This window comes from Streptomyces sp. NPDC002574 (assembly GCF_042889545.1).
Taxonomy (GTDB): domain Bacteria; phylum Actinomycetota; class Actinomycetes; order Streptomycetales; family Streptomycetaceae; genus Actinacidiphila.
Genome location: NZ_JBIARB010000004.1, coordinates 401,506 through 581,060 on the forward strand (window position 1 = coordinate 401,506; position 179,555 = coordinate 581,060).

The following is a 179,555-nucleotide window of genomic DNA, read 5'->3' on the forward strand; positions in this document are numbered from 1 at the left end:
GGCGTGCGTATACGGTTCGTGCATGACTCATGAATATCTCCGGCCATTGCGCGGGCGGGTGCGGCGACGACGGAATTCGCTGCTGGGCGCGGCACTGGGCGCCCTCGTCCTCACCACCGCCGTGACCGGATGCGCGAGGGACGGCGGAGCGGCGGCCGGGCAGGGGGTGCGAGCGCCTTCCTCCGGGCCCGACGTGGCCGGTTCACCGTTGAGCGCGTCCCTGCCGCCCCTCTCCCCGAGTCCGTCGGCACCGGCGGTGGACCCCTGGGCGAAGTGGGGGCTGAAACCGCTGGCGCCTGCCCCGGAGCCGCCGGCCGTCAAGCCGGTCCGGCTCACCTCGCACGGTCCGGTCCCGGTGATCTCCGACGTGCCGACCAAGGAGAAGATCGTCTTCATAACGATCGACGACGGCCAGGAGAAGAGTCCCGCGTTCGTACGGATGCTGAGGGACCTCAAGGTTCCCGTCACCATGTTCCTGACGAACGACGCGATCAAGAGTGACTACGGATATTTCGCACAGCTCCAGGGACTGGGAAACCATATCCAGAACCACACCCTGCACCACCCGGAGATGACAGGCTTGTCGGCCGCCGGGCAGCGCGCCGAGATATGCGGAAACCAGAAGGTCCTCGCTCAGCGGTACGGCGCGGCTCCCCTCCTGTTCCGCCCGCCGTACGGCGCCGGAGCGTATGCGGACTCCCTCAACGCGGCGGTGCGGCAGTGCGGTCCGCGGGCGATAGTGCTGTGGCGCGAATCCATGCAGATCAAGCAAATGCAGTATCAGACCGCGGACAAGCGGCTGCGCCCCGGGGACATCATCCTCGCGCATTTCCGCGGCCCCGCGGAACTCAAGGGCGTCACGATGACGCACATGTTCGCCAACCTGCTCCGCCACATCCGTGAACAGGGTTTCACCGTGGCCCGGTTGGAGGACTACATCCAGGCGCCGGCCGCCGGGCAGTGAGCATCCGCCCTGTCGCGCCGGCCTCAAGCGCGGTCCACGACCTGCGCGTTGGCACCGGCGGGCGGTGGACCGCATCCGCTCCGTCCGGCGCGCCGCCGACCGGGAGCACAAGGCGGCCGTCCGCGACCACGGGACGGCGTTCGACGTCGTCAGCGACCAGGTCGTGCGGCGCCTGGAACGCGAACAGGTGCGCCGCTGCCTGAGCCGGCTCACCGCCCTGCAGCGCGAGTCGGTGACGAGGGCCCACTACCGCGGAAACGCCCACCAGGAGACCGCCGGCCTGCTGAACGCGCCCTTGGGTACGGTCAAGACACGGCTCAGGGACGGTCTCGTCCGGCTTCGTGACTGCCTGGGGGCAACGGCACGAGGTCCACCGACGCGCACACCCTGACCGGCGCATGCGTCCTGGACGTCCTGTCGGAGCGGGAAGTACGGGACGTCGGCGGGCACTTGGCGCGGTGCCGGACCGGCACCGCCGAGGTGCGGGAGTTCCACGGGGCCACGGCACGCCTGGCCCTGGCGGCGTCGGTGACCCCCCCGGCGTCCCTGCACACCCGTCAAGCCGTCGACGGCGGGCGGGTACGTGCCGCCGGGGCCGGGCATGGGGCGCAGGCGCCGGCCGACCCGCGGGCGGGTTCCGCCATGCCGGGCTCGGCGCGGGCGGCGGCGCGGCCCTGGTGGTCTCCGCCCGGCAGGGCCGTGCGGCGCTCCTCGACGACGCGCTGCCGGAGCTCGCGGACGGGCGGGTCCACCAGCTCTGGCAGAGCGAGGACGGCGCCATGCGGCCGGCCGGACTGCCCGACCCGGAACCGCGCGGCGGTTCGTCCGCGCCGATGAGCCCGCCGCCGGCCCTGCTCACGGTGTGACCGCGTCCGACCCGGGCCGCCGCCGCTATGCGGCCCCCTCGGCGTCCAGGGTCTCCGCGAGCCACACGGGCACACCGCCGAGCAGCCGGAACAGCCGCGCGGCCTCGGCCCGCAGCCGGGCCGCCTCCGGCTCGGGCTCGACGGTCGCCAGGGCGACGAGGGCCGGGGCCGTCCCGATCAGGTACCCCGTCTCGACGCGCAGCCGCAACGACTCCGCGTAACCCTGCCGGGCCGCGGCGACGTCTCCGCCGCGGGCCGCGAGTCCCGCCAGATGGCCGGAGGTGAAGGAGGTCAGCAGCGCGTCGCCGTGCGCCTCGGCCCCGGCGTGCGCGCGCAGGTAGGAGGCCCGGGCCGCCGTCGCGTCGTCGCCCAGCATCTCGGCCACCAGGCCCCGGCGGAAGTCCAGCAGCGGCCGTCCGGGCGCACCGGGCTCCAGAAGCGCGGCACTGCGCATCAGGGCCGCCCGCGCCTCGTCGGCCCGGTCCCGCGGCCCGAAGAGCGTCACCAGGTAGGCCAGATTCCCCCGTTCGCAGGAGGCCTCGCCGCGCTCGTTGTCCGTACGGGCCAGGGCCTCCGCCGTGCGCAGCGCGTCCTCGGCCTCCGCCCAGCCGTCGAGGGTGAACATGCACCGCTCGATCAGCAGCGCCGCCCGCCGCGTGGCGACCTCCGGCCGTTCGGCCGCGTACGGCGCCAGCAGCGCCGCGGCCTCCGTCCAGCAACCCCGGCCGCGCAGCCGTGCCACGTCCGGTGGCGCACCGCCGCCTTCGGTCGTCGGTCCCACCTCTGCGTCCGACATGGCGGTGTCCGCCACTTGCCCTCCCGAAGCGCGTCATCGAGCCCGTTGGGCGAAGTCCAGCACGGCACGGGGTGCCGCGCCAAGAGGGCGGACACTGCTTGATCGCGGCGCGTCCGGCCGCACGCGCTCCCCGCGGCCGGTGAGGACCGGGCCGAATCGCCCGCCGAGTGCGGCCGAAAAGCTCACGGTCCCCAACTGACCAGCGGTGGAGCGGAGTTCATGGCCGGACGGGCGGGTTCCCCGGTCCGTCCCGCGAGGGCGGCCGACTAACGGTTTCGGGTGATCGATTTGTGCTCGACGTAGCCGGTCAGCCCGACCTTGCCGTACTCGCGGCCCACGCCGCTCGCCTTGTAGCCGCCGAACGGGCCGTCGAAGCTCATCGGCGAGCCGTTCAGGGTGACCGTGCCGGTCCGCAGCCGGCGGGCGACGGCCAGGGCCCGCTCCGGGTCCGCCGACCAGACGCCGCCGGACAGGCCGTACTCGGAGTCGTTGGCGATGCGGACGGCGTCGTCCTCGTCGTCGTAGGCGATCACGGCCAGGACCGGGCCGAAGATCTCCTCCTGGGCGATGCGCATGGAGTTGTCGACGTCGGCGAACACCGTCGGGGTGACGTAGTGGCCCTTCTCCAGGCCCTCGGGGACCCCCGGACCACCGGTGACCAGGCGGGCGCCCTCCTCGATGCCGGCGTTGATGTAGTCGATGACGCGCTGCTGCTGGTCGCGGCGGATCATCGGGCCGATGAACGTGTCGGGGGCGGACGGGTCGCCGACCTTCAGCGACTCCACCATCTCCTTCACCGCGGCGACGACCTCCTCGTAGCGGCTGCGCGGGGCCAGGATGCGGGTCTGCAGGATGCAGGCCTCGCCGTTGTTGGCCATCGCGCCGAAACGCAGGCCCTGCACCGCGGCCGTCAGGTCGGCGTCCTCCAGGACGAGCGCGGCCGACTTGCCGCCCAGTTCCAGGCCGATCCGCTTGAGGTGCTCACCGGCGATCGAGGCGATACGCCGGCCGGCCCGCGTCGAGCCGGTGAAGGAGATCTTGTCCACGCCGGGGTGCGAGACGAGGTGCTCGCTGGTCGCGCGGTCCGCGGGCAGGACACTGAGCACGCCCTCGGGAAGCCCCGCCTCGTGCCACAGGTCCGCCAGCAGCATCATGCTCAGCGAGTTCTCCGGGGAGACCTTGAGCACGACGGTGTTGCCGGCCAGCAGGGCCGGCACCAGCTTGGCGGTGGCGGCGGAGAACGGCGAGTTCCACGGGATGACGGCGGCGACGACACCGATCGCCTCCCGCCGCACGATGGTGTCGAAGGCCACCGACGGATCGGACGGCTCGACGACCTCCTCCCAGCCGAACTCCTCGGCCGCCTTGAGACAGGCCTCCACCTGGCGGGTCAGGAACGGCTGGCCGGCCCGGGTGAACCAGCCCGCCGAGCCGTTCTCGGCGGAGATCGCCGCGGCGACCTCGTCGGCACGCGCCGCGCGCAGGGCGTCGTACCGCCGGACGATCTCCTGCCGTTCCCCGGGCGTGGTGTGCGGCCAGGGGCCGTGGTCGAAGGCCCGCCGGGCCGCGGCGACGGCCGCGTCGACATCGGCGGGCGCGGCCTGCGCCACGCTGCCCAGCAGGGACTGGTCGTGCGGGGAGAGGATGTCGAGCAGCAGGTCCGGGTCGCTGGGGACGACCCAGGAGCCGCCGATGTAGAGCTTGTCGCGGACGGTCATGTCTGTGTGTTCCTTCGTACGGGGCCTGCGGGGAAAGGTTCCTGGCAGGGGGCGGCCAGGGGTGAGCGGGCTGCCGGAAGCGTCCTGGGTGTGCCGTCAGCCGGTGGGGTGGTCCGTGGAGCGGCTGACCTCGGCCCAGCGGTGCGCCTCGGCGAGGCGGACCTCCTCCGAGGCGATGGCGATGCCCAGGGCGTCGCCGCCGAGCAGCAGCCGGCGCGGGGGTTCCTCGGCGTCGACCGCGGCGATGATGGCGCGGGCCATGCGGTCCGGGTCGCCGGGCTCGTTGCCGGCGTACTCGGCGAACCTGGCCAGCCACGCGCCCACCGTCGGCTCGTAGTCGGGGGTGACCGGACCGGACGGCTCGGCCGCCCCGGCGGCCCAGCCGGTGCGGATGCCGCCCGGCTCGACGATGGTGACCTTGACGCCGAACGGTGCCACCTCGTTGGCGAGGACCTCGGAGAAGCCCTCCACGGCGAACTTGGCCGTCTGGTAGGCGCTGAGGCCGGGCGTTCCACCGACGCGTCCGCCGATGGAGGAGATCTGCACCACGTGCCCGGACCGCCGGCGACGCATCACCGGCAGCACCGCCCGGGTCACGTGGACCACGCCGTAGAGGTTGGCCTCGACCTGCGCGCGGAACTCGTCCTCGGGGAAGTCCTCGATCGAGCCGGTGGTGGCGTAACCGGCGTTGTTGACCAGTACGTCGACCGCGCCGAACCGCTCCACCGCCAGCGCCACCACGTCCCGGGACTGCGACGGGGAGGTGACGTCCAGCGCCACCGCCTCCAGGCGCTCCGGGTACTCGGCCCGCAGGTGAGCCAGTGCCTCCGGCGTCCGTGAGGTCACCACGACCTGGTCGCCGGCCTCCAGCGCCGCCACCGCCAGGGCCTTGCCCAGCCCCTGGGAACCACCGGTGATCAGCCACGTCCGTGACATTGCGCGTTCCTCTCGTTCCATCGACATGTCGATTCGGCGGATGGCCGCCTCATGCGCCGCCTTCTCTCGGCAGCCACTCCAACGTAGAGGGTTTTCCAGAAAACGCAACATTGATGTTGCAGTATCAAGGGGTGTTGCATCTCACGACGCACTTTTACTGGGTCAAGTGATGCCGAAGGGTAGAATCGCCGGATCATGAGAGCTGACGCCGCCCGCAACCTGACCGCCGTCCTCCAGGCCGGGGCCCGCCTCCTGGCCGAGGACCCGGGCACCTCGATGGCGGCCATCGCCGCGGCCGCGGGAGTGGACCGCACGACCGTCCACCGCCGCTTCGCGAACCGTGAGGCCCTGCTCGGCGCCGTCTTCCAGGCCAAGCTCGACTCCGCAGAACGCGTCCTGGACGAAGCCCGCCTGACCGAGGCACCCGTCCAGGTCGCGCTCCACCGCTACGTCGAGGGGATCGTCCCCGTCAGCCGCGAATGGCCCGTCGACACCCGGCGCATGATGCAGAAGGACCCCGGGTCGCGCGTCCGCCGCGAGGAGCAGAGCGCACGGCTCGACGCCTTCGTCCGGCGCGCCGTCGACGAGGGGTTCCTGCGGGCGGACACCGACGCGGCGTGGGCGCGGGCGGTCCTCGACGGACTGGTCGACGCCGTCGCCCACCGCTTCCCCGCCGTGGACCCCCCGCAGGCCGCCGATCTCGTCGCCGCGACCCTCCTGAACGGCCTCGGCGCGGCCTGACGCCGCGCGGGCCGGGCGGGGCCGGCCGGCCCGGGGTCAGCTCATCCGCAGGGCGAGGAAGAAGTCGACCTTGTCCTCCAGCCGGGACAGGTCACGACCCGTCAACTGCTCGATGCGACCGATGCGGTAGCGCAGGGTGTTGACGTGCAGGTGGAGCCGGTTCGCGCAGCGCGTCCAGGAGCCGTCGCACTCGAGGAACGCCCCCAGGGTGGGAATCAGCTCCGCGCGGTGCCGCTGGTCGTAGGCCCGCAGCGGGTCCAGCAGTCGGGCGGTGAAGGCGCGGCGGACGTCGTCGGGGACGAACGGCAGCAGCAGGACGTGGGAGGCGAGTTCCTCGTGGCCCGCGGCGCACACGCGGCCGGGGCGGGCGGCGGCGACCCGACGGGCGTGACGGGCCTCCTCCAGGGCACCGCGCAGCCCGTCGGCGGAGTGGACGGCGGCGCTCACGCCTATGGTGAGGCGGCCGTCGCCGTCGAGGCCGCGGGTGAGGGGGGCGCGGAGCATGCCGAGCAGCCGCTGCGCGGAGAGTTCGGGCGCGGGGCCCTCGGTGTCGACGGAGGAGAGCGGGACGAGGGCCAGCGCCTCGTCGCCCGCGTGGGCCACGGCGATGCGGTCCGCGGGGTCCGAGCCGACCGCGGTGGGATCGACGAGGGCCTCCTCCAGCAGCGCCTGGGCCACCGGCCCGGACGGCACCCCGCCGCCCGTCCAGTCGACCCGCGCGACGACGACCTGCCAGTGGGGTGCCGCGCCGAGCCCCGGCGCCAGTACGGGCGCGGCGACCCGCAGCCGCGCGGCGATCTCGGCCGGGGGCGCGCCGGCCTGGACCAGGTCCATCACCTCCGCGGCGAGCCGCCGCCGCACGGTCCGGGAGGCGTCGCGGCGCTCGCGTTCGACGGAGATGAGCTGGGTGACGCCCTGCAGCAGGTCGAGCCGCTCGGCGGGCCATTCGCCGGCGTCGGCGTCGACGGCCAGGAACCAGTCGGAGAGCAGGGTGGCCCGGACGTCGGCCGCCGGGTCGCCGCTGCGGATCGGGAAGAGGGAGTAGGGGCGGCCCGCCGCGTACGCGCGGTGCGGCGCGGGCCGCCCCGTCCGGGACGCGGCGAGGTGCTCGCCGGCCAGCTCGGCGCGTACCGGCGCGGGCAGCGGGTGATCGGACCCGGCGATGCGGCGCCCGGTCGTGGACAGCACCCACGCGCGCAGGTCCAGGTCGCTGCCGAGCAGGTCGAGGACGGCGTCCGGGCCCCCGCCCGCCGGCCCCGAGGCCATCAGCCGGCGGTGCCGCTCGACGACGGCGGCCAGGTCGCCCGCGCGCCCGGTGGAGACCTGCCGTACGACGTGCTCGGTGATGGAGGCGAACGACACGTCCTCGTCCACCGCGAACAGCGGCAGCCGGTGCCGGGCGCAGGCCAGCACCAGGTCGTCCGGTACGGAGCCGAGTTCGGCCTCACCGGCCGCGAGCCCCGCGACCCCGGCCGCGGTGAGGATGCGGACGAAGCGTTCCGAGTCGGCGGGCTCGCGGCGCCAGGCCAGACCGGTCAGCACGAGCTCGCCGCCGGTGAGGTAGCGGCTGGGGTCCTTGAGGTCGGTGGTCATCACCCCGCGGACGGTGCGGTCGAGCTCCTCCTCGCCGCCGAGCAGCCGCAGGCCGAGGGCATCGGTGTCCAGCAGTGCGCGCAGCCGCATCGTCGTCGCCTTGTCTCGTCCGCCTCCGGGTCCGGGGCGGTACCAGGGTGGCGCCCGGTGCATTGCGTCGGTGTTGCCACCACGATGCCGACAGGTATCCGGTCCGCGATTTTCGGAGGAATCTACAAGACAAGCCTACCGACCAGCCAAGTGCTTCATGTGTTCGGTGACTGCACCCGGACGGGTGTCTGGAAGTGTACTGAGTCACATCGCGTGAACAGGACATGAACGAGCCATCCCGATTCCCGACGAGAAGAGAGCACCGCATGGACTTCCTGCGTCCCGCGACCTGGGAGGAGGCGCTCGCCGCGAAGGCGGAGCATCCCTCGGCCGTGCCCATCGCGGGTGGTACCGACGTGATGGTCGAGATCAACTTCGACCACCGGCGCCCCGACGTCCTGCTCGACCTGAACCGCGTGTCCGAGCTCCTGGAGTGGGAGGTGGGGGAGAGCACCGTGCGGCTGGGCGCCTCCGTCCCGTACACCCGCATCATGGAGCACCTGCGGCCGCAGCTGCCGGGCCTGGCCCTGGCCGCCCACACCGTCGGCTCCCCGCAGATCCGCAACCGCGGGAGCGTCGGGGGCAACCTCGGCGCCGCCTCCCCGGCCGGCGACTCGCACCCGGCGCTGCTGGCCGCCGGCGCCGAGGTCGAGGCCGTCTCGGTGCGCGGCACCCGGATGATCCCGGTCGAGGAGTTCTACACCGGCGTGAAGCGCAACGCGCTCGCCCCGGACGAGCTGATCCGCGCCGTCCACATCGACAGCGCCGACGGGCCCCAGCAGTTCTCCAAGGTCGGCACCCGCAACGCGATGGTCATCGCGGTCTGCGCCTTCGGCCTCGCCCTGCACCCCACCACCCGCACGGTGCGCACCGGCATCGGATCGGCGGCGCCCACCCCGATCCGCGCCGGCACCGCCGAGGAGTTCTTGAACGCGGCGCTGGAGGAGGGCGGGTTCTGGGACAACGGCCGGATCGTGCCCCCGGCCGTGGCCGGTCAGTTCGCCGAGCTGGTCGCCGCCTGCGCCAGCCCCATCGACGACGTACGCGGCACCGCCGCCTACCGGCGCCACGCGCTGACCGTCATGGCCCGCCGCACCCTCGGCTGGACGTGGGACGAGTACCGTGGCCGTGCCCGCGGAGGGAAGGAGGGCCCCCGATGCGCGTGACCTTCACCGTCAACGGCCGCCGGCAGGAGGCCGACGACGTCTGGGAGGGCGAGAGCCTGCTCTACGTCCTGCGCGAGCGGATGGGCCTGCCCGGCTCCAAGAACGCCTGCGAGCAGGGCGAGTGCGGCTCGTGCACGGTCCGCCTGGACGGTGTCCCCGTGTGCGCCTGCCTCGTCGCCGCCGGACAGGCGCAGGACCGGGACGTCGTCACCGTCGAAGGCCTGGCGCAGTACGCCAAGGAGCGCGAGTCGGGCGCCCCCGGCGGCGGCACCGGTCTGGACACCGCCCAACAGTGGCAGGCCCGCCCCGGCGACCCGGACACCGTGCTGTCGCCCGTCCAGCAGGCGTTCCTCGACGCCGGAGCCGTGCAGTGCGGTTTCTGCACCCCGGGCCTGCTGGTCGCCGCCGACGAACTGCTGGAGCACAACGCCCGGCCCACCGACGCCGACATCCGTGAGGCCCTGTCCGGCAACCTGTGCCGTTGCACCGGCTACGAGAAGATCCTCGACGCGGTCCGCCTCGCGGCCGCCCGTACCGGGGCGGAGGGCTGACCGCGATGGGCGTGACCCGTACCCCGAGGCCCACCACCCAGGGCAGCACGACCAAGGGCGGCATCGGCGAGTCCACGCTGCGCCCCGACGGACTGCTCAAGACCACCGGCGAGTTCGCCTACGCCTCGGACCTGTGGCACGAGGACATGCTGTGGGGGCACACGCTCCGCAGCCCGCACGCGCACGCCGAGATCGTCGCCATGGACATCTCCGCGGCCCTCGCGCAGCCCGGCGTGTACGCGGTCCTCACCCACGAGGACCTGCCGACCGAGGTGCGGCACTACGGGCTGGAGATCCGGGACACCCCCGTCCTGGCCCACGGCCGGGTCCGCCACCACGGCGAGCCGGTGGCCCTGGTGGCCGCCGACCACCCGGAGACCGCGCGCCGCGCCGCCGCGAAGATCCGCGTCGAGTACCGGCAGTTGCCCGTCGTGGTGGACGAGGCCACGGCGACCGCACCGGACGCGCCCCTCCTGCACGAGGGCCGCACCGACCACCACGTCGGGCACGTCCCGCACCCCAACATCGTGCACCGGCAGCCGATCGTCCGCGGGAACGCCGAGGAGGCGGCCCGGCGCGCCGACGTCGTCGTCACCGGCGACTACGAGGTCGGCATGCAGGACCAGGCCTTCCTCGGCCCCGAGTCGGGACTCGCCGTCCCGGCCGAGGACGGCGGCGTGGACCTGTACATCGCCACCCAGTGGCTGCACGCCGACCTCCGCCAGATCGCCCCCGTCCTCGGGCTGCCGGAGGACAAGGTGCGCATGACGCTCTCCGGGGTGGGCGGTGCCTTCGGCGGGCGCGAGGACCTGTCGATGCAGATCCACGCCTGTCTGCTGGCGCTGCGCACCGGCAAGCCCGTGAAGATGGTCTACAACCGCTTCGAGTCCTTCTTCGGCCACGTCCACCGGCACCCGGCGAAGCTCCACTACGAGCACGGCGCCACCCGCGACGGCCGGATCACCCACATGAAGTGCCGGATCGTGCTCGACGGCGGCGCCTACGCCTCCTCCTCCCCGGCCGTCGTCGGCAACGCCGCGTCGCTGGGCGCCGGTCCGTACGTGATCGAAAACGTCGACATCGAGGCGATCGCGCTCTACACCAACAACCCCCCCTGCGGCGCCATGCGCGGCTTCGGCGCCGTCCAGGCGTGCTTCGCCTACGAGGCGCAGATGGACAAGCTGGCCGCCGCGCTCGACATGGACCCGGTCGAGTTCCGGCAGCTCAACGCGATGTCGCAGGGCGCGGTCATGCCCACCGGCCAGGTCGTGGACTCCCCGGCGCCGGTCGCCGAACTCCTGCGCCGCGTCAAGGCGATGCCGATGCCGCCGGAGGCGCAGTGGGAGAGCACGGGCGGCGCGGTCGACGTGCGCGCCCTGCCGGGCGGGCTGTCCAACACCACGCACGGCGAGGGCGTCGTGCGCGGCGTCGGCTACGCGGTCGGCATCAAGAACGTCGGGTTCTCCGAGGGCTTCGACGACTACTCCACCGCCCGGGTCCGCCTGGAGGTCATCGGCGGCGAGGCCGTCGCGACCGTGCACACCGCGATGGCCGAGGTCGGCCAGGGCGGGATCACCGTGCACGCCCAGATCGCCCGCACCGAGCTCGGCGTCACCCAGGTCACCATCGACCCGGCCGACACCCGGGTCGGCTCCGCCGGTTCGACCTCCGCCTCCCGGCAGACCTACGTCACCGGCGGCGCGATCCGGCACGCCTGCGAGGCCGTGCGCGAACGCGTCCTGGAGCGGGGCCGCGCCGCGTTCGGCACGTACCATCCGGCTTGGGACAACGCCGAACTGCTGCTGGAGAGCGGCAAGGTGGTCACCGACGGAGGCGAGGTGCTGGCCTCGCTGGCCGAGGTCCTCGGCGACGAGGCCGTCGACATCGAGCTGGAGTGGCGGCACCGTCCGACCGAGCCGTTCGACCCGCGCACCGGGCAGGGCTCCGGCCACGTCCAGTACTCCTTCGCCGCGCACCGCGCGGTCGTCGAGGTCGACACCGAACTGGGGCTGGTGAAGGTCGTCGAACTGGCCTGCGCCCAGGACGTCGGCAAGGCGCTCAACCCGCTGTCGGTCGTCGGCCAGATCCAGGGCGGCACGACCCAGGGCCTCGGCCTGGCCGTCATGGAGGAGATCATCGTCTCCGACGGGGCCAAGGTGCGGAACCCGTCCTTCACGGACTACCTGATCCCCACCATCCTCGACACGCCGCCCATCCCCGTCGACGTGCTCGAACTCGCCGACCACCACGCCCCGTACGGGCTGCGCGGCGCCGGCGAGGCGCCCACCCTGTCCTCCACCCCGGCGGTCGTCGCCGCCATCCGCGCGGCGACCGGACTGCCCCTCGCACGCGTACCGGTACGGCCCGAGCACCTCACCGGTACGTGATCCAGGGTCAAGGAGCCCCCGCCATGATGGACATCGCCGCCGAGCTGCACCACTGGGCCGGTCAGGGCAGGCCGTTCGCCGTCGCGACCGTCGTCGCGGTCGGCGGGAGCGCCCCGCGGCAGCCCGGCGCGGCCCTGGCCGTCGACACCGGGGGCACCGCCGTCGGCAGTGTGTCCGGCGGCTGCGTCGAAGGGGCCGTCTACGAGTTGTGCCAGGAGGTGCTGGAGTCCGGCGAGCCGGTGCTCCAGCGCTTCGGCTACGCCGACGACGACGCCTTCGCCGTCGGCCTGACCTGTGGCGGCGTCATCGACGTCCTCGTCCAGCGGATCGACCCGGGCGCCGAGCCGCACTACGCCGCGGCGCTCGCGGCCGCCGTCGCGGGCGACACCGCCGCGGTGGCCAGGGTCGTGCGGGGCCCGGCCGCGCTGCTGGGCAGGGGGCTGCTCGTGCGCCCCGGCGGAGCGTACGAGGGCACCCTCGGCGACCCGCGCCTGGACCGTACGGCGGCAGCCGAGGCCCACGCGCTGCTGGAGGCAGGACGCACCGCGACCGCGCACATCGGTGCCGACGGCAGCCGCTGCGGCGAACCGGTGACCCTGCTGGTCGAGTCCGCCGTCCCGCCGCCGCGCATGCTGGTGTTCGGCGCCGTGGACTTCGCCGCCGCCCTGGTACGGGTCGGCAGGTTCCTGGGGTACACGGTGACGGTCTGCGACGCCCGCCCGGTCTTCGCGACCGCGCACCGCTTCCCCGACGCCGACGAGGTGGTCGTCGACTGGCCGCACCGCTACCTCGACCGGACCCCGGTCGACGGCCGCACCGTGATCTGCGTGCTCACCCACGACGCCAAGTTCGACGTACCTCTGCTGGAGCGCGCCCTGCGCCTGCCGGTCGGGTACGTCGGCGCCATGGGCTCCCGCCGCACCCATGAGCAGCGCCTGGAGCGGCTGCGCGCGACGGGCCTGAGGGAACGGGAACTCGCCCGGCTGCACAGCCCCATCGGGCTCGACCTCGGCGCCCGCACACCGGAGGAGACCGCGCTGTCCATCGCCGCCGAGATCGTCGCCCACCGGCGCGGCGGCTCCGGCGTGCCCCTCACCGGCGCGCACACCCCCATCCACCGCGACGAGACCGTGCCGGCCGTCCGCGTCACTCCGGCGGCGTGACCGGCGCGAGTGCCTGCTCCGCCCAGATGACCTTGCCCTGGGCGGTGTACCGCGTGCCCCAGCGCTCGGCGAACCGGGCGACGAGGAAGAGACCCCGGCCGCCCTCGTCCGTGGTGGCCGCGTAGCGCAGGTGCGGGGCGGTGCTGCCGGCGTCGGAGACCTCGCAGATGAGGGCCCGGTCCAGGATCAGCCGGACGTGGATGGGCTCCGCCCCGTAGCGGATCGCGTTGGTGATCAGCTCGCTCAGCAGCAGCTCGGTGGTGAACGAGAGCTCCTCCAGGCCCCAGGCCGCCAGTTGCCGCGCCACCGACGCCCTGACACCGGAGACCGCCGCCGGGTCGCCGGGCACGTCCCACTCCGCGACCCGGTTGCCGTCCAGCACCCGGGTGCGGGCGACGAGCAGCGCGATGTCGTCCTCGGGATCAGAGGGCAGCATCGCGTCGAGCACGTCGCGGCAGATCGCCTCGGGGTCCCGGCCCGGGTGGTCGGCCAGCACCCCGCGCAGCTGCTCCAGGCCCTCGTCGACGTCGCGCTCGCGGTCCTCGACGAGGCCGTCGGTGTACAGGACCAGGGTGCTGTCCTCGGGCAGCACCAGCTCCACCGCCGTGAACGGCATCCCGCCGAGGCCCAGCGGCGGCGCCTGGGGCAGTTCGAGGAATTCCACCGCGCCGTCGGGGCGCACGACGGCGGGCAGCAGGTGCCCGGCGCGGGCCAGGGTGCACGCCCCGGAGACCGGGTCGTAGACCGCGTAGAGGCAGGTGGCGCCGGAGACCACGGCGCCGCCGCCGGGCCCGGCACCGGCGTCGGCGTCCGCTTCGGGGAGCGCGTCGGGCTGGTCCATGCGGCCGACCAGTTCGTCCAGGTGGCTCAGCAGCTCGTCCGGCGGCAGGTCCAGGGACGTGAAGTTGTGCACCGCCGTGCGCAGCCGCCCCATCGTGGCCGCCGCGTGCAGGCCGTGGCCCACCACGTCCCCCACCACCAGGGCGACTCGGGCCCCGGGCAGCGGCAGTACGTCGAACCAGTCGCCGCTCACGCCCGCCTGGGCGGGCAGGTAGCGGTAGGCCGCGTCGATCGCGTTCAGCCGGGGGAGTTTCTGCGGCAGCAGACTGCGCTGCAGGGTCTCCGCCATCGTGTGCTCGCGGGTGAACCGGCGGGCGTTGTCGATGCACACCGCCGCGCGTGCCGCCAGCTCCTCGGCCAGCGACAGGTCGTCCTCCTCGAAGGGCAGGGTCTCCTGGGAACGCCAGAAGTTGACCATGCCGAGCAGCACGCCGCGCGCGCTCAGCGGCGCGCAGATCAGGGAGTGGATGCCGAAGGAGATGATCTTGGCGTTGCGCTCCGGGTCCTGCCGCTGCCAGCGCGGGGAGTCCGTGAGACACGGTTCCAGGACCGCGCGGCCGGTGGCCAGCCCGGCGGCCTGCGGACTCGACGGCTCGACCACCACCGGGTGCCCCTCCGGGCCCAGCGGCGGGTCCGGGCGGACCCCGTTCACCGCCACCCGGCGCATCGTCACCGCCGGGCCGGGCCGCAGCGGCTCCGCGCCGTGCAGCACCGGTTCGGCCAGGTCCACGGTGACGTAGTCGGCGAAGCGGGGGACGGCGATCTCCGCGAGCTCCTCCGCGGTGCGGGTGACGTCCAGCGTGGTGCCGATCGCCACGCTCGCGTCGTACAGCAGCCGCAGCCGGGTCCTGGCCGTCTCGGCGCGGCCGGACAGCGCGCGCAGCTCGGTGGCGTCGCGCAGGGTGGCCACCGAGCCGGGCGGGCCGCCGTTGCGGTCGGTGGGCCGGTTGTTCAGCACCAGGAGGCGGTCGCCGGCCGGCAGCACCTCGTCCGTCACGGTCCGGCCCGAGGACAGCAGCTCGTGGGCCCGCTCCTCCAGGCCGAGGTCGCCGACGGCCCGGCCCTCGGAGTCCGCGGGCAGCCGGAGCAGCCGTCGCGCCTCGTCGTTGGCGAGCTGCAGCCGGCCTTCCCCGTCGAAGATGAGGACGCCCTCGCGGACCGCGTGCAGCACCGCGTCGTGGTGCTCGTACATGCGGGTCATCTCCAGCGGCCCGAGGCCGCCGGTCTGGCGCAGCAGCCGTCTGCTGATCAGCCAGGTGCCGCCCATGGCGAGCGCCATCGCCACGGCCGCGCTTCCCAGCAGGATGGGCAGCATCTGGTTGACCACGCCGCTGACCTTGGCGATCGTGATGCCCGCGGACACGACGCCGACGACCTCGCCCTGCGCGTCGAACACCGGCACGTTGGCCTGGACGAGCGGCCCGAGAGTGCCGGTGATGGTCTCGGTCACCACCTCGCCGTGCAGCGCGGGGCCGATGTCGCCGACGAACTTCTCGCCGATGCGGTTCGGTACGGGGTGGGTGTAGCGGGTTCCCTCGGTGTCGGTGACGACGATGAAGTCCACACCGGAGCGTTTGCGGGCCTCCTCCGCGCGCGGCTGGAGGATCGCCGACGGGTCGGGCGACGCCAGTGCCTGGGCGACCCCCGGGGCGCTGGCGAAGGCGGTGGCCACGGCCACCGAGCGGTGGCCCACCTCCTGACGGCTGTCGTGCTGCGCCTGGACGAGCAGTTCGACCACCGCGGCGGCGACCAGCAGGAGTACGACCACGACCTGCAGCAGGAACACCTGACCGGCGACACTGCGTCCGGCCAGCAGAACGCGCGGGCCCCGGGCCGGCGGTTTTCGCGAGGCCTGCTGGTCGATGGGGCCCGCCATAGGGCTATGTCTACACGCACGGAACCAATGAGGCGACTGGTACGCCGGAGTACGTTCCACGGCTGTCCGGCCGCCTGTGCGCGGGGCCCGCCGGACCGCCGCCGGACGGTGCCGCGGGGCACCGTCCGGCGGAGTGAGCCGGGGGCTCAGCCGCGCAGCGGCGCCAGGGCGGAGCTCCAGGCGACGACCTCGTCGATGAGGGTCGACAGGCTGGCGGCCTGGTGCTCACCGGGGGCGAACTCCGAGAAGTTCACGAAGTCGGTGAAGAGCGACAGCGCGACCTGGGTGCGCACGTCGGCCATCTTCAGCTCGCCGGCGATCAGGCGCAGGTGCTCGGCGGCGCGGGCGCCGCCCACGGAGCCGTAGGACACGATGCCGACGGCCTTGTTGTTCCACTCGGCGTGCAGGTAGTCGATCGCGTTCTTGAGCACGCCCGAGGTGGAGTGGTTGTACTCCGGGGTGACGAAGATGAAGCCGTCGAAGCTCGCGATCTTCTCGGCCCACTCCTTGGTGTGGGCGTTCTGGTACTGGCCCATGGCCGGCGGAAGGGGCTCGTCGAGGTGGGGGAGCGGGTAGTCCGCGAGGTCCACCAGCTCGAAGGTGGCGCCGCTGCCGTGGCCCGCCGACTGCTCGACGACCCAACGGGCCACCTTCTCGCCGTTCCGTCCGGGACGGGTGCTGCCGAGGATGATGCCGATCCTGGTCATGTCGGGAATCCCTGATCTGTACATGGGGAATTTGGAATTGAAGCTTCAAGTGAAGCCACTCCCGCACCCTAACAGACGAACTTGAAGCTTCAAGCCCGTCGTCGGCTAGCCTGTTCCCCGTGACGGAGAACCCGAATGGGCCGCGGAGCCAGGAGGCGGTGGAACCGCGCTGGCTGCGCGGCGGCGAGCTGGCGGCGTGGATGTCGATGTCCCGGGTCCTGACCCTGCTGCTGCCGGCGCTGGAGCGGGAACTGGAGCGTGACGCCGACCTGAACTGGATGGAGTACCACGTCCTGGCGATGCTCTCCGAGCAGGAGCACCACACGGTGCGGATGAGCGTGCTCGCCGAGCGGGCGAGCTCGTCCCTGTCGCGGCTGTCGCATGTGGTCAAGCGCCTGGAGAAGCAGGGCTTCATCCGCCGCGAGACCGACCCGGACGACGGCCGGTACACCATCGCGATCCTCACGCCCGCGGGCTACGGGAAGCTGGTCGCCGCCGCGCCCGCGCACGTCGAGGCGGTGCGCGCACTCGTCCTCGACGCGCTGGAGCCCGGTGGGATCGAGCCCCTCAAGCCCGCCTTCGACCGCATCTTCGCGGCCCTCGACACGGCCGAGCGCCGGCGCTGACGTCACCGGAGGTGGAGAGGGGCGCCGCGGATGGCTCGTGGCCTACCCGCGGCGCCCCCGGCGCTCCCTGACGGATGGTCAGGAGTTCATTTGGGCGGTCACCAGGGACGAGAAGGTCGTCAGCCGGGTGTAGACGCCCGGGAAGCCGGCCCTGGCGCAGCCTTCGCCCCAGGAGGTGATGCCGGCGAGGACGCCGCCGATGAGCAGCGGGCCGCCGCTGTCGCCCTGGCAGGTGTCGACGCCGCCGGCGGAGTAGCCGGCGCACACCATGTCGGAGGCGAGGTAGCCGGAGCCGTACGCGCCGCGGCAGCCGGAGTCGGAGACCGTCGGCACGGTCGCGGTGCGCAGTTGGTTCGAACTCGCGCCGTTCTCCCGGGTGCTGCCCCAGCCCAGGACGCGGGCGGTGGCGCCGGCCGCGTACACGCCGGTGTCGGAGGGGGACACATAGGCGGCCGCGGTGTAGGGCATCGCCGTCGACAGCGTCAGGACGGCCACGTCGTCGCCATCGGCGGCGTCGGTGTAGCCGGGATGGACCCAGATCCCGCTGACTCGGGCGACCGTGCCGTTCGTGCCGTTGAGGTTGGTGCGGCCGCCGACCACGCGCACCCTGCTCGGGGTCTCGCCGGCCATGCAGTGGGCGGCGGTGACGACCTTGCGGGGCGCGACCAGCGTGCCGCCGCAGAACTGGTTCTGCGAGGCGTCGGTGATCTGCATCATGAAGGGGTACGCCGCGGTCGTCGTGGTGGTACCGCCGACGACATCGGCATGGACGTCCGCCTGAGCGGCGGGAGCGGCGAACAGCAGGCCTGCCGCGGTCGCCGCGGTCGCCGTGACCGCGGCGGCGGCCTTCCTCGCACGGGTGAGCCGGGACATGAAGCTCCTCAGGTTGCCGGTGGGGGGACGCGCGGCTGCCGGTGGGGCGGCAGGGGAACCCGCGCGAACGGCACGGCCTGAGCCGACGTCGTCGTCGACGACCGTGGAACGAAGAGACAGAGCGCGCTCGGCGCCCCGTGGTGCTGAACTGCGGTGCTGTGTGCGGCACTTACGTTAGGGCGCGCCCGGTGGCCCCTCAACGGGGGATGCCCCTCGCCCGGTTGCGTAGGGAAATCCCTCGGTAACGCACAGACACCGGATCTGGCCGGATCCCGCCGCCCGGACCGCTGGCGGACGGCCGGCGGGACGGATGGCGGGACGGACGGCGCCCGGGCCGCGCGGGTCAGACCGCGCGGCGGCCCGCGGCGAGACGGACGATGTCGACCCGGGAACGGATGCCGAGCTTGCGGTAGACCCGGGTGAGGGTCGCCTCGACGGTCTTGACGCTGATGAACAGGGTCGCGGCGATCTCCCGGTTGGTGGAGCCCTCCAGGACCAGGGAGGCGACCTGCCGCTCCATCGTGGCCAGTCCGTCCAGTTCCGGGGGAGCGGCCGACGGCGACTCCGCCGCGGGACCGACCTGTTCGAGCCACGGCAGGGCCTTCGCGCGGCGGAAGAGCCGGTCCGCCTCGTCCAGTGCGGCGTGGGCGGCGGCCCGGTTGCGGCGTTCGGCCTCGACCTGGGCGAGGGCGAGGACCGCCCGCGCCTCCTCCAGGCCGTAGCCCAGCCCGGCGAGCCGCTGCCGTGCGCCGGTGAGGACGGACACCGCGCTCTCGGGGTTGCCGCGGGCCGCCAGCAGCATGCCCTCGGCGCGCTCCAGCACGGCGAGGATGCTGTGCCGCCTCAGCCGGACGGCGTGTGCGCGGGTCTCGTCGATGACGTCACGCGCCTCGCCGAGCGCGCCGGTGAGCACCAGCGCCTCGGCCAGGTCGCCCTGCCAGCGGCCGCGCGCGGGCTCGGTCACACCCATCTCGCGTTCCAGTTCCCGGACCCGGCGCAGCGCCTCCACCGCGCCCTGCGGGTCCGCGCCGACGAGCCGCGCGTGCCCGAGCGCGTACAACGCCCGTGTCATGTACGGCATGTCGCTGTCGGCCTCGGCCCGCCGTACCGCGTCCCCGGCCAGCGACAGGGCGCGCTCCACCGTGCCGCCCCCGGCCTCGGTGAGGGCGGCGATCTGCAGCGCGAAGCCCTCGCCGATGCCGATGTCCTCGGCCAGCCGCAGGCTCTCCCTGGCCAGTTCGAGGGCCGTTCCGCAGCGGCCGGAGCGCAGCTCGATCTCGGCCAGGCTGCGCACGGAGTAGACCTCGCTCTCCACCGCGCCGCGCTGTCGCGCCTCGCCGACCAGCCAGGTCAGCGCGGTGCGTGCCTCGTCGAGCTGATCGCTCATCAGCAGGTAGCGGGAGCGGATGTAGACCGGGCCGTTGTGGTTCATGGCGACGTCGGGGTCCTGCGGTTCCGCGGAGGCCAGCGCCAGGGTGGCGGCGGCGTCGGGGTGGCCCATCGTCGTCTCGTTGAGCGCCTTGAAGGACAGCGCGAGCAGTTCGGTCCGCCGGTCGCCGGCCTGGGCGGCGAGCGCCGCCGACCGGGCGGCCTCGGCGCGGGCCTGGTTGATCTGGCCGTCCACCAGGGCCCGCCAGGCGACCTGGTAGCGCACCAGGGCCTGGAGCCGCGGGTCGTCGCCCGCGTCCGCCAGGGCCTGCGGGTAGACGTCGTCGACCTCGGACAGGGCCTGGCCGACGGAGTCGATCACCACGATCCACGCCCGCACACGGTCGGCCGGTTCGGTCGCGACCGCCAGCACCTCGCGGGCGGTGGCACGGGCCAGTTCGGGCTCGGCGGCGGTCAGCGCGTCCTCGGCGGCCCGCAGTCGCCGCTGATCGGCGGTCGGGAGCGCGCCGGCCGGGGTGTGCCGGGCGGCCAGCAGGCCCAATTGCGCGGCCATCGAGGGTGCGCCGCGCAGCCGGGCCTCGTCCGCGGCCTCGGCCAGGCTCGCCGCGACCCGCCGGTCCTTGCCGGTCGTCGCCAGCGCCAGGTGCCGGGCGCGCTCGATCGGGTCGCCGGCCGCCGCGGCCAGCGCCGCGTGGGCGCTGCGCCGGTCCTCCGGGGTGGCCTCCGCGTACAGGGCCGCGGAAATCAGCGGGTGGGCGAAGCGGATGAGCCCGCTGTGGTCGTGGTCCATCTCGACCAGGCCGAGCGAGGCCGCGACCCCGGTCTCGCTCTCGGCGTTGGCCCGCCCGGCGCTGCGCAGCGTCGCCAGGGTGGGGCGCGCCCCCGCGCTGGCGATGAGCAGGGTGCGCCGGGTCTCGGCGGACAGCATCTCCAGCCGGTTGAGCACGAGCGCGCGCAGTGAGGTCGGCACCGGCAGCGGCTCGCCGGGCTGCGGCGGCGTCCGGCTCTCCGCCAGGGCGCGGCCCAGCTCCAGCGCGAACAGCGGATTGCCGCCGCTGGTGACGTGGATGTCGCGGACGACCGCGCGCGGCAGCCCGGTGTGCCCGCGCGCTTCGAGGAGTTCGGAGACCTGGGGGCGGGACAGCGGCGTCACGCGCAGCGTCATGGCGTCCTGCGGGAACGCCCACAGATAGCGTTCCTGCTGGTCCTGCGGATCGGCGTCGGTGCGCACGGCGCCGAGCACCCGCACCGGCAGTCCCGCCACGCGGCGGGCCGCGAACGCGAGCAGTTCGGCGCTCGCAGGGTCCATCCACTGCAGGTCGTCCACGACGATCAGCACCGGTCCCCGCGCGGCGAGCGCGCGCAGCACCGACAGCACGGCCAGCCGCAGGGCCAGTCCGTCCCGTTGCAGCGAGGACTCGCCGCGTCCGGTCAGCGCCGACTCCAGCGCGGCGCGCTGCGGGGCCGGCAGTCCCTCGGACACCTCGTCGGCGACCAGCCCGAGCAGGTCGACCAGGGCGAGGAAGGGGAGATGGGACTCCGATTCCGTCGCGGAACAGCGCAGGACGGCGGTGGCCCCGTCGGCGCATTCGGCCGCGAGGGTCCGCAGGACGGTGGACTTCCCGATTCCGGCCGGGCCGTACAGCAGGAGGCTGCCCCCCTCGGTCACATGCCCGCGGGCCCGCGCGAGCACATCACCTCGCCCAATCACCTGGTCGGGACGGGGTCTGGCCGGCACGTCGAAGACCTGCTCCACGGTCGCCGCTCCCCTCAGTGTCGTGTTCGGGACAATGTTAAGCAAAGGGCCATTGAAACCCGACAGGTATGTGGCTGGCAGAGTTTATTGATTGTCCGCTATACGGAATATCCCTCTGGCGCAGAATTTATATCCGGCGATGAGGGACCAAGTCAGGAAAAAGCCGGGAGTCGCTCCGCCCTGACGTCCTTTCAGTGCCCGCGATACCCGGTGGTGAACCCCGGTTCCCCTGGTTCCCCCAGTGACCCTCCCCGGCCTCCGGCGGTCCGCGCGCTGAGCCATACGGGCGGGCTTGACGCACAGCGACGTGTCGCGGCGCCCTCGCGGCGTCCGGTGGCCGATCGTCGCTGTGGGAATGGTGACGGAGCGTCAGCCCCGCCCATGCCGTGGCCGCCGCCACGCCTCCAGCGGCGGCCACGGACCTGCCACCGCTCCATGACGCGGCCGCTACGGCAGCAGCCCCGCCCGGCGGGCCGCGACCACGGCCTCCAGGCGGCTGTGCGCGCCGAGCTTGCGCATGGCGGAGCGCAGGTAGCTCTTGACGGTCTCCGAGCGCAGCCCCAGCCGGTCGGCCGCCGCGGCGTTGGTGGCGCCGCCGGCGACACAGGCGAGGACGTCGATCTCACGGACGGACAGCGGCGCGGGCCGGGCGCCGGGATCGGGCGGGGCGGCCGAGGCGAAGGACGCGGCGGCCAGCCGGCCGCAGGCGGCGAGCAGTTCCTGCCGCAGCAGGGGATCGGCGACGCGGTGGGCGAGGGCGCGCAGTTCCCCATGGGCCTCGCGGACCTCCTCCCACGCCGCCGGGTCGCCGGCCGTCGGCTGGCGGCAGGTGGACAGCAGGCGGTCCGCCTCGTCGCGCACCACGAGCCGGTGCTCCAGTTCACGGGCCGCCTCGACCGCGGCGCTGACCGGCCGGTCGCCGAGCGCGGTCGGGTGGCGCAGCGCGCCGTACAGGACGCCCCGCACCCGGCGGCGTACGACCACCGGCACCGCGAGCACCGAGCGCAGCCCCTCGGCGGCCACGGCGGCGTCGTACTCGTGGCTGATCACGCGGGAGGCGCCGTAGTCGGTGACCGCCAGCGGCCGGCCGAGCGCGATGGTCTTACCGCCGAGGCCGTTGCCGAGGGTGACGGCGAGCCCCTGCAACGAGGCGGTGGCGGTGCCGGACAGCTCGGATATGCGCAGTTCACGGGGGTCGGGGAGCAGCCCGCCGAAGGCCACCGGCAGCCCGCTGGCACGCCGCATCCGCAGCAGCGCCGCCCGCAGCTCCGCCGCCTCGCCCGTGCCCGTCCCGCTTCCCGGCATCTCCCCGCCGCTCCTTCACCCCCGATCGGGGGTAGAGCTCTGTCGCTGACAACAGGATGCTACTGAGGGGGCAGGCAATAAGGAGGACACATGGCGGCAACCAGCCGGACAGACGAGTTCCGGTCGGCCCGGGACTTCCTGCTGCGCCACCGGGAGGACTACAAGACGGCGTACGAGGGCTTCCGCTGGCCGCGGCCCGAGCACTTCAACTGGGCGCTCGAGTGGTTCGACGTGATCGCCGAGGGCAACGACCGCCCGGCGCTGCACATCGTCGAGGAGGACGGCGCCGAGACCGTCGTCTCCTTCGCCGCCATGTCCGAGCGCTCGAACCGGGTGGCCGGCTGGCTGCGTGAGCGAGGCGTGCGCGCCGGTGACCGGATCGTCGTCATGCTGGGCAACCAGGCCGAGTTGTGGGAGACCGCGCTCGCCGCCATGAAACTGCGCGCCGTGGTCATCCCGGCCACACCTCTGCTCGGGCCGGCCGATCTCACCGACCGCGTGGAGCGCGGGCAGGCCCGGCATGTGATCGTCCGATCCGCGGACACCGCCAAGTTCGACGCGGTGCCGGGGGAGTACACCCGGATCGCGGTCGGCGGCGCGCCGGAGGGCTGGCTCGCGTACGAGGACGCCGCGGACGCCCCCGCGGACTTCGCGCCGGACGGCGAGACCCGCGCCGACGAGCCGCTGATGCTCTACTTCACCTCGGGCACCACCGCCCGGCCCAAGCTCGTCGAGCACACCCATGTGTCCTATCCGGTGGGCCACCTGGCCACCATGTACTGGATCGGCCTGCGCCCCGGCGACGTCCACCTCAACATCTCCTCGCCGGGCTGGGCCAAGCACGCCTGGTCCAACCTGTTCGCGCCGTGGAGTGCCGAGGCGACCGTCTTCATCCACAACTACGCGCGCTTCGACGCGGGCCGCCTCATGGCCGAGATGGACCGGGCCGGCGTCACCAGCTTCTGCGCCCCGCCGACCGTCTGGCGCATGCTGATCCAGGCCGACCTGAGCGCGCTGCGCACTCCGCCGCGCGAGGTCGTCGCCGCAGGGGAGCCGCTGAACCCCGAGGTCATCGAGCACGTGCGGCGCGCCTGGGGGCTCACCATCCGGGACGGCTTCGGCCAGACCGAGACCGCCGTCCAGGTCGCCAACCCGCCCGGCCAGCCGCTCAAGCCGGGCTCGATGGGCCGCCCGAGCCCGGGCTACGCGGTGGAGCTGGTGGACCCGGTCACCGGCAAGCCGGGCGACGAGGGCGAGATCTGCCTGGACCTGTCCGCCCGCCCGGTCGGCCTGATGACCGGCTACGAAGGGGACCCGGAGCGGACCGCCGAGGCGATGGCGGGCGGCTACTACCGCACCGGCGACATCGGCTCGCGCGACGCCGACGGCTACATCACCTACGTGGGCCGCTCGGACGACGTCTTCAAGGCCTCCGACTACAAGATCAGCCCGTTCGAGCTGGAGAGCGCCCTGCTGGAGCACGACGCCGTCGCCGAGGCGGCCGTCGTACCGTCGCCCGACCCGCTGCGGCTGGCCGTGCCCAAGGCGTACGTGGTGCTCGCCGAGGGCTGGGAGCCGGGCGCGGAGACCGCGGCCGCGCTCTTCGCGCACTCCCGGGAGGTGCTCGCCCCGTACAAGCGGGTGCGCGTCCTGGAGTTCGCCGACCTGCCCAAGACCGTCTCCGGCAAGATCCGCCGCATCGAGCTGCGGCAGCGCACCGCCGAGCGCTCCACCGGCACCGAGTACCGCGAGGAGGACCACAAGTGACCGCACCCGCGGAACCGGCGGCAACCGGGGAGCCCATGGAGTTCTCCTACGCGAGCGGCACCGGCACCACCGCGCTGCTCGGCGACACCATCGGCCGCAACCTCGCCCGCGCCGTGGCCGCCTGGCCGGACCGCGAGGCCCTGGTCGACGTGGCCGGCGGCCGCCGCTGGACGTACGCGCGGTTCTCCGAGGCCGTGGACGACGTGGCGCGCGGTCTGCTCGCCAAGGGTGTCGGCAAGGGCGACCGGGTCGGGATCTGGGCGGTCAACTGCCCGGAGTGGGTGTTCGTGCAGTACGCCACGGCGCGCATCGGCGCGATCATGGTCAACATCAACCCGGCGTACCGGGTGCACGAGTTGGCCTACGTCCTCAACCAGGCGGGCATCGAGGTGCTGGTCTCCTCGACCGCGTACCGGGACAGCGACTACCGGGCCATGGTCGACCAGGTCCGCCCGGAGTGCCGCTCGCTGAGCGAGGTCGTCTACATCGGCGACCCCAGCTGGGACGCGCTCGTGGCGGCCGGCGCCCATGTGCCGTACGAGCAACTGGTCGAGCGTGCCGCCGAGTTGTCCTGCGACGACCCGGTCAACATCCAGTACACCTCCGGCACGACCGGCTTCCCCAAGGGCGCGACGCTCTCGCACCACAACATCCTCAACAACGGCTGGTCCGTCGGGGAGCTGATCGCCTACACCGAGCAGGACCGGGTCTGCCTGCCGGTCCCGTTCTACCACTGCTTCGGCATGGTGATGGGCAACCTCGGCGTCACCTCGCACGGCGCCTGCATCGTCATACCGGCCCCCACCTTCGACCCCGCGGCCACGCTGCGGGCGGTGGAACAGGAGCGCTGCACCTCGCTCTACGGGGTGCCGACGATGTTCATCGCCGAGCTCAACCTGCCCGACTTCGCGACGTACGACCTGTCCTCGCTGCGCACCGGCATCATGGCGGGCTCGCCCTGCCCGGTGGAGGTCATGAAGCGGGTCGTCGCCGAGATGCACATGGCCGAGGTCTCCATCTGCTACGGGATGACCGAGACGTCGCCGGTGTCCTGCCAGACCCGCCGCGACGACGACCTGGAACGCCGCACCGGCACGGTCGGCCGGGTCCTGCCGCACATCGAGGTCAAGGTCGTCGACCCGGGCGGCGTGACCGTCCCGCGCGGCGTGGCGGGCGAACTGTGCACCCGCGGCTACTCGGTGATGCTCGGCTACTGGGACGAGCCGGACAAGACCGCCGAGGCGATCGACGCGGGCCGCTGGATGCACACCGGCGACCTCGCGGTGATGCGCGAGGACGGCTACCTGCAGATCGTCGGCCGCATCAAGGACATGATCATCCGCGGTGGGGAGAACGTCTATCCGCGCGAGATCGAGGAGTTCCTGTACGGGCACCCCAAGATCGCCGATGTGCAGGTGGTCGGCGTCCCCGACGAGCGCTACGGCGAGGAGATCCTCGCCTGCGTCATCCTCAGGGACCCGGCCGAGGCGCTCACCGTCCAGGAGCTCGCCGACTACTGCCGCGGACGCCTGGCGCACTACAAGGTCCCCCGTCACCTGCGGCTCATGGATTCCTTCCCGATGACCGTGAGTGGCAAGGTGCGCAAGATCGAGCTGCGGGAGGCCTTCAGCCCGCGGTGACGGCCTCGGTGGCCGCCGCGATCCGGAGGGCCACCTCGCGCGGCGGTATGTCGGTGGTGTCCACCACCGTGCCCGCGGCGTGCAGCCAGGGCAGGGCCGCTTCGTACGCCCCGAGGTGGTCCAGCCGCCACTGCCGGCCGGTGGTCTCGACGGTGTCCTCCTCGATGCGCCGCGTCAGGGTTGCGCTGTCGGTGTGCAGCACGAAGTGCCGTACGGTCAGGCCCCGTTGGGTCAGGCCGTCGCGGATCTCGGCCCAGTAGGCCTCCACGGTCACGGTCTGGGGCACGATCAGCGGACCGCCGAGGAAACCCTGCACCTGCGCGATCGACTCCACGGCCAGCGCGCGCCACGGCGGCCACTCCTGGAAGTCCGGCACGGGCGCGGGTTCCGCCAGGACATGGCGCAGCATGAAACCCACCTGCTCGGTGTCGAAGACATGCGCCCCCGGCAGCAGGCGGGCCAGCTCCGCGGAGGTCGTGGTCTTGCCCGCGCCGAAGGTCCCGTTCAGCCAGAGGATCGTGCTCATCGGACGAGTGTGGCACTGCGGTCGCGCTCGTGGGCGGGCCGGGTCACCGGATCAGCACGTGTCCATGAGGGCGAGGAAATTCCAGTCCTCGCCGGGCTCGAAGTTCGAGAAGTTCCACACGGTGAAATGGCTGACGGAGAGGGTCCAGCCGCGCCGGGCGTACCTGACGGAGTCGGGCGACTGCCTCGGCGCGGGGTCGAGAGGCCGCCAGCCGTGCCGGCGCAGGCTCGCGGTGATGCGGGAGGCCGTACCCCGCGCAGCCACGGGATGGAAGTCCTTCGTCACCAGGCACTCTTCGCGTGGCGGGCGCCCGTACTTGTCGGCGGCGACGATCGTCACGCCCGTCACGGTGTACGGCTCGGGCACGGCACCCGACGCGGGCTTCACGGTGGCGGTGTCCGACACGGTGCTCGTCTCGGGCGCCGCATCCGACTCGAGCTCCACGGCGGCGATGTCCGCCGTGACGGCCGCCCTGCTCATCGGCTTCTCCGTGATCGCCGCGTCGCCGGCCGCCGCCCACACCACGGCCGCGGCCAGCGCGGCCACCGCCGCCCGCCGCGGCCTTCGTGCCCGTGACCCCATGCGTGCGTCAGACGCTGCTGGTGCCGGAGCCGTCGCTGTCCTCCGGGGCGTCGCTGCGGTTCGGGGCCAGGCACAGGACGAACCGGGTGGACCCGTGCTCCTGGGAGAACGCGGCCACACTGCCGGGGTGCGCGCCGCACAGGCTGGTGTCGCTGGTGCCCTCGAAGCGGTCGACGACCTTGTACTGGGCCTTGGGGGAAGCGCAGTCGACGACCGAGACATCGGGGAAGAGCGCGTCGCCGCCGGCGTGCACGCAGTCGCCGACGGCGGCGTACTCGGCGTCGTCGTGGAGGAAGTACCACAAGGTGCCGACGATCGCCACGGGGAGCAGCAGACCGAAGGCGACCGGACGCAGGAAGAGGGGCCTGCCCGGGTCGGCGGGCCTGCGCGGGGCGCCGGGCACGGGCTCGCCGAGCCGTCTGATCTTCACCCACTGCCTGATGTTGAGCAGCATGACGAGGGGGTTGATCAGCATCGACGCGGCGCCCCACCAGCCCTGCACCATGCTGTCGCCGGTCATCTTGCGGACGGCGGCGAGGCCGCAGGACCGGCAGAACCGGCCCCTGACCTTCAGCCACCGCATGATGACGATCATGCCCTGGTGGCCGCGGACGGTGGCGGCCGTCGCGGGCACCGAGCCGCAGTAGCTGCACGAGGGGCCGTAACCCGGGACGTCGACGCTCATCGACTGTTGCGGCAGGTACGGCCACTGGAACGGGTACAGCGACGGCGGCCGCTGCGCGTCGGAGTGCGGCTGTCCCTGCGGCTGTTCCTGCGCCTGGGTCTGCGTCGCGGGCGCGGGCGGCGTCGGTGTGGTCACGGAGGTCCCCCCCGGGATCTGTGGTGCTGAAGTGCGGTGCTGATGCGCGTGTGGAGCCTCCGCACCCTACTCGTCCGTACACGCGTTCCACCACGGATTTCGGTACCGGCACCGCCCCATCTTCTTGACCGGTGCGCTGGGCACGCCCTATGTTCGATGTAGTTCCACATAACAAAAATATCTTTCCGTATCACGGAAAAGTAGAGAGTGGGCTAGGGCGCGACACCTGGACCGCAGGACGACGCAGGAGTGAGCGAATGCCTCGAATGACCGCCGCCCGAGCGGCTGTGGAGATCCTCAAGCGGGAGGGCGTCGACACCGCGTTCGGCGTGCCCGGTGCCGCGATCAACCCCTTCTACGCGGCCCTCAGGGCCTCCGGCGGCATCGCCCACACCCTCGCCCGCCACGTCGAGGGTGCCTCCCACATGGCCGAGGGCTACACCCGTACCGCGCCGGGGAACATCGGCGTCTGCATCGGCACTTCGGGTCCGGCGGGCACCGACATGATCACCGGCCTCTACTCGGCCATCGGCGACTCGATACCCATCCTGTGCATCACCGGCCAGGCACCCACCGCCGTGATCCACAAGGAGGACTTCCAGGCCGTCGACATCGCCTCCATCGCCGCGCCCGTCACCAAGGCCGCGACCACCGTGCTGGAGGCCGCACAGGTCCCCGGCGTCCTCCAGCAGGCATTCCACCTGATGCGCTCGGGCCGCCCCGGCCCGGTCCTCGTCGACCTGCCGGTGGACGTCCAGCTCACCGAGATCGAGTTCGACCCGGAGACCTACGAGCCGCTGCCGGTCTGGAAACCCGCCGCCAGCCGGCGCCAGATCGACAAGGCGCTGGCGATGCTGAACGCCGCGCAGCGCCCGCTGATCGTCGCCGGCGGCGGCGTCATCAACGCCGACGCCTGCGCCCTGCTCGTGGAGTTCGCCGAGCTGACCGGCACCCCGGTCGTGCCGACCCTGATGGGCTGGGGCGCCATCGCGGACGACCATCCGCTGAACGCCGGAATGGTGGGCCTGCAGACCTCGCACCGCTACGGCAACGCGACGTTCCTGGAATCCGACTTCGTGCTCGGCATCGGCAACCGCTGGGCCAACCGGCACACCGGCCGCATCGACGTGTACACCGCGGGCCGCACCTTCGTGCACGTCGACATCGAGCCCACCCAGATCGGCAAGATCTTCGCCCCGGACTACGGCATCACCTCCGACGCCGCGGCCGCCCTGGAGCTCTTCGTCGAGGTCGCCCGGGAACAGAAGGAGGCGGGGCGGCTGCCGGACCGTGCCGCCTGGGCCGCGTCCGCGCGCGACCGCAAGGCCACACTGCACCGCCGCACGCACTTCGACGACATCCCGATGAAGCCGCAGCGGGTGTACGAGGAGATGAACAAGGCCTTCGGGCCCGAGACCCGGTACGTCTCGACCATCGGGCTCTCCCAGATCGCCGGCGCCCAGATGCTGCACGTCTACCGGCCCCGGCACTGGATCAACTGCGGCCAGGCCGGCCCGCTCGGCTGGACCGTTCCCGCGGCCCTGGGGGTGGCGAAGGCCGACCCGGAGGCGTCCGTGGTGGCCCTGTCCGGCGACTACGACTTCCAGTTCATGATCGAGGAACTGGCGGTCGGCGCGCAGCACCGCATCCCGTACGTGCACGTCCTGGTGAACAACGCCTACCTGGGCCTGATCCGCCAGGCACAGCGCGCCTTCGACATCGACTTCGAGGTCAACCTGGAGTTCGAGAACGTCAACTCGCCCGAACTGGGCGTCTACGGCGTCGACCACGTCAAGGTCGCCGAGGGCCTGGGCTGCAAGGCGCTGCGGGTCACCGACCCGGCGGAGCTGGGCGCCGCCTTCGAACTGGCGAAGAAGCTCGCCGCCGAGCACCGGGTGCCGGTGGTGGTCGAGGCGATCCTGGAGCGCGTCACCAACATCGCGATGAGCGTCACCAACGACATCGGCAACGTGGTGGAGTTCGAGGAACTGGCCACCGAGCCCGGCCACGCGCCCACCGAGATCCTCCCGCTCGCCGGCGCCTGACCGCCGGCGTGGTGTCCGGTCGCCGCATCCCGATCTCCGGCGGATGCGGCGGCCGGCCTCACTCGGAGGGTGCGGCGGCCCCGCCTACAGCGGGCCGAAGAGCCAGTTGCCGGGGGCCGCGGGATCGGTGCCGATGTAGTAGGCGCGGATCGCCGTCACGAGCTCGGACGTGCTCACCAGGCCGTCGCCATCGATGTCGAGACGGTCGAAGGCCGCGACGACCGCGGAGGCCGGGGTGTTGAACGCGCGCTGCAGGATCTCGAACTCCCCCCGCTGGACCCGCCCGTCACCGTCGGTGTCGCAGAGGTGGACGACCGCCTCGGCGGCGGGATGGAAGACGGGGTCGAAGGCCGGGCCCTCGATGAAGGCCCGGGTCATGCCGTGGCGGTACTCCTCGGAGGACAGCCGCCCGTCGCGGTCGCCGTCGGCGTAGGCCGCGAGCTCCGCCCAGACGGCGTCGAGGCGCACCACGACCGACCTGCCCTTGGGCGAGGTGGGGGACTGGCCGAAACCGTGAATCAGCCGCGCGCCGACGTCCTGCAAGTCGGCGCGCTCGGCATACCCGTTGCCGTCCGTGTCCAGACGGCGGAAGGATATGTCGAGCTTGCGCTTCAAGAGGGCGGTAGACATCGCTGCGTCCTGACGTAGTCCTGGGGTCTCCTGGAGTCGGGAGAGGGGAACCTCTCGATGTTCCCCCGGGAGCGCCGCTCGCGCGACCCGAGTGACCACGCAGGGTGATGCCGGGGGCAGGGCCCGGCGTGCCCGGGCCCTCGGGCAGAGACCCTCAGGGCCGGGCGCGAGGGCCGGTGCGGATGAGGGCGTCCGCGGCGTCGTTCACCGGCTGCGGCGTGCCGGTGAGGTCCATGACGAACAGCGGCACCCCGAGCTGGTCGGCCCGCAACCGGGCGTCGTGCGCGTAGCCGGCCAGCGAGAAGAAGGCGCCCGAGGCGTCCTCGTTGAGGCAGTTCAGCCAGAGGGTCTCCACATCCCGCAGCACGCTCGGCCGGGTCGTGGGGTCCACCTGGGCGACGACACCGTCCCCGCGCAGGTCGATGCCGTTGGCCGCACGCTCCGAGGCGATCCGCACCCCGCCGAAGCCGAGCCACTTCAGATACTGCGCGGCGGCGGTGAGCGCGTCCCGCGCGGTGCGGATCGTCACCGGCCGGAAGGGAGCCCGCTGCCCCGGCGCCGTGGGCGCCGTTCCGGCGGGGTGCTCGACGGCGGCGGGCCGGGAGGGCGGCATCCGCAGCGCCCGGGTGTCCACCGGCAGCCGGATCACCGCCCCGCACTCGCAGCCCAGTTCGGGCTGCGGCCACTGGTCCTCGCGGTGGCAGTCGGGGCAGCGCATGCCCACCCACGAGTCGGACCAGGAGCGGTGGCGGATCAGCAGAGGGATGCCACCGCGCAGCAGCGGCAGCGCCAGAGGCGTGCCGCAGGCACAGGGGAAGACGGGGGCGGTGTACGTGTGCTCCCGGCGGCAGGCCGGGCAGCGCACGGGCACGCTCTCTGCCATGGTTCGAGACTCCAGGGCGGGTGCTTACCGGGCGGCGGACGTACCCTCCATGTTCTCCTACGGTACGCCGCTCCCGCAGCTCTCCCGCCTTCCCGCGCGCGCCGGTTGGCGCGGGCCGGGGTCCGCGCCGCCAGGACCAACCCCTCAGAAGTTCATGGCGGCGCGGACGGTGCGTGGCCCTCCCTGGTCGAGGGGAGGGATTCCGGGCGGCGGCGTCCGACGGGCGCGACAGGACGTGCGGACGCCACCGCCCGGAAGTCGGGGTCAGCCGGTGACCGGCAGACCGGACAGGCGCTCCACGCCGCGCAGCAGGGCGGAGTGGTCCAGGCCGCCGTCGCCCTGGGCGCGCAGCGCGGCCACCAGGCCGGCGACGACGGAGCCGACCGGCAGCGCGGCGCCGACGGAGCGCGCGGCGTCGGTGACGATGCCCATGTCCTTGTGGTGGAGGTCGATGCGGAAGCCGGGGGCGAACTCGCGGTGCAGGAAGTTCCGCTTCTTGCGGTTCAGCACCGTGGAGCCGGCCAGACCGCCGCCCAGCACCTCCAGGGCCGCGCCGAGGTCGACGCCCGACTTCTCCAGGAAGACCACGGCCTCCGCGCAGGCCTGGATGTTGACGGCGACGATCAGCTGGTTGGCCGCCTTCACGGTCTGGCCGGCGCCGTGCGGGCCGCACCGGACGATGGTCCTGCCGAGCGCCTCGAACAGCGGGCGGGCCTCCTCGAAGTCGGCCTGGGCGCCGCCCACCATGATGGACAGCGCCGCCTCGATCGCCCCCGCCTCGCCGCCGGAGACCGGGGCGTCCAGGACCCGGATGCCCCTGGCCGCTGCGGCGTTGGCCAGGTCGACGGAGGTCTGCGGCGTGATCGACGACATGTCGACCAGCAGGGCGCCCGCCTTCGCATGGGCCAGGATGCCGTCGTCCCCGTACGCGATCGCCTCGACCTGCGGGGAGGCCGGGACCATGGTGACGACGACGTCGGCGTCCCCGACGGCCTCGGCGACCGAGCCCGCGGCGGTGCCGCCGGCGGCCGCGAGGCGGTCGAGCTTGTCCTGCTCCAGGGTGTAGCCGGTGACGGAGTACCCGGCCTTGATCAGATTCTCCGCCATGGGGGAGCCCATGATGCCGAGGCCGATCCAGGCCACCTTGGGGAGGGAGGGGCGGGAGGAGCCGGAGGATGCCGGGGGCGTGGTGGTCATGATGTCCTCTCGGGTTGCTGGGCGGCGTCGGCGAGCCAGCCGAAGGAGGCGGCGCTCCCGTCCGGTCCCGGCTTGTACTCCAGGCCGATCCAGCCGTCGTAGCCCGCCGTGCGCAGGCGGTCCACGAGGCCGGCCAGCGGCAGCGAGCCCGTTCCCGGGGCGCCGCGGCCGGGGTTGTCGGCGATCTGGACGTGGCCGGTGCGGTCGGCGTAGGCGTCGATCACGGCGGGCAGGTCCTCACCGTTCATCGACAGGTGGTAGAGGTCGAGCAGGAACTTGGCGTTGCCCAGGCCGGTTTCCGCGTTGACCTTGTCGACGACCTCGACGGCGGCGGGCGCGCTGACCAGCGGACAGCGCGGCGACTCCACGGCGTTGAGGGCCTCGACGAGCAAGGTCGCGCCGACCCGGTGGGCGGCGTGCGCGGCCCGGACCAGGTTCTCCAGGGCGAGTTCGTCCTGCGCCTCGGCGCTCGAGCCCTCGACCCGGTTGCCGTAGAGGGCGTTGAGGGCGGTGCAGCCGACCGAGCGCGCGAAGTCCGCGGCGATGTCGATGTTGGCGCGGAAACGGGCGGACTCCTCGCCGGGCACGGACAGCGCGCCGCGGTCGGGTCCCGGCAGCTGCCCCGCGTAGAAGTTCAGCCCGACCAGCCGGGTGCCGGCGTCCTCCAGGGCGGAGCGCAGCTCGTCGAGCCGTGCCTTCGGCGGGGTGGGGGCGTCCGGCCACGGCCACCACAGCTCCACCGCGTCGAAGCCCGCGGCCGCGGCGGCGGCCGGGCGTTCCAGGAGCGGGAGTTCGGTGAAGAGGATCGAGAGGTTCACATCGCAGCGCGTGGAGTCGAAGCCCATCTCGTGCGCCCCTTCCGTCCGGTGCATCGGCTCGTTGACTTCCGTATCTTCCGCATTACGGAAACTGATTTCTGCTCAACGGAAGACTGGTTCACCCGGCCGGGGACTGTCAAGAGGGATGTCCTCGAAAGCCGCTGACCAGCTAGGTTGAAGGCGTGCGTCTGAGACTGGAATTCACCACCGAGCCCTTCGATCTCGACGTGCTCCCGGAGCACGCCGTGGTGGCCCGGGACGTCGTCGGCTCGGCCGCGCTGGAGAAGGTCGACGTCGGGCCGTTCGGCAACACGGCGGAAGGCGCAGTCGACCAGGTGGTGGACGCGGTCGGCGACCTGCTGCGGCGCACCCTCGGCGCCGGGGCCACCCGGGTGTCGCTGCAGATCAGCGTCATCGGGGAGGCGGATCGATGACCGCGGACGGCGAGCACCCGTTCAGCGCCGCCATCACACCGCTCGTCGCCGCGATGGGGGCGGAGATGGTGCCGCCCGGGGAGGCGCGCGGCGACGACGTCGTACTGAGCTGGGAGGGCGAGGCGGTCGTGGCGGTACGCCTGCCGCACCTGGCCGACTCCCTCGATCACCTCCTGGCGGACCTCGAGCGCCGGCACGGCCGCGCGCTGGCCGAACTCGGCCGCAAGGAGAAGCAGACGGTCGTGCGCATCCTGGAGGAACGCGGCGCGTTCTCGGTGCGGCACGGGGTGGAGACGGTCGCCTCGGCCCTTGGGGTGAGCCGCTTCACCGTCTACAACTACCTGAACCGGGAGAACGCGGCAAAGGAGCGCGAGTAGCCGCTCGCCGTCGCCCGTCCGGGGGTCGCACGGCCGCCACGGGATGGCATTTTTCAACAAAGTGTTGACCGCTGGGGGCGGACGCTCCTAGCGTGCTGGTGTGACTTCCCGTCCCTCCCCGGGCCTGGCCCGGTTCAACAGCGCCGGAGCGGCGGAGGCGGCCGCCCTGCTGCGCGAGGTCTGCGCGAGCCGGTCCTGGGGCGCGGAGGTGGCCGCCGGCCGCCCCTACGGGAGCGTCGAGCTGCTGCTCGCCGCGAGCGACGCGGCGACCTCGGGACTCGCCGCGGACGACCTGGCCGAGGCGATGGCCGCGCACCCGCCGATCGGCCGGCCGAAGCCCGGCGACCCGGCCTCCGCCCGCGAGCAGAGCGGCGTCCAGGACTCCCTGCGCGCCCGGCTGCTGGAGCTGAACCTCGCGTACCAGGAGCGGCACGGCCACGTCTTCCTCATCTGCGCCACCGGCCGGACCGGCGACGAGATGCTGGCCGCCCTGGGCGAGCGGATCGGGAACGACTCCGCCACCGAACGCGGGATCGTCCGCATCGAGCTGGGGAAGATCAATCGCATCCGGCTCACCCGGCTCGTCGCGCCCGCCGAGGAGGACCCCTCATGACGTCCGTGTCCACCCACGTCCTGGACACCAGTGTCGGCCGCCCCGCCGCGGACGTCGCCGTCCTGCTGGAGGTCCGGGCCGGTGGCGACGCCCCCTGGGTGCCACACGGCGCCTCGGCGACGGACGCCGACGGCCGCTGCAAGGACCTGCCGGCACTGCCCGGCACCACGACCCACGTACGCCTGCAGTTCGCCACCGGGCCGTACCTCACCCGCACACGGGCCGAGGGCCGGCAGGACGCCCCCCGCACCGGGGACAGCGGAGCCTTCTTCCCCGAAGTGGCGGTCGTCGTCGCCGTCGAGCCGGGCGAGCACTACCACGTACCGCTGCTGCTCAACCCGTTCGGCTACTCCGTATACCGAGGGAGCTAGCACCGACATGTCGCCCACCCGTCTCGGCCAGAACCAGTACGGCAAAGCGGAGACCCGCGTCGTCCGCGTCACCCGCGAGGGCCGCACGCACCACGTCAGGGACCTCAATGTCTCCGTCGCGCTGTCCGGCGCCATGGACGAGGTCCACTACTCCGGCAGCAACGCCAACGTCCTGCCCACCGACACCACCAAGAACACGGTGTTCGCGTTCGCCAAGCAGTACGGGATCGACTCCGCCGAGCAGTTCGGCATCCAGCTCGCCCGGCACTTCGTCACCAGCCAGGACGCGATCGAGCGGGCCAGGATCCGCATCGAGGAGTACGCCTGGGACCGCATCACCGACGAGCACTCCTTCGTCCGCGGCGGCCGGGAGACCCGTACCGCCGAGGTCGCCTTCGACGGCACGCACTGGCAGGTGCTGTCCGGACTGAAGGACCTCGTCGTCATGAACTCCACCGACTCCGAGTTCTGGGGCTTCGTCAAGGACCCCTACACGACGCTGCCGGAGACCCGCGACCGCGTCCTCGCCACCGAGGTCGCCGCCCGCTGGCGGTTCGGCTGGACCCGCGAGGAGGACCCCGCCCCCCGCTGGGAGGAGTCGTACGCCGAGGTCCGCCGCCACCTCCTGGATGCCTTCGCCGGCACCTACTCGCTCTCGCTCCAGCAGACGCTGTACGCCATGGGGGAACGGATCGTCGAGCACCGCCCGGAGATCGACGAGGTGCGGCTCTCGCTCCCCAACAAACACCACTTCCTGGTCGACCTCGAACCCTTCGGCCTGGTCAACGACACCCCCGACAGCGCGGTGTACTTCGCGGCCGACCGCCCCTACGGACTCATCGAGGGCACGGTCCTGCGCGAAGGGGCCGAGCCCCGCATCCCGGTGACGGACTGACCGGACCGAACGGACTGAGAGGCCCGCCATGACCGCCGCAGCGGAACGCATCGTCATCGAGAACTGCGCCGTCGCCACCGTCGACGCGCACGGCACGGAGTACGCGGACGGCCACGTCGTCGTCGCCGGCAACCGCATCGAGTCCGTCGGCGCCGGTCGCGCCCCCGCGGGACTGCCGGACGTCGTGCGCAGGGTCGACGGGACCGGCCATCTGCTCACCCCGGGCCTGGTCAACACCCACCACCACTTCTACCAGTGGATCACCCGGGGCCTGGCCACCGACCACAACCTCTTCGACTGGCTCGTCGCCCTCTACCCCACCTGGGCGCGCATCGACGAGCCGATGACCCACGCCGCCGCCCAGGGCTCCCTGGCGATGATGGCCCGCGGCGGCGTCACCACCGCCATGGACCACCACTACGTCTTCCCGCGCGGCACCGGCGACCTGTCCGGCTCCATCATCCGGGCCGCCGCCGGCATGGGCGTGCGCTTCACCCTCGCACGCGGCTCCATGGACCGCGGCGCGTCCGACGGCGGCCTGCCGCCGGACTTCGCCGTCGAGACCCTGGACGGCGCGCTCGCCGCGACCGAGGAGACGATCGACCGGCACCACGACGCCTCCTTCGACGCCATGACGCAGATCGCCGTCGCGCCCTGCTCCCCGTTCTCGGTCTCCACCGCACTGCTGCGCCAGGGCGCCGAACTGGCCCGGCGCAAGGGCGTGCGGCTGCACACCCACGGCAGCGAGACCGTCGAGGAGGAGCAGTTCTGCAAGGAACTCTTCGGCATGGGGCCGACGGACTACTTCGAGTCCACCGGCTGGCTCGGCGCGGACGTGTGGATGGCGCACTGCGTCCACATGAACGACGCCGACATCGCCGCCTTCGCCCGCACGCGGACCGGCGTCGCCCATTGCCCGTCCTCCAACGCCCGCCTCGCCGCGGGCATCGCCCGCGTCCCCGACATGCTCGCGGCCGGGGTCCCCGTCGGCCTCGGCGTGGACGGCACCGCCTCCAACGAATCGGGCGAGCTGCACACCGAGTTGCGCAACGCACTGCTCGTCAACCGCCTCGGCCCGCACCGCGAGGCCGCGCTGAACGCGCGCCAGGCGCTGCGGCTGGGCACGTACGGCGGTGCCCAAGTGCTCGGCCGGGCCGAACAGATCGGCTCCCTGGAGCCGGGCAAGCTCGCCGACCTCGTCCTGTGGCGGATGGACACCCTCGCCCATGCCTCGATCGCCGACCCGGTCACCGCCCTGGTCCTCGGAGCCGCGGCCCCCGTCACCCTCTCCCTGGTGAACGGCCGCCCGGTGGTCGAGGAGGGCCGGCTGGTCACCGCCGACGAGGGCGCCATCGCGCGTGCCACCCGCACCGAGGCCCGGCGCCTCGCGCGGATCGCGGGCCTGACGGGCTGAACCCGTGCCGTGCGTACGGCGGGCAATGCGGTGGAGCCGCCCGCGGGTGCTCTGTTACGGTCCCCGTGCCGGCCGCGGGACTCCGGTGCGACTTCCGGAACCTGCCCTTAACGCAATGATTCGCTGCTCGCGCCCCCATTCCCCGGCCGGCGTCCACAACCGGGGGAGCGGATCGGACATGGGTGAGCGGGGGGCGGCCGTCGCGGCCGAGGACGTGCTGCTGTTCGTCAATGCGGCGATCACGGCCACCGGGCAGCGCGAGTTCCGCGACAGCGCCGGGCAGCAGCGGCTGTCCCTGGACTTCCTGCACGCGTACATGGTGGGCAACTACCGCGACCTGTACGCCGGGGTGCTCGCGCTGGACATCAACGACCACAACGCGGTCCTGATCGTCCGCGGGCTGCTGGAGACCGCGGCCGAGGCGACCGCCGAACAGCGACGCCGAGAGGGCCGGCTGATCGCCGCCCGGCTGGCGATGCTGCCGCCGCAGCGGGTGTACCGCCTCTTCGGCGCGCTGCGCCGGGCCGGGGTGAACAACCGGCGCACCCGCGCCATCGTCCGCGATTGGCTGGCCGCGCGCCCGGACCTCGCGTTGGACGCCGTCAAGTACCGCGGCGGACTCCGGCAGACCTTGCGGCACACCCATCTCGCCCCCGGCGGCGGCGAACTGGGCGCGTTCGTCTTCCGGCCGTTGACCCGGGCCCACTACGCCACGCCCCTGCTGGAGGCGTGGCGCCGCGCGCACTACGAGCAGGCGGCGCTGTACGAACTGCCGTACACCGTCGCCGAGGGATTCGCCGCCAAGCACGGCGTCCCCCGGGAGGTGTTCCTGGAGCGCATCGCCCCGCGTATGACGCGCCTGGAGACCCTGCGTCTGCGGGAGGCCGCCAGGGAGCGCGGCACGGCGCCCGTGCCGGGCGAGCTGGACCGTATGCCGCTGACCCGGCTGGCCTCCTATGTGCTGGCGCTGCCCCTGGACGAGCGCCGGAGCCGGCGCGGCGAGCTGACCGGAGCCCTGGAGGCGGCCGCGGCGCGGGTGGCCGGCCGGCACCGCGGAAGCTGGGGCAAGGTGACCGCCGTCCTGGACGACAGCTTCTCCGCCTCCGGATCGGGCACCAAGCGCCGCCGCCCGCTGGCCGTCGCCCTGGGCTGCCATCATCTGCTCGCGGCCCTGGCCGGCGAGTACACCGGGCTGTGGACCTCCGGCCGGGACGACGCGCTGCTGGTCCACCCGTACGGTCCGACACCGCTGGGCCGGCGCGTGCTCGACGCCCTGGAGACCGCGCCGACCCGACTGGTGATCGTCTCCGACGGCTGGGACAACGCGCCCCCGGGCCTGGCTGCCGAGGTGCTGCGGGTGTGGCGCGCCCGCCTCGATCCCACCGGGCGGACCAGTGTCGTCCACCTCAACCCCGTCTACGACGCGGACGCGTTCGACGTGCGCCGGCTGTCCGCGACCGTGGCCACGGCCGGGATCCGCGACGCCGAGGACCTGCCCGCGCTCGTGGAGATCGCCCAGTTCGCCGAGGGCCGCACCGAACTGGCCGCACTCACGGCCTACATGGACGCCCGCGCCGACCGCATGACGGCCGCCGGGGCCACGGGACGCAAGGCGGCCTCCCGGTGACCGCGATGGACCTGACCGGCCTCGACACCCGCCCCTCCCAGGTGTGGGGCGCGGTGCGCCTCGTGCCCCTGGTGCGCTCCGCACCCGTCGAGGACCTGCGCCTTCACCCACGGATCATGGGCGACGGCCCCGCGGTGGTGAGCGTCGGTCCACGCACGGACTACTTCTCCTACATCCCGCACGCCTTCGTCGCCGACTGGACCGACGACGGCACTCCGGCGGCCGCCTACGGCACCCACCTGGCCGCCGCAGGGGAGGGGCCGCCGCCCGCCACCACCGTCCTGCGCTTCCACCGCAGGACGGCCCGCCGCGAGGACAAGCACCGGCTGCGCTTCCTCCCGCTGCACCTGGCCCTGGAGGGCTGTCTGGCCCTGCACTTCGGCGGCCCCTCGGTCGCCTGGGAGGAGTGGTCGCAGCGGGCGCTGCGCCGCGGTCTGTCGCCGCGCGTCGAGCAGGCGTACACCGGCGCCCAGGTCACCGGACTCGCGGACGCGCTGCGGGTCTTCGAGATCCACCCCGGGCAGTGCGGTGTGCTGCTCTACGTCGCCGACGCCCTGGCGGCGGTGTTCGTCGTGCCGCACCCGGACGACTACCGCGTGCTCCACCCCACCCTCGTGCAGGACCTGTACGGCGAACTCGTCCACCACTACGCGCTCCTGATGCCGCCGGTGCAGGAGTTCCGGGCCCGCGTGGCCGACGAGGGCGTCGACTCGCTGGCCCGGCTGCGCGCGGCGGCCGAGGAACAGGAACGCGCCTGGGCCGACTTCCACGACACGACGATGGCCACGGGGGCGACGGAACAGGACGGGACCTGGCGGACGGTGTACCGGATGGGGCCCTTCACCCTCTCCCGCTTCCTGCCGGAGTTCCGGCCCAAGCGGGAGAACCACATCGGCGAGGCCATCACGGACCGCGCGGGCCGGACGGTGTACCTCAAGTCCTTCCGGCTCTCGGAGAGCCAGGTCCGCCGCGGCCACCTCCTCAGCCGCCTGGCCGCCCACGACTGGCGCCTGGCGGACACGGCGGCCGGCCTCGGCATCGACGCAGCGGCCCTCGGCCTGCGCCTGGAGTCGGCCGGCTTCGGGTTCCTGCTCCGGCAGGACGTGCTGGACGCCTATCGGAAGCGGGCGGCGCCGCGGCGCGGCGTACAGTGACAAGGGAGTGCGGATCACCGTCCCGACGGTCCTGATCAGGGAGAAGGCCGTGCGGCTCCATGTAGACGAGCGCCATGAACGGGTCCTCGCACTGGTCCGCGCACGGGGCAGCCTGCGGGTGGCGGACCTCGCCGAGGAACTGGGCGTCTCCGCGGTGACCCTGCGCCGGGACGTCGAGGCGCTGGCCACCCAGGGGCGGCTGCGGCGCGTGCACGGCTCGGTCGTATGGCCGGGCGCGGCGGCCGGCGCCGCACCGGACACCGCCGCCGCTCCCGCGGAGGTCCGGGACGCCGAGGGCGTGGTCGCCGGCATGGTCGTCCCCACGCTCGACCACCCGTTCGGTGAGATCGTCGAGGGCGCGCGCGACGCACTGGAGGCCCGCGGCGGGCGGCTGGTGCTCGGCCTGAGCGGACACGCCGAGGGCGACGCCGAGCAGGCCGGACGTCTGGTCGCGGCCGGCGCGGACGGACTGCTGCTCACCTGCGACCGGGCGCCGGGCCCCGACTCCGGCGGCTGGGTCCCCGGGACCGGGGTGCCCGCGGTGCTCGTGGAGCGGGCGGCCCCGCCGGGCAGCCCCGGGGCCGATCTGGACCACGTCCGCTGCGACGCCGCGCACGGCGCGGCGACGGCCGTGCGCCACCTGGCCTCGCTCGGCCACCACTCGGTCGCCCTGGTGCTGCGGGAGGCCGCGGACGCGGATCACCTGCGGGCCGGGTACGCCGCCGCCGTCGAGGCGCTGGAGCTGACCCCGGCGCCCGGCTCGCCGTACCTGGCGCCCGCGCGGCTGCCCGAGGCCGAGCGGATCGAGCGGACGGCCGAACACCTGCGGGCGCTGGCCGAGGAGCACGGCGTGCGCGCGGTGCTCCTGCACGGCGACGAGTTCGCGGTCGTGCTCGTCCCCCGGTTGCGGGCGCTCGGTGTGCTCGTCCCCGAGGACCTGGCGATCGTCGTCCACGGCGACCAGGTGGCGAGCCTGGCCGACCCCCCGCTCACGGCGATCGCACCGCCGGAGCGCGCGGTCGGCGAGGCCGCCGTGGCGCTGCTGCTGGAGCGGATCGCCGAGGACCGACGCGGTGACCGCGGGCCGCGCCGGCACGTCGACCTGCTGCCCTCCCTGCGGGTACGGGCCTCGTGCGGGGCGGTCCTCAGGGCCGCGGGTCGTGCGTGACGGCGAGCAGGGCCATGTCGTCGTTGCGGGGGCCGCCGGTGTGCAGGTGGACGTCGTCCAGCAGGGCCTGCAGCAGTTCGGCGGGCCCGTCGAAGCGCACACCGGCGAGCCGGGTGACCGGGTCGTAGAAGGTGCCGTCGGCATTGCGCGCCTCGGTGACGCCGTCGGTGTGCATCAGCAAGGAGGCGCCGGGCGGGAAGGGCAGGGCGTCCACCGCGGCCACCCCGGTCTCCAGACCCATGCCGAGGGGCAGCGCGTGCTGGGAGGGCTCGGCGTAGTGGACCCCGCCCTCGCGGAGCACGAGCGGCGGGGGATGGCCGCGGTTGACGAGACGGAGCTCCCCGCCGTCCAGGGCGATCTCCACCAGGACGGCGGTGGTGAAGCCCTCCAGCCGGTCCAGGCCCTCGCGTCGTTCGGACTCCCGCCACAGCGCGCGGTCCATGCGCGCGGCCAGCCCGGCGAGCGTCGGCTCCTCGTCGGCCGCCATGCGGAAGGCGCCCAGCACCACCGTGGCCGCCTCGACCGCCTCCATGCCCTTGCCACGGACGTCGCCGATGACGCAGCGCAGCCCGAAGGGGGTCTCCTGGACCGCGTAGAGGTCGCCGCCGATGTCCGCGTCCTGCTCGGCGGCCTCGTAGCGGGCGGCGATCCGGAACGGCCCGACGCGTTCCGGCGGCTCGGGCAGCACCGCCCGCTGCACCGCTGCCGCGATGCCCCGGGCGGAGCGCAGCCGCACCTCGCGGACGTGCAGCACCCGGTTGATGAAGACCGCGACCGCCGCTACCGCCGTGATCGACAGCAGCTCGCTGATGCCGCCCGCCCCGTTGATGTAGCCGAAGTGGTTGAGGATGCCCGCGTCCGCCGCGATGGCCCCGATGCCGATCAGGCACGTGCCGCGCAGTGACATCAGCGGCGCGGCGATCATCGGGGCGACGGAGTAGAAGGCCGTGCCGCTGAACTCGGCGGGAGTCAGATAGTCCACGAGGAAGCCGCCGACGAGCAGCACGACGGGCAGCAGCCGGACGTAGCGCGCCACATCCCTGCGGTCGTCGGTGCCGCCCTCGTCGACACTTCCCACGCGCGCGCTCCTGCCGTCCGTCCCGGCCCGCCGGGCTGTCGTCCCAGACTCCCCGCGTCCGCGCCACCCGGCCAGCGGTGGCCGCCCCCCGGGTGAACCGCCGTCCGCCGGGTGGCGCAGGACACGGCGGCCGACCAGGCTGGTGGTCACTGCACAAGCACAGGGAGTTCGACGATGATCCGCACCGACGCCCTCAACGAGCCGGCCGTCCGCGCCTTCGTCTCGGCGGTCAACGCCGGTGACCGCGAGGCCTTCCACCAGGCGCTCACCGAGAACGCGACCATGTCGGACGACGGCTCCGACCGCAGCCTCGACGAGTGGGCCGACCGGGAGATCTTCGACTCGCACGGCCACATGGACGTCCAGTCGCAGGACTCCGCGGGCCGCACCCTGATCGCCGACTACCGCAACGACACCTGGGGCGAGATGCGCACCAAGTGGCACTTCACCGTCGACGACGGGAAGATCAGCCGCTTCGACACCGGGCAGGCCTGACCGGGACAGGTTCAGCGCGCGGCGTCCTCGTGGAAGACCAGGAGGTAGCGCCAGAACAGCAGCCGGCGCACCTGGCTGCCCGGCAGGAGCCGCTCCGCCTCGGCGCGGATCTCGGACAGGGGCATGGTGGGCGGCCGGACGGGCTCGCCCACGGCCGGGCGGGGGCGGCCTCGCAGCCGGTCCCGGACGGCGCAGGCGAGCCGGGCGACGGCGTTGACCGGGACGGCGAGCAGACTCACCGCCCAGTCGGCGGCGGTGCGTTCGGGATAGCAGCCGAGGACGAGGAGCACACCGTCCGGCGCGAGCGCGGCCCGCAGGGCGGTGACGGTGGAGAACGGCACGTGGTGCAGGCTCGCGAGGCAGGTGATCACGTCGTAGCGGCCCTCGGGGAGCCGGACAGCCGTCACGTCGGCCACCCGGAAGACCACACCCGGCGCGGTGCCCGCCGCCGCGACAGCCTCCTCTGACGCGTCGACCGCCTCCACGCGCAGCCCCCGTTGCGCCAGCTTGCGCGCGAAGCGGCCGGTGCCGCAGCCCACGTCCAGCGCGCTGAGCGCGCCGGGCGGTACGCGGCGCAGCAGCAGCCGGTGGTAGTGGTCGTTGTGGTCGAAGGGCATGCCCGGACCCTTCCCATGCCGTCGGCTCGACGAACGGCCGGGCCCCGGCACCGGCGACGGAAGCCGGGGCCCGGGCCGCCGTCGCGGTCAGCCGAGCAACTCGTAGGCGGGCAGTGTGAGGAAGTCGACGTAGGTCTCGTCGAGCGCCGTCCTCAGCAGCAGGTCGTGGGCCTGCTGCCAGCGGCCCGCCGCGAAGGCCTCCTCGCCCGCCTCGGCGCGGATCGCGGCCAGTTCCCGGCTTGCCACGGCGCGCACCAGCTCGGCGGTGGCCTTCTCGCCGTTGTCGGCGAAGACCACGCCCGCGTTGACCCACTGCCAGATCTGCGAGCGGGAGATCTCGGCGGTGGCGGCGTCCTCCATGAGGTTGAAGATGGCGACCGCGCCGAGGCCGCGCAGCCATGCCTCGATGTAGCGGGTGCCGACCTGGACGGCGTTGCGCAGCCCCTCGAAGGTGGGCTTCGCCTCCAGCGAGTCGACGGCCAGCAGATCGGCGGCCGTGACGCGGACGTCCTCGCGCAGCCGCTCCTTCTGGTTCGGGCGGTCGCCGAGAACCGCGTCGAAGGAGGCGCGGGCGATCGGCACGAGGTCCGGGTGGGCGACCCAGGAGCCGTCGAAGCCGTCGCCGGCCTCGCGGTCCTTGTCGGCCTTGACCTTCTCGAAGGCGACCTTGTTGACCTCGGCGTCCCGCCGGGAGGGGATGAAGGCGGCCATGCCGCCGATGGCGTGGGCACCGCGCTTGTGGCAGGTGCGCACCAGCAGTTCGGTGTACGCGCGCATGAAGGGCGCGGTCATCGTCACGGCGTTGCGGTCGGGCAGCACGAAGCGCTCGCCCGCGTCGCGGAAGTTCTTGACGATGGAGAACAGGTAGTCCCAGCGGCCGGCGTTCAGGCCGCTCGCGTGGTCGCGCAGTTCGTGGAGGATCTCCTCCATCTCGAAGGCCGCGGTGATCGTCTCGATGAGCACGGTGGCGCGGATCGTGCCCTGCGCCACGCCGACGTGGTCCTGCGCGAAGACGAACACGTCGTTCCACAGGCGGGCTTCGAGGTGCGACTCGGTCTTGGGGAGGTAGAAGTACGGTCCCTTGCCCTTGGCGAGCAGCCGGTGCGCGTTGTGGAAGAAGTAGAGCCCGAAGTCGACCAGCGCGCCGGGCACGGGCTCGCCGTCGACGGTGAGGTGCCGCTCGTCCAGGTGCCAGCCGCGGGGGCGGGTGACGACGGTGGCGAGCTCGGCCTCGTCCTTCAGCGCGTACGACTTTCCCTCGGGGGACGTGAAGTCGATGCGGCGCTCGTAGGCGTCGATCAGGTTGATCTGGCCGCCGACGACGTTCTCCCAGGTGGGCGCGGAGGCGTCCTCGAAGTCCGCGAGCCAGATCCGCGCGCCGGAGTTGAGCGCGTTGATCGTCATCTTGCGGTCGGTGGGGCCGGTGATCTCCACCCGGCGGTCGTTCAGCGCGGCGGGGGCGTCCGCGACCCGCCAGTCGCCCTCGCGGATGTGCGCGGTGTCCGGGAGGAAGTCCAGGGTGCCGGTGCGCGCGATCTCCTCGCGGCGCGCCTTGCGGCGGGCGAGGAGTTCGGCGCGGCGCGGGGCGAACCGGCGGTGCAGTTCGCCGAGGAAGGCGAGCGCCGCGTCGGTCAGCACCTCCTCCGCGCGCTCGACGGGGGGCGCGGTGTCGGCGACGACGGCGTGCGGGGAAGGCCCTGCTCCTGCTGCGGACATGAAGCTGATCTCCTCTGGCTGCGGCTGCTCTCACTGCGGGTGGACGCGGGGCGGCGGAGGGTGCCGGGCGACGCGGGGTGCCGGGCGAGCCGCGGGGCGTCCTGGCCGGACGGGCGCTTCTGCTGCGTGGAGCATAGTTTTTGCATTGCGGAACTTCAACGTTTTGTGGCACCGGGCGCGGGCGGCCGTGGCGGACCGCTGCCGAGCCGCCACAGGTCGTCCGGGGTGTCGATGTCGCCGGGGAGCGCGATGTCCGCGCACTCCACGAGGACGATCGCCGCCTCGTGCCGCCTCAGGTACGAGCGTGCCCCCTGGTCGCCCACGGCACTCGCCGCGATCGCGGGCCAGTGGTCGGCGCCCAGCAGGATCGGATGCCCGCGTCTTCCGTCGTACGCGGCGGAGGCCAGCGTCGCCGGCGAGGCGTACGCCGCCGCCACCCGCACCACCGCCCCGGCGCCCACGCCGGGCTGGTCCACGAGCGCCACGACCGCGGCCCGCGCCCCCGTGACCGCCAGCGACTCCAGGCCGGCCCGCAGCGAGGACCCCATGCCCTGCTCCCAGTCCGGGTTCACGGTCACCGCGCAGCCGTCGAGCGCCGCCCGCGCGCGGACCTCGCCGGCCGCCGCGCCCAGCACGATGTGCACCGGTCCGCACACGCCCTCGCGCAGCGCCCGCGCGGCGTGCTCCACCAGCGGGCGCCCGCCGTACTCCAGCAGCGCCTTCGGCCGCCCGCCGAGCCGTCGGCCGCCCCCGGCGGCCAGCAGCAGCCCGGCGACCGCCGGGCGCGTCCCGCTCGAACCGTCCCGTTCCACGCTCCCTGGATACCGTGGATGGTGGGCGAGGGAAAGGACCCGCCATGGCGAACTGGCTCATCGCCGTGCGGCACGGCGAAAGCACCGCGAACGCCGCCTTCGCGCGCGGTGACTCCGTGGAGGGCGTCCATGACGCCGACGTCGGTCTGACCGACCGCGGCCGTGACCAGGCGGCGCGCCTCGCCGGCGTGCTGCTGACGCTCGGCGGGGACCCTCCCGGCACGGTGCTCTGCTCGCCCTACGAGCGCGCCCGGCAGACCCTCGACGTGCTCGCGGACGTGCACGCCGCCGCCGGCCGCCCGCTGCCCCCGGCGTCGTACGAGCCCGGGCTGCGCGACCGCGGCACCGGCGACCTCGAACTGCTCACGCCGCAGGCCGTCCGGGAGCGCTTCCCGCAGGAGGTGGCCCGCCGCGAACGCGAGGGCGAGTGCGCGTACCGGCCGCCCGGCGGCGGGGAGTCGATGGAGGACGTCGTGCGGCGCGTGCGGTCGGTGCTGGACGGATCCGGCATCGGCGAGAACGACGGGGCCGGCGGGCCGTGGCTGCTGGTCGCCCACGACGCCGTTGTGCTGGCACTCCGTCATCTGCTGGGGCCGCCCCTGCCCGAGGGGGCGTTCGTCGCCAACGGCTCGTTCGCCCGCTGGCGGCACGGCGGCTCGGGATGGCAGCTCGCCGACTGGAACCGAACGCCGCCCGTCGTTCGTTGAATGTCGGCAAGTCGCCTTGCGCGAGAGGAACTTACGGCCGATTTCGCTCTCCGTATAGCGGGCGGAGCGCTCCGTCGCGTTTACTGTCCTCCCCGATGCGGCCCGGGTGGGGCCGGTACCGCACGGGTGAGGTCGGCGGGGGTCGAACAATGGGGGACATATCAGTGGTCAAGGACATGGCGGCCCGTGCGGCGCTGGACGGGGACGGCGCCGGGGACCCGAGGGTGACCGCGCTGCGCGCGGCGGTCTCCCACTGCCGTCGCGCGCTCGCCGGGTATCGCTCGAACTTACCGGACCGCCACATCGCGGAGGACGAGCTCGCCGCGCTGGCGTCCGCGGCCGCCGCCGGTGTCCCCGACGTCCCGCGGCTGCGGCGCGGCCTGCTGGTCCTCACGGGCGCCCTCGGCTCCGTCAGCGCCCTGTCCGCGGCCCTCACGGAGGTCCGGCGCGCGATCGAGCTGTTCGGCGCGCCGCCCTCCGCCGACTGACGCCGATCAGCCGAGTTCGGCCAGGCGGCGCACCGCGGGGGCGCAACGGCTCTCGATCCACCCGGCGGAGGCGGCCTCCGGGGGCATCACGATCGCGGTCTCCACGCCGAGCGCTGCGTACCCGGACAGCTCCTTGGTGAAGGTGTCCAGGTCCCCGTCGCCCAGCGCGGTCCCCCGGTACAGCATCGTCTTGCGGATCGAGTCGTAGTCCCGGTCCGCCTCGTCGCAGTGCCGGCGGAGCACGTCCAGCTTGTGCGCGACCTCGGCCTGCGAGGAGCCGAACAGATTGCAGGCGTCCGCGTAACGGGCCACCAGCCGCAGGGTCTTGCGCTCCCCGCCGCCGCCGACCATCACCTCGGGGTGCGGCGCGCTCACGGGCGGCGGGGTGCAGCGGGTCTCCGCGAGCCGGTAGTGCTCGCCCTCGAACGGGCCGTTGTTCTCCTGGTCCCACATCTGCAGGCAGATGCGCAGCGTCTCCTCGAGCCGCTCGAAGCGTTCCGCGAGCGGCGGGAAGGGCACACCCAGGCCGAGGTGTTCGCGCTCGTACCACGCGGCGCCCAGCCCCAGGGTCGCCCGGCCGCCGGACAGCACGTCGAGCGTCGTGGCGATCTTGGCCAGCAGCCCGGGATGGCGGTACGTCGTCCCCGTGACCAGGACCCCGAGCCGCACCGCGGACGTGCGGGCCGCGAGGAAGCCCAGCGTCGTGTAGCACTCCAGCATCGCCGCCTCGGCGCCGCCGTTGTGCTCCATCTGGAAGTAGTGGTCCATCACCGACAGCCATCCCACCCCGGCCGCCTCCGCGGCGGCCCCGGCCTCCGCCAGCGCGGGGCCCAGCCCGGCGGATCCCTCCGGGTGGTCGAACTTCGTGAGATGCAGGCCCAGTTGCACGGTCACTCCCCGCCTCGGGTCGTTGTCGCGGACCCGTACGACGCTAGGCCTTGGAGTGCGCTCCAGGTCAAGCCCCCGCATGGGGCCGTCGGGCCGTGGGGCCGCGCGGTGCGGGGTCAGGCTCCGGTGCCGGCGGCGCCGGCGAGGGCCGCGGACAGGTGACGGGCGGCGGCCTGGAGGACGGGGACGATGTTCTCGGTGGCGGCGTCGGTGACGCGGCCGGCCGGGCCGGAGACCGAGATCGCGGCGGCGGTGGGGGAGCCGGGGACGGTGACGGCGAGGCAGCGGACCCCCATCTCCTGCTCGTTGTCGTCCACGGCGTAGCCCTGCGTGCGGATGTGCGCGAGCTCGGCGAGGAAGACGTCCGGGTCGGTGATGGTCCGTTCCGTGGCGGCCGGCATGCCGGTGCGGGCCAGCAGCGCGCGCACCTCCTCCGGCGGGACGTGGGCGAGCAGCGCCTTGCCGACGCCGGTGGAGTGGGGCAGGACCCGGCGCCCGACCTCGGTGAACATCCGCATGGAGTGGCGCGAGGGGACCTGGGCCACGTAGACGACCTCGTCGCCGTCGAGGAGGGCCATGTTGGCGGTCTCCCCGGTCGCGTCCACGAGTTCGGCGAGGTAGGGGCGGGCCCAGGTGCCCAGCAGACGGGAGGCGGTCTCACCGAGGCGGATCAGCCGGGGGCCGAGGGCGTAGCGCCGGTTCGGCTGCTGGCGCACGTAGCCGGTGTCGACCAGGGTCCGCATGAGGCGGTGGATGGTGGGGAGCGGCAGCCCGCTGCTGGCCGACAGTTCGCTGAGGCCGACCTCGCCCCCCGCGTCGGCCATCCGCTCCAGCAGGTCGAAGGCGCGTTCGAGGGACTGGACGCCCCCGGCGCGGTCTGACGCCACGGTTCCTCCCCAGGCGGGCGATGTGGTGGTGCAGCCTACCCGCGGTCACGCAGGGGTGATCGTCGTCGGCCGCGTCCTTGTGCGGAGCCACGAACGGTGGCGGTGGAAGCCGGATTCCGTTCGGCGGAATCCACCAAACCCTACTCCGGAAGCTCCCGGACCGCGCCCCGCCGGGCACGGGTCCGCGCGCCCGGCCGGGTCTTGACGGGCCCGGGCGGGTCTTGACGGGTCGTACGGCGCGGCGGAGGATTTGCTTCAACAGAACGTTGAATCTCTGGGCACCGCCGGTGGAAGGGGAACGCGTGTCAGAGGCCGCCGCCACCGGGCTGGTGCTGCGTTCGACGCGGGTCGTCGCGCCCGAGGGCGAACGCCCCGCCGACGTGGTCGTCACCAGCGGCCGGATCGCCGCCGTCCTGCCGTACGGGAGCGCGCCGCCGGCCGGCGCCCGCCTGGTCGACCTGGGACAGGACGCGCTGCTGCCCGGCCTGGTCGACACCCACGTCCACATCAACGACCCCGGCCGCACCGAGTGGGAGGGCTTCACGACCGCCACCCGCGCGGCCGCCGCCGGGGGTGTGACCACCCTGATCGACATGCCGCTCAACAGCGTGCCGCCGACCACCACGACCGCGCACCTGGACCTCAAGCGGGACACCGCGCGCGGCAGGGTCCACACCGACGTCGGCTTCTGGGGCGGCACCGTCCCCGGCAACGTCGAGGACCTGCGCCCGCTCCACGAGGCCGGCGTCTTCGGCTTCAAGTGCTTCCTCCTGGACTCCGGCGTCGAGGAGTTCCCGCAGCTCGGCCCCGCGGAGTTGGAGGAGGCGATGCGCGAGATCGCCCGCTTCGACGGGCTGCTGATCGTGCACGCCGAGGACCCCGCGCTCATCGACGGCGCCCCGCCGCCCTCCGGCCGGAAGTACGCCGGCTTCCTCGCCTCCCGCCCGCGCGCCGCCGAGAACACCGCGATCGAGGGCCTGATCGCCCTGGCCCGGCGCCTCGACTGCCGGGTGCACGTCCTGCACCTGTCCTCGGCCGAGGCGCTGCCCCTGATCGCCGCCGCCCGCCGCGAGGGCGTACGCCTGACGGCCGAGAGCTGCCCGCACTATCTGACGCTGACCGCCGAGGAGGTGCCCGACGGCGCCACCGAGTTCAAGTGCTGCCCGCCGATCCGCGAGGCCGCCAACCGGGACGCCCTCTGGCAGGGCCTGCTCGACGGCACGATCGACTGCGTCGTCTCCGACCACTCGCCCTCCACGGCCGACCTCAAGCGCTTCGACAGCGGCGACTTCGGTGCCGCCTGGGGCGGCATCTCCTCCCTCCAGCTCGGACTGCCCGCGATCTGGACCGAGGCCCGCCGGCGTGGCGCCTCGCTCACCGACGTGGTGCGCTGGATGGCGCAGGGCCCGGCGCGCCTGGCGGGTCTGAGCACGAAGGGCGCGATCGCGCCCGGGTACGACGCCGACTTCGCCGTCCTGGCGCCCGACGAGAGCTTCACCGTGGACCCCGCAGCACTCCACCACCGCAACCGGGTCACCGCCTACGCGGGCCGCACCCTCCAGGGAGTCGTCCGCGGCACCTGGCTGCGCGGCGAGCGCATCGCCGACCACGGCACCCTGGCCGACCCCTCCGGCCGCCTCATCGAGAGGGAGGACGCGTGACCGCCCTGCCCCGGTACACCGGCGACGCCCAGCCGTACCCCGGGGGCGACCCCTGGGCCGACTACCGCGGCGCCGACCTGCCGTTCACGGCGTTCACCGACCTCGCGGACCGGCGCCTGGGCGCCGGGGTGATCGCCGCCAACGACGAGTTCTTCGCCGAGCGGGAGAACCTGCTCGTCCCCGGGCGCCCCGAGTTCCGGCCCGAGCACTTCGGCCACAAGGGACAGGTCATGGACGGCTGGGAGACCCGGCGGCGGCGCGGCGCGGGCCCCGACGACCCGCACCCCGGCGAAGCCGACCACGACTGGGCGCTGATCCGCCTTGCCGCCCCGGGCGTCGTCCGCGGCCTGGTCGTGGACACGGCCCACTTCCGGGGCAACCACCCGCAGCAGGTCGCGGTCGAGGCCACCTCCGCTCCGCTGTCCGCCGCCCCCGGGCACCTGCTCGCGGCCGGCGTGGAGTGGACCGAACTGGTGCCGCGCACGGCCGTCGGAGGCCACGCCGCCAACGGCTTCGAGGTGAGCGTGGAGCGCCGCTTCACCCACCTGCGGCTCCGGCAGTTCCCCGACGGGGGCATCGCCCGGCTGCGGGTCCACGGCGAGGTCGTCCCCGATCCCGCGTGGCTGGCGGCGCTCGGCACCTTCGACCTCGTCGCCCTGGAGAACGGCGGCGCCGCCGAGGACGTCTCCGACCGCTTCTACTCCTCGCCGGTCAACCCGATCCTGCCCGGGAAGTCCCGTCGCATGGGCGACGGCTGGGAGACCCGGCGGCGCCGCGACAAGGGCCACGACTGGGCCCGCTACCGGCTCGCGGAGCAGGGCGTGGTCCGCGCCGTCGAGATCGACACCGGCTACTACAAGGGCAACGCCGCGGGCTGGGCGGCGCTGCTGGGCCGCGACGGCGACAGCGGCGAGTGGTTCACGATCCTGCCCCGCACCCCCCTGCAGCCCGACACCGTCCACCGCTTCCTGGTGGTCGCGCCCGCCGCGACCCACGTGCGGATCGAGACCTACCCCGACGGCGGCGTCGCCCGACTCCGCCTGTGGGGCTCCCTGACGGACGCGGGCGGGACCCGCCTCACCCGGCGCTGGGAGACGCTGGCCTGACGGACCGTCGGGAATGCCGCACACGGCGGATGACGGCGTTCGTCAAGAGGGCACCAGGCGCACCACGGCGAGTGAGGTGCGGCCACCGGCCGTCGTGTCCACCGCGCGGACCGCCCAGCGGCCGGCCGGCAGCGGGACCGGGGCGTGCGCGGGCAGGCCACCACCGGGAAACACAACATCCAGCGCGGAGCCGGCCCCGGCGGAGTCCATGAGCACCACGGGCCCATCGGTGTCCCACGTGCCGCACTCCTGCCACGCAATGGCGGGATCCGCGAGAACGGCCTCGGCCGCGTCGATCAGTTCGGCCTCTGAGTCGGCGCCCAGCCAACGCAGGAATGAGCGATGTGCGGGGAGGTAGCACGTAGTGGCGGGCTCGTCCCCCAGGACCAGCGCCAGGGCGCCGTCCCGGCCGAGGGGGATCACTCCCGCCGGGCTGTCCACAGCGCAGGCCCGGTCGTAGTCGTCCGGCACGGCCCCGTCGCCCATGACCATCCCCTGTTCTGTGCAGCCGCCCCATGCGGCGAGCGCGGAGACGGGAACAGCGACGAGCGGGCCACCCATGGACCCCACCCACACGGGAACGGGGCGGGTGGCCGTGGTGACGTCGAGCCGGAGGGCATCCATGGCGCAAGTGTGCCGCCGGCCACCGACAGTGCGTCCCCGGGCCCGCGACGGGGCCGGGGCGTGGTGCCGCGCGGCGCCGGCGTCTCCCTCGTACGCCGGCGCCGCGCGGGTCGGGTCAGCCCACCGGCGCGAGCCGGAAGGACTGGGCGGTGGTGCCGTTGCAGGTGTACTGCTGGAGCCGGGCGCCGTCGGCCGCGGAGGCGGCGGCGACGTCGAGGCACTTGGCGCTGTGGCGGGCGGTGAACACGTAGGAGCCGTCCGGCTGGAGGACCGGCTTCCACTGCTGGTTGCTGCCCGAGGACCACTGCCAGGTCTGCACGGGGACGGAGTCACCCGTCGCCGTGGAGCCGCCGGTGACGTCCCAGACCTGCTCGGTGGCGGCCGCGTTGCGGTTCACCACCCGGTAGTAGCCGCTGTCGGTCGCGCGGAACTGCCACTGCTGGTTGGTCTGCCCGGCGACGCAGCTCCACTGCTGCACGACCGTGCCGTTGGCGGTGCCGCGGTCCTTGGCGTCCACGCACTTGCCCGACCCGGCGCCGGTCACCTGGTACCAGGCGGAGGTGCTGATGCCGTCCCCGGGGCCGCCGGTCGGCGCGCCGGACCAGGTGAAGGTGGTCGTGGCGCGGGGCGGCAGGCTGTACGAGAAGTGCTGCCCGGCCTCGCGGACCGTGACCTGCTGGGTGGACGACGAGGAGTTGTGGGTGACCAGCACCCGCTGCCCGTCGCTGTTGACGAAGGCGGTGTTCCACACCGGGTCGGTGGCGTTGCTGCCGATCCGCACCGCGCCCGCGCGGACGAACTTCGTCAGCTGCCCCATCGTGTAGTACTCGACGGTGTAGTCGACCTGGCCGCTGCGCGCGTCCCCGTTGTGCACCGTGATCAGCCCGGTGCAGGTGCCGCAGCCGCCCGCGTGCGGGCCCATCGCCTGGTCCAGCGCCAGCGACCACTTCACGTAGGAGCGCGCCCAGTTGCGGGTGAAGCCGGTGATGTCGCGCAGGTCCTCCAGCTGCTGGTCGGCCACCCAGGTGCCGCCGGAGTGCTCGGTCTCGTACTGCGGGACGCCCGGGTACTGGCTCTGGATCGTGCTGCCGAAGGCGTAGTTCGGCGGCGTGGGCGAGTAGCCGTGCCAGGCGACGCCGCCGAACAGCGGGTCGCCGCGCAGCGCGGCGTCGGCGAGCTGGCCGGCGCCGGTGGTGTTCCAGTCGCCGTGGTTCCAGTCGTGGATCAGCGCCTTGGTGGTGATCCCGGCCGAGCGGAAGGCGGGGAAGAGGTGGTTCTTGGTGAAGTCCAGCAGCGTGGCCGCCGACCACTCCATCGTGGGGTACGAGCTGTTCGCGCCGCAGCACTGGGGCTCGTTCTGGACGGACACGTAGTCGATGTGGACGCCGCGCTGCTCGTACGCCTGGAGGTACTTCACGAAGTACTGCGCGTACATGTCGTAGAACTCGGGCTTCAGCTTGCCCATCTGGGTCAGCGTGCCGTTGTCCTTCATCCACGCCGGCGCCGACCACGGCACCGCCATGATCTTCAGGTCGGGGTTGAGCTGACGCGCCTGCTGGGTCAGCGGCAGGACGTCGGCGAGGTCCCGGGCGATGGAGAAGTCGGCCAGGTCGCAGCAGGTGTCGTCGTACGTGTAGTGGCTGCGCGCGATGTCCGAGGCGCCCATCGGGTTGCGCAGGAAGCCCAGCCCGATGCCGTCGGTGGGGGAGAACAGCTTGCGCATGGTGGCGTCGCGGGTGGCCGCCGACAGAGCGCCGGAGGAGTTCATCAGCCAGGCGGCGCTGTCGGTGAAGGACGCCCCGCCGCCCTCGAAGGGCTGGTAACGGGCGGCGGGATCGACCGTGATGACCGTCCCGCCGCTGCCGTCACCCGCCTCGAAGGCGGTCGGGGCCTGGGCCTGCAGGCCCTTGACGACCGTCTTGCCGTCCGACGTCGTGGTCATGGTGACCTGGACGGCGGTGGCGGCGGCCGCGCTCGGGCCGGCGACGGTCAACGCGGCGAAGGCCGCGGCGACCGCCGCCAGGACGGCGATCATCCGTCTGATGTGGGGGTGTTGTCGCATCGCGTGCTCCTTGTGGGGAAGGACATGGTGTGCGTGCGAGGGAGATCGACGGGCGGCGAGGGTGCGCCCAGGGTCGGGCCGCCCGGGGTCAGGCCGCGCTGCGGGCGCGGCGGCGGTGGGCGGCGATGATGTCGGCGTAGCGGCTGCCGCTGCCCTTGACGGTGCGCTGCTGGGTCCCGTAGTCGACGTGGACGAGCCCGAAGCGCTTGGCGTAGCCGTACGCCCACTCGAAGTTGTCCAGCAGCGACCAGGCGAAGTAGCCGGCCAGCGGGGCGCCGGCGCGCACCGCGCGGGCGCAGGCCGCCAGGTGCTCCTCCAGGTAGGCGGTGCGCTCGGGGTCGTGGACCTGGCCGTCGGGGCCGACGTGGTCCTCGTAGGCCGAGCCGTTCTCCGTGACGTAGATCTTCTGCGCGCCGTACTCCTCGGTCAGCCGCATCAGCAGCCGCTCCAGGCCCTCGGCGTGCACCTCCCAGTCCATCGCGGTGCGGCGGACGTCCGGGATGCGCAGGGCGCGGGTGTGCGGGACCGGCCCCGAGGGGTCGTCGGCAACGATGTCACGGAAGTAGTAGTTGAGGCCCAGCCAGTCCAGTGGGGCGGCGATGGTCTCCATGTCGCCCTCGTGGACGGGCAGTTCGACTCCGTACAGCTTCAGCATGTCCTCGGGGTAGCCGCGGCCGTGGATCGGGTCGAGCCACCAGCGGTTGGTGTGGCCGTCGGCGCGCAGCGCGGCGGCGACGTCCTCGGGCCGGTCGGAGGCGGGCTCGGAGGGGCTGAGGTTGTTGACGATGCCGATCCGGGCGTGCGGGACCGCGGCGCGCAGGGCCTGCACGGCCAGGCCGTGACCCAGGTGCAGGTGGTACGAGGCGCGCACGGCGGCGGTCAGGTCGGTGAGGCCCGGGGCCATCACGCCCTGCAGATGACCGATCCAGGCCGAGCACAGCGGCTCGTTGAGGGTCGCCCAGTGGGTGACGCGGTCGCCGAGGCGCTCGGCCACCACGGAGGCGTACTCGGCGAAGCGCAGCGCGGTCTCGCGCTCCGGCCAGCCGCCGCGGTCCTGCTGCGCCTGCGGGAGGTCCCAGTGGTAGAGCGTCGGGAAGGGGGTGATCCCCGCTTCCAGCAGCCCGTCGACGAGCCGGTCGTAGAAGGCGAGGCCCTCCGGGTTGACCGGGCCGCCGCCCTGCGGCATCACCCGCGGCCACGCGATGGAGAAGCGGTACGCGTCGAGGCCCAGACGCCGCATCAGGCCGATGTCCTCGGGCCAGCGGTGGTAGTGGTCGCAGGCGGTGTCGCCGGTGTCGCCGCCGGCGACCTTGCCGGGGGTGCGGGAGAAGGTGTCCCAGATGGAGGGCGCGCGGCCGTCCTCGGCCACGGCGCCTTCGATCTGGTACGAGGCCGTCGCGGCGCCCCACACGAAGTCGGCGGGGAGCGCACTGAGGTCGGAGGTCACGGACTGCCTTTCGGAGGGGGGAACGGGGGGCCGGCGCTCACTTGACGGCGCCGGCCGTCAGGCCTGCGACGAGGTAGCGCTGCAGCAGCAGGAAACCGGCGACCACGGGAACGCTCACCACGAGCGAGGCGGCCATGACCTGGTTCCAGTACACGTCGGTCTGCGTGGCGTAGCCCTGCAGGCCGACGGCGAGGGTGCGGGTGGTGTCGTTGGTCATGACCGAGGCGAAGAGGACCTCGCCCCACGCGGTCATGAAGGCGTAGACGCACACCGCGACGATGCCGGGCACGGCGGCCGGGACGACGACCCGGAACAGCGCGCCGAGCGGGCCGTTGCCGTCGACGAGGGCGGCCTCGTCCAGGTCCCGGGGGATCGAGTCGAAGTAGCCCGCCAGCATCCAGATGGAGAACGGGAGCGAGAAGGTGAGGTAGGTCAGGATCAGCCCGCCCCGGCTGCCGTACAGCGCGATGCCGGTGGCGTTCCCGAGGTTGACGAAGATCAGGAACAGCGGCAGCAGGAAGAGGATGCCGGGGAACATCTGGGTGGACAGGATCGTCACCGTGAAGAAGCGCCGGCCCGCGAAGCGGTAGCGGCTGACCGCGTACGCCGCGAAGACCGCCACCGTGACCGAGGCGACGGTCGCGCCGCCCGCCACGATCAGCGAGTTCAGGAAGTAGCGGGCCAGCGGCACCGTGTGCCAGATGTCCGCGTACGGCCGCAGGGTGAAGCCGCTCGGGAACCAGCGGAACGGTCCCTGCACGTCCTGGAGCGGCTTCAGCGACGAGACCACCATCACGAAGACGGGGGCCAGCGCGAAGGCCGCCAGCAGCGTCAGCACGATCCGCCGGGTCCACACGAAGGAACGGGGCGACGCCATGGGGCTGCGGTAGTCAGTCATCCTGCCTCCTCAGGGAGGTGACGAGCAGGTAGAGCGCCGTCACGACGAGCAGGAAGAGCAGCAGGAGCACGGACATCGCCGAGCCGGAGCCGAAGTTCCAGGTCACGAAGGACGACTGGTAGATGTGGATCGAGATCAGATCCGCGGCGTCCGGCGCGGCCCGTCCGAACAGCACATAGGGCGTGTTGAAGTCGTTGAACGTCCACAGGAACAGCACCAGCACCAGCACCAGGTTCACCGGCCGCAGCGAGGGCAGGGTGATCCGGCGGATCTGCTGCCAGATGCCGGCGCCGTCCATCGCCGCCGCCTCGTACAGCTCGCGCGGGATGTTCTGCAGTCCGGCCATCAGGCACAGGAAGGCGAACGGCCACTGGCGCCACACCGAGACGGTGACCAGCGCCCAGAAGCTGTTGTCGCCGATCAGCCAGAAGGGCTTGCCGTCGGTGAGGTGCAGCTGGTCGTGCAGGACGTGGTTGATCATGCCGGTGTCCCGCTGGAACATGAACGACCAGGTGATCACGGCCGCGTAGACCGGCAGCGCGTACGGGACGAGGAAGACCGCGCGCAGCACTCCCCGGCCCCGGAACGTGTCCTGCATGAGGATCGCGGCGGCGGTGCCGAGCAGCCAGGACAGCGCCACCGCCAGCAGGGTGAACTCGCACGTGACGACGAAGGAGTTGAGCAGGTCCTTGCCGACGGGCGCGTTGAAGTCCACCGCCACGCGGTAGTTGTCCAGGCCCTTCCAGGGCGCTGCCGACCAGTCGCCGATGTAGAACTGCGTGAGCTCCTTGAAGCTCATCACGACGCCGACGACCATCGGCACCAGGTGGATCAGCAGCTCCAGCGCGAGCGCGGGCAGCAGCAGGACGTACGGCAGTGCGCCGCGACGCACCCGCGCGGAGAACAGGCGCCGGCGGGGCCTCCCCCCGGCGGCCCGCCGGCCGCCGGAGGAAGGAGACTTCGAGCTGTGCCGTACGGGCGGCACGGTGGTGGTCATGGGTTGCTTCACGCTCACGAGGCCGGCATCTGCTGCTGGGCCTTCTCGAGGGCGGCCTTGACGGTGTCGGTGGTGACCGGGTGACCGGCGGCGGCCTCGGCGAAGAGGTCCTTCATCGCCGTACCGACGGTGGTCTCGAACTGGCTCTCGTTCGCGACCTGCGGGAGCGGCGCCGCGCTGTTGGCGAGGGCGTCGGCGAGCACCTTCAGGTCCGGGGTGGAGAAGGCGGCGTCGGACTGGGCGGCCTTGACCGGCGGGAGCGAGCCGTAGGTCCCGTTGAGGATCTTCTGCTCGTCGTCGCTGGTCATGAACTTCACGAACTTCAGGGCGCCGTCGACGTTCTTGGTCTTCTTGAAGACGGCCAGGTTGATGCCGGCGACCATGGAGTTGACGGCGGTGTCACCGGTCGCGCCCTTGGTCTGGAACGGCACCTGGGCGACGCCGTAGTCCTCGGGCTTCATGCCGTGGGACTTCAGCGAGGAGCCGGCGGCCTGCCACAGCAGCATGCCCGCCTTGCCGGTGGCGAAGTCGGCGACCGACTGGTTGGCGGCGTACTCGGCGTTGCCGGGGGCCGCGATCTTGTCCTTGGCGATGAAGTCGATGTACTGCTTGACCGCCGCGACCGCCTCGGGCGTGGTGAAGGTCGGCTTGCCGGAGGCGTCGAAGAAGTCGGCGCCGTGCTGCTTGCCGAAGACGAAGGCGTGGTGGACGTTCTCCGAGAGGTTGCCGCCCTCGACGGCGAGGCCGTACTTGCCGTCCTTGGTCAGCTTCTTGCCGTCCGCGACGAGCTCGTCCCAGGTGGCCGGCGGCGCGGCGATGCCCGCGTCGGCGAACATCTTCTTGTTGTAGTACAGCCCGTACGCGAGCGAGTACAGCGGGACGGCGGCGGGGTCCTGGCCCTCGGCGCCGGTCGCGCCGAGCGCCGCGTCGACGAAGCGGTCCTTGCCGCCGATCGTGTCGAACGCCTTGGCGTCGAAGGGCCGCAGCGCGCCGGTGGCCTGCAGCGAGGCGGACCAGGTGTTGCCTATGTTGAGCACGTCGGGGCCCTGCCCGGACGTGGCGGCGGCGAGGATCCGGTTGAGGAGGTCGGACCAGGGGACGACCTCCAGCTTGACCTTGATGCCGGTCTGCTTCTCGAACTTCTTGAGCTCGGGCTCCAGGACTTCCTTGTCGTTCTCCAGGCTGCTGCCCTGGTTGCTGGCCCAGTAGGTGAGCGTCTTGGAGCCGCCGTCGCCGCTGCCGTCGGTCGAGGAGCCGCCGCCGCAGGCGGTGGCGGATGCGATGAGCGCGGCCGCGACTGCGGCGGCGGCCGTCGTACGGGTGATGTGCATGACCGGGGACCCTCTCAGGGGGTGATGGCTTCGGGATGTGAAGAGCGTCACGCCTTAATTCAAGGCGTGATTTAACGTCTGAGAAAACCTGGCGTCAAGACTTGGCGCAGCGATAGATTCACCGGGGAGGGAACACCATGGCAGACCGAAGCAAGCGCACCGTCCGTGACCTGCGACGGGGCAACCGTTCGGCGATCCTGCGCCATCTCTACTTCGAAGGCCCCCTGAGCCGTCAAGAGTTGGCCCGGGACACCGGTCTCAGCACGGGCTCGATCAGCAACGTGGTCGCGGAGCTGATCGGGGACGGCGTCGTGGAGGAGGCCGGCTCGGTCGAGTCCGACGGCGGCCGCCCCCGGGTGATGCTGAAGGTGGCGCCCCGGCACGGCTTCGTCATCGGGGTCGACGTCGGGGAGACCGGGGTGCGGGTCACCCTGTTCGACCTCGCCCTGACCGAACTGTCCTCCACCGAGAGGCCGTTGGCCGACAGCGGCCACGACGTGGCCCTGGTCGTGCAGTTGATGCTGGAGGGGCTCGCGGCGGTCCTGGAGGACTCCCGCGTCGACCCCGCGCACGTACTCGGTGTCGGGGTCGGCGTGCCCGGCATCGTCGAGCAGAACGCCGGCGGCGCCGGGGCGGTCGTGCACGGGCAGACCATCGGCTGGGACGCCGTCCCGCTCGGCGCGCTGCTGGCCGAGGGCACCGACCTGCCCCTCCACATCGACAACGGCGCCAAGACCCTCGGCCAGGCCGAACTGTGGTTCGGAGCCGGCCGCGGCGCGCGCAACGCCGTGATCGCCCTCCTCGGCTCCGGGGTCGGCGCCTGCGTCGTCGCCGACGGCAAGCCGTACCGCGGGGCCAGCAGCAGCGCCGGCGAATGGGGCCACACCACCCTCCAGGTCGGCGGGCGGCTGTGCCGCTGCGGGGCCCGCGGCTGCCTGGAGGCGTACGTCGGCGCCGAGGCGCTCATCGACCGCTGGGGCCCGGCCGCCCCGGCCGGGGCCAGCGAGGAGGCGGCGATCGCCGCGCTCGTCGCCGCGGCCGAGGCCGGCGACCGCACGGCCGTGGAACTGCTCGACGAGACCGCGGAGTACCTCGGCGCGGGCATCGCCGACCTGGTCAACCTCTTCAACCCCGAGCGGATCGTGCTCGCCGGCTGGACCGGACTGATGATCGGTCCCCGGCTGCTGCCCGCCGTCCGGGAGGCCACGGCCGCGTACGCGCTGCACCACCCCTGCGCCCAGACCTCGATCGAGCTCGGACTGCTCGGCCCCGACGCGGTCACGGTCGGCGCCGCCACCCTGCCGCTCGCCCGCTTCCTCGACGCCGGGGGTCGGGTGCCCGCCCCCGCGGCGCGGCCCGAGGAGCAGGCGGAACCGAATCGTCCGGGTCGGTCGTTGTCAGGGACGTCCGCCTGAAGCAGCACACTGGAGCAGCAGCAGCACGCCCCCAGAACGACCCGGAGACCGCGGTGACCCTCAAGCAGCAGATCGTCGGCAACGCCATGCAGATGGCCGTGTGCACCCTCCAGCCCGGCCAGACCGTCTACTGCGAGGCGGGCAAGTTCCTCTTCAAGACCGCGAACGTGAGCATGGACACACGGCTCGCCGGGCCCGGCGGTGGCGGACAGCAGCAGGCCCAGGGCGGCGGTGGCGGCATGGGAGGCATGCTCCGTCAGGCCATGGGCACCGCGATGCAGGTCGGCCAGCGCGTGCTCGCCGGTGAGAGCATCGCCTTCCAGTACTTCAGCGCGAGCGGCGGCGAGGGCACCGTCGGCTTCGCCGGGGTCCTGCCCGGCGAGATGCGGGCCCTGGAGCTGGACGGCTCGCGCGCCTGGTTCGCCGAGAAGGACGCCTTCGTGGCGGCCGAGTCCACCGTCGACTTCGGCATCGCCTTCCAGGGCGGCCGCAGCGGCATGAGCGGCGGCGAGGGCTTCATCCTGGAGAAGTTCACCGGCCGCGGCACGGTGATCATCGCGGGCGCGGGCAACTTCATCGACCTCAACCCCGCAGACTTCGGCGGCCGCATCGAGGTCGACACCGGCTGCATCGTCGCCTTCGAGGAAGGCATCCGCTACGGCGTGCAGCGCATCGGCGGGCTCAACCGCCAGGGGATCATGAACGCCGTCTTCGGCGGCGAGGGCCTGTCCCTGGCCACGCTGGAGGGCAACGGCCGCGTCATCCTCCAGTCCATGACCATCGAAGGCCTGGCCAACGCCCTGAAGAAGGCCCAGGGCGGCGACAAGCAGGGCCCGACCGGCGGTCTGTTCTCCACCCACGCGGGCTGACCCGCCGCCGGCCCGCCCCGCCGGCGCTGCCGTGCCGGGCGGTGCTCACACCACCCCGGCGGCCTCCAGGACCTTGCGCAGGGCCCGGTCCAGGGCGGCCCGCACGGTCTGCGGGTCGCTCAGCGCGGCCGTCATCGCCGCGCCGTCCCGCAGCATCATCAGCGTCATGGCGTCCTCGGCCGGCTCCGGCGCACCCGCCTCGGCCAGCAGGCCCTCGGCCAGCTCGCGCAGCCAGGTGCGGTGGGCGACGATGGCGCGCGTCACGGGGTCGGCGGGGTCCGGGTACTCGGCGGCGGCGTTGAGGAAGGGGCAGCCGCGAAAGCCCGGCGCGCACAGCTGATCGCCCAGCGCTCCGGCCACCCCGAGCAGCGCCTCCCGTGCGCCGAGTCCGTGCAGGGCGCCCTCGGTGTAGGAGCGGATCTGCCGGTCCGTGGCCTGGATGTAGCTCAGGACGAGCTGTTCCTTGCCCGCGAAGTGCCGGTAGAGCGTGGCCCTGGTGGTCGCCGCCTCGGTGACGATCCGGTCCATGCCCACCGCGTGGATGCCCTCGGCGTAGAACAGCCGGGACGCGGTCGCCAGGATGCGCTCGCGCGGCGGGGCGTCCGCGGGCACGGTGGCCTCGGAGGGGGCGAGTGGGGCGACGGGCGGGGCGCTCATGTCCTTGACGGTAGCGGACGGGCGCGCGTAATGTCCCGACGAGAACGAACGTTCTGTCTCTGTCTGTAATTCTGTGTCACCCGGAGCCGTCCGGGCGCCGCCGCCCCCGGCCGCGCACCGCGCCCGCCCCGCCGTACGAGAGGACCCCCACCCATGGCCGTGCCCGAGATCGGCGCCCCCGCCCCCGACTTCACCCTCTCCGGGGTGCTGCTCACCGACGCCGGCGCCGAGCGTGCCGAGTACTCCCTGTCCGCGCAGCGCGGCGCCCCGGTCGTGCTCGCCTTCTACCCCGGCGACGACTCGGCCGTGTGCACCAAGCAGCTGTGCTCCTACACCTCCGACCTGGACCGCTTCCGCGACCTCGGCGCCACGGTGTGGGGGATCAACCTCAGCGACCTCGACAGCCACGAGCACTTCGCCCGCAAGCGCGACCTGCGCTTCCCGCTGCTCGCGGACACCGACCGCTCGGTGGTCAAGGCCTACGGCATCTCGATGCCCGGACTGGGCCTCAAGCGCTCGGTCTTCATCGTCGACGCCGACGGCATCGTGCGCTGGAAGCACGTGGCCCGCATCGGACTGACCTTCCAGGACACCGACGCCATCGTCGCCCAGCTGGCGGCGCTCGCCCCCCGCTGAGCCGCACCACGCCCCCCTGACGGGCGAGCGTGAAGCTGCGCTGTTGCCGAGCTTAAGAAAAGATCGATGGACTGAACGCCCGAAGCCGGGCAGATTGCTGTGTGCCCGGCGCACCGCGCGAGCAGGCGCCGAGGGGTGCCGCCGCTCCGCCCGGGTTCTTCCGTGCCCGGTCCGCGTTCCCCCGTGCGGACCGGGCCACATCGTCTGCCGGCAGGAGTCGCAAGAGTGAAGGCACTGGTGAAGGAGAAGGCCGAGCCCGGCCTGTGGCTGCGGGACGTCCCCGAGCCCGAGATCGGCCCCGGCGACGTCCTCATCAAGGTGCTGCGGACCGGCATCTGCGGCACCGACCTGCACATCCGTGCCTGGGACGGCTGGGCCCAGCAGGCCGTGAGCACCCCCCTGGTCCTCGGCCACGAGTTCGTCGGCGAGGTCGCGGCCGTCGGCTCCGACGTCGCCGACATCAAGGCCGGCGACCTCGTCAGCGGTGAGGGTCACCTGGTGTGCGGCAAGTGCCGCAACTGCCTCGCAGGCCGCCGCCACCTGTGCCGCAACACCATCGGCCTCGGCGTCGGCCGCAACGGCGCCTTCGCCGAGTACGTGGCGCTGCCCGCGTCCAACGTCTGGGTGCACCGCGTCCCCGTGGACCTCGACATCGCCGCGATCTTCGACCCCTTCGGCAACGCCGTCCACACCGCGCTGTCCTTCCCGCTGGTCGGCGAGGACGTGCTGATCACCGGCGCCGGCCCGATCGGCATCATGGCCGCCGCCGTGGCCAAGCACGCCGGCGCGCGCCACGTCGTCATCACCGACGTCAGCGAGTACCGCCTCGACCTCGCCCGCAAGATCGGCGTCAGCCTCGCCCTGAACGTCGCGGAGTCCACCATCGCCGAGGGGCAGCGCGAGCTCGGCCTCCGCGAGGGCTTCGACATCGGGCTGGAGATGTCCGGCCGCCCCGAGGCCATGCGCGACATGATCGACAACATGACGCACGGCGGGCGCATCGCGATGCTGGGCCTGCCGTCGCAGGAGTTCGCGGTCGACTTCGCGAAGATCGTGACCTCGATGATCACGATCAAGGGCATCTACGGCCGCGAGATGTTCGAGACCTGGTACGCCATGTCCGTGCTGCTGGAGGGCGGTCTCGACCTCGCCCCCGTGGTCACCGGCCGCTACTCCCACCGCGACTTCGACGCCGCCTTCGACGAGGCCGCCGGCGGCCGCTGCGGCAAGATCGTCCTCGACTGGACTGCTTGATCTTTGCGGCTCGGTTCGCCCCGCGGAGGTTCTCGAACCTCCGCGGCAACCGGCCGTGCGGCCCCGCCCCAACACCCCGATCCGCCCGGAAACCCACGGGAGACCCCCATGTTCGACTCCGTCCGCGACGACCTGCGCGGCACCCTCGACGAGATCCGCGAGGCGGGTCTGTTCAAGCCCGAGCGCGTGATCGGCACCCCGCAGAGCGCGTCGGTCGGCGTCACGTCCGGCGGCCGCCCCGGTGACGTGCTCAACTTCTGCGCCAACAACTACCTGGGCCTGGCCGACCACCCCGAGGTCACCGCCGCCGCCAAGGAGGCGCTGGACCGCTGGGGCTACGGCATGGCGTCCGTGCGCTTCATCTGCGGCACGCAGGAGGTCCACAAGGAGCTGGAGGCGCGGCTGTCGGCCTTCCTCGGCACCGAGGACACGATCCTGTACAGCTCCTGCTTCGACGCCAACGGCGGCGTCTTCGAGACCCTGCTCGACGAGCGCGACGCGGTCATCTCCGACGCCCTGAACCACGCCAGCATCATCGACGGCATCCGGCTGTCCAAGGCCCGCCGCCTGCGCTACGCCAACCGCGACATGGCCGAGCTGGAGGCCCGTCTGAAGGAGGCCGGCGACGCCCGCCGCCGCCTGATCGTCACCGACGGCGTCTTCTCCATGGACGGCTACGTGGCGCCGCTGCGCGAGATCTGCGACCTCGCCGACCGCTACGACGCCATGGTCATGGTCGACGACTCGCACGCCGTCGGCTTCACCGGCCCCGGCGGCCGCGGCACCCACGAGCTGCACGGCGTGATGGACCGGGTCGACATCCTCACCGGCACCCTCGGCAAGGCCCTCGGCGGTGCCTCCGGCGGCTACGTCGCCGCCCGCGCGGAGATCGTCGCGCTGCTGCGCCAGCGCTCGCGCCCGTACCTGTTCTCCAACTCCCTCGCGCCGGTGATCGCCGCCGCCTCGCTGAAGGTCCTGGACCTGATCGAGGACTCCGAGGAACTGCGCGCCCGCCTCAAGGAGAACACCGCGCTCTTCCGCACCCGCATGACCGAGGCCGGTTTCGAGATCCTGCCCGGCGACCACCCCATCGCGCCGGTCATGATCGGCGACGCCGCGGAGGCGGGCCGGATGGCCGACCTGCTGCTGGAGCGCGGTGTGTACGTGATCGGCTTCTCGTACCCCGTCGTGCCGCACGGCAAGGCCCGCATCCGCGTGCAGCTGTCGGCCGCGCACTCCACCGAGGACGTCGAGAAGGCGGTGGCCGCGTTCATCGCTTCGCGCGAGGCCCTGGCAGGATGAATGGGTGATTGACGCACGACGGCTGCGGACCCTGCGGGCCGTGGCGGACCACCGGACGGTGACCGCCGCGGCCGCCGCGCTGTACCTGACGCCGTCCGCGGTCTCCCAGCAGCTCGCCGCGCTGGAGAACGAGACCGGTCACCGGCTGCTGGAGCGCGGCGGCCGGGGCGTCCAGCTCACCCCCGTCGGTGAGATCCTGCTCACGCACGCCAACGCCGTCCTCGCCCAGCTGGAGCGGGCCGAGGCCGAGCTGGCCGCGTACACCTCCGGCGCGGCCGGAGAGGTCACCGTCGCCTCCTTCGCCACCGGGATCGCGCTCGTGCTCGCCCCCGCGATCACGGCGCTCGGCGGCACGGCGCCGGGCATCCGGGTGCGGGTCCGCGACGCCGAGGGCGACGAGTCGCTGCCGATGGTGCTCGACGGCCGCGCCGAGATAGCCGTCGCGGTCGAGTACCGCGGCGCCCCGAGCGCCGACGACCAGCGGCTCGCGCGCGTCCCGCTGTACGCCGAGCCCTTCGACGCGGTGGTGCCCGCCGGCCATCCGCTCGCGGACGCCGCGACCGCGACCGTACGCGTCGCCGACCTCGCCGACGAGACCTGGATCGGGCCCTACCCCGGCAACCCCTGCCACGACGTGGTCGTCCTCGCCTGCGAGTACGCGGGCTTCCAGCCGCGCCTGGAGCACTCCTCCGACGACTTCCGCGCCGTCGTCGCCCTCGCCGCTGCTGGCGCGGGCGTCGCGCTCGTCCCGCGCACGGCGCTGCGCGACATGGACCTGTCCGGGGTCGCCGTCCGCCCGGTCCACGACGTCGTCGCCACCCGCCGGGTCTTCGCCGCCGTCCGCCGGGGCGCCGAGGACCACCCGCTGCTGCGGCCCGTCCTGGACGCGCTGCGCGCCGCCGCGGAGGACGCGGCCTAGTACTGCCGCGCCGCGCGGTCGGCTCAGGCTCCGGCAAACACCGGACGCTTCCGCCGCCGCGGTGACATCATCGGCAGCGTCCGGGGGAGCAGGGGAGCAGGCGTCCAGGGACGGGGGAGACGATGTCACGTGCCGAACGGATCGAGGAGATCCGGCTCCGGCGGGCCCGGCGGGCCGAGTGGCTGGACGGGGCCCACGCGTGGGCGACGGACACGCTCGACCGGCTGCGCGAACTCGACGCGCTCCGCACCGAGATGCTGGCCCTGGTGCCCGACGAGGCGCAGGACCGGTTGCTGGCCCTCGGCGCGGAACTGGGTGACCTCCTGGAGGAACTGCCCACCGAGGCGGCCGTGATGGAGGCCGCGGCGTCGCGCTTCCGCCGCGCCACCCTCAACGTGGGCGTCATCGGCCGGGCCCGGCAGGGCAAGAGCCGGATGATCAGGAGCCTGACCGGGCTGTCGGACCGCGAAGTGCCCACCGGCGACGGCGGCTTCTGCACCGGCGTCACCAGCGTGCTGCGCCACGAGGACGGCGCGCCCACCCGGGCACAGGTCTTCCTGCACACCGAACGCTCCTTCCTGCACGAGGTGATCGCGCCCTACTACGCCGAACTCGGCCTGGGCCCTGCCCCCACCACCCTGACGGAGTTCGCCCGCCCCCTGCCCCCGGCACCCGAGGGCGACAGCGCCGTCGAGGGCAGCCGCTACGGGCACCTGGCGGCCTTCCACACCGCACTGCCTGAGTACCGGCACTTCCTGACGGCGAGCTCGCCGTACCCCATCGGCCCGGAGCGCATCCGCGAGTTCGTCGCCCAGTCCGACGAGCGGGACGAGCAGCGGTATCACGCGTTCCGGGCGGTCCGGCACGTCCGCGTCACCACCCATTTCGCGCAGCAGGACTGGACCGGGCTGTCGCTGATCGACCTCCCGGGCCTCGGCGACACCAATCTGCAGGACGCGCAGCGCATCGTCGGCGCGCTGCGCGACGAGATCGACGTGGTGGTCTTCGTCCGCCGTCCCGACCCGCTCGGCGACGGCGTCGACAGCTACGACCACCAGCTCTACGACCACGTCCGCGACGGGCTGACCGGCGCCGAACTCGCCCGCTGCTCCTTCCTGGTGGTCAACCGGGTCACCGGCCCCGCGGGCGACAACACGGCCAACGCCCGCAAGATGGTCGACGAGTGGCTGCCCGCCTCCCGCTTCCAGGTCGCCGGGGCGCACATCGTGGACTGCACCCGGCCGGAGGAGGTCGCCGCCATGACCGACGGCGTGCTCGACCACCTCGTGGCCCACCTCGACGAGCTGGACGAGCAGCACCTGGCCGAGCGCGCCGAGAAACTGGCCGAACTGCGCGAGCGCACCGCACGGCTGGCCGCCCGGGCGGGCCGGCTCGCCGACCTGGCCCAGCCCTCGGAGATCTGGTTCCTGCCCTTCAACGGCCTCTTCGAGCAGACCTACGAGCAGATGGCCAACGCCCTGGCCGCTCTCGTACGGAGCCTGCGCGAGGACCGCGACCTGACCGACGGCCTGCTCGCGGACGCCGTCGAGGAGATCCTCGACGCCGCGCAGAACGACCCCGGCCACCCCACGGTCGCCCGGCTGACCGCGCGCGCCGACGCCGAGGGCGGCCTCAGCGTCGCCTACGCCAAGTACCTCAACGAGTCCCGCGCCCGGCTCTCCCGCCGCTTCCTGGAGTGCGACGTCGCCCTGCACGCCCGCACCGGCCGCATGCAGGACGAGGTCGCCGATGTCCTGCGCGGCCCGGGCAGCCTGGGCGGTCTGGCCGGACTCGACGCGGCGGAGGGCCGGGAGTTCCTGCTGCGCACCGCCGAGCGCATCCCGCGCGTGCGGCAGGAAGGCGGCAGCGAGATCCGCTACGCGCTGGAACTGCTGGCCGCCTTCGAGCTGTCGTACCGTGGCATGCTCCAGCACCGGGTGCGCACCTGCCTCGACGGGCTGCACGCCGACAGCCCCACCATGCCCTTCCCGCACGACCGGGCGCCCAGCGGTCAGGAAGTGCTGGAGATGCTCGAAGTCGCCTACGACGAGGCGCTGTTCGCCTGCCGCGGCGAGCTGAACAAGGTGCTCGCGGAACCCAGCGCGGCCGTGTTCTCCCTCGTGGAGGAGTTCCACGACCGGGTGATCTCCGCAGCCGGGACCAAGGAGGAGTGGCGGGTGTTCTACCAGGACGTACGGGCCGAGATCTGGCCCGGCCGGTTCGCTGCCCTCGCCGAGGACGCGGCGCACCTGCGGCGCTGGTCCGAGGCCGTCCGGTCGCTGGGGTCCCGCAGCGCCGCCGCAGCCGAGGGCGGCGCGGCCGCCGGGAAGGAGGCCGCGGCATGAGCGAGTCCGGCCGCCACGTGCTGGACGTCGGCATGCTCGGTCCCTCGGGGGCCGGCAAGACGTCCCTGCTGGCCTCCATGTACGTCCAGTACCCCTCGGTCACGGGGGCCACGGACCTCGACCTCACCCCGGTGGGGGAGACCGCCGCCAAGCTCACCGACGCGGTCTCGGTGCTGGAGTCGCTCTCCCGCTCCGTGCAGGTGCGCGGCGGCATCGAGCAGACCACGACCACCGACGTCCACCGCTACGAGATCGCGGTCGGCCGCAAGGGCCGCAAACCGCGTTTCCGGATGTGCTTCACCGACTACGCGGGGGAAGTGCTGCGGGATCTCGACAGCAGCCCGGTGGGCCGCAAGGTGCGGGCCTCGCTCCACGACAGCCCGGTCGTGGTCCTCGCCGTCGACACGCCCGCGCTCATGGCCCTGGACGGCGAGTACCACCAGCGCATCAACCTCCCGCACCTGATGTACGAGCGGATCAAGGAACTCCTCGTCGAGGACGAGCAGCGGCCGCGCCTGCTGATCATCGTGCCGCTGAAGTGCGAGCGCTGGGTCGCCACCCGCCAGGGGACCGAGGCCCTGATGGAGCGGGTGCGCGAGGGCTACCGCCCGCTGCTGGACTACATCGCCCACGCCGATGTCCGCCCGCGCGTGGGCTGCGTCATCACGCCCGTGCAGACCACCGGCTCCATCGTCTTCTCCACGATCAAGGAAACCCCGGGCGGCGGTGTGCAGTTCCACTACCGCAGCCGCACGCCCGGCGCCCCGTACCGCCCCGTCGACACCGACCAGCCGCTGCGGTACGCGCTGCGCTTCGTCCTCGGGGAGTACCGCCGCAAGCGCGGGTTCTGGCGCGAGGCGGTCGACGAGGTGTTCGGAACGGACCTCGCGCTCCAGGAGGCCGTCGCGGCGTTCGCGAGGGCCGGTTCCGACCGGGACGGGATCCACGTGGTCCAGGACCACCCGTACCTGAGCCCGGCCGCCGGGGCCGCCAGGGGCCGGGCGTGACCGTCGCCTGGTCCTTCCACTCGCGCGGCCGGCTCCCCGAGCAGGGCTACACCTGGCTGCCCGCGGGCAGGGCCCAGGGCGCCGCCCCCGAGGTGCTGCTGCGCGGCTGCGCCGGCCGCTCCGTCAACGACCTCGTGGACGACACCAAGTCGTCCCTCCTCCTGTACGCCCTCAAGGACGGCGCGGGCGCCCGGCCCCTGTGGGTCCTGCTGCTGACCGGGCTGCGCTCCGCGGACGACACCGGCGACCACATGCGCCGTCCCATCCGGCTGCTGCTGCTCGGCACCGGCCCCGGCGTGGGCAGCAAGGGACTGCTGCCGCCGCCCGAACTGCTCTCGGTCGCCCGGCTGTTCCTCACCGGCGGCATGGAACAGGACCTGCCCGTCGCCCACGGCCACCCGGCGGGCACCGCGGGCTTCGCGGTCGACGTCTCCGGCTGGGACGCCCTGCTGGAACGCGCCCGCGCCTGCGCGCCGGAGGTGGTGCCGCTGCCGGGCCCGAACGAGATCCGGCTCGCGCCCGACTCCCCGGCCGACCGCGTGGCGGCCGCCGGCATGCTCGCGGACCTCGAACGCCGCCTTGCGCGGACCGGGTCCGGGCTGGACGGGGCCCGTCTGGTCGGTCCCGGCGCCCGGCCGCTCCTGATCGTCACCTCCCTGCTCGGCAGCGAGTCCCTGCTGGCGGTACGTCCCCTGCACGCGCTCGGTGCGCGGGTCGGCCGGCCCGTCCACGCGAAGTGGGACCGGCAGAACGGCCAGTCGTTCCTGGAGGGTTCCGTCAGGCGTATGACGGACGCCCTCGGCAGGACGGGCCTCGTGCTGACCCTCCTGGTGCTGGGTGCGCTCGGCGCCCTCGGGGCGGTCCTCGCTGTGGTCATCTGACGCCCGGCCGGCCCGCCGTGGCGGCGGTGGGCACGGCACGGGAGCCGCTTCCTACAGGTCGAACTCCGCGGGCGCCAGGTCCAGCGCGTAGCAGGCCTCGCGGACGACGCCCTGCTCGGTCTTGTCGAAATTGCCGTCGGCGCCGCCGATGACGATGCCGATCTGGACGACGGCACGCGCCTCGGCCGGCTTCTTCTTGGCCTTGGCGACTTCCTGGAGCACGCTGACCTTGCCGAACTCGAAGTCGGCGGTGAGCTTGTTCAAGTAGTCGTCGAAGCGTCGCTGCAGGTCGGCCGCCGGGAAGTTCTGCAGGACCTCGTTGGTGGCGATGAGCTGGGCGACCCGCGCCCGCTCCGACGGGTCGATGGTGCCGTCGGCCGCTGCGACCAGGGCGCACATCGCCATGCTCGCGTCGCGGAAGGCGCCGCTCTTGAGGTCGTTCTTCTTGGCGACAAGCTGTGTCTGCATGTTGGCAGTGGTGTCCTTGAGCCGGTCCCAGAAGGCCACGGGGTAACTCCTCATTTTCTCTGTTCACGCGTCGGCGTGGGCAATGGGGCCAACGAAGCAACGCTCCCGTAGGTGCCCGCGGCAGGATGATCCCCGACGTGCCCCGCGGACGGCCGTGGCCGGGAACCGGCGCCGGAGCGCCGGGGACCGCCCGGAGCGGCGGGCCCCGGGTTACCGTGCAGGGATGGACACGGTTGACCTGACGGCCCTTGGCGAGGAATTCACCGCCGATCCCTATCCGGTCTACGCCCGACTGCGCGAGCTCGGCCCGGTGCACCGCGTGCGCACACCCGAGGGCGAGCTCTGGCTGATCGTCGGCCACGACCAGGCACGGGCGGCACTGACCGATCCACGCCTGGCCAAGGACGCCCGCGCGCTCGGCTGGATCTCGTACGACGAGGAGCTCATGGGGCGCCACATGCTCGCCTCCGATCCGCCCGAGCACACACGGCTGCGCAAGCTCGTCGCCCGCGAGTTCACCGCCCGGCGGATCGACCAACTGGCCTCCCGGGTACAGGAGATCACCAACGGCCTGCTGGACGCGATGCTCAGCGGGCCCGACACCCGGGCGGATCTCGTCGAGGCCCTGGCCTATCCGCTGCCGATCACCGTCATCTGCGAGCTGCTGGGCATCCCGGACCTGGACCGCGCGGCGTTCCGCGCGTGGTCGAACGAGGTGGTCGCGCCGACCGGTCCGGAGGCCGAGCGAGAAGCGTTCGAGCAGCTTGCGGCCTATCTGGACGAGCTGATCGAGGACAAGCGCTGCGCGCCCGGCGACGACCTGATGAGCGCCCTGATCCGCACCGTCGCCGAGGACGGGGACCGGCTGTCCCGGTCGGAGCTCAGCGGCATGGCCTTCCTGCTGCTCGTCGCGGGCCACGAGACGACGGTCAACCTCATCTCCAACGGTGTCCGCGCCCTGCTCACCCACCCGGACCAACTCGCCCTCCTCCGTGCCGACAAGGGACTCCTCGAGGGCGCGGTCGAGGAGATGCTGCGCTGGGACGGCCCCGTCGAGACCGCCACCTTCCGCTTCACCACCGAGCCCGTGGAGATCGCCGGCACCGTCCTCCCGGCCCGGGAGCCCGTGCTCGTCGCCCTTGCCTCGGCCGATCGCGATCCGGACCGCTTCGGCGAGCCCGACCGCTTCGACATCCGCCGTGACGCGCGCGGCCACATCGCCTTCGGCCACGGCCTCCACCACTGCCTGGGCGCGCCCCTGGCCCGCCTCGAAGGCCGCATCGCCATCGGCTCCCTGCTCGAACGCTGCCCCGACCTCGCACTGGACATCGCACCGGATGCCCTCCAGTGGCTGCCGGGCATGCTCATCCGCGGTGCCCGCCGGCTGCCGGTGCGCTTCGGCTGAGCGTCCGTGGTGGCTCCAGGACTCCCGCCCCGCGCAGCGGTAGGCGTTCCTGCCCGCGTCGATCGTGTCGGCCACGTCAGTCATCCCCCTTCGACCCTTCCGGACCCTTCATCCCCTCTCGGGCCCTTCGACCCCTTCTGAAATGGCAAACCACCGTTCCGGTCCGTCGCGTTGCCCGCGCGGCGGGAATTAACCGGATGCGGTGACACGGTGGGCCTGGAAGGCTGCGCCGATGGACCGCCGACGGATCTCCCGCATCGCGCACAGCGACCACCCCGTAGCCGCGCCGCTCGACGACGCCTCCGTGCGCAGCCTGCTCGACCGCGCGCTGCGCCGGGGCGACGAACGCGTACTGGACCTCGGCTGCGGCGAAGGAGCCTGGCTGCTGCGTGCCCTGGTCGACCACCCGGAGGTGACGGCGGAGGGCGTCGACACCGACGCCGCGGCCCTGGACAAGGCGGCCCGGACGGCAGCGACCCTCGACGTCGCCGGCCGTTTGGTCCTGCACGAGCAGGACGCCCGCCGCCACACCTCCGCCTCGCCCTTCGACCTCGTGCTCAGCGTGGGTGCCACCCACGCCTTCGGCGGCCTGTCGGCGACCCTGTCCGCGGTCCGCGAGCACCTGGCTCCCGGCGGCCACGTCCTCGTCGGCGACGGCTTCTGGGAGGAGGAGCCCGCACCCGCCCTCGTGGAGATGCTCGGCGACTTCGACGACCTGCCCACCACCGTCGACCGCGTCGTCGCCGACGGATGGACCCCTGTCTTCGCCCACATCAGCACACGGCAGGAATGGGACGCGTACGAGTGGTCCTGGACCGGCTCCCTGGCCGCCTGGGCGCTCGACCACCCCGCCGACCCCGACAGCGGCCAGGCGCTCGACGCGGCCGCCCGGCACCGCACGGAGTGGCTGCACGGCTACCGGGGCACGTTCGGGTTCGTCACCCTCCTGCTGCGGCGCACCACCGCCTGACCCGGCGGAGTCACAGCCTGGCGAGTTCCGCCAGTGTCCGCGCCTCCCGCATCGCGCCCACGCCGTCCCCGAGGTGCCCGTGCTCGGTCAGCCACAGCGCGGTCTCCACCCGCCGGGCCACCGCCCACGCCGCCAGCCGGGAGGCATCCTCCCCGAGCGTGTCGCCGACCAGCGCGAACCGCTCCGCCAGCACGCGCCCCGGAGCGGGGAGCGCGAAGGGGTCGTCGATCTGCTCCAGCAGCGGCCACGGGTCGTAGGCGGGGTCGCCGGTCATCGGCTTCGGGTCGATCGCGAGCCACGGCCGGCGCGTCGCGGCCAGCACATTGCCGGGGTTGAAGTCACCGTGGACGACCACCTCCCGGGCCGCCGAGCCGGGCAGTTCGCGCAACAGGCGGACGCCGAGGGCGACCAGCCCCGGGTCGAAGGGCGGGCGATGCCGCGCCATCCGCTCCTCGACGAGGACGGCCCACCCCGCCGTCACGTCCGCCAGCCGGTCGAACCCGCCGTCCACCGACGCGCGCGCCTGCCAGAGTTCGGCCAGGACCCCGGCCCCGGTCAGCAGGCGCTCCTCGGCAGTGAGGGCGTCCGCCTCCCCGAGCCCGCCGCCGGGCGCGCAGCGCTCCAGCAGCAGGGCGTGCCGCCCCGCGTCGTGCCGGTGCACGCGCACCGCACCGCGCCCGTCCCACAGCCGCAGGGCCGCCGCCTCGCCCTCGGCCTCCGGATGGGGCCAGCCCACCTTGAGGACGGTCGGCTCCCCGTCCGGCAGCCACGCCTCGGCCGCCCAGGAGCAGCTTCCGCCGCCGAAGGGCCGCCCGAGCCGCAGTTCCCAGCGCTCGCGGACGGCCTCGATGAGGGCGGGCAGCCGGGCCAGCCATTGCGCCCCGCCCGGCAGACCGTTCACGCTGCGCACGAACGGCAGGGACGCGGAGATCGTCACAGGAGCCACCCACCGCATGCTGCCCGCCTGCGTGTGCCGGCCTCAAGCCGTTTGCCAGGCGTGCCCTGCCCCGCCCTGCCCTGCCGTGGCCGTTCCGCGTGCCCTCGCGTTGTTACTGAGCCGCTCTGACGTCGCCCCGCCCGTCGAACCGCGCCCGCGCCTCCCGCCGGAAGCCCGCCACCAGGATGTGCAGGCTCACCACCAGCGCCCAGATGGGGAAGATCAGTTCCGCCCAGGCGACGCTCGGCACCACGAAGAGCAGCGTCAGGCCGACCAGGTAGCCCAGCAGCGCCAGCCAGCGCGGGAAGGTGCCCAGGCGCAGCGCGACGGTGGACGCGGACAGCACGAACACGGCGGCCATCCGCATCGCGAACGTCGTCAGCAGGCTGTACGTGAAGTGCCCGCCGAAGTACCACAACTGGGGCAGCCGCGTGCCGCCCATGGTCCCCGCGTCGGCCGTCGCCAGCAGGCTGCCGGCGCAGGCCGCGGCGCCGAAGAGCGTGGCCACGAAGATCAGCCCGCTGCCCTGGAACACGGTCGCGAGGAACCTGTCCTCGGCGTCGCCCACGTGCGCGCGCACCGCCCCGATGAACCACAGGAAGAAGATCCCGGCGAAGGGGATGAGATCGAGCGCGGTGCGCACCGTCTGGCGCGAGGTGCCGCTGAGCGGCCCGCCGCTCGCCGCGTAGTGCTGCCCCTCCGGGATCGCGACCCGGACCAGGACGATGGCCGCGCCGAGCAGGATCGCGAACGCGATGCCCACCGCTCCGGCGGCTCGTGGTGTGCGCAGGGCCCGGACCGTATCTGACATCTGAGCCCTTCATGCACGCACGCACCCCGGCAACGACCTACGACCAGCAAGCACGGTCGGGGCCGATGACGCCACCCGGCCCGGCCCGGGCGGGTGACTCGGGACCGGCGTCCCTCAGGCGGCCGGCCCGCCGCCGGCGGCGGCCAGTTCGGCGATCTCCGCGATCCCGACGGGGCGCCGCTCTGCGCGCGAGACCTCGCAGGCCTCCGCCACCAGGAGTGCTGCCAGCGCCTCCCGCCCGTCGCACGGATTCGCGGCCCTCCCGGCGACTACTCGCACAAAGGCGTCGATCTCCGCGCGGTAGGCGTTTCCGAAGCGGTCGACGAATCCGGTCCAGGGCTCCGGTACGCCCGGCGCCGCGCCCGGCTCGACCGAGGTGACCGGTGTACGGGCGCCGACACCGACCGCGATCTGGTCCAGCGACCCAGCGAGCTCCATGCGGATGTCGTAACCGGCGCCGTTGTAGCGCGTGGACGTGGCCGTCACCAAGGTGCCGTCGTCGAGCCTCAGGAGTGCCGCTGCGGTGTCGACGTCGCCCGCCTCACGGAAGAAGTCGGCCCCGCCGTTGGCGCCCATGGCGTACACCTCGACGACCTCACGTCCTGTCACCCACCTGGTGGCGTCGAAGTCGTGGAGGAGGCAGTCACGGTAGAGGCCGCCGGACAGCGGGACGAATTCCGGCGGGGGCGGCGCCATGTCGGAGGTCATGGCCCGCACCGTGTGCAGCCGGCCGAGCCGGCCCGCCCGCACGGCCTCGCGGGCGGCGCGGTAGCCGGGGTCGAAGCGGCGCTGGAAGCCCATCTGCAGGACGGTGCCCGCCTCCTCCACCTCGCGCAGCGCGGCGACGGTCGAGGCCAGGTCCAGGGCGATCGGCTTCTCGCAGTACGTGGGGAGCCCGCCCCGTACGGCGCGGGAGATGAGCTCGGCGTGGGCGGCGGTGGCGGAGGCGATGACGACGGCGTCGGCGCCGGCGGCGAACGCCTCGTCCACGGAGCCCGCGGCACGGGCGCCGGGGCCGAGCCGATCGGCCGTCGCCGCGGCGCGCGCCGTGTCGGCGTCGGCGACCACGACTTCGGTGACGTCGGGATGCCCGTGCAGGGTCGCGGCGTGGAAGGACCCGAGCCGCCCGACACCGACGAGGACAACGCGCATGAGCGGGGAGCCTTTCTTCCGGGGACAGGCGGGAAGTGCGGCGCGGGCGCGGCGGCCAGGGAGGAACCGCCGCGCCCGCGCCCGATCCGGATCGACCGGGAGGCGCCGCCGCCCGTCAGCGGTAGAACGCGGGGCGCTCGATCAATTCGACCTCGACCCGGCCGCCCTCGTTCTGCGACCGCACGCCGGCCTCGCAGACCGCCGCCGCCGCGTAGCCGTCCCAGGCGCTCGGCCCGGTGACCTCGCCGCGCCGGGTGGCGTCCACCCAGGCCTGCACCTCGCGGTCGTACGCGTCGACGAAGCGCTCCACGAAGTCCTGGGCGATCGTGCCGCCCCAGCGGCCCGCCGTGTTGACGAGCAGGTCGTGGGCCTCGCCGATGCGCGCGCTGCCGCGCTCGCACACGGCCTCGGCCTGCACCTGGTAGCCGAAGCCGCAGTTGACGTTGATCTCGACGTCGACGATCGCGCCGCCGTCGGTCTCGAAGACCACGAACTGCGGGTCGTCCAGGCCCTCGGGCGCGTTCGAGGACGGGCGCGGGCGCAGCACGGTGACGGCGGTGATCTCCTGGCCGAGCAGCCAGCGGGTCACGTCCATCTCGTGCACGACCGAGTCGTTGATGAGGTTGGCGTTGACGTAGCCGGGCGGGACGCTCGCGTTGCGGTGCCGGTTGTGCAGCATCAGCGGGCGGCCCAGTTCACCGCTGTCGAGAAGGGCTTTGAGCTTCAGGTACTCGGCGTCGTAGCGCCGCATGAAGCCGACCTGCACCCGCCGGTGCCCCAGCTTCTGCTCGGCCTCCAGGACGCGCAGCGCCGAGGCGGCGTCCGGGGTGAGCGGCTTCTCGCACAGTACGGGCAGGTCGTGCGCGAAGGCGGCCAGCAGCGCCGCCTCGTGGGCGAAGCCGGGGGAGGCGATGAGGACGGCGTCGACGTCGTCGGCGGCCATGGCGGCGGCCGGGTCGGTGTAGGCCGTGCAGCCCTCGATGCCGGCGGCGACGGCCTTGACCCGCTCGGCGTCGACGTCCACGACGGCCGTCACCCGGGCCCCGCTGATCACGTCGTTGATGCGGCGTACGTGGTCGGCGCCCATCTTGCCGGTGCCGACGACCGCGATCCCGAGGGGTGCGTGCTGCGTCATGATGCGTGTCTTCCCTTTCGTGCGCGGGGCGTCAGGCGCCGCAGGAGCGGAGGAACGCGCGGGTGCGCTGGGCGATGGGCAGCGGCCGGTCGGGCTCGCAGGGGTACATGTCCTGCTCGACGATGGCGAAGAGGTCGACGCCCAGACCCTGCGCGGCGGCCAGCACCGGCTCCAGGGCGGGGACGCCCGCGGGCGGCTCGCACATGACGCCGCGCTGGACGGCCGGCCCGAAGGGCACCTCGTTCTTGATGACGTCGGCCAGGATCTCCGGGTCGACCTGCTTCAGGTGCAGGTACCCGATGCGCTCGCCGTAGGTCTCGATGAGCTTGACGCTGTCGCCGCCGCAGTAGGCGTAGTGGCCGGTGTCCAGGCAGAGGTTGACCAGGCCGGAGTCGGTCGAGTCCAGGAAGCGGGCGACGTGTTCCTCGGTGTCGATGTGGGTGTCGGCGTGCGGGTGCACGACGATGTCCAGGCCGTAGGTGTCCCGCACCTGGCGCCCCAGCCGCTCCATGCCGGCGGCGAGGTGGCCCCACTGCTCGGCGGTGAGCTCGTGCGGCTCGATGATCTCGGCGGTCTTGTCGTCCCGCCAGAAGGACGGGATCACCACGAGGTGCCGGGCGCCCATGGCCTGCGTGAGGGCGGCGACCTGGCCGACGTGCTCCCAGGTGGCGTCCCAGACCGACGGGCCGCGGTGCAGGGAGGTGAAGACGGTGCCGGCGGAGACCTTCAGGCCGCGGGCGGAGGTCTCCTCGGTGAGCCGGGCGGGGTCGGTCGGCAGGTAGCCGTACGGGCCGAGCTCGATCCACTCGTACCCCGACCCGGCGACCTCGTCGAGGAAGCGCTGCCACGGCACCTGCTGCGGGTCGTCGGGGAACCAGACGCCCCACGAGTCGGGCGCGGACCCGACGCGGATCCGGTCCAGGGCGGGGGAGGCGGCGGTCATGAGGAGGGCTCCTCTCACCGGTCGGCGGTGACCGGTCGGGTGGTTCGGACGTGGTGCTCGGTGCGGCGACGCTGCGGATGCCCGCGAAGCCCGCGGTCCCGCTGGCAGCTTCGCTGCCCGACGGGGCTACCGTCAAGAGTTAGTCCTGACATATGGACGTCATGTCAGGTCGGGGACTGCTGCTCGGACGCCCAGCCGCCGGGGAGGGCGGCCCCCCCCGGGTACGGCGGGCCGCCCTTCCGCTGGGCCTGCGTGGGGCTCCGTGAGGCTCGTCCCGGACCCGGCTCAGGCCTCCTTCGGATCCTTCACGGCCTTCATGTCCTCCGCTCCCGGAAGTTCCTCCACGTCGACGCCGCGCACCTGGGACAGCTCGTGCTTGAGCGCGGCCAGCTCGGCGCCGCCGGCCATGTGGTTGGTCAGCTCCTCCAGGGTGACCTCGGAACGGCTCGCGCTCAGCTCCAGGGTGCCCAGCCGGAGCACGGTGAAGTGGTCGCCGACCATGTAGGCGTGGTGCGGGTTGTGCGTGATGAAGATGACACCGAGGCCCCGGTCGCGGGCGGCGGCGATGTACTTGAGGACGACGCCCGACTGCTTCACGCCGAGCGCCGCGGTCGGCTCGTCCAGGATCAGTACCCGCGCGCCGAAGTGGACGGCGCGCGCGATGGCGACCGATTGCCGCTGCCCGCCCGACAGGGTGCCGATGGTCTGGTCGAGGTCGTCCAGGACGATGCCCATCGCCCGCAGTTCCTCGTCCGCGATCCGCTTCATCGCGGCGATGTCCAGGCGGCGTACCGGCCAGGGGCCGCGGGTCAGCTCCGAGCCGAGGAAGAAGTTCCGCCAGACGGGCATCAGGGGGACGGTGGCCAGGTCCTGGTAGACGGTGGCGATCCCGCGGTCCAGCGCCTCGCGGGGGGTGTTCAGCCGTACGGGCGTGCCGTCGATGCGGAACTCGCCCTCGGTGTGCTGGTGCAGCCCGGAGACGATCTTGATCAGGGTGGACTTGCCGGCCCCGTTGTCGCCGAGCACACAGGTCACCCGCCCCGGCCGGACGGCCAGGTCGACCCCGTGCAGGGCGCGGACGTTGCCGTAGCTCTTGCCCACGCCGGTCAGCTCGACGACCGGAGTGCCGGTGGCCTGTTCCCTCGTGGTCGCTTCGGTGGTCATGGGGTCCTCACCTCCTGGTCGCCGTGCGGCGGACCCACAGATTGACGAGGGTCGCGATCAGGAGCATCACGCCGAGGAAGAACTTGAACCAGTCGGGGTTCCAGTTGGCGTACACGATGCCCTGCGAGACCATGCCGAAGATGAAGGCGCCGATCACCGAGCCGATCGCGGAGCCGTAGCCGCCGGTCAGCAGGCACCCTCCGATGACCGCCGCGATGATGTACAGGAACTCGTTGCCGACGCCCTCGCCGGACTGCACCGCGTTGAACGAGAAGAGCAGGTGCATGCCGGTGAACCAGGCGCCGAAGCCGACGGCCATGAACAGGGCGATCTTGGTGAGGTTCACCGGGACGCCGACCGCACGCGCGCTGTCCGCGTTGCCGCCGACCGCGAACGTCCAGTTGCCGAACTTCGTCCGCAGCAGCACCCAGGTGGCCAGCGCCGCGAAGCCCAGCCACCACAGCACCGTGACCTTCAACTGCACGCCGCCGATGCCTATCTCGGAGGCGAAGAGCTTCCTGGCCTGGTCGAAGCCCTCCATGTCGCTGATGGAGTCGGTGGCGACGTTGCCGGTGAAGATCTTCGTGACGGCCAGGTTGAGGCCCTGGAGCATCAGGAAGGTGGCGAGGGTGATCAGGAAGCTGGGCAGACCGGTCTTGATCAGCAGGTAGCCGTTGAGCGCGCCGACGGCCAGGGAGACCACCAGCGCGACGACGACCCCGGTCCACACATTCATGCTCAGCTGGAAACTGAACATGCTCGCCGTCAGCGCGGAGGTGGTGACCGCGACGCCGGCCGACAGGTCGAACTCGCCGCCGATCATCAGCAGGGCCACCGGCAGCGCCATGATGCCCATCACCGACGCCTGGTAGAGCACGGTCGCCAGGGAGCCCGCCTCGCGGAACGACGGCGCGACCGCGAAGAAGAACAGGTAGACGCCCACGGCGGCGATCAGCGCGCCGATCTCCGGCCGGGCCAGGGTCCTGCGGAGCAGGGAGCGCTCGCCGGTCCGGCCGTCCGCCGGGGAGGCAGGGGAGGCCGGGGAGGGGGGCGCAGCGGAGGCGGCCGCGGGGGACACGGGCATCACCGGGTGCCCTTCGCGGCGAAGCCCGCCACCGACTCGACGTTGTCCTTGTCGACGAACGCGGGGCCGGTCAGGACCGGGGAGACGCCGCCGCCGCTGAAGTTGCCGTTGGTCTTGTACAGCCACAGCGAGTCCACCGACAGGTAGCCCTGCAGGTAGGGCTGCTGGTCGACGGCGAACTGCACGTCGCCGTCCTGGACCGCCTTCACCAGGTCCTTGTTGAGGTCGAAGGTGGCGACCTTGGCGTTGCTGCCGGCGTCCGCGACCGACTGCACGGCGGTGAGCGCGAACGGCGCGCCCAGGGCCACCACGTAGTCGATGTCGGAGCCCTGCTTGAGTTTCGCGGTGATGGTGGCCTTGACCGACGGCATGTCCGTGCCGTTGACGTACAGGTTCTCCGTCGTGCCCTTGAAGGTCTTCTTCACGCCGGCGCAGCGCGCCTCCAGGGCGACGTGGCCCTGTTCGTGGATGACGCAGACGTCGTGCTTGGCGCCGAGGTCGTTGAGCTTGTTGCCGAGGGCCTTACCGGCGACGCTCTCGTCCTGGCCGAAGAACTCCAGCAGCCCCTGGTCCTTCCAGTCGTCCAGGCCCGCGTTGAAACCGACCACGGGTATGCCGGCCTGCTCCGCCTTGGCGACGGCGGACTTCATGGCGTCCGGCTTGGCGAGGGTGACGGCGATGCCGTCGACCTTCTGGTCGATGGCGTTCTGGATGAGGTTGGCCTGCGTGGCGGCGTTGGGGTCGGCGGAGTAGACGAGTTCGACGTTGTCCTTGGCGGCCGCGGCCTGGGCGCCCTTGCGGATCAGGTCCCAGAAGGTGTCGCCGGGGGCGGCATGGGTGACCATCGCGATCTTCATGCGGGGGGTGTCCGCCTTGCCGGCGGCGGCGTTGTCGGCGGACTCCTCGGCCTTCTTGCCGCCCGAGCTGCTGGAACAGCCGGCTGCGAGGAGGACCGCGGCGGCGGAGACGGCCGCGACGGCGGAGATCCTGCGGGTGGTACGAGAGCGTTCCATGTTCCTGCACCTCACTGCGGTGGGAGGGAGAAGGGGGACCGACCTGTGTTTCCCGTGGCGTTGCTGACGGGAGCAAACCCCTCGCCGGAGGCGCTGTCAAGGCTTTGTTAAGACATCCATTCATCTCGACGTAACGACACCGTAACGACCTTGACCGGCCCTTGTGCGACGGCCGCGGTCTGAACGTTCGTATGTAAGGACATAGTGTTGACATCTCCCGGGTCTCACGGTTAGACCTGAGGGGGCCGCGGAGCGGTCCGCTCGCGAGACGACGAGGAGCCCTGCCCATGACCGAGCCGTACGACCTGATCACGATGGGCCGGATCGGGGTGGACATCTACCCGCTGCAGACGGGTGTACCGCTGCCCGAGGTCGAGACGTTCGGCAAGTTCCTCGGCGGCTCGGCGACCAACGTGGCGGTCGCCGCCGCCCGGCTCGGCCGCTCCACCGCGGTCATCACCCGCACCGGGGACGACCCCTTCGGCACCTACTGCCACCAGGCGCTGAAGGAGTTCGGCGTCGACGACCGCTTCGTGACGCCGGTCGCCGGCCTGCCGACCCCGGTCACGTTCTGCGAGATCTTCCCGCCCGACGACTTCCCGCTCTACTTCTACCGGCTGCCGAAGGCCCCCGACCTGGAGATCCACCCGGAGGAGCTGGACCTCGACGCGATCCGCGCGACCCGCATCTTCTGGATGACCGGGACGGGACTGTGCGAGGAGCCCAGCCGCGCCGCCACGTTCGCCGCGCTGGAGGCCCGCGCCGGGAACGGCACCACCGTCTTCGACCTCGACTGGCGCCCGATGTTCTGGAAGGAACCCGCCGAGGCGCGGCCGTTCTACGCGCGGGCGCTCGCGCACGCCACGGTGGCCGTCGGCAACCTCGACGAGTGCGAGGTGGCCACCGGCGTCCGTGAACCCCGTGCCGCCGCCGAGGCGTTGCTGGAGGCGGGCGTCGAACTCGCCGTCGTCAAACAGGGCCCCAAGGGCGTGCTCGCCGTCCACCGCGACGGCACCTCGGCCGAGGTGCCGCCCGTCCCGGTCGAGGTCGTCAACGGCCTGGGCGCCGGCGACGCGTTCGGCGGCGCGCTGTGCCACGGGCTGCTGGCCGGCTGGGACCTGGAGCGGATCATGCGCCACGCCAACGCCGCCGGCGCGATCGTGGCCTCCCGTCTCGCCTGCTCCTCCGCCATGCCCACCGAGTCCGAGGTGCGGGACCTCCTCGACCGCCGCTGAGCGGCCCGCCCCCACCTGAAAGCCCGAAAGCGAGCTCCCCTTGAGCATCAGCATCTCCGACCTGGTGAAGGTGCGGACCCGGCATCCCGAGGCGATCGCCGAGGCGGCCGCCCGCCGTGTCCGCCGTCCCCTGATAGGGGACAGCGGCCGGCTGATGATCGTCGCCGCCGACCACCCGGCCCGGGGCGCCCTGGCCGTCGGCGACCGCGAGTTCGCCATGGCCAACCGCGCGGACCTGCTGGAGCGCCTGTGCACCGCGCTCTCCCGCCCCGGTGTGGACGGCGTCCTCGGCACCGCCGACGTCCTGGAGGACCTGCTGCTGCTCGGCGCGCTGGAGGGCAAGGTGGTCATGGGCTCGATGAACCGGGGCGGCCTGGCCGGCGCCTCCTTCGAGCTCGACGACCGCTTCACCGGCCATCGCGCCCAGGACATCGCCCGGCTCGGCTTCGACGCCGGCAAGCTCCTGCTGCGCATCAGCTACGAGGACAGCGGGTCGCTGGCCACCATGGTCTCCACCGCCCGCGCCATCGACGACATGGCCGAGCGCGGACTGCCCGTCTTCGTCGAGCCGTTCATGTCCCGCCGCGCGGACGGCCGGGTGCGCAACGACCTGAGCGCACCGGCCGTCACCAAGTCCATAGCCATCGCCTCCGGGCTCGGCGGCACCTCGGCCTACACCTGGCTCAAGGTGCCGGTCACGGAGAACGTGGACGACATGGCGGCCGTCATGGAGACCTCCACCCTTCCCGCCGTCCTGCTCGGCGGCGAGGTGGGCAAGGACCAGGACGTGCTGTACGACAAGTGGCGCAAGGCGCTGCAACTGCCCACCGTCCAGGGACTGGTGGTGGGCCGGTCGCTGCTCTACCCGGCGGCGGGCGGCGTGGAGACGGCCGTCGACACCGCCGTGGGCCTGCTGTGAGGACCGGGACGAACCCTGAGAGAGGCGAGTCGCACGAGATGACCGGCACCGAGAACCACCTGGCAGCGGGCGAGGCCGCCGCCGGCCCCTACACCGTCGCCGTCCACCCGGAACGGGCCGGCTGGACCCACTCGTCGCTGCGCGTCCTGGAACTGCCGCCCGGCGGACGGCACGAGTTCGCCACCGGCGACAGCGAGTGGATCGTGCTCCCACTGTCCGGCTCCTGCACCGTCGACGTGGACGGGGAGAGCTTCCGGCTCGCGGGCCGCGAGAGCGTCTTCGCCGGCGTCAGCGACTTCGCGTACGTCCCCCGCGACGGGCGCGTGCTCGTCGTCAGCGAGCGGGGCGGCCGCTTCGCGCTGACCGGCGCGCGCTGCGAACGGCGGCTGCCCGCCCGGTACGGCCCCGCCTCCGCCGTCCCCGTCGAGCTGCGCGGCAGCGGCAACTGCAGCCGCCAGGTCAACAACTTCGGTGCCGCCGGGGTGTTCGAGTGCGACCGGCTGATCGCGGTCGAGGTGCTGACACCGGGCGGCAACTGGTCCTCCTTCCCGCCGCACAAGCACGACGAGGACCGCGAGGGCGAGTCCCGGCTGGAGGAGATCTACTACTTCGAGATCGCGCCGGCGCACGGCAAGGAGGGCATCGGCTACCAGCGGGTCTCGCCCTCGGGCAACGGCCGCAACACCGATGTGCTGGCCGAGGTCCGCGACGGCGACGTCGTCCTCATCCCCGACGGCTGGCACGGCCCCTCCATGGCCGTCCCGGGCCACGACATGTACTACCTCAACGTCATGGCGGGCCCGGGTGACGAGCGCGCCTGGCTGATCTGCGACCATCCCGACCACGCCTGGATCCGCGCCACCTGGCCCGAGCAGCCCGTCGATCCGCGGCTGCCCCTGTACACGGCCCCCGCCGAAGACCGAGCTCCCGAGAGGTCCCGATGACCCAGTCCGTCCGCCGTCTCACGGTCGCCCAGGCCCTGGTGCGGTTCCTGTCCGCGCAGTACACCGAGCGCGACGGGGCCCGCCACCGGCTGATCGCCGGCACCTGGGGCATCTTCGGCCACGGCAATGTGGCCGGCATCGGCCAGGCGCTGCTGGAGCACCAGGACGTGATGCCGTATCACCAGGGCCGCAACGAGCAGTCCATGGTGCACGCCGCGGTCGGCTACGCCCGGCAGCTCAACCGGCTGTCGGCGCAGGCCGTCACCACCTCCATCGGCCCCGGCGCCACCAACCTCGTCACCGGCGCCGCGCTGGCCACGATCAACCGGCTGCCCGTGCTGCTGCTGCCGGGCGACTCCTTCGCCAGCCGCGTGCCGGACCCGGTGCTCCAGCAGCTGGAACACCCGTGGGCCGGCGACGTGTCCGTCAACGACGCGCTGCGCCCGGTCTCCCGGTACTTCGACCGGGTCACCCGGCCCGAGGCGCTGATCCCGGCCGCGCTGCAGGCCGCGCGCGTGCTCGCCGACCCCGCCGAGACCGGGGCCGTCACGCTCGCCCTGCCGCAGGACGTCCAGGCCGAGGCGTACGACTGGCCCGAGGAGTTCTTCGCCGAGCGGGTCTGGCACGTCCGCCGGCCGGCCCCCGAGGACGCCGAACTCGCCGCCGCCGCCCGGGCCGTGCGCGGGGCCCGGCGGCCGCTGATCGTCGCGGGCGGCGGTGTCCACCACAGTGAGGCCGAGGCGGCGCTCAAGGCGCTGGCCGACGCCACCGGCATCCCCGTAGCGTCCACCCAGGCCGGCAAGGGCTCGCTGCGCCACGACCATCCCGCCGACCTCGGCGGGATCGGCCACACCGGCACGGCCGTCGCCGACGACCTCGCCCGCACCGCGGACCTGGTGATCGGGGTCGGCACCCGCTACACCGACTTCACCACCGCCTCCTCCACGCTCTTCGCGACTCCCGGGGTGCGCTTCCTCAACCTCAACATCGCCGGCTTCGACGCCCACAAGCTGGGTGCCCGCACTCTCGTCGGCGACGCCCGCGCGTCCCTGGAGGCCCTCACCGAGGCGCTGGCGGGCCACCGGGTGGACGCCGAGTACGAGGACGAGTACCGCGCGGGCAAGGAGCGTTGGGAGCGCGTCGTCGACGCCGCCTACGCCGCGCCCGACGACTCCGCCCGGCCCACCCAGACCCAGTTGCTCGGCGCCCTGGACTCCGTCGTCGGTGACGAGGACGTCGTCATCAACGCCGCGGGCTCGCTGCCCGGCGACCTCCACAAGCTCTGGCGCGCGCGCTCCCCGCGCCAGTACCACCTGGAGTACGGCTACTCCTGCATGGGCTACGAGATTCCGGCCGGCATCGGCGTCCGTATGGCCGCGCCCGACCGGCCGGTCTGGTCGCTCGTCGGTGACGGTACGTACCTGATGATGCCGACCGAGATCGTCACCGCCGTCCAGGAGGGCGTCAACATCAACCTGGTCCTCATCCAGAACCACGGCTACGCCTCCATCGGCGGGCTGTCCTCCGAGGTCGGCGGCGAGCGCTTCGGTACCGCCTACCGGTACCGCGCCGCCGACGGCACCTTCACCGGCGACCCGCTCCCGGTCGACCTCGCTGCCAACGCCGCGAGCCTCGGCATGGACGTGCTGCGCGCCGGGACGGTGCGCGAGCTGCGCGAGGCCCTGGCCGCCGCCCGCGCCTCGGACCGGCCGACGTGCGTGTACGTCGAGACCGACCCGGCGGCGACCGCCCCCGGCGCGCAGGCGTGGTGGGACGTCCCGGTCGCCGAGACCGCGACGCGCGAGTCCGCCGTGGAGGCCCGCAAGAACTACGAGAGCCGGCTCGCCGACCGCCGCCGCCACCTGTGACGGCGACCGGCGCGCGCCGGTCACCAGCACACCCCCACCGCACACCACCGGCCCGTGACCGACCTGGCCACGGGCCCTTCCAGAAGGCGCGGACTCAAATGTTCGGACAATGTGATGTCAGAGTTTCCTGAGGTCGGGACCGGCGGATACGCTCCCCCTGTGTCCAAAGCAGAGTCCGCGCCGCTCGAGTTCGAAGTGGACCGCTCGAGCCCGGTGCCGCTGTACTACCAGCTCGCCCAGCAGCTGGAGGGCGCCATCGAGCACGGCCGGCTCGCCCCGGGCAGCCTGCTCGGCAACGAGATCGAACTCGCCGGACGCCTCGGCCTGTCGCGGCCGACCGTCCGCCAGGCCATCCAGTCCCTCGTCGACAAGGGTCTGCTGGTGCGCCGCCGCGGTGTGGGCACCCAGGTCGTGCACAGCCAGGTCAAGCGCCCCCTGGAGCTGAGCAGCCTCTTCGACGACCTCCAGGCCGCCGGTCAGAGCCCCGCCACCCGGGTGCTGCGCAACGATGCTGTACCCGCCTCCGCCGAGGTCGCCGCCGCGCTCGGCATCGCCGAGGGCAGCGAGGTCCGCGTCCTGCACCGGCTGCGGCTCACCCATGGCGAGCCGATGGCCCACATGTGCAACTACCTGCCGCCCGGGCTGATCGACCTGGACACCGCCCGGCTGGAGTCGACCGGTCTCTACCGCATGATGCGCGCCGCCGGCATCACCCTGCACAGCGCCCGCCAGTCCGTCGGCGCCCGCTCCGCCACGGTGGAGGAGGGCGAACTGCTGGGGGAGGAGCCGGGCGCCGCGCTGCTGACGATGAGCCGCACGACGTACGACGACACCGGGCGGGCCGTCGAGTACGGCACGCACATCTACCGCGCCTCCCGCTACGCATTCGAGTTCCAGCTCCTCGTGCGCGCCTGAGTCGTCCGTCACTCTTGGGGCAGAGCATTGCTCCGAGTGACGGATACTGGGTCCTTTCCAGGATCGGCAGGGAAGGCACCCAGGTGGAGAGGGCGAACACCGGCAGGCGCGTGCTCGGCGCGCTACTGACCGTGGCCATCGGCGCGACGATCGCGGGCTGCAGCAGCACCGGCGGCCTGCGCGCGGAGCAGCGTGCCAAGGAGGCGCGGGCCAACGGCTCGGCCGTCGACACCCCGCGGTGGAAGATCGCCATGGTCACCCACGCGGGAGCCGGCGACACCTTCTGGGACATCGTGCAGAAGGGCGCCAAGCAGGCCGCCGCCAAGGACAACATCACCTTCCTGTACTCCAACAGCGACCAGGGCAAGGACCAGGCGCAGCTCGTCCAGACGGCCATCGACCAGCGCGTCGACGGCCTGGTCGTCACGCTCGCCAAGCCGGAGGCCATGAAGGACGTCGTCCTGAAGGCGGAGAAGGCCGGTATCCCGGTCGTCACCATCAACTCCGGCTCCGCCGAATCCAAGGAGTACGGCGCCCTCGCCCACATCGGCCAGGACGAGACGATCGCCGGCGAGGCCGTCGGCGACGAGCTCACCGGCCGCGGCAAGAAGCACGTCCTGTGCGTCCTGCACGAGCAGGGCAACGTCGGCCACGAGCAGCGCTGCGCGGGTGTGAAGAGCACCTTCAAGGGCACCACGGAGAACCTGTACGTCAACGGCACCAACATGCCCGACGTCCAGTCCGCCCTCCAGGCCAAGCTGCAGTCCGACCCCTCGGTGGACGCCGTCGTCACTCTGGGCGCGCCCTTCGCCGCCACCGCCGCCAAGGCCAAGGAGGAGGCGGGCAGCCGGGCGGAGGTCGACACCTTCGACCTCAACGCCCAGGTCGCCGCCTCCTTGAAGGCGGGCACCATCGGCTTCGCCGTCGACCAGCAGCCCTACCTGCAGGGCTACGAGGCGATCGACCTGCTGTGGCTCCACCGCTACAACGCCGACGTCCTGGGCGGCGGCAAGCCGGTCCTCACCGGCCCGCAGATCGTCACCAAGGACGACGCGGCGGCGCTGGAGGACTACGCGAAGCGGGGCACCAGGTGAGCGCGGAAACCCTGCTGCCGCCGCGCCGGTTGACCCACCGCCTGCTGGGCCGCCCCGAACTGGGCGCGGTCGTCGGCGCCGCCGCGGTGTTCGTGTTCTTCGCGGTGTCCGCCGACTCCTTTGTGCGGCCCGAGAGCATGGGCACCATCCTGTACGCCGCGTCCACCATCGGGATCATGGCCGTCCCGGTCGCGCTGCTGATGATCGGCGGCGAGTTCGACCTGTCGGCGGGTGTCCTGGTCACCAGTTCCGCGCTGGTGTCCTCGATGTTCAGCTACCAGATGACGGCCAATGTCTGGGTCGGCGTCGGCGTCTCGCTGCTCATCACCCTCGCCATCGGCTTCCTCAACGGCGTCCTGCTCGTACGCACCAAGCTGCCGAGCTTCATCGTCACGCTCGGCACCTTCCTGATGCTCACGGGCGCCAACCTGGGCCTGACCAAGCTCATCGACGGCACGGTCAGCACCAAGTCCATCGCCGACATGGAGGGCTTCTCCTCGGCCCGGGCCCTGTTCGCCTCGCACCTGACGATCGGCGACGTGGACCTCCAGGTCACCATCGTCTGGTGGGTCGCGCTGGTGGCCCTCGCGACCTGGGTGCTGCTGCGCACCCGCGCCGGCAACTGGATCTTCGCCTCGGGCGGCAACCCCGACGCCGCCCGCGCGGTCGGCGTCCCCGTCGCCCGCACCAAGATCGGGCTGTACATGGCCGTCGCCCTCTGTGCGTGGATCTCCGGGCAGCACCTGCTCTTCTCCTTCGACGTGGTGCAGTCGGGGGAGGGTGTCGGCAACGAGTTCCTGTACATCATTGCCGCGGTCATCGGCGGCTGTCTGATGACGGGCGGCCACGGCTCGGCCATCGGGTCGGCGGTCGGCGCGTTCATCTTCGGCATGACCAGCAAGGGCATCGTGTACGCGCAGTGGAACCCGGACTGGTTCAAGTTCTTCCTCGGCGCCATGCTGCTGCTGGCGACGCTGCTGAACGCGTGGGTGCGCAAGCGGGCGGAGGCGGCCAAGTGACGGCCCTGGTGAAGCTGACCGGCGTCGGCAAGTCGTACGGCAGCGTCCGCGCGCTGGAGGACGTGTCCCTGGAGGTCCACGCCGGGGAGATCACCTGCGTCCTCGGCGACAACGGCGCGGGCAAGTCCACTCTCATCAAGATCATCGCGGGGCTGCACCCGCACGACACCGGCACCTACGAGATCGAGGGCGAGGCGGTCCGCCACACCTCGCCGCGCGAGGCCCTGGACCGCGGCATCGCCACCGTCTACCAGGACCTCGCCGTCGTCGCGCTCATGCCGGTCTGGCGCAACTTCTTCCTCGGCTCGGAGCCGCGCGTCGGTCGCGGCCCCTTCAAGCGCCTCGACGTCGCCACGATGCGCGCCACTACGCGCGCGGAGCTGCTGCGCATGGGCATCGACCTGCCCGACGTGGACCGGCCCATCGGCACGCTCTCCGGCGGCCAGCGGCAGTCAGTCGCCATCGCGCGGGCGGTCCACTTCGGCGCGAAGGTGCTGATCCTGGACGAGCCCACGGCAGCGCTCGGCGTCAAGCAGTCCGGCGTCGTGCTCAAGTACGTCGCCGCCGCGCGGGACGCGGGCCTGGGCGTGGTGCTCATCACGCACAACCCGCACCACGCCCACCTCGTCGGCGACCGCTTCGTCCTCCTGCGCCGCGGCGAGGTGTCCGGCGCGTACACCAGGGACGGCATCTCCCTGGACGACCTCACCCGCGAGATGGCCGGGGGCAGCGACCTCGAAGCCCTCACCCACGAGCTGCGCCGCCCCACCGCCTGACGGACGCCCCCGCCGGTGCACTGGGAGTACACCGGCGGGGCAGAAGCACCATGTCGCCCCTTTTCGCGGCGCCAGGGGCGGCCGCCCGGAGACGTCGAAGGCCCCCACTTAGAATCACTGAGGACCCACCCCCGACCGCCGGAGAGACGAGCCTTGCGAGCGACCGAGCAGCAGCCCCGGACCGGAACCGCGGCGGTGAACAGATGAGCACGTACCGTGAGCGCGCCTACCGCGGAGGTTCCGCGCGTTCCTCCAGCAGTTCCACCCTCCTGAGCACCGTGGGCCGCCGTGAGCGGCGCTCGCACCTCACCGCCCCGCGCGTGCCCACCGTCGGCATCGACATCGGCGGCACAAAGGTGATGGCCGGCGTCGTCGACGCGGACGGCAACATCCTGGAGAAGCTGCGCACGGAGACGCCGGACAAGAGCAAGAGCCCGAAGGTCGTCGAGGACACCATCACCGAGCTCGTCCTGGACCTGTCGGAGCGACACGACGTGCACGCCGTCGGCATCGGCGCGGCGGGCTGGGTGGACGCCGACCGCTCCCGGGTGCTCTTCGCGCCGCACCTGGCCTGGCGTGACGAGCCGCTCAAGGACCGCCTCACCGAGCGCCTCCGCGTCCCGGTCATGGTGGACAACGACGCCAATACCGCCGCCTGGGCGGAATGGCGCTTCGGCGCCGGCCGCGGCGAGAACGACCTCGTCATGATCACGCTCGGCACCGGCATCGGCGGCGCGATCCTGGAGGACGGCCACGTCAAGCGCGGCCGCTACGGGGTGGCGGGCGAGTTCGGCCACATGCAGGTGGTGCCGGGCGGCCACCGCTGCGCCTGCGGCAACCGCGGCTGCTGGGAGCAGTACAGCTCGGGCAACGCCCTGGTGCGCGAGGCCCGCGAGCTGGCGGCCGCGGACTCGCCGGTCGCCCACGGGATCATCGACCGGGTCGGCGGCCAGGTGCGGGAGATCACCGGTCCGCTCATCACGGAGCTCGCCCGTGAGGGTGACGCGATGTGTGTCGAGCTCTTCCAGGAGATCGGCCAGTGGCTGGGCGTCGGCATCGCCAATCTCGCCGCTGCCCTGGACCCTTCCTGCTTCGTCATCGGCGGCGGCGTCAGCGCGGCCGACGATCTGCTGATCGCCCCCGCCCGGGACGCGTTCCGGCGGCACCTGACCGGGCGCGGCTACCGCCCCGAAGCGCGTATCGTCAAGGCCCAGCTCGGCCCAGAGGCCGGGATGGTCGGTGCCGCGGACCTGGCACGGCTGGTCGCCCGTCGCTTCCGGCGTGCGAACCGCCGCCGGGTCGAGCGGTACGAGCGCTACGCGAAGGTTGTCGGCAAGTGAGCAGTCCCCCCTTGAGGAAGCCGCCCCGCTGGGTGCAGTGGACGGTCGTCCCGCTGCTGGTCCTCGTGCCCGTCTTCTACGTGATCATCTCCGCGGAGCAGAGCCGCGACGGAGGCGAGCAGAAGCAGAAGGTCGCCGCGGCCACCACCCTCACCTACACGTGGCCCACCAAGGTGCAGCGCCGCATCTACCAGGTGCCGATTCCCGCCAGGTCGCGCCCCGTGGCCTATCTGGAGACCAACGACTGGGCGGCGAGCTCGCTCTATGTGCAGTTCACCACCAACCAGGGCGGCCTCGACACGTTCCTGGCGCAGGTGGGGAGCAGCCGGGCCGCACTCAGGGACGGCCAGGTGACGGTGAGCGCCAAGCAGGCGCGCACCGTGCGCTGGGCCTTCGACTCCGGGCAGCGCTGGGCCGGGGTGCGGCTCCAGCAGCACGGCGACAAGCCCGACCACGACATCACGGTCGACCTGACGAGCCCGGACGCGCCCGTGGTCTACGTCGTCTCGACCATGGACTTCGTCTGAGTCGGTGCCGGACCGGCCGGGCGGGGGGCGGTGGCACGGCTCGGTCGTTCGCTCGATAGCGTGACAAGCGTGAGCGACGAGCAGACCCCGAAGACCCTCCAGTACCGCTTCGACGGCCCCGAGGACGCCCCGGTCGTCGTACTCGGCCCCTCACTCGGCACCACCTGGCACATGTGGGACCGGCAGGTGCCCGAGCTGACGCGCCAATGGCGCGTCCTGCGGTACGACCTGCCGGGACACGGCGGTGCGCCCGCCCACCCCTCGGCCTCGACCGCCGAACTCGCCGACCGGCTCCTGCGCACCCTCGACCAGGCCGGGATCGAGCGCTTCGGCTACGCCGGCTGCTCCTTCGGCGGCGCCATCGGCACCCAGCTGGCGCTCCGCGCCCCGCACCGAGTGGCCTCCCTGGCGCTGATCTCCTCGGCCGCCCGCTACGGCACCCCCGACGCCTGGCGTCAGCGCGGCGTGATCGTCCGGGCCAACGGGCTGGACCAGATCGCCCAGAGCGCCCCGGAGCGCTGGTTCGCCCCCGGCTTCCGCACCACGCAGACCGCCATCGTCGACTGGGCCGTGCAGATGGTGCGCAGCACCGACCCCGAGTGCTACGTCGCCGCCTGCGAGGCCCTCGCCTCCCACGACGTCCGCGCCGACCTGGACCGGATCGCCGTCCCGGCGCTCGTGCTGAACGGCTCCGAGGACCCGGTCACGCCCCCGGCGGACGCCAGGGCGCTGGTGGCCGGGATAACCGACGCGCGGCTCGCCGTCGTCCCCGGCGCCTCGCACCTGGTGCCGGTCGAGCAGCCCGCGGCGGTGACCGAACTGCTGGTCCGCCACTTCGAGGCCCCCTGGTCCGAGCCGACCGGCACGTACGCCATGGCGCCGGCTCCCACCTCGCCCGTCGCACCCATGACCGCGCCCCTGTCCGAGGGGCCGTCTGCGGTGGCCCCCTTCGCCGGCGGGGGACCGGCGGCCGCCATGGGTGTGCGGCCGGGCGCCTACGACGAGGGCGACCGCATCCGCCGCGAGGTGCTGGGCGACGCCCACGTCGACCGGGCCGCCGAGCAGGCCGACGGGTTCGGCGTGGACTTCGAGGACTTCGTCACCCGCTACGCCTGGGGCGAGGTCTGGAACCGGCCCGGGCTCGACCGCCGCACCCGCAGCGTGGTCAGCCTGACCGCGCTGGTGGCCGGCGGCCACCACGACGACCTCGCCGCGCACATCAGGGCGGCGCTGCGCAACGGGCTGAGCCCCGCCGAGATCGAGGAAGTGCTGCTCCAGACCGCCGTGCACTGCGGGGTCCCGGCCGCCGGCGCCGCCTTCACGGTGGCGCGGCAGGTGATCCGGGAGGAGACTCACCCGGGGGAGTGAGACCGCGCGCGGCGCCCGTATCCCGGTACTTCCCGCACCAGGACGGTGCGCCCGGCCTCGGCCATGATGGCCATGCAAAGGATCACCGCCGCGGAGGAGAGTCATGAAACTGACGAAGAAGGGCCACGCCTGCGTCCGGCTGGAGAAGGACGGGCGCGTGCTCGTCATCGACCCCGGCGCCTTCACCGAGCCGCAGGCGGCGGCCGGGGCGGAGGCGGTCCTCGTCACCCACGAGCACGCCGACCACTTCACCGAGGAGCAACTGCGCGCCGCCCTGGAGTCCAACCCCGGCGCCGAGGTCTGGACGCTGAAGAGCGTCGCGGACCAGGTGTCCGCCGCCTTCCCCGGCCGGGTGCACACCGTCGGCGAGGGCGACACCTTCAGCGCGGCGGGCTTCGACATCGAGGTGCACGGACAGCTCCACGCGGTGATCCACCCCGACATCCCGCGGATCACCAACGTCGGCTACCTGCTCGACGGCTCCGTCTTCCACCCCGGCGACGCGCTCACCGTCCCGGGCCGCTCGGTCGAGACCGTGCTGCTGCCGGTGCAGGCCCCCTGGAACAAGGTCTCCGAGGTCATCGACTACCTGCGCGAGCTCAAGCCGGCCCGTGCCATCGACGTGCACGACGGCCTGCTGACCGACGTGGCCCGCACTTTCTACGATCTCCTGCTCGGCCCCGACGGCCCGGGCGTGGGCGGCACCGGGCACGGCAGGCTCGCGTCCGGCGAGAGCGTCGAGCTGGGCTGACCCGCGCGCGGCGGCGGGCGGGACCGGTTGTCGGACGCGGGCGGTAGATTCGGTGCCATGCGCATCGCCACCTGGAACGTCAACTCCATCACCGCCCGCCTGCCGCGGCTGCTCGCCTGGCTGGAGGACAGCAGCCCGGACGTGCTGTGCGTCCAGGAGACCAAGTGCGCCGAGGCGCAGTTCCCCTTCGACGAGCTGCGCGCCCTCGGCTACGAGACCGCCGTCAACGCCACCGGCCGGTGGAACGGGGTGGCGCTGCTCTCCCGTGTCGGCCTGGAGGACGTCGTCGTCGGCCTGCCGGACGGCCCGCTGTACGAGGACGTCGAGGAGCCCCGCGCGGTGTCGGCCACCTGCGGCGCGGTCCGCGTCTGGTCGGTGTACGTGCCCAACGGCCGCGAGGTCGGCCACGACCACTACGCCTACAAGCTCCGCTGGTTCGAGGCGCTGCGTGCCGCCGTCGCCGAGGACGCGGCGGCCGAGCGGCCCTTCGCCGTCCTCGGCGACTACAACGTGGCCCCCACCGACGAGGACGTCTGGGACCCCACCGTCTTCGAGGGGATGACGCACGTCACCCCGGCCGAGCGGGAGGCGCTGGCGAGCCTGCGCGAGGCGGGACTGAGCGACGTGGTGCCCCGGCCCCTCAAGTACGACCGCCCGTACACCTATTGGGACTACCGTCAGCTGGCCTTCCCCAAGAACCGCGGCATGCGCATCGACCTGGTCTACGCGAACCAGCCGTTCACCAAGGCCGTGAGCGACGCCTACGTCGACCGCGAGGAGCGCAAGGGCAAGGGCGCCTCCGACCACGCCCCGGTGGTCGTCGACCTCGACGTCTGAGCGCTGCGGGGCATCCCGACCGCGAAGCGGCCGCCGTGCCGGCGCTGGAACTCCATCCAGCCACCGGGCGACCCGGGCGGGCAGGGCAGGTGGAAGGTGGCGGGGGCTGCCACCTCGCGCAGGTCCACCACCAGTGCCTCGTCCGGGAGCCCGGCCAGGGCGGCGGCCAGTTCCGGGTCGGCGCCGCGGCGGGCCGCGGCGACCGGGACGCCGTGCAGGTCGGGCCGGTAGGAGACCACGTGGGAGGTCTCGGCCAGCCGTTCCAGCACGGTGGCGTTGTCGGCCGAGGGGCCCTGGCCCTCCAGGATCTGAGCCCCCGTGCGCTCCAGTGCCGCCAGCCCCGCGCAGGCGAGCGCGGTCACCCAGGCGACCAGGGACGGCGCCACGTAGGCCCAGGTCTCCTGGAACACCCCGGTCGCGGCGAACACCCGCCCCCAGGCGCCGGTGCCCGCGTCCACGTCGACGAAGAGCGTGTCCTCGCCCGCCTCGTGCAGCAGATGCGCCGAGCCGGGCGGTCCCACCGCCCAGCCGCCCGTGGCCAGTCCTCGTTCCGGCGCGAGCTGGTACTCCTCCTGCCCGCCGATCCTGACCGCCCGGACCCGCCCCACCAGGCGGCGCACCTCCGGCGGCAGCGACACGCCCCAGCCGTCGATCTCGCCCTCGCCGGCGCCGGGGGTCAGGCGCACCGCTCCCGGCGCGCGTTCCGCCAGTTCCTCGAGCAGGCGCCAGGCGCGGTCGGCCGTCCGCAGGGCGGCCTCCCGTTCATCAGACATCCCGTGCCCTTTCTCGCACCGGGCGGCTTCACGCTACGTATTGTGCGGCAACGGAACGTATACAGCGTGCCGTTGTGGTCCGCTGCCCGGCCGCGCACGGGCTCCCGCCCGGGAGCGGCGCCGCGGGAATCACCCGACCGGAGTCGGTTACGGGGGCATCCGGCCGAACACTCGCGGGGCGGGTGCGCGCGAGGAGGAGCGCTCGACACAGACTGTGCACGAGACTTTGAGGAAGGCGTACGCCATCACCATCCGGCTTTTCGTGCGGACGGCATACGCTGACCTGCATGGAGATCTCGTTCCTCGACAAGTGGCGCAAAAGGTACGGTGAGGTCGCGGGCACGGCCCTGACGGGGCCGGTCCTGGACGACCCCGAGGGCGTCGGTGAACTGCTCGCCGAATGCGAGCTGCTGCGCGCCCGTGCCGAGTCCGAGGGGGTCGCGCTCGACGACACTCCCGCGTCGCTGGGGAGGGTCGACCAGTTGCAGCCGCGCTGGCGCGACGACCCCGACGAGCTCTCCTGGCTCGGCAATGACGCCGGGCTCTACCTCGGCACCGTCATCGTGCGCACGGTGCCGGGCGCCGCCTGGCAGGTCTGGCCCAACGGCCGCCCCGTGGTCATGCTCGCCTCCGGACGTGAGCTGGACGTGGTCGAGGCCGGCCACGAGTGGGCCGAGAGCGGCACCCCCGAACTGTCGCAGGTGTACGCGGAGGCCTCGGAGCCGTAGGCCGCCGCCCCGGACGTCAGATGACGCGTTCCGCCTCGCCGAGCATGGCCTCGAAGAAGCGGTCGAAGCCGTAGAGGACCGAGCCCGGCGGGGTGGCGGAGAGCCGGTAGACCATGGAGCCGCGCGCGTCGCCGGGCCGTCCGATGACGGAGACCCAGGTGAGGCCGTCGAGCCGGACCAGCCGCCACACCGGCGTGGTCCGGTAGCGGTACACCTCCAGGCGAATCGTTCCTTCTTCGGCGAGCACGGCAAGCATGTCCTCGGCGAACCGCAGGCTCGACACGAAGAACCGCGGCGTCTCGCCGACCTCCTCGGCGATCCGTGCCACCGCCGGGCTCTCCGGGTGGAGCAGCAGCAGTCGCAGACGCGGCACGTCCGCACGGCCCTTGCCCGTCAGCGGGCCGCGCAGCAGCGAGTCGCCGAGCGCGACCAGTCCCAGGGCCCGGACCCCCACCACGTCGACCGACTCCGCCCCCGCGGCCGCCTCGCGGATCTCGGCCGCCGCCTCGGACTTGGTCAGGGCCACGGCCGCGACACGCGGATGGTCCGTCAGATCCCGCGTGCCGTAACCGCTGAAGCGCTGCGGGGCGAGTCCCAGGAGCAGCCGCGCGTGGTCCGGCATGCGCAGACCCTGCGCGATCCGCTCGAAGACGTCGAGGCGCACGACCGAGCGGCGCCCGCGCACGATCTCGTTGACCCGGCCCTGCAGCAGCCCCGTCGCGGCGGCGATGCGCGACTGGCTGGCGCCCCCGTACTGCTGGGCGAAGCGGAGGATCGCCCCGGCGTCACGGGCGCGCAGCGCCTCGCGTATCTCGTCGCGCTCCCACGCCCAGGACGGTATCCCGACACCGTCGCCGGAACCCGGTTCCGACATCCACGCCTCCCGTCCACGCCACGGCAGCACCGGCGTTACCAGCGGGTATGTCGTGGTGAGAATAGCGCGGGGGTATCGCGTGCACACCGGCTTCACGGGAATGCTCGGCGCCACCTACGAGACCTGTGAGGTGGACACATGCGGGAGAACCCGGCCGCGAGACCGCCCGTCCTGAGCCTCGCCCCCGCCTGCGGCCCGGACGGGGCGGCCGCGACGCCCCCGGACTCCGTGGATACCCGGGAGCGGCGGGCGGAACCCCCCGGCGCGCCGCGGGCTTGCACCTTCCTCGACGAGGTCTTCCTGCCGTGCGACGACCTCGCGGCGGCGCACGCCCGGCGCATCCTCTCGGCGACCCTCGACACGTGGGGCCTCGGGCACCTGCTGGGGACCGCCGAGGCCGTCCTCGCCGAACTGGTCGGCAATGCCGTGCGGCACGCCGGGGGCCGCCACGTGGGCATCACGCTGTGGCGACGGCTCTCCCTGGTGCACCTGTCGGTGCGCGACGGCTCCCGTGCGCTGCCCTGTCTGAGGCTCGTCGGGCCGCCCCCCATCTGCCCGGAGAACGGCAGCGGTCTGCAGGCGGTCTCCTCCCTCAGCTTCCGCTGGGGCACCGAGCTTCTCCCGGCCGGCAAGCGTGTCTGGGCCGAGATCGCCGTCTGACGGGGCGTCGGGAGGTGCATGATGAGGGCATGGACTCCCTGCAGCAGATGCCCAACATCGGAGCTGTACTGGCGGAGCGCCTCCGCCGGGTCGGCGTGACGGACGCCGACGAGCTGCGGCGCCTCGGAGCGGGACGTGCCTTCGCGATGATCCGCGGGGACCTTCCCGAGGACGCGCGCAGCCACACCCTGTTCGCCCTGGAGGGCGCGATCCGCGGCACCCGCTGGACCGCCATTCCCAAGCCCGAGCGGGACGCGCTGGCCGGGCAGGTCCTGGGGGAGGGGCACGCCGACGCCGCCGCGGGGAGCCAGTAGCGCCGGCGCCCCCGCGCGTCCCTGTCGCGCCCCGGTTCCCGTCGTGTCGGCGCCTACGTCCACGGCTACGGCACCGGGCGCCGTGCCGCGCCCCGGCGCGATCGCGACGCCACGCGACGCGCGTCGGGCGCCGTGGTGTGCACTTCCTGCACAGTCATTGACTTTCGCCCCGTGTCGCGTCGAATCTGAACCGTCAGCGTTGACAGGGGGAGGGCCCGATGGCTGTCGGACGTGCGTCGATCCTGGGTGTCGCGGCTGCTGCCGCCGCACTCCTGCTCACGGCCGGGAGCGCGGTGCCGGCCGCCGCGCACGGAGGCGCCGGTCACGGACACGGGGACGGACCGGGGCACAGGCACGGCCACCGTGACGCCTATGTCGCGCTCGGCGACTCGTACACCTCCGGGCCGCTGATCCCCACTCAGGTGGATGTCAACTGTGCCCGGTCCAATCACAATTACCCCTCGCTGGTGGCCGACCGGCTGCGCGGCGCGGACCTCACCGACGTGAGCTGCGGCGGCGCCACCACCGCCGAGATGTGGCAGCCGCAGGGCACCAATCCGCCGCAGCTGGACGCCCTGTCCCGTCGGACGTCCCTGGTCACCGTCCAGATCGGCGGCAATGACGTCGGCTTCGGGAGCATCATCCGCACCTGCGCCGGGGCCGCGCTCGGCGACCCCACCGGCAACCCGTGCCAGCGGTACTACTCCTCCGGCGGCAGCGACCAGTTGAGCGCGGCGATCGACGCGACCGCCCCGAAGATCGACGCCGTGCTCGGCGCCGTCCACCGGCGCGCCCCGCACGCCCGCGTGGTGGTCGTCGGCTATCCGGACCTGCTCCCCGACAGCGGCGTCGGCTGCCGGCCGGCCGTGCCCTTCGCCGACGGGGACTTCGCGTACCTCCGCGACACCGAGAAGCGCCTCAACGCGATGCTCGCCCGCCGCGCGAAGGCCGCCCGCGCCACCTACGTGGACACCTACACGCCGACGGTCGGGCACGACATGTGCACCGCCCCCGGCGTGCGCTGGATCGAGCCGCTGACCCCCGCCTCCCCGGCCGCCCCCGCCCATCCCAACGCGCTCGGTGAGAAGGCGATGGCCGCCGCGGTCCTGGAAGGGCTGCACGGCCACAGGTGAGACCGGCCGCACCCGCGGCCGGCCCGGCGGTGGTCACATGATCATTCCGAGGCCGCTGTCACGGCGTCCGGGCGGACGACCGGGGTGACGGCGGCCCGGGTGACGTCGGAGACGATCTCCACGACGTCCGGTCCGTACGCCTGCGAGTTGACGACCTTCAGCAGCAGGCAGAACGTCCCGTTCACGCCGTACTTGCGGGTGAGCCGGCCGTAGTGGCGTGCCAGGTAGCGCACCGCCGCCTGATTGGTGACCGCGCGCTGGCCCGAGGCCAGGAAGACCGGGCGGCTGTTGCCGGTGTTCTCGTCGGCGGCGAGCCGGGCCAGCAGGACGTACTCGGCGGTGCCCTTGTCCATGCGGTAGGTCTCGCCTCCCACCGTCAGCGCGCCCTGGTCCGGGCCGGACTTATCCTTGCCGACCTCGACGCCCGGCAGCATCGACCGCAGGTGGGCCGCCATGCGGTGGTTGGAGACCGGGCCGCCTATGCAGAACTCGGTGCGTGCGCCGAAGCCCTGCCAGGCGGTGTCGTGCGGCAGGATCTCGGCGTTGGCCCGGCACTCCTTGATCAGCGCGGAGAGCTCGATGAGGGCGAAGACGTCGTGCCGCGCCACGCTCCACTCCCGTGCGCCCGGATCGCGGTTGACCACCAGCAGGCACTCGGAACCGGCGGGCAGCCCGAAGAAGCGCTGCTTGCGGCGGAGCCGGCTGCGCCACACATAGGTGCGCACGAACCACCCCAGTGCGGCGCTCAGGCCGCTCGCGGCCAGACCCAGCACGATGTTGCGCACGTCGTCGCTCATGGGCCGCGATGGTAGTTGAGGTGCTCCTGACGAGGAACCCGGGGTCGGGTTACGCTGCCTGGACGGTCGCCCTAGTGGAGGTCCACGTATGCGTCGTCACGCCGCACGGATCCTGTCGCTGCTCACCGTCACCGCCACCGCGGCCCTGTCGGTCGCGGCGGCCCCGCCCGGCGGGCCGGCGGCCCATCACGGCCCACCCGACAGGGCACCGCTCGCCGTCGGCTACGGCGGCGCCGTCTCCAGCGTCGACCCCGACGCCTCGGCCGCCGGCATCGAGGTGCTGCGGCGGGGCGGGAACGCCGTGGACGCCGCGGTCGCCACAGCCGCCGCGCTGGGCGTCACCGAGCCGTACTCCTCCGGTATCGGCGGGGGCGGCTACTTCGTCTACTACAGCCCTGGGGACCGCAAGGTCCACACCATCGACGGCCGGGAGACCGCGCCCCGCAGCGCCACCGACCGGCTCTTCGTGGAGAACGGCCAGCCGCTGCCTTTCGACGCCGCCGTCACCAGCGGCCTCGGCGTCGGCGTCCCCGGCACGTCCGCGACCTGGGACACCGCACTCGACGCCTGGGGCACCCGGAGCTTGGGCGAGATGCTGAAGCCCGCGGAGCGGCTCGCGCGCGACGGCTTCACCGTGGACGCCACCTTCCGCAGCCAGACCGAGGGCAACCTCGCCCGCTTCAAGGACTTCCCCGCCACCGCTGCCCTCTTCCTGCCCGGCGGGCAGCTGCCGGCCGTCGGTTCCACCCTCAAGAACCCCGATCTCGCCCGCACCTACGAGGAGTTGGGCCACAAGGGCATCTCGGCCGTCTACGACGGCGAGATCGGCGCCGACATCGTCAAGACGGTGCGCAAGCCCCCCGTCGACCCGGCCGCCACCCGCGTCGTGCGGCCGGGGGACCTCACGGCGCGCGACCTCGCGGCCTACCGGGCGAAGGTGCAGAAGCCGACCCGTGTCGCGTACCGCGGGCTCGACGTGTACGGCATCGCGCCCTCCTCCTCCGGTGGCACGACGGTCGGCGAGGCGCTCAACATCCTGGAGCGCACCGGCAACCTGTCCCGGCTGTCCGACGCCCAGTACCTGCACCGCTTCCTGGAGGCGAGCCGGATCTCCTTCGCCGACCGGGGGCGCTGGGTCGGTGACCCGGCCTTCGAGAAGGTCCCCACCGCCGGGCTGCTCTCCCAGCGGTTCGCCGACTCGCGCGCCTGCCTGATCAAGGACGACGCGGCGCTGACCAGCCCGCTCGCGCCCGGCGACCCCGCGCACCCCGGGACGTGCGGCGCGGGCGGCACGGCCGCCCCCACCACCTACGAGGGCGAGAACACCACGCACCTGACCGTCGCCGACAAGTGGGGTGGCGTCGTCGCGTACACCCTCACCATCGAGCAGACCGGCGGCAGTGCCATCACCGTGCCCGGCCGCGGCTTCCTGCTCAACAACGAGCTGACCGACTTCTCCTTCGTACCGGCGAACCCCGCGGTCCACGACCCGAACCTCCCCGGCCCCGGCAAGCGGCCGCGCTCCTCCATCTCGCCGACGATCGTGCTGAAGAACGGCAAGGTCGACTTCGCGCTCGGCTCACCGGGCGGCGCCACGATCATCACCACCGTTCTCCAGGTGCTGACCGAGCACGTCGACCGGGGCCTGCCGCTCGTCGACGCCATCGCGGCCCCGCGCGCCAGCCAGCGCAACACCGCCACCACCCAGGCCGAGGCGGCTTTCCTGGCCGGTCCGGCGGCGGCGCAGCTGAAGGCGCTCGGCCAGAACCTGGTGGAGGGCGCCGAGATCGGGGCGGCGACCGGTATCCAGCGGCTGCCGGACGGCCGGTGGCTGGCCGCCGCGGAGCCCGTGCGCCGCGGCGGCGGATCCGCGATGGTGGTCCGGAGCAGCGGTCACTGAATCCTGACAGGTCCTCACATGCCGCCCGCCGTCGAGGGGATGACGGCGGGCGGCGGCATGGTGCGGAGGGCGTGCGCGGGTGCGCGCGCTCCTGCCGCACCCCGGGTGAAAACTCCCTGTAGCGCTCCCGTAACAGGAATGGTGTCGAATGCCAGGCGGACCACACGCTTCCGCCGCCCGGCGGCGGACAGGGAGGAGCGAGCGTGGAACGCGGGGCGAGCACCCGGGCAGAAGATGCGGCGGGCGAGTTCACGCACTACTTCCGCGGGCTGGCGGCCGCGCTGGGGGCGTCCCCCGGCTGGTACGCGGTCTTCGCCCGGCGCGACCCCGAGGCGGCCCGGGACTACTTCGAGGGCGCCGACGTGCCTCCCTGGGACGTCGTGCGCGCCCTCGTCCACGACGTCGCGGCGGTGCGCGGCGGCCATGTCGGCGAGGGGGTCCTCGCGCCCGCCCGGCGCCTCCACGCGGCCGCCGTCGCCGCGTACGACGCGGCACCCGGCAGCGAGCGCACCCTGCGGGCCCGGCTGGACCTGATGCTCCGCGAGCGCCAGTACGCGACCCTGCGCGAACGCGACCTCAACGACGCGCTGCACCGCGCCGGGTACGACCGTGACCGGGCCGAGCGGACGGCGGGCGAGCTCGCCTGGGCCCGTGACGACCGCGAGCGCGCCGCCGTCCGCTGCGCCGAGCTCCAGGCCCGTCTCGACGCCGTCCTGGCGCGCCCCGCCGCCCCCGAGGACCGGTTCCGCGCCCCGGCGGCCCCGCGGGCCCCCGCTCCCGAACCGGCCCCACAGGCCCCCGCCCCAACCCCCGCCCGCGGTCGCAAGGAGGGCAGGCGCGGCGGCGCCCGCTACGGCGGGGCACGCTTCGCCGGCGCGCCGGAAGCCGGCGCCGAGGAACCCAGGTCCGTCGCGGCCCCGTCCGCGGACGCGGCACACCCCGGACCGCGCGGCGCCCGCTTCGCGGGGGCCGCGGAGGCGCCGGAGGAAGAGCGGGAGGCGCACGGTGCCGCCGGGGCACGACAGGCGCGGGACCACCGGTCCGCGGCGTGGGCGACCGCCGCCCGCATGGCTGAGCTGCGCCGCACCGGCCGCAGTGGCGAGGCGTACGTGCTGATGAGCCAGGCGGCCGCGGGACCGGCGGAACGGATCCCGGAGCTCGCGGCCGCGCTGGAGCAGGCGGGGCTCGCCGCCGACGTCGCCACCCTGCTGTGGGAGCTGGCCGCCCTGCCCCCGCACCACCTGGCGACCGTCGCGGGGGCCCTGGCCATCGCGGGCCGGGCCGAGGACTGCCGCACGCTGCTGCACCAGGCCGCCGCGCGCCCGGCCGCCGAGGTCGCTCGCGCCGCCGCGGTCCTGTGCGAGGCACGGCTGCGGGACCGGGCGGTCACGCTGCTGGCCGCCCTGGTGCGTGCCCGGACCCCGGAGACGGCGGCGGCGGTCGCCGCCGAACGCCCCGACCTGACGGGGCCGCTGCTGGAGGCCGCGGGCCTGGTGTCGGCCTCGCGGCACCGCGACGTGGTCGCCGCACTGCGCCGAGCGGGTCTGTCCGAGCGTGAAATCTGACCGGCTTCGTTGAGTAAAGGCGCCGGTATTGCCACAGTGGGCAGTGGGCTCTACGTTCTTCCCACCGCCGGATCTACGTGCGTAGACCAGCCCGCCGGTCCGGTGTGACACCGCGTCAAAGGAGCTGTCATGCCCAATGTCGTACGAGCGGCGCTCGTTCAGGCGACGTGGACCGGCGACACCGAGTCGATGATCGCCAAGCACGAGGCGCACGCCCGTGAGGCCGCCGCCCAGGGCGCCAAGGTGATCGGCTTCCAGGAGGTGTTCAACGCCCCGTACTTCTGCCAGGTGCAGGAGGCCGGGAACTACCGCTGGGCCGAGCCCGTGCCGGACGGCCCGACCGTGCGGCGCATGCAGGCGCTCGCTCGCGAGACCGGCATGGTCATGGTCGTCCCCGTCTACGAGATCGAGCAGGACGGGTTCTACTACAACACCGCGGCCGTGATCGACGCCGACGGCTCCTACCTCGGCAAGTACCGCAAGCACCACATCCCGCAGGTCAAGGGCTTCTGGGAGAAGTACTACTTCAAGCCCGGCAACCTGGGCTGGCCGGTCTTCGACACCGCGGTCGGCAAGGTCGGCGTCTACATCTGCTACGACCGGCACTTCCCCGAGGGCTGGCGCGCCCTCGGCCTCGCCGGAGCCCAACTCGTCTACAACCCCTCGGCCACCCATCGCGGCCTGTCGGCCTACCTCTGGAAACTGGAGCAGCCGGCCGCCGCCGTCGCCAACGAGTACTTCATCGCGGCCATCAACCGCGTCGGCCAGGAGCCGGAGTACGGCGACAACGACTTCTACGGCACCTCGTACTTCGTCGACCCGCGCGGCCAGTTCGTGGGCGAGCCCGCCTCCGGCAAGGAGGAGGAGCTGATCGTCCGTGACCTGGACTTCGACCTGATCCCCGAGGTGCGCCAGCAGTGGGCCTTCTACCGGGACCGCCGCCCGGACGCCTACGGCACCCTCACGGAGGCGTGATCGTTGATATGACCATGACTGAACGCTCGCAGCAGCACGCCGCGCTCCACGCCCGTCACCAGGCCGTCATGCCCCAGTGGCTGGCGACCTACTACGCGGAGCCGATCGAGATCACCCACGGCGAGGGCCGCCACGTCTGGGACGCCGAGGGCCGGCAGTACCTGGACTTCTTCGGCGGCATCCTCACCACCATGACCGCCCACGCCCTGCCGGAGGTCACCGCCGCCGTCCGCGACCAGGCCGGGCGGATCCTGCACTCCTCGACGCTCTACCTGAGCTCCCAGGCCGTCGAGCTCGCCGAGCGCATCGCCGCGCTGTCCGGCATCCCGGACGCGCGGGTCTTCTTCACCACCTCCGGCACGGAGGCGAACGACACCGCGCTGCTGCTGGCCACGACCATGAGCGGGTCCAACCAGATCCTGGCCCTGCGCAACAGCTACCACGGTCGGTCCTTCTCGGCGATCGGCATCACCGGCAACACCTCGTGGTCGCCGACCAGCCTCTCGCCGCTGCAGACGCTCTACGTGCACGGCGGCGTCCGCACCCGCGGCCCGTACGCGCACCTGTCGGACGCGGAGTTCATCGCCGCGTGCGTCGCGGACCTGGAGGACGTGCTCGGCCAGGCCAACGGCCGGGTCGCCGCCCTCATCGCCGAACCCGTGCAGGGGGTCGGCGGCTTCACCTCCGGCCCGGACGGACTGCTGGCCGCCTTCAAGCAGGTGCTCGACCGGCACGGCATCCTCTGGATCAGCGACGAGGTGCAGACCGGCTGGGGCCGCACCGGCGACCACTTCTGGGGCTGGCAGGCGCACGAGGGCTCCGGCCCGCCGGACATCCTCACCTTCGCCAAGGGCGTCGGCAACGGCCTGTCCATGGGCGGCGTCGTCGCCCGGGCCGAGGTGATGGACTGCCTGACGGCCAACTCCATCTCCACCTTCGGTGGCAGCCCCATCACCACCGCCGGGGCGCTGGCCAACCTCCAGTACCTCCTCGACCACGACCTGCAGGGCAACGCCCGGCGCGTCGGCGGACTGCTGAAGTCCCGTCTGGAGGCCATCGCCGCCGGGCTGCCGGTGGTCCGCGAGGTCCGCGGCCGCGGACTGATGCTCGGCGTCGAACTCGCCGACGCGGCCGCCGTCGGCGTCGTCATGGAGGCGACCCGCGAGGGCGGTCTGCTCATCGGCAAGGGAGGCCGCGCCGGTGACGCGCTGCGGATCGCCCCGCCGCTGTCGCTGACCGTCGCCGAGGCCGAGGAGGGCGCGTCCATCCTGGAAGCCGCGCTCAAGCAGGCGCAGAGCGAGACGAGTGGCGGGGCGGCCTGACGTCCCGTCCGCTCCCGGTCCGGGCGGCGTGACGCCGCCCGGGCCGCTCCCCTCGGCCGTTCACGGCAGCGGATGTGACGCCGACTCACCGCTCAGTCGCCGGGGCGCGGCGTCCGCTCACATCCTGACCCCGCCGCCCGTTTCGTGGCATATTGTGAACGTTCGCCTTGGGGGTGGTCACCGGGAACACCATCGGGCCCGACGATCGGCGCAGCGGTATTGCCCCCGTGGGTGACGGGCCGTACGTTCGTCCCACGGCCGGGGTCTACGTGCGTAGAGCCGTTCCGACATGGCATCGAGTCACCGGCGACCCCGCCCTCAGCCATGGAAGGAGTGGGAGCATGAGCCGCACCGTCATCCGCGGCGGACTGGTCGTCACCGCCGCCGACGAGATCCACGCCGACGTGCTCGTCGAGGGGAGCCGGGTCGCCGCACTGGCCGCCCACGAGTCCGACGCCGCGCGGGGCTGGACGGAGTCAGCCGACCGGGTCGTCGACGCGACCGGGAAGTACGTCATCCCCGGCGGCGTCGACGCGCACACGCACATGGAGCTGCCCTTCGGCGGCACCCACGCCTCGGACACCTTCGAGACCGGTACCCGGGCCGCCGCCTGGGGCGGGACCACGACCATCGTGGACTTCGCCGTGCAGTCCGTCGGCGAGTCGCTGCGCGCCGGGCTCGACACCTGGCACGCCAAGGCGGACGCCCAGTGCGCCGTCGACTACGGCTTCCACATGATCCTCTCCGACGTGAACGACGACACCCTCAAGGAGATGGACATCCTGGTCGAGGAGGGTGTGACCTCCTTCAAGCTGTTCATGGCGTACCCGGGTGTCTTCTACAGCGACGACGGCCGCATCCTGCGGGCGATGCAGCGCGGCGCCGACAACGGCGGCCTGATCATGATGCACGCGGAGAACGGCATCGCCATCGACGTGCTGGTCGAGCAGGCGCTGGCCGCGGGGAGGACCGATCCCCGCTACCACGGCGAGGTCCGCCACGCGCTCCTGGAGGCCGAGGCCACCCACCGCGCGATCCGTCTGGCCCAGGTCGCCGGCTCCCCGCTCTACGTCGTCCATGTGTCCGCGCAGCAGGCCGTCGAGCAGATCGCGCTCGCGCGGGACGAGGGCCTGAACGTCTTCGGGGAGACCTGTCCGCAGTATCTGTTCCTGTCGACGGACAACCTGGCGGAGCCGGACTTCGAGGGCGCGAAGTACGTGTGCTCCACGCCGCTGCGGCCGAAGGAGCACCAGGCGGTCCTGTGGCGCGCCCTGCGGACCAACGATCTCCAGGTGGTGTCGACCGACCACTGCCCGTTCTGCTTCGTGGGGCAGAAGGAGCTGGGCCGGGGGGACTTCTCGAAGATCCCCAATGGGCTGCCGGGGGTGGAGAACCGGATGGATCTGCTGCATCAGGCGGTGGTGGACGGGCACATCGGCCGGCGGCGGTGGATCGAGATCGCGTGTGCCGCTCCGGCGCGGATGTTCGGGCTGTATCCGCGGAAGGGGACGATCGCGCCGGGTGCGGACGCCGACATCGTGATCTACGACCCGGCGGCCGAGCAGGTCGTGTCCGCCGAGACCCATCACATGAACGTCGACTACTCGGCCTACGAGGGCAAGCGGATCACCGGGCGGGTGGAGACCGTGTTCTCCCGCGGTGAGCCGGTCGTCGAGAACCGCACCTATGTGGGGCGGGCCGGCCACGGCCAGTACACCCCGCGCGGCACCTGTCAGTACCTCGCCTGAGAGCTCCGAGAGAGGTGTGTTGAGCCATGGACTTCGGACTCGTCCTGCAGACGGACCCGCCCGCCTCTGGCGTCGTGGAGCTGATGAAGCGTGCCGAGCGCAACGGCTTCGGCTACGGCTGGACCTTCGACTCGGCGGTGCTCTGGCAGGAGCCGTTCGTCATCTACAGCCAGATCCTGGCGCAGACCGAGCGGCTGGTCGTGGGGCCGATGGTCACCAATCCGGGGACGCGGACGTGGGAGGTGACGGCCTCGACGTTCGCCACGCTCGCGGACATGTTCGGCAACCGTGTGATCTGCGGCATCGGCCGCGGTGACTCGGCGATGCGGGTTGCCGGGCGCAAGCCCAACACCCTGGCCCGCATCGAGGAGGCCATGCACGTCATCCGCGAACTCGCCGAGGGCCGCGAGGCCGACCTCGGCGGCCACCTCATCCACATCCCCTGGATCAAGGAGGGCGCCAGGCTCCCCGTGTGGATGGCCGCGTACGGACCGAAGGCGCTGGCGCTGACCGGGGCTAAGGCCGACGGCTTCATCCTGCAGCTCGCCGACGTCCACCTCACCGAGTGGATGGTCAAGGCGGTCAAGGACGCGGCCGTCGCCGCCGGCCGCGACGCGGACGAGGTGCGGATCTGCGTCGCCGCGCCGGCGTACGTCACCGAGGACGAGTCCCCGCGGGCACTGGCGCACGCGCGCGAGCAGTGCCGCTGGTTCGGCGGGATGGTCGGCAACCACGTCGCCGATCTCGTCTCCAAGTACGGCCACCACTCCAGCGCGGTCCCCGAGGAACTGACGGAGTACATCAAGGCCCGCCTGGACTACGACTACGCCGAGCACGGCAAGGCCGGGAACCGGCACACCGACTTCGTCCCCGACGAGATCGTCGACCGCTTCTGCGTGATCGGCACGGCGGAGCAGCACATCGAGAAGCTGACCGCCCTCAAGGCCCTGGGCGTCGACCAGTTCGCCCTGTACGACATGCACGACGCCAAGGAGGCCACCATCGACGCCTACGGCGCGACCGTGATCCCCGCCCTCGCCGGCTGACCGAGGACACGCGCACATGCAGGAGGCCACGGCCCCCGCCCAGATCACGCACAGCGACGGCCGCGTCGAGCTGGCACCCGGCGCGGCCGCCCCGCACGGCCGCTACGCCAACGAGGACCTGCTCCCGGTCCCGCTGGCCCAACGCAAATGGACCACGTACAACTTCACCGCGCTGTGGGTCGGCATGGCCCACAACATCCCGTCCTGGACGCTCTCCTCCGGCCTGGTCGCGCTCGGCATGGACTGGAAGCAGGCGGTGTTCACCATCGCCCTGGCCAACGTCATCGTGCTGGCCCCGATGCTGCTCACCGGCCACGCGGGGCCCAAGTACGGCATCCCGTTCCCGGTTCTCGCCCGCGCCTCCTTCGGGGTGCGCGGCGCGAACCTGCCGGCGCTGCTGCGGGCGGCGGTGGCCTGCGCGTGGTTCGGCATCCAGACCTGGATCGGCGGGCAGGGCATCTTCGTCCTGCTCGGCAACATCTGGGGCGGCTGGGCCGGTGCGGCGCGGATCGGCGGCTACCCCTGGACGCTGTGGCTGTGCTTCGTCGTCTTCTGGGCGCTCGAACTGGCCATCATCTACCGGGGGATGGAGACGCTCCGCCGCTTCGAGAACTGGGCGGCGCCCTTCGTCATCGTCGGCGCCCTGGTGCTGCTCGTCTGGATCACCGGGAAGGCGGGCGGCCTCGGACAACTGCTGGACCAGCCGTCCTCGCTCGGCTGGGGGCCGGATTTCTGGCAGGTCTTCTTCCCCTCCCTGATGGGCATGATCGGCTTCTGGTCGACGCTGTCCCTCAACATCCCCGACTTCACCCGGTTCGGCGCCGGGCAGCGCGCCCAGGTGCGCGGGCAGACCCTGGGCCTGCCGACGACCATGACGCTCTTCGCCGTGCTGTCCGTGCTCGTCACCTCCGGCTCAGAGGCGGTCTACGGCAAGGCCATCTGGGACCCCGTCGAGCTGGCCGGCAAGGCGGACAGCGTCTTCGGGCTGCTCTACGCCCTGGTCACCGTCCTCGTGGCGACGATCAGCGTGAACATCGCCGCCAACGTCGTCTCGCCCGCCTACGACCTGTCCAACCTCTCCCCGAAGACCATCGACTTCCGCACCGGCGCGCTCGTCACGGGCGTCGTCGGCGTGCTGATCTTCCCCTGGAAGCTGATCTCCACGCCCGAGCTGTACATCTACACCTGGCTCGGGGTCGTCGGCGGCATCCTCGGCACGGTCGCGGGCATCCTGATCGCCGACTACTGGATCGTCCGGGGCACCCACCTCGCGCTCCCCGAGCTGTACCAGTCGGGCGGCGGCCGCTACTGGTACCGCGGTGGCTGGAACTGGCGGGCGGTGACGGCCTTCGCCGCCGGCGCCCTGCTGGCGATCGGCGGCTCCTACTCCAAGGTCGACGCCAAGGGTGCCAAGCAGGGCCCGTTCCCCGTCGACGGGCTGATCCCGCCGCTCCGCCCGCTCGCCGACTACGGCTGGGCCATCGGCCTCGCCACCTCCTTCGCGCTCTACGTGCTCCTGATGTGGCCCGCCCGGCGGCACGCGCGCACCGTGTGAACGGCGCGGATGCGCGGATGGCGTGAACCGGCCAATGCCACCGCGACTGCGCACGGCGCGGAGCGATCTGGTCTGATGGGGGAGTGATCGATGACGCACTCTTCAAGGCCGTGGAGGTCGCGGTACGGGCGGTGGCCGAAGCGGAGGTCGTGCCGCGCTGGCGGCAGCTGACCGCCGCCGACATCAGCCACAAGACCGGCCCCGGGGACCTGGTCACCGTCGCCGACCGCGAGGCGGAGGCGCGGCTCACCGAGGAACTGCCCGCGCTGCTGCCCGGCTCGGTCGTCGTCGGCGAGGAGGCCGTGCACGCCGATCCCTCCGTCCTGCGCCGGATCGCCGGCGGCGACCCGGTCTGGATCGTCGATCCGGTCGACGGCACCGCCAACTTCGTCGCCGGCAGGCCCGAGTTCGCCACGCTCGTCGCGCTCGCGCAGGACGGCGAGGTGCACGCCTCGTGGACGTACGTGCCGCGCCTCGGCCTGATGGCCACCGCACGGCGCGGCGCGGGGGCGCTGCTCAACGGCGAGCCGATCCGCACCGCCAAGGCGGTCGAGGGCGCGGCGCTGAGGGTCGCCACCTCGCAGTTCTCCTTCCTGGACGAGCAGGAGCGGCGGCAGTTCGAAGGGCTCGGATCCGACGGCGTCACGGCCCGCCAGTGCACCTGCGCCGGACTGGACTACCTGGAGGTCGCCCGGGGCGCCCTCGACGCCGTCGCCTTCACCTGGGAGTCGCCCTGGGACCACGCGGCCGGGGTGCTCCTGGTCGGCGAGGCCGGCGGGGCGGGCGTCACCGCCGCGGGGGAGCCCTTCCGGATCGCGGGCGGCAACGCGTTCCCCTTCTCGGTCGCGCGCGACGAGGCGACCGCGCGGCGTGTCGTCGGCCTCATGGTGGGTGACCGGTGACCCGGGCGCGCGTCCTGGACGCGATCGTCGTCGGCGCCGGCCCCAACGGCCTGACCGCCGCGGTCGAACTCGCCCGCGCCGGGTTGTCCGTCGAGGTCTTCGAGGCCGGTGACCGCGTCGGCGGCGGGGCGCGCACGGAGGAACTCACCCTGCCGGGCTTCCTGCACGACCCCTGCTCGGCGGTGCACCCCCTCGGCGCGGGTTCGCCCGCCTTCAACGCCATGCCGCTCGCCGACCACGGACTGGAGTGGCTGCACCCCGAGCTGCCCCTCGCCCACCCCTTCGACGACGGCACCGCCGCGGTTCTGGCCCGCACCGTCGGCGCCACCGCCGCCTCGCTCGGACCGCGCGACGCGGGCACCTACCGGCGGCTGCTCGCCCCGTACATCGGGCGCTGGGACACCCTCGCGCACGACTTCCTGCGGCCCGCGTGGCACGGCCTGCCGCGCGACCCGCTGGGCTTCGCGCGGTTCGGACTCACCGGCCTGCCGCCGGTGGCGCTGCTGGCCCGGCGCTTCCGCGACCGCAAGGCCCGCGGGCTGCTCGCCGGGCTCGCCGCGCACACCGTCGCCCCGCTCACCAGCCCGCTGACCGGCGCCATCGCCATGATGTTCGCGGTCGCCGCGCACGAGGTCGGTTGGCCCCTGCCGCGCGGCGGTTCCCAGAGCCTGTCCGACGCCCTGGCGTCGTACCTGCGGGAGCTGGGCGGCACCGTCCACACCGGTGTCACGGTGCGGAAGATCGACGAACTGCCGCCCGCGCGCGCCTACGTCTTCGACACCTCGCCCACGGCGGTGGCCCGGATCGCCGGGCTGGGCGACGCCTACCACCGCTACCACTACGGCCCGTCGGTCTGGAAGATCGACTACGCCCTGGACGGCCCGGTGCCCTGGACCGCCGCCGAGGCACGGCGGGCGGGCACGGTGCACATCGGCCCGACCTTCGGCGAGATCGGCGACGCGCTCGGCCGGGCGGTCTCCGGCCGCGCCCCGCACGTCCCGTTCCTCATCACCGCGCAGCCGAGCGTCGTCGACCCCGGCCGGGCGCCGGAGGGCAAGCACGTCTTCTGGGCCTACGCCCACGTGCCCAACGACTGGCGGGGTGACGCCACTGACGCCATGGAGCGGCAGATCGAGCGTTTCGCCCCCGGCTTCCGCGACCTCGTCCTCGCCCGTGCCGTCAGCGGCCCCGCGGAACTGGCCGCCCGCAACCTCAACTACGTCGGCGGCGACTTCGGCTGCGGTGCCTTCACCGGCCTGCAGACCGCCTTCCGCCCGAAGCCGAAGTGGAACCCGTACACCACCTCCCGCCCCACGGTCTTCCTGTGCTCCTCCGCGACCCCGCCCGGGCCCGGCGTCCACGGGATGCCGGGCCACCACGCGGCCCGCGCCGTCCTGAAGCGGCTGGGCGCGGCCGTCCCCAGGGACTGAGCCGGGGCGGACCCGCGTGGACCCGGACCGCGGCTGTCGGACGCAGCGATTAGCATCGCGGACATGGAACAGCGCGTATTGGGCAGGACGGGCCGGAAGGTGTCCGTCGTGGGTCTCGGCACCTGGCAGCTGGGTGCCGACTGGGGTGACGTGCGGGAGGAGGACGCTCTCGCGGTGCTGGACGCCGCCGTCGAGTCGGGGGTGACCTTCTTCGACACGGCCGACGTCTACGGCGACGGCCGCAGCGAGCAGCTGATCGGCCGCTACCTGCGCGAGCGCCCCGACGCTGGCGTCTTCGTGGCCACGAAGATGGGACGCCGTACCGCCCAGGTCCCCGAGAACTACGTACTGGACAACTTCCGCGCGTGGAACGACCGTTCGCGCGCGAACCTGGGCGTCGACACCCTCGACCTCGTGCAGCTGCACTGCCCGCCGACCTCGGTGTACTCCTCGGACGCGGTCTTCGACGCCCTGGACACCCTCGTCGAGGAGCGGCGCGTCGCCGCGTACGCGGTGAGCGTCGAGACCTGCGAGGAGGCGCTGACGGCGATCGCCCGCCCCGGCGTGGCCAGTGTGCAGATCATCCTCAACCCCTTCCGCCTCAAGCCGCTGGAGCAGGTGCTCCCGGCCGCCGCCGAGGCGGGCGTCGGGATCATCGCGCGCGTGCCGCTCGCGTCCGGCCTGCTGACCGGCCGCTACACCAAGGACACCGTCTTCGCCGCGGACGACCACCGGAACTACAACCGGCACGGCGAGGCCTTCGACCAGGGCGAGACCTTCTCCGGCGTCGACTACGAGACCGGGCTGGAGGCCGCGGCGGAGTTCGTCGCGCTGGCGCCGCAGGGCGCGACCCCCGCGCAGACCGCGCTGCGCTGGATCGTCCAGCAGCCCGGCGTCACCAGCGTCATCCCCGGCGCCCGCTCGGTCGCCCAGGCCCGTGCCAACGCCGAAGCCGCCGCCCTGGCCCCGCTGCCGCAGGCCACTCTGGACGCGGTGCGGGACCTGTACGACACCCGCATCCGCGCCCAGGTCCACCACCGCTGGTAGCCGCCGCGGGACACCCGGCGGGCGTCAGCCCGTGCCCGCCTCCTGGACGATGCCGTCCAGGAGTGCGGGCAGCGCGGTCCCGATCGGCTCGCGCACCAGCTCGTCCGCCAGGGGGTCGTACGGCGTCGGCTCGGCGTTGACGATCACCAGCCGCGCGCCGTGCTCCGTCGCGATCCCCGCGAGCGACGCGGCCGGCTGTACCTGCAGACTCGTGCCCACCACGATGAACAGCTGACAGCCCTTCGCGATGGCCATCGCGTTCCCCAGCACCACCGGGTCGAGCCGCTGCCCGAACATCACGGTGGCCGTCTTCAGGATGCCGCCGCACTTCGCGCACGCCGGATCCTCCTCACCGGCCCGGAGCCGCTCCAGCGCCTCCGCCATCGGGGCGCGGTCGTGGCACCGCGTGCACACGACCGTGCGCGCCGTCCCGTGCAGTTCCAGCACCTTGCGTTCGGGAAGCCCGGCCATCTGGTGCAGCCCGTCGACGTTCTGCGTGATCACGCGGACCGGGACGCCCGCACGCTCCAGCCGGACGATCGCCGCGTGCGCCTCGTTGGGGCGCGCCCGCAGCGTGGGGCTGTCATTGCGCATCCGCCACGACCTGCGGCGGATCTCCGGGTCGGCCATGTAGTGCTCGTAGGTCACGAGCTTCTCGGCCTCGGGGTCGCGCCGCCACACCCCGTTCGGGCCCCGGTAGTCGGGAATGCCGGAGTCGGTGGAGATCCCCGCGCCGCTGAGAATCGCGACAAGCGGCTTCTTCGCGTTCATGCGGCGAGCGTACGCAGACCGGGCGGCACGCGGACATCGTGTTTCCGCGCCCTCCCAGGTGGCCCGGTCCGGTGGCTGCGGGTCCGGGATCGGCACCAGGGTCCAAGCCGACGCCTTCGCGCTGACCTGATGGTGCGTCAGTAACCGTGGCCCATGTCTCATGCGTGAGGGAACGCGGGGTGGCGCCCCCGCGTCGGTAAAGGGTCAAGGCGCAGGTGAGACCCCGTCAGTTTTGCGTGTGCGGCAACGCGTCGGCCTGGGGTGGATCTTGGCATTCGCATTCAATACGCAGCCCCTCCTCGTCTGGTGGGCTAGAGCCGTTCCTGAGAAGGTTTCAATTTCAACCACTCGGGGCGGCTGTGTGCTGCCGCTTCGCGAGAGTTGTCGAGGAAGGATTTTTCGCAGTGTCGAATATCTTCAAGAAGATGGGGCGCGTCACCGTTGTGGCCGCCTGCGCGACCGCCGCGATCGCCGCTGCCACAACCGAGGCGTCGGCCGCGTGGTGGCAGTTCAGCAACGCGCCGGGCGGGATCTCCTCCTGTGATGGATACACCCTCTGCGTGTACGAGCACACGGACTTCAACGGCTGGTACGGCTTCGGCTCGGGGGACGGCGCCCTCAAGCTGGCCACCAGTGGCGACAGGCTCAACAACAAGATCTCGTCCATCGTCAACAACTCGTCGCAGACGTACTGCTTCTTCGACGGCAACAACTATGACGGCGCGAAGTTCCAGGTCGGATTCGGCAGGATCTTCCCGAACCTCAACACCGCGGGATTCGGCGACAGGATCGGCTCGTGGCGGCCGGGCAAGTGCTGATCGGCGGGCGTGGCCGACTGGAGCCGCCGATAGCCGGCTTCCGCACCGACCGGCGGCTGGAATGCGCGTGATTGGCGCAAGGGACAGGGCTCGCAGCCGGATCGGAGTTGCGGGCCCTGACCCTTCTGGAAGAAGGCGCCCCCGCTCAGGCCAGCCGCTCCCGCACCTCGGCGACCAGGCCCGCCGCGGCCTCGACGGCGGCCACCGGGTCGCCCAGCCCGGCCAGCACCGCCTCGGCGCGGGCCCGGAAACCGGGCGGGGTGCCGGGCAGCGCCTCCGCCGCGGCCAGGGCGCCCTTCTCGTTGAGGCACCAGACGCGGTGATGGGCGTGCAGGGACTGCGTGAGCACGCCGACGGCGCGCGACAGGCACAGCGCCGCGTGCAGGACGTCGCCCGCGGCCGCCGACTTGCGGGCGTTGACGACCAGGAAGTCCGCTTCCCAGGCGGCGCCGGTCAGCGCGGCGCGCAGCGGCTCGGGGTACACCCGGGTCCGTTCGCGCAGCGCGGCCAGCTCACCGGTGGGATCGGCGAGGACCCGGCCGAGTGCCACCTCGCCGGGGTACACCGGCGACCAGAAGCCGAGCGGATGGCCGGGCTGGATGCCCACCTCGTAGCGGCCGGCCGCGCAGTCCTCCCAGACGCGCAGCACGCGGTCCAGGTCGCGCAGGATCCAGTCGACGCGGGCGCCGCCCACCGTCAGCCACGCCCCGCCGTTCACCCACGGGCCCCAGCCGCCCGGGCCCGCGACCTCCACGGGGGCGCCGGTCGCCTCCTCCGCGAGCGCGGCGAGAGCCGCCGTGTCGGGAGCGCCGCGGTAGTACACGCCGAGGTCCCAGTCGGAGTCCGGCCGGTGCGTGCCGCGGGCCCGGCTGCCGCCGAGCAGGACACCCACGACGCCGGGGACCCCGGACAGGGCCTCGGCCATGGCGGCGACGGGGGGTGCGGGGAGAAGCTGTTCGGGCATCGTGCGAGTGTAGGAGCCATCCGGAGCGAGGAGTACGCAATTGTTCACCACCCGGCCCACCCTTCAGGGCACCTTCGGCATGGTCTCGTCCACGCACTGGCTGGCCTCGCACTCGGCCATGGCGGTCCTGGAGAGCGGCGGTAACGCCTATGACGCCGCCGTCGCCGCCGGATTCGTCCTGCACGTGGTGGAGCCGCATCTGAACGGACCGGCCGGCGAGGTGCCGATCGTCCTCGCTCCGGCGGGCGGCGAGGTGCGCGTGCTGTGCGGCCAGGGTCCGGCCCCCGCCGGCGCGAGCGTCGAGCACTACCGGTCGCTGGGCCTCGACCTCGTCCCCGGTACGGGACCGCTGGCGGCGGCCGTTCCCGGCGCCTTCGACGCGTGGATGGTGCTGCTGCGCGACCACGGCTCGAAGCCGCTGGACGAAGTGCTGTCGTACGCCATCGGCTACGCCGAGCACGGGCACCCCGCGGTCGAGGCGATCGGCGCCACCGTGGAGTCCGTACGCGCGATGTTCGAGACCGAGTGGACGACGTCGGCGGAGCTCCACCTGCCCGCGCCGCGCCCCGGCGAACTGCTCCGCAATCCGCAACTGGCGGGCACCTGGCGGCGTTTGCTGCGCGAGGCGCAGGCCGCGGGCAGTGACCGGGAGACACAGATCGAGGCGGCCCGGCGGGTGTGGCGCGAGGGCTTCATCGGCGAGGCCGTCGCGGACTTCGCCGCCCGCCCGGCCATGGACACCTCCGGCGAGCGGCACGCCTCCACGCTGACCGGGGACGACCTCGTCGGCTACGAGGCCCGCTACGAGGACCCGGTCACCCACGACTGGAACGGCTGGACGGTCTGCAAGGCCGGCCCCTGGAGCCAGGGCCCGGCCCTGCTGCAGCAGTTGGCCCTGCTGCCCGGGGCCGACGAGATGCCGGAGTACGGCACCGCGGACTGGGTCCACACGCTCGTCGAGGGCACCAAGCTCGCCATGGCCGACCGTGAGGCCTGGTACGGCGACGCCGGCCCGGCGGACGTCCCCCTCGGCGAACTGCTCTCGCCCGCCTACAACGACGCCCGGCGCGCCCTGATCGACCCGGCCGCGGCCTCGTACGACCTGCGGCCCGGCAGCCCGGGCGGCCGGACCCCACGGCTGCCGCGCTTCCCGCTCCACGACCCGGGCGCGGAGGCGAAGTTCGACGCCATGGGCGTCGGCGAGCCGACCGTCGCGCACGACGGCGCCACCCGGGGCGACACCTGCCACCTCGACGTCGTCGACCGCTGGGGCAACATGGTCGCCGCCACCCCCAGCGGCGGCTGGCTCCAGTCCAGCCCCGCGATCCCCGGGCTTGGCTTCGCCCTCGGCACCCGGCTCCAGATGACCTGGCTCGAACCCGGACTGCCCAACTCCCTCACCCCGGGCCGCCGTCCGCGGACCACCCTGACCCCGTCCCTCGCGCTGCGCGACGGCGTGCCCGTGCTGGCCTTCGGCACGCCCGGCGGCGATCAGCAGGACCAGTGGTCACTGGCGTTCTTCCTGGCCGTCGCCCTGCGGGACGACGTCCGCGGCGGCCTGGACCTCCAGGGCGCCGTCGACGCCCCCAACTGGCACACCGACGGCTTCCCGAGCTCCTTCCACCCCCGCGCCATGCAGCCGGGCAGCCTCACCGTCGAGTCCCGGCTCGGCGAGTCCCTCATCGCCGACCTGCGCCGCCGGGGCCACGACCTCACCATCGCGGCCCCCTGGTCGGAGGGCCGCCTCTGCGCCGTCGCCCGCGACCCCCGCACCGGCGTCCTGTCGGCCGCGGCCAACCCCCGCGGCATGCAGGGCTACGCGGTCGGACGCTGAGGGCCTTCCCGGTGCCGTCTCAGGCCCGCGGCCTCGGCGGCAGGCCGTTGACGAGCTCGACGGGCGCGGAGGCCGTGCCGACGGCGGCCAGGGCGGCGCTGACGCGGCGGTAGAGGCCGGGGGAGAGATAGGCCTCGGCCTCGTCCGGGGTGGCCATGCGCCAGTCGGAGAGCTCCTCCGCCTGGAGGCGGACGGCGGCGAGCGAGGCGTCGTCGAGCACGCCGCCGTCGAAGAGGAACGAGGCGAGCGGCATGCGCCCCAGGCCCTGGACCCAGTCGATGACGAGGAGATCGCCGGGTTCGACGTCGAGGCCGATCTCCTCCAGCGTCTCGCGCTGCGCGCCCTCGCGCGGCGTCTCCCCGTCGGAGGACTCGATGGTGCCGCCGGGCAGCACCCACTTGCCGTCCTCGCGGTAGGTGGTCTCGGCGATGAGGATGCGGCCGTCGGCGTCACGGAACAAGGTGCTCGCGCCCGCGAGGATCTTGGGGAGGCTGTCGATGTACGCGGCAAAGTCGGAGGTCGTCACGGGTCCCAACCTAATCGGCGACCAGGGGCGGTCCCAAGGACGCCGGGTCCTCCCGGTCAGTCCTCGCGCCGCACCCAGGGGGCGAACCTCTGGCCGGGGGCGGCATCCGCACGCCAGTGGCGCAGTACGGTTCCGTGCACGACGTCGAGCCGTTCGGCCGCGACCAGGCACGAGACGGGGCCGGGGCCGCCCGCGTCCGCCTCGAAGGCCACGAGGACGGGCGGCCGCTCCCCGAGTTGCCGTGCCACGGTGAGGACTTCGTCCGGGGTGGGTGCGCGGAACGCCGGGTCGTGGAAGGAGGCCGGGCAGGTCACGATCAGCGGATCGGTGAAGACCAGTTCGAGCCCGTGGTGGTAGGTGAGGTCGTGGCCGGCGGCGAGCCGGAACTCGCCGGGCTGCCATGCGACGACCTCCCAGTCCCACCAGGACCCCTCGGGCAGCTGCACCGCGTGGTCCGGCAGGTCAGTCACGGGCGAGGCCGGAGGCCTGCTCGGCCGCGTCGACCGCCGCCGCCAGGGCGGCCGGCGCGAGGCTGCCGGGGGCCTGGCGGGCGCGGGCGGCGCGGTTGAGGAGGAGGCGGAGGGTGTCGTTGACGGGGGTGGGGACGCCGTGGAGGCGGCCGAGGAGGACGATCTCGCCGTTGAGATGGTCGGCCTCGGCCGAGCCGGTCGCGCGGCTGAGGCTCTGCCAGGTCGAGCCCCCGCCGCGGGCAGCGCCCTCGACAGGGCGCACCGTGACGAGGTCGCCGCGCATCGCCGCCTGCTCCGCCTCGCCCGCGTACGCGATGCCCGCCGCGTCGAGCACCGCCGCGCCCTCGGCGCGCGCCCGCCGGTGGAGGGCGGCCACGGACGCGTCTCGGCCGATGAGCGCCTCGACGGCGTTGCCGAGGTTCGTCAGCAGCTTAGCGTACTTCCACCGCATCACGTCCTCGCCGACCGGCGCGCGGAGGAAGGGGGACGTCTCCAGTCCGGCGGCGATGCGCGCGGCGGTGGTATCGGTGCCGTGCGGGTAGCGGCCGATGTGGAGCATGCCGGTGAGCGGCGCGCACGGGGCGATCACCACGCCGGGCTCCAGGTGGGCCGACGGCAGCCAGACGCACATGCCGTACACGTCGGGGAAGCGCCGCAGCGCGAGCCGTTCGTTGGCGACGCCGTTCTGCGCGCACACCAGGGGCAGGCCCTGGGCCACCGGCGCCCAGGCGTCGAGCGCGGCGGCGGTGTCCTGGGTCTTCACGGCGAGAATCAGGACGTCGTCGTCGCGCAAGTCGAGGGCGTCCGGTCCGTCGACGACCGGGACGGCGAGGGAGAGCGTCGCGTCGGGCGTGCGCAGGGTCAGCCCGCGCTCCCGCAGCGCCGCGCCGTGCGCGCCCCGGGCGACCAGGACGACGTCGTGCCCGCTCTGGAACAGCCGCCCGCCGATGGAACCGCCGACCGCGCCCGCCCCGATGATGATGTACCGCACACGCGGACCCTACGGCACCAGGGCGACCGTGCGGCGGGCGAGTTCGCCGATCGCCACCCCGTCGAAGCCGAAGACCGCGCTGCGCACCCGGTCCCTCAGCGGTTCCGTCCACTGCGGCGGGATCGCGGCGGCGCCGCACAGCACGCCGGCCACCGAGCCGGCCGTGGCGCCGTTGGAGTCGGTGTCGAGGCCGCCGCGCACGGTCAGCGCGATGGTGGACGTGAAGTCGCCCTTCCCGTACAGCAGTCCGGCGGTGATCACCGCGGCGTTGGGCACGACGTGGATCCAGTGCAACTGCCCGGCCTCCTGGTCGAGGTCCGCCAGGGTGTCCGCCCAGCCGAGCCCGGCCTCGTGCAGCGCCATGGCGCGCCGCACGGTGCGGGACAGCCGGCAGCCGGGCGGGATCTCCGTCAGCGCCGCCTCCAGCGCGGTCCGTGCGTCCGGCGCGGTGAACGCGGCCGCGATCAGGGCCGCCGCCCACATCGCCCCGTAGACGCCGTTGCCGGTGTGCGACAGCACCGCGTCGCGCCGGGCCAGCGACGCGGCGCGGCGCGGGTCCCCGGGGGAGGTCCAGCCGTACACGTCGGCGCGGATGAGGGCCCCGATCCACTCCTGGTACGGGTTGTCGACCGTCGCGCTGAGCGGCGGTCGGATGCCGCTCGCCAGGTTGCGGTACGCGGCCCGCTCGGCGGTGAAGGTCTGCAGATAGGGCAGCCGCAGCAGCCACAGCTCGCCGACCTCCTCGGTGCTGAAGCCCGCCCCGTGCGTCTCCAGCAGGTGCAGGCCGAGGATCGCGTAGTCGACGTCGTCGTCCCGCACGCTGCCGTCGATGCCGCCGCGCGTGCACTGCCGCCATTCCGGCCGCAGGTCGAACTCGGCGGGGTCCGGCGGCGGGGACAGCGCGGGGAGGTAGTCCGTGAGAGGGAGGGCGTCCGCCGTGCGCAGGTAGCGGTCGATGCGGTCCCTGGTCCAGTGGTCGCCGCGCTCGACGGGCTTGCCGAGCATGTTGCCGGCGATGCGGCCCAGCCAGCCGCCGAGGACCCTGTCCTCGAGGTCCGGGGTTGGTGACGTCATGCCCCCGGTCTACCGGAATCCCACGGCTCCGGCGGGCAGCCCCGGGGCCGCGGCCGCGGCGCGTCGCCGTCACCTGTTCCGCCCCGCAGGCGCAAGGGGTGCGCTGGGACAATGACCGGGTGTCAGAAGCCCCCGGTACCACCGCCCAGGCGAGTACGCCCTCACTGCTGCCGGACGACGCGCTGGAGCGGTCCACCGTGGTCGCCAACAACACCATGAACCGCGAGCGCGGCCTGTCCGGAGTGAACAGCTACGCCCGTGAGCTCGGCTTCGATCCGGTCGACGACCTGCTCGGCCGGTCCGCGTCGCCATCCTGGCTCGACCTGTGCAGCGGGGAGGGCCGTGCGCTGCGGGAGGCCGCGGCACGGCTCCCGGCGACGGCGGTGCTGACCGGCGTCGACCTGGTGGGTCCGCTCGTCCCGGTGCCTGCGCCGCCCGGGGTGGAGTTCGTGACGGCCTCGGTCGCCGGCTGGACGCCCCGGCGGTCGTACGACCTGATCACCTGCGTCCACGGGCTCCACTACGTCGGCGACCTGCTCGGTCTGCTCTCCCGGGCGGCCTCCTGGCTCGGCCCCCAGGGGGTGCTGGTCGCACACCTGGACCCCGGCTCGGTCCGGCACGGCGACGGTTCACCGGCCGGCCGCCCGGTGCTGGCGGCCCTGCGCTCGGCGGGTTTCACCTACGACTCCCGCCGGCACCTGCTCACCCTGCGCGGACCCCGGGCCGTCCGCCTGCCCTTCCGCTACCTCGGCGCGGACCCCCATGCCGGTCCCAACTGGACCGGCCAGCCCGCAGTCGCCTCCTACTACCGCGCGGCTCCCTGACGCCGGGCGCCGCGGGGGCCGCTGGGCAGCGCGGAGCGCCCGGGATAGGGTCCAAGCGGCGCGACCTGCGGTAAGGGAGATGGATGTGACGGACACACGGCGAGCGCGAGTACTGATCGCCGCGGACAAGTTCAAGGGTTCACTCACCGCCGTCGAGGTGGCCGAGCGGATCGGCGCGGGGCTGCGTCACGCCGCGCCGGACGTCGTCGTCGAGTCCGTACCCGTCGCGGACGGCGGGGACGGGACCGTGGACGCTGCCGTCGCCGCGGGCTTCGAACGGCGGCTGGTGGAGGTCACCGGGCCGCTGGGGGAGCCGGTCACGGCCGCTTACGCGCTGCGCGGCGACACCGCGGTCGTCGAGATGGCCGAGGCGTCCGGGCTGCGGCATCTGCCGCCGGGGGTCTTCGCGCCGCTGACGGCCGCCACGTACGGCACCGGCGAACTGCTGCGCGCGGCGCTCGACGCGGGGGCGCGCTCCCTCGTGCTCGGCGTCGGCGGCAGCGCCACCAATGACGGCGGCGCCGGCATGCTCGCCGCGCTCGGCGCCCGGCTGCTGGACGCGCGGGGTGTGCCGGTGGGTCCGGGGGGCGCGGCGCTCGCCGACCTGGCGACGGCGGACCTGTCGGGACTCGACGCCCGTCTGGCGGACACCGAGGTGGTCCTCGCCAGCGACGTCGACAATCCGCTGCTCGGCCCGAAGGGCGCGGCCGCCGTCTACGGGCCGCAGAAGGGCGCCACCCAGGAGGACGTCGCGACCCTGGACGCCGCCCTGGCCCGCTTCGCCGAGGTGCTGGACGCCGCCGCGGCCGCCGAGGCGCCCGGCGCGGGCGCGGCGGGCGGTGTCGGTTTCGGCGCCCTCGTCGGGCTGCGGGCCCGGTTCCGGCCCGGGGTGGAGGTCCTGATGGACATGCTCGGTTTCGCGGGGGCGCTCGAACGGGCCGATCTGGTGATCACCGGCGAGGGCTCCCTGGACGAGCAGACCCTGCACGGCAAGGCCCCGGCCGGTGTGGCGGCCGCCGCCCGTGCCCGGGACGTCGAGGTGGTCGCCGTCTGCGGGCGCCTCGCCCTGCCCCCGGCCGCGCTGACCGCCGCGGGCATCCGTCGCGCGTACGCCCTCACCGACATCGAGCCGGACCCGGCGCGCTGCATGGCCGAGGCCGGGCCGCTGCTGGAGCGCCTCGCCGTCGACATCGCGCGCGACGTCCTGCTCTGAGCCGTCGCGTTCCGAGGCGCCGCAGACACGTGGGGCCCCGAGTCGTTCCCGGCTCGGGGCCCCACGGATGTTCCTCGTACGGCTACGGAAGCTGCGCCGTACGCGCCTCACGTCGGTTGTTGCGGATCGTGTTGACCCGGCGGGTCGTCGCGAACAGCGGGATGACCGCCGCCGCGCAGATCTGCAGGGCCGCGCCCGTCTGCAGCAGCACGTCGCCACCGGGGACCGCGAAGGCCCAGCTGACCAGGCAGCCCATGCTGAGGACGATCCAGGCGAGGGTGATCACGGCGAGCCGGCCGCGCGGCTTGGGGTACTCGACCCGGCTGACCATCAGCCACGCCACACCGACGATGGCCAGCACCGTCGGGATGAACGGCAGCTCCAGCAGCACCACCGAGATCACGGTCATGGCGCCGAAGGGGCTCGGCATGCCCTGGAAGATGCCCTCGCGCACCGTCGTGCAGGAGAACCGGGCGAGCCGCAGGACGACCGCGAGCAGCACCACGACGGCGGCCACGGCCGACAGCTTGCCGTAGGCGTCGTCGGAGATCAGACCCCAGACCACCACGAAGTAGGCGGGGGCCAGGCCGAAGCTGATGAGGTCGGAGAGGTTGTCGAGCTCCGCACCCATCGCCGAGCTGCGCAGCTTGCGCGCCACGAGCCCGTCGAAGAGGTCGAAGACCGACGCCATGAGCATCAGCAGCACGGCGGTGGCGGCGCTGTGCCGCGTCATGCCGCCGTCGGTGTTGCCCATGAGGTGCGGGACCAGGACTCCGGTGGTGGTGAAGTACACCGCCATGAAGCCGCAGATCGCGTTGCCGAGGGTCAGGCCGTCCGCTATCGACAGCCGCGTTGACAGCGGCATGTCATCGTCGTCGTCCTCGTCCACCGCGGCGACCCACGGTGCCTGCGCGTCGGGCTCAATCACGGTCAAGGCGAGTCACCCCAGCAACGGTGGTCTGGCCGACCTCGACGGCGGGCTCGACGCCCTCGGGAAGGTAGATGTCGACACGGGAGCCGAACCGGATCAGGCCGATCCGCTCGCCCTGCTCGACCTTGGTGCCCTGCGGGACGTAGGGCACGATGCGACGCGCGACGGCACCGGCGATCTGCACCATCTCGATGTCACCGAGCTCGGTGTCGAAGTGCCAGACAACGCGCTCGTTGTTCTCGCTCTCCTTGTTGAACGCCGGAACGAATCCACCCGGGATGTGTTCCACCGACGTGACCGTGCCCGCGAGGGGGGCGCGGTTGACGTGGACGTTCAGCGGGCTCATGAAGATCGCGACGCGGGTGCGCCCGTCCTTCCACGGCATGATGCTCTGCACCACGCCGTCGGCCGGCGAGATGACGCGGCCCTGGGCGATCTCCCGCTCGGGGTCGCGGAAGAACCACAGCATGCCCGCCGCGAGGGCGGTGGTGGGGACGGCCACGGCCGCCCAGCGCCCGGAGCGACGGGCGCGGGCCAGGCTGACCGCTGCGGTGGCCACGGTCGGGAGGAGCCACGGCGATGCTCCGCGCGCGAGGCGTACGCCGGCCAGGCTGTCGCGTTTAGCAGAGGATTGGCTGTGGGGCATGGAAGACCTTCGTAGCGGAGGGTGCCGCAAGATGGTTCTGGGGACGGCGGCTTTCCGTGAATGGTATCGGCAGTGACGGGCAACTGGGCAAGCCAGTGGCGGAGTCCGTGGCCGGTTATTGATGACTGGGTGTGACCTTTGGCTCGCGCAAAGTGCCACAACCCAGACATTCATCCCTGGATTCGGTACTCCTCGAGCAGTCGGCGACCGATGATCATTTTCTGGATCTCGGCGGTGCCCTCGCCGATCAGCAGCATCGGTGCCTCGCGGTACAGGCGCTCGATCTCGTACTCCTTGGAGAAGCCGTATCCGCCGTGGATGCGGAACGCGTCCTCGACGACCTCCTTGCAGTACTCCGAGGCCAGGTACTTCGCCATGCCGGCCTCGAGGTCATTGCGCCGGCCGGAATCCTTCTTGCGCGCGGCGTTGACCATCAGGGCGTGCGCGGCCTCGACCTTGGTGGCCATCTCGGACAACTTGAACTGGATCGCCTGGTGCTGCGCGATCGGCTTGCCGAAGGTCTGCCGCTGCTGCGCGTAGGCGATCCCCAGTTCGAAGGCGCGCTGCGCCACGCCGCAGCCGCGGGCGGCCACGTTGACCCGCCCGACCTCCACGCCGTCCATCATTTGGTAAAAACCGCGGCCGCTCTCGCCGCCGAGGACGCGATTTGACGGAATCTTCACGTCCTCGAGGATGAGCTCGGTCGTGTCGACGCCCTTGTAGCCCATCTTCTCGATCTTCCCGGGCACGGTGAGGCCCTTCACCGTCGGGTTCGGGCCGAAGCCCGGCTCTTTCTCGATGAGGAAGGTCGTCATGGACTTGTGCGGGGCCGCCCCCTCCGGCTGGCCCTCGTCCGTGCGGCAGAGGACCGCGACGAGGTTGGACGTGCCGCCGTTGGTCAGCCACATCTTCTGGCCGTTGATGACGTAGTCGTCGCCGTCGCGGACCGCCTTGGTGCGGATGGCGGAGACGTCGGAGCCCATGCCCGGCTCCGACATCGAGAACGCGCCACGCACCTCGCCGGTGGCCATCCGGGGCAGGAAGTACTCCTTCTGCTCCTGGGTGCCGTGCTGCTTGAGCATGTAGGCGACGATGAAGTGGGTGTTGATGATGCCCGACACGCTCATCCAGCCGCGGGCGATCTCCTCGACCGTCAGGGCGTAGGTGAGCAGGGACTCGCCGAGGCCGCCGTACTCCTCGGGGATCATCAGGCCGAAGATGCCGAGTTCCTTGAGGCCCTCGACGATGTCGGTGGGGTACTCGTCCTTGTGCTCCAGCTCGTTGGCGACCGGGAGGATCTCCTTGTCGACAAAGCTGCGGACCGTGGAGAGGATCTCCTGCTGGACGTCGGTCAGCCCGTCGGTCTGGGCGAGACGGCTCATCTGTCGTTTCTCCTACGAGTTCAGTGGGCGACGGACGGACGGCCGGGCTGCTCGCCGCCGCGCTCCTTGATGTAGGTGGCGGTCGGGACCATCACCTTCCGGCGGAAGACGCACACCAGGGTGCCGTCCTGCTTGTAGCCCTTGGTCTCCACGTGGACGATGCCCCGGTCGTCCTTGGACTTCGACGGCCACTTGTCCAGCACGGTGGTCTCGCCGTAGATGGTGTCGCCGTGGAAGGTCGGCGCCACGTGCTTCAGCGACTCGACCTCCAGATTGGCGATCGCCTTGCCGGAGACGTCCGGGACGGACATGCCCAGCAGCAGGGAGTAGATGTAGTTGCCCACGACGACGTTCCGGCCGAAATCGGTGGTCTGCTCGGCGTAGTGCGCGTCCATGTGGAGCGGGTGGTGGTTCATGGTCAGGAGGCAGAAGAGGTGGTCGTCGTACTCGGTGACCGTCTTCCCGGGCCAGTGCTTGTAGACAGCGCCGACCTCGAACTCTTCATACGTGCGGCCGAACTGCATCGCTACTGCGCCTCCGGGATGTCGTGCTTGCTCGAACGGGTGACTGCTGCGGGGGTCACGCGGGGACCTCCAGCGGGTCCAGTTTGTTCGCCCTGCGGATCTCGTCCACGATCCTGCCGATGATCTCCGTGATTCCGAAGTCCTTCGGCGTGAACACGGCGGCGACGCCGCACTCGATCAGCTTGGCCGCGTCCGCCGGGGGGATGATGCCGCCGGCGATGACCGGGACGTCGTCCACCCCCGTGCGGCGCAGCCGCTCCAGGACGTCCGGCACCAGTTCGGCGTGGGAGCCGGACAGGATCGACAGGCCGACGCAGTGCACGTCCTCGGCGACCGCCGCCGACACGATCTGCTCGGGCGTCAGCCTGATGCCCTGGTAGACCACCTCGAAGCCGGCGTCGCGGGCCCGCACGGCGATCTGCTCGGCGCCGTTGGAGTGGCCGTCGAGGCCCGGCTTGCCGACCAGCAGCCGCAGCTTGCCGCCGCCCAGCTCCCGCGCCGTGAGCGCCACCTTGCGGCGCACCTCGGCCAGTGGCGTGCCCGCCTCGGCGGTGACCGCGACGGGGGCGCTGCCGACGCCCGTGGGCGCCCGGTACTCGCCGAAGACGTCGCGCAGGGCCCAGGACCACTCGCCGGTGGTGACGCCGGCCCGCGCGCACTCCAGGGTGGCCTCCATCAGGTTGGCCGTCCCGGCGGCGGCCGCCTTCAGGGCCTCCAGCGACTTGTGGGCGCGGGACTCGTCCCGGTTGTCCCGCCACTCGTGCAGGGCGGCGACGACCCGGGCCTCGTTCTCCGGGTCGACGGTCATGATGGCGCCGTCAAGGTCCGAGGTCAGCGGGCTCGGCTCGGTGCCCTCGTAGCAGTTGACCCCGATGATCTTCTCGTCACCGGACTCGATCCGCGCCCGGCGTTCGGCGTGCGAGGAGACCAGCTGCGACTTCAGGTAGCCCGACTCGACGGCGGCCATGGCGCCGCCCATCTCCTGGATGCGCCCGATCTCGGCCAGCGACTGCTCGACGAGCTCGCCGACCTTGGCCTCGACGACATGGCTGCCGTCGAAGATGTCCGCGTACTCCAGCAGGTCGCTCTCGTGCGCCAGCACCTGCTGGATGCGCAGGGACCACTGCTGGTCCCAGGGGCGCGGCAGCCCGAGCGCCTCGTTCCAGGCCGGCAGCTGCACGGCGCGGGCGCGGGCGTCCTTGGAGAGCGTCACGGCCAGCATCTCCAGGACGATGCGCTGGACGTTGTTCTCCGGCTGGGCCTCGGTCAGGCCGAGCGAGTTGACCTGGACGCCGTAGCGGAAGCGGCGCTGCTTGGGGTCCTCGATCCCGTAGCGCTCCTTGGTGACCTGGTCCCAGATGCGGTTGAAGGCCCGCATCTTGCACATCTCCTCGACGAAGCGCACGCCGGCGTTCACGAAGAAGGAGATGCGCGCCACGACGTCGCCCATGCGCTCCTGCGGCACCTGGCCGGAGTCGCGGACGGCGTCCAGGACGGCGATCGCCGTCGCCATGGAGTACGCGATCTCCTGGACCGGCGTGGCGCCCGCCTCCTGCAGGTGGTAGCTGCAGATGTTGATCGGGTTCCACTTGGGGATGTGGCTGACCGTGTACGCGATCATGTCGGTCGTCAGCCGCAGCGAGGGCACCGGCGGAAAGACGTACGTCCCGCGCGACAGGTACTCCTTGACGATGTCGTTCTGCGTCGTCCCCTGGAGCCTGGTGACGTCCACGCCCTGCTCCTCCGCGACGACCTGGTACAGCGCCAGCAGCCACATGGCGCTGGCGTTGATGGTCATCGAGGTGTTCATCCCGTCCAGCGGGATGTCCTGGAAGAGCCGGCGCATGTCGCCGAGATGGGCGACCGGGACCCCGACCCGGCCCACCTCGCCGCGGGCGAGGATGTGGTCGGGGTCGTAACCGGTCTGCGTCGGGAGGTCGAACGCGACCGACAGGCCGGTCTGGCCCTTGGCGAGATTGCGCCGGTAGAGGGCGTTGGACTCCTCGGCGGTGGAGTGCCCGGCGTAGGTCCGCATCAGCCACGGACGATCCTTCTGACGCTCGCTCATGCTCGTTCCCGACCTCAGATGTTCCGGAAGCGGTTGATGGCGTCGATGTGCTGGGCCCGCATCTCCTCGTCGCGGACGCCGAGCCCCTCCTGCGGGGCCAGCGCCAGCACGCCGACCTTGCCCTGGTGGAGGTTGCGGTGCACGTCGTAGGCGGCCTGGCCGGTGTCCTCCAGGCTGTAGGTCCGCGACAGCGTCGGGTGGATCCTGCCCTTGGCGACGAGGCGGTTGGCCTCCCACGCCTCGCGGTAGTTCGCGAAGTGCGAGCCGACGATGCGCTTGAGCGACATCCACAGGTAGCGGTTGTCGTACTCGTGGGTGTAGCCCGTGGTGGAGGCGCAGGTGACGATCGTGCCGCCCTTGCGCGTGACGAACACCGAGGCACCGAAGGTCTCGCGTCCCGGGTGCTCGAAGACGATGTCGACGTCCTCGCCGCCGGTCAGTTCGCGGATGCGCTTGCCGAGGCGCTTCCACTCCTTCGGGTCCTGGTGGTGCTCGTCCTTCCAGAACCGGTAGTCCTCGGCATTGCGGTCGATGATCGCCTCGGCGCCCATGCTGCGGCAGATCTCCGCCTTCTGCGGCGAGGACACCACGCAGATCGGGGTGGCGCCGCCGGCCAGCGCGAATTGCGTGGCGTACGAACCGAGGCCGCCGCTGGCGCCCCAGATCAGGACGTTGTCGCCCTGCTTCATGCCGGCGCCGTTGCGGGAGACCAACTGCCGGTAGGCGGTGGAGTTCACCAGGCCGGGGGCCGCGGCCTCCTCCCAGCTCAGGTGCCGCGGCTTGGGCATCAGCTGGTTGGACTTCACCAGGGCGATCTCGGCGAGGCCGCCGAAGTTGGTCTCGAAACCCCAGATGCGCTGCTCGGGGTCGAGCATCGTGTCGTTGTGGCCGTCCGCGGACTCCAGTTCCACGGACAGGCAGTGCGCGACCACCTCGTCGCCGGGCCGCCAGGCGTTCACGCCGGGGCCGGTGCGCAGGACGACGCCCGCCAGGTCGGAGCCGATGATGTGGTACGGCAGGTCATGGCGCTTGGTGAGCGGGGAGAGCTTGCCGTACCGCTCCAGGAAGCCGAAGGTGGACATCGGCTCGAAGATCGAGGTCCACACCGAGTTGTAGTTGACCGAGCTGGCCATGACGGCCACCAGGGCCTCGCCCGGACCGAGCTCGGGCACGGGCACGTCGTCCACGTGCAGCGACTTGCGCGGGTCCTTCTCGCTGCTCTCCAGGCCCTCGAACATGCCGACCTCGTCCTTGCGGACGGTGACGGCGCGGTACGACTCGGGGAGCGGCAGGGCCGCGAAGTCGGCGGCCGTACTTTCGGACGCCATGATGGCGTTGAGGATGTCCTTCACGGTGATGCCTCCGGCGAAGCGCGACGTAGGGACGCTTGAGGGAACGTCGGGGGGTGCGGTGGGTCGTGCCGTCGGTTCGGCGGTTGTGCTGTTTCCGTGACGGTCGCACGGATCGAGCGAGAGCGCTTGGTGGCGCGGTGGAGTGCCTGTGACGCAGGCGTCCGGGCCTTTGGGGACAGACGGCGTGCGAGGGTTCGCTGCACGCCGCCCGCCCGGACTGCTCTCACGGTATGGCACCGCGTGCCACTCGGCAAGACACTGGGTGCCAACATTTTTTCTCAAATGGCACCATGGCTGCACGTCTGAGCGGGGCGGGGGTGTCCGGAACGGTGGTCGGGGCCGGGGTGGGGGATCTCCCACGGTCCCACCGGCCGGCCCGGGCGGCGAGTCGGGGGGCCGCCGCCCGGAGCGCGGTGGGGGAGGGTGGCACGGGGTGCCACGAGGACGCCGTGCGCGGGTGCGGCGGGTCAGGGGAGGACGCCGGGGCTCCCGGGCCTTCGCCGGGCGCCGGGCGAAGCGCCTACGCGCCCTTGAGGGCCTTCTCGATGGTCCGCATGACCTCCGCGGGCGAGGCGTCGGTACGTGCGACGGCCACGATCACCTCGCCCTGCTGGGAGGCGAGCACCGGGGTCGTGACCGGCCGGCGGCCGATCCCCGTCCCGAAGGTGGTCTTGATGACCTCGAAGGCGTGGTCGAGCTGCGATTCCACGTCGCCCTTGCCGCCGGCCCGCAGCCAGCGCCGCAGCACGTGGTTGTGGGCGGCGACCACGGCGGACGCCGCGACCTCCGCCAGCAGCGGGTCGTCGTCGCCGTCGTGGTGGGCGCTCTCGTCGAAGTGGCCCAGCAGGTAGCGCGTGAACAGCCGCTCGTAGCGGGCCACCGAGGCGATCTCGCGCTCGCGCAGGATCGGGATCTCGCGGGTCAGGCGGTAGCGCTCGACGGAGACCTCGGGCGCCTCCGCGTACATCCGCAGCACCTCGGTGATGCCGCGGCAGACCGTGTCCAAGGGGTGCTCGTGCGGCTCCGCGGAGTCCAGCACCTCCCCGACGCGCACCAGGGTGTCGTCGTGATCGGGGAAGATCGCCTCTTCCTTGGAGCGGAAGTGCCGGAAGAACGTCCGCCGGGCGACCCCGGCCGCCGCCGCGATCTCGTCCACGGTCGTCGCCTCGTAGCCCTGGCTCGCGAAGAGGTGCATCGCGGCGCCCGCGAGCTCCTGGCGTACGCGATGGCGCTGGGCGGTCGCGGAGGAGGTACGGGTGGGCTTCGCGGGCTGGGACATACCGCGAACGTACTGCATTCCCGCCGCCTCATGGGCAGGGCCGGGCCTGCGCAGCCTGTGGGGCGGCCCCAGCAGGCCGCCCCAGCCGTCCGCAGGCTCAGCGCCGGGCATACTCGCGGAAGCCGCGACCGGTCTTGCGGCCCAGGCAGCCCGCCGAGACCAGGTGCTCCAGGAGCGGCGCCGGTGCCAGACCCGGGTCGCGGAACTCCTTGTGCAGCACCTGTTCGATCGCCAGCGAGACGTCCAGGCCCACCACGTCCAGCAGTTCGAACGGGCCCATCGGGTAGCCGCCCCCGAGCTTCATCGCGGCGTCGATGTCCTCCACCGTGGCGTAGTGCTCCTGCACCATCTTCACCGCGTTGTTCAGATAGGGGAACAGCAGCGCGTTGACGATGAACCCGGCCCGGTCGCCGCAGTCCACGGCGTGCTTCCTGACCTTGCCGCAGACCTCGTGCACCGTCGCGTGCACGTCGTCGGCGGTCAGGACGGTGCGGACCACCTCGACCAGCTTCATGGCCGGAGCGGGGTTGAAGAAGTGCATGCCGATGACGTCGCCGGGCCGCGACGTCGCGGTCGCGATGGCGACCACGGGCAGCGAGGAGGTGGTCGTGGCCAGCACCGCCCCCGGCTTGCAGACCTTGTCGAGGGTGGCGAAGAGCTGCTGCTTGACCGCCAGGTCCTCGGCGACGGCCTCGACCGCCAGGTCGACCTCCCCGAACGCGTCCAGCGAACCGGCCGCGGTCACCCGGGCCACGGCCTCGTCCCGCTGCTCCTGGGTGAGCCGGCCCTTGGCCGCCGACCGGTCCAGGGATTTGGTGAGCGCCGCCAGGGCGTTGTCCGCCTTCTCCTGGCCGCGGGCGGCCAGCACGACCTCGTAGCCCGCCTTGGCGAAGACCTCCGCGATGCCGGTGGCCATGGTGCCCGAGCCCGCCACGCCGACCCGGCGCACGGCGCGGCCGGCCGCGGTCCCGCCGCCGGCCGCGGGCGTCTCGGTGTCCGCCACGACCGTGGCGCTGCAGGGCGCCTCGTACGTGTAGAAGCCGCGACCGGTCTTGCGGCCCAGCAGGCCCGCCGCGGTGAGCTGCCCGAGGATCGGCGCCGGGGCGTGCAGACGGTCGTGGGAGGCCTGGTACATGGCCTCCAGCACGGTCTGGGCGGTGTCGATGCCGATCAGGTCCAGCAGCGCGAGCGGGCCCATGGGCAGACCGCAGCCGAGCCGCATCGCCGCGTCGATGTCCTCGCGGGTGGCGTAGCGGGACTCGTACATGGCGGCGGCCTGGTTGAGGTAGCCGAAGAGCAGCCCGTCGGCGATGAAGCCCGGACGGTCGCCGACCGCCACCGGTTCCTTGCCCAGACCGCGGACGAGCGCGGTCACGCTCTCGGTGGCCTCCGGCGAGGTCAGCACCGTCGAGACCACCTCGACCAGCTTCATGGCCGGTGCCGGCGCGAAGAAGTGCAGGCCGAGGACGCGGTCGGGGCGCGAGGTGCGGGAGGCGAGCTCCGTCACCGACAGCGCGTTGGTGCCGGTCGCGATGATGGTGTCGGGCTTGACGACGGCGTCGAGCCCGCACAGGACCTCGCGCTTGATCTCGAAGTGCTCGGTGACGACCTCGATCACCAGGTCGGCGTCGGCCGCCGCCTGGAGGTCGGAGAAGGTGCGGAAGCGGGCCAGGACGCCGCCGCGCTCCGATTCCGTCATGCGTTCGCGCTGCACGGCGCGGGCGGTGGCGGACTCCAGGGAGCCGACGGCGCGGCGCGCCGCCGCCTCGTCTGTCTCGATGCCGATCACCTCGTGACCGGCGCGGGCCATGACCTCGGCGATGCCGGTGCCCATGGTGCCGAGGCCGACGACGGCGACAATGCGGAAGGGACGTGGACGGTCCATCGCGGAACTCCAGTTGCTGAGGGTCCGCGCCGTGCGTCTTCGTGGCACAGGCGCGGGCGGGAGAGGAGTTGTGAGGAGCCGCGGGGTGCGTACGCGTGGATGTGCGTGCCCGCGTGGAGAGGCTGGCGAGCCCTGTCCCGGGGCTGCGCCGCGATGGTGCCGAACCGACAACGGCGGCACACGGCGGCTGCGTCACCAGGCCGCAGTGTGCGTTGGTTAGAGGGTAACCGGCGAGTAACCAACACGCCAGCCCTCCCGCCCATGTGATTTGCACCTCTGACAGATGAGCGCGCCACTAGGGTGAGCGGCAGGCGAGAGAGGGGACGCTGTGGACGGTGCGGGGGATACGCGCTTCCCGGGGAGCCGCGCAGCGCGACGGGCCGCCGCCCTGTACCCGTCCCTACGCTCGGGCGACACCACCCTCGCCGCCCTGCGGGAGCGGGGCGAGCCGCGCCGTGTCCTCGGGCTGCTGGCCTTCGCCACCCCGGGCGCCGGCGAGTCCCGCGACGCCTATGCGCGGCGCATGGCGGCGTCCCGGGATGCCGCCGCAATGGTGCGGCCGTTCCTCGGTCCCGAGGAACGGGCACTGCTCGACGGGGCGGCGGGCCGGTCGCCCGGTGTCCCCGCCCTGCTCGGTGTCCTGCCGGGCGGCACGGAGGACGAGCGCCGCTACGCCCTGGAGGCGCTGGCGGCCGAGCGCGCCCCTGAGTCCGCCGGGGCCGTCTTCGCGGTCCTCGCCGACGCCGGTGCGGAACCGGACGTGCCCTCCTGGTACCTGGACCGGCTGGAGCGGACCGTCCGTCGCGTCGTCAACGGGGGCGGGGGCACGCACTGGCGCCGGACCCCATGCCCGGCCCCCGCGCCGCCCGCGCCGGGAAGCGTGCCGCTGCTGCTGGGGTACGCCGCCCATCCTGTGCCCCGGGTCAGGTCACTCGCCCTCGATCTCCTCGGCCCCGCCGGGGACCCGGCGCACCTCGCCCTGTTCGCGGCGGCCGCCCGGGACTCCGAGGCGGCCGTGCGGGAAGCGGCGCTCGTGGCACTCGGGAGGACGGACCACCCCGGTGCGCGGGACGCGCTCGCCGACGTCCTGACCGAGCCGTCGCGCTCCCTGGGGGACCGGGAGATCGCCGCCGTCATGCTCGGGCGGTCCGGTGACCGGCGGGCCTTCGAGACCCTCGTCCTGCTCCTCAACCACCGCGACGCCCTCCGCAACGTCACCGCGGCGGACACCCTCGCCCGGCTCGGCGACCCCCGCACCGCCCGCGCCGCCGCCGCGCTCGCCACCAACCGGCTGCGCATCACCTATGCCCTCGCCTCGATCCGCCTCCTCGGCCGCCTGCGCGCTCCGGAGTCCGTGCCGGCCCTGACGGCCACCCTGCAGTGGCTGCTGGACGAGGGGCGGCCCGGCCTGCAGGCCGTCCATGGCTGCGTGGAGGAGCTCGGCCGGCTCGGGGACGCGCGGGCGGTGCCGCTGCTGGCCCGTGCCGCCGGGACGCCGGCCCTGCGTGCCCCGGCCGTGGACGCCCTCGGCCGGATCGGCGGTCCGGCCGTGCTGGACGTGTTGCTGGCCGCGGCCGATGGCCCGGAGGAGGAGGTGCGCGGCGCCGCCGCGCGCGGACTGGCCCGCTACCGGGACGAGCCCCGCGCCACCGCCGCGCTCGCGGGGCTGTGCGCGCCGCCCTACCCGCGCTGCGTCGTGCGGGCGTTGGCGCGTTCCGGTGACCCGGTCGCCGCTTCCGCCCTGGCCAGGGCGTGCAAACAGGCGCCCAGTGCGGCGACGCGGCGGCTGGCGGGCCGCTTCAGTGCAGGTCCGCGGCGTAACGGAGCTCCTTGAGGGGCACGTCGTTGTACCTCTCGATCTGGTCGGTGCCGTCCGGGCCGAAGCCCGCCCGGGCGTAGAAGCCCAGCGCGGCCTCGTTGTCGGCCAGCACCCACAGCCGCAGCCGCTGGAAGCCGCGTTCGGTCGCCCGCGTCCGGACGGCGTCCATGAGGGCGCGTCCGACGCCCCGGCCGATGCGGTCCGGACGCACATATATGGCGTACAACTCGCCGACCTCGCCGCCGTCCTGCTCACCGCGGTACGGGCCGAGCGCCGCCCACCCCGTCAGCTCACCGCCCTCGGACGCGACGAGGTTGTCGACCCGGCCGTTGCCCGCGTCGAACCAGCCCCGGCGTCTTTCGGCGTCCGCCTCGGCGTCCATGGCGTCCAGGAAGGGCTGCGGGACGATCCCCGCGTACGCCGCCCGCCAGCCGCTGACGCGGATCGCGCACACGGCGTCGATGTCTTCGCGGGCCATCGCCCGTATCTCGGTCATGCACCGGACGCTATGCGCACCAGCGCGGCGCGGGCCAGCCACTTTCTCTCAGAGCAACGTCAATTGCGTCGGCTCCGGGATCGGTTCCTGGACGGCCGTCTCGTCTGCGGGCAGTGCGGGCACGGACCGCAGACGCCGGGCGGCGCCCGCACGCGAGGGGCCTATGCCGAACTCGTCGGCGAATTCGTGCACCTGGCGCGTGATGCGCCGCTGGTACCAGGTCGGCGCGTAGGCACCGCTCTCGTACAGCGCCTTGTAGCGGGAGATCAGCCGGGGGTGGTGCACCGACAGCCACGCCATGTACCACTCGCGCGCGCCGGGGCGCAGGTGCAGGACGAGCGGGGTGACCGAGGTGGCGCCTGCCTGCGCGATGGCGCGGACGGTCTCCCGCAACTGCTCCGGCGAGTCGCTGAGATACGGGAGCACGGGTGCCATCAGGACGCCGCAGGGGATGCCGTGGTCATTGAGCGTCCGGCAGACGTCCAGCCGCCTCGCGGGGGCCGGGGTGCCCGGCTCCACGGTGTTCCACAGCTTCCGGTCCAGGAAGCCGACGGAGACGGCGGTGGAGACCTCCGTGACACGCGACGCCTGGACCAGCAGATCGAGGTCGCGCAGGATCAGCGATCCCTTGGTGAGGATCGAGAACGGATTGGCGTGGTCGCGCAGCGCCGCCAGGATGCCCGGCATCAGCCGGTACCGTCCCTCGGCGCGCTGGTAGCAGTCGACGTTCGTGCCCATGGCGATGTGATCGCCCTGCCAGCGAGGTGCGGCCAGCTCGCGGCGCAGCAGCTCCGGCGCGTTGACCTTGACGACGATCTGCGAGTCGAAGTCCAGACCGGAGTCCAGGTCCAGATAGCTGTGCGTCTTGCGGGCGAAGCAGTACACGCAGGCGTGGCTGCACCCTCTGTAGGGGTTGATCGTCCACTCGAACGGCATCCGGGAGGCCCCCGGCACCCGGTTGACGATGCTGCGGGCACGCACCTCGTGGAACGTGATGCCGCGGAACTCGGGCGTGTCGAACGTGCGGGTCACGGCGTCCATGCCGAAGAGCGCGGGTGTGGTCGCCGCCGTGTCGCGGCTCAGGTTGTCCCACCTCATGCCGCCTCCTTTTGTTGCTCTGCTCAGAGAATAGAACACATGAGCGAAAAACGTCGAGAGGTGAGCGAGACAGGTGTCGCCGGTGGCTTCTGTGGCGTCGAACGACGGATGCGGACTGACCGATGGATCCCCGGCCCGGGCAGCGCCGATCCACCTCGTCGGGGCGCACTGGACCCGCCGGCGCGGTCGCCTACGCGCGCATGGGCGCCCTGGGCCCCTCGGCACAGGCTCGCCGGCCGGCGGGATCGCGGTGAGGCCGGTGAAGCGACGTGCGCCGCCGCTTCGTCATCGACGCGGCGGCGGTCCGGCGTGAGCGCGGGGCGCAGGCGTCGCGCCCGTCAGCCCGCCGCGTGACGTGCGAGGAGGGCGAGGAAGCGGCGGGCGAACAGATACGCGTCGCCCGGCCACCGGGCCGACAGGTAGCGGCCGTCCTCGACGACGAACGCGTGGGTGTCGTCGTCCTCGGTTCCCCGCCGGGTCAGCACGCGGGGTCCCCGTGCGAACTGCGACGCCGGGTCGGCGAGCGCGCCGCGCACCTCGTCCTCGACGTACGCCGGATAGGTGCGGTAGTACCGGCCGAGGCGCCAGGCGGTCGTCCAATAGGCGGTGCGTTCCATGTGCTTGGGCAGGCAGGTGGTGCGGCGGTCGGCGAGGAGCCCCCGGCCCGTGGCGGGATCAAGGGTGCGGGCCAGGACGAGGACTCCGTGGCAGATCGCGCCGACCGGCCGGTCCAGCGCCCAGAACCGGGCCACCTGCTCGCGCAGTACGACCGAGTCCAGGTACTGGCGCATCCCCGGCGCGTGCCCGCCGGGGAGCAGCAGCCCGTCGAACGCCGCGACGTCCGTGTCCTCCCAGCCCACCGGGTGCTCGAACGCGGCGCTGCGGGTGAGCCGTTCGTACCGGTCCTTGGCCTCCGGGGCGGCACCGAGCCGGCCGAACACCACCCCGTCCAGCAGTCGCGGGTCGGCCGCGGGCCGGGTACCGGGCCGTTCGGTGGCGAGCACGACCTCGTGGCCCGCCTCGGTGAGCATGTGCCAGGGCACGGCGACCTCGGTCACGTCGAAGTCCCGGTCCGGGACCGGCATCCACACGCGCATGCGGGCATCATGCCACCAGGACCGCGCGCGCTCATGACACCGACGGAAGCGGCACCGGGACGTCGCCGCATCTGCAAGGAACGTCAGCGTGTGGCGTGGACCGGGCCGACGGAAAGGGCGTGGATGCCACGGCCGCTGCATTCGTCGGCCTTCCAGGGAACGTCGATCTGGTCCTTGGAGCCGGGCGGGAAGACGCCGATGAAGGACACGCTCTTCAGCGCGCACTCGCTTTCGGAGTAGCCGCTCTGCCCGTTGGGCGCCTGGACGTCGGCGGCGGCATGGGCGTTCGGGATGAGGGTCACGGCGGTGCCACTCCCGCCGGTGCGGTCTGCGGCGTTGCCGATCTGGGCGCCGTCACGGCCGTGGAAGGACACGCCGGGGAAGCCGCTGAGGGTGCACGGGGCGCTTCCGGTGTTCTGGAAGACCAGCTGGAAGTGGGTCGTGCCTGCGCCGCTGTCGACGTTCTCGGCGGAGACCCGCAGGTGGGCGGAGGCGCATCGCTGGGGTCCGCCGTCACGGCCCGAGCCGGCCCCGGAATCCTGGGCCGCGTCCTGTCCGCCGGTGCGGCCGCCCTCCGGCGAGGCGTCGCCCCCGGAGGTGCCGGAGCCGTTCGGGGAGCCGGAACTGCCCGAGCCTGCCGAGCCGCCCGAGGACCCGGAGCCGGCGGAGGCCACCGTCGACGACGGGGCCGATGCGGCACCGGAGGCCCCGCTGCCGCCCGCGCCGCACGCGGTCAGGGTCAGACCGGCGAGCGCCAGAGCGAGTACGGGTACGGCACGGCGGGTGGTGGTGTTCTTCACGGGAAATTCCTGTTCCTGAAGGGGCCACGGGGTGTTCCCCCGTCGTGATCACCACTGTGGCGGGCGATTCCGCTCCCGCACCAGCCTTGCCGAGTCCCCGTTACCCCGTCACCGACGATCGGTTACCGATCGGCGACACACGAAACAATGCCGTGCTCGAATCCCGACGACTTCCTGACAGGAAACCCCGCGGAGGGCATTCCGGGTCCGGCGGTCGCCGGACCCCGTAGAGGACGCCCGCACACGCCACCGGAATCCAGGGAATGGAATCTCAGGGACAGGCTCATTGAATCCCGGCGCCAATGGCCGCCGGCTTCCAGACCCAGTTCGGCCTCTGGTAGGCGACTTCGAAACCGTGCCTGATCATGTTCCGGTACGAGGGGTTGGGGTTCTCGGGTGTCGAGGGGCCGGTCTCGACGACGAGCCATTCGCATCCCGCCTCGCGGGCGGCCAGTGCCCGGGCCCGGATGAGCGCGCCTTGGGCCCCGCGATTGCGCGCCGCCGGCAGGGTCGAGCCGGCGAAGAGCGTGGCCACGCGGCCGTGCACCCTCAGGTTTCCGCCGGCGACGAACCGCCCCTCGCGGTCCCGGACGCCGAAGGGCCGCCACGAGGGGTGCCCCACGGTGGCGACGGAACCGGGAAGGAAGCAGTTCTCGTGCATCCCCATGCCGCTGACAACGGCGGACGCCCACGGCACGGCGTCCTCCGGCCGCACCGCCTGGACCGACAACCCGTCCGCCAGGTCCGAGGACCCGCCGGCCGCCCGGCCCGCGGCCAGGACGGTCTCCACGGGCGCGGCGAACTTGACGGCACCGGCCTTGCGCTCGAATCCGGCCTCCGCGGCGATCTCGTCCCAGTCGGCGGGCAGTACCGAAGGAGCCAACTGCAGCACGGCCACGGCGGGCCGGTGCTCGGCGTAGAAGGCGATGACATCGCTCACCAGGTCCGCCGTCACGGGCGTCGCGAAGCCGAAGCCGAGCGCCTTGCTCCAGAATCCGTCGGGATCACTTCCGACCGCCGTGCAGACGCCCCCGTGCAGGCGCCGCGAGGCCATGGTCAGAGCGGTGCGCTCCTGGCCGGGCACCAGGCTCTCGAACTCGTGCATCTGCTCCGCCTCCGCCTGTTCCAGGAGAGGGAGGATGTCCGCGGGAATAGTCATGCGTGTTCCTATGTGGTGCGTACGGTTTTGCACATGGCCTCACCGAAGGGCGGTGCCGTCATGATTCTCGCACTGTCTCCCGCCGCGTCGCGCACGGCATGGAACGTCCGTGCCACATCTTTTCGGCGCGTGACTGCCGGGCCCGCACCGTCATTTCGGTGCGACGGGTTCCCATGGCGCTGCGGATACCGCAACCGGTGAACTGGTGTGCGTAGTTGGTGGGGGCGATCGTAAAGTCGCGCCATTGAATTTCCGTGCCGTCCTCGAGAGCGGCGATGTTCAATTCTCCGACTTAGGGGAGGCATACGACGTACGTCGTCCCTTCCCGCCGTCTTTCTACTCTCCGGCCCATGAACAGATCAGTTGTGAGTGGTGTTGCCGCAGTCGCCGCTTCCCTGACGCCGGCCGCGGCCGCTGCCGTGCACGGCGGGGGTCTCCCGTCAGCCGATGTCGGCCTGGCCTCCGGCCGCGGTTCGGACGGCCCGTCGTACATCTTCGGAGGTCCCGGCAAGTCCGGGAGCACGCCGGCCGTGCGCGCCTTCCGGGATCTGCTCGACCACGGCTCCGACGCGAAGATCCTCACCACGGCGCACCGAGGCCAGTGGCGCAAGGCCCCCGAGAACTCGCTGGCGGCCTTCGAGGCCGCCTATGACGACGGTGCGGAGATGATCGAGACCGACATCCAGCTCACGAAGGACGGCGTTCCCGTCCTGATGCACGACACCACCGTCGACCGCACCACCAACGGCCGCGGCGCGGTCGCCGACATGACGCTCGCCCAGATCGATCAGCTCCGCCTGCGCGAGGGACTCGGCGGCGCCCAGGCGGCGGTCACCGACCAGCAGGTGCCGACGCTGGAGGAGGCGATGCAACTCGCCAGGAACCGGGGCCTGGTCAACCTGGACAAGGGCTGGCCGTTCCGGGAGCAGGTCTGGCAGGTGCTCACCCGGACCGGCACCGTCCACAACGGCCTCTACAAGAGCGACGCCCCGGTGCCGGAGGTCCAGGACTTCCTCGCCACCCACAAGGGCGCCCTCTACATGCACATGATCACGGACGACAACCTGGGTGCCGTGGCCGCGTTCGGCGACGACCAGCCGGCGGCCTACGAGGTGAACTACGACAGCATCCAGGACGCCGTCGCCCGCAAGCCGTTCCTCGACGCCGTGGCCCGGCACAGCCGCGTCTTCAACAACACCATGTGGAACGGCCTGTCCGACCACATGACCGACGAGGCGTCGCTGACCGACCCGCTGCGGGGCTGGGAGGCCCTCGCGCGCAGCTTCGACACCACGGTCTTCCAGACGGACGACGTGGAGGCGTTCGAGTCCTGGCTCCGCACCGGCGACGGCGACCCGCTGCCGCACGGCGGCGTACGGGTCCAGGCCGAGGACTTCCTGCCTGGCGAGGACAAGGGCTACCACGACAACGACGGCGGGAACAACGGCGGGTTGAAGATGCGGCCCGGCGAGGACGTCGACATCGAGGACGCCGACGGCAACGTCCGGGTCGGCTGGATGCGCGGCGGCGAGTGGCTGACCTACGACGTGGACGTCCCGCGGACCGGGACGTACGCGCTCTCCGCCCGGGCCTCCTCGCCGTACTCGCCCGCGGGCACCTACACCGTCTCGTTCGACGGCGGTGCCGAGAGCAGGCGGGTCGACATCCACAACACCACGAGCCACAGCAAGGAAGTCCTGCAGCCCAGCGGCGTGGAGCAGCGGCTCACCGCCGGCCGGCACACCCTCCGCATCAGCCTTCCCCAGGACGCCTACCAGAACTGGAACCTCGACTACCTGCAGCTCGCCCCGGTGCGCCGCTGATGCACTCCTGGCCGGCCCCCGGACGGGGGCCGGCCAGGACGCGGGCCTCCCGACCGCCCCGGTGGGGGCCGCCGATTTCGCGGGGGCACTCCCGTGGTGATTGGCTTGCCGTCGACGGCACACGGATCACGGCAAGGCACCGGAGGACGGCGATGGCACAGGTCGAGGCCACCACCCAGCGCGAGATCGCGGCGAGCCCGGAGAGCGTCTTCGCGGCGCTCGCCGACTACGCGGGGACGCGGCAGCGGCTGCTGCCCGAGCAGTACAGCGAGTACGAGGTGCGGGAGGGCGGAAGCGGCGCCGGCACCCTGGTGCACTGGAAGCTGCAGGCGACGGAGAAGCGCATCCGCGACTGCCTGTTCGCGGTCACCGAGCCCACCCCGGGGCAGCTCGTGGAGACCGACCGCAACTCCTCCATGGTGACCACCTGGACGGTCACCCCGGCGGGCGAGGGCCGCGCCAAGGCCGTGGTCACCACCACCTGGACCGGCGCGGGCGGCATCGGCGGATTCTTCGAGCGCACCTTCGCGCCCAAGGGGCTCAACCGCATCCAGGACGAGGTGCTCGCCCGACTGGCCGCCGAGACCGAGAAGCAGTAGCGAGCGGGAGTGAACCGCTCGGCCGGAACGGCGCAGGCGCGCTCAGTGCGCGCCGGCGCCGTTCCGGATACCGGGCCGGTAGCCCAGGCAGCGGGAGGCCTCCGCGGCGGCCTCGACGACACAAGGGGCGAGCCTTCCCACGTCGGCCGGAGTGAGCCGCTGCGTCGGCGCGCCGATGCCGAGGGCGGCCACCACCTCTCCGGTGCTGCCGAAGACCGGAGCGCTGATCGAGGCCGCGCCGATGTCGCGCTCCTCGAAGGTGGCGGAGAAGCCCGTTCTGCGGATCTCCTCCAATTGGTCGTCCAGCAGGTCGATGTCCACCACGGTGCGCGGTGTGTGGCGGGTGAGGCCGTGGCCCACCGCGTCGCGGCGGGCCGTGGGGTCGAAGGCCATGAAGACCTTCCCCGCCGAACCCGCGTGCAGGGACATCACCATGCCCACCGCGAACAGCCGCATCACCACATGGTGCGTCTCGGCGAGGGAGACAACGGTGCGGAACGCTCCGTCCCGCACATAGAGGCAGGCCGTCTCCCCGCTCCGGTCGCGCAGTCGCTGCAGTGCGGGTCGGGTGAGCCGCACCAGGTCGAGGCCGAAGGCGCCCGGTGCCGCCCATTGGACGAAGCGCAGTCCGATCCGGTAGACGTCCCCGTCGCGGTCGAGGAAGCCCTCCCGTACCAGGTTGTGCACCAGGCGCTGGCAGGTGCTGCCCGGCAGGCCCGTGGCCCGGGTGATCTCCTGCAGATTGAGTTCGGGCCGCTCGATGGTGAAGCACTCCAGGATCTGCCGGATCTTCTGCAGGACCAGCAGGGGCGCGGCCCCCGCCTTCTCGCTCATGCGCATCACCGCGTCTTCCGGGCCGGACGTCCGTCTCGTACGACGGCTACCGTATGTCAGCCGGTCATGTCGGCGGTCGCGGCGGCGAGGCCCAGCGGCAGCGGCGCGGCCGAGACCGCGGACAGCGCGGAGTCGAGCCGGTGGCCGAGCAGGATCCGCAGTTCCTCGCGCACCGCCGTGAGGCGGCCGACGTCGATGCCGGTGGCGATCCCCGCGTGGTGACAGAGATTCACCAGGTCGTCGGTCCCGAGGTTGCCGGCGGCGCCCGGGGCGAACGGGCAGCCGCCGATGCCGCCGAGAGCGGCGTCGAAGCGGCGCACGCCCAGGCGGAGGGCCTCCCAGACGTTCGCCGGCGCCATGCCGTAGGTGTTGTGCAGATGAAGGCCGAGCGGGAGATCGGGCAGCGCCTCCCGCACGGCCGCGACGGTGCGGCGGATGTGCAGGGGACCGGCCGCCCCTATGGTGTCGGCGAGATGGAGCACCCGGATGCCGAACGCGGCCAGCCGGCGGGCGACTTCCACGACCGTGGCCGGGTCCGTCCCGCCGTCGAACGGGCAGATGAACGCCGTGGCGATGGTCGCCTCCAGGCGTGCCCCGGCGGCGGTCAGCAGCTCGACGGCGGGATCCAGCCGCGCCAGTGCCGCGTCCCGGGGCACCCCGGCGTTGGCGAGGCTGTGGCCGTCGCTCGCGGAGACGGTCAGCCGGACGTCGCGCACCCCGGCCTCGACCGCGCGCCGCGCTCCCCGTTCGTTGAGGACGAGGGCGTGCAGCGAGACCGATTCCCCCGGCCGCAGCCGCTCCATCAGGAGACCGGTGTCCGCCATCTGCGGGACCTTCTCGGGGTGGACGAACGATCCGACCTCCAGTGAGGTCAGGCCGGCGTTCAGCAGTCCGTACGCCAGGCGCAGTTTGTCTGTGGTGGGGACGACGACGGGCTCGTTCTGGAGGCCGTCACGGAGCAGGACGTCCGTGATCAGCACTTGGTCGGCGGTGGCGGGCATTCACACCACCCCCAGATCGCGCAGTTCTTGCCGGCGGGCGGCGCCTATGCCGACTTCGGCCAGGACGGCGTCGGTGTGCTCGCCCAGCTCCGGGCCGAGCCAGCGCGTACGGCCGGGCGCCTCGGACAGTTTGGGGACCACGCCGGGGAAGGCCACGTCCTGGTGCCATCCGGGGGCGATGGCGACCCGATGGCGCTCCAGCATGCCGCGTGCCGCGAAGTGCGGGTCCTTGGCGATCTCGGCCGCGGTGTAGATCGGGCCGCAGGGGACGTCGCCGGCGTCCAGGCGCATCAGGGCCTCCTCCTGGGGCAGTCCCGCGGTCCAGGCCCCGATGGCCGCGTCGAGTTCGGTGACGTGGCGCACCCTGCCCGCGTTGTCCGCCAGGCGCGGGTCGTCCGCCAGGCCGGGCCGGCCGATGACGGTCATCAGGCGCCGGAAGACGGCGTCCCCGTTGCCGCTGATCACCACGTAACGCCCGTCCTGGCACGCATAGGTGTTGGACGGCACGATCCCCGGGAGCGCGCCGCCCGCGCGTTCCCGTTCGATCCCGAAGGCGTCGTAGTCGGGCGTCAGGGACTCCATCAGGGAGTACACCGCCTCGTAGAGGGCGACGTCCACGACCTCGCCGCGCCCGGTGGCGGCGCGGCGGTGGAGCGCGGCCAGGGTCCCGGCGACCGCGTACAGGCCGGCCACGGAGTCGGCGAGGCTGATGCCCAGCCGGGTGGGAGGCCGGTCGGGGTAGCCCGTGAGGTGGCGCAGCCCGCCCACGGCCTCTGCGACGCCGCCGAAGCCCGGGCGGTCCCGGTAGGGCCCGGTCTGCCCGTAGCCGGAGATCCGGGCCAGGACCAGGCCGGGGTTGACCGCGCGCATGAGATCCGGGGCGAGTCCCCAGCGCTCCAGGGTGCCGGGGCGGAAGTTCTCCAGCACGACGTCGCAGCGGCGGATCAGGGCGAGGGCGACCACGCGGCCCTCCGGGTGCCGGAGGTCGAGCGTGAGGGACCTCTTGTTGCGGTTCATCGCACGGAACAGCAGCGAGGTGTCGCCTTCGTGGAGCCGCCACCGGCGCAGTTCGTCGCCGCCGCGCGGCCGTTCCACCTTGACGACGTCGGCCCCGAGGTCCGCCATGAGACGGCCGGCCGACGGGGCGGCGATGAAGTTGCCCATCTCCAGGACGCGCAGGCCCGTGAGGGGGCCGGACGCCTCTCCATGCCTCGCAGACGATTCGGGCATCTGCGATCACCTCGCAACCCATATCGTGATGTCTGTTTCCAGTATGTGGGTCGAGGTGCTTCGCGTCAAAAGTCTGATATAGGGCTTTGATGGTGACGTAATTCGACGGAAGAGCCGTACACCCAGAGCGCAGGCCCATGCGCACGCACGGACCGGTGCAGCGGAGTACCCTCATGGTGAGATGCCGTCTCACAGAGCCGGTTGTGGACGAGCCGCTTCCGCACCGCGACGGGGCGCCTGGCCGTACTCGCCTCCCCCCGGCGCCGTGTGTGCAAGGGAGCGAGCGGATGTCCGAGATCTCCGTACTGGCCAACACCGCCGTCGCGATCGTCGCCATCGTCGTGCTGATCGTCCGCTTCCGCGTGAACCCCGTGATCTCCCTTGTGGTGGGTTCGCTCTACCTGGGGCTGGCGACCGGGCTGGGACCCGACAGGACCGTCAGGACCATCACCACCGGCTTCGGCGACATCATGGCGGAGGTGGGCCTGCTGATCGCCTTCGGTGTGCTCATGGGCTCGCTCCTGCAGGAGATGGGCGCGATCGAGCAGTTGGTCGGGCGCCTGCTGAAGCTGTTCGGTCCCCGGCGGCTGCCGCACTCCATGGCGCTGACCATCGGCACACTGCTGCAGGCGATCTACCTGGACGTGCTCCTCGTCATCTGCGCGCCGCTGGCCCGGACCGCCTCCCGCCGGATCGGCCCCCTGGGTTCCGCCCGCATGGCGGCCGCTCTGGCGATCGGCCTGGAGAGCGGCATCGTGCTCATGGTGCCGGGTGTCGGCGCGCTCGCCCTTGCCGCCCTGCTGCACGTACCCCTGGGCACGATGCTGCTGTGGGGGCTGGTCCTGGTCGTCCCGACGATCCTGATCTCGGTGTCGGTCATGACCTTCCTGTTCCGGCGGGGCTTCTGGAACAGCGCCACCGACGAGAGCACCACCATGGACCCCGCGGTCCCCGGCACCCCGGCGGCCGCGGACGGCACCGGGGAGCCGGCACGTCCGGCGACGTCCCGGGCGCTGCCGACGGCCGCCCTCGTCGGCGCCGTCCCGCGGGCCGGCTCCCCGGGTCCGGCCGGACCGGGCCGCCCGCCGGTGAGCCGGTCCGCGACCGGTCCGGCCGCCGCCCCGGAAGGCGCGGCGGTCCCGGCTCCGGGCGGCGGTCCGGGCCTGCTCGTACGCTTCGCCCCGCTCCTGGCCGCCCTGCTGATGATCGCCACCGGCGCCGTCGTCGACGCGATCGGCGTCAAGAACGTCGTCCTCTCCTTCATCGCCAACCCCGTGGTCGCGCTGCTCACCGGCCTCGTCGGCACGGTGCTCGTCGGCAGGTTCGCCGTGGGCCGCGAGGGGGTGGAGCGCGCCGTGGCGCGCGGGTTCAGGGAGAGCGGTCAGATCCTCATCCTGACGGCGGTCGGCGGATCGCTGGCCGCGGTGGTGTCGGCGAGCGGTCTCGGCGGCATCCTGCGCGGCTATTTCACCGCCGGCGCCGTCGCGCCCCTGCTGCTCATCTGGGCGGTCTCGGCGGTGCTGCACATGGCCATCGGCTCGGTCACCATCTCCGCCATCACCGCAGCCGGCATCCTCGCCCCGATCGCGCCCGGCCTCGGACTCGACCCGGTCCTGGTCGCGCTCGCCGTGGGCGCCGGCTCGCTCTTCGCCGTGCACGTCACGAGCAACACCTTCTGGCTGCTGCAGTCGCTGATGGGGCAGACCACCCGGGGCACGCTCAAGACGTGCACGGTCGGCGTCTCGGTGGCCTCCGTCGTCGCCGCCCTGCTGCTCCTCCCGTTGAGTCTGTTCCTTTGACGCAGGTCACCCCCCGCTTCCAGCGCCCGGCATGGGCACGGACCTGCGAGCACGTCACTTGAACGGGTGGTTCCGTCCGTCCACGGCGCATCCCCGGGCCATTTGATCGTTGTCGAAAGGTCAGGCGCGACGAGGGGAGTGGACACGGCGATGGGCAGCACCATGGCGACGACGCTGACCGAGCAGAGCGAACCCCTCGCCGACGAGTCCGGCGCCGGAGCGGGCGCGGGCGCGGACGACGGCGCGTCCTTCGGCCACGGGATCCCCGCCGCGGACCTCACGCCCCGCAGGGTGCGGCTGGTCTTCCTCGGCCTGATGCTGACCCTGCTGCTCGCGGCACTCGACCAGATGATCGTGGCGACCGCACTCCCCAAGATCGTCGGGGAACTGCACGGGCTGGACCGGATGTCGTGGGCCGTGACGGCCTATCTGCTCGCGTCGACCATCGGACTGCCGCTCTACGGCAAGCTGGGCGACCTCTTCGGGCGCAAGATCGTCTTCCAGTTCGCCATCGTCGTCTTCGTCGTCGGCTCCGCGCTGGCCGGCTGGTCGCGCACCATGAACGAGCTCATCGCCTTCCGCACCGTCCAGGGCATCGGCGGCGGCGGCCTGATGATCGGCGTGCAGGCGATCATCGCGGACATCGTCCCGCCGCGGCAGCGCGGCCGCTACATGGGCCTGATCGGCGCGGCGTTCGGCCTGGCCTCGGTGGCGGGACCGCTGCTCGGCGGCTTCTTCACCGACCACGCCTCATGGCGCTGGTGCTTCTACATCAACGTGCCCTTCGGCCTGCTGACCCTCGCCGTGATCGCCGTCGTGCTGCGGCTGCCGCGGCCCGCCGTGCGGCCGCGACTGGACGTGCTGGGGGCGCTGCTGCTGGCCGTCGGTTCCACCTGCGCCGTGCTGCTGACGAGTTGGGGCGGCACCACGTACGCGTGGGACTCGGACGTCGTGATCGGACTGGGCGCCGGGGCGGCGTGCTGCGCGGTGCTCTTCGTCGTGGTGGAACGGTTCGCCGTGGAACCGGTCATCCCCCTGCGGCTGTTCCGCGACGGGATCTTCACCGTGTCGGCCCTCATCGGCGCCGTGACCGGGGTCGGGCTTTTCGGCGCGGCCAGCTACCTGCCCACCTTCCTGCAGATGGTGAACGGGGTCAGCGCGACCGAGTCCGGACTGCTGATGCTCCCCATGATGCTGGGCGTCGTGCTGGCCTCGGTCGTCTCCGGCCAGCTCATCAGCCGCACCGGCCGCTACAAGGTCTTCCCCCTGCTCGGCGGGGCGCTGTCGGTTCTCGGCATGTGGCTGCTGTCGCGGCTGGACATCGACACCCCGCGTGCCGAGTACAGCGTCTACATGGCGGTATTGGGACTCGGCATCGGCCTGGTGCTGCCCGTGCTGATCCTGGCCGTGCAGAACTCGGTGCGCCCCACCGACCTGGGCGCGGCCACCAGCGCCAACAACTACTTCCGGCAGATCGGCGGTTCGGTCGGCGCCGCGGTCTTCGGCACCCTCTTCGCCAACCGCCTCGCGGACCGGCTGGCCGCGGGACTGCCGCGCGGCGCCGAGTTGCCGGACCCGCAGTCGATCACGCCGCAGATGGTGCACGCGATGCCGGCCGCATTCCGCGACGCCTATGTGCAGGCGTACGCCACCGCGATGCCGCGCATCTTCCTCTACCTGGTGCCCGTCCTCGCGATCGGATTCCTGCTCGCCTTCTTCCTGAAAGAGAAACCCCTGGTGACCCAGCACGTCCCCACTGCCCGCAAGGCCGACCTCGCCGGTGTCCCGGTGTGCGGCACGGTCCAGCACGCCGACGGCAGCACCGTGGCGCGTGCCGCGCTGACGCTCATCGACGTGACCGGGCGTCAGGTCGGTCGCGGCGCCACGGGCGACGACGGTCGGTACGCGCTGAGCACGCCGGGCGGCGGCAGTTACGTGCTGATCGCGGCGGCCGGGGGACACCAGCCGCAGGCCGTGAGCGTCACCGTGGGCGAACGGCCCGTGGAACTGGACGTCGTGCTCGGTGGCGCCGGACGGCTCGCCGGGATCGTGCACACCGCCGACGGCACTCCGGTGCGCGAGGCGACGGTGACGCTCACCGACGCCGGCGGCGACGTCGTGGCCGGCGCGCGGACCGGCCGGGACGGCGACTACACCCTCACCGACTTGATCGCCGGGGAGTACACGCTCGCCGCCAATGCCCCCGCCTACCGGCCCGCGGCCCTCCCGGTCTCCGTCCAGGCCGCCAGGGAGACCCGGCAGGACGTCGAACTGGCCGGCGGCGCCATGCTGCGCGGCACCGTGCGCGCCCCGGGCGGACGGCCGGTGGAGGACGCGCGGGTCACGCTCCTGGACGCCGCCGGCAACGTCCTGGACACCGTCACGACCGGGGCCGACGGGACCTTCCGCTTCGTGGACCTGGCCGCGGGCGAGTACACGGTGATCGCCTCCGGCTATCCGCCGGTGGCCACCGTGCTGCGTCTGACCGGCGGCGGACGCACCGAACGCGACGTGCTGCTCGGCTACGAGGACTGACGCACGGGCTCTCTTCGTCAGTGACGTTCTGTCAATTTCACATTGGAGTACGCAAGTTTGCCGCAATGACGCGCGCGGCACCCGGTGACGGTCGTACCGTGGTGGCGGAGCCGCAGATCTTGTGCGGGGCGCCGACCACGCCCGGCCGCGATCGGTGTCCGGCGCCACAGGGGAAGGAGCCGAGCGCGTCATGGAACGTCGCACCCCGCTCGGGGAGGGCAGCCGTCCGGGGCTGCCGCCGCAGCGTACGGGCCTTTCGGGACGCATTCCGCTCGCCGTGGTCGTCGTGGACCGCGACGGGCTGGTCTCCCACTGGAGCACCGGCGCCCGCAAACTCTTCGGCAGCACCCGCGAGCAGGCGATCGGCCGTTCCGCGATCGACCTGCTGCCCGTGACCGGTGCCCTCGGCGACGGGGCGGGCGGCCCCTACGGCACGGACACCGTCAGCGGCGCCGCCTACGGTCCCGGTTCCCTCGGCCCCTACGCGGGTCCTGACCTCGACGCCTCGCTGAGCGGCGAGACCTCCTACCCCACCGCGGGGCGCGCCCGTCTCAACCGTAGCCATGACACCGTTGTCGACGACGCCCCGGTGGACGTGCTCTGGTGGTCCTACCCGCTGGTCGGGCCGGGGTCCGAGACGCTTCTCGTACTCGCCGCCGACGCGGCCCAGTTGCACATCGGACCCGGGCAGGACGCCGACGCGACCGGTGAGTTCGAGCGGATCGCGCCCGCCTTCGCCCTGCACACCGAGTTCCCCGGCGCCGAAGGGCTCGCCAAGCGACTGCCGGAGATCCTGCCCAGCATGGGTGTCGCCGAGAGCGGCCGGATCGTCTCCCAAGTCCTCGAACTCGGCTACCCCGTCCTGGAGATCAGCCGGCACGACCGCGTCCCGGTCACCCCCGACTGGGGCGTGCCCCGCAGGGCCGAGCGCCGCGCCGACGGGCTGCGCGCCGCCCGAGAGGCCGCTGCCGACCCCGGGGCCGCCGCGGCCGTGGCGGCGGAACCCGACCTCGAGTACGCCGCCGTCCGGGAGCGCCTGGAGTTCCTGAACGAGGTCAGCGGGCGCATCGGCAGCTCCTTGGACGTGTCCCGCACGATCCAGGAGATCGGCGCCGTCGTGGTGCCCCGCTTCACGGACGTGGCGGCCACCTACCTGCGCGCGCAGGTGCAGGCCGGCGAGGACTTCCCCGCAGGGCCGCCGGACGTCACGACCCGGTGGCACCAGGTCGCCGTGGAGCACACCGACGAACCCGGCCGCTGGGACGACGTGGTGCCGCTCGGCGAGTCGACGACGTTCCCCGAGCACACCCCGTTCTTCCAGTGCATGACCAGCGGGCAGCCCGTGCTCGTGCCGAGGATCACCGAACCCATGGGCGAGGAGATCGCCGCGCAGTTCGAGAAGCGGGACATCCGGCCGCTGATCACCGGCCGCTCCATGCTGGTGGTGCCGCTCAAGGCACGCGACCTGGTGCTCGGCTTCATGATCCTGCTGCGTCACCAGGAGCGGCCGCCGTTCAACGACATGGACCGTGTGACCGGCGCCGAACTGGCCGCCCGCGCCGGGCTCGTGCTCGACAACGCCCGCATGTACACGTACCAGGAGAACGTCGCCGACACGCTCCAGGCCGGGATGCTGCCGCAGGTCACGGCGCGCATGCCCGGCTGCGACGTGGTGACCCGCCACCTGCCCGGCACTCGGCAGGGCCGGGCCGGGGGCGACTGGTTCGACGCCGTCAAGCTGCCCGGTTCCCGGGTGGCGCTGGTCGTCGGCAACGTCATGGGACACGGGCTGAGCGCGGCCGCCGTCATGGGGCAGCTGCGCACGGCCGTGCAGACCATGGCCGCACTGGACCTGCCGCCGGCTCAACTGCTGCGCGGCCTCGACGACCTCGCGCAGCGGCTCGGCGAGCACTACCTGGCCACCTGCCTGTACGCGGTGTACGACCCGGTGCACAACGAGCTGCTGATCGGCAACGCCGGGCACGTCCCGCCCGTGCTGGTCCGCGCCGAGGACGGTCGCGGCGAGCTGCTGGACGTGCCCACGGGCGCGCCGATCGGCATCGGCGGAGTGGCCTTCGAGACCGTGCGGGTGCCGGTCGCGCCGGGCGACCGGCTGCTGCTCTGCACCGACGGACTGGTGGAGGCACGCGGTCAGGACCTCGGCACCGGACTCGCGGCGTTGTGCGAGAGCGCCGTGCGCCGGACCGCCTCGACGGACGAGGCGTGCGACACGGTCATCCGCGCGCTGGGCCGGCGCGGCGGCCGCAAGGACGACGTCGCCCTGCTGATGGCCCGGCTCGGCGGCATCGCGCGGGAGGACGTCGTCACCTGGCAGCTCGCCCTCGACGCGCGCGAGGTGCGACGGGCCCGCACGCTCACCCGCGACACCCTGGAGCGCTGGGGCGCGCCGGAGGCCGCAGAGACCGCCGCGCTGCTGGTCGGCGAGGTCGTCACCAACGCCGTGCGGCACGCGCACACGCGCCACGTCGAGCTGCGCCTGGTCCGCGCGGACGCGCTGCTGTGCGAGGTCACCGACGACGACCACGCGCTGCCCGTCCTGCTCGGCGCGGGGCCGGAGGAGGAGAGCGGCCGCGGGCTGCGCATCGTCAGCCGGCTGGCGCGGGAATGGGGCGCGAGCCGCACGGCGCAGGGCAAGACGGTCTGGTTCGAGCAGCAACTGCCGTGCCGGGGCGCCGCCGCGCGGACGTGATCGACGGCGGTCTCGACGTGCTCCCGAAGCCGCGGGCGCGGGGGCGTTCCGGCTGTCGGCTCGGGGTCGGCGCGAGGCGGGCCGGGTCGGCCGGCCGGGCGGGGCCGGGGGCCGATCGGGGGTCGATCTCGGAAGTTTTCCACAGGCCGGGTGGGGGCCTGGTGTGCGCCGATGACCTTGCGTAACGTTCCATGCCATGAAGATCCTGATCAGCGCGGACATGGAAGGCGCCACCGGGGTGACCTGGCCCGGTGACGTCGTGCCCGGCAGCGGCCAGTGGGAACGCTGCAGGCATCTGTTCACCTCGGACGTGAACGCGGCGGTCGCCGGCTTCTTCGACGGCGGGGCCGACGAGGTCGTGATCAACGAGGCGCACTGGAGCATGCGCAATCTGCTGCTGGAGCAGTTGGACGAGCGGGCCCAGATGCTCACCGGCCGCCACAAGGACCTGTCGATGGTGGAGGGCGTCCAGCACGGGGACGTGGACGGGGTGGCCTTCGTCGGTTACCACACCGGCGCGGGCACGGAAGGGGTGCTCGCCCACACCTACCTCCCCAACTCCATCACCGGGGTGTGGGTCGACGGGGACCGGGCGAGCGAGGGGTGGCTCAACTCCCTGGTCGTCGCGGAGTACGGGGTGCCGGTCGTGCTGGTCACCGGTGACGACCGCACCGCGCTGGACGCCCACCGGTACGCCCCGGGGGCACGGACCGTCGCCGTCAAGGACTACGTGTCGCGGTACGCGGCGGTGTGCCGGCCACCGGCCCGCACCGCGGCGGACATCCGGGCGGCGGCCAAGGAGGCGGCCGGCATCGCGGTGCGGCACGAACCGTCGCAGGCCGGACCGTTCACGATCGAACTCGAACTGGACGCGGAGCACCTGGCGGGCGCCGCGGCCGTGGTGCCCGGCGTCGAGCGCACCGGTGAGCGCCGCGTCGCGTACACCTCACCGACCATGTACGAGGGGATCCGCTGCTTCAAAGCGGTGACCACCCTCGTCTCGTCAGCAGTGGAGGAGCAGTATGGCTGACACCCAGGCACTCGACGAGGCGGTCCGCTTCACCTCGGAACTGATCAGGATCGACACCACCAACCACGGCGGCGGTGACGGCAACGAGCGCCCCGCGGCGGAGTACGCCGCCGGGCTGCTCGCCGAGGCCGGCATCGATGCCGCCGTCCTGGAGTCCGCCCCCGGCCGTGCCAACGTGGTGGCGCGCATCGAGGCCACCGGGGCCGGCGGCGCGGACGGCGCCCTGCTGGTCCACGGGCATCTCGACGTCGTGCCCGCCCAGGCCGACGACTGGAGCGTGCATCCCTTCTCCGGGGAGGTGCGCGACGGGGTGGTGTGGGGACGCGGCGCCATCGACATGAAGGGCACCGTCGCCATGGTGCTGGCCACCGTGCGGTCGTGGTCACGCGAGGGCGTGCGCCCGGCACGGGACATCGTGCTGGCCCTCACCGCCGACGAGGAGGACAGCGCCGCCTACGGATCGGGCTTCCTCGCCGACCAGCACGCGGAGCTGTTCCGTGGCTGCACCGAGGGCATCAGCGAGTCGGGCGGATTCACCTTCCACCCGGGCCCCGGCAAGCGGATCTACCCCGTCGCGGCGGGGGAGCGCGGCACGGCCTGGCTGAAGCTGACCGCCGACGGCAGGGCAGGGCACGGTTCCAAGGTGAACCGGACCAACGCCGTGACGCGGCTCGCCTCGGCCGTCAGCCGCATCGGCGAGCACCAGTGGCCGGTGAGGATCACCCCCACCGTCCGGGCCGCCCTGACCGAACTGGCCGCGCTCTACGGTGTCGAGCCCGACTTCGCGGACGTGGACGCCCTGCTCACCAAGCTCGGCACGGCGGCCGCGCTCGTCGAGCCGGTGATCCGCAACAGTGCCAACCCGACCATGCTGGAAGCCGGTTACAAGATCAACGTCATTCCCGGCCACGCGGTCGCGCACGTCGACGGACGGGTGCTGCCGGGCGGCGAGGAGGAGTTCGCCACCACCATGGACGAACTCACCGGACCGGACGTCGCGTGGGAGTACCACCACCGGGAGATCCCGCTGGAGGCGCCCGTCGACAGCCCGGTCTTCGCGGCGATGCGCGAATCCTTGATGCACTTCGACCCCGGGGCGCACGTCGTGCCCTTCGTGATGGGCGGCGGCACCGACGCCAAGCAGTTCTCCCGCCTGGGCATCACCGGTTACGGCTTCTCGCCGCTCAAGCTGCCCGAGGGCTTCGACTACGCGGGCATGTACCACGGCGTCGACGAGCGCGTTCCCGTCGACGGGCTGCACTTCGGCGTCCGGGTCCTGGACCGGTTCCTGCTCGGCGCGCACACCCCGACCACCGGAGGAGAGCGATGAACCCGACGTCGCGCACGGCGCCGTACGGTGCCTGGGAGTCGCCGGTCGACGCCCGCACCGCCGCCGCCCACGACGGACGCCCGGACTTCCCCGGCTTCGTCGGCGAGGAGGTGTGGTGGACCGAGCCCCGCCCCGCCGAGGGCGGCCGGCGCGCGCTGGTGCGGCGGCTCGCCGACGGCACGGTGGACACACCGCTGCCCGCGCCGTGGAACGTCCGCACCCGTGTCATCGAGTACGGCGGCCGGGCCTGGACGGGCGGGACAGGGCCGTCCGGGACGCTGATCGTCTTCGCCGACTTCGCCGACCAGCGGCTCTACGCGTACGAGCCCGCGGCCGCCGATGCCGTGCCCCGGCCGCTGACCCCCGTCTCGGCGGTGGGCGACGGGCTGCGGTGGGCCGACCCGCAGCTCCACCTCGACCGCGGTGAGGTCTGGTGCGTGCTGGAGGAGTTCACCGGCGACGGTCCCCTTGACCTGCGCCGCGTGCTCGTGGCGGTGCCGTTGGACGGCTCCGCGGCCGACTCGCGGGACGCCGTGCGCGAACTGTCCGACGACACGCACCGCTTCGTGACCGCGCCCCGGCTCTCCCCGGACGGACGGCAGGCGGTCTGGATCGCCTGGGACCACCCCCGCATGCCGTGGGACGGCACCGAGCTCCGGCTCGCGGAGGTCGCGGCCGACGGGACCTTCGGCCCCGCCCGTACGATCCTCGGCGGCCCCGCCGAATCGGTCGCTCAGGCCGAGTGGGCCGCGGACGGCACCCTTCTGGCGGCCGCCGACCGCACCGGCTGGTGGAATCTGCACCGCGTCGACCCCGCCACCGGCGCGGCCGTCAACCTCTGCCCCCGCGACGAGGAGTTCGCCGGGCCGGCCTGGCAGATGGGGGCGCGCTGGTTCGCGCCGCTCGACAGCGGCACGGTCGCCGTGCTCCACGGGCGCGGCGCGCAGCGGCTCGGGATACTCGAGCCGGCCACCGGCGAACTCGCCGACGTGCCGGGGCCGTGGAGCGAGTGGACCGGCCCTCTGGCGTCGTCCGGCACGCGGGTCATCGGTGTCGCGGCCTCCGCGCGCACCTCCTTCGAGGTCGTCGAACTCGACACGTGCACGGGCCACAGCCGCGTCGTCGGCGCCGCCCACGAGGACATCGTGGACCCGGCGTTCGTGCCGGAACCCGCGGAACGGGTCTTCACCGGGCCCGGCGGGCGGGAGATCCACGCCCAGGTGTACCCGCCGCGCAACCCCGGCTTCACGGCGCCCGAGGGCGAACTGCCGCCCTACGTGGTGTGGGTGCACGGGGGCCCCACCAGCCGCACCCCGCTCGTGCTCGACCTGGAGGTCGCCTACTTCACCTCCCGGGGCATCGGAGTCGTCGAGGTCAACCACGGTGGGTCCACCGGCTACGGGCGTGCCTACCGGGAGCGGCTGCGGGGGCAGTGGGGTGTGGTCGACGTGGCGGACTGCGCTGCCGTCGCCGAGGCGCTGGCCGCGGAGGGCACCGCCGACCGTGCCCGGCTCGCCATCCGCGGCGGCAGCGCCGGCGGCTGGACCAGCGCGGCGTCGTTGACCACCACCGACGTCTACGCCTGCGGCGTCATCCGGTATCCCCTGCTCGATCTGACCGGCTGGGCCGCGGGCGGCGAGACCCACGACTTCGAGTCGCAGTACCTGGACTCGCTCGTCGGTTCCTGGGCCGAGGTCCCCGACCTCTACCGCGAGCGCTCGCCGATCACCCACGCCGACCGGCTCACGGTGCCCTTCCTGCTCCTGCAGGGCACGGACGACGTGATCTGCCGGCCCGTGCAGTGCGAGCGCTTCCTCGACCGCATCGCCGGGCGCGGCATCCCGCACGCGTACCTCCTGTTCGAAGGGGAGGGACACGGTTTCCGGCGCGAGGACAGCCTCATCACCTCCCTGGAGGCCGAACTCGCCCTCTACGGGCAGGTCCTCGGCTTCACCCCGCCCGGCGTACCCCCTCTGGAGCTCGGCAAGTGAGACCCTCGCACCCCCTGAACCCGCTGCATCCCCTCGACCCCTCGGCGCCCCTGGCACCCCTCGTCCGTCCGCGCCGGCTCGTCCCCGGCGACCGCGTCGCCGTCGTCGCCCCCAGCGGGCCTGTCGTCCCGGAACGACTCGACACCGGGCTGGACATCCTCCGGGAGTGGGGGCTCGACCCGGTGGTGGCACCGCACGTCCTGGACCGCCACCCCCGATTCCGCTACCTCGCGGGGGAGGACGCCGCGCGCGCCCGCGACTTCCAGCAGGCGTGGTGCGACCCCGACGTGGCCGCCGTCCTGTGCGCACGCGGCGGTTACGGCGCCCAGCGCATGACCGACCTGCTGGACTGGGACGCCCTGCGGGCGGCCGGCCCGAAGGTGCTGCTCGGCTTCAGCGACATCACCGCGCTGCACGAGGCCTTCGCGCTCCGGCTCGGCCTGGCCACTCTGCACGGCACGATGATCGCCGCCCAGGCGTTCGTGAAGGACGAGACGACCCGCGACCACGTGCGGGCCACGCTCTTCGAGCCCGGGAGCGTGCGGGTGCTCGGCTCCCCCGATGCGCGCACGCTCGTCCCCGGCACGGCGCGCGGGATCACCGTCGGCGGCTGCCTGTCCCTGATGACCGCGGGGATCGGTACACCGGACGGCCGCGGCGGCATGGCCGGCGGCATCCTGCTGCTGGAGGACGTCGGCGAGGATCCGTACCGCATCGACCGCGCGCTGACGCAACTGCTGCGCTCCGGCCTGCTGGACGGCGTCGCGGGCATCGCCCTCGGATCCTGGCGGGACTGCGGCCCGTACGAGCGGGTCCGCGAGGTGCTGCGCGACCGGCTCGGCGGACTGGGCGTACCGGTCGTGGAGGAGCTCGGGTTCGGCCACGGCGACCGGAGCCTCACCGTGCCGCTGGGTGTGCCCGCCGTGCTCGACGCCGACGCCGGCACGCTGACCCTGGAGGTGCCGGCCCTCGACGGATGACGTCCGGCACAGCCGCCCCGGCAGTCCCCGGAGGTCCTCCGGAAGCTTACGAACCCCTGACGGCCGCGCGCGTCCGGGCGGGGTGGCGCCTGCCAGGACATACGGTCGACAGCATGCTGGTACTCGTCACAGGCGGCGCGGGCTTCATCGGCTCCCACATCGTCACCGCCCTCGTGGAAAACGGCCACGGCGTCCGGATCCTGGACCGCGCGGACGGCCCCGCGCCCGAGGGCACCGAACCGCGGCGGGCCGATGTCCGCGACCCGGCGGCCGTGGCCGACGCGCTGCACGGCGTCGACGCCGTGTGCCACCAGGCAGCCATGGTCGGCCTCGGCAAGGACTTCGCCGACGCGCCGGACTACGTGGCCTGCAACGACCTGGGCACCGCGGTGCTGCTGGCGGCGATGGCCGGCGCCGGCGTGCGCGAACTGGTGCTCGCCGGCTCGATGGTGGTGTACGGGGAGGGCCGCTACACCTGCGCCGGGCACGGCCTCGTACGCCCCGGGCCGCGGCGCCCCGAGGACCTCGACGCGGGCCGTTTCGAGCCGCCGTGCCCGCAGTGCGGCGAGCCGTTGCGCCCCGGCCTCGTCGAGGAGGACGCCCCTGCCGACCCGCGCAACGTCTACGCGACGACCAAGCTCGCCCAGGAGCACCTGGCCGCCTGCTGGGCCCGCGCCGTGGGCGGCCGCGCGGTCTCCTTGCGCTACCACAACGTCTACGGCCCCGGCATGCCCCGCGACACCCCCTACGCCGGCGTCGCCGCGCTCTTCCGCTCCGCCCTGGCGCGCGGCGAGGCACCCCGCGTCTTCGAGGACGGCGGCCAGCGGCGGGACTTCGTGCACGTGCGTGACGTCGCGGCGGCGAACGTCACCGCCCTCACCGCCGTCCGGTCCGCCGCCGGTTCCGGCGCCGCCCCCGGCACGCTGCGCGCCTACAACGTCGGCAGCGGCGAGCCGCGCACCGTCGGCGACCTCGCCCGGGCCCTGTCCGCGGCGTGCGGCGGCCCGGAACCGGTGACGACCGGTGAGTACCGGCTCGGCGACGTCCGCCACATCACCGCCTCGTCCGCCCGGTTGCGCGACGAGCTGGGCTGGAAGCCGCAGGTCGGATTCGCCGACGGAATGGCCGAGTTCGCCGAAGGGGCCTGAGCCGCACGGATAACCCCCGCCCCGCGACCCGCGGGCGGGTGGTGCCCGCTCACCCCGCGACCGGGAGCACCACCTCGAAGCGGCAGCCGCCGGGGACGTTGCGGACCGCGGCCCGCCCGTCGTGCGCCTCGACGATGCCGCGCACGATGGCGAGCCCGAGACCGGCGCCCGCCGGGGGTGTGCGCGCGTCCGTTCCCCGCCATCCGGTGTCGAAGACGCGCGGCAGGTCCTCGGCCGGGATGCCGCCGCAGCCGTCTGTCACCGACAGTACGACGGAGTCCTCCGCGCGGTGCGCGGTGACCGCGACGGTCCCGTCGGCCGGAGTGCGGTGAATGGCGTTGACCAGCAGGTTGGCCAGGACGCGGGTCATCTCCCGGCCGTCGACCTCCACCGGCACCGGGTCGCAGGCGCCGTCACGGTCGCCCACGAGCACCACCCCGTGCTCCCGGGCGAGGGCGTCCGCTCCGGCGAGGGCGTCGTCCACGAGGTCGTGGACGGACATCCGGGTCGGTGCCAGGGCGAGCACGCCCGCCTGGATGCGGGAGAGTTCGAAGAGGTCGCCGACCATGCCGGAGAGCCGTTCGACCTCGGCGCGGATGCGGCGGTGGTAGCGCACGGGGTCGTCGACGACCCCGTCCTCCAGGGCCTCGGCCATGGCCCGCAGCCCCGCGAGGGGAGTGCGCAGGTCGTGAGAGATCCAGGCGACGAGTTCGCGCCGCGAGGCCTCCAGGGCGCGCTCGCGCTCGCGTGAGGCGCTGAGTTTGGCGCTGGTGGCGGCCAGTTCGCGGCCGAGCGCGGCGAGTTCCGCGGTGGGCGCGGTGGCGGGCGCCGAGAAGCCGCCCCCGTCCCCGAGGACGCGGGTGGCCTCGGTCAGCGCGCGGCTGCCCGCCACCACCCACCGCCCGAGCAGCAGGGCGACGGTCAGGGAGACGGCCGCCGCGATGGCGCACACCGTCGTGACCACGCCCAGGTCGTGCGAGGACAGGAACATCGCCCAGGCGACCGACAGCGTCCCGGCGAGCATGGCGCCCACCGCCACGGCGGCCACCACCGTGAGCGACAGGGCCAGGGAACGGCGCCGCAGCAACCGCAGGGCGAGCGCGCCGAGCAGGCCGGCGGCGGCCGCGCCGAGGGCGGCGTAGGCGGCGATGAGCAGCAGGTCATGCATCGGCGGCGGCCTCCGTAGCGGGCAGCGTGGGCGGGTCGAAGCGGTAGCCGACGCCCCAGACGGTGCTGATCAGCCGGGGCCGTGCCGGGTCGTCCTCGATCTTCTCGCGCAGCCGGCGCACGTGGACGGTGACCGTCGACAGGTCGCCGAACTCCCATCCCCACACCCGGTGCATGAGCTCCTCGCGGCCCAGCACCCGGCCGGGGTGCTGGAGGAAGAACGCCATCAGTTCGAACTCCCGCAGCGTGAGGGCGAGCTCGACGCCGTCGCGGGTGGCGCGGCGGGCGGCCGGGTCGAGGGTGAGCGGCCCGGACCGCAGCAGCGCGCCGGTGCCCGCGCCGCGGCCCGTGCCGGAAGCGGCCTCGCGGCGGGTGCCTGCGCGGCGCAGCACCGACTCGACGCGCAGGACCAGCTCGCGCGGGCTGAACGGCTTGGTCACGTAGTCGTCCGCGCCGACCTCCAGGCCGAGGATGCGGTCGTCCTCGTCGCCGCGGGCCGTCAGCATGACCACCGGCACCTCGCCGTGCTCGGCGCGGATGCGGCGGCACACCTCGAGACCGTCCAGGCCGGGCAGCATCAGGTCGAGCACGACGAGGTCGGGGCGGGCGGCCGCGGCGCCCGCGAGCGCGGCGTGGCCGTCGGCGGCGCGGTCGACGGTGAAGCCCGCGCGGACGAGGTAGCCGGTCACGACCTCGGCCACGGTGGGGTCGTCGTCCACCACGAGGACTCGGGCGGGGGGTGCGTCGCTGGTCACGCCCCGAGTCTCGCACCGCGCGGGCGCCGGACGGCGGGCCGGTGGCCACCCACAGGGGGGACGTCCGTGTTTCGTAAGGACTGCATGTCCGAAATGCCCGTTCGGTGTTCGTAGGGTGAGGGAGGTGACCGACACCTTCCCCTCCCAGGTCGACGTGATCCTGCCCTGCCTCGACGAGGCCGCCGCGCTCCCGTGGGTGCTGGAGCGCGTCCCGGCCGGCTGGCGGGCCGTCGTCGTCGACAACGGCTCCACCGACGGATCGGCCGCCGTCGCCGAGCGCCTCGGCGCCACCGTCGTGCGCGAACCGCGTCGCGGCTTCGGCGCCGCCTGCCACGCGGGGCTGCTCGCCGCGACCGCCGACGTCGTCTGCTTCTGCGACTGCGACGGCTCCCTCGACCCCGGTCTGCTGCCCTCCGTCGCCGACCCCGTCCGCGCCGGGGACGCGGACCTCGTCCTGGCCCGCCGCCGCCCCACCGGACCGGGCGCGTGGCCACTGCACGCCCGCCTGGCCAACCTGGAGCTCGCCCGGCTGATCCGCCGCCGTACGGGTGTGCACCTGCACGACCTGGGCCCCATGCGTGCCGCCCGCCGCGAGGCACTGCTCGGCCTCGGCCTCACCGACCGCCGCTCCGGCTACCCCCTCCAGATGCTGGTGCGGGCGGCGGACGCGGGCTGGCGGATCCGGGAGACCGAGGTGCCGTACCTGCCGCGCACGGGACGCTCCAAGGTCACCGGGACCTGGCGCGGCACCTGGCACGCGGTGCGCGACATGCGCGCGGTGCTGGCCGAACCGCCGGAACCGCCGCCGGCCCGGCCTCCGGTGGCGTCCCTGGCCGATTCCCCGGCGGGGGAGCGGCGATGACCGCGCACTCACGCGAGGACGAGTCCTGGCCGACGTCCGCCCCGGGCCGCCCTGCCGGCGGTCCCACCACACTGCTGGTCATCGCCAAGGAACCGCTGCCCGGCCGGGTCAAGACCCGGCTCACCCCGCCCTTCACGCCGGAGCGGGCCGCCGCCCTGGCCGCCGCAGCGCTCGCCGACACCCTGCAGACCGTCCTCCGCGTGCCCGCGCGACGCCGCGTGCTGGTGCTGGAGGGCCGCCCCGGGCCGTGGCTGCCGCCCGGGATCGAGGTGGTGCCGCAGGTGGCGGGCGGCTTGGACGAACGCCTCGCGGCGGCCTTCGCGGGCTGCGAAGGACCCGCGCTGCTGGTCGGCATGGACACCCCGCAGATCTGCCCCGACGTCCTCGCGCCCGCACTGGCCGAGGACGCCTGGGCGCACTGCGACGCCTTCCTCGGCCCGGCGGCCGACGGCGGCTTCTGGGCGCTCGGCCTGGCGGTGCCCGACCCGCGCCTGCTGCGCGGGGTGCCGATGTCCACACCGCGGACCGGCGCGTTGCAGGAGCAGCGCCTGCTGGACGCCGGCCTGAGAGTGCGTCACCTCCCGGTCCTGCGGGACGTGGACACCGCCGCCGACGCGCACGCGGTGGCGGTGGCCGCGCCAGGCACCCGGTTCGCGGCGGAGCTGGGCCGGTGACGGCGCCGCCGATCGCGCCCGTGCCGCGGGCCGGTTCCGGTACGAGAACCACGGCGACGGCCTGGGTCGACGACCCGTACGCCCACGCCCTGCGCACCGGGCGCGGCCCGCTCTTCCTGCGGCGTTCGGACGGCTGGCTGCTGCCTCTGGAGGTCGAACGGTGGTGTGCGGAGCCGGACGCCGCCGACTCCGCCCTGCTGCGTCGCTGCCGCGGGCCCGTGCTCGACATCGGCTGCGGGCCCGGCCGTCTCGTCGCCGCGCTCGGCGGACGCGGCCTGCCCGCACTCGGCGTCGACGTCTCCCCGGCGGCCGTCGCCCGGACCCGGGGCGCGGGCGGGGCGGTGCTGCACCGGTCCGTCTTCGACCGCCTCCCCGCCGAGGGCCGCTGGCGCACCGCCCTGCTGGCCGACGGCAACATCGGCATCGGCGGGGACCCGTCCGCCCTGCTCGCCCGCGTCCGCGAACTCCTCGCCCCGGACGGCCGCCTGCTGGCCGAGGCCGCCGCTTACGACGTCGACGAACGCCTCACCGTCCGGGTGGAGGACGCCGGCGGCCGCCACGGCGGCGACTTCCCCTGGGCCCGGCTCGGCACGGCGGCGCTGCGCCGGACGGCGGAGGCGGCGGGCTGGACCGCTGTGGGGGAGTGGTCGGTCGGCGGGCGCTGTTTCGTGGAACTGGCCCGCTGAACGGCGCCGGGGCGCCCCCCGCCTGAGGTCAGGAGGGCTGGGCCGCCGAGAGGGCGGTGACCGCGACGATCCCGTCGCACTCGGCGAACTCCCCGTCGTCCAGGGCGACCTGGTGGCGGCCCGCGCCACCGGGGAGGCCCAGCACCATCGTCGGGTACTGCACCGGCGCCTCACCGGAGGCGCAGTAGCCGTCCCCCTCGCCCTGGACCTGGTGGAACGTCAACGTGACCCACACCCGACCACCCGGGGCCACCGTGACCGGCGCGGAGGTGCCGCTGTGCTCCACGGTCAGCGGCACATTGAGCTCCGGCGAGCCGTTGGCCGCGCCGGCCACCGTGGGGAACCCCTCGACCGTGCAGGCGGTCCCGGACGTGTTCGTGAAGCCCACGATCGCCGCCCCGGTCCCCGTTCCCTGCGGCCGCTGCGCCGCCTGGCGCGCCGGGCCCGCCTCCAGCGACGTGTCCCCGCAGGGGGATCCCGCCGGTGCGTCCGACCCCACCGGCGACGCCGAGGGGTCCGAGGGAGCCGAGGGACTCGAAGAGGACGAAGGCGCCGGAGAGGGCACGGAATCCGACGCGGTCGGCGAAGCCACCGGCGCCGGCGCGCTCGGCGCCCCGCCCGCCGCTGTACCGCCGTCCCGGCATCCGGTCAGCAGCGCCGCCGTCGTGCAGAGCAGCACCGCCGCCACCGCGGCCCCGCGCGTGTTCCTGTGCTCCATGACGTCCCCCAGTCGTTCGGTCCCGGCTCACCGCCGGCGTTCGGCTCGGAACACGCGGACGCCGACGGGGGCGGTTTCCGTGGATACCCGGCTGATACGGAACGGTGACGCATTGCGCTCATGTCGATACGTTCCGGGGTCAACGGTATCGACGCCCCCGTCCCCGTCCCCGCCGCCGTACCCGCCCCAGCGCCACCCCGCACGCTGTCGCGACCGCCACCACGCCCATCGCCAGGCCCCAGTTGCCCACGTAGTCCAGCGGCAGCACCGACGGATTGGCCCCCTGTCCCTGCCGCAGCATCACCGGGAGGGCCACCGCCGTGAGGCAGCCGGCGGCGAGCAGCCCGGCCCGCAGCGGCCTGCGCGCCCGCAGGGGGAGGAGCGCGCCGATGGCGAGCACGAGGGGGACGAGTACGCCGTCGTGCAGGACGACCGCCGCCGCCAGCCAGGTCAGCACGCCCACCGGCGAGCCGACTTCGCGGTCCGTCAGCAACAGGACGGCGCCCAGGGACATCGCCGCCACTCCTGCGACGCCCAGCGCCCCGCGCAGCAGCCGCGACGGGCTCACAGCAGCACCTCCAGCCGGGTGACCCACTTGGTCTGCAGCACGCCGGGCCGGTTCGGGGCGATGATCCGAGCCGGGTAGCCGTGGTCGAGCGCCAGGGGAAGGCCGTTGAGGGCGACGGCGAGCAGGGTCAGCGGGTCGCGGGCGTACGAGGCACCCATCTCGGTGACCGCGTAGGCCCCTTCGGGCTCCAGGGAGACCACGCGCAGGCGCGCGTCCGCCGGGGCACCGGCACGGTCCAGCAGGTCGCGCAGCCGGGCGCCGGTCCAGTGCGCGTTGCGGCTCCAGCCCTCGACGCAGGCGATCGGGAGCACCGCCGAGTGCCGTGCCACCGCGCGCAGTTCGGCGAGCGTCAGCTCGAACGGCCGGGGGCCCACCACCTGGAGCCGCCAGTCGGCCAGCAGGTGCGGGGTGATGCCGGCCGCCGCGGCGGTGCGGTTGACCGGCAGGCCCTGCGGGCCGTGTTCGGGGCTGCGCGGCGCGAAGAGGGCGGCGCGGCCGAGCGGGGTCAGGGACTGGCCGACGGTCGTCAGGGTCACCGCGCCGGTGGCCACCGCCACGGCCGCCACGAAGGACCGCCGGTCCGGGCCGTCGGCCCCGGTCAGCTCCCGCGTGCCGGACGACCGCCGTGACCAGTGCGCCGCGATGACCGGCGCCTTGACCGCCAGGTGCAGCAGCAGCGCGCCGAGGGCCACCCAGGCCAGGGCCCAGTGCGCGGGGCGGAAGTTCCACGGCCACGGGTACCACTGCACGGTGTTGAGCAGCCCCGTCACCAGTTGCAGCAGCACGCTGCCGACCAGCACGCCGACCGACAGCCTCTCCAGCGCGTGGGCGAACGACCGCACCGCGGGCCGGGCGAACAGGCGGGGGTAGACCGTCCATAGTTTCGCCAGGAGCAGCGGCAGGGCGGCGATCCCGCTCGCCACGTGCAGCCCCTGTGTCAGCCGGTAGCCCCACACCGGACGGCTCGGCAGCGCGCCGGCCGCCCATGACGGCGGCTGCTGCAGGTAGTGGCTGACCAGGCCGGTGACGAAGCAGACGGCGATCGCCGCCCCCAGGGCGCGGCCGACCACCGTCGCCGTGCGCGGGTCGTGCAGCCGCCCTGTGAACACCGGGGGCGGCGGCGCCTTGGGCAGCGGGAACCTTGGAGGAAGGACGGGGCGTCTCATGCGTCCCATCACACCGCCCGGGACCCCCGGGAAAGGGCCTCCGACTCCTTACGGAATGCGGACGGACGGCCGCGCGTGACCGCCCGCACCGCCGTGACCTGCGACGGTGGGACACGTGGGTACCCGAACCGCCACCGCAGTCACCGCCGCCCTGCTCGCCGCCCTCACGGCGGTCGTCGCCACGGCCGTCCAGCACGACACGCCCGGCCGCACCCTGCTGCGCCAGGCCGTCGCCTGGGCGCTGTTCGCCGCCGCGGCCGTCGCCGTGCGCAAGGTGCCGGTGCGGCGGGCCGTCGCTCTCGTCGTCGCGGGCGGGGCGGCCCTCGCCCTGGCGGGGCTCGCCGGGCCGCCGGGCACGAGCGACGACATGTACCGCTATGCCTGGGACGGCCGCGTGCAGGCGGCGGGCATCTCCCCATACACATACGCTCCTTCGGCGCCGGAACTAGGCGCGCTGCGCGACCGGTGGCTCTTCCCCGAGGGCGGCGCCTGCCGTGCCTGGGACGAGCATCCGGTCCCCGGTGGCGGCTGCACACTGATCAACCGGCCCACCGTGCACACCATTTACCCGCCCGTCGCCGAGGGCTGGTTCCTCGCCGTGCACGCCCTGTCCCCGGGGGGCGCCCGTCACAAGGCCGTGCAGACCGGCGGTGCGCTGCTGGCCACGGTCACCACCCTCGCCCTGCTCGCCGTGCTCCGGCGGCGCGGCGGCGACCCGCGGCGCGCCGCGTTGTGGGCCTGGTGTCCCGCGGTGCCGATCGAGGCCGTCAACAACGCCCATGTGGACACCCTCGGCGTGCTGCTCCTCGTCCTCGCCCTCGGGGTCACCGGAGCGCGGCGCGGCGCGCTCCTCGGCGCCGCCGTCGCCGTCAAACTCCTGCCCGTCCTCGCCCTGCCGGGCGCGCTGTCGGGGGTCCTTGCCGGGGTGCGGCGTCCGCGCGAGGTGGCGCGCGTGCTGCTGCCCGCCGCGCTCGTCGTCGTCCTCGCCTACCTCCCGTACGTCCTGGCCTCCGGCACTGGTGTCCTCGGTTATCTGCCCGGCTACCTCCAGGAGGAGGGCTACGACTCCGCGCACATCAGGCGCTTCGCGCTGCTGCGCCTCGTCCTGCCCGACGCCGCAGCCGGGTTCGTGGCAGTGGCCGTGGTCGCGGCCACCGCCCTGTACGTGCTGCGCCGCGGCGACCCGGGCCGGCCCTGGAGCGGCGCCCTTCTCGTGACCGGCACGGCGCTGCTCGTCACCTCGCCCTCGTACTCCTGGTACGCGTTGCTGGTCGTCGCCCTCGTCGCGCTCGACGGACGGTGGGAGTGGCTGTCCGTCGCGGCGGCGGGCGCTGTGCTCTACCTCGCCGGTGGCCCCGCGCAACAGGCCGCCTCCTACGGGATCGCGGCCCTTGCCGTCGTCGTCGGTGCGTTCGTACGACATGCGGTGGACCGGCGCCCTCCCGGGCAGAAGGAGAGGTACGACTCGACCGGGGAGGAACCGACCCATGCATTCCGACCGGATACCGCGCACGTCCGCCGCGGTCCTCGCACTGTCCGTCGCCGCGTCACTCTCCGCGTGCAGCGGGGCCGGTGACGCGGGGGGCGGCGGGGACACGGCCGACCCTCCGGCGATCACCGTCAGCCCCGCCTCGGCAGGGCGGCCCGTTCCCACCGACCGCAAGGTGTCCGTACGCGTCACCTCCGGCCGGCTGGACTCCGTACGCGTCACCGCGCCCGGCCCCGGAGCGCTGTCCGGCACCCTCGCCTCCGGCAAGGCCGGCTGGACCTCCACCGGGCATCTCGCGCCGGGCGTCACCTACGACGTCGTCGCCCGCGCCACCGGTGACGACGGCAAGGCGCTCACCAAGCACGTGCGGTTCAGCACCGCCGAGGCCGAGCGCACCTTCGTGGGGGAGTACCACCCGGACAAGGGCACGACCGTGGGCGTCGGCATGCCCGTCTCCATCGTCTTCAACCGGCCCGTCCACGACCGCGCCGCCGTCGAGCGCAAGCTCTCCGTCACCGCGTCGCCCGCCGTCGACGGCTCCTGGAGCTGGATGAAGGACTGGAGCGGCCGCGACCGCGTCGACTGGCGGCCCCGCGCCTTCTGGAAGGCAGGCACCGAGGTCACCCTCCGTATGAACCTCGACGGGGTCGACGCGGGAGGCGGTGTCTACGGCACCCAGAACCGCGTCGTGCACTTCACGATCGGGCACGCCGTCACCACCACCGTCGACACCTCCCGCAAGACCCTCACCCTGCGCCGCGACGGCGAGGTCGTGCGCACCCTCCCGGTCTCCACCGGCAAGCCCGGCTACGAGACCTGGAACGGCACCATGGTCGTCCTGGAGAAGACCCCCAGCATCACCATGAACTCCCGTACCGTGCGCATCTTCGGCCCCGAGGCCTACAACCTCAAGGACGTCAAGTGGGACGTCCGTCTGACCACCTCGGGCACCTTCACCCACGCCGCCCCCTGGAACGACGGCAAGTTCGGGCGGGTCAACGGCAGCCACGGATGCATCGGCATGAGCACCGCCGACGCCAAGTGGTTCTACGAGCACGTCGGCGTCGGCGACCCGGTCACCGTCGTGCACTCCACGGACACCGTCCAGCTCAACAACGGCTACGGCGCCTGGAACGCCGACTGGGCCGACTGGAGCGCCGGCAGCGCCCTGTGACACCGGCCGGTGGCCCGGAGGGGCCCGCACACACGACGGAGCCCGCGCACATGGCGCGGGCTCCGTCGACGACCTACGAGGTGGGACTCCCTTCGCCGGCATGGTCCGGATCAGGTGCTAGGGGTCGCTCTCCGGTCCTTGCCTCTTCCCTGACCTTCAAGCCTCTCAGCACGGCCGTTGATCCCGGTCGCGGGGAAAGTGGGACCTTCCCTGTCTGCTCTCGGTGCTACCGCACTCCCTCGCTCGCCCCGTAGGTCTCTTTCAGCCTAATACCGTTCGCTGTGGACCACCAGGGGCAAATGCCCCGATTTCATGATTTTTGGGGCATGGACACTCCGGCCTCATGCGCTTCCCGCTCAGACGCGGTCGAACGGTTCCGCGTAGCGGAACGCCCCGCTGACCGACGGCGTGTACGCGGCCAGCGGCCGCACCTGGAAGTACGGGCCCCAGGCCGGGTCCGGCGGCGTGATCCGGTAGTCGGTGCTGGCCCGGAAGCCGAAGCGGCCGTAGTACGCGGGGCTGCCCAGCAGCGCCACCAGCGGCTCCCCGAGCGCGTCGGCCGCGCCCAGCACGGTGTGCACCAGGGCGAGCCCGGCCCCGCGCCGCTGGTGCTCCGGGGCCACGCTCAGCGGGCCCAGCGCCGCCACGGGGACCTCGCCCACATGGCCGCGCGTGCACACGACATGCCCGACCACGGTGCCCCCGTCGTCGGTCGCCACCAGCGACAGCGGGGGCAGCCACGCGCCCGACTCCCGCAACTCCGCGAGCAGCGTGGCCTCCACGGGCACCTCGGCGCCCGGTTTCGCGAAGGCGGCCGCGGTCAGCGCGTGCACGGCGGCCAGGTCTTCCGAAGTTTCCCGTCGGATCAGCACCCGGGCAGTCTCCGGTCCGCAGGCCTGCCCGGCAACTCGTTTTCCCCGGAGGGCCGAAGCCGAGGGCCGCCGGCCTCAGCCGCCGCCGACGACCAGTCCGCGGGGCCCGCCGCCGGGCACCTCGCCGGGGAAGGGGCCGCGCAACAGAGTGACGAGGCCGTGGGCGAGGTCGTCGCGCCAGCAGAGGTAGTCGTGGCCGCCGTTGTACTCGTGGTGGGCGACCTCGTAGCCCTTGGCGCTGAGGGCGTCGCGCAGCCGGCGGCCGGCGGCCGGTACGCCCCACTCCTGGAGGCCGGCGGACAGGTGGAAGCGGACGGGCCTGCGGGCGAGGGCCCGGACGCGGCCGGTCAGCCATTCCTCCGGGCAGTCCCCCTCGCGCCGGGCCGCCGGCCACCAGAAGGCACCCGACTGGGCCAGGACGTTGCCGAAGCGCTCCGGACGCCGCAGCGCGGCGTAGGCCGCGGCCAGGCCGCCGAGCCCCTGGCCCGCGACGACGGTCCTCGACGGGTCGCCGGTGACGGGCCGGCGACGAGCCGCCCAGGGCAGCAACTCGTCGGTCAGGAAGGCCACGAAGCGTTCGTCGCAGGCGAGTTCGCGGCGGCGGGTGTCGCTGTCCAGCGCGTCCGGCAGAAGGGCGACCAGCGGCGGCAGCAGACGCGTGCGGATCAGCTCGTCGAGCAGCCCGGCGATGCCCAGTTGCTGCCACACGTCGCCGTCCAGCAGGACCACGACGGGGAGCCCGGCCAGGTCCTCGTGGCCGGCCGGCGCGTACGCCCACACCCGCCGCCAGTTGTGCAGATGGCCGCTGCGCAGCGTGTGCATCGACAACTCGCCGGTCCCGGCGCCGGGGTGGGCCCGGCCGCCGCCGAGTGCCACGGGGGCGGCCGGGAGGGCCACCACGGACAGCGGGTCCGCGCCCCAACGGCTGGGGAACACGGCCCGGTTGAGGGGGTCGCGCCGGGGATGGCGGCGCAGCCGCCGCAGGTACGCCTGTCTCGCGCCGGGCGCGTCACCGACGCCCCCTGACAGGGGGTCGCCCTGCTCGGCGCTCTCGCCGCCGTCGTCGCCGTCGTCCACGCACAGCGCGTAGGTGGCACGCCAGTCGGTCCGCATCCGTATCGTCCAGTGCCACACGTCCGTGCCCGGGACGCGGGCCATCAGGTTGCCCGCCAGGTCGTCGGGGTCGACCACCTGGTTGGGCAGCACGAGGACCGCGCGCGTCGCGGCCGTACCCCGCCACAGGAAGGTGACGGCGGCGTGCCCCGGGTCACCGTCGACGGCCTCGACCAGGGGCGTTCCCTCGGCCTCCACGGCGCGCCAGAAGTCGCCCTCCCGATCGGGGCGTTCGGTGAGCGCCGCGATCCGCGGGCTGCGGGCGCGCTCCACCGGCACGGGCCGGGGGAAGCGCGGCGCGCGCAGCGACGTGTTGGACGGCGGGCTCCACATCGCGGACAGCATGATCGGCAAACCCTCCTGGACGTCTCCGATGGCAAAGGACATTTAAAGTCACTCCCTCCTCAACCTGAAGTCGCCGTGAGGCCCGTCGCACCGTGACCAAACCCCTGTCGGCGCGGACCGATCCGGGGTTCCATGTCCTCACCTGCCCATCGGCGCCGAAGAGAGGGAGCCTCTTGGCCACCACCGTGCGACGCAGCACCCTCACCCTCCCCGCAGCCCCGCTCGGCCCGGAGAACCCGCTGCCCGCCCTGCGCGCCCCGCTCGAACTGCAGGTGCTCGACGAAGCGGAGAGCGCCGCGGTACCGCCCGCGATGGCCCGCCGCATCGCCTACGGGCACCTGCGCACGCTGCTCCCCGTACCGCGCCTGGACGGCTACACGCGCGAGCGCACGCCCACCGCCCTCGACGCCGTGGTCATCGAGAACGACCGGCTGCGCGCCACCGTCCTGCCCGGGCTCGGCGGCCGTCTGTACGCGCTGCACCACAAGCCGACCGGCCGGGAACTGCTGCACGTCAACCCGGTCCTGCAGTTCGCCGACTTCGGGCTCGCCGGGGCCTGGTTCTCCGGCGGCGTCGAATGGAACCCGGGGGCCACCGGTCACACCACGATGACCTGCGCCCCGCTGCACGCCGCCCGCGTTCCCGCGCCCGACGGCGGCGAGATGCTGCGCCTTTGGGAATGGGAACGGCTGCGCGACCTGCCGTACCAGATCGACCTGTGGCTTCCCGACGGCTCCGACTTCCTCTACGCCGGTGTCCGTGTCCGCAATCCTCACCACCGGACCGTTCCCCTCTACTGGTGGTCCAACACCGCCGTCCCTCAGACACCGGGCACCCGGGTCCTCGCCCCCGCGGATCACGCCTGGCACTTCGGTTCCCACCGGTCGCTGCACCGGGTGCCCGTTCCGGAGGAGCCCACCGCGTCCGAGCACCCGGCCGACTGGTTCTACGACCTGCCCGACGGCACCCGCCCCTGGATCGCCGCACTCGGCGCGGACGGCCACGGCCTCGTCCAGGCCTCCACCGACACGCTGCGCGGCCGCAAGCTCTTCGTCTGGGGCCAGGGCCGCGGCGGCCGCCGCTGGCAGCGCTGGCTCGCGGGCGACAGCGGGACCGGCGGCTACCTGGAGATCCAGGCCGGTCTCGCCCCCACCCAGCTCGAGCACCTGCCGCTGGCCCCGGGCGCCGACGTCTCCTGGCTGGAGGCCTACGGCCCCCTCGACACCGCGCCGGACGCCGGCGCGGGCGACATCGAGGCCCACCTCGAGGCCGCCCTCCCGCGGGAGCGGGTGCGCGCCGCGTACGAGGCATGGCTCCCCTCCGCCGACGCCGAACCCAAGGACGTCCTCGCCACCGGCTCCGGCTGGGGCGCCCTGGAGGTGCTGCGCGGCCACCACGACCTGCCCGGCACGCCGTTCGCCCCCGACACCATGGGCGAGCAGCAGAAGCCGTGGCTGGAACTGCTCCTCGCCGGTGTGTTCCCCAAGGCCCCCGGCGACGACGCCGTGCCCGGACCCGCGCTCGTCTCGCCCGAATGGCGCGAACTCCTGGAGACCGCGGGCACGTACGACGGCAACGAGTGGTACCTCGACCACCACCTCGGCCTGGCCCAGTGGGACGCCGGCGACCGCGCCCAGGCCGTCCGCAGCTGGGAGCGCTCCGCCGCCCGCACCCGCTCCTGGCTGCCCCTGCACTGCCTCGCGGCCGCCGACCGGGCCGACGGCAACCACGCGCGCGCGGCGGAGCGTTACCTCGACGCCGTCCGCGTCCAGGCGGAGGGGACCTGCCCGTACACCGTCCGGGCCGCCCTCGCCCGCGAGGCCGTCCCCGCCCTGCTCGCGGCCGGCCGCCCCGCCGACGCCGCCGCCGTCCTCACGAACCTGCCCGCCGACATCCTCGCCCGTGGCCGCTTCCGCCTCCTGCACGCCCAAGTCCTGGCCGCGCAGGGCGACATCGCGGGGGCCAGGGCGGTCTTCGACGCCGGCTTCACCGTCGACGACCTGCGGGAGGGCGAGGACTCCCTCCACCTGACCTGGCAGTCCGTCGCCGGTGGCGACGAACCGCTGCCCGAGGCCTACGACTTCCGGATGGCGCCACCGGCGTGATCCGCCCCGCGACGCAGGACGCCCGCCCCGGGGACCACGAGGGTCCCGGGACGGGCGCCTGGGCGGGCCGGGCGGTGATCAGCCCTTCGTCACCGTCAGGGTGACGGAGCCGGTGTGCGCACCCGACTCGACGGAGATCTCGACCGTGCCGGCGTGGCGGGCCTCGACCTCACCGGTGACCTCGTCGACGGTGGCCACGTGGGTGTCCGAGCTCCGCCACACGTGCGAGGCGGGGTCGGCGATCGGCACATGCAGCGCCGCGAGGTCGTCGCCGGTCGGCGTCGTCCCGGTGGCGGTCAGCCGTACCGACTGGCGCGGCTCCAGCGTCGTGTCCGGGCTGGTCACGTCGATGTCGGTCAGCGTGGGCTCCACCGAGAACCGGACCGTTCCGTCCGGCATCACGTGGAAGAGCGCGTAGTTGTAGAACCCGCCCTCCTCCACCGGTGCGTAGGCCGGCATGCCCGCGTCGGCGATGACGAAGTTCGGCACGCCGTGCGGGTCGTCCTGGCCCAGGCCGTTGAGGATGTTCTCGGCGAACCCGCGGGCGTGGCCGAACAGCATCATGACGTGCACGCCGGGGTGGGAGTCCTGGTACTTGTTGACCAGCGCCTCGTACATCTGCGCCTCCCACCGGTCGGCGAACTGGCTGTTCTTCACCGCGTGCGGGTCGAACGCCGGCATGTGGGTGACCACGAAGAGCACCGGCGAGGTGTTCGCGGTGAGCTGGTCGGCCAGCCACTGGTACTGCGGCGGGTCGTTGGCCGGGACCTGGAACGGATCGGAGGCCAGGATGCCGCCGTGCGAGTTGTCGGTGACGACGACATTGGCCGCGCCCTGCGTGTACGCGTAGTGCGTCGCGCCGAACAGGCTCGTCCAGTTCTTGTTCTCCGGGTCGGCGCCCTGCGTGATCTCGTGGTTGCCGACCATCTCGTGGTACGGCACGCCCGCGTCCAGCAGCGACTTCATGTACGACAGGTACGGCAGGGTGCCGTTGTCGCTCATGTCACCGAGCGCCTGCAGCGACAGCGGGCCGGTGAGGCTCTGCGGGAGCCCCTTCAGCTCGTCCTCGTCCTGCTTGAGCACCACGCTTCCGGTGGAACCCGGGTCGTCGGCCTTGGTGTGCGCGTCGTCCAGCGCGGCGATCGTGGTGCCGCCGTCGGCGAAGGACGCCTTGTCCTCGGCGAACTTCAGCCAGTCCGGGTTGTCCGGGACCGGCACGTAGGTCGGCTTGGCCGGCGGCCGCGGAGAGTAGAGCGCCTGAAGGTCGCTCAGGTACAGATCGCCCGAGAGGGTCTCGGTCGGGCTGACGACCAGGAAGTCGACGAAGCCCAGGGTCAGCGGGTACTGCAGACCGGCGGGCAGGTCGGCGACGATCAGACGCCAGCCGTCGTGCGTCACGGTGGACGGGTAGAAGGTGACGGCCTGGCCGTTGACCTGGCTGTACGACTCGGCCAGCGTCAGGTTGCCGGCGCCCAGCGGGGTGCCGTTGCCGCCCTTGCCCGTGCCCTTGACCCAGATGCCGACGGCCTCGGGCTGCTGGGTCGTGCCGGCGGGCGGGAAGGCGTGCTTGACCTTCGGGGAGATCACGATCTGCTTGACGCCGCTGCCGGCCGGGATGGAGTAGTGCACGGCCATCGAGCCGGCGTCCGAGGGCTGCGCCTTCTCGGTGGTCGACAGGGACACGCTGGCGGTCGCGCTGTGCGGGGTGAGCGACCAGTTGTCGACGTCGGTCATCGGCTCGATGAGGTCGGAGCGCTGCCCGACCGCGACCGAGGCGGTGACGCTCGCCCCTCCGGCGGCGGCGGTGACGGTCGCCATGCCCTCGCCGTCGGCGGCCGCGGTGAAGACGCCCGTGGCCGGGTCGACAGAGCCGAGGCCGGACGGGGTGACCGTCCACTTCAGCGAGCCCGGCAGCAGCGCGACCGGGTCGTGGTCGGCCGTGACGGCGCTGACCGAGAACGCCTGCGTTCCGAGGTTCCGCAGGTTGGACGTCGTCGGGCTGATCGTGGCGGACGCCAACGTGTCGGTCACCAGCAGGTCGACGTCGTCATCGGCCTTGCCGGAGCGCACCGTGACGGTGCCCTGTCCCGGCCGGTCGGCGGCGGTGATCGTCGTACCGTCCGCGTCCGTTCGCACGGTCGCCAGGTCCGACGGGGAGACCGACAGGCTCACCGGGTCGGAGGCCGGGTTGCGCTTCTTGTCCGTGGCGTAGGCGTCCAGCGGCAGGGTGCTGCCGGTGAGCATGGCCAGCGAGCGGCCGCCGTTGACGACCGCGCGCTCGGCGGGCTCGGGAGCGGTCTCGGTGGAGTAGAAGAACAGGCCGTTGGCGACGGGGCGCTCATGGCCGTCCGAGGGCCAGTTGGCGACGGTGGCCCGGGTCTGTCCGGGGCGGCGGGCGACCATTTCGCTGGAGCCGCCGGTGTCGAACAGGATGGCGTTGTACGCGCCGTGGTCCATCATCCAGCCGGCGATCTGCGGCCGGGTCAGGCCCTCGGCGGTGTCCTCGGGCTGGTGGCCGTCGAAGACCGCGACGACGGCGTTCCTGCCGTCCTGGGTGACGCCGAGCGCGGTGACCGGGTCGTTGATGTTGTTCTCGCCGCTGCCCTGCAACGGCACTGCGCGTACGCCGTTCTTGACCAGGACGGCGCCGCCGGACAGCGCCTGCTGCGGCGCGTTGTCCGGGCTGATCCTCTCGGCGACGGACACCCGGTCACCGGCGTGCACGTTGGCCGTCAGCCACGTTCCCGCGGCGCCGTTGCCGACCAGGTCCTCGGTGCCCTCGGGCAGCGTGGCGAGGTTCTTGACGTTCGGCGTGACCGTGTCGACCACCAGGACACCGGCGTCGGAGGGGTCGCGGTGCGCGGCGACCACGACGGAGGCCGCGATGGTCCCGGCGGCCCCGAGGTCGGGGGTGAGCCGGACCAGCTTGTGGGACGCGATGTCCTCGACGGTGTTGACCGAGGTGAGCGGGAAGCTCACCGGGCCGTCGGTCACGGTGGCGCTGTAGGACTCCGCGCCCATGCCGATCGAGCCGTCGGCCCGGACGACGAGGTTCATGTTCCAGCTCGGGCTGGGGCTCTTGACCAGCCGGCCGTCGATGACGACCATGCCCTGCGGGCGGCCCGTGGCGTTGATGTTGAAGAAGTCGCCGTTGATGCCCGCGACGGCGCCCGTGCGGTTCGCCATCGAGGAGACGACCTCGCTCGGCGGGTCGGTCAGCCGGTCGTGGGACTCGACCACGCCCATCCGGACGTTCTTCTCGGTGAGGTCGACGTCGAGCTCGGTGGCGTGCTGCGTGCCGCCCACGGTCTGGTACGTGTCGGTGTGGTACTGGATCCCGCGGGTGACCCATTCGTCGGGCGTCCGGGACGCGTTGACGACGAGCGGCCACTGGTCCGGAGACTTCGGCAGCCAGTCCTGGCTGTCCGCGGCCTTGGCGCCGGGGCCGGGCACGACCGCGTCCGACTGCGCGGACGCACTGCCCGCCGCCAGGACGCCGCCCAACAGCACGGTGGCCGTGGCGAGCGACAGGGCAGTCGTGCCCCGGCCTCTTCCGCCAGGCGGAGTGGGCCCGTTGGGGCTTCTCTTTGACAACGTTGTCTCCATGAAGTGACGAAGCGTGGTGCGGGCGCGGGTGCGTGAATTCGTCCCGCGCTGGGGGATGTACGTTGCAAGATTTCTTGATCCCGGTGGCGGCCCGATGAAACTTTCCCGACGGACGGAATAAGGTCTGGACCGCCATTGGTGTAGACCGCACGTACCCTTGGGCCGGGCGCCGCGCCGGCCGGGACGCGCGCGAGCGGATCCGCGGCTCCGACTCCGGCCACCACGTGGGCAGTTGGGACGGCCGAGCCGCACGGGCGTCCGCCACGACCCGGGGTTCGGGGGTCGCGCGGGCCGATGCCGGCGGGCGCCGCCGTACGGATTTTCGCGGGGGCGCCACGCATGGGCCTCCCGTCGCTGGGCAGGCGCAGCCCCCGAGTCACTCCACACAGCGCACGCATGAGAAGGGAACGGCCATGACCGACTTCAGCGCCCCCAACGGCGCCCAGCCGCCGGCACAGCGCGCCCTGCACGAGATCGCCACGGGCGGTGACAACGCCACCGCGCTCAGCACCCTCGCGGCCAGTGACGTGCTGCTCCCGGTCCCCGGGCCGCCGGAGGAGGCCGCGGGCGGCGACGCCGCGGAGCAGGAGACGATCAGCCTGCCGGTGTTCGAGCAGGAGGACGGCACGAAGCTGGTGCCGGTCTTCACCTCGGAGGTGCGTCTCGCCCACGCCCTGCCCAACGCCAGGGGCTACCGCATACTGCCCCTGTCCGCGCTGAGCAGCGGCTGGCCCTCGGACGAGCTCACGCTGTCCATCGACGCGGGGTCGCCGGACACCCTCACCATCAAGGGCGAAGGGGTCCGGGCTCTCGCGGGCCTGTCCGGCTGAGCCGGGCATCCCGGGGACACACGGACACTGCCCCCGGTCGGCGGCGGCCGGCCGGGGGCAACGTCGTGTCCGGGGGCGCCGGGAGGGCGCCGAACCCCCTACATCGGGCGGTAGACGGTCAGGGCCTCGTTCACCTTGTCGACGAGCAGTTCGCCCGGGGCGGGCGCGACCTCGCCGTCCGTGGCCAGCCGGGTCCCCGGCACGATGCCGCCCAGGCGCACCCGTCGCAGCAGTGCGGTGGTCGAGCCGGTGACGGCGGCGGCGAGCAGCCGGGTCCTGGCGTACGGGCTGCCGGGGACCATGCGGACGTCGAGCTGCCCGTCGGCCAGGTTGCGGCGGCGCACGGGGGCCGGCCCGAGGCTGCGGTAGGCGCCGTTGCCGGCGAAGAGCATCCACACCGAGTGGCGGCGCCCGTTGATGTCGACGTCGAGCGGGCTGGAGGTCCGCAGGACGTGGACCGCGGCGAGGATGCCGGCCGGCCAGCTGCCCACGCGGCGGGACCAGCGCTCGCGGTAGCGGACGAGCTCCGGGTACACCCCGATGCTGAAGGTGTTGAGGAACAGCGAGGGCCGCGCGGCGGCACTGCCGTCCGCGTCCACCGGCGTGATCCGGGCGACGTCGGCGGAGATGGCCGTGCCCGCCTCCACGGCGCGCGCCGCGTCGTCGATCGACTCGATCGCCAGGTCCATCGCGAAGTGGTTGTACGTGCCGCCGGGGGAGACCATGAGCGGCACGCGGTGGCGCAGGGCGATCTCCGCCGCGAGGCGGACGCTGCCGTCGCCGCCGTGCACGCCGAGCGCGCCGCCGGCCTCGGCGGCCTGTCGCGCCGCCTTCTCCAGCATCTCCGCGAGGTCGTCGTCCTCGGAGCACTCCTCGACCACGGCCTCCGGCAGCACCGACCGCAGCCGGTCCGCGGGCATGCCCAGCAGAGGCGGGGGGCCGGAGACCTCGTTGACCACCACGTACAGGCCGCGCCCGCCCGGGAGGGCGGGCGCGTCGGCCTGTGGTGTGGGCGGGACGGCGAGGTCCTGGCCGGTCGGCACGAGACCGCGCACGGCCAGTGCCGCGCCGGCGCCGAGCGTCATCCCGGCGAGCACGTCGCTGGGGTAGTGCACGCCCGTGTAGACCCGGGAGAACGCCACCGACCAGGCGAGCGGCGCCACGACCGCCCCCCAGCGGGGCGACTCGACGGCCACCCCCGCCGCAAAGGCGACCGCGGAGGCCGCGTGCCCGGAGGGGAAGGACGTGCTGCCGGGCTGCCGCGACAGGCGCCGGATCACCGGGACGGAGTCCAGCACCGGGCGGGCCCGGCGCACCGCGCCCTTGCCGACGGTGTTGACCACCGCCGAGGCGAGGGCGAGCGACCCCACGCCGCGCAGCGCGGCCCGCCGTCCCTGGCGGCCGCCCACCATCGCGATGCCGGCGGCCACGCCGAACCACAGCGCGCCGTGGTTGGCGGCTCGGCTCAGCCGGGGCAGCACGGGCTCGGCGGCCGGCCACTCCCGTGTCGCGACGCGCAGGAACAGCTCCTTGTCCCACGCGCTCAGCTTCGGGCGCACATCGACTCCCTCCTGATCGGTTCCACTGCCGGGTGCGGTGCGTCCGGGGTCAGCCCTGCGGGCCCATCCCCAGCGTCCGTACGACGTCCTGGACGTTGGAGTACCGCCGGTTGTCGCCCGGCAGGCCGTCCACCAGGTCGGTGAGCGGGTCGGGCGCGTGGTGGTCGCGCAGCGTGCGCAGCAGGTCGCCGCGGCGCGCCGGGAACGTCTTGCGGGTCAGGTGGCGGGCCAGTTCGAACCGCAGCGACGGGCCGTCCGTGGCACCGGCCAGGACGGGTCCGTTCACGACCGCGAGGTCGTCGTCGGCGGCCGGCTCGGGGTCCTGCCACTCGTCGACCCGGGTCGGATGCCCGGAGCGCAGCAGTCCGCGCAGTTCGTGCTTCATCTCGTCGTCTCGGTGGACGCTCAGGCGGTCGCTTCCTCGTTGCACGATGGCTCCTTTCCTCGGGGGGCCGGGTACTTCATCGTCTACCCGTTCGCGGCGTTGAATGCCTGCCGAATGCGGCACGAAGCGGATGAATCGGGTCCTCCTGGGTACCAAACGTGCGAGGCCACCGGCAGCGAAAGGAAGGTGCGCGGCCCATGAGCCCATACCGCGGCGGGGTCGACCCCGCAGACCTGGACGAACGGCAGCTTGTGCACGAACTGGAGTCGGTGCACCGCACCCGGCACGAGACGCTGCTCTACGGATCCCCGTCGGCCCTGGACGCCCACAACTCGCGCATGGTGGCGCTCGAAGGGGAGTACCTGCGCCGCCACCCGCAGCGGATGGTCGCCCCCGGCCGGACCCGCGCCGGGGCACGGGCCCGGGTCCTGCAGATGCCGGCGCAGTCCACGTCCGCGCAGTAGCCGCGGCGCGCGGCGGGCCGCCGGGGGAGCGGCGGGACGACTTCCCTCCCGACATCGGGGTGTGGGGGGGGGGGGGGGGCCCCCCCCCCCCCCCCCGAGGTGACCCGGGGCCGGGGGGTACACCCCGCACCACCGGAAC

At 73.0% G+C, this 179,555-nt stretch carries 159 protein-coding genes, 1 pseudogene and 1 riboswitch; of the genes and pseudogenes, 87 read left to right on the forward strand and 73 right to left on the reverse strand.

All coding sequences use genetic code 11. The features are described from left to right. Positions 1-256 precede the first annotated feature (256 nt). The 3 genes and pseudogenes from ACFYXS_RS11580 to ACFYXS_RS11590 all read left to right on the forward strand — a co-directional run bounded on the left by ACFYXS_RS11580 (position 257) and on the right by ACFYXS_RS11590 (position 1,830). On the forward strand, positions 257-964 hold the full coding sequence (locus ACFYXS_RS11580; RefSeq protein ID WP_389246484.1) for a polysaccharide deacetylase family protein: 708 nt from the start codon (positions 257-259) through the stop codon (positions 962-964). A gap of 52 nt (positions 965-1,016) precedes the next feature. Next, positions 1,017-1,355 (forward strand): annotated as a pseudogene (locus ACFYXS_RS11585) (sigma factor-like helix-turn-helix DNA-binding protein); the annotation flags it as partial. Between the two features lie 286 nt (positions 1,356-1,641). Continuing rightward, complete coding sequence (locus ACFYXS_RS11590) at positions 1,642-1,830, forward strand: hypothetical protein (protein ID WP_389246487.1); 189 nt, start codon at positions 1,642-1,644, stop codon at positions 1,828-1,830. A gap of 25 nt (positions 1,831-1,855) precedes the next feature. Here ACFYXS_RS11590 and ACFYXS_RS11595 read toward each other — a convergent pair whose 3' ends face one another. The 3 genes from ACFYXS_RS11595 to ACFYXS_RS11605 form a co-directional block, all read right to left on the reverse strand. After that, on the reverse strand, positions 1,856-2,626 hold the full coding sequence (locus ACFYXS_RS11595; protein WP_389246489.1) for a hypothetical protein: 771 nt from the start codon (positions 2,624-2,626) through the stop codon (positions 1,856-1,858). A gap of 266 nt (positions 2,627-2,892) precedes the next feature. Beyond that, a complete protein-coding gene (locus ACFYXS_RS11600; protein WP_389246491.1) occupies positions 2,893-4,344 on the reverse strand; it encodes an aldehyde dehydrogenase in 1,452 nt (483 codons plus the stop codon). Positions 4,345-4,440: 96 nt separating this feature from the next. Continuing rightward, positions 4,441-5,280, reverse strand: a complete 840-nt coding sequence (locus ACFYXS_RS11605; protein WP_389246493.1) for an oxidoreductase — start codon at positions 5,278-5,280, stop codon at positions 4,441-4,443. A gap of 195 nt (positions 5,281-5,475) precedes the next feature. Here ACFYXS_RS11605 and ACFYXS_RS11610 point away from each other — a divergent pair, with 195 nt between their 5' ends. After that, positions 5,476-6,021 carry a TetR/AcrR family transcriptional regulator gene (locus ACFYXS_RS11610; protein WP_389246495.1) on the forward strand — a complete coding sequence of 182 codons (546 nt, stop codon included), beginning with the start codon at positions 5,476-5,478 and terminating at the stop codon, positions 6,019-6,021. A gap of 36 nt (positions 6,022-6,057) precedes the next feature. Here ACFYXS_RS11610 and ACFYXS_RS11615 read toward each other — a convergent pair whose 3' ends face one another. After that, entirely contained in the window at positions 6,058-7,704 is a 1,647-nt protein-coding gene (locus tag ACFYXS_RS11615; RefSeq protein WP_389246497.1) for a PucR family transcriptional regulator, read from the reverse strand. A 266-nt stretch (positions 7,705-7,970) separates the two neighbouring features. On the opposite strand from ACFYXS_RS11615, the gene ACFYXS_RS11620 reads away from it, so the two are divergent. The 4 genes from ACFYXS_RS11620 to ACFYXS_RS11635 are packed head-to-tail and all read left to right on the forward strand — an operon-like array spanning position 7,971 to position 12,971. Further along, complete coding sequence (locus ACFYXS_RS11620) at positions 7,971-8,870, forward strand: FAD binding domain-containing protein (protein ID WP_389246499.1); 900 nt, start codon at positions 7,971-7,973, stop codon at positions 8,868-8,870. Next, entirely contained in the window at positions 8,861-9,421 is a 561-nt protein-coding gene (locus ACFYXS_RS11625; RefSeq protein ID WP_389246502.1) for a (2Fe-2S)-binding protein, read from the forward strand. The genes ACFYXS_RS11620 and ACFYXS_RS11625 overlap by 10 nt, the downstream gene beginning before the upstream one ends. Positions 9,422-9,426: 5 nt before the next feature. Then, entirely contained in the window at positions 9,427-11,808 is a 2,382-nt protein-coding gene (gene pucD, locus ACFYXS_RS11630) for a xanthine dehydrogenase subunit D (protein WP_389246504.1), read from the forward strand. Between the two features lie 23 nt (positions 11,809-11,831). Further along, complete coding sequence (locus ACFYXS_RS11635) at positions 11,832-12,971, forward strand: XdhC family protein (RefSeq protein WP_389246506.1); 1,140 nt, start codon at positions 11,832-11,834, stop codon at positions 12,969-12,971. On the opposite strand, the gene ACFYXS_RS11640 is transcribed toward ACFYXS_RS11635, so the two are convergent. Next, positions 12,955-15,687: a SpoIIE family protein phosphatase gene (locus ACFYXS_RS11640; RefSeq protein WP_389246508.1), complete on the reverse strand. Its 2,733-nt coding sequence runs from the start codon at positions 15,685-15,687 to the stop codon at positions 12,955-12,957. The genes ACFYXS_RS11635 and ACFYXS_RS11640 overlap by 17 nt on opposite strands. 146 nt (positions 15,688-15,833) lie before the next feature. Beyond that, on the reverse strand, positions 15,834-16,394 hold the full coding sequence (locus tag ACFYXS_RS11645; protein ID WP_389246510.1) for an NADPH-dependent FMN reductase: 561 nt from the start codon (positions 16,392-16,394) through the stop codon (positions 15,834-15,836). A 119-nt stretch (positions 16,395-16,513) separates the two neighbouring features. Here ACFYXS_RS11645 and ACFYXS_RS11650 point away from each other — a divergent pair, with 119 nt between their 5' ends. After that, positions 16,514-17,020, forward strand: coding sequence for a MarR family winged helix-turn-helix transcriptional regulator (locus ACFYXS_RS11650; RefSeq protein ID WP_389246512.1), 507 nt, complete (start codon positions 16,514-16,516; stop codon positions 17,018-17,020). A gap of 78 nt (positions 17,021-17,098) precedes the next feature. Here ACFYXS_RS11650 and ACFYXS_RS11655 read toward each other — a convergent pair whose 3' ends face one another. The 3 genes from ACFYXS_RS11655 to ACFYXS_RS11665 all read right to left on the reverse strand — a co-directional run bounded on the left by ACFYXS_RS11655 (position 17,099) and on the right by ACFYXS_RS11665 (position 22,343). Next, positions 17,099-17,893: a S1 family peptidase gene (locus ACFYXS_RS11655; RefSeq protein WP_389246514.1), complete on the reverse strand. Its 795-nt coding sequence runs from the start codon at positions 17,891-17,893 to the stop codon at positions 17,099-17,101. A 343-nt stretch (positions 17,894-18,236) separates the two neighbouring features. Then, positions 18,237-21,038 carry an ATP-binding protein gene (locus tag ACFYXS_RS11660; protein WP_389246516.1) on the reverse strand — a complete coding sequence of 934 codons (2,802 nt, stop codon included), beginning with the start codon at positions 21,036-21,038 and terminating at the stop codon, positions 18,237-18,239. 447 nt (positions 21,039-21,485) lie between these two features. Then, complete coding sequence (locus ACFYXS_RS11665) at positions 21,486-22,343, reverse strand: response regulator transcription factor (protein ID WP_389246518.1); 858 nt, start codon at positions 22,341-22,343, stop codon at positions 21,486-21,488. Between the two features lie 90 nt (positions 22,344-22,433). On the opposite strand from ACFYXS_RS11665, the gene ACFYXS_RS11670 reads away from it, so the two are divergent. Beyond that, a complete protein-coding gene (locus tag ACFYXS_RS11670) occupies positions 22,434-24,110 on the forward strand; it encodes an AMP-binding protein (protein ID WP_389246520.1) in 1,677 nt (558 codons plus the stop codon). 35 nt (positions 24,111-24,145) lie between these two features. Further along, the gene (locus tag ACFYXS_RS11675; protein ID WP_389246895.1) at positions 24,146-25,750 is read left to right on the forward strand and encodes an AMP-binding protein; all 1,605 of its coding nucleotides are present in this window, start codon (positions 24,146-24,148) and stop codon (positions 25,748-25,750) included. Here ACFYXS_RS11675 and ACFYXS_RS11680 read toward each other — a convergent pair. The 3 genes from ACFYXS_RS11680 to ACFYXS_RS11690 are packed head-to-tail and all read right to left on the reverse strand — an operon-like array spanning position 25,737 to position 27,678. Next, positions 25,737-26,276, reverse strand: coding sequence for an AAA family ATPase (locus tag ACFYXS_RS11680; RefSeq protein WP_389246522.1), 540 nt, complete (start codon positions 26,274-26,276; stop codon positions 25,737-25,739). The two genes, ACFYXS_RS11675 and ACFYXS_RS11680, sit on opposite strands and share 14 nt — an antisense overlap. A gap of 51 nt (positions 26,277-26,327) precedes the next feature. Further along, positions 26,328-26,822 carry a hypothetical protein gene (locus ACFYXS_RS11685; protein WP_389246524.1) on the reverse strand — a complete coding sequence of 165 codons (495 nt, stop codon included), beginning with the start codon at positions 26,820-26,822 and terminating at the stop codon, positions 26,328-26,330. Between the two features lie 43 nt (positions 26,823-26,865). Beyond that, entirely contained in the window at positions 26,866-27,678 is an 813-nt protein-coding gene (locus ACFYXS_RS11690) for a hypothetical protein (RefSeq protein ID WP_389246526.1), read from the reverse strand. A 257-nt stretch (positions 27,679-27,935) separates the two neighbouring features. On the opposite strand from ACFYXS_RS11690, the gene gcl reads away from it, so the two are divergent. After that, entirely contained in the window at positions 27,936-29,723 is a 1,788-nt protein-coding gene (gene gcl / locus ACFYXS_RS11695; protein WP_389246528.1) for a glyoxylate carboligase, read from the forward strand. Positions 29,724-29,807: 84 nt separating this feature from the next. Here gcl and ACFYXS_RS11700 read toward each other — a convergent pair whose 3' ends face one another. From ACFYXS_RS11700 to ACFYXS_RS11715, 4 genes are all read right to left on the reverse strand, one after another. Then, a complete protein-coding gene (locus ACFYXS_RS11700; protein WP_389246530.1) occupies positions 29,808-30,353 on the reverse strand; it encodes an EF-hand domain-containing protein in 546 nt (181 codons plus the stop codon). A gap of 154 nt (positions 30,354-30,507) precedes the next feature. Continuing rightward, the gene (locus ACFYXS_RS11705) at positions 30,508-31,236 is read right to left on the reverse strand and encodes a hypothetical protein (protein WP_389246532.1); all 729 of its coding nucleotides are present in this window, start codon (positions 31,234-31,236) and stop codon (positions 30,508-30,510) included. 264 nt (positions 31,237-31,500) lie between these two features. After that, positions 31,501-32,433 (reverse strand): 2-hydroxy-3-oxopropionate reductase, encoded by a 933-nt coding sequence (locus ACFYXS_RS11710; protein ID WP_389246534.1) that lies wholly within the window; start codon positions 32,431-32,433, stop codon positions 31,501-31,503. Further along, entirely contained in the window at positions 32,430-33,278 is an 849-nt protein-coding gene (locus ACFYXS_RS11715; protein ID WP_389246897.1) for a TIM barrel protein, read from the reverse strand. Before ACFYXS_RS11715 ends, ACFYXS_RS11710 begins: the two co-directional genes overlap by 4 nt. A 155-nt stretch (positions 33,279-33,433) precedes the next feature. On the opposite strand from ACFYXS_RS11715, the gene ACFYXS_RS11720 reads away from it, so the two are divergent. From ACFYXS_RS11720 to ACFYXS_RS11760, 9 genes are all read left to right on the forward strand, one after another. After that, positions 33,434-33,685: a hypothetical protein gene (locus ACFYXS_RS11720; protein ID WP_389246536.1), complete on the forward strand. Its 252-nt coding sequence runs from the start codon at positions 33,434-33,436 to the stop codon at positions 33,683-33,685. Next, the gene (locus ACFYXS_RS11725) at positions 33,682-34,062 is read left to right on the forward strand and encodes a helix-turn-helix domain-containing protein (RefSeq protein WP_389246538.1); all 381 of its coding nucleotides are present in this window, start codon (positions 33,682-33,684) and stop codon (positions 34,060-34,062) included. The genes ACFYXS_RS11720 and ACFYXS_RS11725 overlap by 4 nt, the downstream gene beginning before the upstream one ends. 100 nt (positions 34,063-34,162) lie before the next feature. Then, entirely contained in the window at positions 34,163-34,675 is a 513-nt protein-coding gene (gene uraD / locus ACFYXS_RS11730) for a 2-oxo-4-hydroxy-4-carboxy-5-ureidoimidazoline decarboxylase (RefSeq protein ID WP_389246540.1), read from the forward strand. Beyond that, a complete protein-coding gene (gene uraH / locus ACFYXS_RS11735; RefSeq protein ID WP_389246543.1) occupies positions 34,672-35,046 on the forward strand; it encodes a hydroxyisourate hydrolase in 375 nt (124 codons plus the stop codon). The genes uraD and uraH overlap by 4 nt, the downstream gene beginning before the upstream one ends. 7 nt (positions 35,047-35,053) lie before the next feature. Continuing rightward, entirely contained in the window at positions 35,054-35,941 is an 888-nt protein-coding gene (gene pucL, locus ACFYXS_RS11740) for a factor-independent urate hydroxylase (protein ID WP_389246545.1), read from the forward strand. A gap of 28 nt (positions 35,942-35,969) precedes the next feature. After that, positions 35,970-37,355, forward strand: coding sequence for an 8-oxoguanine deaminase (locus tag ACFYXS_RS11745; RefSeq protein ID WP_389246547.1), 1,386 nt, complete (start codon positions 35,970-35,972; stop codon positions 37,353-37,355). 178 nt (positions 37,356-37,533) lie between these two features. Next, positions 37,534-38,982 carry a hypothetical protein gene (locus tag ACFYXS_RS11750; protein ID WP_389246550.1) on the forward strand — a complete coding sequence of 483 codons (1,449 nt, stop codon included), beginning with the start codon at positions 37,534-37,536 and terminating at the stop codon, positions 38,980-38,982. Then, positions 38,979-40,136, forward strand: a complete 1,158-nt coding sequence (locus tag ACFYXS_RS11755) for a hypothetical protein (protein WP_389246552.1) — start codon at positions 38,979-38,981, stop codon at positions 40,134-40,136. Before ACFYXS_RS11750 ends, ACFYXS_RS11755 begins: the two co-directional genes overlap by 4 nt. Positions 40,137-40,185: 49 nt before the next feature. Further along, complete coding sequence (locus ACFYXS_RS11760; protein ID WP_389246554.1) at positions 40,186-41,304, forward strand: substrate-binding domain-containing protein; 1,119 nt, start codon at positions 40,186-40,188, stop codon at positions 41,302-41,304. Here the strand turns inward: ACFYXS_RS11760 and ACFYXS_RS11765 are convergent. Then, the gene (locus ACFYXS_RS11765; protein ID WP_389246557.1) at positions 41,282-42,382 is read right to left on the reverse strand and encodes a PP2C family protein-serine/threonine phosphatase; all 1,101 of its coding nucleotides are present in this window, start codon (positions 42,380-42,382) and stop codon (positions 41,282-41,284) included. The genes ACFYXS_RS11760 and ACFYXS_RS11765 overlap by 23 nt on opposite strands. Before the next feature lie 174 nt (positions 42,383-42,556). Between ACFYXS_RS11765 and ACFYXS_RS11770 the strand changes: the two genes are divergently transcribed. After that, positions 42,557-42,877, forward strand: a complete 321-nt coding sequence (locus tag ACFYXS_RS11770) for a nuclear transport factor 2 family protein (protein WP_389246559.1) — start codon at positions 42,557-42,559, stop codon at positions 42,875-42,877. 11 nt (positions 42,878-42,888) lie between these two features. Here the strand turns inward: ACFYXS_RS11770 and ACFYXS_RS11775 are convergent, their stop codons facing one another. The 3 genes from ACFYXS_RS11775 to ACFYXS_RS11785 form a co-directional block, all read right to left on the reverse strand. Beyond that, positions 42,889-43,494 carry a class I SAM-dependent methyltransferase gene (locus ACFYXS_RS11775; protein WP_389246561.1) on the reverse strand — a complete coding sequence of 202 codons (606 nt, stop codon included), beginning with the start codon at positions 43,492-43,494 and terminating at the stop codon, positions 42,889-42,891. A gap of 87 nt (positions 43,495-43,581) precedes the next feature. Next, positions 43,582-45,210, reverse strand: coding sequence for a malate synthase A (aceB, locus tag ACFYXS_RS11780; RefSeq protein WP_389246563.1), 1,629 nt, complete (start codon positions 45,208-45,210; stop codon positions 43,582-43,584). Between the two features lie 155 nt (positions 45,211-45,365). Further along, a complete protein-coding gene (locus ACFYXS_RS11785; RefSeq protein ID WP_389246565.1) occupies positions 45,366-46,022 on the reverse strand; it encodes an NTP transferase domain-containing protein in 657 nt (218 codons plus the stop codon). 44 nt (positions 46,023-46,066) lie between these two features. On the opposite strand from ACFYXS_RS11785, the gene ACFYXS_RS11790 reads away from it, so the two are divergent. Beyond that, positions 46,067-46,729 carry a histidine phosphatase family protein gene (locus ACFYXS_RS11790; protein ID WP_389246567.1) on the forward strand — a complete coding sequence of 221 codons (663 nt, stop codon included), beginning with the start codon at positions 46,067-46,069 and terminating at the stop codon, positions 46,727-46,729. A gap of 149 nt (positions 46,730-46,878) precedes the next feature. After that, positions 46,879-47,217 (forward strand): DUF5955 family protein, encoded by a 339-nt coding sequence (locus tag ACFYXS_RS11795; protein WP_389246569.1) that lies wholly within the window; start codon positions 46,879-46,881, stop codon positions 47,215-47,217. Between the two features lie 6 nt (positions 47,218-47,223). Here the strand turns inward: ACFYXS_RS11795 and ACFYXS_RS11800 are convergent, their stop codons facing one another. After that, positions 47,224-48,105: an LLM class F420-dependent oxidoreductase gene (locus ACFYXS_RS11800; RefSeq protein WP_389246571.1), complete on the reverse strand. Its 882-nt coding sequence runs from the start codon at positions 48,103-48,105 to the stop codon at positions 47,224-47,226. A gap of 116 nt (positions 48,106-48,221) precedes the next feature. Then, positions 48,222-48,992 (reverse strand): IclR family transcriptional regulator, encoded by a 771-nt coding sequence (locus ACFYXS_RS11805; RefSeq protein WP_389246573.1) that lies wholly within the window; start codon positions 48,990-48,992, stop codon positions 48,222-48,224. A gap of 302 nt (positions 48,993-49,294) precedes the next feature. Between ACFYXS_RS11805 and allB the strand changes: the two genes are divergently transcribed. Together allB and alc are read left to right on the forward strand one after the other, a co-directional pair. Next, positions 49,295-50,653 (forward strand): allantoinase AllB, encoded by a 1,359-nt coding sequence (allB, locus tag ACFYXS_RS11810; RefSeq protein ID WP_389246575.1) that lies wholly within the window; start codon positions 49,295-49,297, stop codon positions 50,651-50,653. Beyond that, positions 50,650-51,759 (forward strand): allantoicase, encoded by a 1,110-nt coding sequence (gene alc / locus ACFYXS_RS11815; RefSeq protein WP_389246577.1) that lies wholly within the window; start codon positions 50,650-50,652, stop codon positions 51,757-51,759. The genes allB and alc overlap by 4 nt, the downstream gene beginning before the upstream one ends. 42 nt (positions 51,760-51,801) lie before the next feature. On the opposite strand, the gene ACFYXS_RS11820 is transcribed toward alc, so the two are convergent. The 6 genes from ACFYXS_RS11820 to ACFYXS_RS11845 form a co-directional block, all read right to left on the reverse strand. After that, positions 51,802-52,383, reverse strand: coding sequence for an Imm21 family immunity protein (locus tag ACFYXS_RS11820; protein WP_389246579.1), 582 nt, complete (start codon positions 52,381-52,383; stop codon positions 51,802-51,804). A 115-nt stretch (positions 52,384-52,498) separates the two neighbouring features. Then, complete coding sequence (locus tag ACFYXS_RS11825; RefSeq protein ID WP_389246581.1) at positions 52,499-54,445, reverse strand: RICIN domain-containing protein; 1,947 nt, start codon at positions 54,443-54,445, stop codon at positions 52,499-52,501. 88 nt (positions 54,446-54,533) lie between these two features. Beyond that, positions 54,534-55,892, reverse strand: coding sequence for a GH1 family beta-glucosidase (locus ACFYXS_RS11830; protein WP_389246583.1), 1,359 nt, complete (start codon positions 55,890-55,892; stop codon positions 54,534-54,536). Between the two features lie 37 nt (positions 55,893-55,929). After that, complete coding sequence (locus tag ACFYXS_RS11835) at positions 55,930-56,790, reverse strand: carbohydrate ABC transporter permease (RefSeq protein ID WP_389246585.1); 861 nt, start codon at positions 56,788-56,790, stop codon at positions 55,930-55,932. Continuing rightward, complete coding sequence (locus ACFYXS_RS11840; protein WP_389246588.1) at positions 56,783-57,787, reverse strand: carbohydrate ABC transporter permease; 1,005 nt, start codon at positions 57,785-57,787, stop codon at positions 56,783-56,785. The genes ACFYXS_RS11835 and ACFYXS_RS11840 overlap by 8 nt, the downstream gene beginning before the upstream one ends. A gap of 14 nt (positions 57,788-57,801) precedes the next feature. Next, complete coding sequence (locus tag ACFYXS_RS11845; protein ID WP_389246590.1) at positions 57,802-59,118, reverse strand: ABC transporter substrate-binding protein; 1,317 nt, start codon at positions 59,116-59,118, stop codon at positions 57,802-57,804. Positions 59,119-59,255: 137 nt separating this feature from the next. On the opposite strand from ACFYXS_RS11845, the gene ACFYXS_RS11850 reads away from it, so the two are divergent. Together ACFYXS_RS11850 and ACFYXS_RS11855 are read left to right on the forward strand one after the other, a co-directional pair. Beyond that, entirely contained in the window at positions 59,256-60,533 is a 1,278-nt protein-coding gene (locus ACFYXS_RS11850; RefSeq protein ID WP_389246592.1) for an ROK family protein, read from the forward strand. A 53-nt stretch (positions 60,534-60,586) separates the two neighbouring features. After that, positions 60,587-61,402: an AIM24 family protein gene (locus tag ACFYXS_RS11855; protein WP_389246594.1), complete on the forward strand. Its 816-nt coding sequence runs from the start codon at positions 60,587-60,589 to the stop codon at positions 61,400-61,402. Positions 61,403-61,447: 45 nt separating this feature from the next. Here the strand turns inward: ACFYXS_RS11855 and ACFYXS_RS11860 are convergent, their stop codons facing one another. Then, positions 61,448-62,059 (reverse strand): TetR/AcrR family transcriptional regulator, encoded by a 612-nt coding sequence (locus tag ACFYXS_RS11860; protein ID WP_389246595.1) that lies wholly within the window; start codon positions 62,057-62,059, stop codon positions 61,448-61,450. Between the two features lie 153 nt (positions 62,060-62,212). Here ACFYXS_RS11860 and ACFYXS_RS11865 point away from each other — a divergent pair, with 153 nt between their 5' ends. From ACFYXS_RS11865 to ACFYXS_RS11895, 7 genes are all read left to right on the forward strand, one after another. Beyond that, positions 62,213-62,695, forward strand: a complete 483-nt coding sequence (locus tag ACFYXS_RS11865; protein ID WP_389246597.1) for a peroxiredoxin — start codon at positions 62,213-62,215, stop codon at positions 62,693-62,695. A 225-nt stretch (positions 62,696-62,920) separates the two neighbouring features. Continuing rightward, complete coding sequence (gene tdh, locus ACFYXS_RS11870; protein ID WP_389246599.1) at positions 62,921-63,949, forward strand: L-threonine 3-dehydrogenase; 1,029 nt, start codon at positions 62,921-62,923, stop codon at positions 63,947-63,949. 108 nt (positions 63,950-64,057) lie between these two features. Further along, the gene (locus ACFYXS_RS11875; protein WP_389246601.1) at positions 64,058-65,251 is read left to right on the forward strand and encodes a glycine C-acetyltransferase; all 1,194 of its coding nucleotides are present in this window, start codon (positions 64,058-64,060) and stop codon (positions 65,249-65,251) included. Between the two features lie 4 nt (positions 65,252-65,255). Beyond that, positions 65,256-66,170, forward strand: a complete 915-nt coding sequence (locus tag ACFYXS_RS11880; protein ID WP_389246604.1) for a LysR family transcriptional regulator — start codon at positions 65,256-65,258, stop codon at positions 66,168-66,170. Positions 66,171-66,292: 122 nt separating this feature from the next. Continuing rightward, positions 66,293-68,515 (forward strand): hypothetical protein, encoded by a 2,223-nt coding sequence (locus tag ACFYXS_RS11885; protein ID WP_389246606.1) that lies wholly within the window; start codon positions 66,293-66,295, stop codon positions 68,513-68,515. Next, positions 68,512-69,522 (forward strand): hypothetical protein, encoded by a 1,011-nt coding sequence (locus ACFYXS_RS11890; RefSeq protein WP_389246608.1) that lies wholly within the window; start codon positions 68,512-68,514, stop codon positions 69,520-69,522. Before ACFYXS_RS11885 ends, ACFYXS_RS11890 begins: the two co-directional genes overlap by 4 nt. Beyond that, complete coding sequence (locus tag ACFYXS_RS11895) at positions 69,519-70,403, forward strand: hypothetical protein (protein WP_389246610.1); 885 nt, start codon at positions 69,519-69,521, stop codon at positions 70,401-70,403. The genes ACFYXS_RS11890 and ACFYXS_RS11895 overlap by 4 nt, the downstream gene beginning before the upstream one ends. Before the next feature lie 51 nt (positions 70,404-70,454). Here the strand turns inward: ACFYXS_RS11895 and ACFYXS_RS11900 are convergent, their stop codons facing one another. Continuing rightward, a complete protein-coding gene (locus ACFYXS_RS11900) occupies positions 70,455-70,910 on the reverse strand; it encodes a tellurite resistance TerB family protein (RefSeq protein WP_389246612.1) in 456 nt (151 codons plus the stop codon). A 184-nt stretch (positions 70,911-71,094) separates the two neighbouring features. Here ACFYXS_RS11900 and ACFYXS_RS11905 point away from each other — a divergent pair, with 184 nt between their 5' ends. Both ACFYXS_RS11905 and ACFYXS_RS11910 read left to right on the forward strand, forming a co-directional pair. Next, positions 71,095-72,276: a cytochrome P450 gene (locus tag ACFYXS_RS11905; protein WP_389246614.1), complete on the forward strand. Its 1,182-nt coding sequence runs from the start codon at positions 71,095-71,097 to the stop codon at positions 72,274-72,276. Positions 72,277-72,508: 232 nt separating this feature from the next. Further along, positions 72,509-73,246 carry an SAM-dependent methyltransferase gene (locus ACFYXS_RS11910; RefSeq protein ID WP_389246616.1) on the forward strand — a complete coding sequence of 246 codons (738 nt, stop codon included), beginning with the start codon at positions 72,509-72,511 and terminating at the stop codon, positions 73,244-73,246. A 10-nt stretch (positions 73,247-73,256) separates the two neighbouring features. Here ACFYXS_RS11910 and ACFYXS_RS11915 read toward each other — a convergent pair whose 3' ends face one another. From ACFYXS_RS11915 to ACFYXS_RS11950, 8 genes are all read right to left on the reverse strand, one after another. Further along, positions 73,257-74,192: an aminoglycoside phosphotransferase family protein gene (locus ACFYXS_RS11915; protein WP_389246618.1), complete on the reverse strand. Its 936-nt coding sequence runs from the start codon at positions 74,190-74,192 to the stop codon at positions 73,257-73,259. Between the two features lie 103 nt (positions 74,193-74,295). After that, positions 74,296-74,994 (reverse strand): hypothetical protein, encoded by a 699-nt coding sequence (locus ACFYXS_RS11920; protein WP_389246620.1) that lies wholly within the window; start codon positions 74,992-74,994, stop codon positions 74,296-74,298. A gap of 114 nt (positions 74,995-75,108) precedes the next feature. Next, positions 75,109-76,146 carry a Gfo/Idh/MocA family oxidoreductase gene (locus ACFYXS_RS11925; RefSeq protein ID WP_389246622.1) on the reverse strand — a complete coding sequence of 346 codons (1,038 nt, stop codon included), beginning with the start codon at positions 76,144-76,146 and terminating at the stop codon, positions 75,109-75,111. A gap of 115 nt (positions 76,147-76,261) precedes the next feature. Next, positions 76,262-77,281, reverse strand: a complete 1,020-nt coding sequence (locus ACFYXS_RS11930) for a Gfo/Idh/MocA family protein (RefSeq protein WP_389246624.1) — start codon at positions 77,279-77,281, stop codon at positions 76,262-76,264. Between the two features lie 31 nt (positions 77,282-77,312). Next, on the reverse strand, positions 77,313-78,224 hold the full coding sequence (locus tag ACFYXS_RS11935; RefSeq protein ID WP_389246627.1) for a sugar phosphate isomerase/epimerase family protein: 912 nt from the start codon (positions 78,222-78,224) through the stop codon (positions 77,313-77,315). 285 nt (positions 78,225-78,509) lie between these two features. Continuing rightward, positions 78,510-79,388 (reverse strand): ATP-binding cassette domain-containing protein, encoded by an 879-nt coding sequence (locus tag ACFYXS_RS11940; RefSeq protein ID WP_389246629.1) that lies wholly within the window; start codon positions 79,386-79,388, stop codon positions 78,510-78,512. Between the two features lie 7 nt (positions 79,389-79,395). Next, positions 79,396-80,472, reverse strand: coding sequence for an ABC transporter permease (locus ACFYXS_RS11945; protein WP_389246632.1), 1,077 nt, complete (start codon positions 80,470-80,472; stop codon positions 79,396-79,398). Next, positions 80,472-81,485, reverse strand: a complete 1,014-nt coding sequence (locus ACFYXS_RS11950) for a sugar ABC transporter substrate-binding protein (protein ID WP_389246634.1) — start codon at positions 81,483-81,485, stop codon at positions 80,472-80,474. Before ACFYXS_RS11950 ends, ACFYXS_RS11945 begins: the two co-directional genes overlap by 1 nt. Positions 81,486-81,772: 287 nt before the next feature. On the opposite strand from ACFYXS_RS11950, the gene iolC reads away from it, so the two are divergent. The 13 genes from iolC to ACFYXS_RS12015 all read left to right on the forward strand — a co-directional run bounded on the left by iolC (position 81,773) and on the right by ACFYXS_RS12015 (position 95,078). Beyond that, a complete protein-coding gene (gene iolC, locus ACFYXS_RS11955) occupies positions 81,773-82,720 on the forward strand; it encodes a 5-dehydro-2-deoxygluconokinase (RefSeq protein WP_389246636.1) in 948 nt (315 codons plus the stop codon). 40 nt (positions 82,721-82,760) lie between these two features. Next, positions 82,761-83,639 carry a deoxyribose-phosphate aldolase gene (locus ACFYXS_RS11960; RefSeq protein WP_389246638.1) on the forward strand — a complete coding sequence of 293 codons (879 nt, stop codon included), beginning with the start codon at positions 82,761-82,763 and terminating at the stop codon, positions 83,637-83,639. A gap of 38 nt (positions 83,640-83,677) precedes the next feature. Next, complete coding sequence (gene iolB / locus ACFYXS_RS11965) at positions 83,678-84,583, forward strand: 5-deoxy-glucuronate isomerase (protein WP_389246640.1); 906 nt, start codon at positions 83,678-83,680, stop codon at positions 84,581-84,583. Beyond that, positions 84,580-86,451 (forward strand): 3D-(3,5/4)-trihydroxycyclohexane-1,2-dione acylhydrolase (decyclizing), encoded by a 1,872-nt coding sequence (iolD, locus tag ACFYXS_RS11970; protein ID WP_389246642.1) that lies wholly within the window; start codon positions 84,580-84,582, stop codon positions 86,449-86,451. Before iolB ends, iolD begins: the two co-directional genes overlap by 4 nt. 159 nt (positions 86,452-86,610) lie before the next feature. Next, positions 86,611-87,366 carry a GntR family transcriptional regulator gene (locus ACFYXS_RS11975; RefSeq protein WP_389246644.1) on the forward strand — a complete coding sequence of 252 codons (756 nt, stop codon included), beginning with the start codon at positions 86,611-86,613 and terminating at the stop codon, positions 87,364-87,366. A gap of 83 nt (positions 87,367-87,449) precedes the next feature. Then, positions 87,450-88,460, forward strand: a complete 1,011-nt coding sequence (locus ACFYXS_RS11980) for a sugar ABC transporter substrate-binding protein (protein WP_389246646.1) — start codon at positions 87,450-87,452, stop codon at positions 88,458-88,460. Next, on the forward strand, positions 88,457-89,479 hold the full coding sequence (locus ACFYXS_RS11985; RefSeq protein WP_389246649.1) for an ABC transporter permease: 1,023 nt from the start codon (positions 88,457-88,459) through the stop codon (positions 89,477-89,479). The genes ACFYXS_RS11980 and ACFYXS_RS11985 overlap by 4 nt, the downstream gene beginning before the upstream one ends. Then, positions 89,476-90,255 (forward strand): ATP-binding cassette domain-containing protein, encoded by a 780-nt coding sequence (locus ACFYXS_RS11990; RefSeq protein WP_389246651.1) that lies wholly within the window; start codon positions 89,476-89,478, stop codon positions 90,253-90,255. The genes ACFYXS_RS11985 and ACFYXS_RS11990 overlap by 4 nt, the downstream gene beginning before the upstream one ends. Positions 90,256-90,458: 203 nt before the next feature. After that, a complete protein-coding gene (locus ACFYXS_RS11995) occupies positions 90,459-91,595 on the forward strand; it encodes an ROK family glucokinase (protein WP_389246653.1) in 1,137 nt (378 codons plus the stop codon). Then, positions 91,592-92,122: a hypothetical protein gene (locus tag ACFYXS_RS12000; protein ID WP_389246655.1), complete on the forward strand. Its 531-nt coding sequence runs from the start codon at positions 91,592-91,594 to the stop codon at positions 92,120-92,122. Before ACFYXS_RS11995 ends, ACFYXS_RS12000 begins: the two co-directional genes overlap by 4 nt. Positions 92,123-92,191: 69 nt before the next feature. After that, entirely contained in the window at positions 92,192-93,490 is a 1,299-nt protein-coding gene (locus tag ACFYXS_RS12005) for an alpha/beta fold hydrolase (protein WP_389246657.1), read from the forward strand. 103 nt (positions 93,491-93,593) lie between these two features. Further along, positions 93,594-94,241 carry an MBL fold metallo-hydrolase gene (locus ACFYXS_RS12010; RefSeq protein ID WP_389246659.1) on the forward strand — a complete coding sequence of 216 codons (648 nt, stop codon included), beginning with the start codon at positions 93,594-93,596 and terminating at the stop codon, positions 94,239-94,241. A gap of 57 nt (positions 94,242-94,298) precedes the next feature. Beyond that, positions 94,299-95,078, forward strand: a complete 780-nt coding sequence (locus tag ACFYXS_RS12015; RefSeq protein WP_389246661.1) for an exodeoxyribonuclease III — start codon at positions 94,299-94,301, stop codon at positions 95,076-95,078. Here the strand turns inward: ACFYXS_RS12015 and ACFYXS_RS12020 are convergent. Then, complete coding sequence (locus tag ACFYXS_RS12020) at positions 95,003-95,851, reverse strand: hypothetical protein (RefSeq protein WP_389246663.1); 849 nt, start codon at positions 95,849-95,851, stop codon at positions 95,003-95,005. The two genes, ACFYXS_RS12015 and ACFYXS_RS12020, sit on opposite strands and share 76 nt — an antisense overlap. Positions 95,852-96,138: 287 nt before the next feature. Between ACFYXS_RS12020 and ACFYXS_RS12025 the strand changes: the two genes are divergently transcribed. After that, a complete protein-coding gene (locus ACFYXS_RS12025; RefSeq protein WP_389246665.1) occupies positions 96,139-96,579 on the forward strand; it encodes a DUF6278 family protein in 441 nt (146 codons plus the stop codon). A 16-nt stretch (positions 96,580-96,595) separates the two neighbouring features. On the opposite strand, the gene ACFYXS_RS12030 is transcribed toward ACFYXS_RS12025, so the two are convergent. Continuing rightward, positions 96,596-97,453 (reverse strand): XRE family transcriptional regulator, encoded by an 858-nt coding sequence (locus ACFYXS_RS12030; protein ID WP_389246667.1) that lies wholly within the window; start codon positions 97,451-97,453, stop codon positions 96,596-96,598. A 138-nt stretch (positions 97,454-97,591) separates the two neighbouring features. On the opposite strand from ACFYXS_RS12030, the gene ACFYXS_RS12035 reads away from it, so the two are divergent. The 3 genes from ACFYXS_RS12035 (at position 97,592) to ACFYXS_RS12045 (ending at position 99,560) form a co-directional block, all read left to right on the forward strand. Continuing rightward, positions 97,592-98,113, forward strand: a complete 522-nt coding sequence (locus ACFYXS_RS12035; RefSeq protein WP_389246669.1) for an ATP-binding protein — start codon at positions 97,592-97,594, stop codon at positions 98,111-98,113. A gap of 29 nt (positions 98,114-98,142) precedes the next feature. Next, the gene (locus ACFYXS_RS12040) at positions 98,143-98,427 is read left to right on the forward strand and encodes a TfoX/Sxy family DNA transformation protein (protein ID WP_389246671.1); all 285 of its coding nucleotides are present in this window, start codon (positions 98,143-98,145) and stop codon (positions 98,425-98,427) included. A 218-nt stretch (positions 98,428-98,645) separates the two neighbouring features. Further along, the gene (locus ACFYXS_RS12045; protein WP_389246673.1) at positions 98,646-99,560 is read left to right on the forward strand and encodes an SGNH/GDSL hydrolase family protein; all 915 of its coding nucleotides are present in this window, start codon (positions 98,646-98,648) and stop codon (positions 99,558-99,560) included. Positions 99,561-99,601: 41 nt separating this feature from the next. Here ACFYXS_RS12045 and ACFYXS_RS12050 read toward each other — a convergent pair whose 3' ends face one another. Next, a complete protein-coding gene (locus ACFYXS_RS12050) occupies positions 99,602-100,357 on the reverse strand; it encodes a hypothetical protein (protein WP_389246675.1) in 756 nt (251 codons plus the stop codon). A gap of 88 nt (positions 100,358-100,445) precedes the next feature. Here ACFYXS_RS12050 and ggt point away from each other — a divergent pair, with 88 nt between their 5' ends. From ggt to ACFYXS_RS12100, 10 genes are all read left to right on the forward strand, one after another. After that, the gene (gene ggt, locus ACFYXS_RS12055; RefSeq protein ID WP_389246677.1) at positions 100,446-102,257 is read left to right on the forward strand and encodes a gamma-glutamyltransferase; all 1,812 of its coding nucleotides are present in this window, start codon (positions 100,446-100,448) and stop codon (positions 102,255-102,257) included. A 203-nt stretch (positions 102,258-102,460) separates the two neighbouring features. Continuing rightward, on the forward strand, positions 102,461-103,822 hold the full coding sequence (locus tag ACFYXS_RS12060) for a hypothetical protein (RefSeq protein WP_389246679.1): 1,362 nt from the start codon (positions 102,461-102,463) through the stop codon (positions 103,820-103,822). A gap of 129 nt (positions 103,823-103,951) precedes the next feature. Then, positions 103,952-104,797, forward strand: a complete 846-nt coding sequence (locus ACFYXS_RS12065; RefSeq protein WP_389246681.1) for a nitrilase-related carbon-nitrogen hydrolase — start codon at positions 103,952-103,954, stop codon at positions 104,795-104,797. A 14-nt stretch (positions 104,798-104,811) separates the two neighbouring features. Next, entirely contained in the window at positions 104,812-106,119 is a 1,308-nt protein-coding gene (locus tag ACFYXS_RS12070) for an aspartate aminotransferase family protein (protein WP_389246683.1), read from the forward strand. 341 nt (positions 106,120-106,460) lie between these two features. Further along, positions 106,461-107,867, forward strand: a complete 1,407-nt coding sequence (gene hydA, locus ACFYXS_RS12075) for a dihydropyrimidinase (RefSeq protein WP_389246685.1) — start codon at positions 106,461-106,463, stop codon at positions 107,865-107,867. 26 nt (positions 107,868-107,893) lie between these two features. Next, positions 107,894-108,913, forward strand: a complete 1,020-nt coding sequence (locus ACFYXS_RS12080) for a TIGR03842 family LLM class F420-dependent oxidoreductase (protein ID WP_389246687.1) — start codon at positions 107,894-107,896, stop codon at positions 108,911-108,913. Between the two features lie 16 nt (positions 108,914-108,929). Next, a complete protein-coding gene (locus tag ACFYXS_RS12085) occupies positions 108,930-110,468 on the forward strand; it encodes an NCS1 family nucleobase:cation symporter-1 (RefSeq protein WP_389246689.1) in 1,539 nt (512 codons plus the stop codon). A gap of 83 nt (positions 110,469-110,551) precedes the next feature. After that, complete coding sequence (locus tag ACFYXS_RS12090) at positions 110,552-111,370, forward strand: inositol monophosphatase family protein (protein WP_389246691.1); 819 nt, start codon at positions 110,552-110,554, stop codon at positions 111,368-111,370. Further along, the gene (locus ACFYXS_RS12095) at positions 111,367-112,800 is read left to right on the forward strand and encodes a phytoene desaturase family protein (protein WP_389246693.1); all 1,434 of its coding nucleotides are present in this window, start codon (positions 111,367-111,369) and stop codon (positions 112,798-112,800) included. Before ACFYXS_RS12090 ends, ACFYXS_RS12095 begins: the two co-directional genes overlap by 4 nt. A gap of 63 nt (positions 112,801-112,863) precedes the next feature. Further along, complete coding sequence (locus ACFYXS_RS12100) at positions 112,864-113,847, forward strand: aldo/keto reductase (RefSeq protein ID WP_389246695.1); 984 nt, start codon at positions 112,864-112,866, stop codon at positions 113,845-113,847. Between the two features lie 24 nt (positions 113,848-113,871). Here the strand turns inward: ACFYXS_RS12100 and ACFYXS_RS12105 are convergent, their stop codons facing one another. Then, positions 113,872-114,618 carry an NAD-dependent deacetylase gene (locus tag ACFYXS_RS12105; protein WP_389246697.1) on the reverse strand — a complete coding sequence of 249 codons (747 nt, stop codon included), beginning with the start codon at positions 114,616-114,618 and terminating at the stop codon, positions 113,872-113,874. A gap of 404 nt (positions 114,619-115,022) precedes the next feature. Between ACFYXS_RS12105 and ACFYXS_RS12110 the strand changes: the two genes are divergently transcribed. Further along, positions 115,023-115,436, forward strand: coding sequence for a peptidase inhibitor family I36 protein (locus tag ACFYXS_RS12110; RefSeq protein ID WP_389246699.1), 414 nt, complete (start codon positions 115,023-115,025; stop codon positions 115,434-115,436). A gap of 145 nt (positions 115,437-115,581) precedes the next feature. On the opposite strand, the gene ACFYXS_RS12115 is transcribed toward ACFYXS_RS12110, so the two are convergent. Continuing rightward, a complete protein-coding gene (locus tag ACFYXS_RS12115) occupies positions 115,582-116,400 on the reverse strand; it encodes a nucleotidyltransferase domain-containing protein (RefSeq protein WP_389246701.1) in 819 nt (272 codons plus the stop codon). Between the two features lie 40 nt (positions 116,401-116,440). Here ACFYXS_RS12115 and ACFYXS_RS12120 point away from each other — a divergent pair, with 40 nt between their 5' ends. Next, positions 116,441-118,234 (forward strand): gamma-glutamyltransferase family protein, encoded by a 1,794-nt coding sequence (locus ACFYXS_RS12120; protein WP_389246703.1) that lies wholly within the window; start codon positions 116,441-116,443, stop codon positions 118,232-118,234. A 19-nt stretch (positions 118,235-118,253) separates the two neighbouring features. On the opposite strand, the gene ACFYXS_RS12125 is transcribed toward ACFYXS_RS12120, so the two are convergent. From ACFYXS_RS12125 to ACFYXS_RS12140, 4 genes are read right to left on the reverse strand one after another with little or no spacing between them, the layout of a single operon-like run. Beyond that, complete coding sequence (locus tag ACFYXS_RS12125) at positions 118,254-118,760, reverse strand: NUDIX domain-containing protein (RefSeq protein WP_389246705.1); 507 nt, start codon at positions 118,758-118,760, stop codon at positions 118,254-118,256. 56 nt (positions 118,761-118,816) lie between these two features. Beyond that, positions 118,817-119,230: a hypothetical protein gene (locus ACFYXS_RS12130; RefSeq protein WP_389246707.1), complete on the reverse strand. Its 414-nt coding sequence runs from the start codon at positions 119,228-119,230 to the stop codon at positions 118,817-118,819. Beyond that, positions 119,223-120,221, reverse strand: a complete 999-nt coding sequence (locus tag ACFYXS_RS12135; protein ID WP_389246709.1) for a ketopantoate reductase family protein — start codon at positions 120,219-120,221, stop codon at positions 119,223-119,225. The genes ACFYXS_RS12130 and ACFYXS_RS12135 overlap by 8 nt, the downstream gene beginning before the upstream one ends. A 9-nt stretch (positions 120,222-120,230) precedes the next feature. After that, the gene (locus tag ACFYXS_RS12140) at positions 120,231-121,295 is read right to left on the reverse strand and encodes an ADP-ribosylglycohydrolase family protein (protein ID WP_389246711.1); all 1,065 of its coding nucleotides are present in this window, start codon (positions 121,293-121,295) and stop codon (positions 120,231-120,233) included. A gap of 119 nt (positions 121,296-121,414) precedes the next feature. Here ACFYXS_RS12140 and ACFYXS_RS12145 point away from each other — a divergent pair, with 119 nt between their 5' ends. Both ACFYXS_RS12145 and ACFYXS_RS12150 read left to right on the forward strand, forming a co-directional pair. Then, on the forward strand, positions 121,415-122,119 hold the full coding sequence (locus ACFYXS_RS12145; RefSeq protein ID WP_389246713.1) for a class I SAM-dependent methyltransferase: 705 nt from the start codon (positions 121,415-121,417) through the stop codon (positions 122,117-122,119). A gap of 79 nt (positions 122,120-122,198) precedes the next feature. Then, positions 122,199-123,332, forward strand: a complete 1,134-nt coding sequence (locus ACFYXS_RS12150) for a glycerate kinase (protein ID WP_389246715.1) — start codon at positions 122,199-122,201, stop codon at positions 123,330-123,332. An 82-nt stretch (positions 123,333-123,414) separates the two neighbouring features. Here the strand turns inward: ACFYXS_RS12150 and pssA are convergent, their stop codons facing one another. The 8 genes from pssA to ACFYXS_RS12190 all read right to left on the reverse strand — a co-directional run bounded on the left by pssA (position 123,415) and on the right by ACFYXS_RS12190 (position 133,399). Continuing rightward, positions 123,415-124,266 (reverse strand): CDP-diacylglycerol--serine O-phosphatidyltransferase, encoded by an 852-nt coding sequence (gene pssA / locus ACFYXS_RS12155; protein WP_389246717.1) that lies wholly within the window; start codon positions 124,264-124,266, stop codon positions 123,415-123,417. After that, positions 124,253-124,909, reverse strand: a complete 657-nt coding sequence (locus ACFYXS_RS12160) for a phosphatidylserine decarboxylase (protein ID WP_384287937.1) — start codon at positions 124,907-124,909, stop codon at positions 124,253-124,255. Before ACFYXS_RS12160 ends, pssA begins: the two co-directional genes overlap by 14 nt. A 170-nt stretch (positions 124,910-125,079) precedes the next feature. After that, the gene (locus ACFYXS_RS12165) at positions 125,080-126,291 is read right to left on the reverse strand and encodes an acyl-CoA dehydrogenase family protein (protein ID WP_389246719.1); all 1,212 of its coding nucleotides are present in this window, start codon (positions 126,289-126,291) and stop codon (positions 125,080-125,082) included. A 20-nt stretch (positions 126,292-126,311) separates the two neighbouring features. Beyond that, positions 126,312-126,815: a MaoC family dehydratase gene (locus ACFYXS_RS12170; RefSeq protein WP_389246721.1), complete on the reverse strand. Its 504-nt coding sequence runs from the start codon at positions 126,813-126,815 to the stop codon at positions 126,312-126,314. Between the two features lie 55 nt (positions 126,816-126,870). Then, positions 126,871-128,883 (reverse strand): protein meaA, encoded by a 2,013-nt coding sequence (locus ACFYXS_RS12175; RefSeq protein WP_389246723.1) that lies wholly within the window; start codon positions 128,881-128,883, stop codon positions 126,871-126,873. A 14-nt stretch (positions 128,884-128,897) separates the two neighbouring features. After that, entirely contained in the window at positions 128,898-130,241 is a 1,344-nt protein-coding gene (ccrA, locus tag ACFYXS_RS12180) for a crotonyl-CoA carboxylase/reductase (protein WP_389246899.1), read from the reverse strand. Positions 130,242-130,755: 514 nt separating this feature from the next. After that, a complete protein-coding gene (locus ACFYXS_RS12185) occupies positions 130,756-131,514 on the reverse strand; it encodes a TetR family transcriptional regulator (protein ID WP_389246725.1) in 759 nt (252 codons plus the stop codon). A gap of 97 nt (positions 131,515-131,611) precedes the next feature. Beyond that, positions 131,612-133,399: a 3-hydroxyacyl-CoA dehydrogenase family protein gene (locus ACFYXS_RS12190; protein ID WP_389246727.1), complete on the reverse strand. Its 1,788-nt coding sequence runs from the start codon at positions 133,397-133,399 to the stop codon at positions 131,612-131,614. A gap of 550 nt (positions 133,400-133,949) precedes the next feature. On the opposite strand from ACFYXS_RS12190, the gene ACFYXS_RS12195 reads away from it, so the two are divergent. Continuing rightward, on the forward strand, positions 133,950-135,233 hold the full coding sequence (locus ACFYXS_RS12195) for a HEAT repeat domain-containing protein (RefSeq protein ID WP_389246902.1): 1,284 nt from the start codon (positions 133,950-133,952) through the stop codon (positions 135,231-135,233). Here ACFYXS_RS12195 and ACFYXS_RS12200 read toward each other — a convergent pair. From ACFYXS_RS12200 to ACFYXS_RS12220, 5 genes are all read right to left on the reverse strand, one after another. After that, positions 135,199-135,714 carry a GNAT family N-acetyltransferase gene (locus ACFYXS_RS12200; protein WP_389246729.1) on the reverse strand — a complete coding sequence of 172 codons (516 nt, stop codon included), beginning with the start codon at positions 135,712-135,714 and terminating at the stop codon, positions 135,199-135,201. The two genes, ACFYXS_RS12195 and ACFYXS_RS12200, sit on opposite strands and share 35 nt — an antisense overlap. Positions 135,715-135,762: 48 nt before the next feature. Then, positions 135,763-136,812 (reverse strand): Rv2578c family radical SAM protein, encoded by a 1,050-nt coding sequence (locus ACFYXS_RS12205; RefSeq protein ID WP_389246731.1) that lies wholly within the window; start codon positions 136,810-136,812, stop codon positions 135,763-135,765. Positions 136,813-137,150: 338 nt separating this feature from the next. Next, complete coding sequence (locus ACFYXS_RS12210; protein WP_389246734.1) at positions 137,151-137,909, reverse strand: type 1 glutamine amidotransferase domain-containing protein; 759 nt, start codon at positions 137,907-137,909, stop codon at positions 137,151-137,153. An 83-nt stretch (positions 137,910-137,992) separates the two neighbouring features. Further along, a complete protein-coding gene (locus ACFYXS_RS12215) occupies positions 137,993-138,709 on the reverse strand; it encodes a DUF4232 domain-containing protein (RefSeq protein ID WP_389246736.1) in 717 nt (238 codons plus the stop codon). Positions 138,710-138,992: 283 nt separating this feature from the next. Continuing rightward, positions 138,993-139,868, reverse strand: a complete 876-nt coding sequence (locus ACFYXS_RS12220) for a GNAT family N-acetyltransferase (RefSeq protein WP_389246738.1) — start codon at positions 139,866-139,868, stop codon at positions 138,993-138,995. 350 nt (positions 139,869-140,218) lie between these two features. Between ACFYXS_RS12220 and ACFYXS_RS12225 the strand changes: the two genes are divergently transcribed. After that, a complete protein-coding gene (locus tag ACFYXS_RS12225; RefSeq protein WP_389246740.1) occupies positions 140,219-141,691 on the forward strand; it encodes a glycerophosphodiester phosphodiesterase family protein in 1,473 nt (490 codons plus the stop codon). Between the two features lie 152 nt (positions 141,692-141,843). After that, positions 141,844-142,290: an SRPBCC family protein gene (locus ACFYXS_RS12230; RefSeq protein WP_389246742.1), complete on the forward strand. Its 447-nt coding sequence runs from the start codon at positions 141,844-141,846 to the stop codon at positions 142,288-142,290. 42 nt (positions 142,291-142,332) lie between these two features. Here ACFYXS_RS12230 and ACFYXS_RS12235 read toward each other — a convergent pair whose 3' ends face one another. Genes ACFYXS_RS12235 through ACFYXS_RS12245 form a run of 3 tightly spaced genes read right to left on the reverse strand, consistent with a single transcriptional unit; the run spans position 142,333 to position 145,355 of the window. Beyond that, entirely contained in the window at positions 142,333-143,124 is a 792-nt protein-coding gene (locus tag ACFYXS_RS12235) for an IclR family transcriptional regulator (protein ID WP_389246744.1), read from the reverse strand. 56 nt (positions 143,125-143,180) lie between these two features. After that, a complete protein-coding gene (locus tag ACFYXS_RS12240) occupies positions 143,181-144,125 on the reverse strand; it encodes a hydroxymethylglutaryl-CoA lyase (RefSeq protein ID WP_389246746.1) in 945 nt (314 codons plus the stop codon). Next, positions 144,126-145,355 carry a CaiB/BaiF CoA transferase family protein gene (locus ACFYXS_RS12245; protein WP_389246748.1) on the reverse strand — a complete coding sequence of 410 codons (1,230 nt, stop codon included), beginning with the start codon at positions 145,353-145,355 and terminating at the stop codon, positions 144,126-144,128. It abuts the gene before it with no gap. A 287-nt stretch (positions 145,356-145,642) separates the two neighbouring features. Between ACFYXS_RS12245 and ACFYXS_RS12250 the strand changes: the two genes are divergently transcribed. The 8 genes from ACFYXS_RS12250 to ACFYXS_RS12285 all read left to right on the forward strand — a co-directional run bounded on the left by ACFYXS_RS12250 (position 145,643) and on the right by ACFYXS_RS12285 (position 158,878). After that, positions 145,643-147,154, forward strand: coding sequence for a GntP family permease (locus ACFYXS_RS12250; protein ID WP_389246750.1), 1,512 nt, complete (start codon positions 145,643-145,645; stop codon positions 147,152-147,154). Between the two features lie 150 nt (positions 147,155-147,304). Beyond that, positions 147,305-149,689: an MFS transporter gene (locus ACFYXS_RS12255; protein ID WP_389246752.1), complete on the forward strand. Its 2,385-nt coding sequence runs from the start codon at positions 147,305-147,307 to the stop codon at positions 149,687-149,689. A gap of 190 nt (positions 149,690-149,879) precedes the next feature. Beyond that, positions 149,880-152,399 (forward strand): SpoIIE family protein phosphatase, encoded by a 2,520-nt coding sequence (locus ACFYXS_RS12260; RefSeq protein ID WP_389246755.1) that lies wholly within the window; start codon positions 149,880-149,882, stop codon positions 152,397-152,399. A gap of 196 nt (positions 152,400-152,595) precedes the next feature. Then, complete coding sequence (locus tag ACFYXS_RS12265) at positions 152,596-153,429, forward strand: M55 family metallopeptidase (protein WP_389246757.1); 834 nt, start codon at positions 152,596-152,598, stop codon at positions 153,427-153,429. Then, complete coding sequence (locus ACFYXS_RS12270; protein ID WP_389246759.1) at positions 153,422-154,759, forward strand: M20/M25/M40 family metallo-hydrolase; 1,338 nt, start codon at positions 153,422-153,424, stop codon at positions 154,757-154,759. Before ACFYXS_RS12265 ends, ACFYXS_RS12270 begins: the two co-directional genes overlap by 8 nt. Next, positions 154,756-156,750 carry a prolyl oligopeptidase family serine peptidase gene (locus tag ACFYXS_RS12275; RefSeq protein ID WP_389246761.1) on the forward strand — a complete coding sequence of 665 codons (1,995 nt, stop codon included), beginning with the start codon at positions 154,756-154,758 and terminating at the stop codon, positions 156,748-156,750. Before ACFYXS_RS12270 ends, ACFYXS_RS12275 begins: the two co-directional genes overlap by 4 nt. Positions 156,751-156,800: 50 nt before the next feature. Further along, positions 156,801-157,730: an LD-carboxypeptidase gene (locus ACFYXS_RS12280; protein WP_389246904.1), complete on the forward strand. Its 930-nt coding sequence runs from the start codon at positions 156,801-156,803 to the stop codon at positions 157,728-157,730. 113 nt (positions 157,731-157,843) lie between these two features. Then, positions 157,844-158,878: an NAD-dependent epimerase/dehydratase family protein gene (locus tag ACFYXS_RS12285; protein WP_389246763.1), complete on the forward strand. Its 1,035-nt coding sequence runs from the start codon at positions 157,844-157,846 to the stop codon at positions 158,876-158,878. 49 nt (positions 158,879-158,927) lie between these two features. Here the strand turns inward: ACFYXS_RS12285 and ACFYXS_RS12290 are convergent, their stop codons facing one another. Together ACFYXS_RS12290 and ACFYXS_RS12295 are read right to left on the reverse strand one after the other, a co-directional pair. Continuing rightward, positions 158,928-160,046 (reverse strand): sensor histidine kinase, encoded by a 1,119-nt coding sequence (locus tag ACFYXS_RS12290; RefSeq protein ID WP_389246765.1) that lies wholly within the window; start codon positions 160,044-160,046, stop codon positions 158,928-158,930. Continuing rightward, a complete protein-coding gene (locus ACFYXS_RS12295; RefSeq protein ID WP_389246767.1) occupies positions 160,039-160,800 on the reverse strand; it encodes a response regulator transcription factor in 762 nt (253 codons plus the stop codon). The genes ACFYXS_RS12290 and ACFYXS_RS12295 overlap by 8 nt, the downstream gene beginning before the upstream one ends. A gap of 115 nt (positions 160,801-160,915) precedes the next feature. Between ACFYXS_RS12295 and ACFYXS_RS12300 the strand changes: the two genes are divergently transcribed. The 3 genes from ACFYXS_RS12300 to ACFYXS_RS12310 are packed head-to-tail and all read left to right on the forward strand — an operon-like array spanning position 160,916 to position 163,022. Beyond that, positions 160,916-161,662, forward strand: a complete 747-nt coding sequence (locus ACFYXS_RS12300; RefSeq protein ID WP_389246769.1) for a glycosyltransferase family 2 protein — start codon at positions 160,916-160,918, stop codon at positions 161,660-161,662. Continuing rightward, positions 161,659-162,336 (forward strand): DUF2064 domain-containing protein, encoded by a 678-nt coding sequence (locus ACFYXS_RS12305; protein WP_389246771.1) that lies wholly within the window; start codon positions 161,659-161,661, stop codon positions 162,334-162,336. Before ACFYXS_RS12300 ends, ACFYXS_RS12305 begins: the two co-directional genes overlap by 4 nt. Continuing rightward, complete coding sequence (locus tag ACFYXS_RS12310; protein WP_389246773.1) at positions 162,333-163,022, forward strand: methyltransferase domain-containing protein; 690 nt, start codon at positions 162,333-162,335, stop codon at positions 163,020-163,022. Before ACFYXS_RS12305 ends, ACFYXS_RS12310 begins: the two co-directional genes overlap by 4 nt. Before the next feature lie 28 nt (positions 163,023-163,050). Here the strand turns inward: ACFYXS_RS12310 and ACFYXS_RS12315 are convergent, their stop codons facing one another. From ACFYXS_RS12315 to ACFYXS_RS12325, 3 genes are all read right to left on the reverse strand, one after another. Continuing rightward, on the reverse strand, positions 163,051-163,521 hold the full coding sequence (locus ACFYXS_RS12315) for a DUF4232 domain-containing protein (protein WP_389246775.1): 471 nt from the start codon (positions 163,519-163,521) through the stop codon (positions 163,051-163,053). Between the two features lie 358 nt (positions 163,522-163,879). Next, the gene (locus tag ACFYXS_RS12320; protein WP_389246777.1) at positions 163,880-164,308 is read right to left on the reverse strand and encodes a hypothetical protein; all 429 of its coding nucleotides are present in this window, start codon (positions 164,306-164,308) and stop codon (positions 163,880-163,882) included. Continuing rightward, positions 164,305-165,474 carry a molybdopterin-dependent oxidoreductase gene (locus ACFYXS_RS12325; protein ID WP_389246779.1) on the reverse strand — a complete coding sequence of 390 codons (1,170 nt, stop codon included), beginning with the start codon at positions 165,472-165,474 and terminating at the stop codon, positions 164,305-164,307. Before ACFYXS_RS12325 ends, ACFYXS_RS12320 begins: the two co-directional genes overlap by 4 nt. Positions 165,475-165,589: 115 nt before the next feature. Here ACFYXS_RS12325 and ACFYXS_RS12330 point away from each other — a divergent pair, with 115 nt between their 5' ends. After that, a complete protein-coding gene (locus tag ACFYXS_RS12330; protein WP_389246781.1) occupies positions 165,590-167,050 on the forward strand; it encodes a glycosyltransferase 87 family protein in 1,461 nt (486 codons plus the stop codon). Further along, positions 166,962-168,137, forward strand: coding sequence for an Ig-like domain-containing protein (locus tag ACFYXS_RS12335; RefSeq protein ID WP_389246783.1), 1,176 nt, complete (start codon positions 166,962-166,964; stop codon positions 168,135-168,137). Before ACFYXS_RS12330 ends, ACFYXS_RS12335 begins: the two co-directional genes overlap by 89 nt. A 70-nt stretch (positions 168,138-168,207) precedes the next feature. Next, positions 168,208-168,359, reverse strand: a riboswitch (TPP riboswitch). 134 nt (positions 168,360-168,493) lie between these two features. Here ACFYXS_RS12335 and ACFYXS_RS12340 read toward each other — a convergent pair. Both ACFYXS_RS12340 and fes read right to left on the reverse strand, forming a co-directional pair. Then, complete coding sequence (locus tag ACFYXS_RS12340; protein WP_389246785.1) at positions 168,494-169,009, reverse strand: GNAT family N-acetyltransferase; 516 nt, start codon at positions 169,007-169,009, stop codon at positions 168,494-168,496. Positions 169,010-169,084: 75 nt separating this feature from the next. Continuing rightward, positions 169,085-170,509, reverse strand: a complete 1,425-nt coding sequence (gene fes / locus ACFYXS_RS12345; protein WP_389246788.1) for an enterochelin esterase — start codon at positions 170,507-170,509, stop codon at positions 169,085-169,087. Positions 170,510-170,640: 131 nt separating this feature from the next. On the opposite strand from fes, the gene ACFYXS_RS12350 reads away from it, so the two are divergent. Next, positions 170,641-172,572 (forward strand): DUF5107 domain-containing protein, encoded by a 1,932-nt coding sequence (locus ACFYXS_RS12350; RefSeq protein ID WP_389246790.1) that lies wholly within the window; start codon positions 170,641-170,643, stop codon positions 172,570-172,572. A gap of 78 nt (positions 172,573-172,650) precedes the next feature. Here ACFYXS_RS12350 and ACFYXS_RS12355 read toward each other — a convergent pair whose 3' ends face one another. Continuing rightward, entirely contained in the window at positions 172,651-176,166 is a 3,516-nt protein-coding gene (locus tag ACFYXS_RS12355) for a phosphodiester glycosidase family protein (RefSeq protein WP_389246792.1), read from the reverse strand. A gap of 425 nt (positions 176,167-176,591) precedes the next feature. Between ACFYXS_RS12355 and ACFYXS_RS12360 the strand changes: the two genes are divergently transcribed. Continuing rightward, positions 176,592-177,008: an SseB family protein gene (locus ACFYXS_RS12360; protein ID WP_389246794.1), complete on the forward strand. Its 417-nt coding sequence runs from the start codon at positions 176,592-176,594 to the stop codon at positions 177,006-177,008. A gap of 98 nt (positions 177,009-177,106) precedes the next feature. Here ACFYXS_RS12360 and ACFYXS_RS12365 read toward each other — a convergent pair whose 3' ends face one another. Next, positions 177,107-178,567: a phosphatase PAP2 family protein gene (locus ACFYXS_RS12365; protein WP_389246797.1), complete on the reverse strand. Its 1,461-nt coding sequence runs from the start codon at positions 178,565-178,567 to the stop codon at positions 177,107-177,109. Positions 178,568-178,616: 49 nt separating this feature from the next. Continuing rightward, on the reverse strand, positions 178,617-178,997 hold the full coding sequence (locus ACFYXS_RS12370) for a DUF2795 domain-containing protein (RefSeq protein ID WP_389246799.1): 381 nt from the start codon (positions 178,995-178,997) through the stop codon (positions 178,617-178,619). 152 nt (positions 178,998-179,149) lie between these two features. Here ACFYXS_RS12370 and ACFYXS_RS12375 point away from each other — a divergent pair, with 152 nt between their 5' ends. Beyond that, entirely contained in the window at positions 179,150-179,416 is a 267-nt protein-coding gene (locus ACFYXS_RS12375; protein WP_389246801.1) for a DUF6158 family protein, read from the forward strand. The last annotated feature ends 139 nt before the right edge of the window (positions 179,417-179,555 follow it).

What these genes read in the sequence shown, in the direction of transcription:
- ACFYXS_RS11595 (WP_389246489.1), bottom strand. Translation starts at nt 2,626, where the DNA reads ATGTCGGACGCAGAGGTGGGACCGACGACCGAAGGCGGCGGTGCGCCA.
- ACFYXS_RS11600 (WP_389246491.1), bottom strand. Translation starts at nt 4,344, where the DNA reads ATGACCGTCCGCGACAAGCTCTACATCGGCGGCTCCTGGGTCGTCCCC.
- ACFYXS_RS11605 (WP_389246493.1), bottom strand. Translation starts at nt 5,280, where the DNA reads ATGTCACGGACGTGGCTGATCACCGGTGGTTCCCAGGGGCTGGGCAAG.
- ACFYXS_RS11610 (WP_389246495.1), top strand. Translation starts at nt 5,476, where the DNA reads ATGAGAGCTGACGCCGCCCGCAACCTGACCGCCGTCCTCCAGGCCGGG.
- ACFYXS_RS11615 (WP_389246497.1), bottom strand. Translation starts at nt 7,704, where the DNA reads ATGCGGCTGCGCGCACTGCTGGACACCGATGCCCTCGGCCTGCGGCTG.
- ACFYXS_RS11620 (WP_389246499.1), top strand. Translation starts at nt 7,971, where the DNA reads ATGGACTTCCTGCGTCCCGCGACCTGGGAGGAGGCGCTCGCCGCGAAG.
- ACFYXS_RS11625 (WP_389246502.1), top strand. Translation starts at nt 8,861, where the DNA reads ATGCGCGTGACCTTCACCGTCAACGGCCGCCGGCAGGAGGCCGACGAC.
- pucD (WP_389246504.1), top strand. Translation starts at nt 9,427, where the DNA reads ATGGGCGTGACCCGTACCCCGAGGCCCACCACCCAGGGCAGCACGACC.
- ACFYXS_RS11635 (WP_389246506.1), top strand. Translation starts at nt 11,832, where the DNA reads ATGATGGACATCGCCGCCGAGCTGCACCACTGGGCCGGTCAGGGCAGG.
- ACFYXS_RS11640 (WP_389246508.1), bottom strand. Translation starts at nt 15,687, where the DNA reads ATGGCGGGCCCCATCGACCAGCAGGCCTCGCGAAAACCGCCGGCCCGG.
- ACFYXS_RS11645 (WP_389246510.1), bottom strand. Translation starts at nt 16,394, where the DNA reads ATGACCAGGATCGGCATCATCCTCGGCAGCACCCGTCCCGGACGGAAC.
- ACFYXS_RS11655 (WP_389246514.1), bottom strand. Translation starts at nt 17,893, where the DNA reads ATGTCCCGGCTCACCCGTGCGAGGAAGGCCGCCGCCGCGGTCACGGCG.
- ACFYXS_RS11665 (WP_389246518.1), bottom strand. Translation starts at nt 22,343, where the DNA reads ATGCCGGGAAGCGGGACGGGCACGGGCGAGGCGGCGGAGCTGCGGGCG.
- ACFYXS_RS11670 (WP_389246520.1), top strand. Translation starts at nt 22,434, where the DNA reads ATGGCGGCAACCAGCCGGACAGACGAGTTCCGGTCGGCCCGGGACTTC.
- ACFYXS_RS11675 (WP_389246895.1), top strand. Translation starts at nt 24,146, where the DNA reads ATGGAGTTCTCCTACGCGAGCGGCACCGGCACCACCGCGCTGCTCGGC.
- ACFYXS_RS11680 (WP_389246522.1), bottom strand. Translation starts at nt 26,276, where the DNA reads ATGAGCACGATCCTCTGGCTGAACGGGACCTTCGGCGCGGGCAAGACC.
- gcl (WP_389246528.1), top strand. Translation starts at nt 27,936, where the DNA reads ATGCCTCGAATGACCGCCGCCCGAGCGGCTGTGGAGATCCTCAAGCGG.
- ACFYXS_RS11700 (WP_389246530.1), bottom strand. Translation starts at nt 30,353, where the DNA reads ATGTCTACCGCCCTCTTGAAGCGCAAGCTCGACATATCCTTCCGCCGT.
- ACFYXS_RS11705 (WP_389246532.1), bottom strand. Translation starts at nt 31,236, where the DNA reads ATGGCAGAGAGCGTGCCCGTGCGCTGCCCGGCCTGCCGCCGGGAGCAC.
- ACFYXS_RS11710 (WP_389246534.1), bottom strand. Translation starts at nt 32,433, where the DNA reads ATGACCACCACGCCCCCGGCATCCTCCGGCTCCTCCCGCCCCTCCCTC.
- ACFYXS_RS11715 (WP_389246897.1), bottom strand. Translation starts at nt 33,278, where the DNA reads ATGGGCTTCGACTCCACGCGCTGCGATGTGAACCTCTCGATCCTCTTC.
- ACFYXS_RS11725 (WP_389246538.1), top strand. Translation starts at nt 33,682, where the DNA reads ATGACCGCGGACGGCGAGCACCCGTTCAGCGCCGCCATCACACCGCTC.
- uraH (WP_389246543.1), top strand. Translation starts at nt 34,672, where the DNA reads ATGACGTCCGTGTCCACCCACGTCCTGGACACCAGTGTCGGCCGCCCC.
- pucL (WP_389246545.1), top strand. Translation starts at nt 35,054, where the DNA reads ATGTCGCCCACCCGTCTCGGCCAGAACCAGTACGGCAAAGCGGAGACC.
- ACFYXS_RS11745 (WP_389246547.1), top strand. Translation starts at nt 35,970, where the DNA reads ATGACCGCCGCAGCGGAACGCATCGTCATCGAGAACTGCGCCGTCGCC.
- ACFYXS_RS11750 (WP_389246550.1), top strand. Translation starts at nt 37,534, where the DNA reads ATGGGTGAGCGGGGGGCGGCCGTCGCGGCCGAGGACGTGCTGCTGTTC.
- ACFYXS_RS11770 (WP_389246559.1), top strand. Translation starts at nt 42,557, where the DNA reads ATGATCCGCACCGACGCCCTCAACGAGCCGGCCGTCCGCGCCTTCGTC.
- ACFYXS_RS11775 (WP_389246561.1), bottom strand. Translation starts at nt 43,494, where the DNA reads ATGCCCTTCGACCACAACGACCACTACCACCGGCTGCTGCTGCGCCGC.
- aceB (WP_389246563.1), bottom strand. Translation starts at nt 45,210, where the DNA reads ATGTCCGCAGCAGGAGCAGGGCCTTCCCCGCACGCCGTCGTCGCCGAC.
- ACFYXS_RS11790 (WP_389246567.1), top strand. Translation starts at nt 46,067, where the DNA reads ATGGCGAACTGGCTCATCGCCGTGCGGCACGGCGAAAGCACCGCGAAC.
- ACFYXS_RS11795 (WP_389246569.1), top strand. Translation starts at nt 46,879, where the DNA reads ATGGGGGACATATCAGTGGTCAAGGACATGGCGGCCCGTGCGGCGCTG.
- ACFYXS_RS11820 (WP_389246579.1), bottom strand. Translation starts at nt 52,383, where the DNA reads ATGGATGCCCTCCGGCTCGACGTCACCACGGCCACCCGCCCCGTTCCC.
- ACFYXS_RS11825 (WP_389246581.1), bottom strand. Translation starts at nt 54,445, where the DNA reads ATGCGACAACACCCCCACATCAGACGGATGATCGCCGTCCTGGCGGCG.
- ACFYXS_RS11835 (WP_389246585.1), bottom strand. Translation starts at nt 56,790, where the DNA reads ATGACTGACTACCGCAGCCCCATGGCGTCGCCCCGTTCCTTCGTGTGG.
- ACFYXS_RS11840 (WP_389246588.1), bottom strand. Translation starts at nt 57,787, where the DNA reads ATGACCACCACCGTGCCGCCCGTACGGCACAGCTCGAAGTCTCCTTCC.
- ACFYXS_RS11845 (WP_389246590.1), bottom strand. Translation starts at nt 59,118, where the DNA reads ATGCACATCACCCGTACGACGGCCGCCGCCGCAGTCGCGGCCGCGCTC.
- ACFYXS_RS11850 (WP_389246592.1), top strand. Translation starts at nt 59,256, where the DNA reads ATGGCAGACCGAAGCAAGCGCACCGTCCGTGACCTGCGACGGGGCAAC.
- ACFYXS_RS11860 (WP_389246595.1), bottom strand. Translation starts at nt 62,059, where the DNA reads ATGAGCGCCCCGCCCGTCGCCCCACTCGCCCCCTCCGAGGCCACCGTG.
- ACFYXS_RS11865 (WP_389246597.1), top strand. Translation starts at nt 62,213, where the DNA reads ATGGCCGTGCCCGAGATCGGCGCCCCCGCCCCCGACTTCACCCTCTCC.
- ACFYXS_RS11875 (WP_389246601.1), top strand. Translation starts at nt 64,058, where the DNA reads ATGTTCGACTCCGTCCGCGACGACCTGCGCGGCACCCTCGACGAGATC.
- ACFYXS_RS11885 (WP_389246606.1), top strand. Translation starts at nt 66,293, where the DNA reads ATGTCACGTGCCGAACGGATCGAGGAGATCCGGCTCCGGCGGGCCCGG.
- ACFYXS_RS11890 (WP_389246608.1), top strand. Translation starts at nt 68,512, where the DNA reads ATGAGCGAGTCCGGCCGCCACGTGCTGGACGTCGGCATGCTCGGTCCC.
- ACFYXS_RS11905 (WP_389246614.1), top strand. Translation starts at nt 71,095, where the DNA reads ATGGACACGGTTGACCTGACGGCCCTTGGCGAGGAATTCACCGCCGAT.
- ACFYXS_RS11910 (WP_389246616.1), top strand. Translation starts at nt 72,509, where the DNA reads ATGGACCGCCGACGGATCTCCCGCATCGCGCACAGCGACCACCCCGTA.
- ACFYXS_RS11920 (WP_389246620.1), bottom strand. Translation starts at nt 74,994, where the DNA reads ATGTCAGATACGGTCCGGGCCCTGCGCACACCACGAGCCGCCGGAGCG.
- ACFYXS_RS11925 (WP_389246622.1), bottom strand. Translation starts at nt 76,146, where the DNA reads ATGCGCGTTGTCCTCGTCGGTGTCGGGCGGCTCGGGTCCTTCCACGCC.
- ACFYXS_RS11930 (WP_389246624.1), bottom strand. Translation starts at nt 77,281, where the DNA reads ATGACGCAGCACGCACCCCTCGGGATCGCGGTCGTCGGCACCGGCAAG.
- ACFYXS_RS11935 (WP_389246627.1), bottom strand. Translation starts at nt 78,224, where the DNA reads ATGACCGCCGCCTCCCCCGCCCTGGACCGGATCCGCGTCGGGTCCGCG.
- ACFYXS_RS11940 (WP_389246629.1), bottom strand. Translation starts at nt 79,388, where the DNA reads ATGACCACCGAAGCGACCACGAGGGAACAGGCCACCGGCACTCCGGTC.
- ACFYXS_RS11945 (WP_389246632.1), bottom strand. Translation starts at nt 80,472, where the DNA reads ATGCCCGTGTCCCCCGCGGCCGCCTCCGCTGCGCCCCCCTCCCCGGCC.
- ACFYXS_RS11950 (WP_389246634.1), bottom strand. Translation starts at nt 81,485, where the DNA reads ATGGAACGCTCTCGTACCACCCGCAGGATCTCCGCCGTCGCGGCCGTC.
- iolC (WP_389246636.1), top strand. Translation starts at nt 81,773, where the DNA reads ATGACCGAGCCGTACGACCTGATCACGATGGGCCGGATCGGGGTGGAC.
- iolB (WP_389246640.1), top strand. Translation starts at nt 83,678, where the DNA reads ATGACCGGCACCGAGAACCACCTGGCAGCGGGCGAGGCCGCCGCCGGC.
- iolD (WP_389246642.1), top strand. Translation starts at nt 84,580, where the DNA reads ATGACCCAGTCCGTCCGCCGTCTCACGGTCGCCCAGGCCCTGGTGCGG.
- ACFYXS_RS11995 (WP_389246653.1), top strand. Translation starts at nt 90,459, where the DNA reads ATGAGCACGTACCGTGAGCGCGCCTACCGCGGAGGTTCCGCGCGTTCC.
- ACFYXS_RS12010 (WP_389246659.1), top strand. Translation starts at nt 93,594, where the DNA reads ATGAAACTGACGAAGAAGGGCCACGCCTGCGTCCGGCTGGAGAAGGAC.
- ACFYXS_RS12015 (WP_389246661.1), top strand. Translation starts at nt 94,299, where the DNA reads ATGCGCATCGCCACCTGGAACGTCAACTCCATCACCGCCCGCCTGCCG.
- ACFYXS_RS12020 (WP_389246663.1), bottom strand. Translation starts at nt 95,851, where the DNA reads ATGTCTGATGAACGGGAGGCCGCCCTGCGGACGGCCGACCGCGCCTGG.
- ACFYXS_RS12025 (WP_389246665.1), top strand. Translation starts at nt 96,139, where the DNA reads ATGGAGATCTCGTTCCTCGACAAGTGGCGCAAAAGGTACGGTGAGGTC.
- ACFYXS_RS12030 (WP_389246667.1), bottom strand. Translation starts at nt 97,453, where the DNA reads ATGTCGGAACCGGGTTCCGGCGACGGTGTCGGGATACCGTCCTGGGCG.
- ACFYXS_RS12035 (WP_389246669.1), top strand. Translation starts at nt 97,592, where the DNA reads ATGCGGGAGAACCCGGCCGCGAGACCGCCCGTCCTGAGCCTCGCCCCC.
- ACFYXS_RS12040 (WP_389246671.1), top strand. Translation starts at nt 98,143, where the DNA reads ATGGACTCCCTGCAGCAGATGCCCAACATCGGAGCTGTACTGGCGGAG.
- ACFYXS_RS12045 (WP_389246673.1), top strand. Translation starts at nt 98,646, where the DNA reads ATGGCTGTCGGACGTGCGTCGATCCTGGGTGTCGCGGCTGCTGCCGCC.
- ACFYXS_RS12050 (WP_389246675.1), bottom strand. Translation starts at nt 100,357, where the DNA reads ATGAGCGACGACGTGCGCAACATCGTGCTGGGTCTGGCCGCGAGCGGC.
- ggt (WP_389246677.1), top strand. Translation starts at nt 100,446, where the DNA reads ATGCGTCGTCACGCCGCACGGATCCTGTCGCTGCTCACCGTCACCGCC.
- ACFYXS_RS12065 (WP_389246681.1), top strand. Translation starts at nt 103,952, where the DNA reads ATGCCCAATGTCGTACGAGCGGCGCTCGTTCAGGCGACGTGGACCGGC.
- ACFYXS_RS12070 (WP_389246683.1), top strand. Translation starts at nt 104,812, where the DNA reads ATGACTGAACGCTCGCAGCAGCACGCCGCGCTCCACGCCCGTCACCAG.
- hydA (WP_389246685.1), top strand. Translation starts at nt 106,461, where the DNA reads ATGAGCCGCACCGTCATCCGCGGCGGACTGGTCGTCACCGCCGCCGAC.
- ACFYXS_RS12080 (WP_389246687.1), top strand. Translation starts at nt 107,894, where the DNA reads ATGGACTTCGGACTCGTCCTGCAGACGGACCCGCCCGCCTCTGGCGTC.
- ACFYXS_RS12085 (WP_389246689.1), top strand. Translation starts at nt 108,930, where the DNA reads ATGCAGGAGGCCACGGCCCCCGCCCAGATCACGCACAGCGACGGCCGC.
- ACFYXS_RS12100 (WP_389246695.1), top strand. Translation starts at nt 112,864, where the DNA reads ATGGAACAGCGCGTATTGGGCAGGACGGGCCGGAAGGTGTCCGTCGTG.
- ACFYXS_RS12105 (WP_389246697.1), bottom strand. Translation starts at nt 114,618, where the DNA reads ATGAACGCGAAGAAGCCGCTTGTCGCGATTCTCAGCGGCGCGGGGATC.
- ACFYXS_RS12115 (WP_389246701.1), bottom strand. Translation starts at nt 116,400, where the DNA reads ATGCCCGAACAGCTTCTCCCCGCACCCCCCGTCGCCGCCATGGCCGAG.
- ACFYXS_RS12140 (WP_389246711.1), bottom strand. Translation starts at nt 121,295, where the DNA reads ATGACGTCACCAACCCCGGACCTCGAGGACAGGGTCCTCGGCGGCTGG.
- ACFYXS_RS12150 (WP_389246715.1), top strand. Translation starts at nt 122,199, where the DNA reads ATGGATGTGACGGACACACGGCGAGCGCGAGTACTGATCGCCGCGGAC.
- ACFYXS_RS12160 (WP_384287937.1), bottom strand. Translation starts at nt 124,909, where the DNA reads ATGCCCCACAGCCAATCCTCTGCTAAACGCGACAGCCTGGCCGGCGTA.
- ACFYXS_RS12165 (WP_389246719.1), bottom strand. Translation starts at nt 126,291, where the DNA reads ATGAGCCGTCTCGCCCAGACCGACGGGCTGACCGACGTCCAGCAGGAG.
- ACFYXS_RS12170 (WP_389246721.1), bottom strand. Translation starts at nt 126,815, where the DNA reads ATGCAGTTCGGCCGCACGTATGAAGAGTTCGAGGTCGGCGCTGTCTAC.
- ACFYXS_RS12175 (WP_389246723.1), bottom strand. Translation starts at nt 128,883, where the DNA reads ATGAGCGAGCGTCAGAAGGATCGTCCGTGGCTGATGCGGACCTACGCC.
- ACFYXS_RS12185 (WP_389246725.1), bottom strand. Translation starts at nt 131,514, where the DNA reads ATGTCCCAGCCCGCGAAGCCCACCCGTACCTCCTCCGCGACCGCCCAG.
- ACFYXS_RS12190 (WP_389246727.1), bottom strand. Translation starts at nt 133,399, where the DNA reads ATGGACCGTCCACGTCCCTTCCGCATTGTCGCCGTCGTCGGCCTCGGC.
- ACFYXS_RS12195 (WP_389246902.1), top strand. Translation starts at nt 133,950, where the DNA reads ATGGTGCGGCCGTTCCTCGGTCCCGAGGAACGGGCACTGCTCGACGGG.
- ACFYXS_RS12200 (WP_389246729.1), bottom strand. Translation starts at nt 135,714, where the DNA reads ATGACCGAGATACGGGCGATGGCCCGCGAAGACATCGACGCCGTGTGC.
- ACFYXS_RS12205 (WP_389246731.1), bottom strand. Translation starts at nt 136,812, where the DNA reads ATGAGGTGGGACAACCTGAGCCGCGACACGGCGGCGACCACACCCGCG.
- ACFYXS_RS12210 (WP_389246734.1), bottom strand. Translation starts at nt 137,909, where the DNA reads ATGCGCGTGTGGATGCCGGTCCCGGACCGGGACTTCGACGTGACCGAG.
- ACFYXS_RS12220 (WP_389246738.1), bottom strand. Translation starts at nt 139,868, where the DNA reads ATGACTATTCCCGCGGACATCCTCCCTCTCCTGGAACAGGCGGAGGCG.
- ACFYXS_RS12225 (WP_389246740.1), top strand. Translation starts at nt 140,219, where the DNA reads ATGAACAGATCAGTTGTGAGTGGTGTTGCCGCAGTCGCCGCTTCCCTG.
- ACFYXS_RS12230 (WP_389246742.1), top strand. Translation starts at nt 141,844, where the DNA reads ATGGCACAGGTCGAGGCCACCACCCAGCGCGAGATCGCGGCGAGCCCG.
- ACFYXS_RS12235 (WP_389246744.1), bottom strand. Translation starts at nt 143,124, where the DNA reads ATGAGCGAGAAGGCGGGGGCCGCGCCCCTGCTGGTCCTGCAGAAGATC.
- ACFYXS_RS12240 (WP_389246746.1), bottom strand. Translation starts at nt 144,125, where the DNA reads ATGCCCGCCACCGCCGACCAAGTGCTGATCACGGACGTCCTGCTCCGT.
- ACFYXS_RS12245 (WP_389246748.1), bottom strand. Translation starts at nt 145,355, where the DNA reads ATGCCCGAATCGTCTGCGAGGCATGGAGAGGCGTCCGGCCCCCTCACG.
- ACFYXS_RS12250 (WP_389246750.1), top strand. Translation starts at nt 145,643, where the DNA reads ATGTCCGAGATCTCCGTACTGGCCAACACCGCCGTCGCGATCGTCGCC.
- ACFYXS_RS12255 (WP_389246752.1), top strand. Translation starts at nt 147,305, where the DNA reads ATGGGCAGCACCATGGCGACGACGCTGACCGAGCAGAGCGAACCCCTC.
- ACFYXS_RS12260 (WP_389246755.1), top strand. Translation starts at nt 149,880, where the DNA reads ATGGAACGTCGCACCCCGCTCGGGGAGGGCAGCCGTCCGGGGCTGCCG.
- ACFYXS_RS12265 (WP_389246757.1), top strand. Translation starts at nt 152,596, where the DNA reads ATGAAGATCCTGATCAGCGCGGACATGGAAGGCGCCACCGGGGTGACC.
- ACFYXS_RS12270 (WP_389246759.1), top strand. Translation starts at nt 153,422, where the DNA reads ATGGCTGACACCCAGGCACTCGACGAGGCGGTCCGCTTCACCTCGGAA.
- ACFYXS_RS12275 (WP_389246761.1), top strand. Translation starts at nt 154,756, where the DNA reads ATGAACCCGACGTCGCGCACGGCGCCGTACGGTGCCTGGGAGTCGCCG.
- ACFYXS_RS12285 (WP_389246763.1), top strand. Translation starts at nt 157,844, where the DNA reads ATGCTGGTACTCGTCACAGGCGGCGCGGGCTTCATCGGCTCCCACATC.
- ACFYXS_RS12290 (WP_389246765.1), bottom strand. Translation starts at nt 160,046, where the DNA reads ATGCATGACCTGCTGCTCATCGCCGCCTACGCCGCCCTCGGCGCGGCC.
- ACFYXS_RS12305 (WP_389246771.1), top strand. Translation starts at nt 161,659, where the DNA reads ATGACCGCGCACTCACGCGAGGACGAGTCCTGGCCGACGTCCGCCCCG.
- ACFYXS_RS12325 (WP_389246779.1), bottom strand. Translation starts at nt 165,474, where the DNA reads ATGAGACGCCCCGTCCTTCCTCCAAGGTTCCCGCTGCCCAAGGCGCCG.
- ACFYXS_RS12335 (WP_389246783.1), top strand. Translation starts at nt 166,962, where the DNA reads ATGCATTCCGACCGGATACCGCGCACGTCCGCCGCGGTCCTCGCACTG.
- fes (WP_389246788.1), bottom strand. Translation starts at nt 170,509, where the DNA reads ATGTCCTTTGCCATCGGAGACGTCCAGGAGGGTTTGCCGATCATGCTG.
- ACFYXS_RS12360 (WP_389246794.1), top strand. Translation starts at nt 176,592, where the DNA reads ATGACCGACTTCAGCGCCCCCAACGGCGCCCAGCCGCCGGCACAGCGC.
- ACFYXS_RS12375 (WP_389246801.1), top strand. Translation starts at nt 179,150, where the DNA reads ATGAGCCCATACCGCGGCGGGGTCGACCCCGCAGACCTGGACGAACGG.